Source organism: Microbulbifer maximicatervae (SeqCode) (genome assembly GCF_056231245.1).
The window spans coordinates 3,245,353-3,476,038 of the sequence record NZ_CP174334.1 but is presented as its reverse complement, the minus strand read 5'-3'; the positions used below and the strand labels follow the sequence as shown (position 1 = coordinate 3,476,038).

Annotated in this window: 207 protein-coding genes, 1 pseudogene and 1 riboswitch (2 of these 209 running past the window's edge); of the genes and pseudogenes, 121 read left to right on the top strand and 87 right to left on the bottom strand. The window is 47.9% G+C overall.

All coding sequences use genetic code 11. The features are described from left to right. The 13 genes from ACJJIS_RS15170 to rpoS all read left to right on the top strand — a co-directional run. A protein-coding gene (locus tag ACJJIS_RS15170) for a glycoside hydrolase family 3 protein (protein WP_475708443.1) crosses the window boundary here: on the top strand, positions 1–2,262 show its 3' portion. 330 nt of this gene lie to the left of the window's left edge; only the last 2,262 of its 2,592 coding nucleotides appear in the window; the start codon falls outside the window, past its left edge; it ends in the stop codon at positions 2,260–2,262. Between the two features lie 1,065 nt (positions 2,263–3,327). Continuing rightward, entirely contained in the window at positions 3,328–4,638 is a 1,311-nt protein-coding gene (gene tilS, locus ACJJIS_RS15165) for a tRNA lysidine(34) synthetase TilS (RefSeq protein WP_475708442.1), read from the top strand. Between the two features lie 125 nt (positions 4,639–4,763). Continuing rightward, a complete protein-coding gene (gene pyrG, locus ACJJIS_RS15160; RefSeq protein ID WP_252085084.1) occupies positions 4,764–6,398 on the top strand; it encodes a CTP synthase in 1,635 nt (544 codons plus the stop codon). A 57-nt stretch (positions 6,399–6,455) separates the two neighbouring features. Further along, positions 6,456–7,301 carry a 3-deoxy-8-phosphooctulonate synthase gene (gene kdsA, locus ACJJIS_RS15155; RefSeq protein ID WP_444905992.1) on the top strand — a complete coding sequence of 282 codons (846 nt, stop codon included), beginning with the start codon at positions 6,456–6,458 and terminating at the stop codon, positions 7,299–7,301. 143 nt (positions 7,302–7,444) lie between these two features. Continuing rightward, positions 7,445–8,731, top strand: coding sequence for a phosphopyruvate hydratase (eno, locus tag ACJJIS_RS15150; protein ID WP_444898143.1), 1,287 nt, complete (start codon positions 7,445–7,447; stop codon positions 8,729–8,731). Between the two features lie 95 nt (positions 8,732–8,826). Further along, positions 8,827–9,114, top strand: a complete 288-nt coding sequence (locus ACJJIS_RS15145) for a septum formation initiator family protein (RefSeq protein WP_282931806.1) — start codon at positions 8,827–8,829, stop codon at positions 9,112–9,114. Further along, positions 9,111–9,830 (top strand): 2-C-methyl-D-erythritol 4-phosphate cytidylyltransferase, encoded by a 720-nt coding sequence (gene ispD / locus ACJJIS_RS15140; RefSeq protein WP_444905991.1) that lies wholly within the window; start codon positions 9,111–9,113, stop codon positions 9,828–9,830. The genes ACJJIS_RS15145 and ispD overlap by 4 nt, the downstream gene beginning before the upstream one ends. Continuing rightward, positions 9,830–10,315 carry a 2-C-methyl-D-erythritol 2,4-cyclodiphosphate synthase gene (gene ispF / locus ACJJIS_RS15135; protein WP_444915902.1) on the top strand — a complete coding sequence of 162 codons (486 nt, stop codon included), beginning with the start codon at positions 9,830–9,832 and terminating at the stop codon, positions 10,313–10,315. The genes ispD and ispF overlap by 1 nt, the downstream gene beginning before the upstream one ends. Continuing rightward, positions 10,308–11,270: a tRNA pseudouridine(13) synthase TruD gene (gene truD, locus ACJJIS_RS15130; RefSeq protein WP_282931809.1), complete on the top strand. Its 963-nt coding sequence runs from the start codon at positions 10,308–10,310 to the stop codon at positions 11,268–11,270. Before ispF ends, truD begins: the two co-directional genes overlap by 8 nt. 54 nt (positions 11,271–11,324) lie before the next feature. Next, positions 11,325–11,996, top strand: a complete 672-nt coding sequence (locus ACJJIS_RS15125) for a protein-L-isoaspartate(D-aspartate) O-methyltransferase (protein WP_444898140.1) — start codon at positions 11,325–11,327, stop codon at positions 11,994–11,996. Next, the gene (locus tag ACJJIS_RS15120) at positions 11,993–12,955 is read left to right on the top strand and encodes a DUF368 domain-containing protein (RefSeq protein WP_444932579.1); all 963 of its coding nucleotides are present in this window, start codon (positions 11,993–11,995) and stop codon (positions 12,953–12,955) included. The genes ACJJIS_RS15125 and ACJJIS_RS15120 overlap by 4 nt, the downstream gene beginning before the upstream one ends. A gap of 194 nt (positions 12,956–13,149) precedes the next feature. Further along, on the top strand, positions 13,150–13,911 hold the full coding sequence (locus tag ACJJIS_RS15115) for a peptidoglycan DD-metalloendopeptidase family protein (RefSeq protein ID WP_444932580.1): 762 nt from the start codon (positions 13,150–13,152) through the stop codon (positions 13,909–13,911). Positions 13,912–14,110: 199 nt separating this feature from the next. Beyond that, on the top strand, positions 14,111–15,157 hold the full coding sequence (gene rpoS / locus ACJJIS_RS15110) for an RNA polymerase sigma factor RpoS (RefSeq protein WP_413664895.1): 1,047 nt from the start codon (positions 14,111–14,113) through the stop codon (positions 15,155–15,157). Between the two features lie 92 nt (positions 15,158–15,249). Here the strand turns inward: rpoS and ACJJIS_RS15105 are convergent, their stop codons facing one another. The 3 genes from ACJJIS_RS15105 to ACJJIS_RS15095 form a co-directional block, all read right to left on the bottom strand. Next, a complete protein-coding gene (locus tag ACJJIS_RS15105) occupies positions 15,250–15,576 on the bottom strand; it encodes a YdbL family probable chaperone protein (RefSeq protein ID WP_282931814.1) in 327 nt (108 codons plus the stop codon). Between the two features lie 10 nt (positions 15,577–15,586). Further along, a complete protein-coding gene (locus ACJJIS_RS15100) occupies positions 15,587–15,781 on the bottom strand; it encodes a YnbE family lipoprotein (protein WP_282931815.1) in 195 nt (64 codons plus the stop codon). Positions 15,782–15,962: 181 nt separating this feature from the next. After that, positions 15,963–18,953, bottom strand: a complete 2,991-nt coding sequence (locus ACJJIS_RS15095; protein ID WP_475708441.1) for an intermembrane phospholipid transport protein YdbH family protein — start codon at positions 18,951–18,953, stop codon at positions 15,963–15,965. Positions 18,954–19,449: 496 nt separating this feature from the next. Between ACJJIS_RS15095 and pepN the strand changes: the two genes are divergently transcribed. Then, a complete protein-coding gene (gene pepN, locus ACJJIS_RS15090) occupies positions 19,450–22,101 on the top strand; it encodes an aminopeptidase N (protein WP_475708440.1) in 2,652 nt (883 codons plus the stop codon). Between the two features lie 42 nt (positions 22,102–22,143). Here pepN and ACJJIS_RS15085 read toward each other — a convergent pair whose 3' ends face one another. Both ACJJIS_RS15085 and ACJJIS_RS15080 read right to left on the bottom strand, forming a co-directional pair. Continuing rightward, positions 22,144–22,692 (bottom strand): histidine phosphatase family protein, encoded by a 549-nt coding sequence (locus ACJJIS_RS15085; protein ID WP_444932583.1) that lies wholly within the window; start codon positions 22,690–22,692, stop codon positions 22,144–22,146. Positions 22,693–22,702: 10 nt separating this feature from the next. After that, on the bottom strand, positions 22,703–24,262 hold the full coding sequence (locus ACJJIS_RS15080) for a carboxylesterase/lipase family protein (protein ID WP_444932584.1): 1,560 nt from the start codon (positions 24,260–24,262) through the stop codon (positions 22,703–22,705). Between the two features lie 275 nt (positions 24,263–24,537). On the opposite strand from ACJJIS_RS15080, the gene ACJJIS_RS15075 reads away from it, so the two are divergent. The 5 genes from ACJJIS_RS15075 (at position 24,538) to ACJJIS_RS15055 (ending at position 34,019) form a co-directional block, all read left to right on the top strand. Further along, positions 24,538–28,074: a BapA/Bap/LapF family prefix-like domain-containing protein gene (locus ACJJIS_RS15075; protein ID WP_475708439.1), complete on the top strand. Its 3,537-nt coding sequence runs from the start codon at positions 24,538–24,540 to the stop codon at positions 28,072–28,074. A gap of 144 nt (positions 28,075–28,218) precedes the next feature. Further along, positions 28,219–29,649, top strand: coding sequence for a TolC family outer membrane protein (locus tag ACJJIS_RS15070; protein WP_444932586.1), 1,431 nt, complete (start codon positions 28,219–28,221; stop codon positions 29,647–29,649). Continuing rightward, positions 29,646–31,844 (top strand): type I secretion system permease/ATPase, encoded by a 2,199-nt coding sequence (locus ACJJIS_RS15065; protein ID WP_444898133.1) that lies wholly within the window; start codon positions 29,646–29,648, stop codon positions 31,842–31,844. The genes ACJJIS_RS15070 and ACJJIS_RS15065 overlap by 4 nt, the downstream gene beginning before the upstream one ends. A gap of 22 nt (positions 31,845–31,866) precedes the next feature. Next, the gene (locus tag ACJJIS_RS15060) at positions 31,867–33,111 is read left to right on the top strand and encodes a beta-barrel domain-containing protein (RefSeq protein ID WP_444905979.1); all 1,245 of its coding nucleotides are present in this window, start codon (positions 31,867–31,869) and stop codon (positions 33,109–33,111) included. After that, positions 33,111–34,019 carry a transglutaminase-like domain-containing protein gene (locus ACJJIS_RS15055; protein WP_444905978.1) on the top strand — a complete coding sequence of 303 codons (909 nt, stop codon included), beginning with the start codon at positions 33,111–33,113 and terminating at the stop codon, positions 34,017–34,019. Before ACJJIS_RS15060 ends, ACJJIS_RS15055 begins: the two co-directional genes overlap by 1 nt. A gap of 145 nt (positions 34,020–34,164) precedes the next feature. Here ACJJIS_RS15055 and ACJJIS_RS15050 read toward each other — a convergent pair whose 3' ends face one another. Continuing rightward, on the bottom strand, positions 34,165–38,922 hold the full coding sequence (locus tag ACJJIS_RS15050; protein WP_475708438.1) for a CapA family protein: 4,758 nt from the start codon (positions 38,920–38,922) through the stop codon (positions 34,165–34,167). A 636-nt stretch (positions 38,923–39,558) separates the two neighbouring features. Here ACJJIS_RS15050 and ACJJIS_RS15045 point away from each other — a divergent pair. Beyond that, the gene (locus tag ACJJIS_RS15045) at positions 39,559–40,824 is read left to right on the top strand and encodes an MFS transporter (RefSeq protein WP_475708437.1); all 1,266 of its coding nucleotides are present in this window, start codon (positions 39,559–39,561) and stop codon (positions 40,822–40,824) included. 84 nt (positions 40,825–40,908) lie between these two features. On the opposite strand, the gene ACJJIS_RS15040 is transcribed toward ACJJIS_RS15045, so the two are convergent. Continuing rightward, complete coding sequence (locus ACJJIS_RS15040; RefSeq protein ID WP_413664906.1) at positions 40,909–42,945, bottom strand: oxidoreductase; 2,037 nt, start codon at positions 42,943–42,945, stop codon at positions 40,909–40,911. A gap of 225 nt (positions 42,946–43,170) precedes the next feature. Then, positions 43,171–44,064 carry a LysR family transcriptional regulator gene (locus tag ACJJIS_RS15035; RefSeq protein WP_475708436.1) on the bottom strand — a complete coding sequence of 298 codons (894 nt, stop codon included), beginning with the start codon at positions 44,062–44,064 and terminating at the stop codon, positions 43,171–43,173. A 108-nt stretch (positions 44,065–44,172) separates the two neighbouring features. On the opposite strand from ACJJIS_RS15035, the gene ACJJIS_RS15030 reads away from it, so the two are divergent. Genes ACJJIS_RS15030 through ACJJIS_RS15005 form a run of 6 tightly spaced genes read left to right on the top strand, consistent with a single transcriptional unit; the run spans position 44,173 to position 49,227 of the window. After that, positions 44,173–44,847 carry a histidine phosphatase family protein gene (locus ACJJIS_RS15030; RefSeq protein WP_475708435.1) on the top strand — a complete coding sequence of 225 codons (675 nt, stop codon included), beginning with the start codon at positions 44,173–44,175 and terminating at the stop codon, positions 44,845–44,847. A 14-nt stretch (positions 44,848–44,861) separates the two neighbouring features. Beyond that, entirely contained in the window at positions 44,862–46,094 is a 1,233-nt protein-coding gene (locus ACJJIS_RS15025; protein ID WP_413664908.1) for an acyl-CoA dehydrogenase family protein, read from the top strand. After that, positions 46,087–47,139, top strand: coding sequence for a phosphotransferase (locus tag ACJJIS_RS15020; protein ID WP_475708434.1), 1,053 nt, complete (start codon positions 46,087–46,089; stop codon positions 47,137–47,139). The genes ACJJIS_RS15025 and ACJJIS_RS15020 overlap by 8 nt, the downstream gene beginning before the upstream one ends. A 24-nt stretch (positions 47,140–47,163) precedes the next feature. Then, a complete protein-coding gene (locus tag ACJJIS_RS15015) occupies positions 47,164–47,940 on the top strand; it encodes an SDR family oxidoreductase (protein ID WP_282931833.1) in 777 nt (258 codons plus the stop codon). A gap of 2 nt (positions 47,941–47,942) precedes the next feature. Continuing rightward, the gene (locus ACJJIS_RS15010; RefSeq protein WP_444898124.1) at positions 47,943–48,719 is read left to right on the top strand and encodes an SDR family NAD(P)-dependent oxidoreductase; all 777 of its coding nucleotides are present in this window, start codon (positions 47,943–47,945) and stop codon (positions 48,717–48,719) included. A 49-nt stretch (positions 48,720–48,768) separates the two neighbouring features. After that, positions 48,769–49,227: a MaoC family dehydratase gene (locus ACJJIS_RS15005; RefSeq protein ID WP_444927143.1), complete on the top strand. Its 459-nt coding sequence runs from the start codon at positions 48,769–48,771 to the stop codon at positions 49,225–49,227. A gap of 89 nt (positions 49,228–49,316) precedes the next feature. Here ACJJIS_RS15005 and ACJJIS_RS15000 read toward each other — a convergent pair whose 3' ends face one another. From ACJJIS_RS15000 to dinB, 4 genes are all read right to left on the bottom strand, one after another. Continuing rightward, entirely contained in the window at positions 49,317–49,844 is a 528-nt protein-coding gene (locus ACJJIS_RS15000) for a hypothetical protein (RefSeq protein ID WP_445360101.1), read from the bottom strand. Between the two features lie 75 nt (positions 49,845–49,919). Then, positions 49,920–50,384 carry a hypothetical protein gene (locus tag ACJJIS_RS14995; protein WP_444898121.1) on the bottom strand — a complete coding sequence of 155 codons (465 nt, stop codon included), beginning with the start codon at positions 50,382–50,384 and terminating at the stop codon, positions 49,920–49,922. Between the two features lie 13 nt (positions 50,385–50,397). Beyond that, entirely contained in the window at positions 50,398–50,925 is a 528-nt protein-coding gene (locus tag ACJJIS_RS14990; protein ID WP_282931838.1) for an RNA polymerase sigma factor, read from the bottom strand. 273 nt (positions 50,926–51,198) lie between these two features. Continuing rightward, complete coding sequence (gene dinB, locus ACJJIS_RS14985; protein WP_444915925.1) at positions 51,199–52,275, bottom strand: DNA polymerase IV; 1,077 nt, start codon at positions 52,273–52,275, stop codon at positions 51,199–51,201. An 82-nt stretch (positions 52,276–52,357) separates the two neighbouring features. On the opposite strand from dinB, the gene ACJJIS_RS14980 reads away from it, so the two are divergent. Next, a complete protein-coding gene (locus ACJJIS_RS14980; RefSeq protein WP_413664916.1) occupies positions 52,358–52,900 on the top strand; it encodes a carboxymuconolactone decarboxylase family protein in 543 nt (180 codons plus the stop codon). Positions 52,901–52,925: 25 nt separating this feature from the next. Here ACJJIS_RS14980 and ACJJIS_RS14975 read toward each other — a convergent pair whose 3' ends face one another. The 4 genes from ACJJIS_RS14975 to mutS form a co-directional block, all read right to left on the bottom strand. Continuing rightward, positions 52,926–53,084 carry a DUF1328 domain-containing protein gene (locus tag ACJJIS_RS14975; RefSeq protein ID WP_282931841.1) on the bottom strand — a complete coding sequence of 53 codons (159 nt, stop codon included), beginning with the start codon at positions 53,082–53,084 and terminating at the stop codon, positions 52,926–52,928. A 45-nt stretch (positions 53,085–53,129) separates the two neighbouring features. Next, positions 53,130–53,825: a polysaccharide deacetylase family protein gene (locus ACJJIS_RS14970; protein ID WP_445360100.1), complete on the bottom strand. Its 696-nt coding sequence runs from the start codon at positions 53,823–53,825 to the stop codon at positions 53,130–53,132. A 63-nt stretch (positions 53,826–53,888) separates the two neighbouring features. After that, positions 53,889–54,212 (bottom strand): ferredoxin FdxA, encoded by a 324-nt coding sequence (gene fdxA, locus ACJJIS_RS14965; RefSeq protein ID WP_108732342.1) that lies wholly within the window; start codon positions 54,210–54,212, stop codon positions 53,889–53,891. Positions 54,213–54,351: 139 nt separating this feature from the next. Continuing rightward, complete coding sequence (mutS, locus tag ACJJIS_RS14960) at positions 54,352–57,003, bottom strand: DNA mismatch repair protein MutS (protein WP_445360099.1); 2,652 nt, start codon at positions 57,001–57,003, stop codon at positions 54,352–54,354. 812 nt (positions 57,004–57,815) lie between these two features. Between mutS and ACJJIS_RS14955 the strand changes: the two genes are divergently transcribed. The 24 genes from ACJJIS_RS14955 to ACJJIS_RS14840 all read left to right on the top strand — a co-directional run bounded on the left by ACJJIS_RS14955 (position 57,816) and on the right by ACJJIS_RS14840 (position 74,275). After that, positions 57,816–58,211 carry a hypothetical protein gene (locus ACJJIS_RS14955; RefSeq protein ID WP_282931845.1) on the top strand — a complete coding sequence of 132 codons (396 nt, stop codon included), beginning with the start codon at positions 57,816–57,818 and terminating at the stop codon, positions 58,209–58,211. A gap of 108 nt (positions 58,212–58,319) precedes the next feature. Then, complete coding sequence (locus tag ACJJIS_RS14950; RefSeq protein WP_445360098.1) at positions 58,320–59,243, top strand: hypothetical protein; 924 nt, start codon at positions 58,320–58,322, stop codon at positions 59,241–59,243. Positions 59,244–59,840: 597 nt separating this feature from the next. Beyond that, positions 59,841–61,133: a group II intron reverse transcriptase/maturase gene (gene ltrA / locus ACJJIS_RS14945; RefSeq protein WP_475710362.1), complete on the top strand. Its 1,293-nt coding sequence runs from the start codon at positions 59,841–59,843 to the stop codon at positions 61,131–61,133. Positions 61,134–61,164: 31 nt separating this feature from the next. Then, complete coding sequence (locus ACJJIS_RS14940) at positions 61,165–61,491, top strand: hypothetical protein (protein WP_444915419.1); 327 nt, start codon at positions 61,165–61,167, stop codon at positions 61,489–61,491. 162 nt (positions 61,492–61,653) lie between these two features. Then, positions 61,654–63,018, top strand: coding sequence for an IS4 family transposase (locus tag ACJJIS_RS14935; RefSeq protein WP_475708396.1), 1,365 nt, complete (start codon positions 61,654–61,656; stop codon positions 63,016–63,018). Between the two features lie 40 nt (positions 63,019–63,058). Further along, positions 63,059–63,505: a T6SS immunity protein Tdi1 domain-containing protein gene (locus tag ACJJIS_RS14930; protein WP_445354763.1), complete on the top strand. Its 447-nt coding sequence runs from the start codon at positions 63,059–63,061 to the stop codon at positions 63,503–63,505. Between the two features lie 114 nt (positions 63,506–63,619). Then, positions 63,620–64,057 (top strand): hypothetical protein, encoded by a 438-nt coding sequence (locus ACJJIS_RS14925; RefSeq protein ID WP_445360089.1) that lies wholly within the window; start codon positions 63,620–63,622, stop codon positions 64,055–64,057. A gap of 60 nt (positions 64,058–64,117) precedes the next feature. Further along, positions 64,118–64,531: a hypothetical protein gene (locus tag ACJJIS_RS14920; protein ID WP_445360088.1), complete on the top strand. Its 414-nt coding sequence runs from the start codon at positions 64,118–64,120 to the stop codon at positions 64,529–64,531. A gap of 154 nt (positions 64,532–64,685) precedes the next feature. Further along, on the top strand, positions 64,686–66,242 hold the full coding sequence (locus tag ACJJIS_RS14915) for a transposase (RefSeq protein WP_475708433.1): 1,557 nt from the start codon (positions 64,686–64,688) through the stop codon (positions 66,240–66,242). 155 nt (positions 66,243–66,397) lie between these two features. After that, complete coding sequence (locus ACJJIS_RS14910) at positions 66,398–66,856, top strand: hypothetical protein (protein ID WP_475708432.1); 459 nt, start codon at positions 66,398–66,400, stop codon at positions 66,854–66,856. 135 nt (positions 66,857–66,991) lie between these two features. Beyond that, positions 66,992–67,225: a hypothetical protein gene (locus ACJJIS_RS14905; RefSeq protein WP_445354759.1), complete on the top strand. Its 234-nt coding sequence runs from the start codon at positions 66,992–66,994 to the stop codon at positions 67,223–67,225. 553 nt (positions 67,226–67,778) lie between these two features. Then, on the top strand, positions 67,779–68,315 hold the full coding sequence (locus tag ACJJIS_RS14900; protein WP_445360087.1) for a hypothetical protein: 537 nt from the start codon (positions 67,779–67,781) through the stop codon (positions 68,313–68,315). A gap of 126 nt (positions 68,316–68,441) precedes the next feature. Then, positions 68,442–68,864, top strand: coding sequence for a hypothetical protein (locus ACJJIS_RS14895; protein WP_445354757.1), 423 nt, complete (start codon positions 68,442–68,444; stop codon positions 68,862–68,864). A gap of 94 nt (positions 68,865–68,958) precedes the next feature. Next, positions 68,959–69,093: a hypothetical protein gene (locus tag ACJJIS_RS14890; RefSeq protein WP_445360086.1), complete on the top strand. Its 135-nt coding sequence runs from the start codon at positions 68,959–68,961 to the stop codon at positions 69,091–69,093. A 35-nt stretch (positions 69,094–69,128) separates the two neighbouring features. Continuing rightward, on the top strand, positions 69,129–69,479 hold the full coding sequence (locus ACJJIS_RS14885) for a hypothetical protein (RefSeq protein WP_445360085.1): 351 nt from the start codon (positions 69,129–69,131) through the stop codon (positions 69,477–69,479). A 61-nt stretch (positions 69,480–69,540) separates the two neighbouring features. Next, a complete protein-coding gene (locus tag ACJJIS_RS14880) occupies positions 69,541–69,885 on the top strand; it encodes a lipocalin-like domain-containing protein (protein ID WP_444905943.1) in 345 nt (114 codons plus the stop codon). A gap of 169 nt (positions 69,886–70,054) precedes the next feature. After that, a complete protein-coding gene (locus ACJJIS_RS14875) occupies positions 70,055–70,393 on the top strand; it encodes an energy transducer TonB (RefSeq protein ID WP_475708431.1) in 339 nt (112 codons plus the stop codon). 68 nt (positions 70,394–70,461) lie between these two features. Further along, entirely contained in the window at positions 70,462–70,710 is a 249-nt protein-coding gene (locus ACJJIS_RS14870; RefSeq protein WP_475708430.1) for a hypothetical protein, read from the top strand. Between the two features lie 120 nt (positions 70,711–70,830). Further along, positions 70,831–71,346 (top strand): ClbS/DfsB family four-helix bundle protein, encoded by a 516-nt coding sequence (locus ACJJIS_RS14865; RefSeq protein WP_475710361.1) that lies wholly within the window; start codon positions 70,831–70,833, stop codon positions 71,344–71,346. A 71-nt stretch (positions 71,347–71,417) separates the two neighbouring features. After that, positions 71,418–71,702, top strand: a complete 285-nt coding sequence (locus tag ACJJIS_RS14860) for a hypothetical protein (RefSeq protein ID WP_475708429.1) — start codon at positions 71,418–71,420, stop codon at positions 71,700–71,702. Positions 71,703–71,841: 139 nt separating this feature from the next. Beyond that, complete coding sequence (locus ACJJIS_RS14855; protein WP_475708428.1) at positions 71,842–72,258, top strand: hypothetical protein; 417 nt, start codon at positions 71,842–71,844, stop codon at positions 72,256–72,258. Between the two features lie 604 nt (positions 72,259–72,862). Next, positions 72,863–73,357: a DoxX family protein gene (locus tag ACJJIS_RS14850; RefSeq protein WP_475708427.1), complete on the top strand. Its 495-nt coding sequence runs from the start codon at positions 72,863–72,865 to the stop codon at positions 73,355–73,357. A gap of 114 nt (positions 73,358–73,471) precedes the next feature. Continuing rightward, the gene (locus ACJJIS_RS14845; protein WP_475708426.1) at positions 73,472–73,786 is read left to right on the top strand and encodes a hypothetical protein; all 315 of its coding nucleotides are present in this window, start codon (positions 73,472–73,474) and stop codon (positions 73,784–73,786) included. A 141-nt stretch (positions 73,787–73,927) separates the two neighbouring features. Then, positions 73,928–74,275, top strand: coding sequence for a hypothetical protein (locus ACJJIS_RS14840; RefSeq protein ID WP_444916524.1), 348 nt, complete (start codon positions 73,928–73,930; stop codon positions 74,273–74,275). A 388-nt stretch (positions 74,276–74,663) separates the two neighbouring features. On the opposite strand, the gene ACJJIS_RS14835 is transcribed toward ACJJIS_RS14840, so the two are convergent. Continuing rightward, complete coding sequence (locus ACJJIS_RS14835; protein ID WP_475708425.1) at positions 74,664–75,599, bottom strand: TauD/TfdA family dioxygenase; 936 nt, start codon at positions 75,597–75,599, stop codon at positions 74,664–74,666. Next, positions 75,592–76,362 carry a class I SAM-dependent DNA methyltransferase gene (locus ACJJIS_RS14830; RefSeq protein ID WP_475708424.1) on the bottom strand — a complete coding sequence of 257 codons (771 nt, stop codon included), beginning with the start codon at positions 76,360–76,362 and terminating at the stop codon, positions 75,592–75,594. Before ACJJIS_RS14830 ends, ACJJIS_RS14835 begins: the two co-directional genes overlap by 8 nt. Positions 76,363–77,034: 672 nt before the next feature. On the opposite strand from ACJJIS_RS14830, the gene pcaB reads away from it, so the two are divergent. Both pcaB and ACJJIS_RS14820 read left to right on the top strand, forming a co-directional pair. Continuing rightward, a complete protein-coding gene (gene pcaB, locus ACJJIS_RS14825; RefSeq protein ID WP_475708423.1) occupies positions 77,035–78,384 on the top strand; it encodes a 3-carboxy-cis,cis-muconate cycloisomerase in 1,350 nt (449 codons plus the stop codon). Positions 78,385–78,707: 323 nt separating this feature from the next. After that, a complete protein-coding gene (locus ACJJIS_RS14820; protein ID WP_475708422.1) occupies positions 78,708–79,448 on the top strand; it encodes a carbon-nitrogen hydrolase family protein in 741 nt (246 codons plus the stop codon). Positions 79,449–79,487: 39 nt separating this feature from the next. Here the strand turns inward: ACJJIS_RS14820 and ACJJIS_RS14815 are convergent, their stop codons facing one another. From ACJJIS_RS14815 to ACJJIS_RS14805, 3 genes are all read right to left on the bottom strand, one after another. Further along, complete coding sequence (locus ACJJIS_RS14815; protein ID WP_282931863.1) at positions 79,488–80,540, bottom strand: NAD(P)H-dependent flavin oxidoreductase; 1,053 nt, start codon at positions 80,538–80,540, stop codon at positions 79,488–79,490. A gap of 130 nt (positions 80,541–80,670) precedes the next feature. Continuing rightward, the gene (locus ACJJIS_RS14810; RefSeq protein WP_282931864.1) at positions 80,671–81,408 is read right to left on the bottom strand and encodes a TIGR04219 family outer membrane beta-barrel protein; all 738 of its coding nucleotides are present in this window, start codon (positions 81,406–81,408) and stop codon (positions 80,671–80,673) included. A 162-nt stretch (positions 81,409–81,570) separates the two neighbouring features. Next, positions 81,571–82,443: a LysR family transcriptional regulator gene (locus ACJJIS_RS14805; RefSeq protein ID WP_282931865.1), complete on the bottom strand. Its 873-nt coding sequence runs from the start codon at positions 82,441–82,443 to the stop codon at positions 81,571–81,573. Positions 82,444–82,640: 197 nt separating this feature from the next. Here ACJJIS_RS14805 and leuC point away from each other — a divergent pair, with 197 nt between their 5' ends. The 21 genes from leuC to ACJJIS_RS14700 all read left to right on the top strand — a co-directional run bounded on the left by leuC (position 82,641) and on the right by ACJJIS_RS14700 (position 108,868). Further along, positions 82,641–84,089: a 3-isopropylmalate dehydratase large subunit gene (gene leuC, locus ACJJIS_RS14800; protein ID WP_444912510.1), complete on the top strand. Its 1,449-nt coding sequence runs from the start codon at positions 82,641–82,643 to the stop codon at positions 84,087–84,089. Further along, positions 84,089–84,736: a 3-isopropylmalate dehydratase small subunit gene (leuD, locus tag ACJJIS_RS14795; protein WP_108732431.1), complete on the top strand. Its 648-nt coding sequence runs from the start codon at positions 84,089–84,091 to the stop codon at positions 84,734–84,736. The genes leuC and leuD overlap by 1 nt, the downstream gene beginning before the upstream one ends. Positions 84,737–84,766: 30 nt before the next feature. Beyond that, a complete protein-coding gene (gene leuB / locus ACJJIS_RS14790) occupies positions 84,767–85,825 on the top strand; it encodes a 3-isopropylmalate dehydrogenase (RefSeq protein WP_369974284.1) in 1,059 nt (352 codons plus the stop codon). Positions 85,826–85,924: 99 nt separating this feature from the next. Next, positions 85,925–87,040 (top strand): aspartate-semialdehyde dehydrogenase, encoded by a 1,116-nt coding sequence (gene asd, locus ACJJIS_RS14785; RefSeq protein ID WP_445360075.1) that lies wholly within the window; start codon positions 85,925–85,927, stop codon positions 87,038–87,040. A 190-nt stretch (positions 87,041–87,230) separates the two neighbouring features. After that, positions 87,231–88,226 (top strand): Asd/ArgC dimerization domain-containing protein, encoded by a 996-nt coding sequence (locus tag ACJJIS_RS14780; protein WP_444905931.1) that lies wholly within the window; start codon positions 87,231–87,233, stop codon positions 88,224–88,226. 197 nt (positions 88,227–88,423) lie between these two features. Next, complete coding sequence (locus tag ACJJIS_RS14775; protein ID WP_475708421.1) at positions 88,424–91,807, top strand: motility hub landmark protein FimV; 3,384 nt, start codon at positions 88,424–88,426, stop codon at positions 91,805–91,807. Between the two features lie 132 nt (positions 91,808–91,939). Continuing rightward, entirely contained in the window at positions 91,940–92,833 is an 894-nt protein-coding gene (gene truA / locus ACJJIS_RS14770) for a tRNA pseudouridine(38-40) synthase TruA (RefSeq protein WP_444915960.1), read from the top strand. A 125-nt stretch (positions 92,834–92,958) separates the two neighbouring features. Beyond that, the gene (locus tag ACJJIS_RS14765; protein ID WP_475708420.1) at positions 92,959–93,567 is read left to right on the top strand and encodes a phosphoribosylanthranilate isomerase; all 609 of its coding nucleotides are present in this window, start codon (positions 92,959–92,961) and stop codon (positions 93,565–93,567) included. A 576-nt stretch (positions 93,568–94,143) separates the two neighbouring features. Then, entirely contained in the window at positions 94,144–95,367 is a 1,224-nt protein-coding gene (gene trpB / locus ACJJIS_RS14760) for a tryptophan synthase subunit beta (protein ID WP_108732438.1), read from the top strand. Between the two features lie 92 nt (positions 95,368–95,459). Further along, positions 95,460–96,269, top strand: a complete 810-nt coding sequence (trpA, locus tag ACJJIS_RS14755) for a tryptophan synthase subunit alpha (RefSeq protein WP_413664953.1) — start codon at positions 95,460–95,462, stop codon at positions 96,267–96,269. Positions 96,270–96,429: 160 nt separating this feature from the next. Next, positions 96,430–97,284 (top strand): acetyl-CoA carboxylase, carboxyltransferase subunit beta, encoded by an 855-nt coding sequence (accD, locus tag ACJJIS_RS14750; RefSeq protein ID WP_282931874.1) that lies wholly within the window; start codon positions 96,430–96,432, stop codon positions 97,282–97,284. Positions 97,285–97,360: 76 nt separating this feature from the next. Continuing rightward, positions 97,361–98,635: a bifunctional tetrahydrofolate synthase/dihydrofolate synthase gene (gene folC, locus ACJJIS_RS14745; RefSeq protein WP_475708419.1), complete on the top strand. Its 1,275-nt coding sequence runs from the start codon at positions 97,361–97,363 to the stop codon at positions 98,633–98,635. Beyond that, positions 98,616–99,260 (top strand): SPOR domain-containing protein, encoded by a 645-nt coding sequence (locus ACJJIS_RS14740; protein ID WP_444957140.1) that lies wholly within the window; start codon positions 98,616–98,618, stop codon positions 99,258–99,260. Before folC ends, ACJJIS_RS14740 begins: the two co-directional genes overlap by 20 nt. A 241-nt stretch (positions 99,261–99,501) precedes the next feature. Beyond that, a complete protein-coding gene (locus tag ACJJIS_RS14735; RefSeq protein ID WP_282931877.1) occupies positions 99,502–99,996 on the top strand; it encodes a CvpA family protein in 495 nt (164 codons plus the stop codon). A 45-nt stretch (positions 99,997–100,041) separates the two neighbouring features. Further along, positions 100,042–101,529 carry an amidophosphoribosyltransferase gene (gene purF / locus ACJJIS_RS14730; protein WP_282931878.1) on the top strand — a complete coding sequence of 496 codons (1,488 nt, stop codon included), beginning with the start codon at positions 100,042–100,044 and terminating at the stop codon, positions 101,527–101,529. A 184-nt stretch (positions 101,530–101,713) separates the two neighbouring features. Next, the gene (locus tag ACJJIS_RS14725) at positions 101,714–102,895 is read left to right on the top strand and encodes an O-succinylhomoserine sulfhydrylase (protein WP_444916538.1); all 1,182 of its coding nucleotides are present in this window, start codon (positions 101,714–101,716) and stop codon (positions 102,893–102,895) included. 138 nt (positions 102,896–103,033) lie between these two features. Beyond that, positions 103,034–103,945 carry an AAA family ATPase gene (locus ACJJIS_RS14720; protein WP_445363692.1) on the top strand — a complete coding sequence of 304 codons (912 nt, stop codon included), beginning with the start codon at positions 103,034–103,036 and terminating at the stop codon, positions 103,943–103,945. Positions 103,946–103,949: 4 nt separating this feature from the next. Further along, positions 103,950–104,960, top strand: coding sequence for a DUF58 domain-containing protein (locus ACJJIS_RS14715; protein ID WP_475708418.1), 1,011 nt, complete (start codon positions 103,950–103,952; stop codon positions 104,958–104,960). Continuing rightward, the gene (locus ACJJIS_RS14710; RefSeq protein ID WP_475708417.1) at positions 104,960–106,990 is read left to right on the top strand and encodes a transglutaminase TgpA family protein; all 2,031 of its coding nucleotides are present in this window, start codon (positions 104,960–104,962) and stop codon (positions 106,988–106,990) included. Before ACJJIS_RS14715 ends, ACJJIS_RS14710 begins: the two co-directional genes overlap by 1 nt. 36 nt (positions 106,991–107,026) lie before the next feature. After that, on the top strand, positions 107,027–108,235 hold the full coding sequence (locus ACJJIS_RS14705) for an MFS transporter (protein WP_475708416.1): 1,209 nt from the start codon (positions 107,027–107,029) through the stop codon (positions 108,233–108,235). A gap of 339 nt (positions 108,236–108,574) precedes the next feature. Next, positions 108,575–108,868, top strand: coding sequence for a DUF3175 domain-containing protein (locus ACJJIS_RS14700; protein ID WP_475708415.1), 294 nt, complete (start codon positions 108,575–108,577; stop codon positions 108,866–108,868). Between the two features lie 30 nt (positions 108,869–108,898). On the opposite strand, the gene sppA is transcribed toward ACJJIS_RS14700, so the two are convergent. From sppA to arsC, 4 genes are all read right to left on the bottom strand, one after another. After that, complete coding sequence (gene sppA, locus ACJJIS_RS14695; RefSeq protein WP_475708414.1) at positions 108,899–110,764, bottom strand: signal peptide peptidase SppA; 1,866 nt, start codon at positions 110,762–110,764, stop codon at positions 108,899–108,901. Positions 110,765–110,850: 86 nt separating this feature from the next. After that, entirely contained in the window at positions 110,851–111,198 is a 348-nt protein-coding gene (locus tag ACJJIS_RS14690) for a DUF2069 domain-containing protein (protein ID WP_413664962.1), read from the bottom strand. 10 nt (positions 111,199–111,208) lie between these two features. Beyond that, the gene (gene wrbA, locus ACJJIS_RS14685; RefSeq protein ID WP_413664963.1) at positions 111,209–111,829 is read right to left on the bottom strand and encodes an NAD(P)H:quinone oxidoreductase; all 621 of its coding nucleotides are present in this window, start codon (positions 111,827–111,829) and stop codon (positions 111,209–111,211) included. After that, a complete protein-coding gene (gene arsC / locus ACJJIS_RS14680; RefSeq protein WP_282931887.1) occupies positions 111,829–112,173 on the bottom strand; it encodes an arsenate reductase (glutaredoxin) in 345 nt (114 codons plus the stop codon). Before arsC ends, wrbA begins: the two co-directional genes overlap by 1 nt. A 172-nt stretch (positions 112,174–112,345) precedes the next feature. Here arsC and ACJJIS_RS14675 point away from each other — a divergent pair, with 172 nt between their 5' ends. From ACJJIS_RS14675 to ACJJIS_RS14620, 12 genes are all read left to right on the top strand, one after another. Then, positions 112,346–113,749, top strand: a complete 1,404-nt coding sequence (locus tag ACJJIS_RS14675) for a YihY family inner membrane protein (RefSeq protein WP_444915969.1) — start codon at positions 112,346–112,348, stop codon at positions 113,747–113,749. Next, positions 113,667–114,128 (top strand): TlpA family protein disulfide reductase, encoded by a 462-nt coding sequence (locus ACJJIS_RS14670; RefSeq protein ID WP_475708413.1) that lies wholly within the window; start codon positions 113,667–113,669, stop codon positions 114,126–114,128. The genes ACJJIS_RS14675 and ACJJIS_RS14670 overlap by 83 nt, the downstream gene beginning before the upstream one ends. Positions 114,129–114,290: 162 nt before the next feature. Beyond that, entirely contained in the window at positions 114,291–115,655 is a 1,365-nt protein-coding gene (locus tag ACJJIS_RS14665) for an L-cystine transporter (protein ID WP_444927243.1), read from the top strand. Between the two features lie 149 nt (positions 115,656–115,804). Beyond that, complete coding sequence (locus ACJJIS_RS14660; protein WP_413664967.1) at positions 115,805–116,218, top strand: hypothetical protein; 414 nt, start codon at positions 115,805–115,807, stop codon at positions 116,216–116,218. Positions 116,219–116,580: 362 nt separating this feature from the next. Further along, on the top strand, positions 116,581–117,105 hold the full coding sequence (locus ACJJIS_RS14655; RefSeq protein ID WP_444912518.1) for an RNA polymerase sigma factor: 525 nt from the start codon (positions 116,581–116,583) through the stop codon (positions 117,103–117,105). Next, on the top strand, positions 117,102–117,488 hold the full coding sequence (locus tag ACJJIS_RS14650) for a hypothetical protein (protein ID WP_475708412.1): 387 nt from the start codon (positions 117,102–117,104) through the stop codon (positions 117,486–117,488). Before ACJJIS_RS14655 ends, ACJJIS_RS14650 begins: the two co-directional genes overlap by 4 nt. Beyond that, on the top strand, positions 117,472–117,711 hold the full coding sequence (locus ACJJIS_RS14645) for a hypothetical protein (RefSeq protein WP_444898060.1): 240 nt from the start codon (positions 117,472–117,474) through the stop codon (positions 117,709–117,711). Before ACJJIS_RS14650 ends, ACJJIS_RS14645 begins: the two co-directional genes overlap by 17 nt. Further along, positions 117,704–118,405 carry a DUF3106 domain-containing protein gene (locus ACJJIS_RS14640; RefSeq protein WP_445360063.1) on the top strand — a complete coding sequence of 234 codons (702 nt, stop codon included), beginning with the start codon at positions 117,704–117,706 and terminating at the stop codon, positions 118,403–118,405. Before ACJJIS_RS14645 ends, ACJJIS_RS14640 begins: the two co-directional genes overlap by 8 nt. A 143-nt stretch (positions 118,406–118,548) precedes the next feature. Continuing rightward, a complete protein-coding gene (locus ACJJIS_RS14635; protein ID WP_413664972.1) occupies positions 118,549–119,112 on the top strand; it encodes a glycine zipper 2TM domain-containing protein in 564 nt (187 codons plus the stop codon). 65 nt (positions 119,113–119,177) lie between these two features. Continuing rightward, positions 119,178–119,495: a PepSY domain-containing protein gene (locus ACJJIS_RS14630; protein ID WP_282931896.1), complete on the top strand. Its 318-nt coding sequence runs from the start codon at positions 119,178–119,180 to the stop codon at positions 119,493–119,495. Positions 119,496–119,529: 34 nt separating this feature from the next. Beyond that, positions 119,530–120,204 (top strand): response regulator transcription factor, encoded by a 675-nt coding sequence (locus tag ACJJIS_RS14625; RefSeq protein ID WP_282931897.1) that lies wholly within the window; start codon positions 119,530–119,532, stop codon positions 120,202–120,204. Further along, complete coding sequence (locus ACJJIS_RS14620; RefSeq protein ID WP_445360062.1) at positions 120,201–121,568, top strand: ATP-binding protein; 1,368 nt, start codon at positions 120,201–120,203, stop codon at positions 121,566–121,568. The genes ACJJIS_RS14625 and ACJJIS_RS14620 overlap by 4 nt, the downstream gene beginning before the upstream one ends. Positions 121,569–121,596: 28 nt before the next feature. Here ACJJIS_RS14620 and ACJJIS_RS14615 read toward each other — a convergent pair whose 3' ends face one another. The 5 genes from ACJJIS_RS14615 to ACJJIS_RS14595 all read right to left on the bottom strand — a co-directional run bounded on the left by ACJJIS_RS14615 (position 121,597) and on the right by ACJJIS_RS14595 (position 126,124). After that, positions 121,597–123,399, bottom strand: a complete 1,803-nt coding sequence (locus ACJJIS_RS14615; protein ID WP_445360061.1) for an acyl-CoA dehydrogenase — start codon at positions 123,397–123,399, stop codon at positions 121,597–121,599. Positions 123,400–123,569: 170 nt separating this feature from the next. Then, on the bottom strand, positions 123,570–124,643 hold the full coding sequence (locus ACJJIS_RS14610) for an MJ1255/VC2487 family glycosyltransferase (RefSeq protein WP_445360060.1): 1,074 nt from the start codon (positions 124,641–124,643) through the stop codon (positions 123,570–123,572). Continuing rightward, entirely contained in the window at positions 124,640–125,146 is a 507-nt protein-coding gene (locus ACJJIS_RS14605) for a phosphatase PAP2 family protein (protein WP_444898054.1), read from the bottom strand. The genes ACJJIS_RS14610 and ACJJIS_RS14605 overlap by 4 nt, the downstream gene beginning before the upstream one ends. A 385-nt stretch (positions 125,147–125,531) precedes the next feature. Beyond that, on the bottom strand, positions 125,532–125,753 hold the full coding sequence (locus ACJJIS_RS14600) for a DUF1653 domain-containing protein (protein ID WP_444898053.1): 222 nt from the start codon (positions 125,751–125,753) through the stop codon (positions 125,532–125,534). Between the two features lie 8 nt (positions 125,754–125,761). Continuing rightward, positions 125,762–126,124 (bottom strand): DUF3301 domain-containing protein, encoded by a 363-nt coding sequence (locus tag ACJJIS_RS14595; RefSeq protein WP_475708411.1) that lies wholly within the window; start codon positions 126,122–126,124, stop codon positions 125,762–125,764. A gap of 13 nt (positions 126,125–126,137) precedes the next feature. Between ACJJIS_RS14595 and ACJJIS_RS14590 the strand changes: the two genes are divergently transcribed. The 3 genes from ACJJIS_RS14590 (at position 126,138) to tmpT (ending at position 128,582) form a co-directional block, all read left to right on the top strand. Further along, positions 126,138–126,833 carry an SDR family oxidoreductase gene (locus ACJJIS_RS14590; RefSeq protein WP_444942291.1) on the top strand — a complete coding sequence of 232 codons (696 nt, stop codon included), beginning with the start codon at positions 126,138–126,140 and terminating at the stop codon, positions 126,831–126,833. Positions 126,834–127,193: 360 nt separating this feature from the next. Beyond that, entirely contained in the window at positions 127,194–127,703 is a 510-nt protein-coding gene (locus ACJJIS_RS14585) for a DUF1097 family protein (RefSeq protein ID WP_444912525.1), read from the top strand. Between the two features lie 240 nt (positions 127,704–127,943). After that, positions 127,944–128,582 (top strand): thiopurine S-methyltransferase, encoded by a 639-nt coding sequence (gene tmpT / locus ACJJIS_RS14580; protein ID WP_444932631.1) that lies wholly within the window; start codon positions 127,944–127,946, stop codon positions 128,580–128,582. Positions 128,583–128,601: 19 nt separating this feature from the next. Here the strand turns inward: tmpT and ACJJIS_RS14575 are convergent, their stop codons facing one another. The 3 genes from ACJJIS_RS14575 to ACJJIS_RS14565 all read right to left on the bottom strand — a co-directional run bounded on the left by ACJJIS_RS14575 (position 128,602) and on the right by ACJJIS_RS14565 (position 130,610). Continuing rightward, a complete protein-coding gene (locus ACJJIS_RS14575) occupies positions 128,602–128,934 on the bottom strand; it encodes a GIY-YIG nuclease family protein (protein ID WP_444905908.1) in 333 nt (110 codons plus the stop codon). Further along, the gene (locus ACJJIS_RS14570; RefSeq protein WP_444932632.1) at positions 128,909–130,000 is read right to left on the bottom strand and encodes a PA0069 family radical SAM protein; all 1,092 of its coding nucleotides are present in this window, start codon (positions 129,998–130,000) and stop codon (positions 128,909–128,911) included. The genes ACJJIS_RS14575 and ACJJIS_RS14570 overlap by 26 nt, the downstream gene beginning before the upstream one ends. 154 nt (positions 130,001–130,154) lie before the next feature. Beyond that, positions 130,155–130,610: a Cif family virulence factor gene (locus ACJJIS_RS14565; protein ID WP_444905907.1), complete on the bottom strand. Its 456-nt coding sequence runs from the start codon at positions 130,608–130,610 to the stop codon at positions 130,155–130,157. A 345-nt stretch (positions 130,611–130,955) separates the two neighbouring features. Between ACJJIS_RS14565 and ACJJIS_RS14560 the strand changes: the two genes are divergently transcribed. The 3 genes from ACJJIS_RS14560 to ACJJIS_RS14550 all read left to right on the top strand — a co-directional run bounded on the left by ACJJIS_RS14560 (position 130,956) and on the right by ACJJIS_RS14550 (position 134,961). Continuing rightward, on the top strand, positions 130,956–132,212 hold the full coding sequence (locus tag ACJJIS_RS14560) for a hypothetical protein (RefSeq protein ID WP_444915982.1): 1,257 nt from the start codon (positions 130,956–130,958) through the stop codon (positions 132,210–132,212). A gap of 479 nt (positions 132,213–132,691) precedes the next feature. Next, complete coding sequence (locus tag ACJJIS_RS14555; RefSeq protein WP_475708410.1) at positions 132,692–133,666, top strand: hypothetical protein; 975 nt, start codon at positions 132,692–132,694, stop codon at positions 133,664–133,666. A gap of 50 nt (positions 133,667–133,716) precedes the next feature. After that, positions 133,717–134,961 (top strand): cation:proton antiporter, encoded by a 1,245-nt coding sequence (locus ACJJIS_RS14550; RefSeq protein WP_475708409.1) that lies wholly within the window; start codon positions 133,717–133,719, stop codon positions 134,959–134,961. Positions 134,962–134,975: 14 nt separating this feature from the next. Here the strand turns inward: ACJJIS_RS14550 and ACJJIS_RS14545 are convergent, their stop codons facing one another. From ACJJIS_RS14545 to ACJJIS_RS14415, 27 genes are all read right to left on the bottom strand, one after another. After that, a complete protein-coding gene (locus ACJJIS_RS14545; RefSeq protein WP_444905903.1) occupies positions 134,976–135,605 on the bottom strand; it encodes a LysE family translocator in 630 nt (209 codons plus the stop codon). A 91-nt stretch (positions 135,606–135,696) separates the two neighbouring features. Further along, complete coding sequence (locus ACJJIS_RS14540) at positions 135,697–136,554, bottom strand: AraC family ligand binding domain-containing protein (RefSeq protein WP_445360049.1); 858 nt, start codon at positions 136,552–136,554, stop codon at positions 135,697–135,699. Between the two features lie 144 nt (positions 136,555–136,698). Continuing rightward, positions 136,699–137,169, bottom strand: a complete 471-nt coding sequence (locus tag ACJJIS_RS14535) for a hypothetical protein (protein ID WP_475708408.1) — start codon at positions 137,167–137,169, stop codon at positions 136,699–136,701. A 312-nt stretch (positions 137,170–137,481) separates the two neighbouring features. Next, positions 137,482–137,793, bottom strand: coding sequence for a hypothetical protein (locus ACJJIS_RS14530; RefSeq protein ID WP_475708407.1), 312 nt, complete (start codon positions 137,791–137,793; stop codon positions 137,482–137,484). A gap of 94 nt (positions 137,794–137,887) precedes the next feature. Further along, positions 137,888–138,487 carry a thiamine biosynthesis protein ThiC gene (locus ACJJIS_RS14525; protein ID WP_475708406.1) on the bottom strand — a complete coding sequence of 200 codons (600 nt, stop codon included), beginning with the start codon at positions 138,485–138,487 and terminating at the stop codon, positions 137,888–137,890. Between the two features lie 1,281 nt (positions 138,488–139,768). Beyond that, positions 139,769–140,005, bottom strand: a complete 237-nt coding sequence (locus tag ACJJIS_RS14520) for a hypothetical protein (protein WP_475708405.1) — start codon at positions 140,003–140,005, stop codon at positions 139,769–139,771. Positions 140,006–140,085: 80 nt separating this feature from the next. After that, a complete protein-coding gene (locus tag ACJJIS_RS14515) occupies positions 140,086–140,535 on the bottom strand; it encodes an ABZJ_00895 family protein (RefSeq protein WP_475708404.1) in 450 nt (149 codons plus the stop codon). A gap of 105 nt (positions 140,536–140,640) precedes the next feature. Beyond that, positions 140,641–141,171, bottom strand: coding sequence for an AAA family ATPase (locus tag ACJJIS_RS14510; protein ID WP_475708403.1), 531 nt, complete (start codon positions 141,169–141,171; stop codon positions 140,641–140,643). Between the two features lie 703 nt (positions 141,172–141,874). Then, the gene (locus ACJJIS_RS14505; RefSeq protein ID WP_475708402.1) at positions 141,875–142,717 is read right to left on the bottom strand and encodes a hypothetical protein; all 843 of its coding nucleotides are present in this window, start codon (positions 142,715–142,717) and stop codon (positions 141,875–141,877) included. A gap of 286 nt (positions 142,718–143,003) precedes the next feature. Beyond that, on the bottom strand, positions 143,004–143,831 hold the full coding sequence (locus tag ACJJIS_RS14500; protein ID WP_475708401.1) for a TIR domain-containing protein: 828 nt from the start codon (positions 143,829–143,831) through the stop codon (positions 143,004–143,006). An 88-nt stretch (positions 143,832–143,919) separates the two neighbouring features. Next, the gene (locus tag ACJJIS_RS14495) at positions 143,920–144,186 is read right to left on the bottom strand and encodes a toxin-antitoxin system YwqK family antitoxin (protein WP_444895972.1); all 267 of its coding nucleotides are present in this window, start codon (positions 144,184–144,186) and stop codon (positions 143,920–143,922) included. 69 nt (positions 144,187–144,255) lie between these two features. Further along, positions 144,256–144,945, bottom strand: a complete 690-nt coding sequence (locus ACJJIS_RS14490; protein ID WP_475708400.1) for an HNH endonuclease — start codon at positions 144,943–144,945, stop codon at positions 144,256–144,258. A gap of 136 nt (positions 144,946–145,081) precedes the next feature. Next, a complete protein-coding gene (locus tag ACJJIS_RS14485; protein WP_475708399.1) occupies positions 145,082–145,882 on the bottom strand; it encodes a hypothetical protein in 801 nt (266 codons plus the stop codon). A 70-nt stretch (positions 145,883–145,952) separates the two neighbouring features. Further along, entirely contained in the window at positions 145,953–146,633 is a 681-nt protein-coding gene (locus ACJJIS_RS14480) for a hypothetical protein (protein WP_475708398.1), read from the bottom strand. A gap of 94 nt (positions 146,634–146,727) precedes the next feature. After that, positions 146,728–147,045, bottom strand: coding sequence for a hypothetical protein (locus ACJJIS_RS14475; RefSeq protein ID WP_475708397.1), 318 nt, complete (start codon positions 147,043–147,045; stop codon positions 146,728–146,730). 195 nt (positions 147,046–147,240) lie between these two features. Continuing rightward, positions 147,241–147,459 carry a hypothetical protein gene (locus tag ACJJIS_RS14470; RefSeq protein ID WP_444908043.1) on the bottom strand — a complete coding sequence of 73 codons (219 nt, stop codon included), beginning with the start codon at positions 147,457–147,459 and terminating at the stop codon, positions 147,241–147,243. A gap of 486 nt (positions 147,460–147,945) precedes the next feature. Beyond that, positions 147,946–149,310, bottom strand: a complete 1,365-nt coding sequence (locus ACJJIS_RS14465; protein ID WP_475708396.1) for an IS4 family transposase — start codon at positions 149,308–149,310, stop codon at positions 147,946–147,948. A gap of 178 nt (positions 149,311–149,488) precedes the next feature. Continuing rightward, on the bottom strand, positions 149,489–149,752 hold the full coding sequence (locus ACJJIS_RS14460) for a CPCC family cysteine-rich protein (protein ID WP_444908403.1): 264 nt from the start codon (positions 149,750–149,752) through the stop codon (positions 149,489–149,491). Positions 149,753–150,659: 907 nt separating this feature from the next. Next, positions 150,660–150,830 (bottom strand): carbon storage regulator CsrA, encoded by a 171-nt coding sequence (gene csrA / locus ACJJIS_RS14455; RefSeq protein ID WP_444916573.1) that lies wholly within the window; start codon positions 150,828–150,830, stop codon positions 150,660–150,662. Positions 150,831–151,583: 753 nt separating this feature from the next. Next, positions 151,584–153,014, bottom strand: coding sequence for an amidohydrolase family protein (locus ACJJIS_RS14450; RefSeq protein WP_445360038.1), 1,431 nt, complete (start codon positions 153,012–153,014; stop codon positions 151,584–151,586). A 90-nt stretch (positions 153,015–153,104) separates the two neighbouring features. Beyond that, positions 153,105–154,181 carry a helix-turn-helix domain-containing protein gene (locus tag ACJJIS_RS14445; protein WP_445360037.1) on the bottom strand — a complete coding sequence of 359 codons (1,077 nt, stop codon included), beginning with the start codon at positions 154,179–154,181 and terminating at the stop codon, positions 153,105–153,107. Positions 154,182–154,515: 334 nt separating this feature from the next. Then, positions 154,516–154,932 carry a hypothetical protein gene (locus tag ACJJIS_RS14440; protein WP_445360036.1) on the bottom strand — a complete coding sequence of 139 codons (417 nt, stop codon included), beginning with the start codon at positions 154,930–154,932 and terminating at the stop codon, positions 154,516–154,518. A gap of 410 nt (positions 154,933–155,342) precedes the next feature. Beyond that, positions 155,343–156,368, bottom strand: a complete 1,026-nt coding sequence (gene tdh / locus ACJJIS_RS14435; protein WP_444896565.1) for an L-threonine 3-dehydrogenase, zinc-binding type — start codon at positions 156,366–156,368, stop codon at positions 155,343–155,345. An 85-nt stretch (positions 156,369–156,453) separates the two neighbouring features. Then, positions 156,454–157,653 carry a glycine C-acetyltransferase gene (locus tag ACJJIS_RS14430; protein ID WP_282933632.1) on the bottom strand — a complete coding sequence of 400 codons (1,200 nt, stop codon included), beginning with the start codon at positions 157,651–157,653 and terminating at the stop codon, positions 156,454–156,456. Between the two features lie 78 nt (positions 157,654–157,731). Beyond that, a complete protein-coding gene (locus ACJJIS_RS14425) occupies positions 157,732–157,947 on the bottom strand; it encodes a hypothetical protein (RefSeq protein WP_445360035.1) in 216 nt (71 codons plus the stop codon). Between the two features lie 58 nt (positions 157,948–158,005). After that, positions 158,006–158,132: riboswitch (SAM-I-IV-variant riboswitch) on the bottom strand. Between the two features lie 65 nt (positions 158,133–158,197). Further along, on the bottom strand, positions 158,198–159,631 hold the full coding sequence (locus tag ACJJIS_RS14420) for an aldehyde dehydrogenase family protein (protein ID WP_444896567.1): 1,434 nt from the start codon (positions 159,629–159,631) through the stop codon (positions 158,198–158,200). Between the two features lie 28 nt (positions 159,632–159,659). Beyond that, positions 159,660–161,264, bottom strand: coding sequence for a 5-guanidino-2-oxopentanoate decarboxylase (locus ACJJIS_RS14415; RefSeq protein ID WP_445360034.1), 1,605 nt, complete (start codon positions 161,262–161,264; stop codon positions 159,660–159,662). Positions 161,265–161,531: 267 nt separating this feature from the next. Between ACJJIS_RS14415 and pdxH the strand changes: the two genes are divergently transcribed. The 3 genes from pdxH (at position 161,532) to ACJJIS_RS14400 (ending at position 165,429) form a co-directional block, all read left to right on the top strand. Next, on the top strand, positions 161,532–162,170 hold the full coding sequence (gene pdxH, locus ACJJIS_RS14410) for a pyridoxamine 5'-phosphate oxidase (protein ID WP_445360033.1): 639 nt from the start codon (positions 161,532–161,534) through the stop codon (positions 162,168–162,170). A gap of 236 nt (positions 162,171–162,406) precedes the next feature. Next, positions 162,407–164,098 (top strand): Hsp70 family protein, encoded by a 1,692-nt coding sequence (locus ACJJIS_RS14405; RefSeq protein WP_475708395.1) that lies wholly within the window; start codon positions 162,407–162,409, stop codon positions 164,096–164,098. Continuing rightward, positions 164,098–165,429 (top strand): RDD family protein, encoded by a 1,332-nt coding sequence (locus ACJJIS_RS14400; protein ID WP_444932659.1) that lies wholly within the window; start codon positions 164,098–164,100, stop codon positions 165,427–165,429. The genes ACJJIS_RS14405 and ACJJIS_RS14400 overlap by 1 nt, the downstream gene beginning before the upstream one ends. Before the next feature lie 587 nt (positions 165,430–166,016). Here ACJJIS_RS14400 and ACJJIS_RS14395 read toward each other — a convergent pair. Then, positions 166,017–166,349 (bottom strand): hypothetical protein, encoded by a 333-nt coding sequence (locus tag ACJJIS_RS14395; protein ID WP_444932660.1) that lies wholly within the window; start codon positions 166,347–166,349, stop codon positions 166,017–166,019. Between the two features lie 725 nt (positions 166,350–167,074). Here ACJJIS_RS14395 and ACJJIS_RS14390 point away from each other — a divergent pair. After that, positions 167,075–168,130, top strand: coding sequence for a hypothetical protein (locus tag ACJJIS_RS14390; RefSeq protein ID WP_444932662.1), 1,056 nt, complete (start codon positions 167,075–167,077; stop codon positions 168,128–168,130). Positions 168,131–168,258: 128 nt separating this feature from the next. On the opposite strand, the gene ACJJIS_RS14385 is transcribed toward ACJJIS_RS14390, so the two are convergent. After that, complete coding sequence (locus tag ACJJIS_RS14385; RefSeq protein ID WP_444932663.1) at positions 168,259–168,522, bottom strand: hypothetical protein; 264 nt, start codon at positions 168,520–168,522, stop codon at positions 168,259–168,261. 20 nt (positions 168,523–168,542) lie between these two features. Next, the gene (locus ACJJIS_RS14380) at positions 168,543–168,893 is read right to left on the bottom strand and encodes a hypothetical protein (RefSeq protein ID WP_444932664.1); all 351 of its coding nucleotides are present in this window, start codon (positions 168,891–168,893) and stop codon (positions 168,543–168,545) included. Between the two features lie 972 nt (positions 168,894–169,865). Here ACJJIS_RS14380 and ACJJIS_RS14375 point away from each other — a divergent pair. The 3 genes from ACJJIS_RS14375 to ACJJIS_RS14365 are packed head-to-tail and all read left to right on the top strand — an operon-like array spanning position 169,866 to position 176,639. After that, positions 169,866–172,358 (top strand): hypothetical protein, encoded by a 2,493-nt coding sequence (locus tag ACJJIS_RS14375; protein ID WP_475708394.1) that lies wholly within the window; start codon positions 169,866–169,868, stop codon positions 172,356–172,358. Continuing rightward, a complete protein-coding gene (locus ACJJIS_RS14370; RefSeq protein WP_475708393.1) occupies positions 172,336–176,115 on the top strand; it encodes a DUF637 domain-containing protein in 3,780 nt (1,259 codons plus the stop codon). The genes ACJJIS_RS14375 and ACJJIS_RS14370 overlap by 23 nt, the downstream gene beginning before the upstream one ends. A 2-nt stretch (positions 176,116–176,117) precedes the next feature. Beyond that, entirely contained in the window at positions 176,118–176,639 is a 522-nt protein-coding gene (locus ACJJIS_RS14365) for a hypothetical protein (protein ID WP_444935423.1), read from the top strand. An 858-nt stretch (positions 176,640–177,497) separates the two neighbouring features. Here the strand turns inward: ACJJIS_RS14365 and ACJJIS_RS14360 are convergent. The 6 genes from ACJJIS_RS14360 to ACJJIS_RS14335 form a co-directional block, all read right to left on the bottom strand. Then, a complete protein-coding gene (locus ACJJIS_RS14360) occupies positions 177,498–177,845 on the bottom strand; it encodes a hypothetical protein (RefSeq protein ID WP_444935424.1) in 348 nt (115 codons plus the stop codon). A 100-nt stretch (positions 177,846–177,945) separates the two neighbouring features. Beyond that, complete coding sequence (locus tag ACJJIS_RS14355; protein WP_475708392.1) at positions 177,946–178,845, bottom strand: alpha/beta hydrolase; 900 nt, start codon at positions 178,843–178,845, stop codon at positions 177,946–177,948. 245 nt (positions 178,846–179,090) lie between these two features. Continuing rightward, positions 179,091–180,023 carry an ROK family protein gene (locus ACJJIS_RS14350; protein WP_475708391.1) on the bottom strand — a complete coding sequence of 311 codons (933 nt, stop codon included), beginning with the start codon at positions 180,021–180,023 and terminating at the stop codon, positions 179,091–179,093. Positions 180,024–180,220: 197 nt separating this feature from the next. Further along, positions 180,221–182,725 carry a TonB-dependent receptor gene (locus ACJJIS_RS14345; protein ID WP_475708390.1) on the bottom strand — a complete coding sequence of 835 codons (2,505 nt, stop codon included), beginning with the start codon at positions 182,723–182,725 and terminating at the stop codon, positions 180,221–180,223. Positions 182,726–183,078: 353 nt separating this feature from the next. Next, positions 183,079–184,065 carry a glycoside hydrolase family protein gene (locus ACJJIS_RS14340; protein WP_444932670.1) on the bottom strand — a complete coding sequence of 329 codons (987 nt, stop codon included), beginning with the start codon at positions 184,063–184,065 and terminating at the stop codon, positions 183,079–183,081. A gap of 114 nt (positions 184,066–184,179) precedes the next feature. Continuing rightward, positions 184,180–185,400 (bottom strand): ROK family transcriptional regulator, encoded by a 1,221-nt coding sequence (locus ACJJIS_RS14335; RefSeq protein ID WP_444932671.1) that lies wholly within the window; start codon positions 185,398–185,400, stop codon positions 184,180–184,182. 246 nt (positions 185,401–185,646) lie between these two features. Between ACJJIS_RS14335 and ACJJIS_RS14330 the strand changes: the two genes are divergently transcribed. Together ACJJIS_RS14330 and ACJJIS_RS14325 are read left to right on the top strand one after the other, a co-directional pair. After that, positions 185,647–187,248 carry a sodium:solute symporter gene (locus ACJJIS_RS14330; RefSeq protein WP_475708389.1) on the top strand — a complete coding sequence of 534 codons (1,602 nt, stop codon included), beginning with the start codon at positions 185,647–185,649 and terminating at the stop codon, positions 187,246–187,248. Positions 187,249–187,406: 158 nt separating this feature from the next. Then, positions 187,407–188,621: a hypothetical protein gene (locus tag ACJJIS_RS14325; protein ID WP_475708388.1), complete on the top strand. Its 1,215-nt coding sequence runs from the start codon at positions 187,407–187,409 to the stop codon at positions 188,619–188,621. A 609-nt stretch (positions 188,622–189,230) separates the two neighbouring features. Here ACJJIS_RS14325 and ACJJIS_RS14320 read toward each other — a convergent pair. From ACJJIS_RS14320 to ACJJIS_RS14305, 4 genes are all read right to left on the bottom strand, one after another. Continuing rightward, positions 189,231–192,332, bottom strand: a complete 3,102-nt coding sequence (locus tag ACJJIS_RS14320) for an efflux RND transporter permease subunit (RefSeq protein ID WP_475708387.1) — start codon at positions 192,330–192,332, stop codon at positions 189,231–189,233. Continuing rightward, positions 192,329–193,411, bottom strand: coding sequence for an efflux RND transporter periplasmic adaptor subunit (locus ACJJIS_RS14315; RefSeq protein WP_444912558.1), 1,083 nt, complete (start codon positions 193,409–193,411; stop codon positions 192,329–192,331). Before ACJJIS_RS14315 ends, ACJJIS_RS14320 begins: the two co-directional genes overlap by 4 nt. Positions 193,412–193,987: 576 nt before the next feature. Further along, positions 193,988–194,284 carry a hypothetical protein gene (locus ACJJIS_RS14310; RefSeq protein WP_475708386.1) on the bottom strand — a complete coding sequence of 99 codons (297 nt, stop codon included), beginning with the start codon at positions 194,282–194,284 and terminating at the stop codon, positions 193,988–193,990. Between the two features lie 22 nt (positions 194,285–194,306). Beyond that, on the bottom strand, positions 194,307–195,896 hold the full coding sequence (locus ACJJIS_RS14305) for a VCBS domain-containing protein (RefSeq protein WP_475708385.1): 1,590 nt from the start codon (positions 195,894–195,896) through the stop codon (positions 194,307–194,309). Positions 195,897–196,276: 380 nt separating this feature from the next. Here ACJJIS_RS14305 and ACJJIS_RS14300 point away from each other — a divergent pair, with 380 nt between their 5' ends. From ACJJIS_RS14300 to ACJJIS_RS14260, 9 genes are all read left to right on the top strand, one after another. Then, positions 196,277–196,912, top strand: coding sequence for a CHAP domain-containing protein (locus tag ACJJIS_RS14300; RefSeq protein WP_475708384.1), 636 nt, complete (start codon positions 196,277–196,279; stop codon positions 196,910–196,912). Between the two features lie 145 nt (positions 196,913–197,057). Next, the gene (locus tag ACJJIS_RS14295; protein ID WP_475708383.1) at positions 197,058–198,227 is read left to right on the top strand and encodes a hypothetical protein; all 1,170 of its coding nucleotides are present in this window, start codon (positions 197,058–197,060) and stop codon (positions 198,225–198,227) included. A gap of 207 nt (positions 198,228–198,434) precedes the next feature. Further along, positions 198,435–199,247: a sensor histidine kinase gene (locus ACJJIS_RS14290; RefSeq protein WP_445355992.1), complete on the top strand. Its 813-nt coding sequence runs from the start codon at positions 198,435–198,437 to the stop codon at positions 199,245–199,247. Next, on the top strand, positions 199,235–199,996 hold the full coding sequence (locus ACJJIS_RS14285) for a LytR/AlgR family response regulator transcription factor (protein ID WP_475708382.1): 762 nt from the start codon (positions 199,235–199,237) through the stop codon (positions 199,994–199,996). The genes ACJJIS_RS14290 and ACJJIS_RS14285 overlap by 13 nt, the downstream gene beginning before the upstream one ends. A gap of 865 nt (positions 199,997–200,861) precedes the next feature. Further along, positions 200,862–201,749, top strand: a complete 888-nt coding sequence (locus tag ACJJIS_RS14280) for a hypothetical protein (RefSeq protein ID WP_475708381.1) — start codon at positions 200,862–200,864, stop codon at positions 201,747–201,749. A 614-nt stretch (positions 201,750–202,363) separates the two neighbouring features. Next, positions 202,364–202,978 carry a hypothetical protein gene (locus tag ACJJIS_RS14275; protein WP_444932679.1) on the top strand — a complete coding sequence of 205 codons (615 nt, stop codon included), beginning with the start codon at positions 202,364–202,366 and terminating at the stop codon, positions 202,976–202,978. 23 nt (positions 202,979–203,001) lie between these two features. Then, positions 203,002–203,685 (top strand): ABC transporter ATP-binding protein, encoded by a 684-nt coding sequence (locus ACJJIS_RS14270; protein ID WP_475708380.1) that lies wholly within the window; start codon positions 203,002–203,004, stop codon positions 203,683–203,685. Continuing rightward, positions 203,673–204,887, top strand: coding sequence for an ABC transporter permease (locus tag ACJJIS_RS14265; protein WP_475708379.1), 1,215 nt, complete (start codon positions 203,673–203,675; stop codon positions 204,885–204,887). Before ACJJIS_RS14270 ends, ACJJIS_RS14265 begins: the two co-directional genes overlap by 13 nt. Further along, positions 204,880–205,665, top strand: a complete 786-nt coding sequence (locus ACJJIS_RS14260; RefSeq protein ID WP_475708378.1) for an outer membrane lipoprotein-sorting protein — start codon at positions 204,880–204,882, stop codon at positions 205,663–205,665. The genes ACJJIS_RS14265 and ACJJIS_RS14260 overlap by 8 nt, the downstream gene beginning before the upstream one ends. A 66-nt stretch (positions 205,666–205,731) precedes the next feature. Here ACJJIS_RS14260 and ACJJIS_RS14255 read toward each other — a convergent pair whose 3' ends face one another. After that, a complete protein-coding gene (locus tag ACJJIS_RS14255) occupies positions 205,732–206,736 on the bottom strand; it encodes a tRNA dihydrouridine synthase (RefSeq protein WP_475708377.1) in 1,005 nt (334 codons plus the stop codon). Positions 206,737–207,301: 565 nt separating this feature from the next. Here ACJJIS_RS14255 and ACJJIS_RS14250 point away from each other — a divergent pair. The 4 genes from ACJJIS_RS14250 to ACJJIS_RS14235 all read left to right on the top strand — a co-directional run bounded on the left by ACJJIS_RS14250 (position 207,302) and on the right by ACJJIS_RS14235 (position 211,434). Then, positions 207,302–207,538: an OadG family protein gene (locus ACJJIS_RS14250; RefSeq protein ID WP_444896594.1), complete on the top strand. Its 237-nt coding sequence runs from the start codon at positions 207,302–207,304 to the stop codon at positions 207,536–207,538. A gap of 53 nt (positions 207,539–207,591) precedes the next feature. Further along, positions 207,592–209,382 (top strand): sodium-extruding oxaloacetate decarboxylase subunit alpha, encoded by a 1,791-nt coding sequence (gene oadA, locus ACJJIS_RS14245; protein ID WP_475708376.1) that lies wholly within the window; start codon positions 207,592–207,594, stop codon positions 209,380–209,382. A 19-nt stretch (positions 209,383–209,401) separates the two neighbouring features. After that, positions 209,402–210,718, top strand: a complete 1,317-nt coding sequence (locus ACJJIS_RS14240; RefSeq protein ID WP_282933579.1) for a sodium ion-translocating decarboxylase subunit beta — start codon at positions 209,402–209,404, stop codon at positions 210,716–210,718. 266 nt (positions 210,719–210,984) lie between these two features. After that, positions 210,985–211,434: a hypothetical protein gene (locus tag ACJJIS_RS14235; protein WP_444942235.1), complete on the top strand. Its 450-nt coding sequence runs from the start codon at positions 210,985–210,987 to the stop codon at positions 211,432–211,434. 87 nt (positions 211,435–211,521) lie between these two features. On the opposite strand, the gene ACJJIS_RS14230 is transcribed toward ACJJIS_RS14235, so the two are convergent. Together ACJJIS_RS14230 and ACJJIS_RS14225 are read right to left on the bottom strand one after the other, a co-directional pair. After that, positions 211,522–212,220: a type 1 glutamine amidotransferase gene (locus ACJJIS_RS14230; RefSeq protein WP_444942234.1), complete on the bottom strand. Its 699-nt coding sequence runs from the start codon at positions 212,218–212,220 to the stop codon at positions 211,522–211,524. Continuing rightward, positions 212,221–212,769, bottom strand: a complete 549-nt coding sequence (locus ACJJIS_RS14225; protein ID WP_475708375.1) for a hypothetical protein — start codon at positions 212,767–212,769, stop codon at positions 212,221–212,223. A 193-nt stretch (positions 212,770–212,962) separates the two neighbouring features. On the opposite strand from ACJJIS_RS14225, the gene ACJJIS_RS14220 reads away from it, so the two are divergent. Further along, a complete protein-coding gene (locus ACJJIS_RS14220) occupies positions 212,963–213,844 on the top strand; it encodes a LysR family transcriptional regulator (protein ID WP_475708374.1) in 882 nt (293 codons plus the stop codon). Here the strand turns inward: ACJJIS_RS14220 and ACJJIS_RS14215 are convergent. From ACJJIS_RS14215 to ACJJIS_RS14205, 3 genes and pseudogenes are all read right to left on the bottom strand, one after another. After that, a pseudogene (locus ACJJIS_RS14215) lies at positions 213,771–214,115 on the bottom strand (allophanate hydrolase-related protein). The gene ACJJIS_RS14220 and the pseudogene ACJJIS_RS14215 overlap by 74 nt on opposite strands. A 23-nt stretch (positions 214,116–214,138) precedes the next feature. Beyond that, a complete protein-coding gene (gene atzF, locus ACJJIS_RS14210; RefSeq protein WP_475708373.1) occupies positions 214,139–215,557 on the bottom strand; it encodes an allophanate hydrolase in 1,419 nt (472 codons plus the stop codon). A 402-nt stretch (positions 215,558–215,959) separates the two neighbouring features. Beyond that, positions 215,960–216,565 carry a hypothetical protein gene (locus tag ACJJIS_RS14205; RefSeq protein WP_475708372.1) on the bottom strand — a complete coding sequence of 202 codons (606 nt, stop codon included), beginning with the start codon at positions 216,563–216,565 and terminating at the stop codon, positions 215,960–215,962. Positions 216,566–216,801: 236 nt separating this feature from the next. On the opposite strand from ACJJIS_RS14205, the gene djlA reads away from it, so the two are divergent. The 3 genes from djlA to ACJJIS_RS14190 all read left to right on the top strand — a co-directional run bounded on the left by djlA (position 216,802) and on the right by ACJJIS_RS14190 (position 219,217). Continuing rightward, positions 216,802–217,587, top strand: coding sequence for a co-chaperone DjlA (djlA, locus tag ACJJIS_RS14200; RefSeq protein WP_475708371.1), 786 nt, complete (start codon positions 216,802–216,804; stop codon positions 217,585–217,587). Positions 217,588–217,633: 46 nt separating this feature from the next. After that, positions 217,634–217,942: a BolA family protein gene (locus tag ACJJIS_RS14195; RefSeq protein ID WP_475708370.1), complete on the top strand. Its 309-nt coding sequence runs from the start codon at positions 217,634–217,636 to the stop codon at positions 217,940–217,942. A gap of 429 nt (positions 217,943–218,371) precedes the next feature. Next, entirely contained in the window at positions 218,372–219,217 is an 846-nt protein-coding gene (locus tag ACJJIS_RS14190; protein ID WP_475708369.1) for an OmpW/AlkL family protein, read from the top strand. 113 nt (positions 219,218–219,330) lie between these two features. Here the strand turns inward: ACJJIS_RS14190 and ACJJIS_RS14185 are convergent, their stop codons facing one another. Continuing rightward, complete coding sequence (locus ACJJIS_RS14185) at positions 219,331–219,888, bottom strand: hypothetical protein (protein ID WP_475708368.1); 558 nt, start codon at positions 219,886–219,888, stop codon at positions 219,331–219,333. Positions 219,889–219,950: 62 nt separating this feature from the next. On the opposite strand from ACJJIS_RS14185, the gene ACJJIS_RS14180 reads away from it, so the two are divergent. Beyond that, complete coding sequence (locus tag ACJJIS_RS14180) at positions 219,951–221,876, top strand: cytochrome-c peroxidase (RefSeq protein WP_475708367.1); 1,926 nt, start codon at positions 219,951–219,953, stop codon at positions 221,874–221,876. A 72-nt stretch (positions 221,877–221,948) separates the two neighbouring features. On the opposite strand, the gene ACJJIS_RS14175 is transcribed toward ACJJIS_RS14180, so the two are convergent. Beyond that, entirely contained in the window at positions 221,949–223,460 is a 1,512-nt protein-coding gene (locus tag ACJJIS_RS14175; protein ID WP_475708366.1) for a CoA-acylating methylmalonate-semialdehyde dehydrogenase, read from the bottom strand. A 98-nt stretch (positions 223,461–223,558) separates the two neighbouring features. Then, positions 223,559–225,364, bottom strand: a complete 1,806-nt coding sequence (gene recQ / locus ACJJIS_RS14170) for a DNA helicase RecQ (protein WP_475708365.1) — start codon at positions 225,362–225,364, stop codon at positions 223,559–223,561. 153 nt (positions 225,365–225,517) lie between these two features. Between recQ and ACJJIS_RS14165 the strand changes: the two genes are divergently transcribed. Further along, positions 225,518–225,946 carry a hypothetical protein gene (locus ACJJIS_RS14165; RefSeq protein WP_157953964.1) on the top strand — a complete coding sequence of 143 codons (429 nt, stop codon included), beginning with the start codon at positions 225,518–225,520 and terminating at the stop codon, positions 225,944–225,946. Here the strand turns inward: ACJJIS_RS14165 and ACJJIS_RS14160 are convergent. Beyond that, complete coding sequence (locus ACJJIS_RS14160; protein ID WP_475708364.1) at positions 225,930–226,742, bottom strand: glutaminyl-peptide cyclotransferase; 813 nt, start codon at positions 226,740–226,742, stop codon at positions 225,930–225,932. The genes ACJJIS_RS14165 and ACJJIS_RS14160 overlap by 17 nt on opposite strands. A gap of 9 nt (positions 226,743–226,751) precedes the next feature. Here ACJJIS_RS14160 and ACJJIS_RS14155 point away from each other — a divergent pair, with 9 nt between their 5' ends. Further along, complete coding sequence (locus tag ACJJIS_RS14155) at positions 226,752–227,387, top strand: DUF502 domain-containing protein (RefSeq protein WP_444905854.1); 636 nt, start codon at positions 226,752–226,754, stop codon at positions 227,385–227,387. Here ACJJIS_RS14155 and mnmC read toward each other — a convergent pair. The 4 genes from mnmC to ACJJIS_RS14135 form a co-directional block, all read right to left on the bottom strand. Next, the gene (mnmC, locus tag ACJJIS_RS14150) at positions 227,380–229,368 is read right to left on the bottom strand and encodes a bifunctional tRNA (5-methylaminomethyl-2-thiouridine)(34)-methyltransferase MnmC2/FAD-dependent 5-carboxymethylaminomethyl-2-thiouridine(34) oxidoreductase MnmC1 (RefSeq protein WP_475708363.1); all 1,989 of its coding nucleotides are present in this window, start codon (positions 229,366–229,368) and stop codon (positions 227,380–227,382) included. The two genes, ACJJIS_RS14155 and mnmC, sit on opposite strands and share 8 nt — an antisense overlap. Positions 229,369–229,381: 13 nt before the next feature. After that, positions 229,382–229,921 carry a flavodoxin FldB gene (gene fldB, locus ACJJIS_RS14145; protein ID WP_475708362.1) on the bottom strand — a complete coding sequence of 180 codons (540 nt, stop codon included), beginning with the start codon at positions 229,919–229,921 and terminating at the stop codon, positions 229,382–229,384. 14 nt (positions 229,922–229,935) lie between these two features. Then, positions 229,936–230,409, bottom strand: coding sequence for a tRNA (uridine(34)/cytosine(34)/5-carboxymethylaminomethyluridine(34)-2'-O)-methyltransferase TrmL (gene trmL / locus ACJJIS_RS14140; RefSeq protein WP_475708361.1), 474 nt, complete (start codon positions 230,407–230,409; stop codon positions 229,936–229,938). Between the two features lie 82 nt (positions 230,410–230,491). Further along, positions 230,492–230,686 carry the final stretch of a glycine cleavage system transcriptional repressor gene (locus ACJJIS_RS14135; protein ID WP_282933559.1) on the bottom strand. 336 nt of this gene lie beyond the right edge of the window, so only the last 195 of its 531 coding nucleotides appear in the window; its start codon lies beyond the right edge, outside the window — the gene reads right to left on this strand; it ends in the stop codon at positions 230,492–230,494.

The following is a 230,686-nucleotide window of genomic DNA, read 5'->3' as shown; positions in this document are numbered from 1 at the left end:
TTCCCGAACAACGATAAGTTTGCCACGCCGCAAGACTGGTTGGCCCTTTCTGACGCCTTCTTTAAGGCTTCTATGGACACTTCCGATGGCGGTGTTGCGATTCCCCTGATTTGGGGTTCCGATGCGGTTCACGGTCACAACAATGTGATCGGTGCGACCCTGTTCCCGCATAATATTGGTCTGGGTGCCGCCCAAGACCCGGAGCTGATTGAGCGTATTGGCAGCGCCACCGCCCGTGAAGTGGCGGTGACCGGTATCGATTGGACTTTCGCTCCTACCGTCGCGGTAGTCCGCGATGACCGCTGGGGCAGAACTTACGAGAGCTATTCCGAAGATCCCAAGATTGTTGCGGATTATGCCGAGGCAATGGTGAAGGGGCTCCAGGGCGAAAAATCCAGCGCTGAATTCCTGCGCGGCGAAAACCTGGTTGCCACTGCCAAGCACTTTGTCGGTGACGGTGGTACGAATCGAGGAATTGACCGAGGTGATAACGCGGTTCCGGAAAAAGAACTGGCAGAGGTCCATGCGGCGGGTTACCTGACGTCTCTGCCGGCTGGCGTACAGACCGTGATGGCTTCATTCAATAGCTGGAACGGTGAAAAACTCCACGGCCACAAATACCTTCTGACCACCGTTCTGAAAGAGCGCCTCGGTTTTGATGGCTTTGTTGTGGGCGACTGGAATGGCCACGGTTTCGTGCCCGGTTGCACCGTAGAGAGCTGTGCAGCGGCGATTAATGCCGGCCTCGATATGTTTATGGTGCCGGCGGACTGGAAAGCCCTGTACAACAACACCCTGGCCCAGGCCAAGAGCGGTGAAATCGGTGCAGAACGCATCGATGATGCTGTTCGCCGTATCCTGCGAGTGAAGATCCGCGCAGGTCTGTTTGACCGCAATATGCCGCTGGCAGGCAAAGACGGCATCCTGGGCAACCCGGAGCATCGGGCAATCGCTCGTGAAGCGGTACGCAAATCCCTGGTGTTGCTGAAAAACAACGACCAGCTGCTGCCATTGGCTGCGGACCAGAATATTCTGGTTGCCGGCGATGGTGCGGATAACCTGTCCAAGCAGAGTGGTGGTTGGACGATCTCCTGGCAGGGTACCGGCAACACGCGCGCAGACTTCCCCGGTGCGACTTCAATCTTTGAAGGTATTTCATCGGCGGTTAAAGCCGCTGGCGGTGAAGCGGTATTGAGTGCGGATGGCAGCTTCTCAGATGCTACTTTTGCCAATGGTAAGGCACCCAAGATTGCTATTGTTGTATTTGGCGAAGAGCCCTATGCAGAGTGGCACGGCGATATTACCAACCTGGAATACCAGCGCGGTAACAAGAAGGATTTGGCGTTGCTGAAAAAACTGCGTGAGCAGGGTGTTCAGGTAGTGAGCGTTTTCCTTTCAGGCCGTCCTCTCTGGATTAACAGTGAATTGAATGCATCCGATGCCTTTGTTGCTGCCTGGCTGCCTGGCTCTGAAGGTGCTGGTGTTGCAGATGTGCTGATTAAAGGCGCCGATGGGGAAGCCCGTTACGACTTTACCGGCAAGCTGCCATTCAGCTGGCCAATGCACAGCTATCAGAATGTCCTGAATCCTTACCACGAGAATTACGAGCCACTGTTTGAGTTGGGCTATGGCCTGGCTGCTGAACAGGAATCCCTGGTGGGTAACGAATTGCCGGAGACCAGTGAATCCAGTGCCGGTGGCGGTTTGGAAGAAGCCTGGCTGTTGGTATCCCGCCCGCAAGCTCCCTGGGTGTTGAATATCGCTGAAGCTGGGGCAGAGGTTGTACCTGTACACGGTAACTTCGCGGTTAGCGGAGACGATAAAAATATCACTGTCAGCTCCATCGATATGTCTTCCCAGGAAGATGCTCGACTGATTACCTGGAAAGGCCTGCGCCCTGGTGCAGTTCAGTTGTCTGCTGAATATATGCAGGACCTGAATGTCTACCTGGAAGAGAAATCTGCGCTGACACTGAATATCCGTGTCGATCAGCCAATTGAAAAGCCAGTGGTGGCTACCATGAACTGTGGTGATGGCTGTTCTGCCAAGGTACCGCTGGAGTCTGCGCTGAAATCCATGGAGCAGAAAAGCTGGACTCGGGTTTCTGTAGATCTGCAGTGTTTTGTAAAAGCCGGTGCGGACTTCGGCAAGGTGTTTAGTGCCTTTGGCTTGGAGAGTGAAGCTCCGATGGCTATTGCGGTTGCCAACGTTAAGTTGACCCCGGAAGCTGGAGTATCTGCTGATATTCGTTGTGACGGTTAAGTTACAACACACTTAAAGGGCTAATTACCCTCAGTTCTAACCGGAGCTTGTTTTTTGGTTCCGGTTAGCGGCTGAAACAATTTGTTCTCACAGGAACGGTGCCAGTGTGATGTTCTATCCCGTTGGCACTTCTTTGCCCGCCAATCTCTTCTTTCCAGATATTACTATTTCTTTTATCCCATAGATTTACTACTGGGGTGGAAGGAAAGAATACACTTCACTCGAGACATGCTGTGAATACATCCCTGTAAGCTCCCAATCGGCATCCATGCCTCATAGGGTCCCGAGTGCAGTGTATTATTTCCCTCTCCTTTTTTAGTATATTGGATAGCGTTATCCCACGATAAATCTACCTCTCCTTCAAGTCTAACAAGTCCTCTAGCTAAAACTGCATGACAGTCCTTTTTACATAGCTGTAGCGCTAAAAGTATTTGCTTTAGCTGTGTGGCTGTGGAGTTCTTTTTGGTGTTTGATTGTCAATTTCCGAATTTATCATGTTGGGTTTTTAAATTGGCAGTCAAATGAAAGGGCTGATTTACATACCCGCAGATTATTTTTTGTTAAAGGTGAACGCGGAAAAGTAGATGATGTTCATTGGTTATTCGGAGATTAGAGCGAATGGTTAAATTTTGTGGGTTTAAATATTCGTGGAATGGAGATTGTGAGTGTTAGCTATAAGTCGACTGAGAAAAAATAACCTTCTTCTTTTGGCACAGTTTTGATGGGAGTTGGTATTGGCGGTAGTCGGAAAGTATCACTTTTATTACAAGGGTATAATTTAGGTTAGTGCCCCTAATCCTAAAGTAAACTTCTCCAAGATTAATTTCATCTAATTTTCTGGGTTTTTATATGCGACTAGCGAATCGTTTTAGCAGAGGCAATTGAGGAGTTAGGTAATTTGTTCTTGAAGAGTAAGGTAAAGCCTTTGTGTGAAATTTAACCATTAGTGACCCTCTATTTAATATTGCGGTCTTGGCGCGCCTGAAGTTGTGGGGGCTTTCTTCTATCTGCATTCTGGTCTATTGGCGGTATACTGATTGGAGCTTAGACTTTGTTTAACTCCCCGTGAAAAATGTAAATCCCAGCGAAAAACTCCCACCTCTGATAAAGAATATACTGCAGTCCCACCCTGCCAGCGGCCAGTTGTGGGTGGGGTTTTCTGGTGGTCTGGACTCCACTGTTCTCCTGCACCTTCTGGTAACTTGCCAGATTCCCGTGCGTGCACTTCATATTCACCATGGCCTAAATGCAAATGCGGACATTTGGCTGGCTCACTGTAAAGAGTTTGCTGAAAATCTGGCGGTACCCTTTACAGCCATCCAGGTTACTGTTGATTACAAAGATGGCGGATTGGAGCAGGGGGCTCGCCGGGCGAGATATGCGGCCTTCAATCAGGTGATGTCCGAAGGTGATCAAATTCTTCTCGGTCACCACGCGGATGACCAAGCTGAGACTTTCCTGCTGCGCTTAATGCGGGGCGCGGGCGTGTTGGGATTGGCCAGCATGTCCGAAAGCCGAACTATCGGAGATAATAAGTACTTACTGCGCCCTCTACTCGGAGCGGGGCGAAAAGAGCTAGAGCAGTGGGCTGAGGCTCACGGATTGAGCTGGATTGAAGATGACAGCAATGCGGATGAGGCCTTGGAGCGTAATTTTTTTCGGCATCGAGTTGTGCCACTGCTCAACCAGCGTTGGGGAGCGAGTCGCCAGATCGCTCGGGCAGCGGAGAACCTGAGGGAGTCTGCGGACTTACTGTCTGAGTTGGCACTTGCTGACCTGGAGGAGGCTGATTTAAAGGCGGAGCGATTTGGCGAAAGTCTGGCCCTGCCTCGCTTCTTCAGCCTTAGTGAGGGGCGCCGTAAAAACCTTATGCGGCATTGGGTATTGGGCCAAGGGGGGCAGCCGCCAGAGTCAGCCCTATTAAATCAGGCGCTTTTCCAGGTGACTCATGCTGCAGAGGACGCACAGCTTGAAGTTAATATGGGTGGGCGAGTGGTACGACGTTTTCGGAATCGCCTTTACCTGACCCCTGAGCTGGCGCCAATTGCCAATAACTCCGATAAAAGTTGGCACTGGGATGGCCGCTCTAATCTCACTCTGCCAGCGGGTGGCATTCTTCGGCCCTTGTCGGATTGGCCAGTGGGCGATTATCGAGTGTGTTATCGCAAAGGAGGGGAGCGTGCGCACCCGGTAAATCGCTCCAGGTCACAAACGCTTAAGAAGCTCTTGCAGGAGTGGGCTCTAGAGCCCTGGCTCAGGGATCGTGTCCCATTGGTATTTTTGGGGGATGATCTGGTGGCTGTCGCGGGGCTCTTTTCATGCAAAGCAGGCTGCGCCATCCCGGATGAACCACCCGGCTGGCGGTTTTTCGATTGAGTGTTAAGGGGGTTTCTGCTACCCTGGCGCCCCGTCTAAAAGGCACCGGGAGAAGCTGGATTATCCGCCCGGGCCAGCCCTGTAAGCTCGACATTCATCGAGCGCTCAACTGACCAAGGTTTTGCATGACGCGCTATATTTTTGTAACTGGTGGCGTGGTTTCCTCGTTGGGGAAAGGTATCGCCTCCGCCTCTTTGGCCGCCATTCTCGAGGCCCGCGGCCTCAAGGTTACCATCCTCAAACTGGACCCCTACATCAACGTAGACCCGGGTACCATGAGTCCCTTCCAGCACGGCGAGGTGTATGTCACCGAGGATGGTGCCGAGACTGACCTGGACCTGGGTCACTACGAACGCTTTATCCGTACCCGGATGTCCAAGCGTAACAACTTCACCACCGGCCGCGTGTACGAAACCGTACTGCGCAAAGAGCGCCGTGGTGACTACTTGGGTGGCACCGTACAGGTGATCCCCCATATTACCGATGAGATCAAGCGCCGCGTTGTAGAAGGTGGCCGCGATGTCGACGTCGCTATTGTTGAAATCGGTGGCACCGTAGGTGATATCGAATCCCAACCGTTCCTGGAATCTGTGCGTCAGCTGCGTGTGGAAATGGGCACCAATCGCGCCCTGTTGATCCACCTGAGCTATGTGCCTTTCCTTGCCACTGCTGGTGAAACCAAGACCAAGCCGACTCAGCACTCTGTTAAAGAGTTACGTTCTATCGGCTTGCAGCCGGATATTCTGCTGTGCCGTTCCGAGCGCGAGATCGATGAGGACTCCCGCCGCAAGATCGCACTATTCACCAATGTTGAAGAGCGCGCTGTTGTACCGCTGCCCGATGCCAAGACCATCTACGGCGTACCGCGTCTTCTGCACAGTTACGGCCTCGACGATATCGTTGTGGAAAAACTGCAGCTGGAATGCCAGGCACCAGACCTTTCCGAGTGGGACGAAGTGGTCGATGGCAAGCTGAACCCGCAGCACGAAGTGAAAATTGCCATGGTCGGCAAATACATGGAGTTGCTGGATGCCTATAAGTCCCTGATCGAGTCCCTGACCCATGCGGGTATCAAGCATCGCTGCAAAGTGGATATCGACTTTATCAACGCTGAAGACGTTGAGGGTGAGAACGGTATTGACCTGATCAAGGATGCCGATGCAATCCTGGTTCCCGGTGGATTTGGTGAGCGCGGTTTAGAGGGCAAGCTTGAATCTGTTCGCTACGCTCGTGAAAACAATATTCCTTACCTGGGCATCTGCCTCGGTTTACAGTCTGTGGTTATCGAGTTCGCGCGCAATGTGCTCGGCCTCGAAGGTGCCAACAGCACTGAATTCAATACTAAAACCCCGCACCCTGTTATTGGCCTGATCACAGAGTGGATCGATAGCGAAGGCAATATCGAGAAGCGCGATGAGCAGTCCGACCTGGGCGGCACCATGCGCTTGGGCGGCCAGGAGTGTCGCTTGGCTAAAGACACTAAGGCTCGCGATATCTACGGCGCAGACGTCATTGTAGAGCGCCACCGCCACCGCTACGAAGTGAACAACAACTACGTTGATCGCCTGCAGCAAGCCGGTTTGAAAATTGGCGGCTGGTCTGCAGACGATACCCTGGTAGAAATGGTTGAATTGCCGAACCATCCCTGGTTCGTTGCTTGCCAGTTCCACCCGGAATTTACTTCAACCCCGCGCGACGGCCATCCGCTGTTCGAAAGCTTTGTTGCCGCCGCAATGAAGCAGCGTGAAAACCAGGGTTAAAAAATAATTCCGCCTTAGCTCTAAGTTAGTTGAGGCGGAGATAACAGGGAGTAAACTGTGAAAACAATTGAAGTCGGAAATATCCAGGTCGCCAACGATAAGCCCTTTGCGCTGTTTGGCGGTATGAATGTATTGGAATCCCGCGACCTGGCGATGCAGGTGGCTGAGCACTATGTAAAAGTCACTGAAAAACTGGGTATTCCCTATGTTTTTAAAGCGTCTTTTGACAAGGCGAATCGCTCTTCCATCAATTCCTATCGCGGACCGGGAATGGAAGAGGGCCTGAAGATTTTTCAGGAAATCAAAGACACCTTTAAGGTTCCCTTGATTACCGATGTCCACGAAGTACATCAGGCTGCTCCGGTTGCCGAAGTCGTGGATATTATCCAGCTGCCGGCCTTCCTGGCCCGCCAGACTGATCTGGTCACCGCTATGGCAGCGACTGGTGCAGTGATCAACGTTAAAAAGCCCCAGTTTATGAGCCCCCCGCAAGTTAAAAATGTGGTGGAGAAATTTGCTGAGTGCGGCAACGAAAATATTCTTTTGTGTGAGCGCGGAGCCTGCTTTGGCTACGACAACCTGGTTGTGGATATGCTGGGCTTCAGCACCATGATCAATGCCTCCGGTGGTGCGCCGCTGATTTTTGACGTTACCCACTCACTGCAAATGCGCGATCCTTCCGGTGCAGCCTCTGGTGGTCGCCGTGCACAGGTCACTGAGCTGGGCCGCGCAGGTTTGGCTATCGGTATTGCCGGCCTGTTCTTGGAAGCACACCCGAATCCAGACAAAGCATTGTGTGATGGCCCCAGTGCATTGCCACTGGAAAAGCTGGAGCCATTCCTGGCGCAGATGAAAGCGGTAGATGACCTGATCAAAGGTTTTGAGCCGCTGGATACGAAATAAAAAAGAAATATTTTTGCGCGCCCTGATCGGGCGTGCGGCACTTTCCCCTCTGCTATCTGGCCTGAGCGCTGTAGCAAAAAGTGCGTAAAGTCTGATTTACGAAAACCTATTTTCAGTAAGTACCAATACGGAGCCCATTGTAAATGAGCAAGATTGTCGCTGTTAAAGCCTTTGAAGTAATGGATTCTCGCGGTAACCCTACCGTTGAAGCCGATGTAATCCTGGAGGATGGTTCTATTGGCTCCGCCTGCGCCCCCTCCGGTGCCTCCACTGGCTCCCGTGAAGCGCTGGAACTTCGCGATGGCGATAAAAGCCGTTACTTGGGTAAGGGTGTCCTGAAAGCAGTTGAAAATATCAACACTACTATCGCTGACCTGCTCAAGGGTATGGATGCTACTGATCAGCGCGCCCTGGACAAGGCGATGATCGATGCCGACGGCACTGAAAATAAGGCGAACTTCGGCGCCAACGCTATTTTGGCGGTTTCCCTGGCTGCCGCTAAAGCAGCTGCTGCTTCCAAAAAAATCCCTTTGTATCAGCACATTGCTGAGGTAAACGGCACTCCGGGCGAGTACTCCATGCCGGTACCGATGATGAATATCCTTAATGGCGGCGAACACGCTGACAACAATGTGGATATCCAGGAATTTATGGTTCAGCCGGTTAAGGCTGAATCTTTTGCTGAAGCTCTGCGCCAAGGTGCTGAGATCTTCCACTCCCTGAAAAAAGTACTGTCCAGCAACAGCCTGAACACTGCAGTTGGCGATGAAGGTGGCTTTGCTCCGAACCTGCCTTCCAACGAAGCGGCACTGAAAGTCATCGCTGAAGCGGTAGAAAAGGCCGGTTACACCCTGGGCGATGACATTACCCTGGCTCTGGACTGCGCTTCTTCCGAGTTCTACAAAGATGGCAAGTACGATCTGGCTGGCGAAGGCAAGCAGTTCGATAGCGAAGGTTTTGCCAGCTACCTGGCCGATCTGTCCGCCAACTATCCGATCCTGTCTATCGAAGACGGTATGGACGAGAGTGATTGGGACGGTTGGAAAGTTCTCACCGACAAAATTGGTGAAAAAGTACAGCTGGTAGGCGACGACTTGTTCGTAACCAACACCAAGATCCTGAAAGAAGGTATCGAGAAAGGTGTCGGTAACTCTATCTTGATCAAGTTCAACCAGATCGGCTCCCTGTCCGAGACTCTGGATGCGATCAAAATGGCTAAAGATGCGGGCTACACCGCTGTGATCTCTCACCGCTCCGGTGAGACCGAAGATACCACTATTGCGGATCTGGCGGTTGCGACTGCTGCTGGTCAAATCAAGACCGGTTCCCTTTGCCGCTCAGACCGCGTAGCCAAGTACAACCGTCTGCTGCGCATCGAAGCTGAGCTGAATGGCTCCGCTCCTTATCGCGGCCGCGCTGAATTCAAGTAATCCATTATTTGAATTAGCGTGCAAGTACTACAAAGAGGGGCCAGCCCCTCTTTGTAGTACTATAAATACGAACAAGCGAAATATCGTAATCTCGTATGAAATGGCTGCTGGCAATACTCACCATTATGCTCCTCGCCACCCAGTACCGACTTTGGGTTGGTGAAGGTAGTCTCGCCGAAGTTACCCGTCTCAAGCGTCAATTAGCCCAACAGCAAGAAAAAAATATCGCGCTGGTGCGGGAAAACCGTCAACTGTTCAGGGAAGTTCGCAGTTTGAAAGTTGGCACTGATGGTGTGGAAGCGAAAGCCCGTTATGACCTGGGACTGATCAAGGAAGGGGAAACACTGTTTATCTTCCTGGATAAGGAAGAGGCTGAAAATTGATTAAGGATTATTGGGTCATTGTACCCGCTGCCGGCGTTGGCAAACGTATGGGGGCTGATCGCCCGAAACAGTACCTGCCATTGCTCGGGCGACCACTGCTATCCCTGACTTTAAAAAATATTCTTGGGTGGCCAGGTTTGGCTGGCGTTGTAGTATCGCTATCGGAGCAGGATACCTACTTCCCTCACCTGAAAGAAGCAAACCACCCCTTGGTACACACCGTCATTGGTGGAGCTGAGAGAGCAGACTCTGTTCAGTCCGCCCTGGATTTCCTGGCGGGGCGAGAAAGCGGCGATACTCCGGTTTTAGTCCACGATGCTGCACGACCCTGTGTGTCTGAGCGCGATATTTGCGCTTTACTCAGTGACGAAGTCTCACCGATGGCACTTTTGGCGCGCCCCGCAAGCGACACATTAAAGCGCAGTCATATGACTGGCGGTGTAGCCTGTGTGGAAGAAACGGTTGACCGCGAAAGTATTTGGTTGGCGCAAACCCCGCAACGTGCCCCTCTCAGCACTTTGCACTCATGCCTTGGTAAAGCCCTGGAGCAAGGGGTTGCTGTAACCGATGAAGCCAGCGCACTGGAGTTTTTTGGCCATTCACCGCAATTGGTAACGGGTGATAGTGACAATATTAAAGTGACGCACCCCGCCGATATCATAATTGCAGAAACTATTTTACGTCTGCGCTACTCCCCGACTGAGGATAAGCGATAGTGAGTTTTCGAATAGGCCAGGGCTTTGATGTGCACGCATTTGGCCCTGGTGATCATGTAGTGCTCGGAGGAGTACAAATCCCCTATGGGTATGGTTTGGTAGCTCATTCTGATGGGGATGTTTTACTGCACGCCCTATCGGATGCCTTACTGGGTGCTCTGGCCCTGGGAGATATCGGTAAACACTTTCCCGATAACGATGAACAATTTGCCGGAGCGGATAGTAGAAACCTGCTTCGACATGTTGTTGGATTAATCGATAGTAAAGGGTATCGCCTGGTTAATGTGGATATGACGTTGATTGCCCAGGCCCCCAAAATGGCTCCGCATATCGATGGAATGCGAGTCAATATTGCCGCTGACTGTGGTGTTGATTGCGATGCGGTCAGTGTCAAAGCAACCACTACAGAAAAGCTTGGATTTACTGGTCGCGGTGAGGGTATCGCCGCGCAAGCTACTGTTTTATTAGAGCGCAAAGATGTCTGAAGTTTGGAACCTGGATTGGCCCCGAGCGCTTGGGGGTGCGGTAATTTCTGGCGATTTTCGCACAGAACCAGAAGATTTTATTGTCGATGAACTGGCTATGCCGCCGGCTGATAAAGATGGCGAGCATGTTTACTTGCAGGTTAAAAAGCGCGGGGCAAATACCGCCTGGGTTGCCAAGGAATTGGCGAAGTTAGCTGGGGTGCAAAGCCGGGATGTCAGCTTTTATGGCTTGAAAGACCGACATGCTGTTACCACTCAATGGTTCAGTGTATGGCTCGGACAAAAGCCAGAAGCAGACTGGTCGCAAATAAACAGCGATGAGATTTCATTGCTCCAGGCCTTCCGGGGACCACGCAAGTTGCGTCGTGGCGAGCATATGGGGAATCGCTTCAAGATTCGGCTGCGCAATGTAGAAGGTGACCGGGACAAAGCAGAAGAAGTACTTCAGCTGATTCCCAAAGGGGTGCCCAATTACTTCGGTGAACAGCGCTTTGGGATTGATGGCAATAACCTTAGCTTGGCAAAAAACTTAGCTGAAGAAGACGGTCGCTGCCGCAAAAGCGAAAAGGCTTTTGCCATGTCTGCTGCCCGTAGCTGGCTGTTCAACCAGGTTTTGGCTGAACGAGTTAACACCGGAACCTGGCAGAGCCCTCTCGTTGGAGAGCCTGAAGATTACCCAACCGGGCCTCTTTGGGGGCGTGGCAGAAACCTGTCAACGGATGCCCTGGGGCAGTTGGAAGAGCAAGTGTTGTCCCCGTGGCAGCCTTGGTGCAACTGGCTGGAGCACTGCGGTCTTAGCCAGGAGCGCCGGGCCATGATTTTATCCCCGGAGGCATTTCGCTATGAGTGGGAAGGTGATCATTTAATCGTCGAATTTGCCTTGCCACCGGGTACTTTTGCTACGGCTTTGCTACGGGAGATAGCTCAGCTGGTCAATGTTAAACAGTGCACATAAAATTTGTATTTAGGTGACTGGCACTGTTGCACAAATCATGGACAAGAAAAGAATATGGATCGCTTGAGACAAGAAGGTCTGGGGATGACTTCCCAGCGAACCCGTAATCGCTTGATCCAGCGATTGCGGGAAGAGGGGATATCCAACGAGGAGGTACTAGATGTAATGGCATCTACACCTCGACACCTCTTTTTGGATGAGGCCCTGGCTATTCGGGCTTATGAAGATACTGCTTTGCCCATAGGGTATGGCCAAACTATTTCCCAGCCATACATTGTCGCCCGTATGACTGAACTCCTACTGAGTAGAGCCAAGTCTCTACACCGAGTTCTGGAAGTGGGTACGGGCTCTGGCTACCAAACGGCCATTCTTGCTCGCTTGGTCGAACAACTTTATTCCGTCGAGCGTGTCGAACCTCTATTGGAAACCGCTCGCCATCGGTTGGGGGAGCTGGGTTATAGCAATGTAGAGTACAAGCTCAGCAATGGGGGCTTTGGTTGGAAAGACGAGGGTCCTTACGATGCAATCCTGGCTGCAGCAGCACCTGCAATGATTCCTGATGAGCTGCGAGAACAGCTGGCTCCCAATGGGGTTCTGGTAATTCCGGTGGGGGCTGAGCAACAATACCTGACGATGGTGACTCGTCGTGAGGATAGTAATAAGTTTGATGTGGAAAAGTTGGAAGCGGTACGTTTCGTGCCTTTACTCGGTGGCGTGGTTCGATGAGATTTACTGAGGTTCTAAAAAGTCGCTACCCCGGAGTACTTCTGCGGGGAATGGCAATGGGGGCTGCCGATGTGGTACCCGGTGTTTCCGGGGGAACTATTGCCTTTATTACCGGCATCTACCAGGAGCTTTTGGACTCCCTCAGTCGAATAGGCCCGCATTGTATTACAGTGTGGCGGAAGGAGGGGTTTCTATCCACTTGGCGCTATATTAATGGGAGCTTTCTGCTCTCTCTTTTCCTTGGGGTATTGTTGAGCGTTTTTAGCTTGGCCCACCTGATTAGTGGCTTACTGCAAAATTATCCAATTGTTGTGTGGTCTTTCTTTTTCGGTTTGGTTCTCGCCTCAATTGTTCCCATTGTGAGAAATATCCCCCGGTGGTCGCCATCTGTTTTGGTTTTTCTCGCACTGGGTATTGCGCTTGCAGTAACAGTGAGTGAGATGCGGCCTTCGGAGATACCGGCAACTCCACTTACGCTGTTTTTATCAGGTGCTTTGGCAATATGTGCGATGGCACTACCGGGAATTTCCGGCGCTTTCCTGCTGTTATTAATCGGGATATACCCCAAGGTTTTAGCTGCAGTTCATGAACTCCAAATTTCAAACCTATTGTGCTTTGCGGCAGGGGCGGCAATAGGGCTGATGCTCTTCAGTCGCTTGTTGTCTTGGCTGATGCACAAATATGTAGCTAGGACACTGGCATTTCTTGCCGGGGTTTTGTTGGGTAGTTTGAAGATTATTTGGCCCTGGAAACTGCCAATGTCCGGGGAAATCGAAGCATCAAGCAAATTGGCCCCTTTGCTATCCAACACTTCTCCGCTAACTTATGTCGAGCAAACCGGCGACAGTGCTCATTTGGGGGGCGCAATTGTTGCGGCTCTAGTGGCAGCGCTCTTAGTTCTCGCTGTAGACTTCTTTGGCAAGGTGCACAGAGAGAAGTCTTGCGCCACTCCGCAATAAGATCTGGAAAATCTCGGTATGGCAGCGTTTTATCAAACTTTTCCAGAGATTTTTGGAGCTTTTCTTTAGACACTTTTTCCATAAATGCCGTGGTCTGATGTAAAAAGAGAATAATGGAATGTCATCTTTTGCAACCTCTTGAGCGCCGATGTTGGCGGAACAAACTCCCTAAAATCGGTCATTGTTTGTGGGGGGTGTTTAAAATATTAGGCTTGCTGGTTCTGCTGCAGGCCGTTTCCTCCTGTTCCAGCCATAAGGCTCCCTCAAGCTCCCTACGCCAGCCCCCGAGTATCAAAATTACCCACCACACGGTAGGTAAAGGGGATACCCTTTATTCGATAGCCTGGCGTTACGGCAAGGATTTTCGCCAATTGGCGGCGATAAATGGTATCCGCTCCCCTTATCAAATATATCCTGGGCAGAGAATCAGGCTGACGGGTTCAGTGCCAACCAAGAGCACTGCCGGCACGCAAAAGAAGCAAAAAGCGCCAGTCGCAAAAGCTAAACCGAAAACAACACAAACGACCACTGCTAAAAAATCTTTAACACCAAGCCCAAAGCGCCAATCAACAGCATCTCGCCGGAGCGGATCGGTCAACTGGCGCTGGCCCGCCAAGGGGAAAGTGATTAGTCACTTCCGCTCTGGGGACCCATTGCGTAAGGGAGTTGATATCGCGGGTGAAAAGGGTGAGTCTGTACTGGCAGCGGCTGATGGCACCGTGATCTACGCAGGAAGCGCCTTGAGAGGTTATGGAAAGCTGCTGATCGTCAAGCACAACGAGGTTTACCTCAGTGCCTATGCACACAATCACCGGTTGCTCGTAAAGGAGGGCAGCAGGGTAAAGGCGGGGCAAAGGATAGCGGAACTGGGTTCGAGTGGTACCGACCGCAACAAGCTCCACTTTGAGATTCGCAAAAACGGTCAGCCAGTAGACCCTCTTGCCTACTTACCGTAAGTTCACGGCCGCAGTAAAGCTCTGCAAATAAAAATGGACTTTTAACTAGTACCACTTGAGGTAGTCACTGTAATCGTGGCCATCCCAGGGTCAGCCGATTCAGTGGCTGTCGCCACATACCTGCGGCATTGATAGTTGTGTTATCAATGTCCGAGTGTGTTGTGCGGCTGAAATTGGCAAAGTACAAGGAGCAGGGGAAATGGAAGCACAACGGCAAGACCAGTCTATGGCTGGCCAGGCAGAAGACTTTCCTCCTGAGTTAGACGTTGAAAATGATGAGCAGAAATTAGGTTCAACTGAAGCAGGTGTTAGTCGCACGCGGAAATCTGCGGCTAAAAAGAGTTCCGCACCCTCCCAGGCAGAGAAAAGTAGAGTTTGTAGATTGGATGGCGATGGCCATTTGCAGAAAAATCTCGACGCTACTCAACTCTATCTCAATGAAATTGGATTCTCCCCCCTATTGACCGCAGAAGAAGAGGTGTATTACGCGCGCAAGGCTTTGCGTGGAGATGCTGCGGCAAGAAAACGAATGATCGAGAGCAATCTTCGCCTTGTTGTAAAGATTGCTCGCCGCTACGTTAGCCGAGGTTTGGCACTGCTGGACCTTATTGAGGAAGGCAATCTGGGCCTGATTCGAGCAGTTGAGAAGTTTGATCCAGAGAGAGGTTTTCGCTTTTCCACTTACGCCACCTGGTGGATACGTCAGACGATAGAACGGGCCATAATGAATCAGACCCGGACCATACGCCTGCCCATCCATGTCGTGAAAGAGTTAAACGTGTACTTGCGTGCATCTCGAGAGTTGGCGCAAAAGCTGGATCACGAGCCATCCGCAGAAGAAATTGCGACCCTCCTTGAGAAGCCAGTCGAAGATGTCGAGCGTATGCTGGGGCTCAATGAGCGGGTTACTTCTGTAGATACTCCCATTGGGCCCTCTTCTGAGAAGACCTTGGTAGATACCATCCCCGATCAGCAGGAATCTGACCCAGCAGAGCTTTTACAGGACAGGGACCTTTTTGACAGCATCAACCGCTGGTTGGGAGAGTTACCTGACAAACAGTGTGAAGTGGTCTCTAGGCGGTTTGGTTTGCGCGGTTTTGAAGCGAGCACCCTGGAAGAAGTAGGGCGTGAAATCGGTCTCACCAGGGAGCGGGTCAGGCAGATACAGGTGGATGCACTGAAACGTTTAAGAGAGGTTATGGAGAAGCAGGGGCTCGACGGGCATTCACTATTTGGCAATTTGTAGCCTCTACTCCTTGATAATACCCCACTGCCAGTTTCTGGCTGTGGGGTTTTTTATCATCTCTTCTTGCTGAGCTGAAGTCTTCGGGCTATGAGTTACTTCCTTACCCAGCGTCCCAGGTTGTCCTGGTAGTATTCTCCGGGTGACAAGCGGGCTTCCAACTTTTCAGCGGCGCGTGTTGCCACCTGGGCTATATCAATTTTATTGCGCTCAGCGATTCGAGCGTAAGCAGCTTTTCGCTTGGCATTCACTTCTTTGACCAGTTTTTCCAGTTCTGGTGAGCTGGCATCTACGATAGCGATGTATCCGCTATTGGCTTCACCAACCAGGCCCTTACTTTTGGCTTCATTTAGGGAAATTGCCATTGCAGGCAGGGCGATTAATAAGCTCAGTGCCAAAAAGGCTTTCATTAATGTCTTCATATTTGCCTCCTTAGAAAATCCCTTCCTTGTCTTCAAACAGGTTGTCCAGGTCCTTGTCGACCTTGACCCGAATTTCGTGCTCAATTTTCACATTCAGGTTTACTGTAATTGGCTCACTGGGAGCCTTTACCGCTACAGTGGGTGTACACCCTGTAGCAACCATAGCGTATAGCAGCCCCATAGGAATCAGTCGGCTGGCTTTCATCTGACACTCCTCACAGTACCTCTTTGGTACCCTTTTACTTTTTGTACCTAGCCCGTGTTACCTGCCTGGTTCAGCAGGTGAGTTGGATGCCGGCAGACCCAAGTATTTTATTGAGTCAACCTTAACCGGTGATGAACCAAGCAGGCTTGTACATACCAATAAAGGCTACTTCACTCCTGACCTATTGGTCCAGCTGCTTTTCTAGGGTTTCAGTCAAATCACGACTGGCTTGCAATGAGCGCAACATGTCTGGGATATTGTTTTCAAGGTTCAGGTTGATCACCAGGTCTCGATCAGAATCGATAGCCTCACTTCGCCCAACCAGCTTTAGCTGTAGTTGGAGATCTCCGCTGGCTGGATAGTCTATGCTGCCTTCCAGTGTTTGAAACTCATAATCTTCCAATGCATTGGCTATCAACTTGAGTTGAGGGTTGCTTGCCAGCATCTGCGGAGAAAAGGCTCCGTAGTAGCGCAAGCGTCCGCCTGGAGCTTCACCCTGAAGGTGACCGGCTTCCACAGTGATGCCCTCAGGCCCCGTTACAATGGGGATTTCTAAATTAATTAGCCCGCTGGCCTCAAAGTTCTCTGAGTCCGTCTCCTGTGCTAAAGCCTCTAGAGAAATACCTTGTGCATGTACAATGCTTTTTCGAGTCTCTTCAGCGAGATTCCAAATAAGGGCTGATGAAGTAACCTTGCCTTGCAAAAAGTCAGCAGAAAAATTATGCAATGTAATATCTTTCTGTTTATCCAGTTGCAGTGATAACTGGATATTTTTTACTGGTAAACCCGCGTTAATAGATGCTATCGATAGTGAGTATGGTGTAGGTGTGATCCAGTGCCCATCTTCGTTTTCTACTTTTAGATCTCCACTGATTCCGGTGGCAAAACTATCCTTATAGGTTGCTGCAATATCGTCCAATGAAACATGGATACTATCTTTGGACCGGGGGTGCAAAGACACAGAACCACCGGCAGAAAGTCTGCCCGAGACGATATTGAGGGGAAGCCCCTGGATCGTATCGTTTAGAGAGCGATCCGTACTAAAGGTAACTTCAGGAACGGAAAATTCAACTCCACCTGAGGATTTTGATAAGTCGTAAGAGCCGCTTAAATCAATTTTAATTGCACCTGCTTTAATTTGACTATGACTTGTTAGCTTATTGTGTTGCAGGGATAGCTTGCCTTTGGCTGAAGAGTTAACCTTGTACTTTTCCGATGTCTCAATCTCTAAATTGTTACTATTAAATTCACTGTCCAGCGCTGCAGCACCATTTTTGATGGTAACGATACTATCAAGAAAATTGAGGTCTCCAGAAAGGGAAAATTGCTCGGTGTTGATAATTCCAAACTGACTGCTTATTTCTGGGAGAGTGCAGATTGTAGGTTCTGTTACTTCGCAGTGTACTGTTGGTATATCTAAGTTTACTCTGTCAGCCGCCAATGTTTTGGTTGCTATTTTTTCTCCAGATACTTTAATGCTCTCTAGCGTGAATTTTTGACCTTTAAGATTGCTTTCAATCTTTGCCTTGGCCGTTGAGCTCAGATTGGTAACTGCTAATTCTCTGGCCCGCTCATAAAGTTGGGGTACCTTTGTCTTCAGCTCAAAGTTACAGGCACTGATATCAGAGAAGTGACATTGTATGCCGCTAGCGGTTAACTGTACTGTCGAGTCCCCATTGGAGCCTTGTATTGTTGCAGTTAGAGATCCTTGTTCGACCTCAATATCTCTTTTGTTGGGATTGGTCAGGTCACCTGTAATGGAGATAAGATCTTTAATGCTTGCCTGAATCTTGCTTTGATGTAATCCGGTAGTAATTAAAGGCGAGTTTTTCCCTGATGTGGGAGCTGAAATATCCAATTGAATAGTTTGGTTTGGTATTAATTCTAATTGAAAGCTATTTACTTCTGGAGAGTTAATATTGTTAAGCGAACTTAGTTGAAGTTTACCCTTAAATGCCACATCTCCATTAACACTATCTATAGGTAGTGCTGGCAAGTGCCTGAGATATAGGGGGGAATTAACTATAGTATTTGCACTTGTTAGATGAAAAGTACCTTCGATATCTAATTCGGGAGATGTCGTCGATGTGCTCGAGCTAAAGTCCGCACTTAATAGCGGGGTATTGGTGTTTTTATCAGTACCTAAAGCTATATCAAGCTCGCCACTCCCCTTGATATGTCGAGGTTTAAATGGAAATAGTGATTCAAGTGTTATTTTTATTGGATTGCTTATAGATAATTGGGCTTTTATATTGGAGTTTAGTTGAGCGTATGGGATTGTGGCCTTTAGGTTATTGCCATTAAGTTGAATGTCAATTTCTCGGTAGCTTGAAATGGATAGCAGATTGTCTGGCAAGCTAATCGCGGTGGTAGCTATAATTTTGCCTGATACTGTCGGCTTAGTTGTAGAGCTAGCTTTAGGTTCAAATATCTCTATCAGTGGGGCTATAGATTCCAGCTCTGATACAAGTTCACTGTTTAAAACCCATGTGTCAGTTTCTAGTTTAGCAATAGTTATATCAGATTCAGACAGAATCTTTGAGTTGTTAGTTAGTATTCTGGGTTTTAGTTTGATTTCTGACAAACCTAAAAAAGCCTCAAAATATAAATTAATCTCGCCAAACTGGGGGTGTTTAAGGGGAGTTTCGGCATGAATTTTTGTGTTGTCGCGAGCTATATTTAGTGGGCCGCCAATCAATTGGCCATCGAGTACTATTTGCTTAACGGATATCTTGCCTGGCAAAAAGCGGGTTAGACTTTGGCTTAGGGCACTTAACGATAATGTATTACTTGTCTTGACATTATTTTCCGGGAGCTGCTCGTTGATATGGGCTTTGGTAACGATATCTTCAGCTTCCATGCTCCTGGTTAGCTTCTCTATTGATAGTTCAATTTTTTGAGTGTTATCTCGGTCATAAATAATATGGAAAGGATAGACAATTTTTACTCCCTCAAGGAGGATAATGCTATTTACACTGGACTTTAGGCGAACTTCCTGGATCGAAACTTCTTTAAAACCCAGTCGTAGTCCTGTCAGCTCCTGAATAACTACCTCTCCTGAGAAAATATTGATTAGCTGAGAAGCAACGATATCCTTTTTCCACCAGCTAGCTGCTATGAGCGCAGCTAAAAAACAAGATAGGGTTATGATGGATATACGGAGTTTACGCACACTGAACCTCGGAGTTCTCGCAAGAGATTAGTTCAAACTTAAATCTATTATTCGTTACAAAAGGGCGGAGTAGGAATACTTTAATCCCTTACTTCTACCTTATGGGGAGTTTACCAGATTGGATAATTATACTTGCTGCAATTTCTCGCCATGTTGATGAGTATCTACTGTGCTAAGGGGTGGGGCAGACAATAAGTGCTTTATGTAGATAGATAATCGACCATTAATTAATAGTTTTTATCTATATGAATGGTTGTACTGATAGTTTTTAGCTTCTCCGCCGCTGTTGCCGCCACGTCTGTGGGGGCAGATGTGCCAAGAGTGCCGGTGGGCAAGGCTGCAAGGGCAAGTATTAATCTAACTTATCTATGCGTGGCACCAATCGCGCTGGGAAGCTATAGTCCGGTTTTTAACTTGGGTGATAAATAGTATTAGCCCGGGTAACGATATTGTTGGTCCAATTAATCGAATTCATACTGCCCCGGAAGGGCATAGAATGACTGAAGGTGTTTCAATAATGAATGATAGCCAGCCAAAGACCATTTACCTGAAAGACTATCAAGTACCAGATTACCTGGTGGATGCTACTGATTTACATTTTGAGCTGGAACCCAAGGCAACTTTGGTCAAATCTCGTTTGAATATTCGCAGAAATCCGCAAGCGGACGCAGGGCTGCCGCCTTTAGTGCTGGATGGTGTTGAGCTGGAATTACTTTCGGTTTCTTTGGATGGAGTTTTGTTATCTACATCTGATTATCAGGTTCTACCTGAGGGCCTGTCTATCCCTGTAGAGAAACCAGAATTTCTGCTGGAAATCCGCAATCGGATAAATCCGGAGGAAAACACATCTTTAGAGGGATTATATCTCTCTAATGGTATGTATTGCACTCAATGTGAAGCTGAAGGATTTAGAAAAATTACTTTCTATCCTGATCGGCCGGATGTTATGTCCAAATTTACCACCACCATCGTCGCGCCGATGGACCACCCGGTACTACTTTCCAACGGCAATGAAATTGAGAAAGGTAGATATGAAGATGGTCGTCAGTTTGTAACTTGGGAAGATCCATTTGCCAAGCCGGCTTACTTATTTGCGTTGGTAGCCGGGGATTTGGAGCATGTGGAAGATAGCTTCACAACAGCCTCTGGTAGAAAGGTTAAGTTGCAGATCTTTACGGAAGCGAAAAATATTGGGAAGTGTGATCATGCTATGCGATCCCTTAAAAATGCGATGCGTTGGGATGAGGAAACTTACGGAAGGGAATATGACCTAGATATCTTTATGGTTGTTGCTGTTGATCATTTCAATATGGGGGCTATGGAAAACAAAGGATTGAATATTTTCAATTCGGCCTGCGTGCTCGCTAGCCCAGAAACAGCGACGGACTCAGCTTTTCAGCGGATCGAGTCTATTGTAGGGCATGAGTACTTTCACAATTGGTCCGGTAATCGGGTCACCTGCCGGGATTGGTTTCAGTTGAGTCTGAAGGAAGGTTTTACCGTATTTCGTGATGCAGAGTTCTCCGCTGACCTTAATTCCCGAGCGGTTAAGCGTATTGAAGATGTATCCCTTTTGCGTACTACCCAGTTTGCTGAAGATGCCGGCCCTATGGCCCATCCTATCAGGCCAGATTCTTATATAGAAATTTCAAACTTTTACACTCTGACAATTTATGAAAAGGGTGCGGAAGTTGTACGGATGATTCATACACTCTTAGGTGCAGAAGGATTCCGCAAAGGAAGTGACTTGTACTTTCAGCGGCACGATGGCTGCGCGGTAACCTGTGAAGATTTCGTCAAGGCGATGGAAGATGCTAACAAGGTTGAACTGAAGCAATTCCGCAACTGGTATAGCCAAGCAGGCACGCCGATACTTGATGTGACAGATAGCTTTAATGAAACTGATGGCACTTATAGGCTAGCTATTCGCCAGTCTTGCCCTTCATCGCCGGGTCAGGAAGAGAAGTTACCTTTCCACTTACCAATAAGAATTGGATTGCTGGGGGCTGATGGCGCAGAGCTTGTACTCAATGAGCAGGGTGATACTGAAACTGTTTTACAGTTAACAGAAGATGAGCAATCTTTTGAGTTTTCCGGACTTACAAAGAAGCCTTTACCCTCATTGCTGCGGGGCTTCTCTGCTCCAGTAAAAATAAAGTACAACTATAGTAATGAGCAGCTTCAGTTTTTAATGAGAAAGGATAAGGACACGTTTAACCGCTGGGATGCAAGTCAGCGCCTAGCATTAAATGCTTTGTATGAGCTTCAGGTGGCTTTTCGTAAAGGTGAGGAACTACAGGTACAACCAAGTTTAATCAGTGCTTATAAAGAGGTTTTACAGGATGTTGATCTCGATCTAGCGCTGGTCGCAGAGATCTTGCAATTGCCCAGTGAGCAGTTTATCGCTGAAGAGTCATCATCTATTGATGCGGAAGCAATAATTGTTGCGAGGGATTTTGTAAGGAAGGTAATTGCAGGTGAATTATTTGATGAATTTCGCAAGCGCTATCTGGAATTGAATACGACTAAGCCCTATAGCCCGAATGCGTTAGATATTGCGCAAAGACGACTTAAAAATACCTGTTTATCCTATATGTGCATAACAGAAACTGAGGAGGCGTTAAATATAGCCCAGGTTCAGTTTGAGAACGCTAGTAATATGACAGATAGTGCGGCGGCTCTCGCTGTTATTATTAATCATGCACCGGAAGACCGAGCCAGGGGGTTGATTGAGCAATTTTATGAGCGCTGGAGAACCGATACTCAAGTCGTAGAACTATGGCTGAGTCAGCAGAGTTGTAGTCCCAAGCGCGGTACATTGGAAAATATTCGTGCACTTATGGATCACCCTGCTTTTGAAATGAAAAACCCCAATAAAGTAAGGTCTGTAATAGGTGGTTTTGCTAATCGTAATTTTAAGCAATTCCATAAGAGCGATGGTAGCGGGTTTGAGTTTGTTGCCGATCAGGTTCTGGCCTTGGACAAGCTAAATCCACAAATTTCAGCAAGGCTGGTTATACCGATCACACGTTGGAAAAAATACTCTGGTAGCCTGGGTGAGAAGATGAAAGTTGCCCTGCAAAGGGTTGCTGATTCGGGAGACCTATCTAAGGATTTGTTTGAGGTGGTTAGCAAAAGCTTGATTTAAAATAAATGCCTGTTTGGGGTATGCTGCACATACCCCATCTTCTTATAGAACTTTGTTATCTTTTTCCTCGCCTAGCTGGACTAAATGTAGCTTGGTTCCATCATTTTTTAGCTCAGTGATTGAAGTGTAGTCGGGCCTAAACTGTTGTACTTTTTGGTGGTTACGGATATGTGCAACAACTGAATTGATGACCATAAAATGGCAGAAGATAAAGGTATCCTCTGAAAGACTTTCCAAATACCTGATTATTCCATCGCGCCAATCTTTTTGTTCTCTGTCGCAGGGGTCCCACTCTCCAGTAAGTAATGTTCGTAACCAGGTTAGGCGTTGAGCTTTGGGTATTTCCTCTGGTGTAGGTATTTCCGTCACTGCATTTTCAATCACAACCTCTATATCCCAAACTTCGGCCAAGGGCTTTGCTGTTTGTTGTGCACGGAGTTTGGGGCTGCTTATTAATTGAACTTTCTCGAGTGTGGAAAGTTTTAGGGCTAGCTCTTCTGCCTGCTTGTAACCTTCGTCTGTGAGTATTGGATCGGGGATGTGCTCCCCTTTCGCTGCTTCTCCATGCCTGATTAAAAAAATTCTTGCCATCTATGCCAACCTAAAGATAACCATTCAAACTATCGTCGGGTATATGTTGCCATAAACTGAGAAGCTCTGGTGAGTTAAACGCCCTGGCTGAGGGATGACTGCCAAATCGTTTACTGTGTTTTCCTGAAAACTCTGGCCAATCATTGCCGGGTTTCCCTGTTTCAGCAAAATTCAGCCAAGCTTGTTGCATTGTGGCACTTAATAAATGGGGGTTTTCTTCAGCACCATATAGTGTTTTCAACGACTGATCGCTATGGGTTCCAAATACATAGCCAAGCTCAACGGCGTGACAAGCCCCTAGTAAAGGCTGTGCAGCGAGGGGTTGCGCAAAGTGATAGTGATAGTTTTCCCCCTGATGACTTTGTAGGTGTCTCAGCCCTGGCAAGGTGAATACCATATCAGTGAGCAAGAGGTTCCAGGCTCGGCTCCATTCTGGCCAGGGGTTGTCTGTCATTTTTTTTGCTAGTTGATAGTAATGTCTGAGTAGGGGCTTTAGCTCGGACTCTGGGATAAGCCATTCTAGATGAGTGCATATTTGCCGGTAGTCCATGTTAAAGCTTTCAGGGTTTATTGCGCTGAAGAGATTCCATTCCTCCAAATTGTTCCCTAACAAAAGAGATGTTTGGTGTGTCGGGGAGAGCTTTTTTTCAGGGGAAAAAAGTTCCCTGTCTGCGACAGGTTTAAATGGTAGTTGCCCCCATTTTGCTGTCATAGACGTGTCAGAGAGTATTGCTTTTTGTGTTTTCAGAAGAAGTTTGGTTGGACAGTTTTGTAGTGAGATGCCACCAGAGATTTCCTCAAATTGCTGAATGAAAGTCTTACCAACATGATTGGCGCTTTGCTGGGAGTGGGAGGCTCTTGGGTGCCCACTTTGGACAATTGCACGCCGTATAAGACCTTTACATTGTGGGGCTTCAAGTAAGGAGGCAATACTCATAGCCCCGGCTGATTCGCCAAAAAGAGTGATATTGTTTGGATCTCCGCCAAATGCTGAGATATTTTTCCGAACCCATTGTAGGGCGGCTATTTGATCTAAAAGCCCTTCATTGCCGGTTGATGGTATATCACTAATATCCTTTAAACGCAGAAATCCCAGTGCGCCTAAACGGTAGTTTATAGTGACAACAATTGTCCGACCGCTAGCTGCCAAGTATTTACCATTGTAAATTTCTTGGCATCCTGATCCCATGTAAAAAGAGCCGCCATGAACCCAAAACATTACTGGCAGCTTTTTTCCTTGCGACATTGCGGGAGAGAATACATTCAAATAGAGGCATTCCTCCCTTTCAGGAAGATTCCCGTTTTGATCTCGAACTTCCATTAGGGTGGATGAGTTTTGCGCTGCTGGTGAACCAAAGCTATGCGCTTGGAAGGGATTTTTCCAGCGGTCCAACTCTTGCGGTGGTAGCCAACGTAAATTCCCTACAGGGGGGAGAGCGTAGGGAATACCCAAGAATTTATACACGCCAGTTTCTTCATCTGTGGTTCCGATGATTGGCCCGGCAGGCGTATCAACAACGGGGGTAGGTTTTTTGTTTAAGTGCCTGCCAATTTCCGGGTCTGTAGTCATTTGTAACTTCCTAATCTTGCTGAAGTTAGCACGAAAACTGTTTTTCTCCTGCCGCTGCCTAACTCCTCCTTGAAAACGTTTTGAATTACGTCCATACAAAAGTAGTGCGCGTAAAAACGTACTGGCGTAATTGTTTTTTTATGGAGGGAAATTAGTAAGGCAATGTATTAGTGAATCTAGTCACGGATGGGCTCAAAGTGGGGTATTTTCCGTCTTTAAGCTCAGGCCATGAACTGTGTATTTAGGAAGTTGCACTGTTTGAAGTTGGTGAGAGCATGATTGCGAAAATCTTTGACAAATCCACGGGCTCAATCGACGAGCGATCACTGGAGGGGCTATCTTTGACCTCTCCTGGTCTTGTCGAAATGCCCGCAGATCCTGAGGATATTGCGTCTTTTTCCAAGGACGGAATAGACCTCGTTATTGTTTTAAAATCCGGCCAGATCGTCATTATTTCAGGGTTTTACCTGTTAGATGAAGATGGCGAGCATAGTGAGCTAGTGCTAACAGGGGCTGGAGAGCCTCTTATGTTGGCTTCTAATGGAGATTTAATCTCTGCCTTTGCTGCGGCTGGTGGCGCTTCTTATCCAGCACCAGCACCAGCACCAGTCGATCCGGGTATTTCTTGGTGGATTCCTGCATTAATTGCACTTGGAGTTGTTGTTATCGCTGTAGCGGCTAGCGATAACGATGATGACAATCGCGATCAATTTTTTATTCCTGACTCTGACTCTGATGCTGATGCTGATGCTGATGCTGATGCTGATGCTGATGCTGATGCTGATGCCGATGCCGATGCCGATGCCGATGCCGATGCCGATGCCGACGCGGATGCTGATGCCGACGCAGATGCCGATGCCGACGCCGACGCTGATGCCGATGCCGATGCCGATGCCGATGCCGACGCAGATGCGGATGCCGACGCGGATGCCGACGCTGATGCCGACGCGGATGCCGATGCCGATGCTGACGCCGATGCCGATGCCGATGCCGACGCAGATGCGGATGCCGATGCCGATGCCGACGCAGATGCAGATGCCGATGCCGATGCGGATGCGGATGCCGACGCAGATGCAGATGCAGATGCAGATGCAGATGCCGATGCTGACGCGGATGCAGATGCTGACGCAGATGCAGATGCAGATGCGGATGCCGACGCGGATGCCGACGCGGATGCCGACGCAGATGCCGATGCTGACGCAGATGCAGATGCAGATGCAGATGCGGATGCGGATGCGGATGCGGATGCGGATGCAGATGCAGATGCAGATGCTGACGCGGATGCAGATGCAGATGCAGATGCAGATGCCGATGCCGATGCAGATGCAGATGCAGATGCCGATGCCGATGCCGATGCCGATGCCGATGCCGATGCAGATGCAGATGCCGATGCCGATGCCGACGCGGATGCCGATGCCGATGCCGATGCCGATGCCGATGCCGACGCGGATGCTGATGCCGACGCAGATGCCGATGCCGATGCCGATGCCGACGCCGACGCTGATGCCGATGCCGATGCCGATGCCGATGCCGATGCCGACGCAGATGCGGATGCCGACGCGGATGCCGACGCTGATGCCGACGCGGATGCCGATGCAGATGCTGACGCGGATGCCGATGCCGATGCCGATGCGGACGCGGATGCCGATGCCGATGCCGATGCAGATGCTGATGCTGATGCTGATGCGGATGCGGATGCGGATGCGGATGCGGATGCGGATGCGGATGCGGATGCCGATGCCGATGCGGATGCAGATGCGGATGCAGATGCGGATGCGGATGCGGATGCCGATGCCGATGCCGATGCAGATGCTGACGCGGATGCTGATGCCGACGCGGATGCCGACGCGGATGCCGACGCAGATGCTGATGCTGATGCGGATGCCGATGCCGATGCGGATGCGGATGCCGATGCGGATGCCGATGCGGATGCGGATGCGGATGCCGACGCAGATGCCGATGCAGATGCCGATGCAGATGCTGACGCGGATGCCGACGCAGATGCCGATGCTGACGCCGATGCCGATGCCGATGCCGATGCCGATGCGGATGCCGATGCGGATGCGGATGCGGATGCCGATGCGGATGCCGATGCCGATGCTGACGCAGATGCAGATGCAGATGCAGATGCTGACGCGGATGCCGATGCGGACGCGGATGCCGATGCGGATGCCGACGCGGATGCCGATGCGGATGCCGATGCCGATGCTGACGCAGATGCAGATGCAGATGCAGATGCAGATGCGGATGCCGACGCAGATGCCGATGCTGACGCCGATGCGGACGCGGATGCCGATGCCGATGCGGATGCCGACGCGGATGCCGATGCGGATGCCGATGCCGATGCCGATGCCGATGCCGATGCTGACGCAGATGCAGATGCAGATGCAGATGCAGATGCAGATGCAGATGCAGATGCGGATGCGGATGCCGACGCAGATGCCGATGCTGACGCCGATGCCGATGCCGATGCCGATGCCGATGCCGATGCCGATGCCGATGCAGATGCGGATGCCGACGCAGATGCCGATGCTGACGCCGATGCGGACGCGGATGCCGATGCCGATGCGGATGCCGACGCGGATGCCGATGCGGATGCCGATGCCGATGCCGATGCCGATGCCGATGCCGATGCCGATGCTGACGCAGATGCAGATGCAGATGCAGATGCAGATGCAGATGCGGATGCGGATGCCGACGCAGATGCCGATGCTGACGCCGATGCCGATGCCGATGCCGATGCCGATGCCGATGCCGATGCCGATGCCGATGCCGATGCGGATGCGGATGCGGATGCCGATGCGGATGCCGATGCCGATGCTGACGCAGATGCAGATGCAGATGCAGATGCAGATGCAGATGCGGATGCCGACGCAGATGCCGATGCTGACGCCGATGCGGACGCGGATGCCGATGCCGATGCGGATGCCGACGCGGATGCCGATGCGGATGCCGATGCCGATGCTGACGCAGATGCAGATGCGGATGCCGACGCAGATGCCGATGCTGACGCCGATGCCGATGCCGATGCCGATGCCGATGCCGATGCGGATGCGGATGCGGATGCCGATGCGGATGCGGATGCCGATGCGGATGCCGATGCGGATGCCGACGCGGATGCGGACGCCGACGTAGATATCGACATAAATATTGATATCGACATTGATATTGATATCGACGTCGACATCATCATTATCAATATCGGAGATCATCCGCACGAGCAGAGCGCGCTTCATGGAAGTGATGTAGCGACTCTGGGTGGCGACGGAGATATGTTGGCAGATCCGTCATTCACTTGGGAACCGGACGGAGATGCTGATGCTGATGCTGATGCTGATGCTGATGCTGATGCTGATGCTGATGCTGATGCTGATGCTGATGCTGATGCTGATGCCGATGCCGATGCCGATGCCGATGCCGATGCCGATGCCGATGCCGATGCCGATGCCGATGCCGATACTAGCGTTGACATTGATATCAACATCGACATTTCAGTTGATATCGATATTGATATTGACATTACCATCATCAATATTGGATCAGATGTGGCAATGGACTCTGACGGCATACTGGATGTTGGTACTGCAACTGTGCCTGGTATTGACATGCTGGGTAGTGGCTCTGACTTGACTCTTGATGATCTATTCGAATCTGTGGGTAGCGATACTCAAATATTCGAGTCTGCTGGAGAGGTGGCTGGCGTAGATACGAGCCAAATTTCTAGTGGAGTAATGGATTCGATGGAGATGTCGGCAGCAATTGACGACACTATCGGAGATATGTGGCAACAAAACAGCTTGAGCGACACTTAGATCTGAAAGCGACAAATTAACTTAAGTACCGGGCCGTAAGGCCCGGTTTTTTTTGGCTAGACTTTTGTGGCCACTCTACAGAATTTATGTAATTAGATGTTAATAGAGTGTTTAACCTCCCGGTAATTATTGAAAGTGAATATAGTGGAAGTGTTTAAACCGAAAATGAAAATACCATTTGTGTTGACTCTGGTGTTTTGGTCAATCACAGCTGACGCCGATATATTAAGTTCTCCCCGTTCCTCTGAAGTAATTAGCCCAAGAAGCATGGAAGTAGAGGCTTATGATTCATTAAAAAAGTTTTCCTTTAGGGAGTATGAGGAAGGTATAAAGCGAACTGAATTCAATATGCTTGAAGTGGTGCACCAAGCCGTCGGTTGGCATCCATTAATTGCAGAAGCCGTTGGGAATCTCTATCAGCAGAGGCAAGGCGTCAAAGCTGCACGATCGGGATATTTTCCTCGATTGAATGCTGGAATTGTGGCCGGGAACGACTCCGAGTACAAAAGCGAAGGTGATGGACACGCGTTCCAGGTGAATATTTCCCAGATGGTTTATGACTTTGGCAAAGTATCTAGCAATGTTGACTTTGCAAAGGCTGGTGTACAAAGGTCTCAGGCTGAAGTTCTCCAATCTATTGACGAAGTTGCAAGGAGAACCGCAAAAGCGGCAATTGAGGTTCAGCGCTATCAGTCTCTGCTTTTAACTTCTGATGCACAAGTTAATGGCGTATCTGCTATTGCTGATCTTGTGCAAATTCGAAAGGAGCGTGGAGTTAGTTCCCGCTCAGATGTGTTACAGGCGCAATCAAGAGTTGATGCTGCACAGGCATCTAAACAGCAAGTAGAAGCTTTGTTACGCCGATGGCGTACCACTTTACAGAATCTCACTGGATTCCAATCTCCATTTCGGGTGGCTATGTATGTTCCTGAGGACGTCGCACAAGCATGTGATGTCCAGTCTTTTGATTTGTCGTCAGTACCAGATGTACTTATTGCTGCCGCATCTAGAGCTGAAGCTGAAGCACAGCTTAAATCGGCAAAAGCAAATGCATGGCCAACCTTAACCCTTGATGGAAATGTGAATCAGTACTTGGATCAAAACTATGTTGATGCCAATGCACTTGATAGTAATGAGAAGGCGATTTTCTTTAATGTTTCCATGCCTATTTATCAAGGTGGAAAGATATCTGCCGGAAGAGAGGGGGCGAGTTATGCCTTGCTGTCGGCTGATGCGGCGAGAGACTCGGCACAATTATTTGTAACCCAAAAATATCGTGAGGCACAAGAAGAAGCTGAAGGGTTAATGCGTAGTTTGAGTTCGCTTAGCGCTAGGGAGAGCGCTATAGCTGAAACAAGGGATCTATATAAACAGCAGTATTCCACTCTAGGCACGCGGACTCTAATTGATTTGCTAAATTCAGAACAGGAGCTACACATTGCCCGCCGAGAAAAAAATAATACGATTTTTGATTTGCACCTTCTAAAAATAGATTGTCTACATAGTCGTGGTGGTTTGCGCGAGGCATTTAAACTGGATGGAACCGAGATTCAGGGTGTGGAGGTGTTGCCTTGAATGGAAGCCAATTAGATATTGCGGGTGAAATTGAAAAGCCATTTTCCAGCTCTAAAAATAATGCCGCTAACGTTACTCCTTGGTGTGAGGCAATAATTTCTATTGCTCGACATTATCGAATTGATTGCTCTTATGAAAGGGTCCGAATAGCTGGGAATTGGGGGGGATATAACTCTATAGAAAGCGTTGTTAGGCAGATGGCGCGACAGGCCGGGCTTACGGCAACATTCAGCTCGTTCAATGAGTCTGCGATCAATTCGTGGCGTTTGCCCATTGTTGCCCAATTGGTGGATGGTCAGTTAGTTGTTGTAGAGTCTGTATCTAAAGATATGGAACTGAGTGTTATCTACTGTGGCGATAAAGGTCTAAAGAGTACAGTACATCTGGACGATTTAAAAAATAATGTTCTGAACCTGGCTATATTTCGTCCCAGGAGAACGGCAACAGACTCTCGTATAGATGACTATGTTAAGACTGAAGACAAGCATTGGTTTCGCCGGATTATCCTTAGGGATTTGAAACCCTATTTTCATGTGATGATTGCCACAACAATTGCAAATTCTCTAGCACTAGCTGGAATTGTTTTTTCAAAACAGGTCTATGACAGAGTCATTCCAGCTGAGTCTTTTCCTACCCTTTACGTTCTATTTAGCGGTGTTGTAGTAGCAATTATCTTTGATTTTATTATGCGTACTATGCGAGTCAGGGTAACGGACTTGCTGGGGAAGCGTGCTGATATTCGTATGTCGGATTTGGTTTTTGGGCATGCTATTAGGGTTAAAGATCAAGCCAGACCAAAATCAACCGGTACATTTATCTCTCAGATTAGAGACCTTGAGCGCATAAGAGAATTGTTTACATCTTCCACCGTTTTGGCTCTTGCAGATTTACCTTTTTTTGTACTCTTTCTGTTTGTTATGTGGTGGGTTGCTGGGAGCTTGGCACTAATACCTCTTGTAGCAGTTTTCTTGTTAATTATTCCTGGGTTGCTTCTTCAGCCGAGGCTTGCAAAGTTATCGAAGGAATCTATTAAAGAAGGAGCGCTACGTAATGCAATGCTAATAGAAACGGTTCAAGGGCTGGAAGATATAAAAGCCATGCAGGCGGAACAGCGCTTTCAAGGGCAGTGGAATCATTTCAACGCAGTCACCGCAGATTCCAATCTAAAGCTGCGATATCTGGTTGGTGTTTTACTGAGTTGGACCCATAACGTGCAGTCATCAGTTTTTGCTGTAGTTGTGTTATTTGGAGCTCCGATGGTCATGGCTGGCGACATGACAACGGGCGCACTGGTTGCTGCCTCTATTCTTGGTTCGCGGATGATGTCACCAATGGCAAATATCACCCAGGTTTTAAGCCGCTGGCAGCAAGCCCGGTTTGCGATGAAAGGAATTGATCAGATTATGCAGTTACCGGTTGATAACCCTGAAGATGAAAAGAAAGTGCAGAAGTCCTCGCTTCAAGGAAATTATCACTTTAAACAGTCGGTTTATAACTATGGAGATGATACGTCTGATCCCGCTCTAGTTATTCCTGAATTAAAAATTACTCAAGGTGAACGGATTGCTATATTAGGTCGAAATGGATCCGGTAAGTCAACGTTGCTACATGCACTGTCGGGTTATATTGAGCCCGCTCGTGGTCAGTTACGGTTAGATGATGTCAGCTTGGCTCATATAGATCCCGCTGATGTAAGACGAGATATTTCTCTCCTTAGCCAAAAGACAGGGCTATTCCATGGGACTATTTATGAAAATCTTGTCTTAGGTTCTCCCAATGCCAGCGATGATGAAATTCTCGTCGCACTTAAAATGAGTGGTGCTGAGACTTTTGTGAGTAAGCTCCCGAAAGGCTTGGGATCTATGATTCAAGAAGGTGGCTACGGGCTGTCTGGAGGGCAAAAGCAGTCTCTGCTGATTGCTAGGATTTTATTACGTCAACCAAATGTTCTTTTGCTGGATGAGCCTACTTCAGCACTGGACGAAGCCACTGAGAAAAAATTTATTTGTGCATTATCAGATTGGAGTGTAAACAAAACAGTTGTTATTGCAACTCATAGAACTAGCATCCTTAGCTTTGTAGATCGAATAATTGTGCTGGATAGTGGTCGAGTTGTTCTCGATGAGCCAAAAGAAAAAGCACTCTCTATTCTTTCTCGACGGAAGGATCCTAAGAAGGATGAAGAAGTTTCCTAGAGGTTAGGATGGAGAAGCTGTAATGCCAATTCCAGATGACTTCGGTTTTCGCCGCGAACCAAAACGCATCGCTCTCTTAGATATTGATTCACAAAATGATGAAAAACAATATGAGGATGATATTGATGATGCATCTCTCGTACGCTCAGGAAGAATAGTTTGGGTATTTTTTTTATTGTTAGCCGCGTTGGTTTTTTGGTCTTACTTGGCCAAGGTTGATGAGGTTTCTTCTGGCGCTGGTAAAGTGGTTCCGACTTCGCGTTCACAGATTATCCAATCATTAGAGGGAGGAATACTGGAGGATCTTAAAGTTTCTGAGGGGGATATTGTCGAAAAGGGTGAAGTGTTGGCGCAGTTGGATCCTACAAAATTACGTTCGAATGTAGAAGAAATATTGGCTCGCTACAGAGCTGCTTTGGCTAGTGTCGCGCGATTGAGTGCTGAGGTAAATAGTACATCGATTAAATTTCCAGAGGAACTGTCTTCGCATGCGGAGCTTATTGCTAAAGAAAGAAAACTATTTGATACGCGGCGGAGAGGATTAGCAGAATCGTTGAAAGGTTCAAAGGAAACCCTAGAGTTGGTCAATAAAGAGTTGTCTATCACCAGGTCGCTTGTCGAATCAGGGGCAGCCAGTAGTGTTGATCTTTTACGTCTGCAAAGACAAAAGTCTGAGTTGGAGACAAAGATAAATGAGATAAAATCTATGTACATGGTGAAAGCCCGAGAGGAGTTGGCAAACTTTAGTGCTGAAGTTGAGGCGCTGTCTTCTGTAGTTGAGGGGCGTTCTGACTCACTAATAAGACTTACTCACAAATCTCCTGTAAGAGGCATTGTTAAAGCTATTGAGGTTACAACTATTGGTGGCGTAATCCCCCCAAATGGAAAGATAATGGAGATTGTCCCACTTGATGATCAGCTTTTAGTTGAAGCAAAAATTTCCCCCAGGGATATCGCATTTATTCGTCCTGGGCAGGTAGCTAAAGTAAAAATTACTGCATACGACTATACGATTTATGGTGACTTAAATGGTACAGTGACGACTATATCTCCTGATACGATTCAAGATGAGTTTGTGCCAGGCGAATACTATTATAAGGTTTTCATCCTCACAGATACTGATTCTCTGGAAAATCATGAGGGTAATAAATTTCCGATAGTGCCAGGTATGATTGCAGCGGTAGATATAAAAACGGGTTCGAAAACTGTTTTTGATTATCTTATGAAGCCAATCAATAAGGCGGGTGAGGCGCTACGGGAAAGGTAATGGCGAAATGGTTAGCTAACTCATTGGTGCACATTGTTTTTGGCTTCTTTGGTCTTTCTAGCTTATCTCAAGCTGAATCAAAAATTGTTACTCTTTCGGTTGAGGTCGCAATTACGAACTCTTCGAAGCAGGATATTAATGGTTATGTTCAAAGACTTTCTATGCCTGTAGAGTATAGTTTGCAGCAGTCATTAAAGAAGATTAGATATAATTATCCAGAAAAAATTATTTACAAGAAGCATGGTGTAGGGGGTTCTAAGTACCTTGAGTTTGTGCTGAGTATTCCTGCTGGAAGGACAGTTTCCAGGATTGTTGAGTTTGATTTAATGCTTACTTCATATGATTATACTCAATTGAGCAGGGGGCGAGACTTTTTTCCAAGTGGTACTTACTTAGAGTCAGCGAGGTTTATCGAGTCAGATTCCACTCCAATTAAAAAGTTATCCCTTAAAATACAAAATACTTTTGAAGATGAAGAGAGTCGTTTGAGGGCAGCTTTTTTGATTCCTCAAGCAATAATTAAATATAAAGTTCAGCCTACAAAAGGCGCTCTGGCGGGCCTTGAGTCAGGGGAGGGTGATTGTACAGAGCATGCGGCGCTTTTTGTCGCATTGGCACGCTCTATGGGGTATCCTGCAAGAGTTACTTCAGAGTTTCTTTTTTCCAAGAAAAAAAGATTTGATCGACCTAATCATCATGCCGCTGAAGTTTTTATGGGTGGTCGGTGGGTGCCGGTAGACCCCAATTTGGCGCAGAAGCCTTATCTTGGATATGGTTTCGGTAAGGGTAGTATAAGTAAAATTGTTCTTACTCGAGAGTTTTCATGGGTTTGGTCTAATTTGTTTCCGAAAGATTTTAAAGGTAAAAAAAATAATGTTAGTGTTTCTGTTTTGTGGAGTTTGCAATAAATATTGAATTTCTGGATTCAATTATTTGTTATGGGTGGGTTTAGTAGGGCGTGCAGTGGTATAGCGAATTACATCTGTCGGCCAGATGTGTAAGTTTGATCTGTATCATGTTTTTCTTGAGTTGTCATGTGTTGGATTTTAAGTTTTATTCTACCTCTATGGGTTGTCCGGTTTTTTGAAGTTTTTCTAGTAGGATGGGGATTGAGCCAAAGTCGGAGTCCCTTCTGGATCCTTTGATAAGTATTAGGTCTGAATCCTGGGAGAAATCAGCTAGATAGTCAACGAGAGGTGAAGCCTCTGAAAAATGTGGTCCTAAAATTTCTTCCGGTAATAACTCCCGGAGAAATTTCATTTCCTCACCGTGTGTTATTACCCAGTTAACATTGCTGTTGAGTAAGGGGTGAGTGAGACTTTCATGTAATTCTTGTGCTTTTTTACCTAAATGGACAATGCGACCTAGTACCGCAATTCTTCGTCCATTATTTTTTATTTTACTCTGAGAAAATACTGAGAATGCATTAATCATGGAGCAAACTTCAGCGTTCCAGCTATCATCAATAAGTGTTAGGGATTTACCTTGAATGTTTAAATTTTTTCTTTTTAAATGTCCCTCATCAAGTTCTAGGTCAAGCAATCTATTTGCGCATTGGGCTAGGTCTTTATCTAGCGCGTAAGCTGCACAAATAGCAGCTATGGCATTGTACATCATGCCAGTGCTGGGTGCGGGAACCTTTAATTCTAATCTTTGAGTTGGGAACTGTAGTGTGACATTGCTTCCAGTTTCATCGGCATCAATATTTATTATCTTAACATCTGCCCTTTCTCCTTTGCCAAACACTATTATTTTTTTAGCATATTTTTTTGCTTGCGAAAGAATATAGTCGAAGCACTTTAGGTGGTCCCCTAATATAGCTACTGAAGAATTCGTTAATCCGTCAAAAATGCACGATTTCCATTTCGCAGTGTCTTCAACTGATTTTATGCGATGGTTAGTTTGTGATAGACCAATTTCCGTAATTATAGATATAGTTGGTTTTATCTGTCTTGTGATGGGGCCTCGTTTCATCCATAATGCGCTCTGAGCCACTTCGATAACGGCAGCTTCATGGTCAGGATTTAGACTGGCAAGCATCGAAGGTGCGCCTACACGTGAGTTATAGTTACCTAAACTGGATAATATCTTTTCTTTGGGGCCCAGAATTTGCACAAGCATTTTTAGGGTGCTTGATTTTCCTGCAGTACCTGTAATGGCAATGACATCGCCTTGGAATCGTTTTCTGGCTGCTAATCCGAGCTCAATTATAACTTTTAATGGGTCTTCAACTTGAAGTACAGGCAGTTCCTTAGGTAATCCATCTACAGGGTGGGAAACAATGGCGCCAGCAATACGATGTGCAAATTCAGGAAGGGTTTTATGGCAGTCAAAGTAATTGGCAGATGGCTTTGAGCGCTGTTCGTGAAAATCTCTGTCTTTACTTGTATGAGCAACAAATAAGACAGGCCCCACTGCTTGGTCTAAAAATCCACTCCCAGAAATTACGCTGCGAATGTACCAATTTTCAGGTGGCGGCGTTAGCCATTTTCCTCCAGAAACTAGTTCAAGTTGTTGAGCATTCCAAGTTTGCATAGGCGTATGTTGGTATACAGCCGGAGGAAAATCTGTTTTGTATGTAGGAATTTGTGGCGGCTTCTTAGAAAAGTTTAGCTGTGTAATCATTCCGCCAACAATTACAGGCTTTACTTGTTGTGTGTTGGAAATAATACCTACGGCAAGTTTAAGGTGAACAGGCTTAATTTGATTGGCTGCCGGGGCCCTTAACCCATAAAAGTCACGGTAGATTCTTCCTGGTTCCCATCGAGAAGTGGGTACTTGCCAATCACAAGGATCGTGGTCCATCGCCTTTCCCCAATAAGGCATAGATGTTTCTTTGATTGGGATCGCTCGAAAATCTAAACGGAAATCCTCCTTTACCTTTTTATCGGTAGTCCAAAATGACTCTACCCATAACATTTGTCTAGTCTTTATTTCACGCGGAAAAAATCTTACTCCCAATAGTTTAAGCGGCCCGCATTTTATTGGGGGGATGCGAGCATCTAGGGGGACTTGATCTACAGTCCAATTAGGGTTCAATGGACGCTTTTCTCTAATTACTTCTCGTTTGTAATGGGTTTTAAGAAGATGGGGAAGTTTACGGTATTGCCTGTCTGGAGGTGACAGTAGAATGGTTCCGCTACCATCTGGATTTAAGGTCAGGTGTGTCCCCAGCTCTGAGCAAGCTTTCGAAAATCGTTGCGTAAGATCTTTTGCTACATCTCCACTTAGTTGCTTACTGAAACCAAACCCAACACCTACGGGCACAAAAATGATTTTTTCTATTCCATTTTCGCTTAATTGGAGGCGAAAGATTCCACTATCGGCTAGGTTACGTCGGACCGCATCGAACAAAAGATCCCCAGCATCGTGGATAATAGGTCTGTCCTGATAAATTTCAATACCTTGTAGGTTATGTGCGCTGGTACCTAATATACCATCTGCTCCGGCATCGATAATGGCGTGGCCAATGGTTATTTCATCTTCGCTTGGTTTTGGTTCTCTGTTGTTTCCCCAATGAACAGCGACGAGCACGAGATGTGCTTTTTTGCGCGCTGCTTCAATCCTAGGCTTTAGGTTATCAAGCCAGAGGCTGGGTATGGTAAGTGGTAGATGAGCGCAACCAGGCGTACTTGGACCTGCGGCAAAGCGGGGCTGTGTGGCATCAATAGAGAAAATGGCGACGTTTAGCCGACCGGCGGGACGATATACTGGGGTAAGTGCTTCTTCGATATTAATACCTGATCCAGCGTAACCGATACCGGTTGCATCCAGCCAGTGTTGTTGCTCCAAAAGTGCTTTGCTTCCATAGTCCCCACTATGATTGTTTGCAGTAACAACGACATCAATACCGGCCTCCATTAACACGGATAGCATTTCAGGGCGGGCTCGGTAATAGTATGGGGATGACTCTCCCTTACTGATTCCTTGTTCGCCCTCAGTCCCTATCACACACTCTAGATTCACTACGCTTATATCTGCGTTTTTTAGGGCAATAATTGTGCCGAGCACTTTCTCGGTTCCAAATTGTGCCGTGCGATAATGTTGCCTTCGTGCCAAGTTTACGTCCCCCCCCCAAGCGAGCACAGGCAATGACTTGTGTGAATCGGCAGCTGGTTCGATAAGCATTTCTTGGTATGCCTCCTCAATATCCTCCGGTATATCTTTGGCGGCAATAAGATAATTTCGATAGGCGATAAAACCAGATAGATAGTGCTCGACATCATCAATACGAACTCTGAAAGCATGGTGCCGTATAAAAAAGCTTCCTAAGATTCGTCTGGGATTCTTGAAGTACATGGCTATTTCGGGCCAGAAATAGCCGTTTAGGAGGTACATTGCACGTTTGTGTAACGCTCTGTAAAAGTGCTTTAGATCTACCTGGTCTAGTAGGTACTGAAACTTGGGCTCTTTGCGTAAGCGAGTCACCATCTTTTCAGCAGCCATCATCAATTCAAGCAGAGTTGGGAAGGTGGTGATTCTATTTTCAACAAAATCCAAGTAACTGGAAAAGTTGCGAATACCGAACTGATAATACTTTTCTTCAGGGCGATATAGTGTCAGCTCATTGACACAGTAGCTCAGCCAGTGATCGTGGGCACGCCAGTGCTCAGCTCGGATAAAATAATTGAATGCCTTCTCGACCAATGTCAGCCAGCGGGAATCTTTAGTAAATCCGTAAAGACGCATTAAACCAAAGGCAGCTTCACCATCGTAATAGATGACTCTATGCTTGTCTTTAACTTGAAGTTCAGGATATTCAAGAACATGACAAAATTGCCCAGTGACGGCGTCTTGCATGTACTCCATACCAAGTGCCAGCTGCTCCATTAAATCGGAGTAGTGTTCGGTTTTTGTTACCTCAGAGTACTTTACTAGTGCCAGGAGTGATACAGCGTTGCCCCCTAATTTAATCTCATTATTCGACTCTACTAAAAATGCACCCATCTTCCCTGAAGGAAGGAGCGCGGATTGTATTAGCTTTTCTGTCAGGTACTTTAGTGACCGAAGGATGGAAGTCATCAGTGCTTTATCACCGGTTACCTCCCAGGCTTCAATCATCGCATAGGTACTGCTTGCATGACGCAAATTGTTATAGGTATCTATCTTCCGGTCGAAGCAGGCATGCCAACCATAGTGGAATGCTCCATTGTTTTTGACTTGGCTGCCCAGGTAATGGCTGCTTGTTTTAATTAATTTCGTAACAGTATTAGCATTTAGTTTTTCGATGATACGCCGACCAGCGTCTAATCCTGGACCATAGAGGCAGACGGGTTCACGTTTAGCTTCACAAAAAATCCCCTGAGTTGACAGAAGATATACTGGGCTGTCATCTGAAAAATCTAACTTGGTGTTTAGTCCAAAACGTTTCTTAGCATAGGCAAGGAAATTATTCTCGTTGATGATTACGTGATCGATCTGATTCCCGCCATAAAGCATGGCATTAGCATTGAGTTCCTGTTCAAGGAATGCGACATCACAGTTATCATCCAATGCCAGACCATAGCGAAAGTATGATCGTTTGGTATCTCTAAGTATTTGTTCCAGCCCAGCAAACGTCATTGCACTTTTTTGAGTTACCCAGTCAACTCTCAACCAGCAGGGGTTCACCCTGTGCGATTTTGCTGCACTTTGGATGATCTTTGCTAGGTCTTGCCATACCTCTGCAATATCTGCCGCCGTTTTATGTTTTACGATGGCACGCTTCTTTACATCGCTAATTGAAAAAAACAACGTATAAGGAGGGCGTTGGCTCCTCAATGCCTGCTCAACCTGAGCACGCACTTGAACGAGCATGTTGGATAGGGACATGTCGCGACTTATCTCTCTATTAAAAAAGCGTGGCAGTATTTTTTCTGCTGGTCGGCTCGGGTGCTTTTCCTGAACGAGTATAGACGGGGGGGAAGATTCTGCTTTTAGTGGTTTGTATTGGGGTGGTGTGTGGCAAATATTTTTTTGTTTTATCTGTCAATTTGGGTTTTCAAAACAAATCTTGTCAGATAGTATTGGGTAACCGTATTCAGAATGATTGTTGTGCAACTCGCTCAGATTATTCTCTATTAACCTGTAATTAACAGTGTGGGTTAATACCAAGGTTTAGCCGTAGGGCAGGAGCATTTTCTGCCAAGAAGGAAACCCGGGATCTTATCATCTCGGGTTTTTTTGTCGGTAAATATAGGTTGTTTGTCTCAAATTCATCTTGCTTACTGAAACTCTTCTTTGTCTGCCTCTTAATTTTCTGAGGTAGGCTGCTTGCCCTCCCCAGAAAGATGGGCACCTTGGCCGAATAGTGAGAGAACCTTCCGGGTTTGTATTTGTACCAATGTCTTTCGGGCACTCGCCGAGTGGCCTTAGCGCCATTCTTTTATCTGGAACCAGTCAACTTAAACCATACAGGACAGGTGCCTCTATCGAATTGTTGGCAGTGAATCTATTGGAGTAGTAACCATGAATGGGAAGTGGTGGAGAAGCTTGAGGAGCTTCCCTCCGTTAGTTTGGATTATTTTAATTGGCAGTTTTTTTAGCCGTGGAACTTATTTTATGGTCTGGCCTTTCCTGGCCATCCTTCTATTTGAAAAGTTTCACCTCGGCGCGGCTGAAATTGGTTTGATCTTAAGTGCATCTGCCGTTGGTGCTGCTGTGTTGGGCTTCTTTACCGGTGCGCTATCGGATCGCTATGGGCGTCGCAATATGCTATTGCTTGGCTGTATTGTGAGTATTTTTTCCTTTGCCTTGTTGGCTGTGACGCAAACCTTGGTAGGATTTATCTGTGCGATGACCCTGTGTGCTATTGGTCGCGCGGTGTGGGAGCCGCCGGCGAGTGCGCTGATAGGCGACTTAATTGACGATCAAGCCAGCCGTGAATTGGCGCTGCAATTCCGCTACTTCCTGATCAATGTGGGGGCGGCGCTGGGGCCGATTGTAGGTGTCTGGGCCGGTTTGAGTGCACAGCAATCCACCTTTGGGCTCACCTCTCTCAGCTACCTACTCTTAGCCCTGGCCTTTGTTTGGGGTTTTGCCAGAACTGAGAGCGGGCGTTTAGCGAGTAAGCAAAGGGATGCGGGCGTATCTCTGGGAAATACGCTTTCGGTATTGCGCCGTGATCAGGTATTTCTGGTGGTGATTATTGCGAATATTTTAACGCTGTTTATCTATGCGCATATGGATTCAAGCTTGGTGCAATACCTCACCCGCGCTGAAGCGCCGGGATTGGTAGAGCTGATATCCAGCATGATCTTTGTTAATGCGTCGACGATAGTATTACTGCAGTTTCCCATTATGAAGTTAATGGGGCCGCTGGCCATTAACACTCGTATTGTGATTGGGTTGGGTATTTTGTCGATCTCCCAGATTTGGTATGCCCTAAATCCGGTAGATTGGTTTTGGGGTTGGCTCGGAGCGACTTTTATTTTGAGCCTGGCTGAGGCAATTTTGTTTCCAACCATGAGCATTCAAATTGACCGGCTGGCACCATCCCATTTACGCGGTACCTATTTTGGGGCCTCTTCCTTTTATGCCATTGGCTGGTCGATGGCGCCATTAATTGGTGGAGTGATTATTCAATGGTGGAGTGGCCCGGCCTTATACGGCTTGTTAGTGGCGTTATGTGGAGTCGTGTTTGTGCTCTATCGCCTTACCGAGTATCTGTCTCGACCTGAGTGGCCTGAGCCTGAGGGAACGGTAGTCGCGGATCGAGTCGCCAATGTCTCCTAGCACGGGATACAGAATTTAAGGACAAAAAAATACCCCCGCCAACTCTGGTTGACAGGGGTATTTTATTTTGTGATCGACGGGAGATTAGATCTCGGCAGCGAGACGTGAGCCCTGGTCGATAGCGCGCTTGGCATCGAGTTCTGCGGCTTCATCAGCGCCACCAATCAGGTGGGTGGTTACGCCGCGCTCTTGCAGAGCTTCGTATAGCTTGCGTGCAGGCTCCTGACCGGCGCAGACAATAATATTGTCGACTTCCAGTACCTTTTCCTCTTCACCAACGCGGATATGCAGGCCTTTATCGTCAATTTTGTCGTAAAGGGCACCGGCAATCATCTCTACCTTGCGATGCTGTAGGCTGCCGCGATGAATCCAGCCGGTGGTTTTACCCAGGCCCGCGCCCACTTTGGTGGTTTTGCGTTGCAATAGGTATACCTGGCGCGGAGAGCTTACTGCTTCGCGTGGCTTCAGGCCAGAGCGATTCTCCAGGGCAATATCGACACCCCATTCGTTGAAGAACTCTTCCTTATCGCTGGCGACCACTTCATCTTCAGTGGAGTGGGGGCCATCGTGGGTCAGGTACTCCGCTACATCAAAGCCGATACCGCCGGCACCGATAATGGCAACCTTCTCGCCAACCGGCTTCTTGTGCTTCAGTACATCCAGGTAACCCAGGACTTTATCGCTCTCAATGCCGGGGATCGGTGGAGTGCGCGGCTCGATACCGGTAGCAATAATCACTTCATCAAAAGATTGCAGGTCTTCTGCTGTGGCAATGGTATTAAGTTTTACTTCAACACCGGTGACTTCCAGGCGGCGCTTAAAGTAGCGCAGGGTTTCCTGGAATTCTGCCTTGCCGGGGATCTGCTTAGCGATATTGAACTGGCCACCAATCTTATCGCTGCCTTCGAACAGGGTTACTTCGTGTCCACGCTCTGCGGCAACGGTAGATGCGGCCATGCCCGCAGGGCCGGCGCCGATTACAGCTACCTTTTTCACGTTGTCGGTAGGCAGGTAGTTCAATTCGGTTTCGTGACAAGCGCGGGGGTTTACCAGGCAGGAGGTCAGTTTCAGCTGGAAAGTGTGGTCCAGACACGCTTGGTTACAGCCAATGCAAGTGTTGATCTCGTCGGCGCGGCCTTCGGCGGCTTTGTTGACGAACTCAGAGTCTGCCAGGAAGGGGCGTGCCATGGAGATCATGTCAGCCTGGCCGGAGGAAAGAACTTCTTCGGCAACTTCCGGCACATTGATACGGTTGCTGGCAACTACTGGGATAGACAGGTGCTTTTTCACCTTGGCAGTAATGTCGGTAAATGCCGCGCGGGGAACACTGGTGGCAATAGTGGGAACGCGCGCTTCGTGCCAGCCGATGCCGGTATTGATAATCGTGGCGCCAGCTTTTTCGATAGCCTGGCCCAGAGCCACTACTTCATCGAAGTCGCTGCCGTCTTCCACCAGGTCCAACATGGACAGGCGGTAAATAATAATAAAGTTCTCGCCGACGGCTTCCCGTACGCGGCGCACAACTTCGATCGGCAGGCGGATACGGTTTTCGAAGGAGCCGCCCCATTCATCGGTACGCTTGTTGGTGCGTTTCACGATGAACTGGTTAATAAAGTAACCCTCGGAGCCCATGATCTCTACACCATCGTAGCCGGCTTCGCGAGCCAGGGTGGCACAGCGTACATAGTCATCGATCTGGCCTTCGATTTCCTCGCTGGTCAATTCGCGCGGGGTGAAGGGGTTGATCGGCGCCTGGATGGGGGAGGGTGCAATCAGGTTTTCGTTGTAGGCATAGCGGCCGGTGTGCAGGATCTGCATACAGATCTTGCCGCCCTCAGCGTGAACAGCATCGGTGACTTCGCGGTGCTGCTGGGCTTCTTCCGAAGTGGTCATCTTCGAAGCGCCCTGGAATACGCCACTCTCTTCGTTCGGGGCAATACCACCGGTTACAATCAGGCCAACGCCACCGCGGGCACGTTCGGCAAAAAAGGCCGCCAAACGGGTGAAGCCATTGGGGTGTTCTTCCAGGTTGGTGTGCATGGAGCCCATCAGCACCCGGTTTTTCAGGGTGGTGAAGCCCAGGTCCAGGGGGGCAAGCATATTAGGGTAGGCTTGGGACATGGCAAATTTCTCTTCTTGTAACCTTTAGGGTTCATTTATGTATATGCAAAAAAGTGCATATCGTTGCCCAGCAGGATAACAAGACGGCCCACTGTGAAACAGTGACTTAACCGGTCGAATTCAGTGATCAATTACGGGCCCCATCTAACCTTGATGCGTCCCATTCTCATCTATAAATAAAGTGTTTTTTAAGGGTTCCCTGTCTCGACGTATACAGAGGCTCCTTTACTCCTCTACCAAGCTCACCAACTTGTTTCGCAGCCATTGATTGGCGGGGTCGTCGTGTTGATTTTTATGCCACAGCAGGTGCCAGTCCATTAGCGGTATTTGAAACGGAAGCTCAAATAATCGGGCTGAATACTGTCGCGCGAGGCTGGCGGGGACTGTCAGTGCCAGGTCGGTTCTCAATACCACTAAAGGTGCGACCCGGTAGTGCTGGACCCTCAATTTCACATTGCGACGGCGCCCTAACTTGTTCAGGGCGATATCTTCCAGGCCAGGACCACTGCGACGGCTGGAGACATGGATATGCTCCAACTTCAAGTATTGCTCCAAGGTAAGGCTGGCGGAATCCGCCAAGGGGTGATCCTGGCGCAACATACACAGGTAGCGATCGTTCATCAGTCGCTGTTGTTTTATGTGTGGGGAAGTGGGTACGGGAACATCCAGGGCAAAGTCCAGGGTGTTGGCGGCCAGTTCCTTGACCAGCTGCTCCCTTGGGACCTGGAAAGATTCGACAGCAATACCTGGGGCCTCCTGCTCCAGCGCTTCCAGCAACCTGGGTAAAAGGAAGGTTTCCGCCATGTCGTTCATGGAGAGGCGCAAGGTTTTTCTGGCTTCCTGTGGCACAAAGTGACGCTGCTCACTAAGGCTTGCCCCCAGTAGAGAAAGAGCTTCCTGGACCCTCGGCATAATGCTTTCAGTCAGTGGCGTCGGTGCCATACCGGTGGGGCTGCGAGTGAATAGTGGGTCGTCTAATGTACGGCGAAGTCGCGCCAGGGCATTACTGACAGCCGGCTGGGTGATGTGCAGTTGTTCAGCGGCACGAGTCAGATTTCGGGTTGTGTATATCGCCTCGAGCACGGGAAAGAGGTTCATGTCGATCCGCTGTAATTGCATTGCTGTCACCACCATCACTCTCATGAATGATTCAATATTCGCATAATAAACTTTGATGATTCAAATGCTGGAGATAGGGTTGGGGAGATCAAAAGGGGAGGGAAATAGGTGGCTGAATTTATTCTGGTACGTCACGGACAGGCTTCATTTGGGGCCGATGACTATGACAATCTCTCCGATACCGGCTGGCAACAGTCGCGCTGGTTGGGTGAATACTGGCGGGATAAGGGTATTCGTTTTGACCGGTTGCTGTGTGGCAACCTAACTCGGCACCGGCAAACTTTGGACGGCATTTGCGAGGGGCTGGAAATCCCCGGTGAAAATACCCGCAGTGTACTCACCCAGCTTAATGAATTTGATTTTCTAGCGGTTGCCAAGCATTACAGCGAACTATACCCGGATCGGGCACCGGGAGCAGGTGCCAGTCGCGCCGATTTTTATCGATTCCTGAAGAAGGGGATGCTGGCTTGGGCCGCCGGTGAGATCAGTCCACCGGAAACCTGGTCGCATTTTGAAGCCAGAATCGCAGATGCGCTTAAAAACATTTGTGATAGCCCCAAAGGCAGCCGAACCCTGGTTGTTAGTTCGGGCGGTGCCATTGCCATGATGTTGACGCAAATATTGGGCGGCTCAATTTCCACCGTCGCCAATCTCAATATGCAAATCCAAAACACAGCCGTTAGCCGTTTATTTTTCAGTGCAGAAAATATCAGTCTGCACAGTTTCAATCATGTGCCGCACCTGGATCGGGATGGGCGTCACGAACATATCACTTACAGTTGATCGGGCAGGTAGCGATGGAATTTGAATACTCAGACAAAGTAAAAGGACTGCTGGAACGCCTGCAAAATTTTATGCAGGAGTATATCTATCCCGCCGAAGCGATATTTATGCAGCAGTTGCAGGAGGATCGCTGGGGAGAGCCGGCGATTTTGGCAGAATTAAAGATTAAAGCCCGGGAAGCGGAACTCTGGAATCTGTTCTTGCCGGATTCCCGTTACGGTGCCGGGCTCAATAACCTGGAGTATGCACCCCTGGCAGAGGAAATGGGGAAAGTACTTTTTGCATCGGAGGTATTTAACTGTAATGCCCCGGATACCGGCAATATGGAAGTTTTGGCTCAGTACGGTTCTGAGGCCCAGCGGGAACAATGGCTAACCCCGCTTCTGGATGGAAAAATTCGCTCTGCCTTTGCTATGACCGAACCCCGGGTTGCCTCCTCCGATGCCACTAATATTGAAACATCGATTACCCGCGATGGCGATAGTTACGTTATTAACGGCCACAAGTTTTATATCAGTGGCCTGATGAATAAACGCTGTAAAGTGATGATCGTGATGGGTAAGACCGACCCGGAAAATCCCAATCGCCACCAACAGCAATCGCAAATCCTGGTACCCACCGATACGCCTGGAGTCAAAATAGTTCGCCCGATGACGGTATTCGGTTATGACGATGCACCGGAAGGGCATGCGGAAGTGATTTTCGAAAATGTCCGGGTGCCCGCAAGCCATTTAATTCTTGGAGAGGGGCGCGGTTTTGAAATTGCCCAGGGACGCTTGGGGCCGGGCAGAATACACCACTGTATGCGGTTGATTGGCCAGGCTCAAAGAGCGCTGGAGATGATGTCGGCACGCGCGGAGCAGCGCATTGTTTTTGGTCGCCCGATGAGCAAGCAGGGATCGGTGCGGGAAGATATTGCCAAATCTGCCTGCGAAATCGAGCAGGCACGCCTGCTGACTCTGAAGGCCGCTGCGCAAATGGATCGGTTGGGTAATAAGGCGGCCAAAGATTTAATCGCGATGATAAAAATTGTCGCGCCACAGATGGCTTGTAAGGTGATAGATCGCGCCATACAGATTCACGGCGCCGCAGGATTGGGGCAGGATTACAGTCTCGCCCACCACTATGCCTATGCTCGGACTATCCGTCTGGCGGATGGTCCCGATCAAGTTCATATGATGCAGTTGGGCAGAAACCTGGCTGCTCACTATGCCGCCGCGGAAAATCATGGAGGACTCAGTGACTGAGACGGTAAACAATTTGCGCAGCTCTGTGGAAGAGCTGCCTGTTGAGCGACTGCAAGAATATTTGTCCGGCAAAGTCGACGGCTTCAGTGGGCCTGTAACGGTCAACAAATTTCCCGGTGGCCAGTCTAACCCCACGTTCAAGTTGCAAACCCCGGCGCGATCTTATGTTTTACGACGCCAGCCTCCGGGCAAGTTATTGAAATCTGCCCATGCCGTAGATCGGGAGTACCGGGTAATGTCGGCACTCGCCGATACTAATGTGCCGGTGCCCAGGGTATTGCACCTCTGTGAGGACCGGGACCTGATCGGTTCTATGTTTTATTTAATGGAATATTGTGAGGGCCGGATATTCTGGAATGCGGCACTGCCGGAAGTTGACGCCGAGCAGCGCAGTGCTATGTACGATGAAATGAATCGTGTACTGGCGACCATGCACAGCTTGGATATTAATGCCGTCGGTCTTTCGGATTACGGCCGACCAGGTAATTACTTCCAGCGGCAGCTGGACCGCTGGAGCACTCAATATCGAGCCTCTGAGCTGGAGCCCATTGCCGCAATGGATGAGTTGATGGCCTGGTTGGGTGACGTTTTACCGGATGATGATGGGCGTATCGCATTGGTGCACGGTGATTACCGGCTCGATAATATGATTTTCCATCCTCAGGAGCCCAAGGTCATAGCGCTTTTGGATTGGGAACTTTCCACACTGGGACATCCCTATGCCGACCTCGCTTACCAGTGTATGCAAATGCGAATGCCCGCTGGCAAAGACAAAATGTCCGGCCTATTAGGCTTGGATATAAAGGCCTTGGGCATCCCCTCCGAAAAAGAGTATGTGGCCAAATACTGTCAGCGAATGGGTATTGATGGGATTGATAATTGGCCGTTTTATTTGGCATTTAGCTTCTTCCGCCTGGCAGCGATTGTTCAGGGGGTGGTGAAGCGTGCAAAAGACGGCAATGCCTCCAATAAAAATGCGGCAAATCTGGGAGCCCTGGTAGAACCCCTCGCACAAGCTGCACTGGATATCGCTGCTAACGGTTAACTTGTGAAATTATAAGGATAAGAAATGGCAAAGAATATTTTTGATCTCTCGGGAAAAATTGCCCTGGTGACGGGTGCCAGTCGAGGTATTGGTGAGGCCATCGCAAAACTTTTGGCTGAGCAGGGTGCCCATGTTTTGGTTTCCAGCAGAAAAATTGAGGGGTGTCAGGCCGTAGCCGATGCAATTGTGGATGCCGGTGGCTGTGCCGATGCGATCCCCTGTCATATCGGCAATATGGATAATATCCAGCAGGTTATTGGCGATATTCGCGAGCGATTTGGTCGCTTGGATATTTTGGTCAACAATGCGGCGACTAATCCCTATTTTGGCCATATTCTTGATACTGATCTAGCGGCCTTCGAAAAGACGGTAGAGGTCAATATACGCGGTTATTTCTTTATGTCGGTAGAAGCCGGCAAGTTGATGCGAGAGCAGGGTGGTGGCGTTATTGTAAATACCGCCTCAGTGAATGCCTTGCAGCCGGGTGTTGGGCAGGGTATTTACTCAATTACCAAGGCGGCGGTGGTCAATATGACCAAAGCGTTTGCCAAGGAGTGTGCGCAATTTAATATCCGGGTGAATGCTCTACTACCAGGGCTTACAAAAACCAAATTCGCCGGGGCATTGTTTTCCCACGAGGATATTTATAAAACTGCGGTTGGCCATATTCCCATGCACCGTCATGCGGAGCCGGAAGAGATGGCGGGCACCGTTTTGTATTTGGTCTCCGATGCTTCCAGTTACACGACTGGAGAGTGTGTCGTTGTAGATGGTGGTTTGACTTCGTGTGGGGGGATTTAACCATGCATGATCCAATTCTCGATTTTAGCGATAAAGTCGCACTGATTACCGGTGCTGCCAGTGGATTTGGAAAATTACTAGCAGAGGAACTTGGTTCTCGGGGTGCTCGTTTGGTATTGGGAGATATCAATGAAGAGGCCTTGATGCAGTTGGCGGACAAGCTGGGAAGCCAAAATATCGCTGTGCGCGCCCAGCGCTGTGATGTTTCCCAAGAGTCTGATTGCGCTGCACTGGCGCAACTGGCCCAATCAGAATTTGGACAGCTGGATATCGCTGTTAACAATGCCGGAATCGCGCCTCCGATGATGTCTCTCAAGCAGACAGATGAGGCCATGATGGACCTTCAGTACAACGTTAACCTAAAGGGTGTTTTCCTGGGGCTTAAACACCAGTTGCCCCTGTTGAAGATGACCGGCGGGGCTGTTCTGAATGTTTCTTCTATGGCAGGGCTGGGCGGTGCTCCCAAGATTGCCTCTTACGCCGCGGCAAAACATGGTGTGATCGGCCTGACCAAAACGGCAGCGATGGAAAACGCCAAGTACGGTATCCGTGTAAACGCGATTTGCCCCTTCTATTGCCTCACCCCGATGGTTACCGATATTGCAACTGAAGATGCCAGCCCTGAACAAGTTCAAGCGTTTCTTGCTGAGGGTTGCCCGATGAAACGCCTGGGCAAGCCGGAAGAAGTCGTAGCGGCCATGTTGATGCTGGTTTCCCCAAAAATGACTTACATTACCGGGCAGGCACTGGCAGTAGATGGCGGTCTCTCGGCCTATTGAGGTTGGGAGTCGCTGAGAAAGCGAATAGAGAATCGAAAAGGAGCCTTCGATGCCTGTAGAAATCTCACCTGATAGCCTCGGCTATTACATTGGTTTTGAAACAGAGCCCACAGACTGGTTTGAAGTTGACCAGCAGAGAGTTGATAGCTTTGCTGAGTGCACCTTGGATCGACAGTTCATTCATGTAGACCCAGAGGCCGCTGCGAAAACGCCTTTTGGGGGAACGGTTGCCCATGGTTTTCTCTCATTGTCACTGCTGCCTTATTTTGTAGGGGCTCTACAGATAACGGTTACAGGTGCTTATATGGGGGTGAATTATGGTTTGGATAAAGTCCGCTTTATCAACCCGGTAAAGACCGGTAGCCGGGTGCGCGTATTTGGGAAAATACTGGATATTACGGAGAAAAAAGATTCCCAGTATCAAATTAAGCTGATGGTAACTATGGAAATAGAGGGCGAGGAGAAGCCAGCTTTAGTTGCAGAGTGGATTTTCCTACAGATTACCTAGTGGGGTCAGTATAAGGCCGGATCACCATTTTTCTAAGTCGCAGTGGAAAGTGGTGATTTCGATCTGTTTGAGAGTTTTTTAAGGCGAGTTTACATAAATGTTTCTTGTTGTTTAAGGGTGTTGAGACCCATGCGAACAATATTCAAGTGAGAAGCGGGAATACCTTTTTTGTAGTACTCGCCAGTAAAGTCAAATTGTTGGACTTCGATAAATGGTGAGAATAGGGTGCATCCCCAGTAGGGGTTTATACCCCACCAGCCATATTTTCCGGCGGTTCTGGGGTTTCTTTGAAAGAAGTTGTAAGCCCTTTTGATATTGTCATATTTGAGTTTGAATTTTCTTTTGTCATTGATGCTGTGGGCATCAAATATCACCAGGCATTGTATAGAGATGCCTTGCCGACCAAGTGCATTGGCGATTTTTATTGCAGCATTTCCCCCTCTGCTGTAGCCAAACAATATCGCTGCTTTTTTGCGCGAAATCCCATTTTTAAGGTGACGGTAAATAGTTAGCTTTCGTGTGTGGGAAAATATCCGCCCTTGAAGTTGGTTGATTACCGACTTTAGTACCGGATTTTCTCCGGCAGAAGGACCGCCGGCACCGTAGATGCCCACCACAGTGTAGTGGCTAAGTTGGGACTGTATAGGGAGTGAGAATTCGAATTGGCCGCTTGAACTTGATATCAGTTGTTTCTAGCTCCTTGAAGCCGTGCTCGATAAAATCCGGCAGTGACGCTTAGCACTTTTACGTAATTCATCGGGTAGGGATTCTTCACTTGCATCCTGCTGTTCTGCCCGCCAATAGTGGCACAAGGCAACATACTCGCCACTATTTACCTGATTGCGTAGTGCGAGCCAGGGATCTGGCGCTGGGGTAACTGCCATCACAGTTTCTTTCCAATCCCTTAATGCCGGCTCGTACAAATGCTGCTCGGTGGAATTTGCCTTGTGAGTGAAGGCACCTAGGTGTTGGGCTGGATGAAGAAGCAATAGCAAGGCGGTTACCAAGCTACAACTTACTGTTGCACGAGAGAGTAGATGATTGACGTTTACCTTCGGCTTATAGGTTTGGGCTGTTTTATATAGATCGTCATCCAGCTGCTGCGGGGAAGTCAACGTCTCGGCTTCTTTAAAATATTGATTTTCCCAATTGCTCATAGCATTAACTCGATTACTCTTCGATAACTTCTACTTGCCAAGGTCTTCTCTCCGAACCGTATATCGCTTCGTCCAGTGCGGTTCGGGCGCGATGATATAGGGTGCGGCATTTATTGAGAGAGAGCTGCTCGATGTCAGCCACTGTTGCCAGTGGCAGCTTGCATTCCATATGCAGTAATAAAACATTGCGCAATTGAGAAGGTAAATTTTGAATCGCTGCGAGAATTCTATTCTGCTGGGGAGACTCATGCGCGGATTTCTTCGAACTGGAAAATTCCTCAAGCTTGAGCAATTTATTGACTTGGATGTAAAGCCAACTTTTAAGCAGGCGCCCGTGCAGTTCTGGTGGATTTTCCAAAAGACCACGCCAGAGTTTTTGCAAGAGTAAAGTGGTTGAAGATGGCGCCATTTGCATACAGTAGCGATACAGGGAATCTTTATGGCGGCCGTAGAGTTGACGGAACACAGCAGGTTTGCGCGACTCCTTGTAGTATTGGAATAGCGCCTCGTCAGATAGCTGGCGTAACTCTTTGAGAGACAATGTCTTGAGCCTCCGTACGCAAATTATCCCGCCTCGAACCACTGGCCGAGTATTGGTTTATGCGGCGTCAATAAAGAAGATTGTAGTATGGTTCTGCGTCGCAATTATTCTCTGGCCAGTACTTATAATTTCAGCCGATGTCACGGTACGACAGATACGAATCTTCGGGCTTGCGAAGTATAGTTGCCCCTGGTTTGAGAGGTGGTTGCTCGGGTAAGGGCCAACGCCAGATTTATCAATAAGTGATTATGCGCCTAATTAAGCCATCAAACGTCAAAAAGAGGCTTGCTCCGGCAAGGGTAGTGGCAATTGAACAGGGCCTTGCCCCGCCCGGAGGTCTGTGAGTCGCAGGCCTACCCCAAGAAGGCGGATGGGAGCAGGGCGTTTTTCTCGACACTCCTGCAGTAGCTGGCGGAATTCAGAAATGCGCCCGGCACGGCTGCTGCGCTCGTGGGTGCTGGTAGTAAAATCCGCGTACTTTACTTTTACGGTGGCACCATTTACTTCGTAACGATCGCCGAGTTTTTCCAGCCGCTCCAGCAGACGCATATACAGCTCTGTCAGCTGTTCCAGCCATTCGTCAAAACTGGATAAGTCTTCGCGAAAGGTGCGCTCGACACTAACACTCTTGCGGGAGCCATCGCCGCTTACCGGGCGATCGTCAACACCACGGCAAAGGTCGTAAAGGCGGCGGCCAAATTTGCCAAACTTCTTACTCAGTTCAACTTGCGAAAAATTGCGTAAATCCGCGCAAGTGCGAATGCCTTGTCGATGCATTTTCTCTGCGGTTACCCGTCCCACGCCGTGAATTTTGTTGATAGGCAGGCGCAAAACAAATTGATCGACCTCGCTCGGCGTAATGACTGTCAATCCGTCGGGTTTCTGCCAATCACTGGCAATTTTGGCCAGGAATTTATTCGGAGCCACCCCGGCAGAAATTGTGATGCCCAGGGTATCGCGCACCCGTTGCCGGATTTCCTCAGCGATTAGGGTGGCGCTGCCGTGGCAGCGGCCACTGTCGGTGACATCCAGGAAGGCTTCGTCCAGGGATAGGGGCTCAATATCATCGCAGTAGTCGAGAAATATCTCCCGTATCTGCCCGCTGACCTCCCGGTACTTAGCCATGTTGCCGGGTACTACAATCAAATCAGGGCACAGTTTCTTGGCCTGGGCGGTAGGCATTGCGGAGCGAACCCCATAGCTGCGGGCTTCATAGTTGCAGGTAGAGATCACTCCGCGGCGGTCGCTACTGCCTCCAACGGCCAAAGGGCGTCCACGAAGATTGGGATCGTCACGCATTTCGACCGAAGCGTAGAAGCAGTCACAATCACAGTGGATAATCTTTCTCATGCTGTGATTATATACAGTGTTATGTCGTGCCAGAAAGTAATTTATGCCACTTGGACACCCGGCGATGACAGGTAGGTGAATAATGAGCAGTATTCCGTTGGTCGAGCACCCAGCTTCCGATGATGTAGCCAGGGTTTTTGCTGAGATTGATGACGAGCTGGGGGGAATTCCCAGTCTGTTCCGTGTCTACGCTCAACACCCGGGATTGCTTGAGGCAAACTGGTACAAGTTTAAGACGGTGATGATTCACGGCTGTTTGTCGGCGCAGCTGAAAGAAGCCATTGGCCTGGCAGTCTCAGCCGATAACCACTGTGACTATGGCATTTACCATCACAGTATGTCCCTGCAAATGCTTGGGGTGGAAACGGATGAAGTGATGCGGATTCGCACTGACCCCAAGCATGTGCACTTTTCTGAAAAAGAGCACGCCCTGTTTGACTTGGCGCGCAATGCCAACAGCGCCCCTGATGACCATCGCGAGCACCTGATTGCCGCTGCGCGAAAGCTCGGTGCCGGTGATGATGAGATTCTTGAGGCGTTGGGCGTAATGGAGATGGTATTGGGGGCCAATCACATTGCTGAAGTGCTCAGCCTGGCGCCGACCCGAGTGCCTCACAAGAAGTAATGACAGGCGCCCTTGGACGGCTGTTCTACTTGGGTCTGCCGAAAATTAGTGCCAGCACAAACATCACAAGGAAAATAAAGAAGAGAATCTTGGCTATTTCAGTTGCGGTCGAAGCGATGCCACTAAAGCCAAAGAAGGCGGCGATCAGCGCAATAACCAGAAAGGTGACAGCCCAGCGCAACATAAGAGGCTCCCAATAGAGTGGAGGGAGCCTTGGGCTCCCGTTCCGCTAATTGATAGAGTCCCGCTCCACAGGTTCCAAATGGTCGCCTGCTTTCATGAGGGTTAGTTGCTCCAGTGTGGCAAACTGGAAGCCCTTTTGCCTGAGTTGCGCAGTAATGAGGGGCAGGGCCTCCATTACCTGATGGTGCTGACCGTACATGGGGTGCAGCAGAACTACACTTCCGTCTTTTGCCTTTTGGGATATATAGTCAGCTGCGACTTGAGCGCCGCCTGCTTGCAGTTGCTCAGTAGGATCGATATCCCAGTGAGCAATCTTGAACTGGTGATCGCTTAAAAGCGTGCCCAGCTCGTCAGACATCTTTCCGTGAGGAGGGAGAAACATGGGCTTGCTGGTATAGCCATTACTTTGTAGTAGCCGACAGGTTTTTTTAATCTCTTCCTTGGCACTACTCAAAGGCATCTGGGAAAGGTTTGTGTGTGAGTAACCATGGTTGCCTAACTGATGTCCAGCCTGAATGATTGCCTGGGTCTGCTCCGGGTACCTTTCCATTTCCTGCCCTGTAGGGAAAAAAGTGGCGGTCACGTCCAAAGATTCGAGCCGCTTTAACAGTGGCTCGGTTTTGTCGGGGGAGGGCCCCTCATCAAAAATAAGCGCTACCCATTTATCCTTGCCGGTAATTGCCTGGGCACAGGTTGAAAATACAAAAAGCCAAATGCAAATAGCATTAATTATTATTTTCATTTTTTGGGGTTTCCACAGATAGAAAAAAAGCCGTCAATGACGGCTTTTTTTCTTTGAACTTGTTTAGCGCTCCAGCTGGTCCAGCTTGCCCTTCTTGCCGTCCCACTCCTCGGCATCCGGTAATGGGTCTTTCTTCTCAGTAATATTGGGCCATACCTCGGCGAGTTCTGCGTTCAACTCGATAAATTCCTGCTGATCGTCCGGAACCTCATCCTCAGAGAAAATCGCGTTGGCGGGGCACTCCGGCTCACACAGGGCGCAGTCGATACACTCGTCTGGGTGAATTACCAGGAAGTTGGGGCCTTCGTAAAAACAGTCTACCGGGCAAACCTCTACACAGTCGGTGTATTTACACTTAATGCAGTTTTCCCCAATTACGAATGTCATGTTTGTCCCTCGATAGTGCCACTGAATTCTTCGTGCAGCGGATTTTATCAATTACTGGCGCGAATTGTAGTGGCTTTTCAGTCGATTTAGTTCACTGTTTATAACAGGATGAATTGGGCGACCAGGGTCGCCCGGTCTTTTACTTCAGTAACTTGCGTAAAGAATAGAGCGCTTCCAGTGCCTGGCGTGGCGTCAAATCGTCCGGATCAAGCTCCTCAAGGGCATCCACGGCCGGGTGGCTTGGGCTGCCAAACAGATCTACCTGCTGGGGGGAACCAGGGCCCGCGGCCATTGGCACAGCGGCTTCTTCCGGCTCCTGTTTGGGGGCCGGTGCAGGCGTAGCAATAGGAGCTGGCACATCTACCGACTGGGCGCCGGCTTCCAATGCTGCCAAGCGCGCGCGGGCCTCGGTCAATACATCACTGGGGATGCCGGCCAGTTTGGCCACCTGCAACCCGTAACTCTTAGAGGCGGGCCCTTCCTGGATGCGGTGCAGGAAGACAATTCCCTCGCCGTGCTCGGTGGCATCCAAGTGGATGTTGGCGGCCTCAGAGCATTGGCTGGGCAGGTCAGTCAGTTCAAAGTAATGGGTGGCGAACAGCGTAAAGGCGCGCACTTCCCCTGCCAGGTAGTGGGCACAGGCCCAGGCCAAGGACAGGCCGTCGTAAGTGCTGGTACCACGGCCAATCTCATCCATCAGTACCAAGCTGTGCTCGGTGGCATTGCGCAGGATATTGGCGGTCTCGGTCATTTCCACCATAAAGGTGGAGCGGCCACCGGCCAGGTCATCGGCACTGCCGATGCGAGTGAAGATACGATCCAGCAGGCCGATCTGGGCACTGTCGGCGGGCACGTAACTGCCGCAGTGGGCCAACAGGGCAATCAATGCTGTCTGGCGCATATAGGTAGATTTACCGCCCATGTTCGGGCCGGTAATTACCAGCATGCGGCGGTCATTGTGCAAATCAATATCGTTGGCCACAAAAGGCTCGTCCAATACCTGCTCCACCACCGGGTGGCGCCCGCCGGTAATATGCAGACCAGGCTCAGTGCCCAGTTCGGGACGGCACAGGCGCAAATCGTCAGCGCGCTCGGCCAAGCATGCCAGCACGTCTAATTCGGATATACCCGCAGCGGCGGCTTGGAGCTCTGCCAGGGACTCATTCAGCTGATTGATTAGCTCTTCGTACAATGCCTTTTCACGAGCTAGCGCGCGGCTCTTGGCGGAGAGCGCCTTGTCTTCAAACTCCTTTAGCTCGGGCGTGATAAAGCGCTCTGCATTTTTCAGGGTCTGGCGGCGAATGTATTCAGCTGGCGCCTTATCGCTTTGCCCGCGACTGATTTCAATAAAGTAGCCGTGCACCCGGTTGTAACCCACCTTAAGGGTGGGAATACCGGTGCGCTCTTTTTCCCGCTGCTCCAGTTGCACCAGGTAATCGCCGGCGTTTTCACTGATAGCGCGCAGCTCGTCCAGTTCTTCGTCGTAGCCGGTAGCAATAACGCCACCGTCGCGAATTACTACCGGAGGGTTTTCAATAATGGCATCTTGCAGTAGCTCTACGGTTTCTGGCCACTCGCCGATCTGGCTGCACAATTCATTCAATAACGTTGCGTCAGATTCCGCTAACTGTTGCTGGATTTCTGGGAATTGAGCTAGGGACTGGCCCAGGCGAGCCAAATCCCGAGGACGTGCAGAGCGCAGTGCCAAACGGCCCAGGATTCGCTCCATATCGCCCACAGGTTTGAGGGCATCACGCAGAGGCTCAAAGCCATAATCGGCAATTAATGCTGCGATGGCATCTTGGCGGTTGCGCAAGGTAGTCAGCTGGCGCAAGGGGTTGTTAAACCAGCGGCGCAGCAAGCGGCTACCCATAGCGGTTTTACAGCTATCGAAGACCGACAAGAGGGTATTGTCATCGCCACCGTTCAGGTTCAGATCAATCTCCAGATTGCGGCGGCTGGCACCATCCAAGGCGACTGTCTCATCACCACTTTCCGTCAGCAGGCCGCGAATATGGGGCAGCTCGGTACGCTGGGTGTCCCGTGCATATTGCAGCAGGCAGCCGGCAGCGATCACAGCACCGTGCATATGGCTACAACCAAAGGCCTCCAGGTTCATGGTGCCGAATTGCTGGTTGAGCAGACGCAAAGCGCTCTCCAGCTCGAACTCCCAAGGTGCCCGGCGGCGCACGCCCGCGCGGCGTTCGATTTCAATCGGCAGGCTAAGCTCTTCCGGCGCAAGCAGTTCAGCGGGATTGTGGCGCTGCACCTGCTCGGCCAGGGCTTCCAGAGTATCTGTTTCCTGAACCACAAAACGACCGGTTGCCAGGTCCAGCAGTGCCAGGCCGAATACATCGCCCAAGTGTGAAATAGCAGCCAGGAGGTTATCGCGGCGATCGTTGAGAAGTGCCTCGTCGGTGACCGTGCCCGGAGTAACAATACGTACTACCTGGCGCTCAACCGGCCCCTTGCTGGTGGCGGGATCACCGATTTGTTCACAGATGGCAACGGAAACACCAGCTTTAATTAGCCGCGCCAAGTAGCCCTCAGCTGCATGGTAGGGAATACCGGCCATGGGGATAGGTTCCCCCCCGGACTTGCCACGGGCAGTAAGGGTGACATCCAACAGCTCAGCCGCCTTCTTGGCATCATCAAAGAACAGCTCGTAAAAGTCCCCCATGCGGTAGAACACCAGCTCTTGGGGGTGCTGGGCCTTGATGCGCATGTATTGTTGCATCATGGGGGTGTGTTCGGGTTTCGCGGCCTTGGTCTTGTTTGCGGTTTTTGGCATTTTTTCTAAGAAAATCAGTAAGTTACAAAAGTGTTCGCAAACCCCAAGAGCCCCGCAGGAGTGGCGGCCGGCTCAGATTGGGGTAGGGGGCAGGTTTCCTCGGGGGCTTAATAAGCTGAAGCGTTCGATCAAATAATGAACGGCAAGCCCAAACCTGATGTTCCTGAAGCATACAATCGGGAAAGATCTGAACAGAAAGGTCCAGGCCAAAGTTCGAAGGGCTTCTTTATAGGGGGCGCAGAATAGCAGAGTGGGGGGCAAACCACTATGGATGGCTTATCAACTGCAAGTGGGATGGCCTGCAGCGACCCTGTGATTTTATGAGAGCCTTGTAGGGAAGCGGGACGTTTTCCTCTTTGAGGTAAGGACCGTCACTTTTCTTTGCTCTAATGAGTCTGCTGCTGATCTCAACAAAAAAGATTCCTGACTCAGTAAGGTCGAGTACTAAGCAAGCCAATTCTTTACGCGGTAGCGCATCCCTCCAGCTGGGACATATGTGCATAGTAGGCTGATGAAATACAGCACTGATAACTAAGTCCTGCTTCGTATATCAGAATTCAAAAGACGCTGCTCCTATTTCTGGGGAAAATTCTATAACTTATTGATTTTTAAAGGATGTGAAAAATGATATAAAGCAGGGAGAGCGCGGAATTATAAAGACGCTGCTTTATATCTACTTGTTTCGTTTCGTGCCACTCAATGTATTTTTTTGATTTTATTGGGTTTTTAAGCGGGCTTTGATTGAGGGCGGTAGAATTATATAGAAGGGTGATATATAGACGCTGCTTTTGAATTAACTGTTAAGCGATCCCATGAAAGAAATTACGTTTGAAACTGATGTTTTCAATCTTACTGAAGAGAAGGATAACTTTATCAATCCTTGCTGCTTTGGCGAAGATGCTGCTGACTGGTTTAAACCTCAAATGGAATCAGCCGGCATTGAGGTTCTTGATACCTACCAGGAGGATTGGGGCTGGGAAATCAGCTGTTCTTTCAAAGGTAATAAATACTTTATAGGCCTTGGTGGCACACCAGAGACTGAGGGTAAGAATAATGGTGAGTGGCGTGTTATGGTCACAAAGCCTCGCTCTATTGTCCAGGTGCTTACGGGAAAAAATAAGCTTTCAGACGAAGAATCAATATTAGGTGTTTTGTCTGGAATCATTACAAAAGCGGGGTTTAGTAATGTGTCCACCTGTAGCGCTTAACAAGGGCCAGCACAATCGCCAAATGCGAAAAACGCATTTGGCTGGACTCGCGAAAAGCGCTCGCCTGTGTGGCCGGCGTTAAATGCGCATCAAGGATAGTAGAACCACATGGTGAAATCTTTATTTCTTGTCTTATTCGGCACACTGATAGGTTCGATTTTCACTTACTGGGTTTCGGAAAGAAAAGACGATTCGTTTGCCGAAATTCGGCCAGCTAACATTTACCCTCGCGCTTGCATACCTGCTGATGAGAAATTTAAAAGTGTATTCGACCACCTTGAAGCACTCTATGGACTAGCGCTTGATACAGATTTACTAACCCTAAAGATTGGCATTGAGAAACAGTTAAGTAATGGTTTTTTTGAGCGAGAAGGAGGGGAGTCTAAATATATTTGTAAGCCAGAGGGATTATATAAAGCTGTAGAAAGGCTTCTCGCTGATGAGCCAGTGCACCCAACACCAGACCTATACCAATTGCGCCTGTATGCCAAGCTGGAAAATCCGTCCGATAATATGCTCGAGGGCATTTCTAAAGTCGCTTTTCGAAAACAGCCATACTACGTCAAAACAGGATCAAAAAAGCGTCAGGACCCTCGCCCAATTGCCATGACAACCCTAGCTCAACACGGAGAGAGAGCAAAACCATACGCATCGCATGCCTATCATCTGATAGATCATCGTACGCTACTGGGAACTAGTGCCGCCCAGGTGGCAGCGGCAGCAAACTATGCTGACAGTCTGTCCAAAATAGAATCAGCGATGTTTAAGATTCTGGACGAAGCATCTGGCAATGCTCCTTTAGATTTCAATCAGTACGATCGTTTCAGGCAATTGTCATATGCGCTTATGTTAAGCGAGGAAGAAGGAAGAAACCACACTGACGCCATCGAGGCATTGATGGATAGAAAGGTTTATGCCTGGGGAGGTTGGTTTGGGCGCCTGGCTGTTGATCCCAAGCATATGTGCCAAGTTATGAATTCAATTAGTCCGGAAAATACAGTCACGGAACGTTATGAGTATTGTTCTGAGTAAGCATTTAACAAGCGCATGTTGTCGGACTGGTTTTCCGCTGCGCGCCAAACCAGCCGCAAATGCGGGCGTGTGTGCCAGGCATGGCATTTAACTAGAGAGGTGAAAGTCCTCTTACCAGGTATTCGTGGAGCCGAAGGTTAGCGAAAGGGCAAGGTTAATATCGCGAGGTATTAGCTGGAGGAAGCTCAACGCAAATTCACGGGGTGATGAACAAGAACTGGATATGAGGTGTGACGTAGGTGGAGCCAGTGGGCACGTGACCATAAAGCTCTCCATCCACAATTGGCCTACGTTTTATAAATCCAGCATCTACGTGAAGAAAGTTAAATGTCTTACCCTGGGAGGTCTATGGGTTGTTAATGGAATAACTGAAAACTGAGAGATTGGTTTTGACCGACCCATAGAAGTCAGCAGAGGGCATAGTAGGTAGATTTCGTGCTACTGAAGGCCTGAACAATTCTGGACAGTATTATTAATGCAGAGCTTGATGACTGCATCTGACAAGTAACTTAGTTGCCAGAAAAAAAAATATTTTTTTCTGGATGAACATCAAACTGGAAACTTAATCATACATTGTCCAATTTCCCATCTCTTTTAATGCAGCGAATTCTAGATAGGAATAATCTGTTTCGAGCATTACAACAAGTTTCTCGTAACCAGGGTGCGCCAGGTCTCGATGGTATGACGGTAAAACAGTTGCCGGAACATCTTAAGCAGACCTGGATTGCTACCCGACAAAAGGTGTTAAGTAGTAGCTATCGTCCTCAACCGGTGAAACGCGTCTTTATACCAAAAGGCAATGGAGGCCTGCGTCCATTGGGTATACCCACTGTGCAAGATAGGTTGATCCAACAAGCTATCGCACAGATACTCAGTGAGCAATGGGAGCCGAAGTTTCATGCTCTTAGTTTTGGTTTTAGACCAAATCGATCGGCACACCAGGCGATTAGACAGGTCCAAAACTTTGTCCGGCAAGGAAAGCGCTGGACGATCGATATGGACTTGAAATCCTTCTTTGATGAAGTGAATCATGACAAGCTCATGCTAACACTGAAGCAAAGCGGAATACCGGCTGATGTGCTGGGGTTGATAAACCGATACCTAAAAGCGCCAACGGTAGTCGATGGCAAGGTAATAGCTACAATAAAAGGCGTCCCGCAAGGTGGGCCGTTATCTCCGCTTCTAGCGAATATTGTGCTTAATGAACTGGACTGGGAGCTGCACAAGCGGCAACTCAGTTTTGTACGATATGCCGATGATTTTCAAATACTGGTGGGAAGTCGTCGGTCTGCAGAGCGGATAAAAGTAAGCCTTACGCACTTCATCAAATGTAAGCTGAAGCTCACAGTAAATACTGAGAAGAGTGCAGAGGATCACTTCTGGAAGCGGAGCTTTCTAGGATTTAGATTGCTGAAGAAGGATGCCCGGATAAAGGTATCAGAATCATCGATTAATAAATTGAAGGCAAAGATCAGAATGGTCACCCGCCGAACACGAGGCCGCAAGTTTACTCAGATCATAGAAGAGTTAAAGAAGTCCCTGCTTGGTTGGAAAGCGTACTTTGACATCAGTGAAGTACTGAGCCCTCTGAAAGATCTGGACAAGTGGATAAGGCGGAAGTTGCGATGTTATTTATGGAAGCAATGGGGACGTAGTGGTTACCGCAGATTAAGAAGGCTGGGCGTTGATCGTTTTTTAGCGTGGAACACGGCCAAATCAGCGCATGGACCATGGAGGCTAAGCAAAAGTCCTGCCCTTTACAGAGCATTGCCAAATAGATACTTTAGGAACTTGGGGCTGCCGGAATTGGCAGATAGGAAGGGGAATAGAATTGAACCGCCATGGTACGTGACCCGTATGCCTGGTGGTGTGGGAGGAGGGGCATCGTGAGGTGCCTCCCTATCCCGATTATGTGTAGCTTATGAATAGAGATCGCGATTTAATCGAAGCGTTTGAAAATTTAGATCTTGTAGCTATGAGGTCTGCGATTGAGATGGGAGCGGATGTTAATTGCCCACACCCTGATGGCGGGTCAATATTATCTGTAGCTGTCGATAGCGCTATAGATAGCTGTATTCAGTCTGGAGGTGGTCCAGGAGATGAGGAGCTAGAATTCGTCGAACTCTTACTAAACAACGGTGCGGATATATTCTTTAAATTTGGTGATTCATCAAGTGCCATTGAATGTGCAAAAGCTTATAAATCAGCAAAAAACATAGTAGTGTATCTTGAGAGTTTTCACTCATAACAAGCGGCTGCATTTCGCTCCGGCCTGCGGCCTCCACCGGACTCGCTACGCTCGCCGATGAGCCAGGCGCTAAGTTTTATACACAAGTTTTTTCAGTTTTATCATATAAATCAATAAGTTACAGCTTAGCCCAGTAAGAACTACAGATTTGGCTGGATAATTATGCAGGACTGGGTCATGGACGAAGTAAAAAATCAGGTTATGGGTGATACACGCTTGAATAAACGCTTGTCTAATATTCTTAGTAATTTAAGCTCCGACCCAAAGAATAGCATTCCTTGTGCAAACAAAACTTGGGCAGAAACGTTTGCGGCTTATCGCTTTATCGAAAATGATAAAGTCAATTTTGACTCTATTATGAGCGGCCATAAATCGGCAACTCTTGAGAGAATCAAGGCGCAGCCTGTTGTTCTTATTCCACAAGATACTACTTTTCTAAATTTTGCCACTGACCTAGAAAGTAAAGAGATGGGAACACTTAGGTGTAAAGAGACCAACCAACAACTCTTGCACACCTCCATCGCGATAACACCATCCAGAATTAATTTGGGTGTTGTTGAAGGTAGTATGTGGCAGCGAGATAAAGAATCTAGTGCTAATTCTCGCTATACCAAGTCGATACAAGATAAAGAGAGTCGACGCTGGCTAGACCATTATGAATCAGCTTGTGAGATACAAGAGCGCTGCCCTGAAACCACGATTGTGAGCATCGCGGATAGAGAGGGGGATATTCATGAGTGGTTTCAATTAGCTGAAGATCAAAATGAACAGCGGCGTGCAAGCTATATTGTTCGAGCCAAGGCTAACCGTAGTTTAGAGATCGAAGGAGAAGATACGACTTTACTTTGGGACTATATGACCAAGCAGAAGTCCATCGGGAAATACTCAGTAGGTATCCCCAAAAGGAGTGGACGGCCAGAAAGGGAAGCTAAGGTCAGTGTATCCATTGCAGAAGTAAGATTGCAGGGAAAAGGAAAATCAAAACGACCTCTTTCTCTCTACGCAGTCTTTGCTAAGGAATTAAGCCCACCAGAAGGGGAAAAAGGTATTGAATGGATGCTGCTGACCGATCTTGCAGTTGAGGACTTTAAGCAAGCGAGGATCATTATTGAGTGGTATCGAAGTCGATGGGAAATTGAAACCTATTTTCGAGTGGTGAAAGGCGGATGCCAGATAGAAAGTAATCGCTTTAGAACTGAGCAGCGCATGTTGAACTGTATTGCAATCTATATGATTATTGGGTGGCGTCTACACTCCATGACAACACGGGCACGAACGCTTCCTGATACGTCGTGTACGAAATTCTACTCTGAAAAAGAGTGGCGTATGATATGGATAATGCAAGCTAAAACCTCCCCACCCAATGAAGCTCCAAGTATGAGAGATATAACTCGTATGTTGGCAGGACTTGGAGGCTTTCTGGGGCGGAGCGGCGATGGTGAGCCTGGAGTTAAAACCGTTTGGCAGGGGTACACAAAGCTTCTCCATTATATGGAGGCAGCGGAGGCTTTAAATGGACTTAAATGATGTGTATAAAACACAGGCCAGGCGTTATGAGTAATCACATATGAATATCATCGAAGAGGTTCGAAATTCATGGGGATGGACAGGAATTGTCCCTATCGATGTTATAGATGAAAACTCATTTGGAAATATCATTCTTAGAGATATTGAAGGAAAAATCTGGAGGTTATCTCCAGAAGACGTTTATTGTAAGGTTATTTCCGAGTCTACTGAAGATTTTAGAGTCTTAGTTAAACAGCCGGATTTTATAGAAGATTGGTACATGGAAGAAATTGCATCGGACGCTATAAGTAGGCTTGGGGTTCTTCCTGAAGGTAGAAAATATTATCTTGTAATACCTGGTGTGTTAGGTGGTGAATATTATGGTGATAATGTTCAAAGCATATCGTTTGTCGAGTTAATCCGTGTTTCTGGAAGCTACGGATACCAGCTGAAAGATCTAAAAGCTGGTGATAAAGTTGATCTTAAAGTGATCAATGCACCCTCATAACAAGGCCATGAACTCGGATTTGGGTAAAGCGTCATCTTTTTCGCTGACGCAAAAAAGCCGCCACTTTACCCAAACCGGTTATGGCGGCGTTATAGGGCATGGAGAGATCTCAGTATGAAAACAGAATCTTTGCTAAATATATCAATCGCGATAATGGCTCTTGCTATCTCTTACATGGCTTATAGTTACACTATAGAATCGAGAACTAGCGATAATAAAACACGATGGAATCTATACCTTCATGAGTATCAGCTTGACCTTCTTAACCAGGTAAACCTTCTGAACTGCTACCAGTATTTCCACGATGGAAAAGATAGGCACCCTGCATCAGAAACATTGATGATTGATGTAAAGAAAAGATTTGATGACAGTAAATGGGATGAAAGTACAGGTGCAAATGAATTCCAGGAAAGAATAATTAGCTTTTCAAGCTACCACCGTGAAAACAAAATGAGAATTTACAGCCACCTCGTAGAGCTGCGTGCGCCTATGAAGCCTGCAGTCAGACAGAATGCAGATAATATATGTAAAGGGTCATTTGCAAGCCTATAACAAGGCATTGCAGCACGACGGGCAAAGCTGGGCGGCGGCTGAATGCGGCGGTAAATTCCTATGAGTAAGAATCAATATCGAACACTAATTGTATTATCGCTAGCCATAGGCTTACTATCTGGCGTATATGACTATATCTGGCCTGACCCAATAACTGATCAGGTTTTTGATTATGTTGTTGAGATTGAGCCAGAGATTGAAGGCACAAAACTTGTTGCGGCTGGCGTATTGGCTGTTGTTGCCATCATTATGGTGCTGGTTTCACTGATCGGCCTGCTTTTATTCAAGTCATGGGCAAGGCATGTTTATGCTGCTGGATTTGTTACTACATTTGCAGTGTATCCATTCATGGGTATCACGGTTTACAGCGGTTTTAGCCAAGTGCTCTATGACATATCTATGCTGCTGTCTGGCGTGCTACTGGCATTAATGTATTACTCACCTGTAGCGCTGTACTATGAGCAAAAAATTTAACAAGTACAAACAGGTTGCTGCGGGCCTTTGGCCCTTCGCGGGACAGCCTACGCTACGCTCCGGCCGCCCCTGTTGTAGTCGTTCAGGCTGTAGAAAAACTCTTAAAAGGTAGCTTTTTTGTTAAAATGGAGGTCTTGATGTCGAGATTATCCATATGCCCAATTTCAAACGTTACGATTACAACCAAGATGCAATGGTAATCATCAATTTCGAAGAGCAACTACAACCTGAAACCTTTGAGTTTACACTTCATCATCTGATTGATGACCATATCGACCTCTCTGTCTTCCATAAAAAATATCAAAATGATAGCGGCGGGCGAACCGCTTATGATCCAGCTATCCTCCTGAAAATCATATTGTTTGCTTACTCAAAAGGCATTACCTCAAGCCGTGAAATTCAATGGCAATGTGAGAACAATATCCTCTTCAAAGCACTGTCATGCGATACCGTTCCACATTTTACTAGTATTGCGAGTTTCGTAAGCAGTTATCCTGATGCGATTGAGTCGGTGTTTGAGCAAGTGTTACTGGTCTGCGATCAGCAGGGGCTGCTTGGCAACGAACTTTTCGCAATAGATGGATGCAAGATGCCATCCAATGCCAGCAAAGAACATTCGGGAACTTTTAAAGAACTAGAACAGAAGCAGGAAAAAATTCTCAAGAAGATCAAATATTGTCTCAAAGAGCACAAGAGGCTTGATGGCAGGAAGCCTAATGAAAAAGAGCGAAAACAAGCGGTAGCTAAAGCGGCGGATACTCTTCAGAAACACTTTGATAAAATTGATCAGTTCTTAAAGAATCACTCCCCCAGGATGGGACAAGGTAAAAACCCTAAAGAAGTAAAAAGTAATATCACAGACAATGAGTCAGCCAAGATGACTACCAGCAAGGGAACCATCCAGGGCTATAACGGCGTTGCCGCAGTTGATAGGAAGCATCAGATAGTTGTTGAAGCACAGGCCTTTGGTGAGGGGCAAGAACATCATACATTGAAGCCTATTCTCGATGGCATCAGTTGCCATTATCAGCATATAGGAATAGATGAAGACATCTTGGCCAAACAGGTCATCATTACTGCTGATACTGGGTTCTCCAACGACGCTAACTACAGCTACCTGCGAGAGAGCGGCATCAATGCCTATATACCTGACAATAAATTCCGTTCACGTGATAAAGCTTTTACAAAGCAAAAAACCAAGTATGGCAAGCGCAATCAAAAAGGTAGGGCTAATGTCCAGAAGACTATCCCAGCTAGTGAATTTACATTCAACAAGAAAAAGAAAACCTGTATCTGTCCTGCAGGAAAAGCGATGCTCTTGTTAAAAGAAGAGCATGTCAGTGAAGGTAAGAAAAAACTACTGTTCGAAGGGCGCCTCACTGACTGCAGGGAATGCAGCCTTAAAAATCAGTGTATGCGAAACCCGGAATCTGCCAGCTCTCGAAAAGGACATGGAAGGCAAGTATCCCTAACTTGGACAAACGGACGGACAGCCACTGACTGGATGAAAAAGCGGGTTGATAGTATCGAAGGCAAGACCATTTATGGACATCGAATGTCTGTTGTCGAGCCAGTGTTCGGGAACATTGGTACCAACAAGCGATTGAATCGCTTCTCGCTACGAGGAAAAAGTAAGGTTCAGGGACAATGGCAGATGTTCTGCTTGGTACATAATATAGAAAAGTTGATGAGATATGGCAGTATCCATTGATTGAGTATAAATTAGGGGCATCAAGGCGCCTAAATTTAATACAATGAAAGAAATTTAGTGGTATCGCTAAATTTAGACCGAAATTTTTGTTTGGAGGAACCTGAGGAATGACAGCTTTTTCTAAAACTGTTTTTCTACAGCCTCGTTAGGTGAATATGAGATCAATACTTTTAACTATTTTTTTAGCTCTTACTTCACAAGCGACTGCTTGTGGTGAGTGTGATCTTGTAGATACTTTGAGCCGGATCTCTGAATTCAAAAATATTTCACGAGAGAAACTTTCGCTAGCCATTGACCAGGGAAAGTGGAATAAGTGGAAAAGCGCTTATGCGCTTTGCTACAAAGAAGAGTCTTCACAATGTTACTTAATTATCTTCGGGGCAGGTGACCTGCATGTAACCGACATGAGTAAAATCGAACATGCAAATCTCGGTAAATTAGGTGCACCAGGAACTAAGTATGAAAACGTAAAAACAACAGTAACTAAATGGTTTTATTCGGACGACAGGTTCTTTCAGTTAGAGCTAAAAACCGTTGCTTATAGAGATGGACAGAGACTTACAGTAACAGAACCTGTATTTGTAAAGAAGAATGGCGAACATATTTATCGGTAAGTCACCTAACCTAGCCAGGCAGTACGCTCCGGCGCTGCGCGCCTCCGCAGGACGGCCTACGCTATGCGCTGCGCGCACACACACAGCGTAGGCCGCCTCTACTGGCAACGTTAGGTGTACTCGATGGAGTTTGGAATGGAAGCATTATTCGTCGGCGCAGGCACAATCATTCAGGCAATAGGTCCCTGGATGGCTATAGCCCTAGCTATAGGTGCGCCAGTCGCAGTGGGTAGCATTGTATCGAAGCTAACCTTTGGTTCGTATGCTCTCCATCGCAACAAGTACATTTTAGTTTCAACGCTTACTATTGCTGCTTTACTGTTTTTGGTGGTGTCAATATCCGTCGTCGTTTTGGGGCAGTGGGGTTAGCATCATACAAAAAATCGGGGATGGTTTCATGGTGCTATACTGCGAGTCCGTACACCATACAAGTTTAGGTATGCTCGCCCGGCAAAAAGCCGCCGGGCAGGACGTCCACTATTCCGCTTCGCTCCATAGCGGCCGCCCATGCTAAAGGCGTTATATTTAAATCATATGAGAAAAAATTGTAATCTTTGTAGTGTTGTCAATTTCTTATGCTTTTGGGGTGATATGCCTCAAGCAAACTGGAAACGTCCAACACTCTTTATACTCAGCTTTATTGCCCTAGTGGGCGGAGGCTATGGAGTATATTGGGTAGCCCAAAGCGAAGGACCTTTAGATATGGTTACAAAGTCACTTTGTATTTTTCTTGGCTTTCTATTTTTCCTTGGGTTGGTGACTTCAATCTGGGGTTGTAATCGGTGTGTGGCTCGTGTCTTTGGTAGTGCATAAATATAATAAGCGGTTCAATTCGTTCCAGCTGCGAAAAACGCAGCTTTCACTGGGACAGGCTACGCGTTGCTCCGCTTGCCCATTAACCGGGCGTTAGGGCAATTGGTGGATGAACGTATTTAAGAGGTTAGAAGAGCTCAGTAATGATGGTAGCTTCTACCTGAAGGCCCTTGATTTGAGTTTTCAACCATTTGAAGTAGAAAGTGATCTTTCTATCTTTAGTGCTCTAGCTACTGAGCTTGAAACCGAACATGCAGGTTATGAAACTCTGCTACTTGATGTGAATTGGCGTTCGCACTTAATTGCATGTATGTGCCTCATTGTCTCGGAGAATAAGTCGCATCTGGAAGAGCTAAAGAACCGCTTCAAAAATGGTAGTATGGTTAGCCCACAAATTGCTGTTGTAATGGCTCGCCTTCATTTCAGGGAAATGATGGACTTTTTTCCCAGCTATATAAATGGCGGGCATGGGCCGGAGTCTTCTACCCAGATAGGGGCGGCACTAGTACTCTTGCAATCGATGTTCGTGCGTGAATTCACGTTTCCAAAATCACAGCTGAACATTGAGCGTTTCTGCTTAGGGCTGTCGGTTGCACAGCATCATTCTGGGTTTTGGCTTAAGCACAGAGGCAGTGCCCGGGGTTAGCCCTAACAAAGCGCTGCAAGGCGACGTCTTACTTTGTGCATTTTATGCGCAGTTGCTTTGCTCCTATTTTCGCGCATAAAGCGCCCAAAGTAAGCCGCCTCTGAGCGCGGCGTTAGCCTCTAAGCCATGAATAAATTCTTAGTAGTCTTAGCTCTATTGATATGCCCGCCAAGTGGGCTGGCAAGCTGCTGGATTGAGTATACGAAGAAAACATTATCTGAAAGAATAGAAGAGTCGAATTTTACCTTTCGTGGAGAGGTTCAATATCGAAAGGCTACCGTATCGCAAGAAAAAGGGCATGAAGAAAGAATAGAGTCTATTGAAGTTCTATTTGATAAGGTCGAAGATCTTAATGGAAATAGAATTGAAAAAATCTATCTAAAACTTGATACAGCCTGTACGTGCAAATACGACTTTCAAGTCGGGGTAAGATATGTGGTTATCGGAGATAAGTCAGGCGCTCGGATTTCGGTTCAGAATTGTAATAATATCCTTACGGAGCAAATCTATGAGTTGCATCAGAAATTCGAGCTTGGTGGCAAAGGCTAACAAGTAGGTGATGTTCGTTCCAGCCTCTGCATGGCTTCCATATACCACTTATGACTATGCCCATTCATATAATAAGAACATGAAGATCAAGCCAGTGAAGATCGAGTTCCCTGAGCCTTACTACAAAATAGAGGGAAGTTCTGCTGTAGTAGTTTACGGCAACTATATCGATGAGCTGTTTCTTTTGAAGCAAAATGGTATTTTAAAAGCTCGTGGGGACTTTCAGTAAAAAAGCTAACAAGCAATGGCAGCATTGTCTAGACTATGAGAGATAAACGAGCCATATTTGCGACAGTTGAACTCTGGTACTGCGAGCACAAAGGCATTCTGTTCGCAATCTTGGTTACGCTGGGAATTGGAGTGCTCTTCCAGTATGTCGGTTTTCCTAAAAGCACTGAGCTTGTTTCAGGTGTCGCGCATGCTCAGGTTTATGGTGGCAGCCAAACTGGAAATGATCCTAAACTCTTGGTCAAATTAGCTAACGGCAACTTAGCTCATGTGGGGGTAAGCTCTCCTGGCCAAGTAAAAATAGGCTCAGAGCTGTGCCTATATAAAAAGACAAGTCATGCAGGAACAGTACATTTTTCAATTAAGGCAGTAGGTAAATGCACATAATAAAGTTAGACATGTGACGTTTGCTGCGCGACCGCACATATTAAAGGTGTTAAGGTTCTCCATGAATAAGCTCGTCACTCTATTATTACTAAGTAGCAATACTTGCTTAGCTCAGGATCTAGTAGGCACCTGGGAGGATAGGAGTGGGGGCATATTTGGTGGTGAGTCAGGCTGGGACGAGTGTGAGTTTAGATATGACAACACTTTTAAGTGTACAAACTATCCAAAACTAGGCTGTTTGGTTTTACCTTTTGAAGGAGCTTGGGAGTTAATAGGTAACACTCTCATTCTTCGCTTGGATGGTTCTTATATAGTAAAGGCTCATATTGCCGAGATTGATAAGGATTTCTTTAGAGGGCTGGTAGAAAATGGCAATAAATTTACGTTTAGCAGGCAAAAGCCTTAACAAGGCAATGTAGCTGACATTTTATTTTGTGCGTTTTTTATACCGTTGCTGCGCTCCAATATGTATGTTAAATGTTCGCGAAGCAAGCCGCCGCTGATCTTAACGTTGTGAGAATAAGAATAAGAATAAGAATAAGAATAAGAATAAGAATAAGAATAAGAATAAGAATATGAAGAGCATTCCAATAATATTTACTCTCACTATTTCTCTCATGTCCGGAATTGCGTCGGCAACAATAATTTATGTAAAGCCAAATTATCCTTTAGAGGCACTTAAAAATTGCATAGAGGGGTGGGTCGAGTTCGAAGTGACGGTAATGCCTAGTGGTTTTTTTGAAAATGTTAAAATCATAGATTCTTATCCTGAAGGCGTATTTGATGAGGCGGCTAGAAAAGCTCTTATGAAATACAAGTTAGTGCCTGGGGAATTAATAGGTGTGACTGTCCCAGTTCATGGCGTGAAGCTCAAAATAAGCTACAATCTGGACGGCAAGTGTATACAGAAATAACAATCACAGGCAGCGAGTCTACGGCCCTATGGGTCTCCGCAAGGTGTTAAGTGGTACAAGGAGAGCAAATGAAATCACTCATAATTAATTTTTTCGGCCTAGTCGGATCTTGGTATATGATCGATCTTACTTCCGAAAATTTGCTTAACTCAGTTTTTGCCCCGTTAGTATTCACTGGCTTCCTAATTTCCAGTGTGCTGTGGTTTATTGTAAAGTTTGGAATAACTCAGGGCTCTAGCTCTGGCGCTTACCTTGGCAGTGGATATTCAGGAAATTTTGGTGGTGGAGATGGAGGCGATGGTGATGGTGGGTGTTAAATCACTGAACAAGCACATATTATTTGCCGCTATCGCGGTCGAATGGCTTACGCCACGCTTCACCCGCTGCAAGTGCGAATGTTATGTAAATACTCTGTAATCGAGTAACCATTGATAGCTATGTCTTCAATTTCGAAAAATAAAGAAGAATTAATCTCCTCAATTGAAAATTCTTATGAAAATTTATTTGCTGATTATATGGGGGTTCCCAAGGAGCTTTCGAGAGAGATTGGTGTCGAAGGTAATATAAAAAATACAGAAATAAGCGTTTCTGATACTATTTCATACCTGATCGGTTGGGGAAGTCTTGTCCTAAAATGGCATGAGCTTAGGGCAAATAATCTCGAAGTAGATTTTCCAGAAAAAGGTTACAGCTGGAATGAGCTTGGGAAGCTAGCGCAGCACTTTCATGCATCCTATAAGGATTGGTCTTATAAACAGTTGCTGACAGAATTCCAGTTTACAATACAAAAAATACTAAAGCTTGTAGACTCATTGAGCAATGATGAACTTTATGGGCACAGTTGGTATAAAAGTTACACTCTTGGGAGGATGATCCAGTTTAATACCTCATCTCCAATGAAAAATATCCGCACAAAGGTGCGCAGGTTTAAGAGGCAGAATAATATCAAGTAAATTCATACAACCTGTAAACCCAGATGACGCCTAAGAAGTACCTAATTTAAGTGTTTTGTTCGAGGTGAAGAATGAACAGTGAAACAAAAAACGTACTGCTTAGTACATATACAGCTATAGGGCTTCCTATATCAGGTATTTTGCTTTTTTTTGCATATATTCTTATAGACAAGACAGTGCCTGGCGTTCAAGATTATATAATTGCTACGATATGTGTATTTGTTAGCTTAAGTAGTATTTATCTATATAAGAAATTGAGCGCTAGAGAATCTGACCCACCGTTAACTATTCGTACTGCGATTAATGGTGTTTTGTATATTGTAGCAGTAATAGTAATTACAAGTATCATATGGTAATCCTCCTACACAACAAGGGGTTCCAGTCGACACCCAAAGCTACGCACTTTTGAGTGTAAGGTTACTGCGCTCCCCTTAATACACAAGTGGCGCTTCGCTCCTGGCGCGCCTGAATCCGACATTATGAGCTAAACGAGCTATGTTTAAGCATGTTATAAAATTTTTATTTTTAGCGCTTTGTGGTGAAGCTATGGCCTATGGCCTACCTAAAAATACTGAAGTAACACGAGCAAATGCAGACTTGCTGTCTATTAAGTTGGAAAAAATAGATTCTGGAAGTGTTGATACTTTTCTATATCAGCTTGAGTTTGCTAACAAACTCGAAAGTTGCTTAGCGGGACGGGTTCAAACCTTCCTATTGATTGATAAAAAGGAAATTTCAAGCTCTTCTATGGATTATAAAGTCGGCAGTGAGCAACCCAGTGTTTTACTTCATATGCCCGCATCGGGTTATGATATGGCGATAACTATCCAGTATTGCTGCTCAGAGGGAGTATCCCCCAGCTGTAAACAATCACTCTCAATCAGTTCGCTCATTGGGATTACGTCGCAATGAGAGGTTCTCATAGCAAGTGACAATGGTTGTTCGTCAATTTTTTAAGCCATACTTTCATCCCAGTAGGTGTTATTTTTCACGATCGTATTTAGGGGGGTAGTCTGCTTTCTCCGTGTACAGACAAACTCTAATTCGAGTCTTTCTGTAGACTCTGCTAATATTCTTTGAGATTGAGTGGCATCCTTAATGACTTAATGACTTAATGATATTTTTATTGGTGACACTAAAGAATTGGCCTGTAGCTCTCACATGAATATCGAGTTATTTATTGCCGGTATCAATTCCGATATTGATCAGTTGAGGTTCCATGCGATAAGCTATCTCTACCTTGCTATTCGGGCTTGAGATCCACATAACTATCTGAGTTGTGCCTAGTGGATATCTGTCACGTCCGTACTCTTTAATGGTCTATATAAACTAATTGGTTCAGCAATCAACTGTGACTAACAAGGTCTTCGGTGGCCACCGAAGATGGCTCCCAATTTACCCGTTAGCGAAAAGTACTTTCAATATCAGAATCGGGTAAGAACAACCACACAAGGCGCTGTCACCGGCTCCAGCGCGAATGTGTCTCTGTGGGTGAACTTAGCGTTATGAGGAAACTATGGTAACTCCAATAATTATTCTTTTACTGTTGTCTAGTCCCTTAGGTATCTCTTTTATTTATTCAAAGTTTAGCGGCAAGCCTCTGAATGTTAAAAAGTACGCCTATTGGGGATTGGGAATAACCTTCATATTCTTCTGCGTTGGGCACTTTGTTAAAACGGAGGGCATGGTGGAAATGTTACCGTCTTGGGTTCCTTTTCGCCTAGCGATAATCTATCTCACCGGATTGATTGAGCTATTGATAGGTATTGCTCTTTTTGTGCCAAGATATCAGCTCCATGCTGCATGGCTTGCTATTGTAGTTTTCGTTATTTTCTTTCCTGCAAATATTTATGCGGCATTAAACGGTATTGGTCTTGGTGGGCATCAATGGGGGCCTGTTTATTTGTTATTACGTGCGCCACTGCAAATCATACTAATTGCGTGGGCATATTTTCTGTGTGCGAAAGGTCATAACAATTTAAGGCTGTCGACCACTAATTCAGTCGGCTGATTGAAGTGTTGTGTGTAAGGTCTGCCCAAGCTTTAGTAAATCAAATCAAATCAAATCAAACAGACGCGCTAAAGCACACATGTGTTTGAATTGTTATATTTTTAAAAAGGTCGGATGAAATATAGAGCATTATTTGCGGTAGGTTTTTTTGTTGGGTGTGTAGTTCCGGTTTCTTGGTGGGTTGTGATTTTTACTCAACTGAGTGGTTTGATAAAATCAATCATATTGGTTGTCGCTGCTTTGATAATGATAACTTCGATGTTTATTTCAAGTAAGGAAATAGACGAACCGTTTCGGTTTGGTAAAATTTACAAAAGCAGATGGAAGCCCAAGCTTAAACGTTTTCAACATTTTGGTGTTTTATTACTAGGAATCAATACTCCTATATTCATGTGGGTTGTTTTTTCAATTATTTGGAGTAAAGCATAACAAATTGCTGAATCCTATGTTCTGCTCGCTTTGTGCTGTAGACCAAAGCAGCGTTATCCCGGTGATGGCCTGAGTAAAGCGTTGCGCTTATGAGTAGGTCTATGCTACAACTCAGATATGTGTAATCGAGAGGAATAAAAGATGATGAGTTCTTTGGAGGTAGCAGAGTATTATTTCAAACTCTCAAACGAAAGTAACTTTGATGAAATCACAAAACTATTTTGTGAAAGCTCCACATTCAGGTCAGGAAAAGGAGATCTATTCTTAGGTGTGAGTGACATCATGTCTATGCAGAGACTTCATCATGGTATGTTTTCAAAGCTTGAGTGGGAAGTATGCAGTGTTACAGAAACCAAACCCGGGATAGTTCATTTCAACTTTAACTTTACAGGTGAAACACATGCTGGAGAGAAAGTAGAGTATTCCGGTTTGGAAGATGTGGTTGTATATGGTGGTAAAATTCAGCACGTTCAAATACAGCGTCTGTGATGCCTTATAATCCCATGTCATGCAACCTATCTTTTTGCTGCATGCATGGGTCAAAACAGGCAAGTGAAACCATGTAAGTTAAAGCATGAAGCTTTGAAAAGCTGGCCTCGTTTTGCCCACCAAAAGCCTCCAGCTTCATAAGTCCGGTGTTTGAGGTGTTAATAAAAAGACTAGCCTGCCTTTAGTAGGTATCCGGTATCGTTAGGTTTAATTGGAAGTTAATTGAAATTTTTGCGGGGAAATCTTTCAGCCGTTAAAGCTGGAGAAGTGTTTAAAGTACTTCTCCAGTTTTTCTTAGGCTGCCAATCAGCATTTCACAAATTATTAGCTCACAAAGTGATGGTGTTCTGCTAAAGAGTATATGGTTTATGGGTTGATTAGATGGAGCCTAATCAATCCATACCCTGGTATAAACCCGCTTCTGATCCGGGGTATCAATAAATCCATCCCGATCATGTAGGACTTTGGTGTTGTCAACGAAGACCATATCTCCAGAGTTCATGTAGAAGCTTAATGTATTCTCCGCACTGTTTAATTCCTTATCTAGTATATCCAGAGCCTTAAGTACTTCTTTTGATAAAGGCTGGTTCACGCGCTGATGGCCTTTCTCAATCCAGTACCGCATATAACGAATACTGAGCTTTTCGTTTGAATATTCGAAAATAGGAAAACAGTTTTCAAGTATGCTTTTTATGTTTTTGTCACTGCCTGGAGTAACTAAATCTCTAATATAGTTGTTGTACAGGATCTCTAGTTTTTGTGGAGCAGTTTTTCGCAAGTTTTCATGAACTTGAGCCGCAGAGACGATTTTCGATTTTCCACCCTCAACTGCCGGAGTAAGGCAGCATAATCCAAGTATCTTTGGTTGTACGGTACGTTGTGAGCTATCAGTATGGACGCCAGTGGGTGCATTTGTCTGAGACACAGGAATAGCTTCGCTAGTGTAGTCTTTTCCTGTGTCGAGAATCCCATAAAGCCGGCCATAAGTATCTATAGTATTGCCCATTGCCAGGCTAAGCTTTAGAAATAGTAGGTTAAGCGTTGACTTGCTTAATGATTCCTCGCCGTGTATCCATGTCACACCACTACCATGCTCTATTTCATGCTGTATCTGGTTGGCAAGTTGGTCGAATTCAGGTGTGGCAACTGATTCTTGGGTCAGATTTTCAATCGGGTTGTTTTGTTGTTTGGCCCAGCTCTCCAAAGCCTCGACCTCAGATTTCCAGTTTGAAGGCCACAGAAATTTCCAGTTGGAAGTTGCGGTCATATCATTAGCAGTCCAGGCTTGAGCTTGAACTACTTCACTTGGGGCTAAGTTAGTCATTTACTTGCACCTTTAATAATACGTGTAGTGGATAGCCGGCTAGTGGTGAGAAAAAATCTGGATCTAGGTCAAGGTGCTCTTGAGTCACTGAAAGTTCTTGAACAGTTGGTAGGGATCTAAAACCAGCCTGTGCCAGAGCTTCAAAATAGTGTAAAAAATTTTTATGCACGCATCGCACTGAAACTGGTTTTCCATCTCTGCGCCATATTTTTCCTTCAAATGTTTGATCTATACCATCTAAATAAGTCATGTTGCCGTGTTGAAAGTAGAACGGAGGAACTTCTTCCCTCATGAATGGCAGGCAAGGGTGGGGCACTGTAAAAATAAAGGTACCCCCTTTATTTAGTAGATTCTTGACCTTGCTTATCACTTTTGTCATTTCTTCTATGGTTAGATAGTTGAAAAGAAATACAGCGATAGCATGGTCAAATTTATCTCTAGGGAATTCTGTAAATGTAACCGCATTTCCAACTGCATATTCTGCTTTCGTCAAGTTTCCAGCAGAAGCCGTTTTCTTTGCCTGGGAAATCATCTCTGAAGAAGAGTCAACTCCAAAGATTGAACCTGCTCCCTTATCAAGTAGCATCCTGGATACATAGCCTTCACCGCAGCCCATATCCAATATGTTTTTCCCGGAGATATCTCCGATTGCTTCCAAAACTTTGGGGCGAGCGGTGTAATCACTGAGTAGGATTTTCTCAGAGCGGTTCCAGCTGTGAGCTTGTTTGTTATAGATGGTTTCAGTTGATAGTGGTAAGTTCATCCCGAACTGCTCCTTCAATTTTAGGGATAAAGTATGCTATGCAGTGGTGTGTGTATTGGTGTTTACTACATGGCTGGTGAAATTTTAGGTATTTGCGGCTTTAATTATTTAAGTTTAATTGCTGTTTTGATAAGGCTAGCATTTTAAATATATAAAATTAGTCGTTACCAGGAAGTCCATTTGGTAGTTTTTTGTATTCTGCAGCTTATTTTGGGTGGGCATGCTGGCAGTTTTTTATTGTTTGGTTTTGTTGCTTAGTTGAGTATGCAAAGCTGGAGGAGGAGCGTCAAGGTCTTTTCTTTGAGATGGAATACTCATAATTCACATTTTATTTATATTTTTCATGCCGGCTCAGGTTAGCAGTACTTTTGTTTTTAGAGTTGACATATGTCAAATAAAACTTATTTTTTGGGGTTGAATTTAATGGATTAAATTCGCTTTAGGGTGCTGTTTAGATAGGGGGTAATGTAATCAGGAGTATGTTTTAGCTTGTTGTATTCAATTCTCTTAGGTTGGATTGCTGTGCTTGATTAGCGGCGCCTCTAGTTCCCCATATTCTTGGCGCCTCGATTCTTAGGTTAATTTTTTAGAATATCTCTTCCTTAGCTAATCTGATGTTGTTGTGGTTTTGATCCTGTTGGCGTCTAGGCATCTTGTTAAGCGTGATTTGATATGAGAGCAACCGCGATTGATTCTGTCGTTTTTTGCGATATTTTTAGTACTTCAGCCATGCGTGAGGTTTTCTCGGATGAACAGCGTGTTCAGCGCTATCTCGATGTTGAAGCGGCGCTGGCCAAAGTGCAGGCCCGGTTAAAAATAATCCCTGCAGAGGCTGCAGAGGACATTACTCAACACTGTGACGCCAAGCAGATAGATTTTGTAAAGCTCAAGGAGCAAACGGAGCTGATTGGTTATCCGGTGCTGGGTGTTGTAGAGCAGCTAGTGTCACTGTGTAGTAGAGATTTAGGTCAGTGGTGTCATTGGGGGGCTACTACTCAAGATATTACGGATACGGCAACCGTCTTACAGATTAGGGCGGCGCTTGAAATTGTTGAGACGGAGGTCAATGGGATAGCAGATGCTTTAGCGAGCCTGGCCAAGCGTTTCAGGGATACGCCTATGGTTGGGCGCAGTAATCTTCAACAGGCGGTACCTATAACGTTCGGCTACAAGGCGGCTGTTTGGTTGGCTGGTATTCATCGCCATCAAGCGCGCTTAAAAGAGATAAAGTCTCGGGCGTTTGTAGGGGAATTTGGTGGTGCGGCGGGTAATCTTTCTTCCCTGGGGCATCAGGGGCTAGAAGTTCAAAGAGGAATTATGCAGGAACTCGATCTCGGAGTCCCTTGTATTGCCTGGCATACGATGAGAGATCGCGTTACCGAAGTGGCTTGTCTATTGGGGCTGATTACTGGCACCTTGGGAAAAATAGCCCTCGATATAAAACTAATGGCACAGACAGAAGTCGGGGAGGTGGCGGAGCCTCTTATATCTGGCCGGGGAGCGTCTAGTACAATGCCCCAAAAACACAACCCTCTATCAGCAGTTCTTATCAGCGGTACTGTCCCAGTGGTTAGACAGCAGGTTGCCTCTTTGCTGGAAGCGATGGTTGAAGACCATGAGCGGGCTACGGGCCCGTGGGAAATAGAGTGGATTGTTCTGCCGGAAATATTCTGTCTTACCGCATCGGTATTATCCCAGGCACGTTTTGCGCTAGAAGGACTTCAGGTATTTCCAGAAAAAATGATGCGAAATTTGGAAATGACTGGAGGTTTAGTGCTCTCTGAGGCTGTAATGATGGGACTGGGACCGAAACTGGGGCGTGAGAATGCCCACGATTTGGTTTACCAGATTTGCTGCCAGGCAATGGAGACGGGGCGTCATTTTTCTGACTTGTTAAAGGAAGATAAACAGGTGTCGGGGGCTCTCTCTGATGCGGAGTTAGATCAACTTCTTGACCCTCATAACTATCTTGGATCATGCGGGGAGATGGTTGATGCAACACTTGCTGGAAAAGAGCGCTGACTCAGTAACCTGCTGTTTCCCAATTGTCACTGCTAGCTGCTGTGGATTGATTCTTGTGTCCGCTGCTCTTAATGCAAACTCTCTAAGATTAGAGTCTAAATCTTTATCTTGGCTGGTTTTTATTTTTTCAGTTTACTATTTTATTTTTAAATAGATACCTGAAGAAAATGTAGGATATTTATTTAATGATAAGGATTCTAGAGGCGGGCGTAACTTAAAAATTAATATAATCAAGAATCGGTGCTTACTACTTGTGGTGTAACATATACAGTAATTTAGTCGATTCATGTTGTATTTAAGTGGTGATCTGAAGGGGGGGGATGATGGGCAGGTTTAAACTGGCATTGGCACAGTTGCCGTCAGTGAAAGGAAATATAGAACGCAATATTGAGTCACATATCCATGCTGTAAAAGTCGCAGTAAGGAAAAAGGCCTCTATTGTGGTGTTTCCTGAACTTTCTTTAACTGGTTATGAGCCGGATCTGGCTGAACAATTAGCGCTTAAGATCGACGATCCACAGTTAAGCCCTCTAGCTGACTTGGCAGCTGACAGTGGTGTTTGGCTAGTTGTGGGTGCGCCTATTCGTCAGAAGAATGGTATTGCGATCGGTTCGCTCGTATTTTCTCCTCAGGGTGAGATTTCTGTTTATTTGAAAATACATTTGCACCCAGGAGAAGAAAAATGGTTCGTTCCCGGATCTGAATATCTATCACTGAACATCGAAGGTGAGACCGTAGCTCTGGCTATTTGTGCAGATGTGTGTAACCCAGGTCATGTTGCCACCTATGAAAAGCAGGGGGCTTCAGTTTATGTGGCAGGGGTATTGATTACTCCGATGGGATACCCGGAGGATAGTCAACAGTTGGCAAATTATGCTTTAGAGCACAATTTATTGGTGGCTATTGCGAACTTTAATCAGCCGACGGGTGGTTATTCCACAGCCGGCTGTAGTACAGCTTGGGGCCCCGAAGGTGAGATTGTCAGTGCGAGTGATACAGCCAGCCAACTAGTTTGCGTTGAGCGTGATGATGAAGGGTGGTGTTCGGAGATTGTGTCTCTTTAATTGTGCAACTCTATAAATGGTAGTTGCCAATAGCTCCCTTCATTGACTCGCTTCCAGCTCTGCTACTAAAGCTGTCACCAATCCGGCTGCGGGCAGGGCTCGTGCGAGAGGGGCTCCTTGCCCGGCCCATTGAACGGCATATTCGTCATTGCCCGCTTTTGCAGCTGCTTGAGCCAGGGCTTTGCCCGCGGAGTAAGCGATCGGGTAATCCGGCAGAGGGGGAGCGCCCTTACTTAGTGCTTTATAGAATTGGTTGCTGATACCGCGAGCGGGGCGCCCGGAAATATTGGCGGTGATCTCTGTGTGCTGTGCGCGCTCACTTTGCAAGGCGCTGCGGTAGCTGTCGGAGGCCGCAGATTCCGGACAGAGGACAAATGCGGTTCCCATTTGCACGGCACTAGCCCCGAGAGATAGTGCAGCGCGAATGCCAGCGCCATCCATAATGCCACCCGCAGCAACGATTGGTAGGCTACTGTGGCAACACAGCAATCGCACCAGCGCCAGAGTTCCAATTTCCTGGTCGCCCTCTGGGTGGAAGACCCCCCTATGCCCACCAGCCTCAATACCTTGGGCAATTAAAACATCGATATCAGCATCCTCAGCCAGTTTGGCTTCTTGAGGAGAGGTTGCCGTGGCCATCAAGATAATCCCTGCACCTTTTAGTGCGGCGATAAACTCTTCTGACGGTAGGCCAAAGTGGAAGCTGACAACCGGTGGCTTTTGCTCGAGCAAAACTTCCAGCATGGCCTTATTGCCGATAAATGTTGAGTAGGGTTCATTGATCAGCTTGGGAACCGGTGCATCGAGGGCGGCAAAATGTGGGGCGAGATGGGAAAGCCAGGCTTGCTCCCGTTGGGGATCTTTTGTCGGGGGCTGGTGGCAAAAGAGGTTTACATTAAAGGGGTGCTCGGTCTGGTCGTGAGTACAACGAATTTCATCTACGGCTTTTTCCACTGAGCAGGCGCCGAGTCCAAGTGAGCCGAGTCCTCCTGCATTGGATACAGCGGCGGCGAGAGCGGGTGTGGATACCCCGGCCATGGGTGCTGCAAAGATGGGATGGGAAATTCCGAGTTTTTCGAGTAATGGATTCATGGCCCTGCCTGTGAGTTGCGCTCCCCTTCTGGGCCACCTTAGTGCAGATTGTGCGAGGTAGCTATACCTCGCAGGCGTTACTGCTGCAAAAGTTTTTGGGGAGCGCGAACAGCAATCCTAGGTGGATTGCTTACAGGTGCAGGTTGAAACCGATGTATGGTCCTTTGATTTCAATATCGCTCTGCAAGTCGTCGAGCTCTTCCAGGTCGAGAGTCATTACGCGGTAACCAGCTTCGATAGCAAAGTCGACAGCCGGTACAAAATCCCAGCGCACTTTAGCTGTCAGGTCGGTATGGGTATCGCCACGGTAGGCTGTTGCATTGCCTTGGGCAATTACAGACCAGCCGGTAAATGGAAGATCAAAGCGCGCCATGCCGTAGGCCATTGGCAGGTAGCCAGTGAGGTCGACAGTCTCTGCCTGGGTATCGCTCACTGCGGTAAATTCACCGTCATACATACGCGCGGTCAAACCGACATCCAGGTTTACCCAGTTGTCCAAAATTTCGTAGTAAAGGGTAGCGTCGGTATGGGTGAGGTTCAGATCTGTGCGGATTTCTGAATTGGCAGTGAAGGTTTCATCATCAAAAGTAACGGAGGTGGCCAGGGTATCGTCACCGTCGGTATCGATATTGCTGTGGGCCAAAAGCACATTGGGCACCAGGGGAATGGGGTGTTCCAGGGCAACCTGCAGGAAGGTAATGTTATCTTCCGAGAGGGACAGGTTATCCAGCTTATATTCGTCGGTACCGATATTACCGCTATAGCCTGGCAGCCATGCGCCGGCGGTAGCATCAAGGCCGAGAATAGTATCTGCGCTTGCGGTGCCGCAGGCGAGGAGGGTACTCAAGGCAAGTGCGGATTTCTTCATTGACTTCACTCCGTGATGAATTTGTCGCGGAGTTTACAGATAAATTTTTCCCGTGCCGTGGCTAAGTTGCACATTTTTACAAATCTTTAACGTTTTGCACTGGTAAAAATGGTGCGTTTGGGTATTGCCTGTTAGTAAATTGGTCGCTTTTTTCCTGCCTCACTAAATAGCTGCTTCGAACAACATCTGTTGTAGCGCGCTGGCGGGATTGCTCAGTGTTCGGCCCCGGTGACTGATTACGCCAAGGTTTCGCAGTACTTGCAGCTTTTTGACTGGCAGCACTGCCAGGCTGCTGTCCACCAGTGTGTGGGGCAGAACACTCCAGCCGAGACCGACACAGGCCATCATCTTAATGGTTTCCAGATAGTTGGTTGCCAGCTTCGCGGTGAGTTTTAACCCCTGGGCATCAAACTCTCTTTTGATCAGGCGCCCGGTATAGGTATTCATATCCGGCAGTATGGCGGGATAGTTGGCGAGGTCGGTGAGTTCCAGTTCCGGCAATTTTGCCAGGGGATGATCCGGGGCCGCCACCACAACACAGGGGTCGGGCCAGATCACTTCGGCATTCAGGTGCGGATACTCCTTAAGTGCCAGGGTGACCACGGCCAATTCATATTTGGCGGCCATCAGGGCTTCGTAAGCTTGTTCCGAGTCGACAAAATCGATGTCCAAGGCAACCTGTGGGTAGCGGAAACTGAACTCTTTCAGCACTGGAGGTAGATGATGTAGACCCACGTGATGGCTGGTGGCGATACGCAAGCTGCCGCTGACCGAGTTGCTCAAAGCGCGCAACTCCCGCTCGGTGTCGCTGATTTCATTAAGTATATGGCGGGCACGGGGCAGTAGGGCGCGACCGGCATCGGTGAGCTGCAATCGCCGCCCAATACGATCGAATAGAGGGGAGCCCAGTTGCTGCTCCAGGGCCGCCAGGCGCTTACTCATCGCGGGCTGGGTCAGGTGCAGCAGCTCGGCGCCTTCAGATACCGAACCCTGTTCGGCAATTGCCAGAAATGCCCGCAGCCACTGTAATTCCAAGCTGTTTCCCCTGAAGCGGTTTGTCGATAAAGGCTCAAATTGAGCCGCTGGATAAATGGCAGAGACGCCAGAAGATGGATATTACCCCAGTTTGGCTTTCGAATTCCATTTAGGAATACTTTAGATAATAAATATAAATTGGTGTTATTTGGTGGGGCTGGGTAGACTCAGGCTCTTAACTACTGAGAGGAATGGCTGTGGCAGGGCAAACACTCTACGACAAACTCTGGCAGGACCACCTGATCAAGAACTGTGATGATGGCTCCTCACTTATCTATATCGACCGCCACCTGATTCACGAGGTGACCTCCCCCCAGGCGTTTGAAGGCCTGCGTCTGGCTGGTCGCAAACCTTGGCGCAAGGATTCGCTAGTCGCCACTCCCGACCACAATGTGCCTTCCGAGGCGGCCGAGCGCGCCGCTGGCGTCAGTGGTATTCGCGATGATATCTCCCGAATCCAGGTGCAGACCCTGGATGAGAACTGCCGTGACTTTGATGTAGTCCAGTTCGGTATCAATGAGCCGGGGCAGGGTATTGTGCATGTGATCGGGCCTGAGACAGGTGCGACACTGCCGGGTATGACGGTGGTTTGTGGCGACTCACATACCTCCACCCACGGGGCACTCGGCGCCTTGGCCCACGGTATTGGCACTTCTGAGGTGGAGCACGTGATGGCTACTCAGTGCCTTACCCAGAAGAAAATGAAGAATATGCTGGTTCGCGTCGACGGCCAGCTGCGCCCAGGTGTCACTGCAAAAGATGTGGTGCTGGCGATCATTGGTAAAATTGGCACTGCTGGCGGTACCGGTTTTGCGATTGAATTTGGCGGCGAAGTGATGCGCAACATGTCCATGGAAGGCCGTATGACCGTGTGCAATATGGCCATTGAAGGCGGTGCTCGCGCGGGGATGGTGGCGGTAGACCAGATCACTCTCGATTACGTGAAAGGCAAGCCCTACGCGCCGAAAGACGAAATGTGGGATCGCGCAGTTGAGGCCTGGAGCCATTTGCACTCCGATGACGATGCGGTATTCGACGAAGTCGTGGTATTGATCGGTGAGGATATTGAGCCGCAGGTCAGCTGGGGTACTTCCCCTGAGATGGTGGCGCCGATCAGCGCCCAGGTGCCTACTCCCAGTGACGAGAGCGATGCCACCAAGCGTACGGGCATGGAGCGAGCGCTGGAATATATGGGGTTGAACGCCGGGCAGAATATCAGTGATATCAAACTGGATCGCGTATTTATCGGCTCCTGCACCAACTCCCGGATTGAAGATCTTCGCGCAGCAGCAGAAGTTGCCAAGGGCCGTTACAAGGCGGATAGCGTCAAGCAGGTGCTGATTGTTCCGGGCTCCCAGGCCGTAAAAGCCCAGGCTGAGCGCGAGGGGTTACACGAGATTTTTGTTGAAGCCGGTTTTGAGTGGCGCGAACCGTCCTGTTCCATGTGTCTGGCGATGAATGCGGACAAGCTGGGGGCGGGAGAGCACTGTGCTTCCACCTCCAACCGCAACTTTGAAGGGCGCCAGGGTTACGGTGGCCGCACGCATCTGGTGAGTCCCAGTATGGCGGCAGCGGCTGCAATTGCCGGCCACTTTGTCGATGTGCGAGAGATGGCACCGGTACAGCTGGAAGAGGAGATGGTCTGATGAAAGCGTTTACCCAGCACGAAGGTCTCGTGGTACCGATGGATCGGGCCAATGTGGATACTGACCTGATCATCCCCAAGCAGTTTTTGAAATCCATTAAGCGCTCTGGCTTTGGCCCGAACCTGTTTGATGAGTTGCGCTATCTGGATGAGGGGGTTCCCGGGCAGGACTGTTCCGGCCGTCCGCTCAATCCGGACTTTCCCCTTAATTTCCCCCGTTACCAGGGTGGTTCAGTGCTGATTGCACGGGAGAATTTTGGCTGCGGTTCCAGCCGTGAGCATGCGCCCTGGGCATTGGAAGATCACGGCTTCCGCGCAATTATCGCGCCCAGCTTTGCCGATATCTTTTTCAATAACTGTTTTAAAAATGGTCTTTTGCCGATTGTCCTGGCGGAAGATGTCGTGCATCAGTTGTTTGAGGAAACACACGGGCAGGAGGGCTATGCGCTCACCATCGACCTGGAACAGCAGCATGTGCGCAAGCCCTGTGGCGAGCTGATTCCATTTGAAGTGGATGCTTTCTACAAGCACTGTTTGCTAAATGGTCTCGATCATATCGGTCTGACCCTGGAGCACGCCGACGATATTCGCGCTTATGAGCAGGCGCGCCGAGAGAAAGCCCCCTGGCTTTTTGATGCGGTTCAGTAATTAAAGGAAATTCCTGTGACGAAAAAAGTAATGATTCTGCCGGGTGACGGCATTGGTCCGGAAATTGTTGAACAAGCCATGGCGGTGCTGGAAGTTGCATCGGGAAAATTCAATCTGGGGCTCAGTTTTGAGCAGGGCCTGATTGGTGGCTCGTCTATCGATGCCCACGGTGAGCCTCTGACCGACGAAACTCTGAAGGCGGCGGGTGACTGCGATGCGGTGCTGCTCGGTGCGGTAGGTGGCCCCCAGTGGGATACCCTGGAGCGGGAAATTCGCCCGGAAAAAGGCCTGTTAAAAATTCGCAGCGGCCTGGGCCTCTACGCGAATCTGCGCCCGGCAATTCTCTACCCGCAACTGGCCGATGCCTCTTCGCTAAAGCCTGAAGTGGTCGCCGGCTTGGATATTCTGATTGTGCGTGAATTGACCGGCGGCATTTACTTTGGTGAGCCGCGCGGTATCAAGACACTGGAAAATGGTGAGCGCCAAGGCTTTAACACCTACGTGTACAGCGAATCAGAAATCGAACGCATTGCCCGCTCTGCCTTTGAGGCGGCACAAAAGCGCAATGGCAAACTCTGTTCTGTAGACAAAGCCAATGTACTGGAAGTGACAGTGCTCTGGCGCGAGGTGTTGGATCGCCTGGCTCCGGAATATCCCGATGTAGAGCTGTCCCATATGTACGTGGACAACGCGGCGATGCAATTGGTGCGGGCGCCCAAGCAGTTTGATGTGATGGTAACTGGCAATATGTTCGGCGATATCCTCTCCGATGCTGCCGCCATGCTTACCGGTTCCATTGGGATGTTGCCCTCCGCCTCCTTGAACGAAAGCGGTTTTGGTCTTTACGAGCCCTGCCATGGCTCCGCTCCGGATATTGCTGGCCAGGGTATCGCCAACCCGCTGGCGACTATTTTGTCTGCTGCCATGATGTTGCGCTATTCCCTCGATATGAATGAGGCGGCAGATGCGATTGAAGCAGCAGTGAGCAAGGTGTTGGAGCAGGGTTTGCGCACTGCCGATATTTATACCGACGGCTGCCAGAAAGTCTCTACCGCAGAGATGGGCGCTGCCGTTGTAGCCGCACTTTAAGTTTCGATTCCACAAGTTTCGAAACCGCAATTTTCGATTCCACTATCGCGCCGCTTTCCCGGCGGCGCACTTTGACCACCTCACATACAGGACACCGCAATGCAAAAAATAGGTTTTATCGGCTGGCGCGGCATGGTCGGCTCGGTATTACTGGAGCGCATGCGAGCAGAGGATGACTTTGCCCATATCGCCGACCCGGTTTTTTTCTCAACTTCCAACGCCGGAGGCACGGCGCCGGACATCGGCAGGCCCCTGCCGCCACTGGGCGATGCTTACGATATTGATGCACTGAGACAGCTGGATGCGATTGTCAGCTGTCAGGGTGGCGATTACACCAAGGAAGTTTTTACCCGCTTGCGAGAGGCCGGTTGGCAGGGTTACTGGATTGATGCGGCTTCCAGCCTGCGAATGCAGGACGATGCTGTGATCGTGCTGGACCCGGTTAATCGCGATGTGATTGATCGCGCGATTGATGCCGGACAGAAAAACTTTATCGGCGGCAACTGCACAGTGAGCCTGATGTTGATGGCTCTGGGTGGACTGTTTAAGGCGGGCATGGTCGAGTGGGTTACCGCCATGACTTACCAGGCGGCCAGCGGTGCCGGTGCGCGCAATATGCGCGAGTTGATTGCGCAGATGGGTGCGCTGCGCGATGGTGTGGCAACAGAGCTGGCCGACCCCGCCAGTGCCATTCTGGAGATTGATCGCAAAGTAGCAGCAGATATGCGTTCAGCAGAATTCCCCACCGCAGAATTTGGCGCGCCACTGGCAGGCAGTTTGTTGCCCTGGATCGATACCCAGTTGGAGAATGGCCAGAGCCGCGAAGAGTGGAAGGCGCAAGTTGAAGCAAACAAGATTTTACAGACCGAAACCCCGATTCCTGTGGACGGCACTTGTGTACGTATCGGTGCCATGCGCTGCCACAGCCAGGCTTTCACCATAAAATTGAAAAAAGATTTGCCACTTGCCGACATTGAACAATTGTTAAATGGTGCCAACGACTGGGTAAATGTGGTGCCCAATGAGCGTGAGGCTACGGTGCAGAACCTGACGCCAACAGCAGTTACCGGAAAGTTGGATATTCCTGTTGGTCGACTGCGTAAATTGAGCGTTGGTCCAGAGTACTTAAACGCCTTTACTGTAGGGGATCAGCTGCTTTGGGGCGCCGCAGAACCCCTGCGCAGAATCCTGCTGATTTTACTCGGCAAACTGTAACTGGTACGAACCTGAGTAAGTCCTCTACTAAGAGTGGAAATAGGCCACTTTAGTGGAGGACTTTTTGCCAAGCTGTGAACTTCTTCGCGTAAAAAACGGCTACTGTTTGTCATAGCGCCTTTTTCGAATTTTCCCCACGGGTATAATCGCCCCTCATTTTTCCCTTTCCAATTCAATGAAGTGATTTGCCATGTCCGAAGCCACCCGCGAACTGGTCATTGTCGGTGTTGATAACGCCGCCTTTGGTCCCCTGCTGGAAGTACTCGAAGAGCGTGAAGTAATTTCCGCCGAGCAGCTGAGTTTGCTGGAGACTGACGAACGGGAAGTAGACCCCCAGGTATTTGCCAATCGCAATATTCCGGTGGAGTCCCTGGAGAAATTTACATTTAACGATAAGCAGGTCGTGATTCTGCTGAGCGCCGGCGAAGCCGTTGAAGCTGCCATGGCTGCCGCAGAGCAAAATGGCGCCTGGATTGTAGACGTGGCCAACAACACCCGTGGCGATGAAAGTGTTGCCCTGGTACACCCAATGTTTAACAGCGGTGAACTCGCTTCTGCCGAGCGCCGCGTTGTTGCGCTGCCAAGTGCCGGCGCCTCCATGGTGGCGGAAGCCCTGGCGCCCCTGAAAGATAAACTGCAAGCGGTAGAGGTACAGCTCAATCAGCCGGTGTCTGCTCTGGGCAAGGCCGCAATTGATGCGATGGCGGCACAAACCGCGCGGATGTTTAGTGGGCAGGACGCAGAAATTGATCCTGAGATTGGCCACCGATTGGCGTTTAACCAGCTCAGTGCCTGCGAGGCTCTGCTCGCCAGTGGCCACACCCTCAGTGAGCTGACTTTGGTTCACGACCTGCGCCGCTTATTTGGAGACGCGGTAGCAGTCGATGCCAGCATCAACACGGTCTCTGTTTTCCACGGTCAGCTAGCTAATTTGGGCGTCGCTTTAACTGAAGATGTCGATCTGGAAAAAGTGCGTGCGCTGCTGGCAAATGGCGCTGGTCTCAAAATGGCGGAGCAGCCCTCGGCAGAAAGTGCGGTGGGCAGTGACGTGACAATCATCGGCCGTTTGCGCCAAAGTCTACTCAACAAGCGACAGTTAAATCTTTGTGCGGTGTCTGACAACCTGCGTAAAGATGTAGCAATAAACTGTGCACAAATTGCCCACTTGTTGCTAAAAAACTACTGATATTTAATACTTAGCGGCCATAGTGAAGGTGTAATCTTAACTTTGGCCTGGCTGAGACTGGCGAAAAATTCGCCATAGTTGGCGGCTGCCTAAACGGCGGCTAATTAGTTGAACGATTACCGTTCAGTAATGGGGATATTCTGAAGGCGCGCTTTTCGGAAACCCTGGGAAGGTTCTAACAATAAAGGGAATCGGATATGCGTGTGCGTAAGTTGGCACTTGCAGTTGGTCTAGTCGGTGCACTGGGAAGCAACGCGGCTCTGGCGCTTGGACTAGGTGAGATCAAGCTCAACTCGACCCTTAACCAGCCTCTCGATGCGGAAATCGGACTGCTGCAGACTCGCGGTTTGGAAGATACCGAAATTAGGGTTCGCCTCGCAGGTCCTGAAGAATTCGAACGCGCTGGTGTCGAGCGCTCTTACCTCCTTACATCTTTAAGTTTTGAAGTGGACTACTCCGGTGGCAAGCCGGTTATCCGCATTTCCAGTCGCGACGCCATTCGCGAACCTTTTTTGAATTTCCTGGTTGAGACTCGCTGGCCCAGTGGCCGTCTACTGCGCGAATATACGCTGCTAATGGACCTGCCGGCGTTTTCCCCAACGGCTGCGCAGCAACCCGTGCGCGCAGCTGAGCGCGAGCGGCAGCAAGTGCGTCGCACAGCCCCAGTTCAGCAGCCCCAGCCTCGCACAACACCGGCCCCGGCTGTTCGCCAGGCACCGGCCGAACCAGCCCCAACTGAAAGGACTGCCCCAGAAACTCGTGAGCCCGCTCGTCCGCAGCCACGCTTTACGACTACAGACACCAGTGAGAGCAACAGCCAGGTATATGGCCCGGTAAGTTCCTCCGATACGTTGTGGGAAATCGCGCTGCAAAATCGTGCCAGTCGCGAGTTCTCTGTTCAGCAGACCATGCTGGCGATTCAAAGGCTGAACCCAGAAGCCTTTATTAATGACAATATCAACCTGTTGAAGAAAGGTGCCGTACTGCGCCTGCCCAACAGCGAGGATTTGCGCACTCTGACTATGACGGAGGCGATTTCTGAGGTGGCTCAACAGAATGACTCCTGGCGCCAGCGCTCCGAAGTGGAAGTGGCTACCGGCGCACCGCTGGATGCCCGTGCGGTTGAGGAGGAGTCCTTTGTCAGCGAAACGGTTGAAGGACGCGTTAGCTTAGCCGCTCCGGGAGACAATGAGTCCGTTACCTCCGGTTCTGGAGTCGGCACTGATGACAGTGAGGCGCTGGAAGGCGATCTCACAGTAGCTGAGGAAGAGCTGGATAAGTCCAAGCTCGAAAACACTGAATTGCGTGAACGTATCGCCGAGCTCGACGAGCAAATCGATACCATGGATACGCTGATTGATGTTTCCAATGAGGAATTGGCTGCGGTGCAGGCCGCCGCGGAGCAGTCAGACGTGTTGCTCGACCCCACTGAGGCGGATGGCGTTGAAGTAGAGTCTTTAGATGACAGCCTGACTGTTGAAGACAGCGAAGAGTTTGATGTTGCTGCTGATACGGAAGAAGAAACTGTTGAAGCCGAACCAGCTCCAGCAGAGGCGCGTAACCGTGTAGTTGAAGTTCAAACCAAGCCCAAGCCAACCTTTATGGAGCAGCTGGCCGATAACGGAATGCTGATTGGCTTGGGTGGTGCGGGTCTGCTGGCCGCTATATTTGGCCTGTTCACCTGGCGTCGCCGCAAGGCTGAACAAGAGGCGCAGCAGGAACTTGAACAGCAGATGGCTATGGAACAAGAGCCGCTGGATATTCCTGAGGATATTGCCGAACCCGATGAAACTCTCGCTGCAGTTGAGAGCATGGAGGCAGACGATACCTTCGATCTGGGCGATCTCGGCGATGTAGGCACTGATGACCCAATTTCTGAAGCGGAGATTCACCTGTCCCTGGGGCAGTATGAGGAAGCGGAAAGCAAGCTGCTGCTGGGCCTGGAAAAGGACCCGCAGGTAGTCGATGCGCGCCTGATGTTGATGGAGGTTTACGCCCACAACCAGGACGTTGAAAAGTTTGACGATCACTACCGCCAGCTGCTTAGCATCAGCGACGGTCCTGCTGCCGATCGCGCCGCCCGCCTGCGTGAATCCATTGCTGGTGCGCCGGATTTTGAAGCCCCAGCTATGGGTCTTTCCAATGAGTCCTTCGAAGCGGCGCAGCTCGACGATATCGGCGCGGCCCTGGACGATGACTTCACCAGCGCCGAGCCGGGACTGGTTGGTAGCGGTGACGCGCTGGAGCCGGATACCTCTCTCCTCGATGACCTGACTATGGATCTGTCATTGGATGAGGAAAGCTCTGATTCTGAGCAAGAGCTGTCCCTGGATCTGGAGTTGGATAGCAGCTTTGAAGAGCCGTTGCAGGCGAGCGCAGATCAAAGCGAGTCGCTGGATACCGAGTTCAATCTGGATGATTTGGACCTGGACAGTGCTCTAGACGGAGACAGCCAAGAAGTTACTGCTGAGGTATCGGAACCAGAAGTTGAAAGCGATTTAAATCTTGATGAACTTGATTTGGGTGAGTTGGACCTGGGTGATCTGGGCTCAAGTAATCAAGAGCCCGCTTTGATTGAAGACGATTTGGGGCTTGAGCTTTCTGATAACACAGAAGAGAGTGTCGATGCTCCAATAGAATTCGATACCTCTGATTTGGATCTGGATTCCCTCGACTTGGAGCCGGCGGCAGAAGAAAACTCTGAGGCCTCAGTTGAGGCCCAGCTGGAAGAAAAGGCAACTACCAGCGGTGGTTCCGTTCCGGGTTTGGATTTTGAGCTGGATCTTTCCATGATGGAGGAAGAGATTCAGCCCCAGAAAGAAGAAGAGATTTCGGTTGAGCTGGATACGGCCTTTGAATTGGATGATGCTCTGGAGCTGGATTCCGTTGACAGCGGTTTGAGCGAGGAGATCTCCCTGGCAGAAGGAGTCTCCTCTGCCCAGGAGTCTGCAGAAGAGTTATCCATGGATGACTTCTCTGATGGCGATCTGGAGATGATCGGCGGCGACTTGGATTCCGACCTGGATCTTGACGGTATCGACCTGGATGATATTGCTGCGGATCTCAACGCAACTGAGCAGCCCTCGGCAGAGGTAGCCGCGGCCAGCAGTGAGCCGGCAGCAGATTTATCCCTCGATGCTGACTTGGATACTCTCGATGCTGCAGGTATGGAGCTGGCCGGGGCTAGCGACCTGGACTTCAATGCGGATGCAATCGAAGAGGAGTTTTCCCTGGAGGATGAGCTGGCTCTCATCGATGAATCCACTGAGGGTGATTTGACTCTTGAGCCAGAACCCCTGGTTGAAGCTAAGCCTGAAGCGACAGAGCAGGTTGAGGCGATTGTCGAAAAGCCGTCAGATTCTGACTTTGGTGACCTCGACTTCAACCTGGAAAGCGACCTCAATTCAGAGTTGAGTTTGCTGGAAGGCGGCGATGAGATGGCGACCAAGTTGGAGTTGGCTCAAGCTTATATGGATATGGGTGACGAAGAGGGCGCTAAGGATATCCTCAAAGAGGTAGCCCAGGATGGTGGCGGTGAACACAAAGACCGCGCCGAGGAAATGCTGGAGCGGATGGTGTAAGCTAGCAGCGTATTCCGTTTTTGAAAAAAACCTCGCACTGGTTGCGAGGTTTTTTTATGTTTACCGGGAAGTTCCCGGCAGTGATTTTTACCCGGCGCAGTCGCAGCGGGGAGAGCAAGTGGTTTTGGTGATATGAGTCAGGTGACGCAGAGGGAATATATTTACAAGCCCAATGGGGAGGTCCCTGAAGGTGAGGGGCTGCCCGAAGGGCTGCGCCGCATAGCCCTGGGCGTTGAATACTGCGGAGCCAAACTGCACGGTTTCCAGAAGCAGAAGTCTGCATCGGAGACTGTCCAGGCTTATCTGGAGCGGGCTTTATCCACTATTGCAGCGGAGGATGTGACCTTGGTTTGTGCCGGGCGTACTGATGCGGGCGTTCATGCTACCAATCAGGTCATTCACTTTGATACCCGAGCGCAGCGCCCGGACCGCGCCTGGGTGCAGGGAGTTAATACCAAGTTGCCGGATTCAGTGCGGGTGCGCTGGGCTCGGGAAATGCCGGCGCAGTTCCATGCACGTTTTTCCGCTCACGCACGCAGTTATCGCTACCTGATCCACAGCGCACCGACCCGCTCGGCCCACAGCGCCGCTGAGGTAACCTGGACCCAGCACTCACTGGACTTGGAGGCGATGAGTGAGGGAGCCAGCTACTTGATTGGCCGCCACGACTTCACCAGCTACCGTGCCTCTCAGTGCCAGGCCAAGAGCCCGGTGCGCGAAATTACCCGCCTGGATATTGCTCCAGTGGGTCAGCTGGTTGCCTTGGAAATTAGTGCTAACGCATTCCTTCACCATATGGTGCGTAATATCACCGGGGTTTTGATGGCTGTGGGGCGAGGTGAGCGTCCACCAATTTGGGTAAAAGAGGTGCTGGATCAGCGGGACCGCTCCGCCGGAGGCGTGACTGCACCGCCGTTTGGCTTGTATCTCGTTGATGTGCGCTATCCGGATCATTTCCAGCTTCCCCAATGTGAGCCTGGGCCACTGCTGGTGCCACAGCCTTTGGGTGCTTTGCTTTCCAGTTAGACTGCTGAATTTTTCGAGGCTAAAGCAAATCTGGGAGAGGGCGTGCATTTCGCGCCTTCTGACTATCTGCTAGTATCCGTCGTTCCCTCTTTTGATCGGCCAGCCGGCTGAGTCCAGGTTACACGATGCAAGTAAAAATATGCGGCATCACTTGTATAGAAGATGCTCTGATGGCTGTAGATGCGGGTGCCGACGCGTTGGGCCTGGTATTTTATAAGCCGAGCCCGCGCTATATCGATCTTGATATGGCAGCTAAAGTTGCAGCAGCAGTTCCCCCATTTGTCACCCTGACGGGGTTATTTGTCGATGCGGCACAGAGTGAGGTGGACGCTGTACTGGAATCGGTGCCGCTCAACCTGTTGCAATTCCACGGCGATGAAAGAGCCCGTTTCTGCGAACAATTCCGGCGCCCCTATATCAAAGCGTTGCGGATGAAAGATGACCTCGATGTCAAAGCCGCAATGACTGAGCACCCCAAAGCCCGGGGTTTTCTATTGGATGCCTACAGGCCTGGTGTCCCCGGTGGTACCGGAGAGACTTTTGATTGGGACAGGGTTCCCCAAGATAGCAGCCGCCCGATTGTCCTCGCCGGTGGCTTGAATCCCGCGAATGTAACCGCAGCAGTAGAAGCTGCGCGCCCACAGGGGGTGGATGTGAGCGGCGGTGTAGAGTGGCAGCCGGGACGCAAGGATCGAGAAAAAGTTTTTGCGTTTGTCAGTGCGGCGAAGAGATAGATTTAGAGGCGGTACCGGAAGTGCCGCCCGCCGGCTTGGCCGGCGCGGGCCAGTAAATACCAGCAGATCGACGCATCTGCGCCAGTATTTTCTGGCGACGTTTGAATAGTTCAGGAAGAGCTAGGGCTAATAGTATTGAAGCGGCACAGGGAAGTGTCGCCCGCCGGCTTGGCCGGCGCGAGCCAGCAAATACCAGCAGATCGACGCATCTGCGCCAGTATTTTCTGGCGACGTTTGAATAGTTCAGGAAGAACTACGGCTAATAGTATTGAAGCGGCACAGGGAAGTGCCGCTTGCCGGCTTGGCCGGCGCGAGCCAGTAAATACCAGTAGATCGACGCATCTGCGCCAGTATTTTCTGGCGACGTTTGAATAGTTCAGGAAGAACTACGGCTAATAGTATTGAAGCGGCACAGGGAAGTGCCGCCCGCCGGCTTGGCCGGCGCGAGCCAGCAAATACCAGCAGATCGACGCATCTGCGCCAGTGTTTTCTGGCGACGTTTGAATAGTTCAGGAAGAACTATTCAAACAGTAGGTAAACAGAAAGAAAGTTTTAACCCCACGTGACCCACGGAGTATGAGTGTGAGTAAGCCAGGTGCTATCGATTTTTCCACCTTCCCGGATGCGAGCGGACATTTTGGTCCCTACGGCGGTCGCTTTGTATCGGAGACGCTGATCAGCGCATTGGATGAGCTTCAGGCAATGTATAGCCGCCTGAAAGATGATCCGGATTTTGTCGCTGCCTTTGATCACGATCTGGCGCACTACGTAGGCAGGCCATCGCCGCTGTATCTTGCTGAGCGACTGACTGAGCAGGCGGGCGGTGCGCGAATCTGGCTTAAGAGGGAAGACCTGAACCATACCGGTGCGCACAAGGTAAATAACACGGTGGGCCAGGCACTGCTGGCCAAACACAGCGGTAAGACCCGTGTTATTGCCGAAACCGGCGCTGGTCAACACGGTGTGGCTACGGCAACCGTGGCGGCGCGTCTCGGTTTGCAGTGTACGGTTTATATGGGTGCGGAAGACGTTAAGCGCCAGTCCCCCAACGTATACCGTATGAAGCTGCTGGGGGCAGAAGTGGTGCCGGTGGAATCCGGTTCCAAGACCCTAAAGGATGCCATGAATGAAGCCATGCGCGATTGGGTAACCAATGTCGATAATACTTTCTACATTATCGGCACTGTGGCTGGTCCTCACCCTTATCCGCAATTGGTGCGCGACTTCAACTCTATTATCGGCCGTGAAGCCCGTCGCCAGAGTTTGGAGCGCTTTGGCCAGTTGCCCGATGCGCTGGTGGCCTGCGTCGGTGGTGGTTCCAATGCGATCGGCCTGTTCCACCCGTTCCTGAATGACGCTGAAGTGAAAATGTTTGGTGTCGAAGCCGGCGGTGAAGGCCTGGCTTCCGGTAAGCATGCTGCACCACTGAATGATGGTATTCCCGGTGTTCTGCACGGTAACCGCACCTACCTGATGGAGGATGATGACGGCCAGATTATCGAGACTCACTCGGTTTCTGCGGGGCTCGACTACCCGGGTGTTGGCCCCGAGCACTCTTGGCTGAAAGATATCGGCCGGGTGGAATATGTCACCGCCGATGATGATGAAGCCCTGGATGCCTTCCGTCGACTCACTCGCACTGAGGGTATTTTGCCGGCATTGGAATCCAGCCATGCAGTCGCGTACGCGCTCAAGTTGGCGGCTTCCATGAGCCCTGAGCAGAATGTCCTGGTAAATCTCTCCGGCCGAGGCGATAAGGATATTTTCACCGTTGCCGCTATCGACGGTATCGAGGTGTAGCAATATCACCGCCCGCCTCTGAGGCGGGCAAAATGGGTGAAGATCAAATAATTGAGCTGGCTTTCTGCCAGGAGTAGCTCAGGGAATAGACTGTGACAGAACAAAATAGAATTGATCGCCGCTTTGCCAAGTTGCGCGATGAGGGCCGCAAGGCGCTGGTAACTTATATTGTCGCCGGCGATGGCGGCTTGGAAAATACTGTGCCGTTGATGCATCAGTTGGTGGCCAGCGGGGCCGATGTTATTGAACTGGGGGTGCCATTTTCCGACCCCATGGCAGAGGGCCCGGTAATTCAGAAAGGGCATGAGCGCGCACTGGCCAATGGGGCTTCGCTGCGCAAATGTTTGGCATTGGTGAAAGAATTTCGTCAGTCGGATAGTGACACCCCGGTAATCCTGATGGGCTATGCCAATCCGATTCAGCGTATGGGTGAACTGGAGTTTGCTGAAGCGGCGTCCACTGCGGGTGTCGATGGTGCCCTGACCGTAGATCTGCCAGCTGAAGAGTCCGGTTCCCTGAATGCCTTTTTGGCGGAGCGCAACCTGCGCAATATCTTCCTGCTGACGCCTACCACCACTGAAGAGCGTATTCGTGAAATTACCGATGTTGCCAGTGGCTTTGTTTACTATGTATCCCTGAAAGGGGTTACCGGAGCAGGCCACCTGGATTTGGATTCAGTGCGTGACAATCTGGACCATATTCGCCAGTTTACCGATCTGCCCTTGTGTGTTGGCTTCGGTATTAAAGATGGTACCTCGGCCCGCCAGGTCAGTGCCCATGGCGACGGTGCTGTAGTCGGTAGCGTGCTGGTGTCGGCAGTAGATGCGGCGGCAGACCTGGAAGCCGCTAAAACGGCGGTTGGAGCTATTGTCAGCGAGATGCGCGAAGCCCTGGATCGCTAAAAGCAGCTATAGGTCTAAGCACAAAGCTGGCCAGAAAGCCAAAAATAGCGGCTGATCTGGCCGGGTTTGTTGTTCAGCTTAGTGTTTTAATTCCTAGCCTGAAACCCACTGGTCGGTAAAATGTGCCGGCCCAAAGAAAGCCTCCGGATTTGGAAACGAGATGAGCTGGTTAGAAAAAATTGTCCCTGCGGTAATTCGCACAGAGCGTCGCACCGGCAGCAGCAAGGTCCCCGAGGGGGTTTGGAAGAAGTGCGTCAAATGCGATGCGATGCTTTATCGCCCGGAGCTGGAACGCAATCTGGATGTGTGCCCCAAGTGCGATCACCACTTTAGAATCGGCGCCCGTCGCCGCCTGGATATCTTCCTCGATGAGGAAGGTCGTGAAGAGCTGGCCACCGATGTGCAGCCGGTTGATCGCCTGAAGTTTAAAGACGTCAAAAAATATAAAGACCGATTGGTACAGGCACAAAAATCGACTGGTGAGAAGGATGCCCTGATCGCCATGCAGGGCAGCCTGAATGGTGCCCCCCTGGTAGCGGTAGCATTTGAGTTCGCTTTCCACGGTGGCTCCATGGGCTATGTGGTCGGCGAGCGCTTTACCCGTGCCGCTCAGCGTGCCTTGGAGCAGCGTATCCCGCTGGTTTGTTTCTCTGCTACCGGGGGTGCCCGGATGCAGGAGGCCCTGATCTCCCTGATGCAGATGGCCAAAACCTCGGCGGTGCTGGAAAAAATGAAGATGGCCGGTGTGCCATATATCTCCATTATGACTGACCCGGTATACGGTGGTGTTTCCGCATCCCTGGCCCTGCTGGGTGATATCAATGCGGCGGAGCCCGGAGCGCGCGCTGGTTTTGCCGGCCCGAATATTATCGAGCAGACCATTCGCCAGAAATTGCCGAAAGGTTTCCAGCGCAGTGAGTTCCTGCTGGAGCACGGCGCAATTGATATGATTATTCCTCGCAAGGAAATGCGCTCTACAGTGTCCCGCATATTGGGTAAACTGACCGGCAACTGATTTCCATTCCCTTGGGGTAATGCTGTGATCAGCTTAATTTCCGCTGATTGCAGCCCCATCATCGATGTTTTCAACTATGCCTTCACTGCAAGATTGGCTCTCCCGCCTGGAGCAGCTACACCCTTCCGAAATTGAATTAGGTCTTGAGCGCGTCGCGTCTGTGGCCGATGCACTGGGTATCCAGAAACCGGCACCGACAGTAATTACTGTGGCGGGCACCAATGGTAAGGGTTCCTGCGTGGCGACTATGGAGGCGCTGCTGTGTAAGGGAGGGCGCTCCGTAGGCGCTTACAGTTCCCCACACCTTCTGCGCTTTAACGAGAGGGTGCGTATCGGGGGTGAAGAGGTTGCCGATAAAGATCTCGTGCTGGCGTTTGAGGCTATCGAGGTTGCTCGCGGTGAGACCAGCCTGACCTATTTTGAATACACCACCCTGGCGGCGCTCTGGTTATTTCAAAGGGCAGGCGTCGAGTTTGCACTTCTGGAAGTTGGCCTGGGTGGACGCCTGGATGCAGTTAACCTGGTGGATGCGGATCTCGCTATTATCACCAGTGTTGCCATTGATCACGAGGACTGGCTTGGCAGTGACCGGGAAATAATCGGCCGTGAAAAAGCCGGTGTCCTGCGTGCTGGGGCGCCTTTTGTCTGTGCTGATAGCAATCCCACCCAATCTGTGCTGTCTGCGGCAGAAAAATTGTCCAGTTCCAGTTACTTTATGGGTCAGGATTTCTCTCTTAACTTGGGAGAGGGTAAAAAAGAACTTTACCGTTTTGGTGAGTTGGAACTTGCGATCCCCCCGATCAGCCTGCCGCGCCCAAGTATCGCTGCTGGGATTACCGCGCTGGCTCTGCTCAATGTATTGCCCCAGGGTGGGATCGAATCTGCACTGGCTGAAATTGCCCTGCCTGGGCGCTGTCAGCAGGTTCAATGGCAGGGGTGTAACTTGCTGTTGGATGTGGGGCACAATCCGGCAGCGGCCGAACACTTGGCTAAATGGCTTGCAGATCACCCTGTAGATGGTGAGACCCATGCGCTGGTAGCGGCCATGGCCGATAAGGATTTGGTGGGACTCTTCGCGCCTTTGCGGGATGTGGTGGATGCCTGGCACCCCGCAGAGTTACCGGGCAATAGCCGCGCTGCGAGCGGAGAGACCTTGCTGGAAGGTCTGGCCGCAGCAGGTGTTGAGGCAACGAACGCCAATAGTCGCTGTCCAAGCGTCGCCGATGGTTTACAACAGCTGCTGCCGACCATTGGTCCACAAGACAGGTTGCTTGTATTTGGTTCCTTCTTTACTGTGGCTGAGGTTCTGCAGCAGATGCGAGACGAAGGTAATGGAGAATTGCGAGGGTAAACCCTCCCGCCGAGGGCGATTGAACGACGGATTTAAGCAGCGCATTGTCGGTGCGCTGGTTTTGGCTGCGCTTGCCGTTATTTTCTTGCCCAGCCTGTTGGACCGGGAGGCCGCAGGCAATATCAGTGAAACCAGCCAGATTCCGGCGGAGCCGGATATACGCCCTATTGAAATTGCCGAGCCGCAACCGGTAGCGGATGCTATGCCTGCACCGGCGCCGGGTGAGGCTTTCCAGCCGGACCTGCCAGAGAACTTCTCCAACCCGAAGGCACCAGTAGCTGATGAGGGGGAGGGGCGGTCAGAGATCGCCAAGAGTGATGAGCCGGAGGAAAAACTGGCCGCGCCGAAGAAGGGAGCCTCGCCCCTTGTGGATGCCTATGGCCTGCCTGTGGCCTGGGTGGTTCAAGTGGCTTCCTACCGGGATGAGTCCAATGCGGACAAGCTGCGTTTGCGCCTGATGAACGAGGGCTACAGTGCCTATACTCGGGCAGTGGATACAGACAAGGGTCGCCTGGTGCGGGTCTTTGTTGGGCCAAAGGTCAACAAGGCTGATGCCCATCAGCTGAAAAAAGAACTGGATACCCTTCTGAAAGCCCAGACTCTCGTGCTTCAGTTCAAGGCCTGATCGGGCCTTTGGCTTCAGGTTGCCACCATTTCAGTCCGAGGAGGATGGTGGCAACTTGCTGGCAGACTTCCACTTTGCACTTTTATTCGCAATTAACCGATTGCCACTGCGCCAAACGTCCAGGGAAAGCGGTACTAAAAGTAATAAATTCCAATCGGTTGGCCTACGGCTTCACGCGCTTAGTCCCTTCAGTTAGAATGCGCGCTCTTCGCGGCAGCAGCCGCCACGCAGGTAGGATTGAATGAATTGGGCTGACTGGATCATTCTGGCTATTGTGGGTATCTCCACGCTTATCGGCCTTAGTCGAGGTTTCATCAAGGAAACCTTGTCTCTGCTTACCTGGATTGCCGCCTTTATCGTCGCCATGATGTTTCGCGACCAGCTGGCGCCAATGCTATCCAACCTCGTCGACACCCCCTCCCTCCAAATGATTGCAGCTTTTGGCATCCTGTTTATCGGCACCTTACTCGCTGGCGCCGGTCTCAACATGGTGCTTTCTGCCTTTGTTGAGGCAACTGGGCTATCCGGTACAGATAGAGTGCTGGGAATGGCGTTTGGCTTGGTGCGGGGAGCCATTGTCGTGATGGCGCTGTTGATCCTGGCTCCGGCATTGGTGCCGGTGGAACAGGACAGCTGGTGGAGTCAGTCTGTTCTGATTCCCCATTTCCTCGAGTTTGAGGATAGTGCGCGGGAGCTGGCGGGCTCCGTTAAGGAATTCTTCGTAAAGTTGTTTTAAATAGAGCGCCAAAAGCGCTCTTCTCGAGTCAATAGGGTCAAATATATGTGTGGTATCGTCGGTATCGTCGGTAAGAGTGACGTCAATCTGCAGCTCTATGATGGGCTCACTCTGCTACAGCACAGGGGACAGGATGCCGCCGGTATCGTTACCTGTGACGATGATCGCCTGAACCAGCAGAAAGCCAATGGTCTGGTTCGCGACGTATTCCGCGCGCGCCACATGGAGCGTCTGAAAGGCAATTTTGGTATTGGTCACGTCCGCTACCCCACTGCCGGCAGCTCCGGCCCGGCGCTGGCTCAGCCGTTCTACGTGAACTCTCCCTACGGCATCGCCATGGCTCACAACGGCAACCTCACCAATGTGCACGAGGTGGTCGATGAGATCTTCCAGCAGGACCTGCGCCATATCAATACAGATTCTGATTCGGAAGTGTTGCTGAACGTGTTCGCCCACGAGCTGCACAAGTTGCACAAGCTGCAGCCGAAAGCCGAAGATATCTTCAGTGCGATGCGCTCTGTACATAAGCGCGTGCGCGGCGCCTACGCTTGCGTTGCCCTGATTGTCGGTTACGGTATTGTTGCTTTCCGCGATCCCAACGGAATTCGCCCACTGGTTTACGGCAAGCGTGAAACCGAGAAGGGCACCGAATATATGGTGGCTTCCGAGTCCGTGGCTCTGGACGTACTGGGTTACACCTTGGTGCGCGATGTCGCTCCTGGCGAAGCGCTCTATATCGAGCTGGATGGCACTGTGCACTCCGAGCAGTGTTCAGATAACCCGTCTTTGACTCCCTGTATTTTTGAGCATGTGTACTTTGCCCGTCCTGACTCCATTATGGATGGCGTATCGGTACACAAGGCGCGTTTGCGTCAGGGTGAGCATCTGGCGGACAAAATTCTCAGCATGCGCCCGGATCACGATATCGACGTGGTTATCCCGATCCCGGATTCTGCCCGCACAGCAGGTCAGACGGTAGCCCACCGCTTGGGGGTGAAATTCCGTGAAGGTATGGTGAAGAACCGCTATATCGGCCGGACCTTCATCATGCCCGGTCAAAAGCAGCGCAAGAAGTCGGTTCGCCAGAAGCTCAACGCCATCGAGCTGGAATTCCGTGGCAAGAATGTGTTGCTGGTAGATGACTCCATTGTGCGCGGTACTACCTGTAAGCAGATTATCCAGATGGCCCGCGATGCCGGTGCTGCCAAAGTGTACTTCGCCAGTGCTGCCCCTGCGGTAAAATACCCGAATGTCTACGGTATCGATATGCCCTCCGCCACTGAGCTTGTGGCTCACGGTCGCACCACCGAGGAAATCTGTGAGGAGATTGGCGCAGACTGGTTGATCTACCAGGAGCTGGAAGATCTGGTAGTCAGCTCCAGCGGCGGCAAGCAAAAAATTGATCGCTTTGATTGCTCTGTATTCGACGGCAATTACATCACCGGTGATGTGGACGAGGAATACCTGAACGACCTGCACGCTCAGCGCAATGATACGGCCAAGCGTAAAAAGGCCGACGCCAACGCTTTGTAATTCGTCCTTGGGGGAATATCTAAATATCCCTTACCTGATTTGGCGGGCGGCAAAAAACCGTTTTTTGTAGCCTGCCAATAGTAAAAAAGCGTAAGCGTCCTTTTCTCGCGGCAGAAGAGGGCGCCAGTTAAGATCGTTTCGGTTAAGATGACTGCTTCCAAAAATACTGACCAGGAAGCGGTATATGTTTGAAGACGACGGTTACGCTCTGGAAACCCTGGCGGTGCGCGCCGGCCAGGTTCGCTCACCGGAAGGAGAGCACTCCGAGGCACTTTACCTCACCTCCAGTTATGTTTTCCCCTCCGCTGCAGAGGCTGCTGCGCGCTTCTCTGGCGAAAGCTCCGGCAACGTCTACTCCCGCTATACCAACCCCACAGTACGCACTTTTGAAGAGCGCATCGCTGCTCTCGAAGGCGGTGAAGCTGCGGTAGCCACTGCTAGCGGCATGGCTGCCATTCTCAGTATTTGTATGGCGTTACTGAAAAGTGGCGACCACGTTATCTGTTCCCGCAGTGTTTTCGGCACAACTACGGCTTTATTTGGCCGCTATATGGAAAAGTTCGGCGTGCGGGTGAGCTATGTCGATTTGACCGATATGGATGCCTGGAAGCAGGCCGTAGATGGTTCCACCAAGCTGCTGTTTATGGAGACGCCTTCCAACCCTCTGTGTGAAGTAGCCGATATCCGCGCGTTGGCACAGGTCGCCCACAGCGCTGGTGCCATGCTGGTTGTCGATAACTGTTTCTGTACCCCGGCACTGCAGCGACCTCTATCCATGGGCGCCGATATTGTGGTGCACTCCGCAACCAAATTCCTCGACGGCCAGGGCCGGGCCCTGGGCGGTGTTGCTGTTGGCCGCAAGGATGTAATGGATGAGTTGGTGGTTTTCCTGCGCACTGCTGGACCGAGTATGAGCCCGTTTAATGCCTGGGTATTCCTCAAAGGCCTGGAAACTTTAAAGCTGCGTATGCAGGCGCATTGCACCAATGCACTCGACTTGGCTTGGTGGCTCGATGAGCAGGAAATGGTGGAGAAGGTGAATTACACCGGCTTGCCTAAACACCCCCAACATCGCCTTGCTCGGGAACAGCAGGACGCTTTTGGCGCAGTGCTGAGTTTTACTGTGCGCGGTGGTCGCGAAGCTGCCTGGAAAGTGATCGACAATTGTAAAATCCTCTCCTGCACCGCCAACTTGGGGGATGCAAAAACCACTATTGTGCACCCTGCCACGACAACCCACGGCCGCCTTAGTGATGAAGATAAGGCTCGCGCCGGAATTACCGAAAATTTGATTCGTGTTTCGGTAGGGCTGGAAAATGTTGAGGACCTCAAGCGCGACCTGATGCGTGGATTATCCCAGTTATAAGCGCGCCCAGCTACCTATGATTATTAGCGGACAGTGAAATACTGTTCGCTGCTTCCGGTAGTGTTTGCATTTTGTCGCGCCCCTGTCGGTGTGCAGAAATAGCCCCCTTTAGAAAAATTGAGCAGTAATGGATTTGCCGTGCAAAAAATAGTTTCCGCCATAGTGTCTGATATCGGCAGCGTTTTATTAGGTAAAGAGCGCCAGGTGAAGTTGGCGTTGGCCTGTTTGTTATCAAAAGGCCACCTGTTGATCGAAGACCTACCGGGTATGGGTAAGACCACCTTGGCCCATGCACTCGCACAGGTGCTGGGGCTAACTTATAAGCGGGTGCAGTTCACCAGTGATATGTTGCCGGCGGATATTCTTGGTGTTTCGATATTTGATCGGGAGTCCAGCCAATTTCACTTTCACGAGGGACCTGTGTTTAGCCAGGTGTTATTGGCGGATGAGATTAATCGCTCATCGCCAAAGACCCAGAGTGCGCTGTTAGAAGCTATGGAAGAGCGCCAGGTGAGTGTCGATGGCGAGACCCGCACACTGCCCCAGCCATTTTTTGTGATTGCCACGCAAAACCCGATGCAACAATCGGGCACCTTTGCATTGCCGGAATCCCAACTGGATCGCTTCCTTATGCGTATCAGTCTCGGTTATCCCACCCGGGAGGCGGAGCGGGCTTTGTTTATGGGGGCCGATCCGAGGCAGCAGCTGGCGAAATTAAAACCCAGAATTGATATTGCCACACTCGGAAAAATGCAAAGCCTGGTTGGACAGGTGAAAACTTCTGACAGTCTGTTGGATTACCTGGAGCGACTGGTTTTGCAAACCCGCCAGAGCCCGGATTGCGCAGTGGGTTTATCACCCCGAGGCGCTTTGGCCCTTTTGCGCGCAGCCAAAGCCTGGGCGTTGATTCACAATCGTGGCCATGTTTTGCCTGAGGATATCCAGGCTGTGTTGCCGGCGGTGGCAGGACATCGATTACAGAGCGATGGCAGCAACGGCGAGCAGTTGGTTGAGCGTCTGATGCGCCAAGTGGATGTGATTGCGGCCTGAGTCGATGAGTGTAAGTCACCCCCAACGTCGGAACCCTTCCCGCAATCCGATACACCTGCTGGTGGAATATTGGCGCAACCTTATGCAGCGCTGGCTTAGTCGCCGGGCACCGCGGGCCCGAGCGATTACCTTGAACCACAGCCGATTATTTATCCTGCCCACGCGCGCAGGCTTAGGTTTCCTAATAGTGGTGGCATTATTGTGGTTGCTGGGCACCAATTATGAAAACAATCTGGTTTTCGCTCTGACATTTTTGTTGGTCAGCATTTTGGCGGTGCTACCACTACACACCTTTGCCAATTTAAGTGGCGTGCACTTGCGCCTTGTGGATACCCGAGCAGCTTTTGCTGGTGATTTTGCCGAGGCGGAAATTAATGTCAGTTGTGAGGGCAAGCGGGAGCGGGAATGGCTCGAGCTGAGTTGGCCACCGGAGCAGGGCAGTCGCGTGGATTTGTGCGAGCAGAAAAGTGCGGATATTTGTATCTCTATGCCGGTAGTAAAACGTGGGCGAGTGCAGGCACCTCGGTTGAGGGTTGAAAGTCGTTTCCCTCTCGGGTTATTTCGCTGCTGGAGCCGCATTGACCTGGATGTTGAATTTTTGGTTTACCCCCGTCCAATTTCTGTGGGCCCTTTACCGTTAGGAGAGACTGTTGCCGAGGGGGAGTTCGGTGAGGTGAAGCGGGGGGGAGATGATTTTGCAGCGCTAAAACCCTATCAAGCGGGTGACTCGTTACGCCATGTAGCCTGGAAGCAATACGCGGCCGGGCGCGATCTTTACAGTAAGGACTATGAGCGCAAAACTGACACGCGCTTGTGGCTCGACTGGGGTTTACTCGATGGTAGGGATATAGAGATGCGTCTGAGCAATCTCTGTGACTGGACCCTACAAGCGGAAAAGCAAGGCATTGCATACGGTTTGTGCCTGCCTGGCATTTCAATAGAGCCTTCGCTCGGTCCCGAGCATCAGCAGCAGGTCTTGCAGGCATTGGCCCTGTACCCCGGGCGAGGCCAGTGATGATTGCGAATAAGGATTTATTGCCCAGGGAAAGTTTGCTGTGGATTTTTGCTGCCCAGTTTGTCGCCCTTTTGCCGCAATTCACAATGCTGCCACTGTGGGTGGCTTTTGCCTGGGCCTTTGCGGTTTATTGGCGCCTGGAAGTCTTTCGCGGGCGCAGGGATTTACCCGGCCGCGCTCTTAAACTGACAGTGATTCTATTGACGGTGGCGGGACTGGCTCTGTCCTATCGGCGCTTGTTTGCTTTGGAGCCGATGATTGCACTCTTGGCGCTGTCATTCACCCTGAAAAATCTCGAACTGGTCAGCCGCAGGGATGCCTTTGTCAGTCTACTGCTGGCCTACTTCGTAGCCGCCACTCTGTTTGTGCAAGAGCAGACCATTCCCTATGCACTTTACGGTTTACTGAGTGTGTTGGTAATTACTGCAGCCCTGGCGGCGCAGCTGGGACACTTTAGTGCGCGCCCGCGCCGGGCTCTGGGATTATCCCTGCGGTTGGTGGCACAGGCCACGCCGTTAATGGTGTTGTTGTTTTTGGTGATGCCTAGGCTGGGGCCCCTTTGGTCTGTGCCGCAGAATACCTCCGCTGGGCGTACCGGTGTCAGTGATTCGATGGCCCCGGGAGACTTTACTGAGCTTTCCAAATCCAGCAAGCCGACCTTGCGTATCTCCTTTGATGGACCAGTGCCCCCGCCAGAGCAGCGCTACTGGAGGGGCTTGGTGTACTCGGAATTTGATGGGCGTACCTGGCGCCAGGGCTATGGTGTTGACCCTCGAAATGGCGGGCGAGTGTATTGGAGAAGTGGTGAGCAGGTGCTTCCGCAAGTGGGTCCCCGTTATCGCTACCAGGTTATCCAGGAAGCGAGCCGCAGCCCTTGGCTATTCGCTATGGCAAAACCGGCTTCAGAGAGCGCGGGTGTGGGAGAGACAGCGGATGATCGCCTGGTAAAACGGACCCCGGTTTTCAACCGCTTTTCTTACCAGGTAAGTTCCTGGCCGAGAGAAACCCTGTCACTCAGTGCTACTCTCAGCAATGCGGAGCGGCGCAGGAATTTGCAACTTCCCAGTTTCGGCAATAGCCGTACTCGTCAGTGGATGGCTTCCCTACGAGATCAGGGGCTCAGTGCTGAGGCGGTTTCCTCCCAGCTGCTGTCGCACTTCCACAGTGCTTTCACTTATACCCTGAAGCCTCCAGCACTGGGCGGCGATACTATTGATGAGTTTCTTTTCGATAGCCAGCAGGGCTTCTGCGAGCACTTTGCCGGTAGTTATGTGTTTGCTATGCGCGCAGCGGGGATACCGGCGCGAGTAGTGGCTGGTTACCAGGGCGGTGAGTGGGTCAGTGGAGAAGAGTACTTATTGGTGCGAGAGTACGACGCCCATGCCTGGGCAGAAATTTGGCTCGACGGCCAAGGCTGGCAGCGTGTAGACCCCACAGCGGCAGTAGCTCCGGAGCGGGTGCGCGACGGTCTGGAGAGTGCGGCGGGTGAAGAGTTTATGCAGGACTCCCTATTTCCCTTGCACCGTATCGGCATTCTCAGCCAGTTGCGCTTACAGTGGGATATGATCAACTACCGTTGGTATCAAACCGTAGTGAGCTTTGATGCCGATCGACAGCAGAATTTGTTACAGCGGCTATTTGGTGATCTGTCTCCAATGCGTATCGCCCTATTACTGGGGGCGCCGATTCTTGTGCTTTTGTTGGGGATCAGTTTATGGGCGGCCCGCTCCGCAGGAGGACCCAAGTTGGCGCCTGCGGAGAAGCTCTACCAGCGCTTTTGCCGGCGCATGGCCCGCAATGGGGTCCAGCGGCATTCCGGTGAGACTGCAGGATCCTATGCCCGCCGGATTGCCGAGGAAAAACCGGAGATGTCTGGTTATGCCGCAGCAGTGACAGAGGCTTTTGAGTCTGCCGCCTATGGTGGTGATGGCTCTGGGCTAAGAACACTTCGAAAGCTATCAAGCTGGTATTTCTGGTTGCGGCACTCGGCAAATATGACGCCGCACAAGCGTGAGTTGGCAGGTTATTAATCATTGAGTTATTTCGTATCTAGAATGCCAACCCAATTGCAAAGATTTCTGCTGGGCTATAGCGGCACCTCCCTGGCAACCGGGTTGCAGGTGATATTGCTGCCCTGGATCGCACTGACGATCGTGGATCTTCCCGCCCTGCAATTGGGGTGGATTCAGGCATCAGTATTGCTGCCAAACCTGGTATTCCTGTTGTTTGGCGGCGCTTTGGCGGATAGGCGAGATCCGGCTCTGGTGTCGGCTCTGGCCTGCTTGGGCCTGGCGCTTTGTCATACCGCATTGCTGTTGTATTTCACCTTCCATGTCCTGAATTTATCCACCTTGATGGTTTACGGAATTTGCCTGGGGGTGTGCAGCGCTTTTTTACAGCCGGCACGGGACAATCTGGTGCAGCGCAGTGCCCGCAACCGCAAGGGGCAGGCCACTGAGCGAGGCGTGCAAAAAACCGTAACCTGGATGATGTTGGCGCAGTACGGCGGCCAGGCAGTGGGTATGCTGCTAGCGAGTCGATTTGACCAGTGGGGCTTGCAGCACTTGCTGGGTGTACAGATTGCCGTTGTGCTAGTGGCTTCATTATTGCTTTTCTCCTTGCGCCAGCCTCAAGAGCGTCAAAAGACACCAGAGAAGCGACCCCATACCCTGATTCTGGATGGTCTCAGTCAGGCATGGAAACACCCGGTTTTGCGGGAGCTGACCGCATTGATGGCATTCAATGGCTTTGTGCATATCGGGGTTTTCCTGGTGGTCTTACCGCTGCTGGCTGCGGACTACGGTCGCGGTGCCGGTTACTACGCGACCCTGCAGCTGGCATTTATAGCGGGCACGGTGATCGCGACGGTGACTATGTTGAGACGGGGGCAGGGACAAGAGCCAGGGCGGGGAATTTTGATGTGCTTGCTTTACAGCGCAGCACTCTTGATTGCTATCAGCCTGGGGCCAACAAAGTTTGGCTTGATTCTGTTGTGTCTGTGTTGGGGGGCGGTTGCGGCAGCCTCCGCAGGGTTGGGGCGAGGCATTGTGCAATTGCTGGCGCCGGCGGATTATCGCAGTCGCATCATCTCCATTTATCAATTTGCCCTGTTTGGTTCTGCGGCGCTGGGAGCCCTGGCTGCGGGTGTTTTGAGCGAGGTTGCAGCGCCTCTGACGACACTATTGTGGGCGGGAATCCTGAGTTTATTGGCATTCGCACTGGTTGCCCTGAGTGGGGCTCTACGGCAGGTTAAAATTTCCGATAGCGAGGTTTAGGGAGCCTCTGAATAGCTCCGTGATACCTCTGGCATGCAGAGCGGTTCACAATCAAGGCGCGGCTTTGCAGGAATGTCTAGACCTTTCAAGAAGTCGCAACGCGGAGTGTGAATCGCTCTGCAAGCCCCGAAGGGCGGGCCTTGAAGGCCGCATCTGCTGCGTTGCAGCTCTTGCAAAGGGCTACGGCCATTCGCGGCGAGCTGCGCCTAACATCAGCACCCTTCAAGACCCGCAGAGGCATTACGGAGTTATTCAGGGGCTCCTTAGGAATCCCGCAACGACCAAATCCGGTTGAGCCACCATATATTTAACAGGGAACTGCGGTTATGGAGGTGGGGTTTGGTATCAGTAACAAGTGCCAAATGGTCACAGAGAGTCACGACAAACAGCCATGCGCTGGACCTTGAAGCCGGTGTATTTAGCCTGGATGATCCAAAAGCGATAGCCAAATCCCTGAAGAGTGCAGCAGAGGCCAGTCAGCAGCGCAAATCAGAGCCTTTCCGTTCAGCCATGTCTATGCTCACTTTTTATATCAATCGTGCGGGTCACCACTTACCTGCGCGCAGGCGTAGAATCCTGGAGGCTGCGAAAAATGAATTGCGTGAGCTTTATGGGCGCCCGCGCCGGCATTGAGCCGACGCGGGGTAGAGGCGATGAAGTCTTCTAGGGGGCTAGGCAGGGCAGGCAGCGCACGTAGAGTCCGCGCGGGTCGCGGAAGCTCTGCAGTTCGCCGATTGGTGCCAAAACCGGTTGTAAGCTGTTTAACCAGGCGCCGAGTGGCAGGTTTGCCTCAAGGCTGGCGGCGATACGTGCATCCACATTATCGCTCAGGGCGCGCAGGAATCTTTCGCCGGGAGTCAGCTCGCGCTGGATCTCTATTACATCGTATTCTTCGATCTCAGCAAGCTGTGCGGCGTCGGCAATGGCGTCATTGAGATTGCCCAGATCGTCTACCAGCCCCAGGTTTTTAGCCGCGCGCCCGGTCCAGACCTGGCCCTGGGCAATTTTGTGCACTTCCTTGGGAGTGCTGCCACGGGACTCGGCCACAATTCTCAGGAACCTGGCGTAGGTATTATCCACTCCCTGTTGCAGGATACTGGCGGCTGCCTCGGGTAGCGCACGATCCAACCGCATGCTGCCGGCCAGGTCTGAAGTGCCCACACCATCGGTATAAATACCCAGTGCCTCGAGGGAATCTTCAAAGGTTGGGAAGGCGCCAAATACGCCAATGGAGCCTGTCAGGGTTGCGGGAGAGGCCCAGATTCGATCGCCGCCGGTAGCAATCCAGTAGCCTCCAGATGCGGCCAGACTGCCCATGGAGATAACGACAGGGATATCGGCTTCGCGGGTGGCGAGTAGCTCTTGTCGAATTGCTTCTGATGCGAAGGCGGAGCCGCCGCCACTGTCAATGCGCAGAACCAGTGCATCAACTTCTTTTTTGCGTGCCTGTGCGATTAGTTCTCCCAGGCTTTCGCTGCCGATCCTGCCGGCGGGAGCGCGGCCATCGACAATAGAACCGCTTGCGGTGATTAAGGCAATCTTATTGGGTTCTTTCTTGGCGGCGACTTCGCTGAGCTTTTGGCTGCGTAAATAGGTGAGGGCATCGATGGCCTTATAACTGCGTTCATCGTTCTCATCTTCACCAATGGTTTTGCGTAGCTCTTGAACTGCCAAGTTGCGGTTGGCGAGTTGGTCGACCAGTTTATTGGCCAGAGCAGTACGTGCCCAGTCGCCCTCATGCTGCTGCAGTTTCTGGGGTAACTCGTCGATAAATAGATCGATGCTTTCAGTTGGCAGGTTGCGAAGGCCGGTTACCTGTTCGGTGTATTCACCCCAGAGTTCATGCAGCCAGCGCTGGTTATTCTCACGGGAAGCCGGAGACATGTCGTCACGAGTATAGGGTTCGATAAAATCCTTGTAGTCGCCAACGCGGAACACGTGGAAATTGACTTTGAGCTTTTCGAGGGCGCTTTTATAGTAATTCCGATAGACGCCAAAGCCGGTGAGCATCACGGAACCCATTGGATTCAGGTACACCTTGTCGGCATGGCTGGCGAGGAAATATTGCGCCTGGGTGTAGTTATCACCCACCGCATAAATGGGCTTGTCGGCTGCCTTGAAGCGCTGCAGGGCTGCGCCAATCTCGTCGAGCTTGCTGAGACTGCCGCCGACCATATTGTCGAGCTCCAGCACCAGTGCGGAAATGCGTTTGTCCTGTGCGGCTTTGTCGATAGAGTCGACAAGATCCTTAACCCTGATTTCCGCTGGCCCCTGGGAGCCACCGAAGAAAATCGGTAATCCGCTGGGCTGGCTGAGCTCATCTACCAGAAATCCACTCGGAGCCACGCGCAGGGCCGCGCCTTGTGGGACTACCAGCTGTTCGTCTTTGCCAAAAATTGCGATACCCAGCAATACCAGTATTAACAGGAATACCAGGTTGGTAAACACTCGCCTCAGCCAGGTAATTGAGCCGCCAATGGCACCAAAAAAGCTGCGGAACAGTCCTTTCTCATTGGATGAATCAGTCAAACCTCAAAACTCCTTAGTGCGCTGAGGGGCAAGCGTTGTCTATTTATCAGTTACAAAATCATTAGCAATGTGAGTAGTGCCGGTGGCTATTGCATACGATGCCAGCGGCTGCTCATCATTGATGAAAAGAATAGGATAAGGCTAAGGACTACCAGTACGCCATCCTGCCAGCCGCGTGTAGGCATCATTACGTCGACAATACTGGCAGTGATATACAGCAAGAGAATAAAACAGAGCCACAAGTAGCTACGATAGTGCTGCTTTAGTAACCCAGGTAGTACCAACAGCAGTGGTATGGTCTGCAAGCACCATAGGAACAATGAGCCGCCTTCGAGGAATAGATTCCAGACGACAAACAGTACGAGCATGCCGATATAACAAATCCAGTTAATTCGCAGCGCTATCTTGAGCTTGCGCTGTACAGAATCGTTCACACTTTATCCTCTAGTTGTCGCCGTTATGTGCATTATCCAGCGTCTGTGCCAGGCTGCCGACTCGCTTGCCCAGTGCCCGGCACAGGGTTACTTCGTCATCGGAAAGCGATGTGGCATGTTCACCGGACCAGTGTGAGGCACCATAAGGTGTGCCGCCAGTGCGGGTGCGCATTAAGGCGGCTTCGGAGTATGGGATGCCGGCGATTAACATGCCGTGGTGCAGCAGGGGCAGCATCATGGATACCAGCGTAGTTTCCTGACCACCGTGAAGACTGCCAGTGGCGGTAAATACCGCAGCCGGCTTACCGGTAAGGCTGCCATCGAGCCAAATATCACTGGTTTGGTCAAGGAAATAGCGCAGCGGAGAGGCCATGTTGCCAAAGCGGGTGGGGCTGCCCATCAGTAAACCGGAGCAATTGCGCAGGTCCTCGATTGTACAGTAGGGGGCACCTTCGGTGGGTACCGGCGGCTCGCTGGCTTCAGTGTCTGGAGATACGCCGGGCACGGTGCGCAGGCGAGCGGTAATCCCACTGGCCTCTACGCCGCGAGCCAGTTCGGTGGCCATGCGCGCTGTAGCGCCGGTGCGGCTGTAGTAGAGGATGAGGACATAGCCTTCGTTGTCCCGATCCATCAGATCAGCCCCAGTACATTTTCAGGGGGCCGCCCTATCACTGCTTTGTCGCCTTTTATAACGATCGGGCGTTGGATCAAAATAGGGTTTTGAGCCATTGCGTCAATTAACTGGGATTCGGCCAGATCTTTGTCTTTCAGGTTTAACTGCTTGTAGGGTTCTTCACCAGTGCGCAACAACTGTCGTGCATCAATATCCAGTTTGTGCAGCAACTGCTGAATATCCTCGGCAGAAGGTGGGGTTTGTAGATAGAGAACCACCTCCGGTTCAATACCGTTATCCTGCAATAGCTGTAGGGTTTGGCGGGATTTTGAGCAGCGGGGGTTGTGGTAAATCGTCCACATTGTGGCGGCATCCTGTTACTGTTTGGCGTATTCTAACCGAAGAATGTTGCGGAGTTCTAAGTCGCTTCTGAATAATCCCCCCAACGTCCTGCGGGGTTTTCGGGAGCTCCTTGGCTATTTGGGGCAGTAATACTGCGGCCTGGGCGAGATGTCCAGGCATAGAGAGATCACAATGAGAAGCACCGTAAAGGATTGGGGAAACCACTGGCTGCGCTTTGCGACGTCACTGTGGAAACTGTTTGATGAAAAGGATTGTCGGCAACGCGCGGCTGCTCTCACTTACCTGACACTGTTTGGCATAGTTCCCCTAGTGACGGTGAGCTACGCCATGTTATCACTGTTTCCCGACTTTGCCGGCTTGCAGAGTAGGTTACAGGATCAACTGTTCACCCACTTTTTGCCTCAGAGTGGGCGCGAGATCCAAAAATATATCAGCAGTTTTTCCGAACAGGCACAGCGTTTGACTGGCGTTGGTATCGCGATGCTGATTATTACTGCGGGTTTGACCCTTCGCGGCATCGAGGGGACCTTTAACTCTATCTGGGACGTCCAAAAAGGCCGCAGCGGGGTTTCGAGTTTTCTTTTGTACTGGGCGATATTGAGTCTCGGTCCAATCCTATTAGGGGCGGGACTGGCGACAAGTACTTTTGTCTTTTCTCAAAAATTTTTCTTGGGTGGAGCTGATTCCTTTGAGGTAACTTCGTTGTTATTCAGGATTCTACCATTTGTTTTCAGCTCCATAGTTTTTACCCTATTGTTCATCGCTGTGCCCAATTGCTATGTCCCGTTGCGCCACGGAATAGAGGGGGGGATCATAATCTCGATTGTTTTCGAGGTTATGAAGTACTTATTCGGCTTGTTGGTAGCGCGGAGTTCGGTCCAGGCAATCTACGGCGCATTCGCTGTTGTTCCCCTGTTCCTGCTTTGGATTTATCTGATGTGGATACTGGTATTGGCCGGCTGTGTGTTGGTGCGCACACTATCGGTTTATCAAGCTGCGACCCAGGAGCGGGAGCATTCTGACCTGGTTGCCCTCCTTATTGTTCTCTGGCAGATGTATAAGAAATGCGCGAAGGGGAGGCCTCTGAAGGAGCGAGATATTTCCCGTATGGGAATCAAGTTTGTTCAGTGGCGAAGGTTGCGGAATATCCTTCAGGCTAATCGTATGGTGACCCAGACTGATCGCAATGATTATGTTTTGCTGAGGGACCTGAATACGGTGTCCCTGGTTGAATTGGCAGGTTGGCTGAGTTCGGATTGGATGCCCAGTGGAATTCCTGCGAGTCTGGATGGATTGCCCTGGTATGGAGAGGTAGAGCAACGCTTTGCCAATGCCAGAGAGTCAACCCGGGAGCAATTAGGTATTACTGTTGGGGAGTTGTTCCTGGAGGCCGAGCAAAAGGAAGCTGAAGATAAGCCCCTTGAGCTGGGCCACGACGGTGGGACTGATGATAAGCAAACAAACTCTGAAACCGGGGGAGAAAGTGGGCCTGATGAAAATAGTCAAAGTGAAGATGACAAGAGCAGCAGCGGTCACCTTTCTTTTGTTGGTATGCGGAATAAGCGCCTGCGCTAAAGACGATAAATCGCTTCTAGCCATTGATGGGGAAGAGTTGGATGTATCGGGTAAGGTTTTGCTGGTTAACTATTGGGCAGAGTGGTGTAAGCCCTGTCGAGAGGAGATCCCGGTCCTTAACCAACTGGCCGACGGTAACAACAATATCGTTGTTGTTGGGGTGAACTTCGACAATTTACCGATTGCGGAAATACAAAAACAGGCGGATAAGTTGGGTATTACTTTTCCCGTTCTAGTGGCCGAACCGCAAGGGCGCTGGGGGCAGGAGAAGCCGGAGGTGCTGCCTTCTACGTTCATTATTGGTACCGATGGTCGCTGGCATAAAACATTGGTTGGGCCGCAGGATAGAGACGACTTTATTTCGGCTCTCAATTTATAGCGAGTACTAATGGAGTGCTGGTAAAAGCCGGCGGGGTAACAGTGGATTATTAGAAGCTCCCAAACTTTATAAAACTATAACTAACACATCTATAGGCTTGTGACGGATCGCTGATAGCATGCCGCCACTTTCCCCTTTTGTTCCGGGTGGGACCCAGACCTTATGCATATCAGTTCATTTGCTTTCCTGCTTCTATTTATTGTTTTTCTATACGGACTTTTTCGCTGGCAGCGAGGCCGTGACTCCCTCGCACCAGCAGTGCTGGCTGGCCTGATTCTTGGGGTTATCTTTGGAGGCACCCTGCAACTGTCTCGCGGATGGGGGGCTGCACCCGCAGAGGTGATACCTTGGGTAGAGATGATAGGGGACAGTTACGTAAATCTATTGTATTTACTCGTGATGCCCCTGGTGCTGACTTCCATATTAGTGGCGGTAGTTAAAGTCAGCCATACCCAGGCGCTGGGCAAAATCAGTATTTCAGTCCTGGGGGTACTATTGGGAACAACGGCGGTGGCCGCTCTAATTGGCGTGGCTATGGCCGAGCTATTTGGTTTGTCGGCTGCGGGATTGGTTGAGGGTTCCAGGGAAGCTGCGCGAGTGGAAGTGCTGAATGAGCGTATTGGCAAGGTCACAGACCTTTCCATTCCTGAGATTATTACCTCTTTTGTGCCGCGCAATATTTTTCTGGACCTGACCGGGGCTCGCTCTACTTCTGTTATAGCGGTGGTTATATTCGCGGTGCTTTTAGGGTTGGCAGCCTTGGCGGTTCGCCGTGAATTTCCCGAAGAGGGCGCAGCGATTGAGCGCTTCGTTCATGTGGCTCAAGTCTGGGTTATGAAGCTGGTGCGACTAGTGATGGCTTTTACACCTTACGGCGTGATGGCTTTGGTTACCGGCCTGATCGCTAAATCCAGTATGGGGGATATTCTTAACTTATTGAGTTTTGTGCTGGCCTCCTTTACGGCTATTGGTTTGATGTTCCTGGTGCACGGTCTGCTGCTACTTATTAATGGTATCAATCCGCTGCACTATTTCACCAAGGTATGGCCGGTGCTGGTTTTTGCCTTTAGCTCCCGCTCCAGTGCTGCAACTATTCCCCTGAATGTCGAGACTCAGGTGGACCAGCTGCGTACGTCTCCAGCAATTGCCAATTTCTCTGCATCTTTCGGTGCGACTATTGGGCAAAACGGCTGCGCCGGCATTTATCCGGCTATGCTGGCAGTGATGGTGGCAGTGCCGATGGGGATCAATGTATGGGACCCAGTATGGATTGCTACTTTAGTGGCGGTTGTAATGATCAGTTCTTTCGGTATAGCGGGCGTTGGTGGCGGGGCGACCTTTGCAGCCTTGGTGGTACTGCCGGCAATGGGGTTGCCAGTTACTATCGCGGCTCTGCTAATTTCTGTTGAACCTCTGATTGATATGGCGCGAACCGCGCTGAATGTTAACGGCGCTATGACCGCTGGCACCCTGACACAACGCTGGCTCGGCGATGAAGTGCCCGGCCCGGAAGTTGTAGAGGGTTGAACAGAGAACGGTACTTTGTGCACCGATTATTTTTGTCTTCTGATTTCGCCGATTTTTCATAGGAGTCCTGTCAACCAGCTCTAGTGCCTGACGTTATAGTCAGTGCTGTTAACGCATTGAGTTTTTTGTTCACGGAACTGGAGCAACTTATGAATAAACTGATAGGACTGTCAGTACTGGCGCTTAGCCTTGGTTTTCCCCTCTCGCTGCAAGCTGAAAGCAGTGAGGATGATGGACATGATCGCGGCGACCGTATTGAAAATCGTCTCGATCGAAAGGGGGATCGCATTGAAGAGCGCCTCGATGATAAAGGTGATCGTATTAATGAGCGCCTGGACCAGCGGTCTGAGCAGGCTGCCGCTAATGGGAGAGATAAATTAGCTGCACATTTAGATAAAAAAGGTGATCGTATCGATAGGCGCCTGGATAACAAAGGTGAGAAAATAAACGAGCGCCTCGATAAAAAAGGCGAGCGAATAGATAATAGATACGATCGGAAGAACGAACGCGGCGAGCGGACAAAAAAGCACCATCGTAGATCCCGTGACAACAATAACGATTAGTGATTGTTGGTTGTAGCAGGCATTATCTAGTGGGTTGCGGCAAACTAAGGAGCCTCTGAATAATTCCGTGATATTTCTATAGTCTTGGAAGACTGCAGTCGCTAGGCGCAGCCTGCTGATAAAGGGCTTAGTCCTTTGCAAGAGCTATGCAGTAGCTGGGGCCTTCTAAGTCTGTCCTACGGGGATTTCAGAGTGGTTCATACTCTGTGCTGCGACTTCTCAAAAGGTTTAAACACTCCTGTGAAGCCGCGCCTAGACTGTGAGCTGCCCTGACAGCCAAAGAAATATCACGGAATTATTTAGAGGCTCCGCAATAGCCGTAGAAGGATTGCATCCTCGTCAAGGGACCTCAATCGGCTTTTATGGATCAGTTTCTCGCTTCAGTAGAAAAGCGGGCATTCACTATGGCGAAATATGCTGTAGGGGACCGTGATGATGCGCTGGATATCGTTCAGGACTCTATGCTTGCACTCGTCAAAAGCTATAGCTGCCGAGACCGTGCGGAGTGGCGCCCATTATTTTTTACCATTCTTAATAACCGCATAACCGATTGGCATCGTCGCAAGAAAAACCTGTCCCGTTGGCAGCTGTTGAAAGATAAACTTCCTATTAATAGCGAAGGCGATGAATGGGATCTGAGTGAATTTCCCGACCCCAACGGCCGCAGCCCGGATAGTGTCCTAATCGGTGAACGTACGATTGATGCCATTGACCGCGCCATTGAAAAGTTACCTCTGCGTCAACAGCAGGCTTTTTTGTTGCGCTGCGTTGAAGGCTTTAATGTCAGTGAGACAGCAGGGGCTATGGCTTGTAGCGAGGGAAGTGTGAAGACTCACCTCTCTCGAGCATTGCGCAGCCTGCGGGTTCATTTGGAGGCGATGGAATGAGTAATTTAGAAAACAATTCATCGACTAACGAGAAGCGTATACTCGGAGCGGCCAGTGCCGCTGTTATACGTAGAGAGAGATCGCTCGATACGGAAACCCTGGCTGAGTTGCGGCGAATCCGCTCCGCAGCGCAAGATCAAAATAATAAAAAACGGTACTTTTCACTCAAGACCTTGTATCCATACCTTCCAGTTACAGCGGCTTCTGCCGCAGTGCTATTTCTTGCTCTATGGTGGCCCAGATCTGTTATCAATAATGAAAGTCGTACAGAGCTGCTAGTGAGTGGTGATTGGCTGCTGGATGAAGATATGGATATCGAGATGATTGAGGATATGGAGTTTTATCAGTGGTTGGCGGAGGAGTTGGATGGGCACTCTTCGTAGTGTTTTATTCATCATATCTATGTGTGCGCTCGTATTTCCAGGTACTACCGAGGCGGAGGAAGCTGAGCCTCTGCCGGAGGAATTCCTGTTATTCCTGGAAGAGTGGGTCGATGAACAAGGTGATGTCGTTATCCCTGAAGATCCCGAGTTGGTTCAAGGTCCCGGGCAAACCCAAGAAGGCACCAAAAGCAAAGATATATGGCTGGGGGACAGTCATGATTAAAACCCTGGTCGCAACTTGTTTGATGGCAGCCTCTCTGCTTTGGGCTGGTATGGCGTGGTCGGTGGATTGGAAAAGCCTAAGTGATAGTGATCGCAAGCTGTTACAGGGCATGGAAGAGCGCTGGCCCAACATGTCTGATAGCCAGCAGGAGAGGTTGTTGCGGGGTGCGCGTCGATGGAACTCAATGAGCCCTGAGCAGCGTGACAATGCTCGGCAGCGCTATGAAAAATGGCAGTCTCTGCCCCAGGAACGCCGTAATCAGCTGCGGGAATCTTATCGACAGTACCGTGCCCTGCCGGAAGGCAGGCGTGAGAGTATCCGTGAGGCTCGTGAGAGATATCGGCAGATGTCCCCCGAACAGAGAGAGCAAGTGCGCGAGCGCTGGCGGGAAGCTAGGGGCGATAGGAGTGAACCGCAAAGGCCCAGGGGTGATAGGGCTCGGGGAGAGCGAGCGCAAGGGGATAGACTCAGGGAAGATGGGCCTAGGAGGGATAGGTCCGATGAGAATAGACCTAGAGGAAACCGGCACAGAGAAGACCGACCAAGGGGCGACCGGGCGAGAGGAGATAGGCCCAGAAGGGAGCACGAAAGGGGGAGAAGGCACCAGGATTCTCGGCCTAGGCGTGATCGAGAGGCCAGTGACCGACGAGAGGGTGATGAGGAGACTGATAGTTCATCTGGGGCTCCTGAATAGTGCCCTGCCATTCAAATTCCAACCCTGAGAGGCTGGCTTATCGTTTTACCTCGCTGCTACGCTGGTACGACAGTGTAATTCAGCGTCTATTCAGATCATCTTAAGTAATCTGGCTCCCGTTGATGACTAGCGGGAGATATATCGTGCAACTATACAAACAGCTAATCGCGGGTGCGGCAGTTGCGGCACTGGTGGGTCTAAGTTCTACTGCCAGCGCGGGCCCCCGAGGCTATGCTGCGGGTGGCTATGATTATGCGCGAGTTACCGAGGTTACTCCCGTCTACACCGATGTTCAGGTTGTTACACCGACGACTCAGTGTCGCGATGAACAGGTTGCCTATCGCGAGCCGACTTCCCCGGCAGGTACTGTAGTGGGGGGACTTATAGGTGCTGCAATCGGCAATAACTTAGGCGATCACGGCCACCGTGGACGCTACGGTTATCATCGCAGTCACAATCGTGGCGGCGCCACAATCGCAGGGGCTTTGGTGGGCGCCCTGGTAGGTAACCAGATCAGCCGTGCCAATGCTCCAGTCCACTATGCAACAGAGTCCCGTTGCCATGTTGTAGATGAATACTCTACAAGAAGGGAATTAGTCGGATACGATGTCCGCTATCGGTATAATGGGCAAGTTTACTTGACTCGCACTGACCATCATCCGGGCGATAGAATCCGGGTCCATGTCGACGTCTCACCGGCTCTTTGAGCCCGGTTGAGGGCGGCAGGGAGTTTATAAAGGGTGGAAAATTGGATATCCACAGGAGCCGCACCGTGAAACTGAATCGTACCTTACTTGGCTTTATTGCTTTTACCGCTGTGTTTTTGCCGGCGCTCTGCAGTGCCACGGTACACAGCTACCCCGCTTATGAGCGGGAGAGTTTTCAGCCCCACTTTCTTCGTGTTCAAGGGGGAGAAATCTCAAGGGATCGGGCTGCTTCAATCGTAAAACAACGCTTTGGTGGAAAAATTCTCGCCATTTCTGAGACCAAAAAACAGGGGCGAGCCGTGTATCGGGTGAAGGGACTGTCGGCCAAAAGCCAGGTTTATGTGGTGTTTGTCGATAAACAGAGCGGCCGTATATCCCGCTAGCAGAATAATTGCGAGCCGCAATAAGGTAATTACTATGCGCGCACTATTAGTTGAAGATGAAGCATTACTGCGGCAGCAGCTGGCAGAGTCCCTGCGCACGGCCGGGTACACCGTTGACGAAGCCCCTGATGGAGAAGAGGCACTTTATCTGGGGAGGGAATATCCCTACGACGTTGCAGTAATGGACCTGGGTTTACCCAAAATTGATGGTATCCAGGTTATTGAAACACTGCGCCGTGAAGAGAAGCATTTTCCTATCCTGATTTTAACGGCTCGGGGACACTGGCAGGAAAGGGTCTCCGGCCTGGAAGCTGGCGGGGACGATTACCTGGTAAAACCCTTCCATACTGAAGAACTGCTCGCACGGTTGAATGCCCTGGTGCGCCGTTCCGCAGGTTTCTCATCGCCGACGATTAAAGCCGGACCTATCGTTCTGGATACCAGTGCGCAACGGGTTAGTGTGGATGAAGTTGAATTGGACCTGACTTCGTTTGAGTACAAGGTACTTGAATACCTGATGCTTCATCCGGATGAGGTAGTGTCAAAAACCACCCTGACAGAACATATCTATGAACAGGACTGTGACCGGGACAGCAATGTGATAGAGGTGTTTATTGGACGCCTGCGGAAAAAAATTGATGCGGCAGCCAAGCTTAAGCCTATCGAGACTCTGCGCGGGCGCGGCTATCGCTTTGTGATTCCGCAGTGAGATCCATCAATTTCCCCCTGCTTTCCTATATTCTGGGTTCCTTAAAGGGGCGTCTGGCCCTGGTTACCAGTCTTGTGCTAGTCGGCTTTATTCTTCTTATCTCTGGAGTCCTCGAGCACGCCTATCGCACCTCCCTGAATGAAGCCAAGCAGCGGGAGCTGCAGGTCTACATTTACACCCTGCTGGCGGTTGCTGAGCCGGAAGGTAAAACCCTGATTCTGCCCCCGAGTTTGCCCGAGCAACGCTTCAACCAGCCTGATTCCGGTTTGGTGGGCGCTGTTATTGATCGGGAGGGTGAGATTATCTGGCGTTCGGAGTCAGCCCTGGCAATGCCGCAGCTGGAGTTCTATCCGCTTTCCCAGGGGCAGGAGTCCTATTCGCAGGTATCGGTTCCGGGAGAAGAGGGAAGTTATAGCAGTTTCCGCCAAGGGGTTGCCTGGGGGCTGGAAGATGAAAATTTGTTTACCTTTGCAGTGCTCGAGGATGCGGCCCCGCTACAGGCCCAAGTGGGGCAGTTTCGCTCAACCATGTGGCACTGGTTGGGGTTGGGAGCATTGTTATTAATCCTTGCACAGTGGTTGGTTCTGCGCTGGGGGTTTGCCCCGCTGACAGCCCTGGCTAATGCGCTTCAGGAAATGCAGCGTGGGGGTGCCGATCGATTGGAGGGTAATTTTCCGCGGGAGCTACGCCCACTGACAGATAACTTAAATCTGTTGATTGAAAATGAGCGCCGCCAGAGAGAAAAAACCCGGCATACATTAGCTGACCTGGCCCACAGCCTGAAGACGCCATTAGCGGTATTGAAGGGTCTTAAATTTTCTGGAGATACAACAACCGCCGGCAAGACGCTAACGGATCAGGTGCAGCGGATGGACAGTATTATCAGCTATCAACTGCAGCGGGCAGTAACCAGTTCGCCGAAATCCATTATACGGGGGACACCGGTCGCGCCACTGCTCCATAAAATACTGGATGCGCTTGAAAAGGTGTATCGCAGTAAGCCGTGTGATGTCGAAAGTTCCTGTGCTGAAAACACCCTGTTTTATGGTGACGAAGGTGACCTGATGGAAGTCCTGGGTAACTTGCTGGATAACGCTTATAAATATGGTGACGGGAAATTATCGGTTGCCGTTGAGAATATGGAAGATACTCGCAAACTGTCTATTCAGGTTAAAGACAATGGCCCAGGGCTGGACAGTGAGAAATGGCAAGCGGTTACCCAGCGGGGCGTTCGTGCCGATGAACAGCAACCTGGGCAGGGTATTGGACTTGCCGTGGTAGTGGATATTGTTGAGAGCTATGAAGGGCAAATAAATGCAGCCCCCCTTCCTCAGGGAGGTACGGAAATTACGGTACAACTGTAATTTCCGTTTTGCTCGACAAGTCGTTTAACTAGAACCAATTTTCCTGCATGTCGAAAGGAACGCTATTGCCTGATTTCAGCAGTGCGATAGCTGTCTCTGTTTTTGGTAGCTCCCATTCAAAATAGTATTTAGCAGTGTGTAATTTACCCTGGTAAAAATCCTGAGCTTCACTATTAGGATTCTTTTCCAGTGCTTTTTCTGCGATAACTGCCTGCTGTAGCCACAACCAGGCGACTACGGTACAGCCAAATAAATCCAGGTATAGGGTGGCATTACCCAGGCCGCGATCCACATCTTCCTGAAGCTGGGAGAATAATGCAAAACTTGTCTCATCCAACTTTTCCAGGGCTTCTTCCAGCATTTTGGCCATAGATTCGAGCTTAGGTTTATCCCTGGCCTGCATAATCGTATTGCGGATCTCTGCCTGTAACAGTTGGTAGCCAGCAAGATTTTTTGACGGTACTTTCCGGGCCAGTAAATCCAGGGCATGGATGCCTTCTGTACCTTCGTGAATTGCGTTAAGGCGATTGTCTCGATACAACTGCTCTACCGGGTATTCACGAATATAACCCGCTCCCCCCAAAACCTGAATCGCCAACTCATTAGCTTTTAGGCAGTACTTGGAGGGCCAGGATTTTACTACGGGAGTTAGCAGATCGAGCAGTGTTGCAGCATTGTTGCGCTGCTCTTCTGTAGGGGCTGTATGCTCATCCTCGTAAAGTGAGGTGGCATAAACACTCAAGCTTAAGCCACCTTCAGCATAGGCTTTTTGCATCAGTAGCATACGGCGAACATCGGCATGCTGGACGATAGGGACCTGTTTGGATTCAGGATCTCGGTTAGAGGGCATACGCCCCTGCGGGCGGCCCTTGGCGTACTCAAGAGAGTAAGTGTACCCCTGGTATCCAAGTACAGAAGCGCCAGCTCCCACACTGATACGGGCTTCATTCATCATTTGGAACATATACTTCAGGCCCTGGTGGGGTTCACCGATCAGGTAGCCTATAGCGCCACCGTCCTCACCAAAACTCAATACCGTTGATGTGGTATTGCGGTAACCCATTTTATGTAGCAGGCCTGCGAGTTTTACATCATTGCGTTTTGCCGGTTTCCCCTGCTCGTCCAGAAGGAATTTGGGAACCAGAAAAAGTGATATTCCCTTCACACCTGCGGGTGCGCCTTTAATTTTTGCCAGAACCAGGTGAACGATATTCTCAGTGAGGTTTTGATCGCCACCAGAAATATACATTTTCTGTCCGTGAATACGGTAGCTGCCGTCTTCTTCTGGTAAGGCGCTAGTGCGAATGTCTGACAGCGCGGAGCCCTGATCCGGTTCAGTTAGTGCCATAGTCCCGGCAAAACGTCCGTCCAACATTTGTGGAAGGAATTGCTTTTTAAGCGACTCGCTGGCGAAAGTGCGTACCAGATTGGCCGCGCCAATGGTCAAGAACGGGTAGCTAGCACTGGCAACGTTTGCTGCGGCCATATAAGCGAGTGCTGTGCGCAGAATAACTTCTGGCAATTGCAGTCCGCCTTCCTCTGCATCACAGTGAGCGGCGAGAAATCCTGCAGAGGCAAAAGCATCCCAGGACTGTTTGGTTTCTTCGATAACGCTGACGTTTTCACCATCAAAGCTCGGTTCAATCGCATCGCCTTTGGCGTTGTGATTAGCGAAAAATTTTTCTGCAATGGTGTGTGCGGTATTCAGTGTTGCATCAAAAATTTCACGGGAATGATCACTGTACCGAGGGCGATTGATTAGGGCCTCGGTATCTAAAAATTCATAAAGTAAAAAATCGATTTCACGCTCGTTGAGCAGCTGATGGGCCATGTTTACCTCTTACATTATTCTTTTTGGGTAATCCGTTTAATTTCCAGGTAGTTTTCCATTGAATATTTTTATGCTGGAACTCTACGATTCAAGTGTATATGTAAACGTGGAGAGGGTGCACTGGGCAATGACTGATTCTATGAATAGACTTGGCGATTATTAGAGTGCTTTTACTCGGATATTCTTTGAAATACTGGTGCTGCTTCTGCAACGGGCTTTGGTACCACCTTGCGCCACAGTTGGGAGGATAGTTCAGCTGGGCTTTGTCGGCACCCGGAAGCAATCCAGTTGCCCAGTGATTGAGCCACATCAGGCCAAACTATCCGAAGTGGAGGGGGGCAGTTGGCTAGCCACTTGTCGATCGTATAGGCATTTATCTGTTTTACGATTGTGGCCAGTTTGAGCTGATCGAGCGCTTTGGCATTGGCTTCCTGCTCAAATTGATTGGCGAGAGGCCTACTGAGAATGGGTTTTCCCAGAGCCAGGGTTTCAGCCAATAATTCAAATCCGCTATTGCAGATTACTGCTTTAGAGGTTGCCAGATCCTTCTGAAAGCCATTAATTGAGGGGGCCTTAACTTGAATATTACTAGAGGTAGGTAAATTGTGGGGTATACCGTAGACGATAAACCGATAGGGCAGCCTGGAAAGTTCGTCCAGCATCGGAATAGGCTGTTCGAAAGGCAAGTAAACTAGAATATGTTCACCCAATTCTTGGGAGAGTTCAGGTTTCTGAGGGACGATTGGCGGTAGTATTGGGTTGCCGAAGTGGTGCCAATGTAAACCGATACTTTCTTGTGTTGGGGCAAATGATTTTAGTACTGTGCGGGATGCCCACTTATTGCGAGGTGCAGGGATCGGGAATTCAAAGGCGTATTGATGGCCGATACCGATGCTGCGTTTTTTCTTAAATTTCGCTGCCCAGGCCGTAACAGGTTCATAGTCACTGATAATTAAATCAAAATTATTAACCGGCAGTGTTCTTATATCCTTGATGAATCTTACTGCATTGATGTTTCGCAGTGTTGCGAAACTATTCAAGCGGCCATGACTGTGGATAAAAGTCATTCCCTCCCGCCACCAATAGTCTCCAAAAGAAGACATCTCAAATAAGCTTTCTCTTGGGCGGCCTGAAAATAACCACTGGACCTCGAGATTTGGATACTTTTCGAATTGCTTAGCCAGCGCACGGGAGCGACTGATGTGCCCATTACCCGTGGATTGAACGCCGTAAAGTATCTTCATATAAAGGCAGCACTCACAATTAAACTGACACTGGTCCCCAAAATAGCGCCGGCACAAATATCAGACGGGAAATGAACTCCCAGGCCAACCCTGGCGGCTCCGACCCCGGTGGCCCAGATATAACCGAAGCTCCACATGGGGCTCACCTGTATAGACATCGCGGTTATAAATAGGAAGGCGCATGAGGTGTGGCCCGACGGTAAGCTGAAACGATCGTGCGCCACAATTACGGGACGCATGCCCGGGATTGCTTGGGGCGGGCGAAGTCGTCGTGTCGTGTTTTTTATCCCCCAGTACAATCCGCGCTCCAAGGCAACTGCGGTACATGCCAAGTACAGCAGTTGAATGGCTGAATTGAGCCATACATAGGTGAATAAAAGTGCCCCGGCAGCCCACCCATCCCCAGATTTAGATAGCCACAGATAGCGCCGGCGAGAGCTGGGGCGTGATGCCCGCTCAACCATATACAGCACTATGGACACATCAAAACTCTTTAGATTCATCGGTAAGCCTCGCATGCCGACAAGTTACAAATCGATTATTGCACGGACTTGACCGATTTATGTCGCAATAATGAAATCTTGACCAGGCGGGAAGAATAGAATGAAAGAGCTTATTTAAAAGGCTGAAAGATCCAACGAATAGTTGGCGCAAGATTATTCCAAATCAAAATTATAAGTAATTCGATTAATAAACGCTGGGGGTTTTCGGGGTCAGTTGTAAGCTGATAGTACACCTGAGTACCAGCAAGTTAGACAAAAGATTGAGTTGGATTGGGTGCAGATATAACTGAAGAAAGTTGCTTATCTTATTGGAAAAAATAATAGACAGATAAAGTGACTTTGGAGGAAGCATGGCCCCTCCAAAATTAATGATATTTCAGGCAGGTCAGGCAGCTATGTCAAATGCCTGGACTAATTCAAAGCGTGGAGATTTAACGCCGTTTTTAGAAACTGTTTCATTAAATGTTCTTTGGGGTCTCACCCAGACGCCATAGCCTCCATAAAGGGCTCGGTACACAACCATAACTTCTTCGGATTCACTATGTTTTGCGGTATGTAAAACCTCGTACAGATTTCCTTTGTAGTGACGATATAGGCCGCGTTGCATGGGTACCTCTAACTTACGTGGTGGGGGGCAAGCTGTAACTGTTGGATGCGATTCCCGTGAAGTACAGCAGTGCCTGAATAGCGATGTTCGCCTGTAGAAGTAAACTCAAACTTGTAACTGCGGTGAAGGCTGAAAACCCCCCTCTTATCCTTTTTGATTCGAGTACGAACCAAAAGCACGGTGTCGTCTAACAGTTGGACACCGAGCTGTCGGCAGTGATCAGAAGCGGCTCGCCGGACGTGCTCTTTAGCGGCCATACTGGCCCAGATATACCAAAGAACCACAAAGAACAGGGAAAGCCACAGTATGTCGCTGAGAGTGTAATACATTGCTATACAGTTGCTATGATCGCTTTCCCGCAAGAATACCATTTAAGGAGCGCCAATGTCCGGCACGATTTTAATTACTGGCTGCAATCGCGGAATTGGGCTTGAGTTGTGTGCCCAGTTTGCCGAAATTGGCTGGAAGGTCCTGGCTTGTTGCCGGGAACCGAAGAAAGCCGCTGAGCTCGCGGTGTTGCAAGAACGCTACCCCTCGATACAGTTGATTCGCCTAGATGTGACCGACTACGAACAGATGATCTCTCTAGGTAAGGCCTTTCAAGGAGAGCCGATAGACATATTGCTCAACAATGCAGGTTACTACGGGCCGAAGGGCGTGGGATTTGGCGCTGTTGACCGCGCAGAGTGGCGTCGAGTTTTAGAGTCCAACACTATCGCCCCCTATATGATGGCAGAAACTTTTTGTGACAATGTTGCGGCCAGCGAGCACAAGCTAATCGCGGTGATGAGCAGCAAGGTTGGGAGTATCGCTGATAATCGCTCTGGCGGTGGATATATCTACCGAACTTCAAAGACAGCCGTAAACCAGGTCGTCAAAAGCTTATCTATCGATTTAGAGCCGAGAGGAATCACGGTTCTCGCTTTGCATCCGGGGTGGGTAAAAACGGCTATGGGCGGCCCCGGAGCACTGATTTCTGCTGAGGAAAGTGTCGGCGGACTAAAAAAGCTGCTTTTATCAGCAACGCCAGCAAAAACGGGTCGATTTTATAACTATGACGGGACTGAAATTCCCTGGTAATACTTGTAATGGGCTGTGACAAAACTCCTCTGAGAATCTAATAGAATGCAGCTCCCACACTCTGCCGGCCTGAATACGAGGTCGCTTGAGTAGCCTTGATCAGTCGAATTTATGCATTTCAACTTTTTTGCATATGGCCGGCGGGTGAGTCTGTTTTGTCTGCTTCGTGCTAATGCCTGCTGATTGCAAGATTGGGCAAGAATACGGAAGAAGTTTTCTATCCCCCAGAGTGGGAACTACCTGAAAATAGCTTCATATCAAGGAATGGTTCTGATAGATCCTTTCAGAGTGTTGGCGGGTTTTACGTTTTAGGCAAGGAATCTTACCTCTTATCAGGGTGTCCTCGAAGGAGTGGAAATCATGAAGTGGCCCAGTGTTTTAACCAAGCGTAAAAGCTTGTCCCCCCAGTTACTGAAGTCACCAATCCTTGCAATTCTCATTGTTGCGGCACTCGTCGGTTATCTGGGCGGAATGCCAATATGGGTAGCGGTGTTGGGTGTTATTGCCTATTACTCCAGGGGGCGTGATTGGCGGGCAGGTGCCTACAATCTCGCATGTGTGGTGACCGGGCTGGGGTTGGGGTTGGGCGCTCAAACAGCGGCACATAAATGGCAAATTGACCCAAGTATCCTGGTTGGGCCGATTGCACTTCTCTTCTCGATTATCAGTGTATGGGCAATGGGAATGGTGACTGGTATTCGGAATGTCACTAGCTATGCCATTGGTATCATTATTGCGTTTCTTGCGCAGTTGGACATTACCTTGGATGCCTATTTTCAACTGATTGCAACGGTATCTATCGGTGCAGTATTTGCCGGCCTGATTGATATTTTATGGCCGCGTCAGCAACGAGCAGTAAGGACTTGTTGAAAGATTAATCTGAGTGCTTGAGGGGAAGGGTTGTAAGGGGTTCAGTAAGATTGAATAGAGGTGTAGTTCAATGGTAAAACGTATATTGCTATCTACAGCAATGGTATTTGTTGCGGCTTTGGCGTTTACTGAACCCTATGAGTCTGAAAGTAGTATCGAAATGGAATACTACAGAACACTTCTTCATTGATGTAATTCGTTTCTTATCTATTTTTTTACCTTGGATTGTAGGAGCCAGTTGTGAAGGAAGAATTTTGGCATGATAAGTGGAAAAGAAATGATATTGGCTTTCACGAGGCGGCCGGCAATTCGTTGTTGACAGAATTCTTTTCCAGTCTCTCTCTGTCTCCGGGTGATCGGATTTTCTTGCCGCTATGTGGCAAAACGAAAGATATTGCTTGGTTATTAGAACAGAATATCTCAGTCGTTGGCTGTGAACTCAATGAGGAGGCCGTGAAGCAGCTCTTCAGTGAAATGGCAGTAATCCCACAGGTAAGCCAGGTTGGTAATCTGAAGTGCTACTCTGCTGCCAACATCGATATTTTTGTTGGCAATATATTCGATTTGGGTAGAGAGGAGTTGGGGCCGGTTGTAGCGATTTATGATCGGGCTGCACTGGTAGCCCTCCCCTCAGATATTCGTGAGCAATATGTCAGACACTTAATGGCTATCACCCAAGTCGCACCGCAACTCCTCGTATCCTTCGAGTATGAACAAACCCAGATGCCTGGCCCACCTTTTTCTGTTGGGAGCCGTTTGATTTATGAATATTATGATGCCGATTATAGCCTACAAGTATTGGCGACAAGAGACGTTGTTGGTGGACTTAAAGGCAAGGTTCCTGCAAGAGAAGAGGCATGGTTGTTAACACCAAAGTGATAATGGCTTTCTCAACAAGCTAAATTTCTGGCAGGGAATGAGAGCCAAGTATTAGTTTTTCCTTTTTTGATTTTGGCCACTTCTTAATGGCTATCTCCATTTTCAAGGCGGTTGATTTATCGGGTAGCCCCACAGAGAACACGAGCGTAAGGGGCCCCTTACCTCGTAGTGCTTTTGCCGCCTTTGGGCCATCACTACAGTGCTCAGAAAAACGCCTCTCCAAATCATTGGTTATACCGGTATAGAGTGTTCCTCTGGCCGTTCGAACAAGATAGAGAAACCAATTCACCCTCAGCTCTTCCTTCTTTTTTATATGGCCCATAGATTCAAGAAAATAAATCCTGCTGCTCATTAGTGCGAGGCGGCGGCTTGAACTGGGAGCAATCCAAGGTAAGGCGCCGATGATCCAAGCCCAGCTTTTTCATTGCCACTTGAAAGCGTCTTTGGAGTAGTTGAGCAAATATGCCTGTGCCAGTTCGCCTTTGGGAAAATTCACTTTGATAATCCTTACCTGCACGGCTTTGCTGCACCAGGCTCATGACATGCTTTGCCCTTTCTGGGTAGTGTACCTCTAACCATTCCCGAAATAGAGGGGCAACTTCATAGGGGAGGCGTAATAGGATATATGCGGCTCTTACAGCCCCTGATTCCCGTGCAGCTGCAAGAATCGACTCCAGCTCACAGTCATTGAGAGCGGGGATCATAGGCGCAGCGAGTACTGCGGTAGGAATGCCCGCTGTACTCAGCTGTTCAATTGTTCGCAGACGAGCAGCAGGGCTAGCGGTCCTTGGCTCAAGCTTACGCTTAAGGGCATTATCTAGCGTGGTCACACTAATGGCGACTTGGGCCAAGTTATCTTGTGCCATTTCTGCCAGCAGTGGGAGGTCCCGCAAGATTAGCTGGCTTTTGGTGACAATGGTTACCGGCTGGCGAAACTCCTGCATAAGCTCCAGTAAACTACGGGTTATCTCTTTCTCTCGTTCCAGAGGTTGATAGGGATCGGTATTGGCTCCCAGAGCGATGGGACTGCACTGGTAGCTCTTCTTTCGTAGCGCTTTCTCTAAAAGCTCAGCAGCATTTGGCTTGTAGAAAATCTTGGTCTCGAAATCGAGCCCTGGTGATAAATCCATATAGGCATGGGCTGGGCGGGCATAACAATAGATGCAACCATGCTCACATCCCCTGTAGGGGTTTATCGATTGGGAGAAAGGGATATCTGGAGATTGATTAGTCGAGATAATAGTTTTCGCCTTTTCCTCAATGGATGAGGTTATTAGTCTCACCGGCTGATCAGGCTCCACTTGCCAGCCATCAGTTTCACGGGAGCTGGAAAGTTCAGCAAAGCGCCCTGGGAGGTTAGAAGCGGTTCCTCGGCCCTTGCATGGGGATGGCGCTTTAGTGGAAGGATGATCTGACATTTTTTTAGCGATAACTGTATTAATGTACAGTTTACGCCTTAATTTTGGAGGATTGCAAGCCTTAGCGGATTTACCTGGAGAGGAAAATAAGTCTGGATTTGGTTTCCCTAAGAGGCAATGCCTCTTAGGGTCTAATTGTGCTCTTAGATACTGTTTAGGCAGTGACTGCGGGGTTATATTTCGATTCCATTGTCAGCCCGGGTCTTTCGTCATCCCAAATCATATGCACTACCTTCCAGGATTCGCCATCGTTCAATAGCTGGATACTATTTATCCCTCTTTTTAGGAATTGGGTTTTCTCCTTATCGCTCCAGGCCTCATAAATACTGAAGACGTGAGCAATATTTCCAAATTGCTCGATAATGTTGTGTATTTCAGCTTCATAGAAAGGGCGATCTGCAATTAGATTTTCAAAATTTTCTGGATATTCTTGGACGCTGAGGATCGTAGACTGGGGCTTGCCATTGCTATCCACAAATGTGCGAATCATTTTCGCATCAGGGGAAAATAATGATGCCTGTCTTTCCCAGTCGCGTTGAAAACCTGAAGGGCCAGAGATTCCACTATATAATTCATCGATAACTTGTTGTATTTCCATATTATTTGTCATATTTCTATCCTTGTCTAATTTCAATTAAAAGCTTTGATTGTCTAGCCGGTGACCCTGAGTTAATATTTAATTCTATTTTGTATATTGAAAATACCCATGCCAACTCGCTTGAATATTTAGTGCTGTCATTAGTGAGCAGATTCAAAGCTGTCATTATGATATCAACTGAAAGTGAGCTTATCTACAAAGCCGCTAGGTGTGCATAGCTACGAGATAGTGTGTCACTTCACTTTTTATGTCGTAATTGTTTGATTTATATGTGGTTTTATTATTTTCTATAATTGGTATGAATGCCTAATAGGTACGGTAGCTTCAACCATGAAATCGGAGATACCCTCTCGGGAGATGGGACGCCAAGAAGCTCTTCATGTAGAGCTGTCTAGGCAGTCAAAAGGGGGCTTGCAACTTATTTCTTTTATTCGAGTTTGTGAGCCTCTAGCAATTGATACGCTACGTTCTGGCCTTAAAATACTACACCAGTATCATCCCCTCTTGCGAGCCCGCGTCGAGAAAGATAATAAATATCGGTGGGTTTGTGATGTGAATTTTTCCGAAATACCTATAGATGTGTACCGGCTAGATAAGGAAATGGATTTTGAGGGAGAGTACTCAAACCAGGCCAAAAAATATATAGACAGTGATAGATATGCATATTGTCTAAGCATATTTTGCAATCATGAAGGTTTAGTGCAGTGGGTTATTGTCAATAATATTCATGCGATTATGGATGGTCGTTCTATTATGACTCTGTTCTTGCAGTTGGATCAGTTAGTACAAAAAAATAAACCCTTTAGAGACAATGAAACGCTACCTCTTGGGGAAAGCATCGCTAAAAATTTAGAAGTCGCTGGATATGTAGGTGAAAAACATATATTTCATGATGCGGATGATCAAAAATTAAACTGGCCTGTTGAGAAGGTTGCACCGGCAAGTAAACGGCAGGCTGGTGCAATAGCGAGACTATTGTGTCCTGAAGATCTCCATCAGCTAGCAAAAATAGGTAAAGACCGAGGAGTAAAGTTAACCGCAATTCTTTGTGCAATTGCTTCCATTGCTTCAGTAGTCCTACCAACCTATAAAAAGGGAGAGGAGATTATTTTAGCTTTAGATGGAAGAGGCTTATGTACCCCCCCGATCCCATTAGAGCATATTGGTTCGTTTTCGCAAACTACTCAGTTATCTATTCCTGAAGACCCTACATCGGTTGATATCATAGATTTTGCTGAAAATTTACAGTCCCAAATATACACGGTACTAACTAAACAACGTCCGATGGCAAAAAAAATTGTGTCTGCATACACTGTTGCTGAGGTGGAAGCTATGGCAAGAGAGACAATCTCTGGCTCAGAATCCTTCTTTGCCGGTATTTGCGTATCTAATGTAGGAAGTTTAAGTAAATTAGGTGGAAGGATGAAATTTTTTGATATTGAAAAAGGAATGGTGACCCAAACTAATGGGCTAAACCCATTGACGGTCATTTCATATACAACCAATAAGAATTCGGTTTTTGTATTTGGTTACTGTGAACCACTTTTGAGTCGAAATAGTGTTCTTCTGTATATAAAGCGGTATATGGATATTATTGGTGGTCTAATTCATTAGTTTTTATACAGGGTTTCTAGAATGCTTTCTTGTTTTTATGTGAGGATTTCAAGGGAAGATTGAATTATTCTTGTGTTGTGTTGGTTAAGATATCAATTTAAATACATAGATTGCTAGGCGCATTTGCTATTTCTTACTCGGTTGCGATGATTTTCTCCATAGTGGTGATGACGATTTGGTGGAAAGAAATTCTTGTAGAGGTTATTAATAATCGATATTCATACGAAGGTTAGTTGAATTCTATTTAAGTGAGGAATAATAAGATATCTATCCATTAGCAATGTTTTTTAATATTTTATCTGTATAGACGAAGGAATCAATCGATTGTTAACTAGATTGTGATTGTGCTGACTGTCTTAGTGATCTGCTCTCTGTATCAATAGCCAATATCAACAAACAGTTTCTAACTATTTTCCTATACTGAGGATAATGCTTCTTGTATTACATGTAATGTACCCATTAGCAAATGTGAGGCCTGCATGGAGAAAGAGCCACTCTCACGTGAGTTGGGGTCCCAAGAAGCTCTATTTATTGAATTGACTAATGAGTCTTACGATGGAACTCAGCTAATATCGTGTGTTCGCCTCCGCGATTCTGTTACTTTCGAGCAATTTTGCAGAGGTTTTACCTTTATCCATAGAAGACACCCAATGCTTCGGGCGAGGGCCAAGAAGGGCACCAAGGCTTCTTGCATTTGTGATGTTGAATTTGAAAAAGTACCTCTAATCATAAAGCATTTAAATAAATCATTAGAATATGAGATTGAATACCTTTGGCAGCAAAATCAATTTGTTGACTTAGAAAATTGCGCCTATGGGATTACCTTGCAAGTTAACGTGAATGATGAAGTTGAGTGGGTCATCATTGTTAGCAATCATACTGCATTGGATGGCCAGTCAAGATTGGTACTTTTTTGCGATCTAGACAGGTTTCAGGAGAGGGAGGGAGACGATATTGGCCAAGAACCTAAACTACTAAGAAAAAGTACGGGTGAGTATTTTAATTTGTCTGGATTCAAGGATGTCGATTTATTTAATGTGCGGAAATCCAATAACTGTAGTAAATGGAAAGTAAAGCAAGCGGTACCCATTATAGGAAGAAAAGGATACTCAACACTTAAATTGATATCCCCTGAAGCTGTTGCCGTTTTTGCTGCGCAATGTATACCTACATTCCCAGAAGTCACTGTTTTCCCTGTTGGTATTTGTGTTTCTAATACCTGTAATATGCAGCGATTAACTAGTGGGCTTAAATACTTTGAAATTGAGTCAGGCATTGTCGTACAAGTCCACGTTACCCACCTGCTAATAGTTATTACGTATACCACCTGTAGAAATACCATTTTTGTATTTGGATATTGTGAGCCCTTAACTAGCCATGAGAGTGCACATTTGTATGTGGAGTCATACTTAAAACTTGTAAAGTCTCTACTTGTAGATGAGTGTGTTCAATGAGAGTGTGTCTGTATTCGAAGTGCGAATGCACTGGCAATGGGAGTTGACAGGTGAATGATATAGTCACTGTTGTAGGGCAGGGGTTATATCTCGCTGCCGCTGCAGTTATTGGACTGGGCATTGCAAGGATCTTACGTATTGATAATACACTTGGCTGCCTTGTCGCAGGAGTGCTGGCGGCTTTGCTACTTCCCATAATTGACTATGATACAGGTTTGCGTGCAACCAGTATCAGAGAGCTGGTATTCTTTGTTATTTTACCGGTATTTATTTTTGAGTCCGCCTGGCAGCTGGAACCCAAAGTCTTAAAGCGCTGGATTGGACCTGTACTGTTATTCTCTACACTCGGTTTGGTTATTTGTGCAGTTCTTATTGCAGCAATTACTTATTACGGCATTGGTCATCCGGAGGGTTTTCCTTGGGTAGCGGCCATGCTAACCGGGGCTATTTTAGCGGCTACTGACCCTGTTTCTGTAGTTAATAAGTTGCGTCAGGAAAAAACGGGAGAAGATCTCTTAACCTTGGTGGATGGAGAGAGCCTCTTCAATGATGCTGCAGCTGTAGTTCTCTATTCGTTAGTATTAGGGCTAGCTACCTATGGTATCGTTGAAAGCTCATCGATGGGGGCTGCAGCCCCTTCGTTGGACGCGACTTCAGTGACACTATATTTTTGCATGGTATTTTTCGGTGGTGTTGCGATTGGGCTTATTTTTGGCTTGATAACCACTCTTGTCATATTGTTTCTGCGATCTCCCAGTGCGGCTTTAATGACTTTAGTAATCGCTGCATTTGGTAGCTTCTATTTGGCGGAAAGTATTTTTCATGTGTCAGGTATCATTTCGGTAATGATATGTGCAATTGTTGCTCGAGCGTGCTTAAGCAAGCAAAATAGCACCTATTTAATTCATGCGGGTCCAACCTGGGAGTGGATGGGGCTGTTTTTTACCGGTATTATTTTTGTGATTATGGGATTGGTGATTACTTTTGAGATGTTTACCCACCAATGGCTGGCGATGGTTATTGCTACAGCAGCTGCTTTAGGAGCTAGAGCATTATCTGTATTCTTAGTGGCACCTCTGACTCGCTTTGTTGGCCCCCCGATACCGAAATCCTGGCGTCTATTAATGAGTTGGGGCGGGCTGCGAGGGGTTATTGCGGTCGCTCTGGTGCTTTCTCTTCCAGTTGAATTGCCCTATTGGTGGACAATTCAATCTATGGTATTTGGCGTGGTCCTTTTCTCCTTGTTGGTACAGGGGACTACCAGTGGCCGCTTGATTCATAAATTAAACCTTTGAGTTAAGGTTCCAAGTCATACAGCCTTTAGGCTAATAGCGGTTGGGTTATCAGCAATTAACCACACAGCGACAAGAAGCAGGCTGAGTGCAAAAAGCTTGTTTTGCAGATTTCTATTTTTATCGTTGATAAGTGCTTTCGATAAGGTCCGACCAAAAGCGATCCATGAGAAATGTGTCACAAAGTTGAGTATGGTGATCATAATAATCAAGGTGATAACACTGCTTTCATTGCTCTCCTCTTGCTTTGGTGCGAACACAGAGAACATAGTAATTACTATCATCCAAGCTTTAATATTCATACTTTGAATCAGCATTCCCTGCCAAATACTTACCGATTTGGTGGCAGTTTTTCCAGGCTCTTTATTAGGCTTTATAAAAACGTAAGCAAGGTAAATTAAGTAGATGGCACCAGTCCACTGTAAGAAGGTCATTACCATAGGGTAGTGAATTAGCCAGCTCATAAATCCGAAGCCAACTAATAAAGCCTTCATTAGAAATACAATGTCTATGCCTGCCAGTAAAGGTAAGGAGCGACGAATACCCAAGCTGGCTCCGGCTGCTGCAAAGGTGATATTGGCAGGTCCCGGGCTAAAAATTAGTGGGAACATTACTGCCAGCCAGGCTAATAGAAATTCTAAGCTCATATATATTACTCATGTCGTAGAAGAGATATCGCTATGAGAAATGGTTCACACCGTTTAACGGTGCGCTTTGTTTTCCCAGAGATAGGTGAGCTTAGAGAGAGTAGAAGGAAGGTTCTTGTACAAAATTGCGCTGTGCAGACTTCAAGTAGCGAGCAGGTGTGATACCGAATGCACGCTTGAAATTTCGACTCAAGTGGCTCTGATCAAAAAACCCACAGTCGATAGCCACCTCAGCCACCTGGGCTCCCGTACGAAATAATGCGCGGGCCCTTTGGGTTTTTAGGAGGATTAGGAATTGATGTGGAGGAACGCCAAACTGGGCATTAAAACTACGAATTAGCTGATATCGACTCATGCCAGTTAATTGGCACAACTCATCCAGTGTCACATTTCTTTGCCAGTTTTCCTGTAAATAAGCACGGGCCTTCAAGACTCCCTGTTTGTTAGACAATGCCTTCGGGTAGATCTTTTGGTCGCCGTGACGTGCAAAGAGCTGGCTAATCGCCAGCGTGAGTAGAGAGTCTGTTGAAAGGGATAAAGCGTTCATTTCAAGACTGCTATGTAGCTTGTAAAGGAGCTGAAAAAGCTCAGGATCATCTAATAGTGGCCCTTTCAAAAATGGTACTGGTGTTTGGTTGAATTGAGTGTGCTCTCTGAGGGTTTCCTCAATGAGCGCCGTGTCAAAGTAAAACATACGATAGTACCAACCGGAGTCACTTCCGGAAAAACCGGTATGAATCTCCCCTGGATTAAGCGCAGCAAGGGTTCCCTGAGGAATAGTCACTGTTTCACCGCGATAATCGAGCTTTTCTACGCCAGAAAGGAAGATTCCAATAGCGAGTTCATCATGCCAATGCTTGGCAAAGGAAAACTTATGGAAGTAGGCGTGAAAAAGCTCTATGCCGCAATGACTCGGACTTCGCCAAGCCTTAGAGAATTCCTTTCGCACTGATAACCCTCGTATGATAAATAACCATTACTTTACAGAAAGAAAGGGTGGTAAGGCAAAGTTACAGATGGGTGTGTAACAATTGAATAGTGGAGAGGTTCGAAGTGGTACTTTTGATGTCGAGTGCCTTTGTTTGGTAAGCATTTACCTTACGAAATATAAATTGCCCATTCTTACTTCATAGCTCACTGGTTTTATCCTACCCGTGTACCAGCCAGGATTTGAAACCATTGTTCCGTCCAAAGAAAACCAACCACCTTTACCCTCCTCAACGAAGGCATATTTCTTCCCATTTGAATAAACTCCTGATCTGTATCTGATCAATCTATAATACTCGGAGTCATCATATTTAACAGAAGCTTCCAGTACCACAGGATCACCTGTAGCAGAGGAAATATAAATAAAGACTGGCAATTCATCTCGCCCAAATAATTTTAGTTCATCTACTAATAAGTTATCTGTTGGGAAAGCTCGAAATTGATTTTTCCTAATGTAACTTACAGGTTTATTCTGCCTAAATACAATTGACATATAGAAGGCTATGCCTGTTAGGAAAATAATTAAAGTAATTTTGGTTAGGGTTTTTCTTCGGATTTTATTCATGTCGTTTAACACAATAATTTTGAGCTCCGTGAAGAGGCAAATTTTTAATTTAAGCCTTCGAAGCCCAAGAATGGAGATCCAACCCTCATAGTAGGTGGCGTTGACTAGTCTTGTAAAGTGTAACGATGCTACTTGAGAATATCATTACGAGCATGTCCTTCTTTTTTGTAGATGGCTCCTTAGGAAAGCCTATGATCGGCTGGGAATGATTTTCTTATATATATTAACAGCCAAATACCTTGCCGAAATTTAATACTTTAGATAAGCGGCTTCTGAAAAGTAGGGTGAGTTGTTCTTTGCCGGGGGAGTGTAGTCGAATCTACGCTACCCTTTGCTATTTTTCTTTGCCAGGTACTCCTTAAAAGTCCAATACTGTACCCTCTGCTTTTCTCTCTCCAGCTCATCCATGTCATCGGGTCCAATCTCACTCGGAAACGGTTTTGAAAGCATCGAGCGTACTTGCGCTAGCCTATCACTTACTCTTGCACTCTGAAAGTAATCAATAATTTCGTCCTTCCATGCCTCTTCACCAAAATCGTGGTGTACTTTATTCATTTGATCCAGTGAGACCACGAATTCATTGATATCTCTAAGAACCGACAGGATCTCTTCTCTACTATATATTAGTTCATCCACTATAAAGGTCTCTTTCTATAACGTCTTAAATGGGCGGCCGAGCAATCTGTTGTGAAGTCACGCTTGACTTGATTGTTAGATTGAATTTCGTATATTAGTCCTCTCGGGCAATAGTCAAAAGACAAATCGCCAAGAGTAAGGTTGCAAGAACACCCGATGCTCCAGCAACAGATGAGGGTAAATACGAATCACGTCCAAACGTAATCGAAATAGCATTAGCAAACATTGCAATAACGCCAACTGAGGCAGTCAAACCTCCCAGCACTTTGGAGCTCCCATTCATTTTGGCAACTCCAAAAATAAGAGCAGCAAAGCCCAGCAAAAATTTCGCCGCGTAATAGATCATAAATGAAAAAGCCACAACGGCCCCCGCTGCAGCTCCAAGCGCCTCTAATTGGCTAGCGACCTCCCGAAATGGCATAAACATAGTGGCGCCAATGCTAACTTGCACCACATTGAATACAGAGCTGAATGCAATAGCGGACCACCCTACATGGTGGTTTTTAGTCTGCACCATGGCCGCTCCAGCAAAAGCTGAAAGAATGGTAAATAGCAAACCCTCCAGCCCCCAGAAAAGTTGCCGTGAGGGGTTAATCTCTGCAACATACAGCATGGTAAAGAGTGCCTGTGTAACTACTAGCGCCAACAGCAGAAAAGCTATGATTTGGATATTTCGCGCATTGGTGAACTTCATAGTTAGATGCCTTGTATTTTCTATATATGGATCTTGCTTCTAAAGATAGGGGTTGGCCTTATTTATTTTATATCGAAATATTGGGATATGCGGCTTTCTCGAACCTAACTATATATTTATATCGGGTTATAGGAAAGCAAGCGTCCCCAACGAAAATTTTTAGATTGTATGTGTCAAAGTCTACTTTTTTAGGATCGGACCTCGCGATTGAGGTCGCATCATAGCTTAGCAAAATAGTTGTGAAAAAGAAGCGATTGTAAAAAAGAGCAATTTCTTCATTTTATTATCATATTGTTAAATGGGTATGTGAATGGTATTAGCGTAACTATCTGCGCCTAAAGATCTGCAAAAGAGAGCTCGAAGTGAAGCATGGCTCGTCTAGCCCGTATGTTTTTTGAACGGTTATTCTGTTCCGGTTGCTGCCTGTTATATGTTTAGCCTTTCTGTCAGACTTTGATAATTGAAGCAACTAAAGCTATGAAAATAACAAGTAAGAAATAGGTGGTTGCACTCGCCTTATAAATTAATGTTTAATCTGGTATGGTTGGCTCATCATCCCAAGCAGTTGGGCCAGAACGATTTACTGATACGAAAGGGCTGTATATAGATGCACTATGAGTCGAACGAAAAATGAGGCGATCATTTACAATAGTTTCGACATAACGTCCATCAGGGGCAAACACCTTTTCCCCTTTAATTCTTCCGACAGCAGTACCTGATCGACCGTAAGTTTTTAGATCCTTACTCCGTAATTTTACTGACATGACAATTGGCCCGGATAGTTCTGCTTTTTGTATTCATCTCCCCTTTTCTAGAAACCCACATGTGGCCGGTAGTGGAAACCTGAGGGATCATGAATCTCTGCATGCAATGTGGCATGTATTCTCGCCAGTGGAGCATGAATTTAACACTTGTTGATCCACTAAGTGGGAACTTCTCATACCAAGGGGCGCGACAACCTTCTACAGCTTCGAACTCTCCAAATATGGCATAGCTATGAGCCATACCGATATTGTCGCCTTGGGCTGTTTCATAAAAGTAACCTTTTACCCGGAAGCTCGTCTCACCTTCAATGGGCTCACAAGAAAACATAACCTTAGTGTCTGCGATACATATTTCAGGTAAGGATAGTAATAAGATGATGAGTAACCTCATGAGCACCTATAACCGTTGGGAACGGAGTTAGTTTAGTTCTGCTGGCGTAGCGATAAAGCACAGCTGAAGCAATGCAGTGTCCGGCCAGCCCACATACGAGCGGTGGTTAATGGCTTTATTATGAGGCTAAAAATTGGGTTTAAAGTAGATACCTAAGCCGAGTGCAGCCACAGCCAAACTAATGAAAATCTGAACAAAAAGACTAAAAAAGAAATTTAGAGCACCATGGGTGAGTGTGATTTCGATGATACCATTCATTTTACTTACATAAGTAAAGCTACCATCAATTGAATCTATGACAGTTAGTATGCATAGCAAGAAGCCTGCTATAGCCAGGGTTGTACCACCGGATTTATCTCTCATAGTGCGTATGCGTCATAATGCCTCAATATGGCGAAGCCATGCTATTGCGGTCCAGCGATAAGGTGACATTGATTGACTTATTAGATTTTTCCTTGCTTAAGCATTGCTTCATACTGTTTTTTTACTAAGTAACCATAGGAAAATGATAGGGCGAGAAAGTAAATAAGTGATAGTACTACAACTATAGCGATGATGATCATTAGATTTGCTGATTTTATAGATTCTAGTATTTCAGCTCCCTGGCTACCCGCCAAAAGTAATATGCTAATCAGTAACAATGATACTATCCAAGATGCTAGTAGCGATATTAAGGCAAGTCTATTCTTCTCTGATTTAGTTGGTGGACGCTTATTATCCTGAACAAATTTTATTGCTGTCGCCATAGCCGAACCCATGAGTGCTCCCATTGTTGCGCCTGAATTTGAGTCAATTTCAAGAATGCTCAACACTATTGCCATGACTACCAACAATAACAAATAGATAACTGCAAAACGAACAGCATATTTACCTAGCTTGACTTGATTTCCCATACTGGACCTCTTTGTCTTCAATCTAACGCTAAGTTCAGCTGACCGAATCCAGGGACGCGAAGCGGCGGCGGATTTGGGTCAGCAGGAACGACCTGTTAGAAAAATTCAGATTGAGTCTAAAAATGATGTAATTTGCTCGATTCTTTCTTTGGGATTTCCCCTAATCTCAATAACTCGAAAGCCACTAGAATCTTCAAGTTCATATATTAGATCTTGAAGTTGAATATCGACTTCTTTTCTCAGTTCTGGATTTTCCGATTCAGGACATCTTATTCTATCAGGGTTTTCCACCGGGACAAAAATGACAATGTCGATTAGCTCCATCGCTTCTAGAATTTGTTCGCGGTATTCTTCTAGTGATACCGAGTTATTATTTATAGTATTTATATAAGCGTAGAAATCTAATGGGCAACGTTCAAACAGTCTATTGCTCTGACTACTTGTTATCAATTCAATGGAGTAGTCTAGCTGAGCTACAAAATCATCTTCACTTGGTGGGTCGCTGAATTCATGCCCCTTCTCTTGAAGCAGAATGTATGGCTCCTCTATAATTTCAAAGTTATCAAGCGAATCACCGAGATCGTCTAAAGTAGTTGTCTTTCCTGTGCAGTGCGAACCTGATATAGCAATTTTCATATTCTATTTTATTCCAATTGTTTTCTAATACGGCAATCAAGACAGCATAGTTTGAGTGCTTTTTGTATAAAAAGGGGAGCGCAGCAACTGTGCAAAAAAATGCATGAGGTAAGACATCGGCTGCTTTGCGTTGTTATGGCGCAGTTAACTCCGCGTCTATGGAAAACTGGGTAAACAGCTTCTCTTTGCCTTCGGAAATCTTCCCTTCTTTTTCTAGCGCTCATTATCTTTTGATTTTAATGAAGGCGCTGCGATCTGAATTTCTCCTATTGATTCCTTCAGCAGCTCTTGCCCGTGCGAATCGCCCATGGATAGGCGGTCCAGTAAATCTGGAACGAGATTATCTTTGTTCGGAACAATCCCAATATGTTAAATGCCGATTAAGCTCGATACCTACCCCAAAACTATCTAGTGATTTGCTACCGCCTGAGTTTAATATCATTCCTGAGCTGATCAAGTGATTAAAATGAGATATAAATCTTTCACAAATCACGCCTTCATTGTCAGATACTTATATCCCTATATTTTCTAGAGCCAAGAATTATCCAGACACTTTCAATCCAGCTGTCGCTTTCAGAGGGGCTATCAGCTTTTCTAGGTAGGCCTTATCTATTTCCGTATAACCTTACTGGAATCATAACGCCACCAACACCGAGCGAGCGGTAGCGAATTTGGGTGCTTGGCTTTGTTAAATACTTGATTGCTATTCATTGGATGAAATGTCAGTTTTATACAATTCGAGTTCTGCCTGTGGTGATTTGCCATAAATAGTGGTGAATGCTTCATAGAACTTTTCACCACGTTCAATGGCTCGAAGCAACTCCACACCACCATTAGGATGTAGATATTCGTAAAACACCGAAGCTTGGCGATAATTCATGTGCTGTTGATACCAAGGTTTAGGCCAGTCATTTGTAGAAACCGTATAGTTTAATGCCCACGCTTGACTAAAAAGAGAGGCTTTTTCATTTGCGATAAAATGCTTGCCTTGTTCAAAATATTCTATCGATTTCTCGCGGCTTACTTTATTGGCGCCGCCACCACTAGAGGCGAATGTGGCAAGGCCTTCCTGATACCATTGAGGTATAAAACTTGCCTTAAAGGTTGAGATTTGCTGGCGAAGGTGTAAATGAGAAAGCTCATGGGCTAACCAGCTTGAATAGTTTCCATTAGTTATTACGTATGATTTTAAAAACAAGCCATTTGAACTGACCGCAGCCAGTATGCCACTATTGATTCCTGTGTACTTTGCAAAGCATTCCCTTGTGTCACACAGGTGGACAATGGGGGGATTAACGAATGGTTTGCCATGTACTTTTTCAATGTGCTCAACTTGAGCATCTAAAACACTTTGGATAAGCAATGCTTGCTCTCTCATTCCCTGCTTATATAAAACTCGTTGATCTTCGACCAAGACAACGAATTCGTCTTTTACAGGCGATTGCTCTTCAACAGGGTTAAAGTCGGAACAGCCCACAAGAAACGCTAAGGCAATCAAAAGAACCTGCCGAACAAATCCAATTTTTTGTCTCTGATATGACGGCATTATCGATTATTCCTCAATACTTTGTTTCGGTTTGGAAAACAAAGCGAAAGGAATAGCAAGGGACCCAAAAAAACCACCCATAACTACCCATAATATACGATTCAAATTTCTTTGCCGTGCTATAGTAAAGCAAATTACCATACAAGCAAAATTTAAGATAAATAAGACGCTAGTCATTTGTGCTCCTTAGGTGATGGATGCGAAGGCATTTAACGCCGCCAGCAGGGGACGAAAAACCAGAGCGAAGCGGCGGTTTTTTGTTCCCTCTGGCTGGCTTTGTTAGCCTTTATATCAGGTCGTTCATATCAATTTCGTAGCCGGACTGCTTCATCTCTTTTGCAAGCTGAAGATGCCACGCTGATGCCTCATCAATATTGATATAGACAACCCCGCTAATATCATTAGGTAGCTCAATTGGTGCTTCAACTAATGCTGCAACGTTTTCTCTGCCTAACTTACCTATGAGATATCCATGTTCAAATACAACGTTCTGCCGAGCTCTACCATTTAATTCTTCTGATTTGCTTTTGACATTACCAAGGTCGTCCGGGGTATACAGAATTATGGCGAAGCCCACATCGGAATAATGTTCGATTTTTTCGATGATAGTTCTTCCAGAGCTGGCTTTTTCGTGAAGAATTATGGCCTCTAGGCCTAACTTCTCTACAAACCTGGCAGCCTTTGTTTGTGCGGCTTCATCATGGCCATGGACAATAAAAACCTTGCTTTTATCAAGTGGCTTTTTAACTGCAGTATCAGTTTTTGATAGCAAATCCCTTTTGTAACCTGGCGGGCCTTCAATAAAGTCATCCGTAACATCATCTGCTCGACTTACTGCTGTATGTGTATACGAAGGGCCGCCGATAACTGCTACAGACGAATTCATTGCTTCGGCTCGTATAGCTGGAACATAAGACTCAATTGTTCTTTCACTTCGAGAAATTCTAATTCTCTCTATATCATCAGGCTCAACAGTTTTTCCATTTATCAAGATTGCCTTACCTTGCTCATAAGGCTCAACATATCGTGCAATTAGCTGCTCCCGAGTAAGATCAGTCTTATTCTCACCATATTTCTTATCTGATTTGGGCTTAATTCTTACGTGATAAAACACTTTATCTCCGATGTGTTGTGAGGCTAACGCCCCAAACAAAGGCGCACTTTAGCGCGTCCAGCCTGAAGGGCGATTTTGCCTTGGTTTGTTATAAATTATCAATTTCTTCTTTAGTTAGCTCATGAGGAAAAACTATTTTTACTGTTTCTCCATTTGCCATTATTAACATATGGCTAAAAGAGCCATCCGAGTGCCATTTAATCGTTTCGCCATGCTGCACTCCATTTTCATACTGATACCTATAGTATCGAGTGCCATCTTCATAAAATGCTTCTGCAATACCAGTAAACGGAGCGCCATTGTGGCACTCTTTACTATCAATTCTTTCTAACTCGGCTGCAGAAATTTTATTCATTCGGATTTATAACGCGCGCGTAATAGGCGCGAGCTTGCGAGTGTCCTGATTGACGCGTTTGTTAGCAACTCACTGCGTAATCTCTTCTTTTGAAAGTAGATATGATTTGGCATGGTGTTTTCCTTTGTTGCATTCAGAGCATATGGTCTGCCCATTCTTATAGGTTGTTTCACCTCCATCTTCCCAGGCTTCGATATGATCGCACTCTAAATGAAGCCCCACACCAATTAGTATCTCTCTGTTTCTGCAGCATATCTGGCAAGAGTAATTATCTCTTTCAAAAATAATTTGCTTTAATTTTGGTGGGAATGTTCTAGATGCATAGACTCTATTTTGAACGACCAATATTTTATCTCTCAGCTCTATAGCCTTTCTATCTCTTCTTTCCTTTTCATTATCGCAAGCAACAATCTTATCAAGCATAAAACGTGAAACATTGACACTCAACTTAATTGGGACCCAATTCCCTTGTTTCTTTTCTAAGCCCATATATTTTAGGTACTTTACTTTGGCGAGATTGTCTTCACTTCCTTTATCCTTAATGTGAATCCGAACCTCATCAAACCTGAATCTATGCTTGAGGATATCTTGAAGTAATTTTTCATGTTTGACCCCCTTATCGTAAAGCTCCCAGAACTGCCTAAACTCCGAGCCAGCCAGTAGAGCCCAGCACATGCCGTCGAGGGCATTGGTCTTGCTAGTGAAGAAAGAGCTAAAGAATACATCATATTTTTTACTCAAATATCTTGGCATTCCCATAGTGCCTGGAGCTTCCCTTTTATTGCTAGCGCCGTGCTAAGTCGGCACGGAATGGAGCTTGAAATTATGCGAAGATATTTCTCGCATAATTTCAAGCGGAATGTGTTTGGTCGGCTTGAGCACTTTGTTAACTTTGCTAATCCAATTCAATCTTACCATTTTCAATAATCCATATTCCTTTATCAGTGAGAACAGCAAAGGGAATCTCATGCAATAAATTTAAATATGGATGAATTTCGACGGGATAATCAGTGACAATATGAGTCATTGTTAACATTGCAAGAGATGCACCTTCTGGCATGTCATCAGGTTTTTTGTTTAGTGCAAGGCAAGATTTTGAAAGCGGAGCTACAGACACGACTTCACCAGTATCTTTAGAGATTTTTACCTTGGTGTTTCCTCCAACCATGACAGCAGTTGGATCTGTCGTAGCAGCTAGAATAAAAACATCCCACTCCTGAGGGTTGTCACTTTCTAAGATCACTGAATTGAATCTATCTGAACAAGTATTTCTTCCAACTTCCATGGCAGTTATTCTTGCCGATAGCATAGATTTCTCTTTATCAGACATTTCCCTTTTAGGTGAAAGAAAAACCTCAGGTTTAGAATTTTTCCCATAAACAATATCAGCTATTATCCCATATGAATCTTCATTGAGTTCATAAAAAGAAACTGTATAGCTTGATCCATTTGGGTAAGTTACCCATCCAATAAAGTTTGGATAGTCTGCAGGATTAATCTTCTCTAGCAATAGATCAGTTGCGTTAGCTGAATGTATGTCTTTCTCATAAATTATACGGCCAGAACTCTCAATAACCTTAAGATTATTTACTTCAATAGCAGTAAGTGGCTTGGATTCAGTCTTAGGCTTAGATGGATTTGATGCATTGCATCCCACTAGAATAATTAAAAGACTTGCTAAAAAAGATATTCTCACGATTTGCCCCTTTAAAAGTTAACGCCTGACAGTAGGAGCGGTAACGTCCCTCTGGCTGGCTTTGTTATATTTATTTTAAAATCCAGCAGTGATTGCTAGAAATATTCACACATTTGATACTATTAAAACTATCTTCCAGAACTTCAAATTTTTCGATTATCGCTTGATACTCCCATTCCATAAAAAGAGGGATATCAGTACCAATCAATAATGTTGTATTGGGATACTTATGCAAGTTTTCATGTTTCTTCCGATAAGCCCTTTGTATGCGCTCAGACTGCAAATCAATTATTGCATCTGATCCAATAATATCACCATCTGTCTCCTTAATTTTTTGATTTTTCACATTACCACTATACTCTGGTGTGTGATAAATCGGAGAGTGACCAAACGCAACAATGGACTCTGCCTGAATCGTTGCTTGTTGACCGTCAATTGCTGCAGTTACTTCTACTCTTTCTAGTAACCTTCCTTCTGAATCAATGAAATCAGCATCGTATGACGTGTTAGATCCCGGATAGAATTTTAAGAATACTTTGGGGTCGTTGTAATAAGATTGTGCATATTTACTTAAAGGAAGTAACTCATCTAAAAGTTCCTTCGTTATTCCTTTTTTAAGCGTGATGAAGTCTAAGCTTTCAGACGTTTCTGAATATCGTGATATTAGAGACTTCACCCACTTAAGTGCAACATCACTTCGAATGTGCTCTCTGAGTTCATCAGTATTAATCAAGGTATTTAAGTTCATCACTTAAATATAACGCCGCCAACACGGGCCGCAATGCAGGGGCGAAGCCCCGAAATGGAGGTCCAGCCAGCTTTGTTGGCGGTCGTGCTTGGCTTTGTTATGCATTTGTAACTTCCCACCAGAAATATACAGCTACGAATAGGATTCCGACCACAAATGGCAGTATTTTAGTAAATAGACTTTGTGGCTTGGGACGCAAATGCTCAAACTCAGGCATACCTTTTACCGCCAAATCGTCAAATATATACCTTAACCTCTCCATTTCTTTCTCTTCTCGATAGGAAAGTCGATCATTCTCGGCTAGTTTCCTCATTTCAACCAGAGAATTATTTAGGGACTCGATCTCCTCGTCCGAAAGCAGCCCACTTTCGATAGCTCTTTTTTGTGCCTCATCGAACGTCATGTCTAGCTGCATATTATTTTCCTTGGTTGGCATAACGCCCCGCTAAAGGGCCGTAGTGGAGGCAAACTTTTTGGGGTAGCGTAGCGTAAACCCCAAAACGAGCGCCGGAACGGAGGTCCAAGCCGCAACGCGGCTGAACTTTGAGCGGTTTGTTATGTGCTCATTGATAATAATTTATTGTACCCGCTACCAATATCACAACTGATCTTAACGCACTATATGTTTTTCTACTTCATCTGCTTCTACACATAAGAGTTCCGCGATATCTTTTACAACCTCCGGAATTAACAAAGCCAGAGGAGGATGTTCTTTGAGAATATTGACAAGATTAACTTCGCCTTCCTCACGTATTTCAGACCAGAACCACCTAAAGAGATAATTTCTCTGCTCAAATTCCGGTAAGTCTGCCCATTTAAATCCACTCATCTTTTTGCCGTACTCACATAACGCCCGCAGCACGTGGAGTAAAACCGCGTAGCGGTTTTGCGATCACCGTGACTGCGCTTGTTAGCACGCGGACTAATCAATTGTCCAGAACAACGTTGAAGCTTGAACATAGAAAAACCCAAAATACATTGAGGCTAGAACAGCATAACTGAGAGCTGGCCTAACTAATTTAGTACGGATTGACTTCCAAAACCCAATTAGTAATAGGGCTCCGGAACCAAAGAGTAATATATACATAAAGGGTAGTATCGTTGCCATCGGCCATTCCCAGCGCCAAGGGCCATGATTAACACCTTGACTCCACCACTCCTCTTCAGAGAGCAATTCACCGCTAGCTCTGCAAAACCAATAATATGGATACGGAAGCAAAAAACTTATTGCTCCGATTCCCGACCAAATTTTGAGTCCTTTACCTAAGTCCATATATGCTGATTGTGCTAACGCCCGGCCTGTGTTTTATACACATCATTTAAGTCCATTTAAAGCCTCCGCTGCCTCCATATAATGGAGAAGCTTTGTGTACCCCTGCCAAACGGTTTTAACTCCAGGCTCACCATCGCCGCTCCGCCCCAGAAAGCCTCCAAGTCCTGCCAACATACGAGTTATATCTCTCATACTTGGAGCTTCATTGGGTGGGGAGGTTTTAGCTTGCATTATCCATATCATACGCCACTCTTTTTCAGAGTAGAATTTCGTACACGACGTATCAGGAAGCGTTCGTGCCCGTGTTGTCATGGAGTGTAGACGCCACCCAATAATCATATAGATTGCAATACAGTTCAACATGCGCTGCTCAGTTCTAAAGCGATTACTTTCTATCTGGCATCCGCCTTTCACCACTCGAAAATAGGTTTCAATTTCCCATCGACTTCGATACCACTCAATAATGATCCTCGCTTGCTTAAAGTCCTCAACTGCAAGATCGGTCAGCAGCATCCATTCAATACCTTTTTCCCCTTCTGGTGGGCTTAATTCCTTAGCAAAGACTGCGTAGAGAGAAAGAGGTCGTTTTGATTTTCCTTTTCCCTGCAATCTTACTTCTGCAATGGATACACTGACCTTAGCTTCCCTTTCTGGCCGTCCACTCCTTTTGGGGATACCTACTGAGTATTTCCCGATGGACTTCTGCTTGGTCATATAGTCCCAAAGTAAAGTCGTATCTTCTCCTTCGATCTCTAAACTACGGTTAGCCTTGGCTCGAACAATATAGCTTGCACGCCGCTGTTCATTTTGATCTTCAGCTAATTGAAACCACTCATGAATATCCCCCTCTCTATCCGCGATGCTCACAATCGTGGTTTCAGGGCAGCGCTCTTGTATCTCACAAGCTGATTCATAATGGTCTAGCCAGCGTCGACTCTCTTTATCTTGTATCGACTTGGTATAGCGAGAATTAGCACTAGATTCTTTATCTCGCTGCCACATACTACCTTCAACAACACCCAAATTAATTCTGGATGGTGTTATCGCGATGGAGGTGTGCAAGAGTTGTTGGTTGGTCTCTTTACACCTAAGTGTTCCCATCTCTTTACTTTCTAGGTCAGTGGCAAAATTTAGAAAAGTAGTATCTTGTGGAATAAGAACAACAGGCTGCGCCTTGATTCTCTCAAGAGTTGCCGATTTATGGCCGCTCATAATAGAGTCAAAATTGACTTTATCATTTTCGATAAAGCGATAAGCCGCAAACGTTTCTGCCCAAGTTTTGTTTGCACAAGGAATGCTATTCTTTGGGTCGGAGCTTAAATTACTAAGAATATTAGACAAGCGTTTATTCAAGCGTGTATCACCCATAACCTGATTTTTTACTTCGTCCATGACCCAGTCCTGCATAATTATCCAGCCAAATCTGTAGTTCTTACTGGGCTAAGCTGTAACTTATTGATTTATATGATAAAACTGAAAAAACTTGTGTATAAAACTTAGCGCCCGGCTTAGGGGCGGATTTGTAGCAGCGAAGCTGCGGAAAAGCCGTCCCAGCCATGCAAAGCATGGCGACTACAGCCGCTTGTTATACGTTGCGCTTTGTAACATGTAATGTACGTCTTTCTTTTGCGCTTATTACCACGTTGTTAAACTCAGCCTTCCAGGCTCCGAACTTTACGAAATTGCTTCTCGCTTGACGAAGACTCATATCATCGTTTAAATCAGATGCCGCATCCCAATCTGGGTTTTCTGGATCAAGACAGTCGTCTTCCCAGAAGCAGACTGGACATACTAGGCATTTGCCTCGCTCCGCTAGTGAATAATAATCACAGCACGGACACTGCTTCATATTTTCACTCATGGGGAATTCCTTTAATTCCATCGCTTGGTCTCGACTTACGTATAACATTTATATAGTAATCATTCTGATCACTATTATCCTGATTACTATCTCGGAATCAATCTAGTTGGAGAGAGATAAATTTTCATTTTAAATCAGAAGGTTATACGAATTTGGGCTAATCGTACAAAATGGAAAAACGATCATCATGACTACTATCAAGCAATATCAGAAAGCTCTTAACTTGTTGAATTATATACTATTTCAGAGTTATTTATCGTTAGTAAGAAAATAACGGTCATGATGATCGAAAATCTGACGAGCTAGCGCTTGCTAACTTTATTTGGACCTCGTGTAAGATAGGTTGAAACGGCAAAAAATAAACAGAAAATGGGCTATAAACAGAGTGGAATCCTAGGAACAGTTGCTCTGGATAACTGACGATTGAGTAGTAGAAGTCTAATGGGGAAAATCAGCTCTATTTTTGTTTGAAGTAGTAATTTATGTGGTGGTTATCTGCTTAAAAGATCAAATTATCAAGGCGGCTAAGGAGAGGTTCTGGCTCTCCTTAGCCGAGTTAAGGGCGTGAAGCAGCTAAAGGGCAGGGCTGTGTGCAGTATTGTTGCTTGGCACTGATCATTGAGAGCTGGTTTTGAGGCTAGCTTCTATAGTGGCGATGTGAGTACATTATTGAGCTTAGGTGAAAGCTATTTTTGAGTGTTAGTGATTTTGCTGTACGCAGGATGAGGATCTCGATAGATCTTGCTGGCTTTGAATGCCTGTCAATTCAATCAGGCATGGGATTTGAAATACTGTACACAAAGCCGCTGCTTCAGCTCTTCCCGCTATTGGGTTTACGAGCTATAGACTCACTAAGTAGTACAAAATCAAACTTGTGATCAGTAGCTATTATCTATTACCGCTTGTTCTTTTTAATACGCAGATAGACCTCCTCACGGTGCACAGATATTGACTTTGGGGCGTCTATGCCGATGCTTATCTGGTTTCCCTTAACTTCCAATACTGTGATTGAGATCTTTGCCCCAATTCTGAGGTTTTCACCAACTCGGCGGTTTAAAATTAACATATTTCGTTCCTGCTGAATTTCAAAATAGAAGATGGCCTTCCGTAGTGGGAAGATTCAAGAAGTAATGTGTGGGATTTGAAAGAGGTGGGGCGCGAGAACGATAGGCATAGAAGAAGAAAAGGCGGGCGCAACGCTCCCAGAGCTTGAGGACACACTCCAAGCTGCTGAATCTACTCCACTTTATTGAAGACGAGCGGGTATCTAGCGTATGATGCATATAGCCATTTTGATAGTTTGCGTATCAATGTGGTTAGCTGGCCCCTGGTGTTGGTAGCACCTTGGGTCAGCGCCTTTTACTTATTCTTATATTGCTCTAGCGTTCTCCTTTAAGTAGGCGAGTCTTTTTCAGAGTTCTTAGGTCTCTCTTATAGCTTACTTGGACCTCATAGAGACTCATTCAAGTAAACTTTATATGCCGATACATATCCATCGATTTTACGTAGCTTTGATATTAAAACAAACTTAATAAATTCCAATAAGATCATTTTTGTGCCTATATTTTGTAAATTCTCACTTCGAACTCATTGAATCACTGATAGTAAACCTGAGATTGAAGAATCTATTTTTAAACTTCGGGTTCGAGGTTTGTATGGCTTACTAGCCGAAGTAGATAGTTCTGAGTGAAGATATTAGTAGGTTTGGACATCTTAACTTTGTGGGGTGACTCTACCTTTTAATATGGAATTCCCTTCTAATTCGGCTGGGCTTTTTTTTCGGGGGATACATTAGTAGTTTATTTAACTGGCGCCGTCGCTAATAAATATAATTATCCACAATCCACCAAATATAAAATTTGCTTTTCGATCCTGTGCTTTTAGCTAGCTCTTTCATTTCACTAAGGCTATGTCTATCGTAGTATCTCTGATCCAAAATTACCCCTAGGGGCTTGGTGAGTGTGTTTAAGTTTTCTCGTGGATCGTCTTCGAGCAATAATAGTTCGGCATTAAAGCCTGTGGAAACTGAGCCCACCTTATTGCTAATGCCCAGTGCTTTTGCTGGGTGATGGGTTGCTGCTCGCAATACATCTTTAACAGGAATCCCCACCTCCACTAATCGTTGCATTTCTTGAATAGTGCCCAAGCCGTTGGGCGTATAGAAGGTTCCGCCGTCTGACGCTATCAGTATCTCAACACCGGCTTGGTTTAGCTGCTTGGCCATATCTCCGAAAATGTTGGATTTACCCTGCCAATCCTGTTGCGCTTTAGCACTATGTATCCCACTAACCTTCTGCTCACCCATTGCTTTTATCGCGGGGTGATTGAGCTCGAGATCATCAGCTATGCTGCGCCAGTAGTCTGGCCCATGCTGAGCGACCTGTGCTACGTTGTCATATACGATTAATGTAGGGCTAACTGGTACATTGCTATCTAATAGTTGCTGCACAATTTCATCGAAACTGTCCTGCTGATAATCGTAGTTCAAATGTGCCTGAAAGATCATTTCCACATGCTCTAATGACTGCGGTTTAGCCGATAAGTATTCATTGAGAGTAATACCAAAAGGCGGGTGGCCAGCTAAAGGCATGCCGAGCTTTTGCGCCTCATCAGCTATAGCGAAGAAAACCTCACGGGATAAGCCGTCATAAACTTTAACTTGTTGGTACCCCTGTTGATATTGCTGGCGAACCAGCTGGCGAGCCTCTTCTTTACTACCAATAAACTTGTGGTGTCGGCCACTGGCATAGTGAGAATGTTGATTTACAGGTGCACCGGATAACACCATATGAGGGCCGGCTATATTCCCAGTATCGATCCATTTTTTAAGAATACGCTGAGGGGAATTGCCAGCCATAACTCTTGTACGAGTGACTCCGTGCGCTAACATAGCTAATAGATCGGATCGACCCCATACATGGCTGTGCATATCGATTAAGCCTGGCATCACATATTTACCCAGGCCATTAATCCTCAGCTCGCCTTCAATCTCAGGTATTACATCGCTAGTTATTTGGGCAATTCTTCCACCTTGAATGACGAGGTTTTGGTTACTTGCGGCTGTATTATGCTGGGTGTCGATGACTGTGATATCGGTAACTACAATGCGAGCATTCTGTTCAGCTAACCCGTAGGAAGAGGGAGGGATGTACCATGCACATCCCCAAGATCCGAGCGCAGCAACGCTAATGAACACTAAAATAGCTACCGCTGCTTTCCATGAACGAGAAAAATAAGAAGATAACTTCATAATGGACTCTTTTGAATCAAAGAGGCCAAAATGCCAAAATTATCAGCTTCTAGCGTCCGAAATCCAGATTTTGCACATCCAAAGTAACCATTATTGAGGTTTTGCTGCTAAATACTGACTAGGAGTCATCCCAAGGTGGCGCTTAAACAGGCTGTTGAAGCTGGATTTAGAGTTAAAGCCCGCTTCAAGTGCAATATCGAGGAGACGAACTTTTTTGTCCGAATCACTCTCTTTTGCTGAATCAAGTTGCGAAACTACATCTGCCAAACGCTGGGCATTAACATAGTCATTAAAGTTACCGCCATAGCCCTGATTGATGGCCCAGGAAACATCTTTCTCTCCAAGCCCTGTATGTTGTGCCAAATCCCGAAGGGATAACCTTGGCAGGCGATAGAGCTGTTGACTATGAACTTGTTTGTTAAGCTCTTTGAAAAGCGTATCTGCCTGAGTCGTTTCGTCAGCTTTGCACTTTCCTTTATCACAACCCTCTATTACGGATAAGCCCAGCGCTTGTTCACCATCTGTTAAACCCGCAAATAGCTGCGGTTCCCTAACTGCACGAATTACAAGCAAAGCAACAATCAAAAAATAGCTCAGCTGCATAACAAGGTACCATCTGAGCAAAAGAGGAATGGGTAAGTAAGGTTGCAAGTTATGCCGCACTGCATCCACCAGTGCAACGCCAACCAGAACCCATAGGATACGCTTAACCCAATCAGCTCTCAATTTGTTAGCATCGGAGCGGTTTTGGGGCAAGATATGTTGATATCGAATAAGCGCTTTTATACTTAATGAGAAGTAAACAATCTGACTTAAAGTACCGGCTGCTAAAACCCACTGGGGCCAGTGATTAAATAATAAACTGATTGCTGCTGGTGCTAAGTGCACCCAGTGTTTACGTTGTTGTTGATAACTGGCGGATATTAATTGTGCAACTACGGCAAAAAATAATGGGCCCATCAATAATGAGAACGAAGGCGTGATTAAATAGCCAAGATTAACTACTTTCGTTTCTTCTACAAAATTAAATGTCATCAATAATGCAGTGGCGCCTAACAAGTATCGCATTGCTGTAAAACGGTTTTGCGCCCAAAGTAATGCAATACCTAGAATCGATAGGGTGATAAAGGCTATCTGTAAAAAATTAGATGCGGAGTAATTTACCATATTTGCTCAAATAATAAGCTATAAGCCGATAAGCAGAATTTCTTAAGTGGGAACATCGTTCGAAACTTCCTGTATTTGATCATACTGGGTGACTACTTATGGAGCCTCTTAACAAATCTGTAGGCCCTGAAGGGTGGGGGTTGAATGCCACAGCTGCTGCGTTTCAACCAGGTCATTTTCGGTGAACTGTACCTAACGTATGCAGCCTTCAAGATCCGCAGGGGTATTATGGAGTTATTCAGAGTCTCTCTAAGTGTAACTTCCCAAAGTATGGGGGGTGAAGCTGAGATCGATTACTTGAAGTACGCGAGTATACTTCTGCTTGTTGCGAGTCTTATTCAACACGACAAAAATAATCTCTAAACTCCCATTTTGTTACTGGCAATGAGTAGCAGTTATTTTCGTATTTTAAAATCCGTGTCTCATCAGAAGTGGAGAGTTCGTCGTAATATGTGATACGAATCGTATCGGCACTCAAGACTTCGATCGTATGTGGTGAAAATGTCAATACCTCAGGCTTTTCCCCTATGATGTAAGTTGCAAACGAATCTACTCGAACTACATTCACGAGACGCCCAAAGAAATTAGAGCGGAAGAGCATTTGGGTTTTCTCGGGTATGTCCTCCACGTTGTTCATGCTGGCTAAAGTCTTTTTTTCATTTGATTGCCAAGTTCCCACATAGAAGAGGTTTTCGTCTGCTATGACAAATGGTGTAAAAAGAAGTAATGCCAAAGTTAAATAAAGTTTCATGTTCTTACTTTTAATTCTTGTGCCGCGGTAAAACCGATCTTTATTATCCCGATTGTTATCTTGGAATCAATTGGAGTAAAAACCGGAAGACCTATGTAGGAGTAGAATGTGGTAGCGATCCGGTCCGATCGTACCAGGTTTATGCGCTATAAATATAAAGATGTACAGTAAAAAAGAGGCTTCAGGGATATTGAATGAATCGTGTGTTAGGTCGGCTGGAACCTAATGATTCAGGATTTTGAAAAAATAATCGAAGTTTTAAAAGATCTATTTCTGCCGCTAACTGGTTAAGCCGTAGCAACTGTAAATGTGTAGAAGCAGGCAGGTAGCGCAAAGATATTTTGGGGCAGGGGGAGTGGTAAATTGAGGGCAGGGAGAATGGCTGCGGGCGATTCCACAGCCATTGGGACTTATTTCCAGTTCAGGATAACCTTACCGGATTCACCAGATCCCATGGTATCGAAGCCTTGTTGGAAGTCATCGATCGAAAACTGGTGAGTGATAATTGGGGTTAAATCCAGACCGGATTGAATCAGGCTGGCCATTTTGTACCAGGTCTCAAACATCTCACGGCCGTAAATGCCTTTGATCATCAGGCCTTTAAAAATAACCTGCCCCCAGTCGATCGCCATTTCACCGGCGGGGATACCGAGCATAGCAATTTTGCCCCCGTGGTTCATTGCGGCGATCATATCGCGGAAGGCGACGGGTACGCCGGACATCTCCAGGCCAACATCAAAGCCTTCGCTCATTCCCAGCTCGTTCATCACATCGCTGAGATTTTCCTTGGCAACGTTTACGGCACGGGTAGCGCCCATCTTGCGTGCCAGGTCCAGGCGGTATTCATTGATATCGGTGATAACTACATGGCGTGCGCCAACATGTTTGGCGACTGCTGCGGCCATAATACCGATAGGGCCGGCGCCGGTAATCAGTACATCTTCGCCCACCAGGTCGAAAGACAGGGCCGTGTGTACCGCATTACCGAGGGGATCGAAAATAGAGGCGAGATCGTCAGAAATGTTATCCGGAATCTTGAAGGCATTGAGCGCGGGGATTACCAGATACTCTGCAAAAGCTCCGGGACGGTCTACACCGACACCGTAAGTGTTGCGGCACAAGTGGCGGCGGCCGGCACGACAGTTGCGGCAGTGGCCGCAGGTAATATGGCCTTCACCGGAAACACGGTCGCCCACCTGGAAACCTGCAACTTCCTGCCCCATACCGACAACTTCACCCACATATTCGTGGCCAACCACCATGGGGACAGGAATAGTCTTTTGAGACCATTCATCCCAGTTGTAGATATGCATGTCGGTACCGCAAATCGCGGTTTTGTGAATCTTGATCAGCAGGTCGTTGTGGCCCGGTGTGGGGATTTCCACATCGGTGAGCCAGATTCCCACTTCAGATTTCAGCTTGGATAGTGCTTTCATTGTTTTTAAAACTACAAATGGCAGGGCGCGGCGCTGCTCCGGTGAATTCCTTGTGAGAATTACCGTATCAGCGCCGCTGTTTGGTTTAGATAATATTCAGTTCGCGGCCAACTTCAATGAAGGCATCGATACACTGGTCGAGCTGCTCGCGAGTGTGGGCGGCGGACATCTGGGTGCGGATGCGGGCCTGGCCCTTGGGCACTACCGGATAGAAGAAGCCTACTACGTAGATACCGCGCTCCAACATCTTGTCAGCCATTTTCTGCGCCAAGGCAGCATCGCCAATCATCACCGGGATGATCGGGTGGTCGGCACCGGCCAGGGTAAAGCCTGCTTCGGACATGCGCTTGCGGAAGTAAGCGGAGTTGTCGCGCAGTTGTTCACGCAGCTCGCCGCCTTCAGTCAGCATATCCAACACCTTCAGGGAGGCGGTGACGATCGCCGGGGCTACGGAGTTGGAGAACAGATAGGGGCGCGAGCGCTGGCGCAGCATATCGATAATTTCCTTGCGGCCAGAAGTAAAGCCGCCGGAAGCGCCGCCCAGGGCCTTGCCCAGGGTGCCGGTAATAATATCGACGCGGTCAATTACATCGCAGTATTCATGGGTGCCACGGCCGTGGTCACCGAGGAAGCCCACTGCGTGGGAGTCGTCCACCATTACCAGGGCATTGTATTGGTCGGCCAAGTCGCACACGGCTTTGAGGTTGGCGATAACTCCGTCCATAGAGAAAACGCCATCAGTGGCGATCAGTTTGGTCTTGGCGCCAGCGGCGTCTGCGGCCTGTAGCTGCTTCTCCAGTTCCGCCATATCGTTGTTGGCGTAGCGGTAGCGCTTGGCTTTACACAGGCGCACGCCGTCGATGATGGAGGCGTGGTTGAGGGAGTCGGAGATGATGGCATCTTCCGGGCCCAGCAGCGTTTCAAACAGGCCGCCATTGGCGTCGAAGCAAGAGGTGTAAAGAATGGTGTCTTCGGTTTCCAGGAACTCAGATAGGCGCGATTCCAGCGCTTTGTGAATGTCCTGGGTGCCGCAGATAAAGCGCACCGATGCCATGCCGAAGCCGTACTGTTCGAGCCCCTCTTTGGCTGCTTCAATCAGGTCCGGGTGGTTAGCCAGGCCCAGGTAGTTGTTCGCACAAAAATTCAGTACCTGGGTGTCGTTGTTCACCTGGATCTCAGCGGCCTGCTGGGAGGTAATAATCCGCTCACGTTTGTACAGGCCGTCTGCATCGATCTGTTTGAGTTCGCTGCGCAGGTGCTCAAAGAATTGTTCTGGCTTTGACATGGTATTGTTTTTAGCTCCTGTCGGGTGCTCTTGGCACAGGGTAACGGGCGCGAGCTCGCGGCGCCTGTTGGTTCTACTTTATCCCGCCAGTTCGCAGGCCTCATGGGCCGAAATAGGGTGCTCACTGGCGCGGCAACTGGTGGCAAATTTTAATGCCTCTTCGGCAGTGTCGAACAGTAGTTGCCACAACAACTGACGATCACCTCTTCTCACCGCGCGTACTGCCGTGTGGCTTCTTTGGTTGGCAATTTGAATTTCGATAATGTCTTTACTGGAAAACGGTGATTCGGACATGGTCCCTCCAATGGTAAAACTATGGAGGACTGACGTGGAAGCGGCGAAGTGATGTTCGCTAATCCGGTTGGTTTGCTCTGGTAGAGCCCCATCCTCCCCGCAGGCCTTGTGTGCCGCAGAGAGAGAACCACCTTGCCCCGGTCGGCAGGTTGGCGTTGGCGTCAGCCACTCTCGTGATGTGCGAGCAAAGATAACGGGGAGGGGATTAGCAGTCAACAGTACCGCCCCCATTAGAGGGCGGTGCAGAAGTTTATGCGGGAAGCTGCACGGATTTCAGTTCGATAAACTCACCGAGACCGGCCTCACCAAACTCGCGTCCGTTGCCGGAGCGCTTGTAACCGCCGAAGGGGGCGTCGTAGTTAAATTCACCGCCGTTGACAAAGCACAGGCCCGCTTCAATGCGACGAACGATAGGCATGGCGCTTTCGGCGTCTTTAGCCCATACGCCACTGGACAGACCGTATTCGGTGTCATTGGCAATGGCGACAGCTTCATCCATATCTTTGTAGGGGATCAGGCAGGTCACCGGGCCAAATATTTCTTCCCGGGCAATGGCCATATCGTTGTGAACGTCGGCAAATACTGTGGGTTTCACATAGAAGCCTTTATCCAGCTCGGTGGGTAAATCGAGGCCGCCAGTCACAAGGCGGGCACCTTCTTCGATCCCTTTCTTGATGTAGCCGCGCACGATTTCCAGCTGGCGAGCGGAGGATAGGGGACCCATAAAGGCATTGGCATCAGTGCCCATGGCCACTTCTTCAGCCACCTGCTTGGCAACTTCCACCGCCTCTTCATAGTGCTCAGCGGGAACCAGCATACGAGTGAGTGCGGTACAGGTTTGGCCGCTGTTAATAAATACATCTTCGCAGCCCCAGCGAACCGCTGCTTTGAGATCCGCGTCCGGGGTGATAATCAGAGGCGATTTGCCACCCAGCTCCTGGGTTACCCTTTTAACTGTGGGCGCCGCAGCCTTGGCAACTTCAACACCTGCACGGGTGGAGCCGGTAAAGGACACCATATCGATTCCCGGGTGCGATGACAGCTCTGCGCCGACGACCGAGCCAGCACCGGGGATCAGGTTAAATACGCCCGCAGGAACACCGGCTGCTTGGATAATCTCCGCCATGACGAAATCCTGTAGCGGCGTGGTTTCCGAAGGCTTGGTAATCATGGTGCAGCCCGCTGCGAGAGCCGGGGCCACTTTGCCGACGAATTGGTGCAGAGGGTAATTCCAGGGGGTAATAAAGCCACACACGCCAATCGGCTCCCGGATTAATACCGAGTGGGCCGCCTTTTCGGTCTCTTCCATGATTGAAGTGCGACCGGCGTAGTAACGCATGGCGTAGATAGGGCCATCCACATGCAACCAACGGGTGATATGGGCGGGGCAACCCAGGGTTTGTGAGATCGCCTGGATCAAGTCTTCCTTGCGCTCTTCCATACCGTCAGCAATGGCATTTAGCAGTGCTGAGCGCTGATCTGCGCTGGTATGGCGCCACTTGCGAAAAGCGCTGCGGGCAGCGGCAACGGCAATATCCACATCCTCAGCAGAGCCTTCCACCACCTGGCAAATCATTTCTTCAGTGGCGGGGTTAATTACAGGATGGGAACTGGTGCCGAGGGGCTCGCGCCACTCACCATTGATAAACAGTTTGTCGGTATGCAGCTTGCTGAAATCTGTCATGTCACGCTTCCGTTTGCTTTGCGCCAGTTCAAGGGGCGGTGATTTCGATAATTGTTGGTGTTTTGCGTTGCAGGGCTTCTGCGACTGCCGTAGCTAATTGCTGTGGTTTGTCGATGCGACAACCTTCAGCGCCAAAAGATTTTGCCAGTGCGACAAAATCCGGAGTGCGAAGATTAACACCTTCTTGAGGTACTTCTGCGGCATCCATAAAGTCGCGAATCTCTCCATACCCGCTGTTATTCCAAACCAGTATTGGCAGGGGCAGTTGCTGCTCTACTGCAACGGCCAGCTCACCGAGAGTAAACATCAGGCCGCCATCGCCGATCAAGGCAACTACATCCCGCTCGCTGGATAACTTGGCCCCGATCGAGGCGGGCAGGGCAAAGCCCAGCGTGCCGTAACCGGTAGTGCAGGTAATATGGCTGCGAGGGTGGTACAGCGGCAAGGCGTGGTTAGTGTTATAGGCCAGTTGTGTGGAGTCGGTAACCAGAATTCCCTCATCGGGCAGCGCTTCGCGCAGAGCTTCAACCCAAGGGAAGCGCTCCTCAGAACCTTCCCACCACTCTTTGCGGCAGTTACCGATTAATTGTGAAACTTCCCCTTCTGCGCGCTGTTTTGAGCTCTCTTCGCACTGAACCAGGGCTTCGCTTAATTGCTGAAGGCTTTCTGCTGCATCCGCGCAGATGGCCAGGTCCGGCTGGGCGTTACAAACCAGTTGAGCCGGATCAATGTCGATGCGGATCAGTTTGCCGGAGAAAGCGTAATCCTCTTTCACCAGATTGCGATCGGTTTCCGAAAGCTCTGTGCCAACGGCCAAGACCACATCGGCAGCTTCTACTCGCTCACGCACGCAGTCGAAACTGAGATTGGCTCCGCCACACAGAGGATGCCTTTCATCGACAACGCCTTTGGCCGCCAGAGACAGGAAGACTGGAGCTGCAATTTTTTCTGATACCTGTGTTGCCGCTTCTCCAGCAGATTGCGCGCCACCGCCCAGGAGAATCACCGGGCGCTCGGCAGCTTGCAGCCACTGGGAAGCAGTCGCGATAGCTGTCGCGTTGGCTGCCGGTACCATGGCACTGGCAGCCGCGCGGTAATCGTCCAGATTGCCGGACATAGGCGCCGGGAATAAATCGATAGGGATTTCGATATGGACAGGGCCGGGGCGGCTGGACTGCAACAGCTGGAATGCCCGTGCCATCACTTCCGGTAATTGTTCTGCCTGAGTCAGGGTGTGCTGCCAGATACAAAAGCCTCGACTGGCATCGCTTTGGCGGGGTAGCTCATGCAGGCGCCCACGGCCCATGCCAAGGTCTTCCCGGCGATTGACGGCGGAAATAACCAGCATGGGAATTGAATCTGAGTAAGCTTGCGCCATCGCAGTGGCTGCGTTGGTCAGCCCCGGCCCAGTGATCAGGAAACAGACACCGGGCTTGCCGCTGGCGCGGGCATAACCGTCTGCCATAAAGGCGGCGCCCTGCTCATGCCTTGGCGTGATATGCATCAAGTCGCTACCGGGCAGGCCGCGATACAGTTCAATGGTATGTACGCCGGGAATCCCGAAAACTTTTTCTACCTGGTATTCGCGCAGCAGGCGCATCAGCACCTGGGCGCATGTGGGCGCAGAGGACATAAGCACCATTTTCCTTATTCGTGTAAAAATGCAGTGAGCCTAGCGGCCCACCAAAAGCCGTGCAAGCACCCGCAGAGTCTGCACCTTCACAGGCAATATCGCAGGAAAATTGAGATTCACCCGGCACTGCGGCAGGAAACTTTGTACGCTTGGGTTACTTTACCTGTCAGTAGATTTTGCGGAATTTGACGAGGTGGCTGCCGCACAATAGCCTTCCGGCACTTCGCTGAATAAACTTTGAGCTAGAACAACCGAGGAAGTATCACCATGGAAATCGATCAATGGCGTCGGGAATACCAAATGGGTGGTTTAAGGCGCTCTGAATTGAAGCCGACCCCCGTGGAGCAGTTTCGCAAGTGGCTTGCAGAAGCTGTTGAAGCAGAACTAGTTGATGCCAGCGCCATGTGTCTTGCCACCACTAACGCGGACGGGCACCCCTCGCAGCGGATTGTTTTGCTGAAAGGCTTCGATGAGAAGGGTTTCGTTTTCTATACCAATTTACAGAGTGACAAGGCCCGGGATATGGCCGTTAACCCTCAGGTGTCGCTGTTGTTTCCCTGGTGCCGTCTCGAGCGGCAGGTGATTGTTTATGGGAAGGTGGAACCTGTTTCCCGCGAGCAGGCAGAGGCCTATTTCCAGTCGCGCCCCCTGGACAGCCAATTGGCCGCGTGGGCTTCGCATCAGAGCCGGCCGCTTTCGTCCAGGGAGGAACTGGAGCAGCAGTTTGATAAAGAGAAGGCTCGCTTTGCCGGTAAAACAATTCCGTTGCCAGAATTTTGGGGCGGTTACTGTGTGGTGCCCAATGCTGTTGAGTTTTGGCAGGGGGGTGAAAATAGATTGCACGATCGTTTTATTTATCGCCGTGAAGAAAATGAAAACTGGAATATAGAACGTCGCGCCCCCTAATTATTATATTTATCTTTTCGTGGCCCAGCCCTTTGGGCCACAGCTAACCGCTTAATCACGCCTCACTTTGTGAGTACCTGTCCCCTGATATTGTTTTATAGCGGTGTCTTATCTGGCAATTTGTGGTCAAGGCCGCTTAGAATATTGCGCCATAAATATAGCTAAAACTATTGTCTTAAAAATTTTATAGATTCGATCGTTTTTGCAATTCGAATCCAAGGGTAGGTAGGGGAAATATGGCCATTATTGGTATCGACTTGGGAACCACTAATAGTGCTTGCGGGGTACTGACTGATGACGGGGTAAAACTAATTCCCAATCGTTTGGGTGAAATTTTGACCCCGTCAGTTGTGGGGCTTGATGATTCTGGCACACTGCTAGTCGGCAAAACGGCTAAAGAACGTCTTATTAACCACAGTAGTACCACTGTGGCTGCGTTTAAGCGCTTGATGGGCACTGACCACAAAGTTTCCCTGGGGAAACAGAAATTTAGTGCAACAGAACTCTCCTCGTTAATTTTACGTGCGCTCAAAGAAGATGCTGAAACTGTTCTTGGTGAAGAGGTAACCGAGGCGGTAATCAGTGTCCCAGCTTATTTTAATGATAATCAGCGCCATGCCACCAAGTTGGCAGGAGAACTTGCGGGATTAAAAGTAGAGCGCCTTATTAACGAGCCAACTTCGGCTGCCATTGCTTATGGTTTACACGATAAGCGCGAAGGAAACTTCCTTATTTTAGATCTTGGGGGTGGCACCTTCGATGTTTCCATTCTGGAATTTTTCGATGGCATTATGGAAGTTCATGCCAGTGCCGGAGATAACTTCCTCGGTGGAGAAGATTTCGTTGAGGCAATGATCGATGATGTCCTGGCTGAGTTTGATATTAAGAAAGAAGCCTTAAGCCCTCGCGATTTGCAAAACTTATATATGCAAATGGAAAGCGCCAAACGTCGAGTTAGCCAGCAACCTGAGCAAAAACTTGAATTACAACTTGATGGGCGCTCCCTGCAATTCCAGGTGACTCCAGAGTGGTTTGAGAAACTCAGCACACCTCTGTTGTTAAGAGCGAAGCGGCCAATTGAGCGGGCAATGCGCGATGCTGATTTGCCCCCACAGAAAATTGATGAAGTGGTATTGGTTGGCGGTTCGACGCGCATGGCCCAGTTTCGTTCTATGGTTGGTCGAATGTTTGGCCGTCTGCCAGCCTGCCATTTGGACCCGGACACTGTCGTTGCGATGGGAGCAGCTATTCAGGCTGGCTTAAAAGAAAAGAACTCAGCACTGGATGATATTGTCCTGACTGATGTATGCCCTTACACCTTGGGAACTGGGGTTATCAATGAAGATAATCCGCAGCTCGGTGCCTACTTCATGCCTATTATCGAGCGCAACACGGTTGTACCAGTCAGTGTTGTAAGGAGAGTGTGGACTGCTCGGGATGATCAAACCCAACTTTGTGTAGACGTATACCAAGGAGAGAATCGTCTGGTATCTAAAAATGTGTACCTGGGTGAGATGACGGTTCCTGTGCCGAAAAAGCCTAAAGGGGAAGAGGCGGCAGATATTCGCTACACCTACGATATGAATGGACTTTTAGAAGTGGATGTGACTGTGGTCTCCACGGGTAAAACCTTCAACAAGTTAATTGAGTTTACGCCGGGAGCTCTCTCCGATGTACAAAAGGCTGAAGCCCTGCAAAAGCTGGCAAAACTGAAATTCCACCCCCGTGAAGATGAAAAAAACCAGGCAATCATTGCTCGTGGTGAGCGCTTGTATGAATCCAGTCTGGGCGAGCAGCGTGAGTATATTGCCAAATTACTGTCATCCTTTGATAGCGTCCTAGAAAGGCAAAACCCTACAGAAATTATTAAGGCTCGAACTGAGGTTAGTGAAATTCTGGATCGGTTGGATGGCGAGGATTGGATTTGATGAATCCCTGGGCCATTCTTGAAATTAACCCCATCACTGATGCTCGGGCGATTAAGCGCGCTTATGCAAAAAAACTAAAGCAAACCCGCCCTGATGAAAAGCCGGAAGAATTCCAGGCACTTCATACAGCTTATAAGCAAGCATTGAAACTGGCTGAGCAATTGCAAGAGGAGACTGCCGGGCATGCGGAAGCCTCCTTGGAAACTCCTTCACTAGGGCAGGCAGGAAGCACAAGCCATGAGAAGGTTAACAGTGAAAGGGTAGCTGTATTAGAAGGGGCGCAGGAAACAGAAGTGCGGCCTTCCACTGATGAAGTGTTAACTCCGCTCGCAGCTGAAGAACACCCAGCGAAGCAAGAGGGCGTTTCTGACCCCTTGGAACAGAGCGAAGGTGTATCCCCTGATACGCAGACAAGTGAATCTCGGGAAGCGCAAGACCCAGCTAGAGATTTGCGTATTGAAGAATTTCGGCGGGTGCTTAAGCAAGTTGATGAGATGCTCAATAATCACTTGGAAATGAGCTTGGAGAAAAGTTGGGGCTTTCTCACCAAGAGTCCCTATATGCTGGATGAGGAGTATAATTGGAACTTAGGCCTTTCTGTATTTGAACGCTTTGCCCAATTTAATCAAAATGCTGTAGAGGGGGGGAAATCCGCAAGGTTTCGCCGACAAGTAACGCCGAACATCCTGCAATACTGTGATCAATTGTTCGATTGGCGAGGGAATGCGTCTTACCTCTACCAAGCGCTTGACGAAAAGTTGTGCAATAGCATATTTAATAGCTTGGAAGTTCATGAGTCCCGTATTGATCCTTTGCAAGGGCTTCGTGGCGGGGGCAAGGTAGAGGCACAAAGTGAGGCTGAATTTGAAGAGCGCTATGAAAAGTACTTTTTTGGTGATGTTGTACCTAGAGGCGTTGCATTCTTTTTAGACTTGGTTATGACTTATATGGCCGTAGGCTCTCTTGCAACTGCGGCGATGATGAAAATCTTTGGATTGCCGGAAGCTGTAGCAGCCGCAAAAGTCATACCTTTTTGTTTTGGAGCCTACCTGTTATTTGCTTGGTTGTTCGAGTGTTCCAAACTTCAGGCAACACCTGGCAAGTATATAATGGGCTATCGAGTAACCAGTCAAAAATTTGGGCGGATTGGATACTTGCGAGGGCTTTGGAGAACTGTGAGCTTTGCTTTCACTAGTGCATTTGGGCTTTTTGCATGGATTATCAACTTCTTCCTGGTTAATAAATTATTGCATGATCGGTTAAGTCGCACTTATGTTATTAATATGCGTAAGACTCATGAAGAGCATTTACGCCGTTTGAGAAAAGCTTAGCTTTAGAGCGGGAATTGGTTCCCGCTCTTCCCTTATTATATTTATTAATTAGTCATACAGATAAAACAATAGGTTGAAGTAGACCCTTTGCTGGGGCTTCGTGGTGGGAGTGAAGTAGTAAAGATTAATAACGAAGATGTAAATGATAGCTACGAACAGTGCTATTTTGACCGGTGGTTGGTTATAGGATGGCCAGTTTTACTGGGTTTGTTTCTACCTAATGTGGTTGTTGGTTTTCCGACATCGACTGTTCTAATGAAGGCCTCTGAGAAACTAGAGAGTATTGCAACTTTGGAGGCTGCTGGAATTTGCGTTTTGGAATATTTATTCTTTGTCTGGATGTTGGGCGGCTCCCGATTTCTGGCTACTCCGGGAAAAATGCTTGATGGGCTAAAGTGTGGTCAATCGTCAATTTGGGCGTATTTGTTGCCTCTTCTCTTCTAATAGTATTGCGGTGGGTAAAAGCTGTAAAATTTTCTTAAATATTTATGGTGGTACTATGGAGGTTTTGACTAGCCATCTAACTAAAAAACATCGAATAACTGGCTAGCCAAGATGAGTTGGAACCTGAGGAATTTTGGGGGTGTTTAATTATTGTTTACGTTGAAATACCCAAAGGTCGGGTAAATGCCATCTTCATAACATGTATCTAAAACATAAAAACTAGCTTTTTTTCCGGCAAAAAATGCCGCGGTTAATAAGCTTAAAGTTTCTTGGCCATTTTTGGCATCTTTACTCCAGCGTATCGAATTGCTGCTGCAGCTATCTGGGCCAACTTTTTGATCCAGGTAGACATAGCAGGTAGCGTTATTCATGTGGCAGCCTACCTTGTTAATAGTGGCATCGTCAGACATGCCCGCAGCGAAGGCGCCTTTTGATAAGGTCATCACAATTAATGCAATCAGAAATTTGAGTTTCATGGAAGCCTCCAATTTGAAGTGTTGTTATCATAGCTTCTGAAGGATATAGAAAGTTCTATAAATAGCAAATTTTAAATCTGTATATTTTTGTATTATGCGAAGTTGCGATTTGAGTCATATACTTTTAACCAGAGCATTAGGTCATACTTGGTATGCAGGTGCCAGGTTGTGGGTGTTGTGAGATGTATATCTCAGTAAGGCGCTGAAGTAAAGGCGGTCTTGGGTAGGTGTTTGATTCTAGATCTAGAGAATAAATATATACGGCTAATATAAATGAGATACATTTTAATATCTGAGGAATGCTTGAGTAAGGGTGTGCTAATCCTGAGTAAATTTTTAGCAGGTTTATTTTTAAAAATTCCTGAGGCTAAAGTTAAAGTTTTATGTTGTGTGAGATGTTTTCGTTTGGGCTCTTTGTAATTTATAGATGGAACGTTTGTTTTATGTTTTACCTGCTAAAAAAGTATGACTGCAAACTTCTAAGTAAATACAGCTTTTAATCTCTACCAAATAGAGGTGTAGGTGGGGCTGTTGAACGTGTGTCGAAAGATTTATTTTAAAATGATTTGCGGTAGCTTTTTGTTTTGTCGTACTATTTTGGGGTGACCTCTTTTAGAGCGGTGTTGGCCTAATAGAGTTAACGAAATATTAGTAACTTTCTCCTTGGTGAGCGTCACTTTGTCGATGTGAGAATAAAATTTGTACGGTTTGGGATTGGGAAGTTTATGTTGAAGAGTATTAAGAAACTACCTTTTGTTGGGAGCCTGTTGCTTGCTTTGATAGGTGGTGCTGTGTCGGCTCAAGAAGAGATGACGGCCGCGGCTGACTTGAAAGAGCCTGAATTGCTTATATTGCATGGAGAAATTGCTACTCCAATAATTATTCCGCCCGGAAATGTTGTGCCTGATCATATAGAGGCATTTGGTTTTTATCACTCAGGTAAGTACGTCGATTATATTTCTGAGGTTGCTCCTTTTTCTACGTTCATTAACCTCCATTGGAGTAATGTGGATGAGAAGTTAGCCGAGGCCAAAAGACATGGGGTTAAAGTGTGGGTGGAGTTAGGGCCTATCTTTTTTAATACGAGTTCAGGTCATACTAGGCAGGAAGATTACCTTGAGCTGTGGGAGAGTGCCAAAGAAAAATTAAAGCCATACGAAGATATTATCTATGCATTAGATCCTCTGGATGAACCCTTCAATCGGTCAAGTATGAGCTATGGAGAGGTTAAAGAATATTTGGATGAAATTGGTCTTATTTTGATGCGGGACTTTCCCGATGCATATAGAGCTTTAACTTTTACAGAGAAAAGTGTTGAAGAGATATTGTTTTGGCAGCGTATTGTAGGTTGGGATCCTATCAATCAGGTTTGGGAGTTTAGTGAGTATAGTGAATATATGCCTATTAATTACAATTTGTTTGGGGTGGATAAGTATAAAGGCGTCAACTTTCAGGGCGGAATGACTGACCTTTTGAGAGAAAATGTAGAGAAAGTAAGGGAACATACGGGCGCTTTGCAAGATGCTAAATTTTACATAATCCCTCGTGCATTTATGACTGACAACACAACTTATGGCTATCTTACGGAAGAGCAATTGATAACAAGAGCTCAGCAAGCTTATGATCATGCTGTAAGGAATGAAGATGTGATCGCCATTTATCCATTTGCTTGGCCTGAAGTGTATGCAAGTAAAGGGACTCTTTATGGGCCGCGTTATGTACCAGAAGTAGAAGAGCAGTACCGAAAAATTGGTAAAGCGGTTAAATTATTTCGAGATTAATTGATACTCTATGCAGGCTTTGTTGTTTTAAGTGTTGCATAGAGTATAATTTTCATGTTTTTGCCTTCACAATTTTAAGATCCTTACAAATTGATGTCTATATTATTTGTTAGGTATGGGTTGTCAAGTTAATTTTTCTGGCTTGATGGTGTATGTGTTTGTATTTTTAAGGCTGATAAATTTTCTATTTTAGGGGTGGGCTTAGTGGTGGTGATATTTATCGTTACGTCAATTTTTGAAGGGCCTTTAGTGCCTTTTAGATGCCAGTGATTTTTATGATATTTTCGATTTGGCGTTGGTAAATATTTTTTGGGAAGTTTTGAGTTGGTAGGAGAGGCCTGCCGCCATTTAGCTTTTCTAAAAGCGTCATTTATTTTAATTCCAGCCTCCATTTCGGAGGCTGGGGAACATATTACTCTTCATTCCAGATTTGAAGGGAGATTAGCTCCGCACGAGAGGTGCTACAAGTATCTTCTACGTAAACCTTGACGGGCTTTTGGGCCATTTGTGCAGCTAGTGCGATAGATAATATATGGTCCATCATCGCATTGTTATCTTTGCTAACAAAAACACTCCAGCCCCATTCGCAGCCTGGATTTGTTCCATCGTAAGTTATTTCTCTGTCGAACTTTATCACGATGCCATTTTTACCCCATGCACTTTCAATCATTTTAATGTAGAGTTTATTATCTGATTCAGATTGCACGCCGGCCTGGGTAAACATCGGTAGTAAGCAAATAAAAAGGGTTATTATTACTCTCATGCTTTGAAGTCCTTGCTTGAATTTGAAAGTCTGCGAAATATACTCTGTTTTATAGTTATTTCAAGGTCTTATAAATTCTGGAGAGGGTTGTATACTTGTGTTTGTAATCCTGTAAGGTAGCCTTTTGGATTGCTTATTTAGTTCGTGTATTACTAGAGGGTAAGATAAGTTTGCAGGAAAGAATATTTTCTAGGCGATACTTTGGGCCTAAATAATCTTTCTATTTCTTTGTTGTGCTCTGGGTTTATAACACTGCCATGATTTTCATTCTCAAATATACGCTTTCTTAAGGTTAGGCTGTTGTGGTTACGAGACTTCGGTCTTTTTACTAGTTGATAAAAGACTTTTACTGCACAAGTTGAAACAACTTCACTGCAAGTCTCCTCGCCACCAATAAATACACGCTTTTTCCCGAATCGGCATTGCGCACTTCATAGACTAATTCACTCAGTATTTTCTGGGGTATGAGAGAGTGAGTGCTACGTTATTCCATCATTGCACTGTTGTTAGTCGGAATGGAGGTTGTAGGCTCAGCAGTTTCATCATTGTTAATTTGCGGTAGGCACTAAGAGTACTTTTTGTGTTTTTCGAGGTGGTAGTCTACTTTTCCACCTAAAAAAGAGCTCTTCAGGGGATTGTGGTGGCTGCTGAATAGCAACTTCTGCGGTGTAGCCAGATAGTAACACCATAATGAATATGTGCTGTTTCCGCTACTATATTTTTTTCGTTTCCTGTGGTTTTAAAGGTTAATTTTTGTTAGGATGCCGCGTCAATTTTTAAGTTGCTGGTTAATTATTATACTGGGCTTAATAAGTGCTAAGTAATTGTCCAATACTGTCGGGGCGGCTGAAAAATTTTGTTTGTTAGAAGCTAAACGATATAGAGAGTTAAACCGTACGGTATCAAAGGTTATTTGGGGCTGAAAAGTAGCAGCTACTAAAGAAAGATTTAGCATTCATTATTGGGGATTACATGAAGCTCAATTCAAACTATTTAGTTCAAACTATGCTAATGGGGCTCGCCCTATTTGGTGGTGGTGCATATTCAAGTGCGTCCACTATTACACCTAGCAGTATTCACTCTAGTGAAATTTCATTAGTTGATAATGAGAGTGTTGATACACTACGTGTCAGGCCTGCTAATTCTAATGGAATTTCTTGGAATCAATTCAACACCTTCTCTGTATCCGGGCAGCCACTGCAATTATTAAATATTCCCGGATTGCTAGAGGATTCTACGCCTGTTGAGGCGGCTTCCTTAATTGTAATTATCGCTGATCGTATAAGCCTAAGCGGCCTCGTAGAAGTAATGGGGGCACCAGCAGATGTATTGTTTTTATCCAAGGATGAAAACGGTAGTATTAGCTGTCTGAACTGTAGTTTTAGTAATATTCCTCGAATCACTATGGCCGCTGCTCAGCCGTCAAAGACAATTAGTGATGATGTTGCAGATATTGGCGAGCTAACAGCCACCAGTGGCTCCATCAGTCTTTCAGGGATGAGCGCTCCGGGAGCATTGTTGGTAGAAACCCTATCCGATGAGCTATTCATTAGTGGAGCCCTAGATATTCACCAGCCGGCCAGTAAGGATAGTAATGGCCTTATTCCTGATGAAAATGGTAATTACCTACTGGGAACAGGTCTGGTAAATGCCATGGCTGGCGACATAAGCTGGAATTATGATTTACAAAAGATAGAAAATATTATTCCGAAATCTGGGGCGGTATCCCAGACGCTGGAAGGATCAATTAGGGCTGCGGCTGTCAAGCTCACTACCGCAAATTGTTTAACACTTGATGCTGAGATTGATACCACCTCTGATTTCTTATCATCAGTACGTTACCAGAATCAGGTTGTGCTCTCTGGAGAGTCTGTAGAGGTACAAACTTTTGGAGTATGTGACACGACTGTTACGGAAGATATGACCAGTAATGGTGATATTACTATCAAGTCCAATGGTTCGCTATTGTTTCCTTCCTCAAATGTGAATATTGAGGGTAAGGGCGTAACGGCAATTGCAAATGGGCGACTTGAAAACAAATCTGAAGTTTTTGCACATACGCTTAAGGTTGCCTCCGATGAAATTGTGAATTTCGGCCTGCTGGAAGGGGGAAGTACTTTATCGGCGTGGGCAGACAATAATGTCTACAATCAGTTTGGAGGTAAAATTACCGGAGGAGTTGTAGACGTACAATCTCAAAACGGTTTTGTAAGAAATGGCTCTCGCACTCCTTATCTGCCAAATGAATCTTCCGTAGATGACTTGCTGACATTTTATGCTGGCGATTTAACTTTAGAGAAGCCGGAAACCTCTGAATTTGGCACCTATTATCGATCTGGGATAAATGTAAGTACGACGAGTAATTATTCACAGCCTTCAGATACATCCGCTCATATTATTGGTGAATATGTTCGGATTAAAGCGAAGGGGGTCGAAAATATTAACCCCTACTGGGAGAAAGTTTCTGACGATAAGACTACTGTTCTCCTGAGAAGCCTGGTAAATCAGACCACTATTTCAGGCGAAAATGGTATAGAAATTCAAGCCCAGAATTACCTGTTAAACTCATCAGCGGTATTGCGACTAAATAAGGGTAGTGGAACTCTTAAATTAGAAGGTAAATATATCGTTAATGAGCGATATAGAAACTTAACTCTTTTAGATCAGACTTATTACACTATCTTGGATGGTAATACTACAGAAAATATTGAAACCTACGAAACCAGGGCGTATACATATTCCCCACCAGGGATCATAGTATCACTAGGTGATTTAGAAACCTATGCTACAGCAGGGTTGGTGAATAACGCCGCTTATTTAGAGGTTTATGGGCAAGCACTATTTGATACACCTGTCGTTCATGATTATGGTATCTCGCATAAAGCAATTAGCAAAGAAACTACCACGACAAAGGTTTATTTGTGCGAAGATTTAAGAGGTCCGGGAACAGTCTTTGTTCCGTGCTCCGGCAGTGATGATTATGTGCCGGTAATGTCTGGCAATGAAATTGTTGTTGCTGAACCTAAAGATGCTGACTCACTATTTTTTGTGCATGGGAATGTTAAAGGTAGTGGCGAGTTTGAAAGTATAACTCACAATACTTTTGATGGTTTTAAAGAGGTTGCTGTATCTGATTTGGTTATAAAGTATAGCCCAGATGGTTGGAATAATTATGATGATGTCCTAATGCCTAGTCAGCCAGGTCAATCCTCGAATGTTAGCCTTTATGAGGTGAATCATGTATTTGAACATTCTAGTAATCTGACCAATGATACCTTACAAATTTTCTGGACCCACAATTGGGATGTCGAACTTAGGGCAAATGAACAAGTACAAGGAATTATTGGGTCAAATTCTGAAGATAAAACTGAAAGTTTTTCCCTTTTTGAAGTGATTAAAGATATGTTTGAGTCACTTAGCAATGTGATTGCTGATTTTCTAAATGAATTTGACTGGTGGAGTTAAGGGCTTAAAAAATAAGATGAATCAAGAAAACACCACTGTCACCAGTTGTAAAAAGAGAATAGGGATGCGCTTCTTTACCCACTTGGTCGCTTTCTGTTTCCTGTTTCAGACAATGCTACCGGCTTATGCGGGAGCTTTGTCATCAGGACAAATTCAGCAGGTTCTGGATTCCATTGCGGAAATTGAGTTTTCTACCACTAGTGGTAGCTATCAATATACGGCGGCGCCTTATATTGATACATCCGTTCAAGATGGATATTCCAACATCCAGGACTTTTATAAAAGACTACGGGATGAACATATTGAATCCTTAGGGTCGCCTACCTATGTACCTATTGGGGTGGGAGATATCACTACGATCCTCCCAATTTATGATAACCCAAAGTTGGTAGGGGACAGCTTTGTACAGTCACGATATGTTAGAGATCAAATACAAGAGCTTCTGGGTAGGCATTTAATTGACTCTGATAGCGCCTACTTTAAGGATGAAACCAGCCAGTTAAAGACCTTGTATGACAATGCGTTTCTCTACGCGAAGTTAGCGAGTACGATAGAGATTTACGGTGATCCAATTTCGGAAAGTAAATTTGATCGCGAAAATAGCCCTTACGATATGGTTTGGCCAGAGCGCCGGGTCATCCACGGAGAAACAGTAATTGTCCCTGTTGTTTATTTGACAGAGCAAACAATTGCTGAACGACGAGTGACTGATCATAGTGTTGGTTTTAATAGTAATGTTAGCTTTAGTCGTATCAATATTCAGGATGTTGATATCAAGCTTGGCCGTGAAGCATTCCTAAATGTAGCCGGTGATTTTGTAGCACAAAATAGCAGTGTTAGTGGCTGCGAGCTGGATATAGTAGTAGGTGGATCACTTCGTTTACTATCAAGTCAAGTTGATGCGTGTGGCAATCTAACAATTGCCGCTAACAGTATTGAAGCTTCTACCCTTGTCCACCGTTATGATTTTGGTAATGAAACGGGGGGCTTCTTTGGCGAGGTGACTTCGATATCTGCGAGTGGTGATTTACTAGTTCGCAGTAGTACGAATATCATCTTGCAAGGCGTTACAGTGAGTGCTGGAGATCAGCTAACTTTTGCGGCGAACGGCAATATATTTATAGGTGCACAAAATATTACCTCTAGTTTTGAAGGGGGGCAGGGTGGTTGGTATGTCCGCCGATCAGGAGTTAGCTATCTGCAGTCAAAACTAACTGCGGAAGAAACCATTCAACTGATTGCTGGGGGGCAAATTGTTCTGGATGCTGCAGAAATTGTTAGCGATCGGGGACATATAGAATTACTTGCGGGCTTGGGTATAACTATTGAGGATGAGCTGGAAACAGTTCAGTCCTTTAAGAAGGGGAAGTTTGGTAAGCGTAAAATAGAGGAATCCATTTACCAAACCATAGCCATTCGTTCTTTACTGGATGCAGGAAAAAATATCAGATTGCACAGTGATTTCGGTGATATCACATTAAGAGCTGCTGATATTAAGGGTGGCCTGGGAACCGAGGTTAAAGCTGCAGGGGGTAAAGTTAACCTGCTGATGACAACTGAAACCGATCATTACACCTATAGTTCGGTTAAAAAGGGGCTGTTTACAGTAACAACGAAAAATAAAGGCCATATCAAGGAGACTGGTGTACCTAATACCATTGTGGGTGGTTTTGCTGTAGAGGCTTTAGGTGGAGTTTCAGTTGAGTATGAGGGGAATCCTGAGCTATCCCTTGATGAGCAGATTGCGGAGCTGTCTAAATTTGAAGGTATGGAGTGGATGGCAGATGTCCGAGCATCTTCACCTGAAGTAGATTGGACAGCTATTGAGCTTCAGTATGAAACTTGGAAAGAATCTAATACTAGTATTACCCCTGCTTTTGCAGCTGTAATAGCAATTGCAGTTGCTTGCGTAGCTGGCCCAGCAATTGGTAGCTTTGTGGGAGAGTTTGGTGGTGTAGCTGTATCTGCAGCAATTAAAGCAGGTATGACATCGTTTGTTAGTCAAGCAACTCTTGCCGCAGCTAACGGTCTTGTGAATGGTGATGTGGGTGGGGCAATGGAAGACCTTGCCTCCAGTGACACCTTAAAGAGCTTAGCAGTGGCAATGGTTACGGCCGGCGCAATTGCCCAAATCGATGCGGCTATTTTTGATATTGATACAGAGTCTGTTAATGAAGCAGCGACAGCAGCTAAAGATTTGGCAGAAGCTGGAAATGCTACGCAGGCTCAAATTCAGGCCGCAGTTGATGCGGCAATAAAAGAAGCCTCGACTCTTTCACTGGAAGCGCAGCTAGTTCAGACAGTTACCCATGCTTCAGTGAATGCCGGTATTGAAACTGTAATAACCGGGCAAAACTTTGAAGAGAGTTTTATGCTGTCCCTCGGTCAGTCAGCTGTGAATTCTATTGGCAAGCATATGGCAAATGAAATTAAAGCCAATTGGGATGGGCCAAATGCAACTGATCTTGATACCACTATCAAATATATTGCTCACGCTGGCGCCGGATGTATTATCGGTGCAGCAAAATCAAGTTTGAGCAGCAATAGTAGTCAGGAGGGGTGTCAATCTGGCGCTCTTGGAGGAGTCGTTGGAGAGCTGGTCTCTGATGTGCATAAAAGCCAGTCGCAGATTGCTGACGATGTGGCAAATTTGGAGAGATTTCTAAAGGATAATGGATTAACTGATCCTAGTATGCTTACACCGGATCAGCTAGAGCAGTTTTCAAAGCTAGATGTCTCTGCTACCGTTAGTGAACTATTGGAGTTACGTAGAGATGGTATTAACTTAGCTAAGCTGGGAGGCGCTTTAGCGGCATTTATTAGTGGTGCCGATGCATCTCAAGTCAATATTGCTGCTTTAACGGCTGAAAACGCCGCAGCAAATAATTCTCTATATTTACTGCCTCTTGCCTCAGAGATGTTAAATGTAGTTGAGCTCGTTTCTAATAATGAAAGCTTGTATCAATTATACCTGGCATGGATCTCTGGAGATGAATATACATTTCAATTGGCCCTGATGGTATGGGGTGGAGAAGATCAAGAGAATCCTACTTTCTGGGATAGGATTAATATTTTTTCAAGATATAATCTAAAGAAAGAATATGTACGAAGAATGAGTGTCTGCCCTAGTACAAGCCTCACACAAACCTGTGATGGTCGTACTATTACACCAGAGATGGCTGAGACTTTTTCGGAGCTTGTAGGAGGCACGCTTGGAGCTGTGACTCCGGGTGAAGCTGTAGTGCTATCCGGTGAAGCTCTTCTTGCTAAATTAGCATTACAAAAAAGTAAACCGCGATGGAAAGGCTCTTCAGATAACGTAGAACTTCCTAATGGTAGCGCTATTGAGGAAACTGTCACCGTTAGACGAGTACAGGGAGGAACAGATCCTGACCTTAATAAGCAAAGTAAGTTTTTGATCGCTGTAGATGACACAAATAATGCGATAATCAAAAAAAATGAAAGGCTAAATGTAAGCATCGGCGATGATTTACATGCTGATTATTTTTTATCCAAAAGACCTGGTGCTGAGATTGTTGAGTTTCAGATTCCTAAGTGGATGGATGATTTTATTGAAGAGTCGGCACTGCCTCAACTGAATGCCAGTAGCAATCCACTGTATGATAAGCTAATAATACCATTGAGAAATGACCCGACTACTCCTGGCCGCTCGTTTGAGTTCCCACCTATTTGGGCCTCTTGGCTGGAAGAGGTTGCTATTCCTGGGTCCGCAAAGATAGTTAAGGAGCATGATTAGGAATGTCACTTCAAGAAAAGATTGTTGCAGTTGTAAAGTTTAAGGACGAAATCTCTTACTATAGGAGCAAGCGTGCAGATTGGATTCTGGATTTGAATAAGTTGAGACAAGCTTATATCGATGCGGGTTACTCTATGCCGGAGCTTGATGATTCAGATAGGTTTGGTATCCACTCTATTGCAGATAATAATTTTGAATTATTTTTGCAAAAGATGGAGCCGAAGAAGATTCAAAAAGACACTCTTAGCTTGCTTCTTGCGAAAAAATTTCCTTCTGCGCATTCATGGTGGGATGTTGGTGAAATTTTTCCGACAATTTTTGTCGATTTCGACCGCAAGGTGGTCGGCGCATTCTATTATGAGGGAACCAAAATGGAGGTTTATATTCCGAATGAATGGAAGGGAGAGTTTATAGATTTTTCAAATGATTACCCTGAAGAGGTATTCCCAAAATCTGAAAAATTTTGGATAAAAGGTGATTCTGATCTCTTGCAGATATTGAATGAACGAGGCCGCAGTAAATAAGTTTGTTTATTTGCCTATTCAAAGATATTGTTTGGTGTCGTTACGGTGTATTGCGGTGGTTGCTAGAAAGCAACTACCGTAATAATTTCTGAAGAAAGATCTAAATATATGTTTAAAATTAGAGGCCATTCGCATAACCGGTAGTAGGGTGTGTAATAGTTCGGGCTTGATTTAACGGGATGTCCTCTGAAAGACAGATAACTATTAAATCAAGTCGAAACTGTTGGTAAGAATTTTTTCAGTTTATTTTTAAAATTTCCACCTTGCCAGGTCTCGCTATTCAGCACAGTAAGGCTATAAATTGAATTATTTCTCGCTTCAAATTTGTAGGGATGTCAGTTCAGCGCGTGAATAGCTGCAAGTATACTCTATATATCATTACGGAATTTTGAGTATCTGTGTTGCCAAGACAATGAATAACATCTGACCCATAATCTTACTATTCAGGCTGGAAAAATTGCCTTGGGATCATTCATGTAGCCTGGATCTGTAGCGTTATATGTAGTCTGTCTATCAAGATTGATAACCAAGCTATTATCCTCCCATCCGGTTTTAATTCACTCAATGTAGAGCTTGTTGTCTGATTTTGGCTGTACCCCTGCCTGTACGAAGGCAGATAAAAAGCAAGCAAAAAAAGTTATCTAAAGCCTTGGTTCGATAGATGTCTTTTAGGAAAGTATGCCCAATTTCTGTGCTGACTGGACTTGAGCATAGGGCATAATAGGTTCATCTGTGAAAGATTTAGTTAGTCTTTCTGAATTAAAGAAAAATACTGAATAGGCAATTTTTCATTCAAGTGCTATCCAACAAGGTATGAGAAATTGTCTATAAATTAGGCTGACGGTATTGTATCAAGTGTTATTCATTCCATACTCGTATAGAGATAAGTTCAGGTCTTTGATTGAAGCAATCATCCTTAACATATAGTGTGACAGGTTTGTGAGCCATTTGGGCACCCATGGCTAATGATAAAGTCTCACTGTGTAAGTTATCCTCATTAACTTTAATAACCACACTTCTTGTCCATTCGCAATTGGGGTCTGTACCGCTATAAGTAATAGTCCTATCGAATCCTATTGCCAGTGTGTCTTTACTCCAGCCGGTTTCTATCCATTCAATATAAAGCTTGTTGCTACTATCGGATGAAACTCCTGCGTAGGTTAATGTGGGTAATAAGCTGGCGAATGCTATTAAAAGTCTTTTCATTTTTAATCCTGAGGGGAGGGAGAATTATGGAGGGGGAGGAATATACTTAAACAAAATTATTTTTCAAGCTCTTACTTATCCTGAATCAAATAGACAGCTCTTAGAAGGAATATTTCCTAGGTAATACACTGGTCTTAAATACCTTTTCTATCCCTCGATCATAACCTGGATTAACAACACTACCGTGATTCTCGTTATCAAATACACGTTTTCTTAGGGTAAGGCTATTGTAGTTACGGGACTTAAGTCTTTTTACTAGTTGAGAGAAGTCTTTTACTGCGCAAACTGAGTCGATTTCACTGCAAGTCTCCTCACCACCAATAAATAAATACACACTTTTTCCTAAATCGGCATTGCGTTCTGCATAGGCCAATTCACTATCTAAAATTTGCTTATCGGCCCACCAAATACTGGGGCTTCCAATGATATATCGGTCAAAGCTATTGGTGTGGTTAAAAAGAGCATGGAGAGCCAGAAGCCCACCCAGGGAATGGCCCACTAGGGTTTCGTCTTCTTCGTTACCTTTAAAATTATTATTGATAAAGGGTTTGAGTTCCTCTTCGATAAACTCAAGAAAGTGATCGGCGCCTCCACCTAGTTCAGCACCTTTGATCACACCAGGTACGGGGGTGAAATCCATTACTCGCTGGGCGAAATTCGGACTGTCAAAAGCGTGGGAGATACCTACCAGAATTACAGGGGGCATTTTGACATTGCCAAACTCATCGGGAACCTGTTCCTGAAGAAGGTTAGGGGCTGTCATAGGGAAATGCAGAAAGCCATCGGTCATATAAATGACTGGATAGTGATCGGTGTTTTCCGGGGTGTACGAGAGAGGCAGCATTATGTCAATAACGTACTCACGCTCTAGTAAATCAGAGTAAAAGTTGTAGGACAGTATCCCCGGGCGGGTGAAAGTTGTGGGTTCGGCACTGCCGGCTGCTGCCAGCTGGCAACAGGCACTAAGAATACCTATCACTAATAATCTAATTATTTTCATTGCTATCCCTGAGGGGCGCTGAAACTTACCTGTTATCGCCCTGCTTACTAGAGGTATCTATATGGAAGCCTAACAGATAGATAAAGGGAATCGCTAGCTGGGGAGGGGGTTACTGCCGCAGGAATCACTCTGCATGGCAAGTTTTTGCCCAAGAAGTGGTCGTGATCACAGAAATAGGGATATTGCGCGTGGGAACCACGTCCACTGAAAAGAGGATGGCAGGAAGGGGATGTCCCCTCCCAGGTTCAGGCAATGACGTTTTTACTGTTGTATAGGTGCTGGGCCATCCGTAGGGAGCCGACTTCACCGGATCTTCCCACTAGTTTTGGTGCAACGATATACCGTTCAATATTACTTTCTGAGACTTGGGGAAAGTAACCACCGGCTAAGGCTAGGAATTTTTGTCTTACACGGTTGAATAGGTGCGCCTGTATCATCACTCCACCCCCCAGTATGATCCGCTGTGGTGAGTAGCAGCTGGTAAGGTTGACACACATAGTGGCCAGATACTCCGCCTCCAGGTCCCAGGCCGGATGATGTTGTTCGAGGTGTTGGCCACGCAGTCCCCAACGCTCCTCTATCGCAGGACCTGAGGCCAGTCCTTCAAGGCAGTTGTTATGAAATGGGCAGTTGCCTTTAAAAGAATCCTTTTGGCTGTCTCTAGGCATCAACATATGCCCAATTTCCGGGTGCATAGATCCATTGATCAGCTGCCCGTCGATCATAATGCCGGCGCCGATACCGGTACCGATGGTTACGTAGACAAAATTCTTTACATCTGTAGCGGCGCCGCAGAGGTGCTCTCCAAGGGCGGCGCCATTAACATCTGTATCGAAAGCAACTGGTACCGACAGGGCTTGGCTGAAGTAGCCAGCCATATTGGTATTGGACCAGCCAGCTTTAGGTGTTTGGGTGATATAGCCATAGTAGGCGGATTCTGGGTCCAGGTTTACCGGGCCAAAGCTGGCTATGCCCAGCGCAGAAACAGTGCCGTGGCGCTTACTGCTTTCGTGAAAAAACTGAGCGACCTTGGATAGCGTATGTTCTGGATCGGTGGTTGGGAAGCTGGCTCGCTCACGGATGTCATTAATCCCAGCAGCTACCACACAGTTAAATTTGGTACCACCGGCTTCAATTCCGCCGAGCAAGGTATCTACCGCATTGCCTTGCATTTCCATCCTAATCCGCTCCCCGGGTTACATAAGTTATTCGTATTATCAGTTGATGGTTGCTGAAATTACACTACTGATAGTTTATAGCTGGTTATATTGTTTCTGAAAGAAAAAACCGAGCGCCGGTGGGGGCCAGACGCTCGGGGTTTGCAAAGCTATGGGCAGAACTGCAAACCACTTACTAGAGTAGGGAAGAACAACGATCAAAAAGCGTAATTGAAACTGACACTTGTGGAGCGGCCACTGATAGCCCGTCCGCGTACTATGTCTCCAACTTCTGCGTAAGACTCTTCAACTTCGGTAACAACAAATTCATCGGTGAGGTTGTTTACATTAAAGGAAACGGTAAGGTCTTCTGTCAGGTAATAAGAACCAAACAGATTGACCAGGACATAACCTTCCTGTTTCAACTGGTTGGAGTCAGAAACAAAATATTCTGTAGACCCTTGGAGGCTTGCACCAAATGTAAAGTCATCGCCAAAGTTATATTGCGGTGTAATCGTGTAAATGAAATCAGCTTGACGGCGCGGCGTATTACCTACGACAGAACTGTCGTTGGCATCTTTTGAAATTTCGGCATCGGTCCAGGTGAGGTTTCCATTTACGGAAAAGTCTCCATAACTGTAGGCTGCTTCCAGCTCGACTCCTTGGGCTTCATACTCGCGTACAAACGTTAAGCCGCTAGTGATTTCTGCATTGGTCTCTTCAGTGACCGTATTGAAGTAAGTTGCAAAGAAATCCAGATCGCCGGTTGAGAGTTTGTATCCAATTTCCAGCTGGTCCACAGAGTCGAAGCCATCGGTGGTGTCGGTTAGGCTTCCGTCACTGTTGAGGGCGCCGCTAATTTGTAGAAGCCGATCGGCAATTGCTCGGCCACCCTCGCTGTAGCGGGCAAAAATAGCCATGCTGTCGTTGAGAATATAATTTCCACCGAGAGAGAAAGAGGTGTTGTCTGCATCGTAGTCAACGAGCTGGGTGGATCCATTGGCCATTGTGATGACGCCGCCGGTGAATCCAAAAGCATCGGAAGCGCTAGCACTTTCCACATCGCTGATAATACCATCGCCATTCAGATCGTAGTCTGTATCACCACCGCAGCAGCTGGAAACCAGGGAGCCTTTGGCGTTGACCATATCGTGGCGGGCGCTGACATCGAAGGTAAAGTCGCCGATGTCGATCGCCACATTCATATAGGGTGCATAAGTTTCATATTCCAGGTCCCAGGCCCAGGAAAGAAAGCTTGCAGACCAGACCCCATCATCTACCAGTACATCTCCGTTGGCATTGGCAGTTATGGTGAGGTTTTCAGAATTGCTGCCGTCAACAGTTTGAACTAGGGCATTCCAACTATTCCAGCTGGTTTTGATATTTTGGTTGGAGTAATAGAACCCACCGGAAACAACAATATTATCGCCAATTAATTTATCGACTTTAAAGTCGTTAACTATCAGACCCAAATCGTGTATTTCTGTATCAAAGAGCAGGTCGACATAGGCGAGGCCTTCGGCCTCTTCACCATTGGCATAAGCCACCGTTGTGCCGGCGCTACAGTCTATGGCCTCTCCGCTACTGCCTACGGCATTTGCACAAATGGTATCAGCCATATCCTGTGTGGATTGTGGTCCGTAATCGCCGAAAGTATCGGTAAAGGGGGAAATAAAGCTGCCGCTAACATCAGAAATTCTGAATTTGTCGGTAACAGTCCAGCCATCATTAAATTCGAATTTGGTTTCAAAGCCATAGGCTTCCACCAGTGATTCGATACCGTCGGATAAGTCGCGGGTTACCGGATTGCCGTAGGCATCAAAAGTGGAAATGTATCGATAATTATCGGAATGCAGGGTTTGGCTGCTGGCATCGAAGTTGGCAACCGTGCCGAATTCACCATCGCCTTTATAGGTTACAGGGCCAGGAAGATAAGTTGTTACCCGGTCATCGAGATGTTTGTAATAGAGGCGGACATAACCGTTATCAAACTCTTTGGTGAGGTTGGCCTTGAGTTGGCCGCCGGAATCCCCATCAAAGCCGGTCTCGCGGATGCCTTCCCCCTCTCTTAAAAATCCGCCGACATAGAATCGCAAAGAATCATTCAAGTGGTGGCCATAGCCAAAGTCCAGGCGGGATTCATCGTAGTCCGCACCAAACGAAAGTCCTACATTACCACCTTCTTCTTCGCCGGTATTGCTGATCATATTGATCACACCGCCAGGGGAATTACTGGCAAAGGTGGAGGCAGAGCCGCCGCGTACGCTTTCTATACGTGCGAGAGAGGAGTCGGTGCGAACAAAGTTGTCAGTGTTACCGAAATTAATATCGCCGTATTCTAATACAGGCAATCCGTCTTCTTGGATTTGCATATATTTGGAGCCGCCAGTTGCCAGGGGAATACCCCTAACGGTGATATTTGCATTGCCGCCGCCACCGGAGGATTCCGCCCGAATACCGGGTAAGCTGCGGAACAGCTCTGCGGTAGAGCGCGGGGCGTACTTCGCCATTTCCTCAGTGTCCAGTGCACTAACGGATACGCTGGATTCCATCTTGGTAACCGGTCGGGCGGTTGCGGTAACCATCACCTCTTCAATTTCCGGCATTTCCTCAGCTGTTGCCGGTACCGCAACGCTGGAGGCCATGGCAACTGCCAGGGCTATGGAGTGTGGTTTAAAGTGTTTCTGTGTCTCTGAACCTGCTTGGAAGCCCTCTGCAATCACGGCGCTCTCCTCAATCATCTCTTATGGTTATTAGATTTTTCACGGCCCGTTCTCTGCGGGCTCGAGACTCTCTTCCTGTTACCGCATGGGTGGGACCTCTCCCCGCGAACACATTTATTAAATCACTGTGGTTTAATAAAGGCAATACGAAAATTTGCAGAATTTACGCAGTGGAATCAGCAAATAGATAAGTAAACCAAGGGGAAGTAGTGATTTTCGCGGTATCGATCTTTGCTTTTGGTGACAGCGCTGCTTGTCTTTCTAAGTAGCACTGGTTGCGGGAGAAGGGGATAAGGGGCAGTAGATGCTTCTGGTGAGCATCTACCTAAGGATTTGGTTGCGATTCCTGCCTGCTAGTCTTTGGCCAATTCCAGTTGTCCATCGTCCATAAACTCGATGCGTTTGGGGTCGCAGATACCGCCGATAAAATTGCCCTCGGCATCGTCCCTATTAAAAGCCAGCAGATACCAATGTTGGTCCGGCCCCTGGATAACCCGGCCGGAATAGAGTGATCCCTGCTGGTCTGCGCCGATAAAGCCATCTCCAACCACTTCGTATGGGCCATTCAGATCATCGGCGACAAAATATTTTGTGCCAGTCAGTGGTGTACCCTGCATGGATTGTCGATGGGCAGCGCTGTGGAACTTTGTCGATACTGAGCAGAATAAGTAGTAGCGGCCATGGATGTATTCAATTTGCGGTACTTCCATTTCGCCATACCAGCCGGGAGCCAGTACCGGTTGCCCCACTTTCCAGTGAATTAAGTCCGTTGAACTGGCATAGCCAACTGCGCCACGCCCATCAGGGCTGCCCTGGTTACAGCGCGCAGTGAGATACATATGGTAGAGATTCTGCGTGGGGTCTTTAACGATCCATGGGTCACGCCAGGATGCATCGTGCCAATATTCAAGGTTCAGGCCATCGTAGAAATTGGGATCTAATTCCACCAGGGGGTTGTTGGGGTGTTTTTCCCAGTGTAATAAGTCCTTGGAAGTTGCCAGGCAGACCCGCTGAATCAGGCCTTTCTCCGAGTATTTAGTACCGGTATAAAACATATACCAGGTATCGCCTTCTCTGTGTACACAGCCGGTCCAGGTAGTGTAAGAGTCTGCAGCTTCCTCACTGGCGGTTGCAGTTCGAGGTGAGGGTTTTAATGCATCCTGGAGCGTTGTCCAATGAATAAGGTCCGTAGAAACGGCATGACCGACAGATACATTCCAATGGCGCAGCTCAGGATCGCCCAGTGATTTATCGGCTTGAAGGTAAAATACATGGTACTGGTCGCCGTCCTGCGCGAACCAAAAATCCCATACCCATTTATTATCGAGATTAAATGCCATGATATTTACCTCATTAGTGCTGATTGGAAATTTGCCGGTGAGTTATTACTTTGATTATTCTTAAGGAGCCCAGAGTTATTTTTATGCTTTTCTGGGGTTCCAATTAAGGCGCAATCAGGTAGATATTCTTCCTGGTATTCCGCCCTTTAATAGAACTGTTTTATCCGGTGCAAAAATTGAGTAAAAAGGCAGAATCGCACCGCCTGTGGCGATAGCGTCGACTCCAATTTTTCCACTGACAATTTTGGGCGCAAATACACCTGAAGGCGCCACCTGCTTTATTCTGCGAGAAATCATTTCGACCAGTTCGTCTAATAAAAAGCGGGGTAAATGCGCATCGACAATAATAGCCTCCAGGTCCAGCACGCTGATTGCCGATAGAAATGCATAAACCAGCGCATCTGCACAGTCGTCCAGCCATTCTTGGATCTGAGGGCGGGCCTGGTCCATCACTGTTTCAAGTTCGGAAGTGCTGGTAATTTCGATGCCGCACTCTCGTAAATGTCTGCGCAGCCCAAATAGTGAAGCGCGATTGAGGAGTAGCTCAAATGCCCCTTGATTTTCAGGGGTGCTGCTAAGTTTTGAGGGGGGCACTGGCAGGGAAACCAGGTTGCCCGCATTGCCATGGACGCCGGTTTCCAGGCTGCCATTTAATACCAGGCCTCCACCGATAAAGGTCCCGATATAAACGTAGAGAAAATTGGATATGTCCTGGCCATTGCCAAACTGCAATTCAGCAACAGCAGCAGCGGAACAGTCGTTCTCGAAGAAAACCGGCAGGTGTGTGCGCTGAGCAACTTCTTCAGCAAAGTTAATTTCTTTCCACTGGGCCGCGAGCTCTTTGCTCATATTGAGCTCTTCGGTCCAAGCGCCGATAAACCAGGGCATAGCGATACCCACGCCCACTAGTTTCCCTCTGTCTTTAGCGGGTAGGGTATCAGTAAGTGCCTGGAGGCCCGATTCAATTTTTGCCAATAAAAATTCGGGCTCCGGGAATTCAAACTCGTGGCAAATTTTCTTTAGTACTGTGCCACCAAAATCCATTAGTAGCAGCTCGATATTGCGCCGTCCCACCTTGATGCCGACAGAGTAAGCACCAGTAGGGTTAATAACGTACATAATCGAGGGTTGGCCTTTGCCGCCCAGTCGGCGCCCCTCTCGCATTACCAGCCCTGCGCTTTCCAAATCATCGACAATCCGGGTAACCGCCTGAGCGGTGAGGTCAGTTTGGCGCGCTAGGTCGGACTTGGAGGCTGCGCCAGTCTTCCGCAGGGTTGTAAGCACCACTCGCTCGTTATAACGGCGTAAACCACTGGAATTGCTACCTTTACCCATCCGTGCCCCCTGAGATGAAACGTGATCTGATCCGGCCACTGATTGTCCGATTCTATTGTTAAAAGTGTAACTTTAAAGCCTTTGCTTAGTCTATTGACTTCGTTGGTACTAAGATCAGAGTTTATATAACCTATTGATTAATATAACTTTTTTTGTTTGTTGAAGCTTGGCTTTACTTAATTAAATCACTGTGATTTAATTTTCGGCCAAGTTCAAGCAAATCATTCTAAAAATACGCTGCTAGCAGTGAACGAGGAAGTTATGCCGGTCGATTTTGGTCTCCACCCAGTCGATGCGACCATTCTGGTCGTCTATTTCGTTTTCACCATCGCCCTTGGGCTCTTCCTAAGTCGCCGCCACGATACTGCAGAGGATTACTTCCTCGCTGGGAGGAAAATGGTATGGCCCTTGATTGGCTTATCCCTGTTCGCTTCCAATATATCGAGTACCACTTTGATCGGCTTAGCCGGAGATGCTTACAGCACTGGCATAGCGGTCTTTAACTATGAGTGGATGGCGGCGGTTATCCTGGTTTTCTTTGCCGTTTTCTATCTGCCCACAATTCTTCGCTCGCGCATTTACACGATGCCGGAAATGCTTGAGCGTCGCTTTAACAGCACCGCGCGCACTTATTTTTCGGGATTGACTATTTTCCTGAATATTGTGGTTGATACTGCAGGTAGCCTCTATGCAGGGGCCCTGGTAATGAAATTGATATTTCCTGAATTACCAATTTGGACCACGATTTCAATTTTGGCGGTGATCGCGGGTATCTACACCATCTGTGGAGGTTTGGCTGCGGTTATTTATACCGACACCATTCAGGCGCTGCTGTTGATATTTGGTTCAATCCTGATCAGTATTTTTGCCCTGGATCGCGCAGGAGGTTGGGAAAATGTTGTATCCCAGGTCTCGGCGGAACAATTGAGTCTGATACGGCCCATTGGTGATTCGAGCGTACCCTGGTTGGGGCTAATTACGGGAGTCACTTTGCTGGGCTTTTATTTCTGGTGTACTAACCAATTTATGGTGCAAAGGGTACTCAGTGCAAAAGATGTTAATCACGGCCGCTGGGGAGCCTTATTTGCCGGTCTGCTCAAACTTCCCGTGCTGTTTATCATGGTTCTGCCTGGCACTATGGCGATTGTTATTTTCCCCGAGCTAGAGCGCGCAGATATGGTTTATCCCACTCTGTTATTTGAGCTGTTGCCTGTTGGTATCCTGGGGCTAGTGTTGGCAGGTTTTGTTGCTGCACTAATGTCACAAATTGATTCCACGCTTAATTCAGCTTCCACGCTGGTGACCATGGACTTTGTGCGGAAGTTTTTTCCGGGCCTAAACCAGCACCAGTTAATGCGTGTAGGTCAGCTGGTCACCTTTATCTTTATGATACTTGCCGTACTTTGGGCACCACAAATTGAGAGTTTTGGTTCCTTATTCCAGTATCTGCAGAAGGTACTTTCCTATGCAGTTCCCCCTGTACTGGCACTTTTCCTGATCGGATTCTTTTGGCGTGGTGCTAACTCCAAGGGAGCTATAGCTACTTTGCTGTTAGGCACCTTGGGCGGTGTTGGCCTCTTTTTTGTCAATGAAGTCTTCGACTGGACAAACTTACATTTCCTCTATATTGCTCCAATTTTATTTGTCTTCTGTTCACTGGTATTGGTGATTGCCAGCCTACTTTATCCTACTAAGATTAGCGAAGAAGCCAAATCTTTCACTTGGTCTAAAAGTGATTTTGACACTGAGACCGTATCCCTGAAAACGCAGCCACTATGGAAAAACTATCGAGTTCAGTCTGTGCTACTGCTTGTGGTTACTGCGTTGGTGGTGGGTTCGTTCTGGTAGCGCGAAGTCAGATTACTTCTATTTTTCACCCCACAGGATGGAAAACTTAAACAATAAAGGCAATACAGGAGGGTTGGACACGGACGAAGTTGACAAAAGGTTGTACTCAGATAGTTGTATCCGTTTAAAAGAATAATCTTATAAAGAAGGTGTTGACTATGAAGTATTTCGTCACAGCGATGTTAGGTTTATTGGCTTCTGTGCAGATTAGTGCAACAGAAAATATTTTGGATCAGTACTTTAATACATCAGATAATGGTGGGACCCTAAGGTACGATACAATATTTCAGTATGGTAAGAGTGGGAATGGTAGCGATTTCGATATGTGCGATAGCTATGTTACCACCCGAATCCCTGGAGATAAGATCACCGCTATAACCAGTTTTAGCGGTGATGAGAGAATCAAAGGGTTAAAACTCGAATACTTATATGCAGGAGATGAGGAGGTTGGTAAAACCACTATCTCCGGGTATCGAAAGTTGCTTGGTGCTACCGAATATATTCAGGGTTGGCGCTTCTATAAAAAGCGCGATGGCAATATTTCCAGGATTCGAGTCTACTTGAAAGACATGGCTGATAACTCAACCCGTGATATTACCTTTGGAGGTAATAATGGCTGGTATAAGTGGGAGGAATACCATCTAAGTATTGGAACCCGGTCAGTAGTTGGATTTGCTGGTACTGCGAGTGATAGTAAAGTTTGGAGTATTTACCCTTGCGTTGCGGATCGTTTGGAATTGGTGGAATCTGGCGTAGAGATTCACTGGGATCAGATTGTGGAAACCCCCAACAATACCAGGACATTCTTTGGTGAGAGATTACTTGAGAACTCTGGCAGTATTGCCCAACACGACAGTACAGAAGTCTGGTATACCGACGGGAAGAGTGAAACAGATACCTGGACTAATACTATGGGTATTTCGGTTACTGCTGGAGTTAGCTTGACCGAGGGTTACAAAGTCGGTGTTCCCGGCACTGTTGAAAATAGTGGCTCCATTACATTCAGTTTTTCTGAGACTTTTAGTGTTTCAACGACCGTTGGGGAAACATCGACCAAAAGCAACCAGGAAACTGTTAAAGATGCCATGCCATCTAATGTACCCGCCTATGGATTGATGATGGCGCGGATGATGGTGGAAAATAGCGAGGTTGAAGTTCCCTATACCACAACGGTCATGAATCCCCATAATGGTGATGAGTTCGAGTTGTCAGGAGTTATCAAAGGTTCCAGCTATTCCAATGCGCGGAAACGCTGGGATGAAGTGGGGCGGGCCTATCCGACTCGTTATGAGATATACCAGAGTTATGCTTGGGTGATCGAGTACTATGGGTTGGAAAATGCAAGTTTGATAGATGATCCGGATATTTTTTAGATTGATATTGATAAGAATTGACTGGCCCAAATTATAAAGGGCCAGTCAATCATATGAGATTTGGCTACTCATCATGAAACCGGATTGAGCCTAAGCGAATCCTGTCATCTTCACATCCGTAATAACTAAACTTTACAGTTTTCTGGGACATATAAGCGGAAAGCAGAAAAGATACTTTGGTGTTGTATATGGCAGAGTCGTCATTGATAAGAAAAAAGGTGTTTTTGCTCACGCAGCTCACCTCGGTCTCTGGATTGACAAATCCTCTAAGTCTGACATCTACACCATTCGAGTGTACTTTTAAGTAGTAAATTTGCGCCTTCTCTGTCCAAGCGGCATCGCTGATAAGTGGCAGTGTAAATGGGATACTCAAAAGTAAATATATTAGAGACTTCATCCTTGATTCCTTACCAATTTATAAGTGGTAATTAAACCTTTGCTCTCCATGTTGGTTAACTACATCTTGTAAAACTATAGCAAATAAAGTCACTTGAATAAGTCGCGCACTGCGTCGCAAAGTACTTTTCGGAGTGGGTATTAACGCCCATTCTGGCACCAAAATAAGGCTTCCAGTTTGGGCGTGAATAAATCGAGGTCAAAAGAGGGATATCACGCAGTAGTGGCTTCTGGCAGTTTCAGGTCATCCTTATGAGTAGTTTGAGATGTATTAGGACTAAACAGTTTCTGTGATAGCAAAGCAGACATAAATGCCAAGACAAATAAGGCGCTAAACACCATTCCGCCAGTAATAACCGCAGCTAGACCGCGATAGATAGCTGCGCTACTTCCGGGGTTAAGCACTAAAGGGATATTGCCAAAGATACAGGTAATTGTTGTAAGCATAATGGGGCGGACACGCAAGCTGGCAGCCATATATATCGCCTCCAATTGATTGGCTCCGTTTTGCAATGACTTATTAAATTGGTTGACGAGTAATATCGCATTATTAACTACCAGTCCCATTAAGATTACAAAGCCGATCATGGTTATTACATCCAGGCTTTGGGGGGTAAATAGATTTAAAATTTGTAAGCTAATCATTCCGCCTGCAAATGATAAGGGTACAGCACAGAGTACTGCTGCTGCTAACTTTGCGGACCTTTGGGCGAAATACATTAATAAGGCCAATACTGCGATAGCTGCTGCAAAAATTTTCAGGAACTCACTGAGGAACAAGTTGAGTTCATTGGCGCTACCTCTAAACTGTGTATGAAGATCATTGTAGGAACTTTCTGATAGAAACTCTTTCACAGATTGATCAACATCCTCGACAAATGACTTCATGGCAACGCCTTCGGGAGGAGTTAAGTTTATTGATGCACTCACTTCCTGGCCGACACGAAGTATACTGGCTGGCGCTTGAGTGATTTTGGCGTCGGTCAATTCACGTAGAGGAATAAAGCCGTGACTGTTAATCAGTATCTCTGTATTTAGGAGCGTCTCAAGATTTTGCGGTTCTCTTGCTTTAAAGTAAAAAGGAAGAGTGTTGGTTCCCGTATAGAAGTACCCAATATATATTCCATCGGTTAAAGCCATCAGATGATGATTTAATTCCGATATTGTAATACCTAAACGAGCTAATTGTACTAGCTTGGGTTGGAATTCAATACGAACCGCTCTATTTTGAAGTGCGCTTCCCTCTTGAATTTGCGCTTCTGGAAATTCTAAGCGTAAATGACTCATCAGCTCACTTCCCGCCATCTGTAGTCGAGATAGCTCTGCCCCTTTGATATCTAACTGGCTAATACGGTTGTTGGGTAGGGCAAACCTTAATAAACCACCTTGCCTGAAATGTATTCGAGTCCCAATTAGTCCAAAGAGAGCTTTTTCATTTAGCCAACTCTTTAGTTCTTCAAAATCCCAGTCCCCTTTTGTGTATAGATAGAGATTGCAATTATTTGGGTTGCAAATTATTCCATAGGTTGAAACTTGGTTCTCTATTTCTTCTCTATTGGCTGTGATTCTATTTACGACCCGTTCCCCAATTTCATTTTTTATGGTCTCTGTAGATAAAGGACTTTCAAAGTTGATATAAACAGAGACCATATTTTGTTTAGGGTCTGGGAGGACATCAATGTCAGGGATGGAAAAGAAGGTAGCGATGAGTGCGACGGGTAATCCTAACAAAATCACAGTGGAGGCTAGCTTAGGATTGCTTGCAGAACGGATAGAAAGCTTCACCCACCATTCAAGCACCTTATTGATTTTAATACTACTGGATCCCTCCTCAGAAATTGCTGCTTTTCCAAGTAAGTGTCTGGCCAATGAGGGTAGTATTAGTAGAGCAAACAATAGTGATGCTAATAATGCGCTTGAAATTGTGAAGGCCAGGTCTTGAAAAAGCTGCCCTGTTGCTGACTGCATAGCAATAATGGGCAGGAACACGATAACACTGGAGATTGTAGATGAAACTAATGGGCCCGAAACTTCTTTGGTTCCCCGCGTGATACTTTCCTGAATATTTATACCCTGCTTGCGCAGTCTTTGAATGTTTTCTACGACAATAATTGCTGCATCGACCATTAACCCGATAGAAAGTGCAATCCCTGCAAGTGAAACAACGTTCATGCTTCTATTTCCAAGATACATTCCCAGAACCACCAGAGAGATACAAATGGGAATGCTTAGAAATATTAGGGTTAGAGTTCTGGGGTTACGTAAAAACCAATAAATGACCAGGCAGGCGAGTAGTGATCCCAGCAAGAGGCTTCCGTATACCAGGCTGAGGGAATTCTGAATACCCGTGGAGTCATCCCGGCTTATGGCGAGCTTCATCCCCAATCGATTTAACTCTCCGTCATTTAATTCTTCTATTGTTGATTTGAGCTGGGCGATAGTTTCTAGAACATTGACATTTTCGGTAGGGCGTAGGTAGAAGTATAGAGATCTATTGCCTTCAAGGGCAAAATATAACCAATCTGAAGCTACACGCTCTTTTACCGAAGCAATATCCGAGAGTTGAATGATTTGGCTTTCTCGTGTTGCGATAGGTAGCGTTGAAAGTTCCTCTAGTGGGATCTGCCCCTTAAAATGAAGGGCATAATCTTTTGATCCAATTTTTAGATTTCCTCCCGAGCGATCCGTTAAATTGTTTAGATTTTCGGTTATCTCACTAATGGTTAAAGAGTACCGAGTCATCTTTTCTGGATCGAACTCAATATCGACCCTTTGGGCAGTGGGTGTGCCGGCCTCTTCAATGGACTGTACACCAGGAACTTTGCTAAAGGCTGGCTTTACATGATTTATAAACGCGTCGATTAATTTAAGTTCGCTAGCTGGCTTCTCAGAATATAGGAAAAAGGATCCAAGCGTAGCCCCTGCACCATTTGCAAAATTGAATACATCCGGTGTGCGAACTTGTGTTGGCCAATTGGGTACTTGGTTGATTTTGGAGAGGACCTCAATATACATTTTCTCCATATTTGCCTCCGAATGGAAGTCAATTACGGTCCAAGCCCAGCTACTATTAACATTGGTTTGCAATTCTTTTAGGTGGCTTAGGCTGGAGAGTTCCTGTTCTAGCGGAGCAATTAGTATTTGTTCTATTTCTTCTGCGGTCTTTCCTGGCCAGGAGGTTGCGAGTGCAATTTGTGGGCGATTAATGGATGGGAGTAGGGCGTTTGGTAAATTTATCCCGGCTATAACCCCGGCTATTATTAGGGTAAAGGTACAACAGATGATAATTGAGCTGTATTTCTCCAGGGACTTCATGTGTTTTCCCTCTTTGTAGGAGTAACGGCTTCATTGAGCTGTAATCCTTCGTAACCCAGTACAATCAAAAGATCGCCAGGAGCAATACTTGAACGTACAACAAAGTAATTATCGAGAGTATCTATTATTTGCACCCTGGTACTAACTGCTCTTTGGTCGTTGTCTAGAGTCCAAACCTTATATTGTCGCCCATTCTCAAGAATTACGGCGTCACTAGGAATTCTAGTAATGTATTCTTGCTCGCTATGACCCGCGAAAGGGGTAAACATAGTTATTTCAAATCGCTGCCCAACCAGTAAGGATTTGAATTTTTGTCTGTTTACTTTAAAGTAGAGATTAAAGTTCTGTGTTTCTGGGTTTACTATATGGCTGATATTTCTGAGTTCAATATCTTGCTCCTTAATTTTGAAGGTGCTATTGCTTAGCAGGCTTTCTTTATTTATGTGTTCTTCAGGGAGACTACATTCAATTTGGTTTTCAGTTAGTGGGAGTAACTGCATAATTCTTTGTCCTGGATTGAGGTTTTCTCCAGGATTAGCTTCTATGCTTAAAACTTGACTATCGGTTTTTGCGTAGTGCAGTAGTCGTTTAGAACGATATTCAGCTGTATTTAGTTGTTGTTCGAGTCTTTGCTTGGTTAATTGATAGGTGTCCACATTGAGCTTAAGGTTATTTAAATGAGACTGAGAAACCATGTCGGCTGAGCGAAGTTTCTCCAGTCTACCTAGTTCTTCTTCTGCATAGTTAAGCTGGCTTTGTGTTAATTCAATATCGGTGCGAATGATCTTCATTTGCTGGGAGAGATAAAAGTCATCCTGGGCTGCTACTAGCTCACCAGCTTTGATAATGGAGCCAACAGGCTTTATTTCTATAAGTTCAGCATCTGAGTGACTAGATATTTGATGTAAGGCAGGGGATGATACAGAGCAAAATAACTTTGTTCTAATAGCTTGCTCCCAGGGTTGTGCTGCTTCTACCAGTACTGTGCGGCTATCGTTGGCAAGGCTATTGGAGCCAATAATTAACAGAATAGGTGGGATGCTGCCCATAAAGAGCTTTTTAATTTTACTGTTTCTCATCCTGAGGCTCTGGTCGGTTTTATTTCTGAGTTAATTGCTTAAGCGCGGTAATTAGTATTTAAAATTAAAGAGACTGAAATGCCTTTAGTATTATATTTGACTAAAAGGTATTTGGATGAGCTATTTGCTGCAATCTCGGTGCGGTAAGATGAAATCTACAAGGGGTGAGTTGTTCACGTTCAGAATTTTATAAAATGTCAACTTTCACAATGGATGTCTTTGGCGCCAATAACTAGGTTTTACTGCATATATTGCAGTGCTTATATGCTCAGCTGGAAATGACGGCAGGAGTGGCGTTGTGAATTTCAGAGTGACTTGCCTGCTCGGGTTTTCTATCGGCGTAGTTTGAATAGGTGTGTTTGCAACTTACTTAAATGGTAAAGATGTGCCGATATTATAAGACTTAAATAATTAGCTTTAATAATTTGGTCAGTAAAATGTATCTAGGTCTGAGGTGGCCAGGTGTTAGGCTAATTGGTGTTGTGTTAATCGGGTGCACTGATAATGTTCTGTACACCCGAATTGATCTATGCGGAATTTGTGTGGTAGGAGTTAAAATTATAGTTAGAAAGGGCGTTACTCCTCTCGTCTTAACTCCAGACGTTGAGATTCACGTATACGAAAACGCCGTTTGTTTTCTCGCTCTCCATGAATACGTACTCGCTCACCAGATTGCATACCTTTCTGCTTTGCCTCTTTGGCGTCGATAAAGTAGTACTCACCGCTAGTTTCATCTTTTACGGAGAAGCGATGATCCACTTCTCCTGTTTGAAAGTTCTCGGAGATCTCTTCCTCTAACACGCCAGTTACGGTCTCTTCGGCAATCGCTGAAGAGGAAAGGGCGAGAAGTAGGGCTAAGGGTAGATTTTTCATTGCGGTCTTACTCCCCACTAAATTATTCATCGTAAGTTACAGAAACAGTTGCAGAGTTGGTGCTGTTTTCAGTGGATAGGAATTCAATAGTGATTCCAGCAGATGAGTCAGTAAAGCTGTCCCCGGTAGTTGACAGTGTGGCTACCTGGTTGGCGGTAACATTGTTATTACTGGTGCCGCTAAGATAGTGAACCGTTACCGCATTTTCGTGGTGTGGACGGGGGTTGAGGGTGTCGTGCTCGACATGGTATTCGATGTAATAGTAGTTTTCTCCATTCCTGCTACCAATACTTTCGGCCTTTAAGAGTTGAGGTAGATCGCTACTAAGCTCACCAGCAGTAAGTTCTATGGCTTGAAACTCAATATTAGTGGTGCTGCCTGCGACTGCCTCAATAGTTTCAGTGTATCCGGGGAATGAGTCATACCAGCCCATATAGTCACGATGACCGCTTCCAAAGAGTCGTGATTGCCAAGCATTGCCCATTAGGGAGCCGTCACTACCATATTCACTCTCACCGCTATCGTTGGTATCCCCATCATTATTATCGTCATTGCCGGCGTGGCTCAAGCCAATATTGTGCCCAATTTCATGGCCCATAATCAGTTGATCACTATCTGCAATTATCATGCTCCAGCGGCCTCCGACAGAGGCGACTCCTGTGCCAACCAGTCCTGCACTGGCCGCTGCTTCCGGGAAAATGTAGACCCGATGACGCCAATCGTTGAGCTCTACAGGTTGGTTGTTGGAGTCTAGGTAATTGCTTTCGATCCAGCTGGTTGCCCTATCTCTCCATGTATAGCCGCTATCGTTATATTCACTTCCCGAGCGAGATTCCGCATCTTCGATGCTCAGTACACCACCATTCTGGCTGTCGGCAATGTTGTAGGTAAAGCAGTCTATAGAAGTGCTCTCATCATTGTCTTCACCGTAGCAGTATTGATCTAGTGAGGTGTCATTGCTTAGATGGCGGCTGAACTTTAGTTGTCCCAGGGAGTTTTCATGGTAGGCATTATCAAGAGAATCCGTGTCATTGAAAGCCATATTTGCAATTTGGGTAATGCTTAGATCATCTTCTACGGCGGCATCTGAGAAGTTCATAAAGATAAAGACAATGCTGCTTTCTGTGGCTTCGATGGTTTGAATAGAGAACACTACAGAGAGGGTACTACCATCGGTGAGCTGAAAAGAGATTGTGTCCTCTACGGAATCACCATCATTCAGATTCTGGGAATTGGTGTTTAATTGATATTCCCAGTTTCCACTTTCATAGAGAGTGAAATCTCCATAGCTTCCAGCCACACTACTGGCTTGAAAGGTGGGGCTATTGCTATCGGTATCCTCAAGGGTGAGAGTGCCACTGGCATACTCTTGTGTCCCTACGATAAGTGATGCCAGGGGATTACTGGGGTTAAAAGTGTAGCCCCCCGTTTCTTCATCACTGTCGTCGTCCCCGTTATCGGAATCATCAGAACCACTGTTGTCTCCGCTGTCGGTACTTGTTTCGGTTTCAGTAGTCTCATCGTTGGAATTACTACTGCTGGACCCTCCTCCACAAGCTGTAAGGAGAACCGATAAGCTGAATGCTGTAAGGAATTTTAGGGTATCAGGCATGACAAACTCGACGTATTTCTTAATCTAATTGAGCAAGGCGATTTGTAATTGATGGACAGCTGCTCAGTGGCCCGGTTCCTGCTGATTATTAGTTAAATAACTATATTTGGATTCTGGGTCACCTAAGGCAAAATAGCTATCGCTTTTTTGGCAGGTTGTGACGGTGTTGGATCAATTGCTATTAGCGCCTGTAAGTAGTGTGAACCCCGTTTGAGCAATTGATGACAGGGTTCAAAAAGTTAACTAGGTGTAATGAGTAGGATAAAGGAATGAGACCTATATTTGAACGTAGAGTGCACTTAACCCCATTTGCTTTTTTGCACAGGTGGGAGTCTGAAATTGGGGTGTTTTTAGTTGGGGTTGATTAGAGGGAAATATGGATGTTGTCTTTCGTTGAAACAATCAAAGAAGGTGGAAGGAAGGGTAGGTTAATTGTTGTTGTGGCCGGTATAGGGCGTTTGATCGCCGTGATATATCAACTGGCTACTCGCCTAAACCTTAATACAGCTTATTCTGTCGGAGAGATTATAGACTCACTTCATGGGGTAGAAGTTTATTACAATGGAGGAGTTAATAATGTTGAAGAGCGCAACACCTCGGAAGACGGTTATAATCTTGGCCTAAGGTACCAGTGTGTTGAGTTTGTTAAGCGCTATTATTACGAGCGATTTGGGCATCGAATGCCGGATACATTTGGACATGCTAGAGATTTTTTTGACCTGACAGTCCAGCACGGGAGTGTGAATACCAAAAGAGGATTACTGCAGTTTCACAACCAAGGTAATACCCCTCCGAATATTGGCGATATCGTTGTTTATAGCCCCTCCCTTTTTAACCCTTATGGCCATGTAGCTATCGTTTCTATGGTAGATATAGAGAATGCTACCCTGGAGATTATTCAGCAGAACGCGGGTCCATTTTCTCCCTCCCGAGAGCGTTACCCACTTATTTTCATGCCCCCAGGGCAATGGTATGTAGAGAATAACCGTATTCTCGGATGGTTGCGCAAAGAGTGATCAACTTTTCAGAGGGTTATTTAATGGATAACCCCCTCCATTAATCTCGGTCAAAAGCCATTTATCTGATTCCAGTACCGTTGGTCTTATCCGATGGTATGGGCCTGGAAGGTTGGTAGTGTGCTTCCCACGAATGGAGGCAACTATGAAACTATATTCTCTTTGGGCGCTACCTCTACTGATTGGTAGTGCTACTAGCCAGGCGGATGCCCTTGAATCACAGTGGGAGCTGGCGATGACAGCCGCTTATGATCGCGCTTCTGATAGCTCAATTTTTGAGGCGCAATCAAGTGTGTCTCGGCAAGCTTTACTGCAGGGGGCACTACAGTATGAAGCTTGGGAAGGGCAGATCTCTGCATTCCACCAGGCAGAGCGCGGTGGCAGTGAAGACTTAGAGTTGGTAGTTGAGGAGCTTTTCTGGCAGGGGAGCTGGCAGGACTGGGATTGGTTGCTGGGCAAGCGCCGCCTGGACTTTGGTGTTGGTTATGGACATCGCCCCCTGGATTGGTTTTTACCCATTGAGCGGAATCCGGTATCACTTCAAGTGAGCGAAGGAGTTGGGGTAGTGTCTGCCAGTCGTTTCACTGAAAATGGAGAGCTAAGTGTAATGCTGGTGGATGCCGGTATCAGCCAGGCCTCTGGGGGTGACCACCCGAAGGGATTTGCCATGCGCTGGTATCAGCTTGGAGCTAGTGCCGAGTGGCAGTTACTGGGTTACATGGATGATCAGCGAGGTATGAACTTAGGGGGAAGCTGGGTTAATACTTATGGAGAGCAATGGGAGATCCATACAGAATGGCGCTACCAGCAAGAATACTGGCGCTGGCGAGCCCCAGCTTTGACGGCTATGCCAAAACAGGAGCAGATGGATGATGGCTGGCAAGCTCTTATAGGAATGACTTGGGCAAACAGCATTGGGCATTCGGTTATTTTAGAGTACTGGTTTGATAGTCGGGCCTGGGGGAAAAGCGAATGGGAGCAGGTGTTTGATAACAGCCTATGGTACCAAAATCAGGGAGTGCAGTGGGATGGCCTTCGCCAATCCTCAGCAATGGCCTTTTTAAGTGATAATACCCTGAGGCATAATTTACTTTTACATTGGACGCTTACCAATAATGAGTACCATCCAAAAGTAGATTTAATATACACGCCTGAAGATGGTGGCCTTATTTTAACTATCGGCGGTGAGAGGGAGATGGCGGACGATTGGGTACTTGGAACATCCGTAAGATATTTTGCTGGTCCTGATGAGTCTGCTTTTGCGCAGCTTCAAAACCAGGCTGTATTTACCTTGAGTACGACTATTGTTTTTTGAGTGGAGTTAAGGGTGAATCTGTTAAGAGAGTGCTTACGTACATTGATAATTTGTGTGGTGGTGGCGGTGATCACTCAGGCTATCTGGGGGGGGAGCTATGCAGTTCACGGCGTAATTTCTCTGGCGTACGGATTTATAGCGACATCCACGAGGCAGGTAGTCGAGTTTTTCAAGCCCACTTGGCCCTCAAAAGTAAAGTATGCGGTAGTGAGTTTAGCGGCAACTGTACTGGGAACTCTACATGCTTGGTGGTGGGTATCGGGTTTTGGGGAATTTCGGGCACTTGATTTTTTAATTATTGCCATTCTTCTTTCCATTTTTCTCTATCAAGTTCATCTTAACCGGGAGCAATCTCACCAGCTTGAGAGGGAACGTCAGGAAGCTGAATTGTTAAAGCTTGAACAACAAAAGACTCTTGCTCAAAGCCAGCTAAAAGTGCTGCAAAGCCAGATAGAGCCTCATTTTCTTTTCAATACTCTGGCCAATCTAAAAATGCTAATTCGTCACGACCCTCAAAAGGCAGAAGACCTACTGGATAACTTTAGTGATCTCTTGCGAATTAGCTTGAAAAAATCCCGTTCCGATCAGGTATCTTTAAAGGTTGAGCTTAGCAGTTTGAAATGCTATTTAGAGATTCAAAAGATACGCCTGGGGGAAAGGTTAGAGTATGAAGTTGATTTATCAGGGGATGTGAGTTTAGAGACATTTGTTCCCCCGTTACTTGTGCAACCCTTAGTGGAAAATGCAATTTTTCATGGCATTGAGCCTGCAGCCAAAGGTGGACTGGTCCGGTTGCGGGTGAAACAGAAGGAAGGCCAATGGGTTATTGAGGTGGAAGATAATGGTGTGGGACTCACTGCTGGAGCTAATAAACTTAGCTCCAGCAAACACAATGGGATTGCGCTAAGCAATATTAGGGAGCGACTTTCTACCCTTTACCAAGAGCGTGGTAAGCTACTGATTCAAAGTAATAATCAGGGCGGAGTAACTGCCCGTTTGGAGTTTCCATGCGTGCCATAATTGCAGATGATGAGCCTTTATTGCGTCACCATCTCGACCAAATGCTTGCCGATATTTTTCCTGAGCTTGAGGTTATTGGTAAAGCCTGTGATGGTAACGAAGCGTTAGCTCTGTGCCAGCGAGAGGAGCCTGATGTGGTTTTTCTCGATATTCGTATGCCTGGAATGGATGGTTTGGCTGTTGCTGAGGCTCTTGGCAAATTACAAACAAATCCTATTATTGTTTTTATCACGGCCTATGATGAGTATGCTGTAAGTGCTTTTGAGCATGAGGCAGCCGACTATCTGCTAAAACCTATTGATGACAAGCGATTGGAAAAAGCTTGTGATCGTATTCGGCAGCGCCTGAGAGACCGGGAAGAGGGTAACCTAAAGTCAGGACCTGATATTGAGGCGTTACTGAGGCAGCTTTCCTTAAGTAGACCTGAGTACCTTCGTTGGATTAAGGCAAGCAAGGGCGAAGATATTCATCTGATTGCCTGCGATGAGGTTTCGGCATTTGTGGCAGAGGACAAATATACGACGGTTTACTCCAGTCAGGGTGAGCATATTATCAGAACCCCACTAAAGGAGCTGTTAGCCCAGTTGGAACCAGATTTATTTTGGCAGATCCACCGTTCTACAATTGTCTGTGTGAAGCGCATTCAAAAAGTATGCCGTGGAATAACTGGCGGTGTATCCGTGGTGATGGCTGACGGGCGTCAATATACAGTGAGTCGCAGGGCTGCTTCGTTGTTTAAAACAATGTAGTGATCAGCAATTGATATTTATTTTAACTTAGGGGGGAGATTAAATTACTCCCTCCAATTAAATTGATATTTATGGCAGAGGTTCATATCTGCTACCTAAGATTTAGTAACTTTACCGCCCCTTATTTCTGATGGCCGGACATTCAGATTGGTTTGGTATCGAGAGATCTTTAATCTAAATGCTCCAACTGTCGTTGATTAAAGGGAAGCTGATATTGGCAGCACTCTTTACCTCTTTGTGTGTAGTATTAGCTTCCTAAGTTGAAATTGTTGATGAGCAAGCTGAATTGTAGAAGGGTAATACGATGGGGTTGCGATTAGAGACTATAGCGATAAAGATGATATTGGCTTTATTGAATTACTATTAAAGCCGTGCTTCAAAATTAATGGGACTTTAATTGCTTAGACTTTAGGGTGGTTGCTGTTTAGGTTTGAATTTGGACGCTTGTTTATATATTTACATGCTATTGCTATATGATCTGACTAGTAATCTTGTGCGAACTGAGGGGGTTGTTTTTGTAATTATCGGTAATTTACTTTAGGGGTTTGATTGGCATAATTGCCCGCGACTTGAGGGGTGGAGTGTTTTTTTAATTGTAGATTAACTATTTTGGTGGGTTTGAGTTTGTTTGTACCTGGTGCTTGAGATTCTGCCTGAAGGTCTATTTTCTGCTCATTTGGCGTGTTAAATAGGCTAAGATTTTTCTTTATGGTTTTTCTATTTTAGGACATTTTCTTAAATGGCTGGGAAGGTATATGTGCTGCCTTCTTCCTGAAAGTGTGTAATCTATTTTCCTCTTGTAATGGCAGGTATTCTGCTGTGAGTACCTGTGTGTGAATTTTCTCCGATAATTAATGGAATAATTATGTTGGATAGTTTTAAGTTGGATTCTTCTTCTGTAGAAGGAGTTGAGGATCTAATTGAGGTGAAATCTCCCTACTTTGCACTAGAGGCTTTACATTTTGACGCTGACGGCTGGCTTGTTGCTAAAGTGCCTGTGCAATGTCAGAGTACATATGAAAATAGTTTAATGGATGTCGCGGAAATTGGTCGACACTTGGCAATTTTGGGCTCTTGTTTTGGCGCTTTGGCCAATCCAGTGAGATCCAAGCATTACTACCTGGCACGCAAAGCTGATTTGAAAACTTATGATAGCTTTGTTTCTGATATGCGCCCTGATCACCTTCTGGCCCGAACCAAAGCCGTATTTACCAATAAGAGAGAGTTGGTTGCTGAGGCTGAATTATTAGACCCTGCCGGTGAAGTGGCGGCACGACTTAACGTGAAATATCATGTGATACGGGAGCGATCTTTCCATAAGATATATAGTGATAGTATCCATGATATCACTCCTGTTATTAGCGATATTAATCCTTACTCCAAAAGTATTGATATTAATGTACATAATATTGATCTAATGTCTCTGACGGCAAGTATCGGTAGAGTTACTCCACAAATGTGCATGGGGCATTTTGATAGGGTGAAAGCGTTGCCCGTTGCAATTGCCTCGCAGAGCCTTATTAAGTCATGTTGTATATTTTTGAGGCGGTTGACAGGTGAAGATAGTGCTCGTTTTATAGTTACTTCTGCGGATTTGTATGCGGACAACTTAGCGCTGGCAGGACAAGATGTAGATATAAAAGTAGAACTCTTAGATGTTGAAAACGATGTTTTTATTGTTCGTACTATAGCTACAAATAATTTGGGGCAGTCTGTCGGTGAAATGATCAACCATATTGCAATGGTGGATTAGTCTTTGTAAATTTCATTTGATATTTTGTACAGATCAGGGGAGCTGCTCTTTTGATCTGTATCCACTCCATGTGCATCGCACTAATCTTATTAGTATCAATTTAGATACCAAGTCTTCAATATTTTGGCGATTATGCAGTCTTTACTAATTGGTACTCTCTCCTGAGTTTAGACGCTTTAACGATAGCATCTCTTCGCGTGCAGTAATTTTCCACCTATCCACCCTCTAGGGAGCCTCTGAATAACTCCGTAATGCCTCTGCGGGTCTTGAAGGCTGCAGATGTTAGGCGCAGCTCGCCGTGAATGGCCGCAGCCCTTTGCAAGAGCTGCAACGCAGTAGCTGTGGCCTTCAAGGCCCGCCCTTCGGGGCGTGCAGAGCGATTCACACTCCGCGTTGTGACTTCTTGAAAGGTCTAGACATTCCTGCGAAGCCGCGCCTTGACTGTGAACCGCTCTGCATGCCAGAGGTATCGCGGAGTTATTCAGAGGCCCCCTAGAGCCATTCAGCATAAGTTTTTGCCTCTTATCCTCTCCAGAGACAGTTCATCGCACTGTCCTGAATGATACTTGGATGCTAGGTAATCTATTAAAAATTCAGAAGCAAGGAGAAGTGTAATGAAAAGGTTACTTGTAATAATGGCTTTAAATCTTGGAGTGAGCGTTTCATCCCTTGCTGCCCAGGACGCAAAAATGGAAGATTTGTACCAAAAAGCGGCAGCACAGGGTGGGGCGGCGATAGAAGAGTCCTATGAGGCTTTTAAGACTTTACAGAAAGATAACCCCTCTGATCCTATTGTACTTTTTTACCTGGGGGCTAGTGAGACTCTAATGGCAAAAGAAAGCTGGTTGCCCTGGAGAAAGGTCAGTTATGCAGAGAATGGAATTGCCCGTATGGATAAGGCGCTCACCATAATTGAAGAAATGGATAACCCTGGCCGTTCCTCTCAGGGGATGCCTCAAGACTTACTGCTTAAAGGAATTGCCGCAACAACTTTTACTAAGGTGCCAAAGCTATTTAATTCTTTTGACCGTGGGTTTGAACTTTATCATGAGTTGATGGGCGATCCACGCATAGGATATATGCCGCCAGACGCTACTCGCTGGATTTACTGTGGCGCATTGCAGGCTGCAGAGCTTGAGGGTGACAAGGCGTTAGTGAATTTATGGGGAGCAAAGGCTGAGAGTCATGGCATATCAAATCCATGTGGTGATGTTAAAAACTCTGACTAATAGTGCGAACAGGTAGTAAATCTATGTTACAGATCACTCATATTGAAAAGACTTACACTTCCGGTGAGGTTCAACTTAGGGCCCTAAAAGATGTGAATCTGGATATTCGAGCAGGCACTATGGTAGCTCTGTGCGGACCATCGGGGTCTGGTAAAAGTACCTTGTTAAATATTTGCGGGCTACTGGATCATGATTACAGCGGAGAAGTCTGCTTTGCCGGCGAGGTGCTGAGAAAAAGCCATCGGCAGTCAATGAAGATCCGTCGTACCCAGCTGGGTTTTGTATTCCAAAAGTTTAATTTGGTTCCGGTAATGACAGCCTTTGAGAATGTAGCCTTTCCACTTCTTTTGAATGGAATGAAAGAAGGTGAAGTAAGGCGGCGTGTAATGGGCATGTTGGATCATGTCGGGCTGTCCCAGTTTTCCAACTACAGGCCAGATCGACTTTCAGGTGGACAACAGCAGAGAGTAGCAATCGCTCGAGCACTGGTGCATCAGCCCAAACTGGTAATTGCTGATGAACCTACGGCCAGCTTGGATAGTGTTACCGCACAACAAATTATTGAGTTAATGAAAAATTTGGGAGTGGAGCAAAAAACAGCTTTTATTGTTGCCAGTCATGATGATCGAATGACTCGTCATTGCGATAGAGTTGTTGAGTTGAAAGATGGTGTAATTCTGCAGGAGAGTGCTTTATGCGTCGCTTAAAAGTCGCGGTTTTAAATTTATTGCGCAATCGTCGCAGAAGCTTTCTTGCTGTTGCCATTATCTCCATTGTGGTAACGGCCTTGATGACCTCCGGAGGTTTTGGCCTATTTACATATCAATCCCTTAAAGAGAGCGCGGCGCGCAGTGAGGGGCATTTGGTGCTAACACAGCCGGGATATTTCTCTTCTGATGAGGACTTTCCTCTTCAGCTTGGTTTAGATAATGCCAATAAATTACGTAGGGACTTGTTGGTTGAGGAAAATGTGAAGGCCGTGCAGCCTAGAGTTTATCTGCAAGGGTTAATTTCCAATGGTGATAAGTCTTCTATTTTTTTAGGTCAGGGGATATTGCCAAGTGAATTTCGGGTGAAGGGGCCTTTTCTAAATGTCACTGAGGGCAGTATTTTATCAAACCGTGAAGATATCAGTGATCCTGAGATTATGCTGGGTAAAGATCTCGCAAGAAATCTTAATGTAAGGCCTGGGGATTATATTACTTTAATGTCCTCTACCGTTCATGGGGCTCTCAATGCAATGGATTTTAAGGTTAGGGGAGTTTTCGGGACTGGTGTTCCAGATATGGATAAGCGTCAAGTATATATTTCTGTTCAGGCTGCGCAGTTCCTTTTAGATAGTGACAGGGTCTCAACTATGGCAATCTATGGCTATAGCCTTGATAAGACATCGAGCTTGCAGGAAAGACTGCGTGAGTTAGTTCCAGAGTTGGAAATTACAACTTGGGAGGATCGTGCCTTTTTCTATCAGGGAGTGAAGAGTCTTTATGATCGAATTTTTGGGTTGATGGGCATCATTATGGCACTGGTTATCTTTGTCTCGCTTTTCAATACGCTGGCAATGTCGGTAACAGAGAGAACACGGGAAATAGGTACCTTGTCCGCACTGGGTGCATCCAAAGTGGAATTGATAACTGGGTTTATATTGGAGGCTTTAGTACTTGCTGTAGTGGGTTCTTTAGCAGGTGTTATTTTGGCTGGTCTGATAAGCGCTGGGTTGATGATGTTTGACATTACTATGCCGCCACCTCCGGGAAAAACAACGGGGTATCCTTTGACTGTTTATTTCTCTATTAACTTGGCTTGGGTGATTTCGGTTGCAATAGCTGCGATATGTGTTTTTTCATCCTTCCTTGCGGCGCGGAAAGGTGTCAATAAACCGATTACTGAGGCATTGGTCCATGTATAAATTAAGATTAGGCAGAGTTAGCTTGGCGATTGGTTTTTTGCTGATGTTCTCTCCCTTTGTTTTAGCTGGGGCTGAGGAGAAGGAAAGTCATTTTTCCGCTGTACAGGTAGAAAGCATGTTGGCCAAAGCCGATTCCTATCGTCTTGGAGAGTCATCTTCAAAAGTTGTCACCAACATCCAGGTTTTTAAACAGGGAGAGTTAGAAAGCGAAGATCGCTACCATGTTTATACTCGCCCTGAGAGAAAATCATTGGTGGTATTTAAAGGTATTGGTGAAGAAGGGCAAAAAATGCTGATGCTGCAGGATAACTACTGGCTATTGATGCCCCGCAGCCGCCGCCCTATCCGCATTACACCGATGCAAAGATTGCTGGGGGAGGCTTCAATTGGTGATATCGCCACTTTGACTTGGAGCCAGGACTATCGGGGGCAGTTCGAGGCAAGTGAAATTCTAAAGGGTAAATTGACCCACAAACTTCAGCTGGAGGCAAAAACCAAAGGAGCCAGCTATCAAAAGATAACATTGTGGCTTGATAGTGAGAGTCTCTTCCCAATCCAAGCGGAGCTTTACTTGAAATCTGGAAAGTTGGCTAAGGTTGCGCATTTTGTATCGGGGATAAAGGATGAAGAGCTATTTGTGGAGGAGATGGTTTTAGTTGATAGCATCAAGGCTACCACTGAAACCAGAGTTCACTACGAAAGTAGTACTGCGCATCAGTTAGCGGAAAAATTTTACAATCCGGCTTACTTGAGTCGGCAGTCAAAAATGGATCTGTGAGAGTGGATCTGAGCGGGTAACTGCCTCTGCCAGTATCAATTCCGATACTGGCAGAGGTACGGAAAATTAGGCTGCCTCAGTTGATGCTATTTGAATTTTCCGCTCTTCGAAAAAAGCTCTATCAAGCTCTTCTGCCTCCCTGAGACGTTTTATTTTATCAAAGAACAATTGGGCTTCAGGAAAAGCCAATTTCAAGTAAGCGAGCCATTGCTTAATACGATTGCCCAGATACTTGGAAGGGTAAACTTCTCGGGTGGTTTGATAGTAACCCCAAAGAATTTCAATAATCTCTTGCCAGCCCATTGCTGTATAGCTCTCACCTGAGCAGTAGGCTTTTATCTGCTTGCCCAAATCTGGCCTGGCTAGCAGGCTGCGACCAAACATAAATGCTTCGCATCCGGTTACTTCACGGCAGCGTTGAAATTCCTCAAGTGTCCAGATATCCCCGTTGGCAATGACTGGGATTTCCAGTGTTTGGCGAATTTCACCGATGTATTCCCAGTAGGCTGGGGGTTTATAGCCATCGACTTTGGAGCGAGCGTGTACTGCCAATTCATTTGCGCCGCCAGCTGCTGCGGCTTGGGCGTTATCCATATAGCTAGAGCGATCATTAAAGCCCAGCCGGATTTTTGCGGTGACCGGGATGTTTACCGGGACAGCGCGGCGAACCGCTCCTACAATAGCTTCCACTCTGTGAGGGCTTTGCAATAGGCAGGCGCCACCGTCGCTGTTATTCACTGATTTTGCAGGGCAGCCGAAATTGAGATCAATTGCTGTAGCACCGAATTCAACTGCTTTTACTGCATTAATTGCCATTGCATTGGGGTTGCCGCCTAATAGCTGTAACCGTACTGGAATCCCGCTTGGGGTCTTGGCACCTTTGTCGACCTCTGGGCACAAGCGGGTGAATACTCTGCGAGGCAAGCGAGTATTAGTGACACGAACAAACTCTGTAACACAGATATCGACCCCTCCGATGGCGGAGAGCAGGGCACGCACGTGATGGTCGATTACCCCCTCCATTGGTGCCTGGTAAATCGTAGGTTCTGGGGTAGGTGTCTTGTCGGTCATAAGTCAGTTGAGAGGTAAATCATAAATCTAAAGGCGCATATTCTATCAGCAAGTTATTGTAATGGCGCAAAAACGATCATTCTTCAGTATATAAAAGTAGGAGAAATAAACTCAGCCTATTGATGTTTCGCACCAAAATTGGGCGCGGTAATTTAGACCCCTCCGTTGCCCCTGAAACCAATAAGTGTTTGATTTTAAAAGCAACTTGTATTGATAATAGAAAAATATCAGCATTTTGGAACTAACGAATTTTTTCCTGTGTGCCCGCTCTTTTGGGGGGAGTACCAGGTGCAGCGGCGGTTGAAATTACCGGTCCAGGGAATAAGATTCCGATGTGCAGAAATTTGGGACGGCTGGGCTAAGTGAGATTTTCCCGAGCAAGTTTATTGGTTGTACGACATAAATTTGTTTAATTGTGAGCGAAGATTTTACATGCGCACAAAATATCAATTGGGGTGTTTCAGCTGTCCTGAATAAATAGATACGTAAATTCATAGTGTTACGGGCACAGATGAAACCGTCCAGGATGGATGGTTTTATTGCCTGGTGCCAGGGGGAATAAACAGTGCAAGAAACACTTTTGCAACAGGGGCTAGATATCACCCTGTTTGGTATGGGAATTGTTTTTACTTTTCTGCTATTGCTGGTGATCGGTACCGGTATTATGTCGAGAGTCATCTCCCGCTATTTCCCCGAAGCGGAGCCCGTATCCCACACGCCTTCCCCAACCGCAGGGAATGATAAGGCCCATTTACATGCGGTGATTAAAGCGGCGATCGAACAGCATCGCAAAAGACGCTAACCACCAATCGCTTCCAAACAATTTCCAATAATTTCTGCCGAGAGAGATAACCCATGACTGAGGTTAAAAAGCCATTGGGGATTACCGATGTAGTCCTGCGCGATGCCCACCAGTCACTGTTCGCTACCCGACTGCGACTGGACGATATGCTGCCGATTGCTGAGAAGCTCGATAGAGTTGGCTTCTGGTCTCTGGAGTCCTGGGGGGGGGCCACTTTCGACTCCTGCATTCGCTATCTCGGCGAAGATCCCTGGGAGCGTATTCGTGAATTGAAGAAAGCTATGCCGAATACGCCTCAACAGATGCTGTTCAGGGGACAGAATATTCTCGGCTACCGCCACTATGCGGATGACGTGGTTGAGAAGTTTGTAGAGCGCGCTGCAGTCAATGGGGTAGACGTGTTCCGCGTGTTCGACGCGATGAACGATATGCGCAACCTGAAAACCGCACTGGCTGCGGTGAAGAAACAAGAGAAGCACGCTCAGGGCACCATCTCCTATACCGTGAGCCCAGTACACACCATGGACTTATGGGTGGATCTGGGGCGCCAGATCGAGGATATGGGAGCGGATTCCATCGCGATCAAGGACATGGCCGGTCTACTGCGCCCCTATGAGGGCTACGAGCTGGTGAAACGTTTGAAGGCCGCCGTGGACATCCCCATCCATATGCAGTGCCACGCTACTACCGGTTTATCTACGGCTACCGCTCTCAAGTGTATCGAGGCGGGTATCGACAACGTGGACACCGCGATCAGCTCTATGTCCATGACCTATGGTCACAGCCCAACCGAAGCGTTGGTGGCCATTTTGGAAGGCACTGAGCGGGACACCGGGCTGGATATTAACCTGCTGGAAGAAATTGCGGCTTACTTCCGTAACGTCCGCAAGAAGTACGCGAAGTTTGAGGGTTCCTTGAAAGGCGTGGATTCCCGCATCCTGGTGGCCCAGGTACCCGGTGGCATGCTCACCAATATGGAAAACCAGCTGCGCGAACAGGGTGCCGGGGATCGCCTGGATGATGTACTCGAGGAAATCCCCCGGGTGCGTGAAGACCTGGGCTGTATCCCGCTGGTTACTCCCACGTCCCAGATTGTGGGTACCCAGGCGGTACTCAATGTCCTGACTGGAGAGCGTTACAAATCGATTTCTAAAGAGACTGCCGCCGTCTTGAAAGGCGAATACGGTGCGACACCTGCCGAAGTTAACCAGGAGCTGCAGGTCCGGGTACTGGATGGGGCGAATCCGGTTACCTGTCGTCCGGCAGACCTGTTGGCACCAGAGTTGGACAAGTTAACCCTGGAGCTTCAAGAGAAAGCGGGTGAACAAGATGTGGCCCTGACCGATGGTGAGGGGGAGATCGACGATGTGCTTACCTATGCACTCTTCCCGCAGATTGGCCTGAAGTTCCTGAAGAACCGTGGCAATCCAGAAGCTTTCGAGCCAGTACCTACCGGTAATGAAGGTGCTGCAGTCAAGAACGACAAAGGTGAAGAAGTTTATACGGTGACTGTGGAGGGGCAGAGCTACACCGTCACTGTGGCCGATGGTGGCGACTTAACCAATGTTGCCCCAGTGTCCGGTGCTGCTCCAGCATCTGCAGCTAGTGCACCTTCCGTGCCTGCTACCGGAGGTGAGCCGGTTAATGCGCCTCTCGCTGGAAATATCTTCAAAGTAATGGTGAAGCCTGGGGATCAGGTGAGCGAAGGCCAGGCGGTGTTAGTACTGGAAGCGATGAAGATGGAAACTGTGGTGAGTGCCCCTCGTGCCGGTAACGTCGCCAGTGTGGCAGTAAAAGAAGGCGATTCAGTGGCGGTAGGTGATGCCCTGCTGTCTATTGCATAGCCAAAGGTAGGAGTCACACGTGGATAATCTGATTACTCTTTGGCATTCCTCCGGTGTCGCGCAGATGGCATCGGGCCAGTTCATTATGATTTTGGTGGGCCTGGGCCTGCTGTTTTTGGCCATTCGCAAAAACTTCGAGCCCCTGCTTTTGGTGCCTATCGGTTTCGGCGGAATCCTGGCCAATATTCCCGGCGCTGATTTGGCACTCTCAGCCGCAGAGACAGCCCTTACCCAGGGAGATGGAGCTGTTTTGGCGCAAATGGCCCAGATCCTGGGCCTTGATAGTACTTCAGCTTTACCCGCGCTAAAGGAAGCTCTGGCCAGTGCGCCGGCAGCCGTGCAGGTACAAGCAGCTGAGTTTGCCCGGGATGCCGGTTTCAATAACGGTATGTTGTATAACTTCTATTCCGTAGCTATTGCTTCCGGCATTGCACCGTTGGTGATTTTTATGGGCGTAGGGGCTATGACCGACTTTGGTCCGTTACTAGCCAATCCGCGCACCTTGTTCCTCGGTGCAGCGGCCCAGTTTGGGATCTTTGCCACGGTGCTCGGTGCTGTGGGTCTCTCGGTAGCGGGAATCATGGACTTCTCAATCGCCGATGCCGCTGCGATCGGTATTATCGGTGGAGCAGATGGCCCTACAGCTATCTATGTTTCCAGCCTATTGGCCCCGGACCTGTTGGGGGCTATTGCTGTAGCGGCTTATTCGTATATGGCGCTAGTGCCTATGATTCAGCCGCCGATTATGCGAGCCCTGACCACTGAGCAGGAACGCAAAATTGAAATGGTGCAATTGCGCCATGTGAGCAAGCGGGAAAAAATTGCCTTCCCGATGTTGCTGCTGATTTTGGTGGCCCTGTTCCTGCCGGCTGCTGCACCGCTATTGGGTATGTTCTGCTTTGGTAACCTGATGCGTGAGTGCGGGGTCGTTTCCCGGTTGTCGGACACTGCTCAGAACGCGCTGATCAATATCACCACTATTTTCTTGGGACTTTCCGTTGGTTCGAAATTGGCGGCAGACAAATTCCTAGACCCTAAAACCCTGGGTATTTTGGCTTTGGGTATTGTGGCGTTTGCGATCGGCACTGCGGCTGGCGTGTTGATGGCTAAGTTGATCAATGTATTCAGCAAGCACAAGATTAATCCATTGATTGGTTCTGCCGGTGTTTCTGCCGTACCTATGGCCGCGCGGGTGTCCAACAAAGTGGGGCTCGAATCCAATCCTCACAACTTCCTGTTGATGCACGCAATGGGCCCCAACGTAGCTGGTGTTATCGGTTCTGCGGTGGCTGCGGGTGTGATGATCAGTATGGTGCGGAGCCTTACTGGCGGGTAACCAAAATCCATGGCTTTGGAAGAGAGGGCGAACAGTGTTCGCCCTTTTTTGTTGACCTAAAACAAATGTATTTTGTCCGCTTTTGCTGGTTAAAACAGATCCTTCTGATTTAAATAATGTGAAGAGGCAGTCATAGCTGGAGTAGGTATGTTAATCCGGTCAACAGAGCATCTCCATCGATAGAATTCATTTTGAGTTAAGGTTAGTTGCGCTATATTCCTCCCAAAATTTTTACTGGAATAAAAATTCATTAGGAAGTAACCCCAATGCGTAGTTTGCCATTCTTAATTGCCTTAGCTCTTTTCTCCACCAGTGCATTTGCACATGATAATCATCAAACTGCGGAAGAAGTCCGCCTGTTAAAGAAAGAGGTAGTTAAGCTCCGTAAAGAAGTACACTCTGATCACAAGCACGGTGCTGGAGCTGAAAATGTTCGTGACTTAGAAAAAGAAGTGGTTAAGTTGCGAAAAAATGTCCATCGGCTTCAGGACTTGATTTTGGAGTTGCAGGCGAGTATTGACGCTCAGTCTGAATTGGCACATCCAGTTCCGGTGGAGGAGCGCCCTAAGTGGGCCTGCTATATGTCAGATGTAAAAGCTGGCGGTATTCACTCTAAAGGTTTTAGTCGTATTGAAGCGAAGGGGAGATTACTTGAAATTTGCTCCCAACGTGGTGGCCTTTGCTTTGAGAGTGGAATTGAATGCTCCGATGAGTAGTAACTAATTGTCAGTTTAATATGGGGCGGCTACTCTTGAGTGAGTTTGCGCCCCTGGCTACCCCTTACAAAGTAAGGTTGATAACTATTAGGTGGGTGTACAGCTTTGCACCACTTGTTCATACTTAAGCTTCTTATCTAATCTAAGGTTGCCTTGTTTACAGAAGTGAGTGTCTAGGATCTTATATAAAAAGTCTCGCCCTTGCTGATGGAATTTCTCTGAGGAACCGTAGGTCTTAAAGTATTCAGGAAAGAGTTGGGCAATATCTTCACTGGACCACTCTAGGTGAAACTGCAACCCCATTATTCTTTCGCTGAATAAAAAGGCCTGATGAGGGCACAAATCAGATTCAGCCAAGCAGCTTGCCCCCTCCGGAATTTCAAAAAAATAACTATGTGCCTGGAACACATTCTCTAAATTAAAATTCAGTGCTGTTGTAGACCTTATAGGTAGCCAGCCTATTTCCTCTTGAGGAAGCTGGCGAATCTCTGCTTCCAATGCATGTGCAAGAATCTGTGCCCCAAGGCAGATGCCCAATATTGGGATCGGAAGTTCAATGCAGTTTTTTACCCATGCAATCTCATTGGCAAGCCAGGGGAGCCTTACGCGCTCACAAACGTTCATCATCCCACCAAGGATAATAACTCCGCTAAAGCCGCTTTGAGGAAGTGGTGACTTCTGGGGGTTAATGATAGAAAGCGGTATTCGCTTCTCTGTAGCCCAGTCATAAATATACCCCGGGCCCTCAGTCTCCTCATGTTGGATAATCAGTATCGGTTTGGTCATTTACTGGAAATCCTGACTTTCAAAATACAGCTCTTCCTTATAGTGGATGCCGGCTTTAGTTAGGCTTTTTGGCCAGCTATCTTTCGAAAGCGGTTTTAAACTGCTGCTATAAATGTCGCTGGAAAAATTATGGTCGGTGCTGACCAGCAGTATTTGGTCGAAGCTGGGGGTGGATGCAATTTCATGCACAAGCAAAGTGGAATTTTCAAGAAGTATTAATTGGTAGTGCCCATTTTCTGTTCGGGTAAGGGGTCTGTCCATTAGTCGAGAGGTTACCCGGAAAGTAACAGCTTGCAGCGCAAGTTTTCCTCCTCGTTCAAAATGCCCTGTAAACAATTGGGCGTTAAAGGCATTGAGTTTTCCCTCGCGTAGTTTGCTTAAAGGAAATTCCTCTGGAAGCAATGTGACTAACTCGTTTCGCTTGAGGAGGTTTTGCACCTCCTTCTGGTCATCAGTCTCCAATTCCAAAATAACTTGATGACTGTGTTTTCCGCCATGTAGTGGCATGTGTGTGGCAATAATTTGCCCGCCGACGGTAAACAGGGCCATGCCATGAATTCCGACCGAATTGTCACTTTGTGCTAATGAAGATTGTGTGAAGCATACGCTTGAGCTGATTGTTAGCGCCAAAAAGAGAAAAATATTTTTCATCGGTTTTGTGTAGCTATGACCTTGGATGCAGGGGATTCTAAGAGTACTCTAGTGAATAATCGATTCAAAAATAGAGACATTTGATTCCACTATGGAAATAGAAGCACTTGAAAGGTTTCTAGTGATTGCTGCGACAGAGAACCTGCAGCGCTCCGCAGACCGGCTGGATACGAGCCCAGGCGGATTGAGTAAAACCCTAAAGCGGCTGGAAGGAGAGCTGGGTACTCGCCTGTTTGATCGAGTTGGCAAGCAACTGAAAATCAATGACGCAGGCCGCAGACTGCAAAGTCGGGCGGTTGAGATGGTGGCGATTGCCAGAAGAATTCGCTCTGAAGTTGGCGAACTAAATGTAAATCAGGAATGCCGAATTGCTGCTCCGACCATGCTGCAACTAGCCTGGGGTACATTTATCCACCGCAAATTTATTACTGAGGAAGCAGGGAGGCGGTTGTCATTCACATCGGCCTATGAAGCCTTGGCATTGAAGATGTTATCCAGAGGGGAGGTAGACCTGGCCCTGATAACCGGAGCGGTTTTGGGGCAGTTGTCATCCACAATGGATGCTCGGCCACTTGGCTCAGTATCAATGTGTATTGCTGCAGGGCCTGATCACTCTTTGATAGTGGAGCAGGGGGTTGAGGTGAAGGCTTCACTGTCAGATATCTTGCAATGTCCATTTGCCGCGCCGAGGATATCACCCTTCTGTGGTGAAGAGCGGGGGATAGGTAGCGATGGCTGGCCAGAAATTAATTATCCTCGCAAGGTGCAGGTCGTTGTAAATGATTATGGGGTTCTTTGCCAGCTAGTAAAAAATAATAGGCTGCTCGCTTTTCTGCCTGAGCCTCTGATAACTGAAATGGGTGGGGTGATCGTTAGGGTGGAGGATGGCGATATAAAATCTAGTGAAGAGCTCTTTGTGGTAGGAAGGAAAACGAATGCCTCCTGGCTAAGTAAATTTGCCGAGTGGACTTAGTGTTTGGATTGGAGCCAGTTGAGCCAGCTTCCATAGAGGGTATTGCAGCAACTAAACTGCCGAAATATTCGGTTGGCAACTGCCATATTTCCACCTGGATGTTCTGCCCATACACTGATTCATCTCGAACCAGAGCGGGGCGCTCCTACTCGGGGAGAACATAGAGTCGGTATTGGTGACTGGTTGTTGTTTTCTGATATAACTGTTCTCCCCGCTCAGTGAGTTGCCAGTTGAGAGGTTGCTTTTTGAGATGTGCACCACAGACTACAATTTTTACCAGCTTGTCCGGTGTAGCTAATGGCGAGAGCCGCTGTCTTGATTGGATGTCTCTCCCGGGCGTTCTCCTGTAGCAGCCAATGGGAGATTACAGGCCTGGTGTAAACTATTAGAAAAACTTAGCAGGGACATATCGCAATGTTTCTGGCTAAACAAAGTGACTCCCCAGCTAATTCCGGAACTAAGAAAGCCAACGGGCACTGCGGTCGCAGAATAGTCCAATAAATTCATAAAATTTGTGTAGGTTCCGAGAATAGAATTTCTTTGAATGGGTTGCTCGGATATTTGCTGGCGGGTGTAAGCAGTCGGTATAGTGGGAATAATGATAAAATCGACATTCTCCAGTGTTTTATCACAGGTTCTCTTTAGTGCTTGTAAGCGGTATTGTCCCAAGAAAGCATCAGCTGCAGTTTTTGTTTCCGCGGAGTTAATAACCTTCCGGATTACCTCAAGCATGGATTTCGGTTTTACACCTTGAGTTGCAATCCAGCGCTCGGCTACCCAAGGACCTTCGTATAGTAGCTTTGCCGCTTCTATAAAAGGATTAAAGTCTACAGTTACAGCCCGTCCGCCCAGCACTTTTAATTTTTTGATAGATTGATTAAAGAGTGCCAGGGTTTCTTTGTTCCCTTGAAAATCAAGTTGCTCAGGTATACCAAAAGAAAAACTGATCTTATTGTTAGGGAAGCTTTTCTGGAAATACCGCAGCCTATTTGAAGATGGGGTGGTACGGCTATAGATGTCGGCTGAATCAAACTTCGCCGTAATATCAAGTAGCTTGGCGGCATCTTGACAATTTAGGGCGAATATTGACACGCAGTCGAGACTTTTACAGGCGGGGACAACCCCTGTAGTGCTCAGCAGTCCCCGAGTGGGCTTGTGGCCTATTAAATTATTGAGTGCCGCAGGTACCCGACCAGAACCAGCAGTATCTGTTCCCAAAGCAAAACTGACTTGCCCAAGTGCTGTGGCAATAGCTGATCCCGCACTGCTCCCGCCAGAAATATACTCCTGGTTAAAAGAGTTTTTACCTTCTCCGTAAGGGGAGCGAACACCGACTAGACCGGTGGCGAATTGATCGAGATTGGTTTTGCCGAGCGGCACGGCTCCTGCTTCAATCAATAGCTTTACAACAAATGCGCTTTCGCGAGGGATATAGCTAAAGTCTGGGCAGGCTGCTGTTGTAGGTACTCCAGCGAGATCAATATTATCCTTGATAGCAAAGGGCACCCCGTATAAGGGCAGATCGCTGGGCCTTACTCGGCCCAATGCTTCTAGATAGGGCTCTAGTTCTTCTCGCGTTAATAAGGTGATCCAGGCGTTATAATTGGCTTGCTGCTGTGCTTGCTTTAATAGACTGGCAATGAGTTCACGCGGTGTTGTAATACCTTGGGAGTAGGTGTTTCTTAGATGGTCTAGCGTTAAATCGTGGGCCATAAAAGGGTTCCGAGAATATCTTCAACTAGGGAGCCTCTGAATAACTCCGTGATACCTCTGGCATGCAGAGCGGTTCACAGTCAAGGCGCGGCTTCGCAGGAATGTCTAGACCTTTCAAGAAGTCGCAACGCGGAGTGTGAATCGCTCTGCAAGCCCCGAAGGGCGGGCCTTGAAGGCCACAGCTGCTGCGTTGCAGCTCTTGCAAAGGGCTACGGCCATTCGCGGCGAGCTGCGCCTAACATCTGCAGCCTTCAAGACCCGCAGAGGCATTACGGAGTTATTCAGAGGCTCCCTAGATACCGGACTGTTATTTATTTCGATGTTTTTATTACTAAGATTATATTTTTCAAGAATTTTCATCTCAATGTAAACCGCATAATTTTAGATTTAGCAAATACATAATTAGTTTGATGTCCTCTCCGGTGGACAGGGTGTCCCTGCTGCAATCCAACCTTTCATTGCTTCAATGAACTTATCGTGGGGGATATTTACCGGTTGGCGGCTGTCACCGGGGTGCCATCCCCACAATACCAGTGGGCTGGTACTGACAAACTCCAATTGACTGGTTGGTGCTCGCCCGCCGTTGTCCTGGGGAGTGGTTAGCAGCTTGCAGATTTGAGCCGAGGATTTTTGTGACCAGTTCAACTCAATGGGTGCCATAACCCACCCTGGAGCTCCAGGCGCACCGGTAACAGGGTTGTTTTTATTTGAATGGCAGTTATTGCAACGCATGGTACCTGCCCCCATATTATCTGGACCGCGCTCCACTCTGGGAACATGGGGAGACCCTTCATTTATAAGTGGCATCTCCAGCTGGTGGCAATTGAGGCAGCGGGGGTGCAGAAGGACCTCTACGATAGTTTCCCAGTCCTGGTGACCTGGAGTACTGCTGGTCTCCTCTTGCTGGGATGGACCTCGATGTTGATCGCAACTGGTTAACGTGAGGAGTGTTATGGCACAGAAAGCCAATAGGGGGCGAAAGAGAGTTGTGTCTGGCCGCATTTTCATTCGGCTTGCCTTTAAGTTCGATTTTCACTCTCAAACATAATTGGGCCTGGGGACTAGTGATAGTTTCGAGATTGATTGCCGCGTCAAAAGATAGACCTGGCGGGTTTAGTTTTATTGGGTTGTGACCGGCAATTCATATTTTGGGATTAAGGCGCCGTAGTACGTGGTATGATAGGCGCGTTTTACTTGTTTGATTCTTATATAGCGGGCGCGATTTTTAGCGTCTAGGAGAGCGTATGTCCTGGTTAGGGGCGGGGTTAGGTGCAGGCTTTGGTTTTATGTTTGGCGGCCCAATTGGTGCGGCATTGGGAGCCTGGATCGGCAGTTCATTTGGTTCCAGTTTGCAGCAGCGCCTCGGGAAGGCTGCTTCGGCCCTGAGCAGGGATGGAGCCCAGACAATCTTCATCGTGACTCTATTTTCGATGCTGGCAAAAATGGCTAAGGCAGATGGCCTGGTTTCTAAAGCTGAAGTGGAGTTCATAGAGGGTTTTATTAGAAACAATCTCCGTCTGGGCACTGAGGAGCGCAAGCATGCAATCCGTATTTTTGAAAATGCCAAGACTGATAAGTACAGCATTTACGATTACGCAAAACAGTATCGCCAGCTGGTTCGCGATCAAGCAATGCGGGAAATGGTGTATCGCCTATTATTTGCTGTTGCTTATGCCGATGGTAAATTACACAGCGCAGAAGAAGAAATTTTAAAACGCATCACTGTTGATCTTGGGTTGCATGAATCTTTATTTGCGGCAATGCAAAATGAGTTTGTGCACGGGGGTAGGAGTACGGCTGCAAATCTGGAGCAGCATTACGCAGTGTTGGGTTGTACCCCGGAGACTAGCGATAAAGAGCTTAAATTAGCTTATCGCCGAAAAGCAGCAGAGTATCATCCAGATAAAATTGCTTCCAAGGGGTTGCCTGAAGAGTTTATGCGTCATGCGGATGATCAGATGAAAAGTATTACTGTTGCCTATGAAGCGATTGTTGAGGCGAGAAAGCAACAGGCTAAGGTTGTCAGCTAGGTTCTGGAAAGTAGCCTTGCTGTATCGCAAATAAAGGAGTTGATAGATGAGTCTTGCTGAGACAATTAAAGATAAACTGACTGCGGAATTTTCGCCTCAGCATATTGAAGTGCAATGCGAAAGTCATATGCACAATGTGCCTGTTGGCTCTGAAATGCACTTTCGGGTCGTCTTGGTGAGTGAGGCGTTCAATTCGGCAAGGAAAGTGCAGCGCCATCAAAAAGTCTATGCGGCATTGTCTGAAGAAATGGCCGGCTCAATACATGCTCTGGCTCTGCACACTTACAGCCCGGAAGAGTGGGAGGGGCAGGCCCCCAAGAGCCCTGAATGCCAGGGTGGTGGAAAAAAGTCGTAATTTAGTGCTTTATTTAGAACAATTCAGACAGGTTCCAGTTCCGGGACCTGTCGCGTTTTTCATGTAAACAGCCATTCAAAAATTTTTAGTTTCTTTTTGCGTCACGAAAGCCCTCATAGGCTTTTGCTGGTTGTAAAAATCAGTGGTGAAATGGCGTCTATTTTTTGTTTATTAATTTAGATCTCTTCATCTCTCTCTTGCTCTGGTGGCCGCTAGAATTCCAAGAGGCGCCTATCCATTTTAAAAATCATACTTTGTTCGGGAAAATTAAACGCCAAAAAGAGGTTTAAGTGCCAGAAAACAATAAATACTTTTTTACACGCCAACATTTGTTTGTTTTTTCTACACCTGTTACTTCGTGCGACTAGACTGACCATTGATTGGGCTGATTGCTGTTTGATCTGCTGAATATCAATGGAGTTACCACAAATGAAGATGACGCGTATTCTGATCCCCGTTATGACGCCCCTCGCCTTAGCAATCTCTAGTGTCGCTTCGGCAGGACCGGCTGGCTATGCCCCTCCCCCACCAAAGACCCAGGAGTTCAAGGTTCGAATAGGTGGGGCCTATATCTCGCCCAACTCGGATAATGTCACATTTGCTGACAGGTTCTTCGAGGGGCCGGATGATTTCCTTGACGATTGGGGTGCATTCCGTTCCAACGTTGATCCCAGTGATGAGTGGGGCTGGTTTATCAATGTAGAGTGGCGTGCCACCGACCACATGAGTGTATCCCTGAGTTACACAGAGGGAGACCGCCATACAGGAGGAGATAACAGGCCCTGGTTACGTCGTTTTAACCCAGACTTTGATGAGTTCCATCGCCGTCGCGATTTCGCCAGATGGAAGCCTCAGATCACTGCTGCATATCTGAATTATTATCCCTTAGATCCCAGCTGCATGGTTCAGCCTTATATGGGGGTTGGTATTAACTATACCGACTTTACCGATGAGCGCCTGAGGAATTGGGGCTGGTGGGTTTTCGATGATGATGTTGAAGTGTTCCGGCCTTGGGATGGCCGTGTAAACCTGGGTGACAACTGGGGTTACACTTGGCAAATTGGTGTCGACTTTAATTTCGGTCATGATAGTAGCTGGCTAATTAACCTTGCCGCTATTTACTATGATGTAGATACCGATATTGAGGCAGACGTCTTCTGGTTCGATACCGATGATGACAATGAGTTCTATCGCCACAGATTCGGTGGTGATTACCTCTTTGACCCCTGGTCATTCAATATTGGTGTAGGCTACAAGTTTGATTTCCACTGGTAATCAGTCATGCAGCCAAAAAAGGGCGCTTCGGCGTCCTTTTTTATTTAACGCTCATCTGATATTCAGGGGAAGGCGCTTAATTTTTCTTGAGTGCTGCAGTTGCCAATTCTTGATTACAAGTGGCGCTTATATTGATCGCAGTTGTATTCTTTAAATTTATCTCTCAATTTTTTTATCTTGTCCTTCCATTTCTCCATCTGCTCTCCCGATCCGCCATCTTTTCTCTCTTCGCGGAAGTGCTCAATTTTTTGTTGCCACTTTTTACATTTCTTAAAGGATGCATCCTCCTGTGCATGTGCTGGGTTGGCAGAGAGAAGTACAGCAATTAGTGCGACAGTGAGGCCTGTTATTTTCATTGTTTTTCTCGTTTGTTGGTACGCAGATGATCCCATCTTCCAAATATAAAGTAAATAACTTGAAGTCTGGAGGTGTTGCCTGTGTGGTAAGTGTTCTCTTAATGGTGCTTGATTGTTCTTGGTGCGATTACTTGTGTTGCTTACATTTTGGGTTTGGTGGATGAGAGTCTGACTTTGGTCACTTTCCAAGTGTGTTTCTTCTTTTTGTTTTTTTTGGGGTTTTTTAAAAAATAATGCTCGATTGGTTCTCATTCTTTTATGGAGGTTTAATGTTGTTGTTGACTCTGTTTTTTGTGAATTGATAATCCCGCGCAAGAGGCTCCTTGATTGTTGAGTAATTTAGGGCTTGTTTATTTAACCAATAAATAAAACTAAAGATGAATTTATTTTTTAATAAGTATTTAAAATTATTGTTGTCTGTAAATGCGCGTATCCTGGCTGTTTTTGCGGTGCTGCTGCTTTGGGGGTGTGGCGGTGGAGGGAGCAGTGGCAGCTCTGGAGGTGATGATAGCTCGGGTTCCAGTGGGGGGCAGGTGTCTACAGATTTGGAGTCTCCCTCTAACTTAATAGCCGTCACGACTTCGGCTTCCACTATCCGTATCTCCTGGGAGCCAAATGAGAGTGGTGATGTTTCCTATTTAATATATCGCGATGGTGAAGAGATAGCGGAGACGCAGGCTGAGCGGTTCGAAGATAGTGGTTTGTCCAGCGGTACAAAATATAGCTACAGCGCTGCGGTGAAAGTCAGTGACGGTAGCTATAGTGAGCCGTCAAATGAGGATGTTGCAAGGACACTGGATAGCGATCGAGACGATGACTGGTATAACGGCACCTCCGTCGATACAACCTTTGCAGAAGTAAATACAACAATTGCACGTCTCGATGAATGTACGGCGGGTGAGCGAGTTAGCGATGTATGGGATATAGCTACAGAAAACCTGAATGAGTGTCTTAGGGCTGCCGCAGAGGTTATAAGCCTGGGAGATCGAGTAGGCGCATTAAGAGCTTATGTGGCGCGGCTGCGCAGAGAGGAAGATCCCGCACTTATTGAGTTGGGAATGCGCTTATTTCACAGTAAATCCCTGAGTTTAAATAACGATTCTTCGTGCTCATCTTGTCACCACCCCACACTGGGTTGTGGCAGTGATGGTTTGTCGTTACCGATTGGTGTAAATACGGTAAATCCTGACTTATTGGGGCCCGGTAGAAGCGATGGTAATCTGATGCCGCTATTACCGCGTAACTCGCCCCCCACCTGTAATTCTGCTATTTGGTCGGATAGCCTTTTTTGGGATAGGAGAGTCAGTTTCAGAACAGGTATTAACAACATTGAGGACAAAGCTACTTATTTAGCCAATCAGGTCAGAACTGATGATGGAGATGTCTCTGATGACGTAAATAGTTTTTCTGAAGAGATAGCCAGTAACTCCCTGACACTGTTGATGGCCCAGGCCCACTTTCCTGTAGTTACAGCAGAGGAAATGGGTGAGCGGGGAAGCTTTGCCAGTGATAGCGATTATCGCGAGAGCATTGCGTCTGGTTTGAGTGATGAGTGGGATTCACTTTTCGAAGACGCTTTTGGGGATAGTGAAAAAACTTTCCTGCGGGTGTCTGAAGCCTTGGCTGCCTACCAGGCTTCCCAGCTATTTATTGATAACCCTTTCTTTGACTTCCTTGATGGCAATGATGATGCCATGACTGAGATGCAGAAACGTGGTGGAATCCTGTTTTACACCAACACTGCTTGTGCACAATGCCATGATGGGCCATTTTTTACTTTGGAAACGTCCAGGGGGTTTCGCTATCCACAAATTGGAGTCGGTACCAATGAAGATGGTAGCGATTTGGAAAGGTATAGGGTGCCGTCGCTTCTCAATGTTTCCATTTCCGGTCCATGGGGGCACGCGGGACAGTTTGGCAGCTTAGAGCGAAATATCTCTCATTACTTCAATACTGTGGATTCCATCCAAAGTTATTTTGGTGTTGATGATACTGGCACACCCTTGACCGATACTGTTGCAGATTTGTGTGAGCTGGAGCAATTCGAGTATTTGGGCAGTGGTTGTGTTGATATTGTCGCACCCAATGGTTATCAGCTTACCATGGACTTGGTTGGTGATAGCCCAGCAAATCGTGGCGAGTCCGATGACGAAATCGAAATTTTGGCTGAGTTCCTCCGGGCTTTGACTGATCCCAGTGCGTTACCGGGGACTCCAGAAATCGATGTATTGATTCCGCCGAGAGATGGAGGTCCGGATGGCCGTCAGCTGGATGCGGTAGATCAGGAGGGGAACTCTTTATAGTAAGAAAAAAGTGCCCGACAAAATCGGGCACTTTTTTTGAAGGGGAAACCTGAGGGGCTGCCACCCCAGTGCTTACTGATTTGAGGGGAAACTGAACTGAATACCTTCCCTAACCCCGCTGGCAGGCCAGCGCTGGGTGATGGTTTTGCGTTTGGTGTAGAAACGCACTGAATCGGGTCCATATGCGTGAAGGTCACCAAACAATGAACGCTTCCAACCACCGAAACTGTGGTGTGCTACCGGTACCGGCAGAGGTACGTTGATACCAACCATTCCAACTTTAATATTGTCGCTGAAATAGCGTGCGGCCTCACCGTCGCGAGTAAATAGACAGGTGCCGTTACCGTATTCATGAGCATCGATAATATCCATGGCCTCCTGCATGGTTTCGACACGCATCACACAGAGTACCGGGCCAAATATCTCCCCACTATGAATCGACATTTCCGGAGTGACTCGATCGAACAGACAGGCGCCCAGGTAATTACCATTTTCAAAACCGGAAACGGTTTGGTTGAGCCCATCTACAGCCAACTCGGCACCCTCTTCGATACCAGCGGCAATATAACTCTCCACTTTTTGTAAGTGTTGCCGGGTTACCAGTGGCCCCATATCGCTTTGGCTGTCCATACCATCGCCGATTTTCAGATCAGCAATTTGTACTTTGAGCTTCTCAACAAGGGCATCGGCGGTTTCATTACCTACCGCTACAGCGACAGAGATGGCCATACAGCGTTCACCACAGGAACCATAGGCTGCGCCCATTAGAGCAGCGGCAGCGTTGTCCAGGTCGGCATCGGGCATGATGATCGCATGGTTCTTGGCACCACCAAACGCTTGCACTCTTTTTCCATGGGCGGTGCCTGTGGTGTAGACATACTCTGCGATCGGAGTCGATCCCACAAAGCTCACCGCTTGGACACGTTTATCGGTGAGGAGTGTATCGACGGCCTCTTTACCGCCGTTAACTACATTTAGTACCCCTGTAGGGATGCCGGCTTCTATACCCAGCTCCGCGATAAACAGTGCAGAGGAGGGGGTGCGTTCGGAGGGTTTTAGTACAAAGGTATTGCCGCAGGCAATTGCCATGGGCCACATCCACAGGGGGACCATAGCGGGGAAGTTAAAGGGGGTTATGCCGGCACAAACACCCAGCGGTTGGAATTCGCTCCAGGAGTCTATTGCCGGCCCGACATTTTTACTGTGTTCGCCCTTTAGCATTTCCGGAGTAGAGCAAACGTACTCGATATTCTCGATGCCTCGCTGTAATTCCCCCATCGCATCGTCGAGGACTTTGCCGTGTTCCAGGGTAATCAGCTCACAAATCTTTGTAGCGTTTTCCTGTAGCAGGTCTCGCAGGCGGTACATAATCCGTACTCGCTTGGCCGTCGGAAGGTTTCGCCAAGCGGGGAAGGCTGCTTCAGCTGCACTAATGGCCTCTTCAACCGTCACTTTAGAGGCTAGCGAAACCTGGGCGATCACTTCGTTGGTGGAGGGGTTGGTGACCTCTTGGAGTTCGGAGTTACCTGCGGCACCGGTGTCATTAACCATGTTGCCATTAATCAGGTGGCCGATTACTTTCATAGTTCTCTCTCAGTCGGGTTTATCAATTATTGTTCTACTGCTTTGCCCCTTTGTAACACAGCTCTGTGTTTTGGGGAAAAGCTCCCGACTGTTCGGAGTTATTCGTGTTTGGGAAAATCCCTGAGAACCGCCAAAAATGCATCGCCGAAGCGTTCGAGCTTACTGTCTCCAACGCCGGAGACCGCTAATAGCTCGCTGCGTGTTTGTGGGTGGGCTTGTACCATGCCGCGCAGGGTCGCATCGTGGAAGACGACATAAGGCGGCACGCCGCGCTCTTCTGCCAACTGTTTGCGACAGTTGCGCAGGGCTTCCCAAAGCACTTGGTTTTCTGGGCTGAGATCATCCAGGCTGCGACTGTCACGGCTCTGCGAGCGCGCTGCTTTCGGGGGAAGCTTGCGCAGGTTGAGAGTCTCTTCCCGTCGCAGCAGCGGGCGACAAATTTCAGTGAGCCTCAGCCCCTGGAATTCTCCCTCGACCTCCAGATAGCCGCGAACAATCAGCTGCCGCACGACTGCCCGCCATTCGGCCGCGCTCAGGTCTTTGCCGATGCCATGAGTGGAGAGCTGGTCGTGCTCGAATTTGCGGACTTTCTCGTTCTCGGAGCCGCGTAGTACATCGATCACGTGGCTGGCGCCAAAGCGCTGTCCGGTGCGATAGACACAGGAGAGTAGTTTTACCGCTGCCTCACTGGCATCCCAGGTGGCAGGCGGCTCCAGACAGGTGTCACAGTTGCCGCAGGGTTCGTCCAGGGGTTCCGCAAAATAGTCCAGCAGGGCCTGGCGGCGGCAGCTGGTGATTTCACACAGCCCGAGCATGGCATTCAGGCGGCTGCGTTCCTGGCGCTTGTGCTCTTCGCTGCCCTCTGAGGACTCCACCATCTGGCCGATCTTTACCACATCCTCGAGACCGTAGAGGAGTAAAGCAACTGAGGCCCCACCATCGCGGCCGGCACGGCCCGTTTCCTGATAGTAGGCTTCGATGCTTTTGGGCAGGTCCAGGTGAACAACGAAACGCACATCCGGCTTATCAATCCCCATACCAAATGCAATGGTGGCGACAACAATGACGCCCTCTTCACGCAGGAAGCGGCGCTGGTGCTCGGCGCGGGTCTCGGCGGGTAGCCCGGCGTGATAGGGCAAGGCAGTGAAGCCTTGCTGGCTCAACCACTCCGCAGTGTTCTCCACTTTGGCTCGGGACAGGCAGTAAATAACCCCGGCGTTGCCCTGATGTCCATTCTGTAAGAATTGCAGCAGTTGGCGGCGCTGGTTGTCCTTGGGCTCAATGCAGTACTGGATATTGGGGCGGTCGAAGCTGCTGACAAAGTGGCGGGCCTCTTCCAAGTCCAAGCGGCGAGCAATTTCTGCACGGGTGCGCTTGTCTGCTGTCGCTGTCAGGGCAATACGGGGTACCCGGGGGAATTGCTCGTGCAGGCAGTTAAGTTGCAGATAGTCGGCGCGAAAGTCGTGCCCCCACTGGGAAACACAGTGGGCTTCATCAATGGCAAACAGCGACAGTTCCACCCTTTGCAGTAATGACAGGGTTCGTGGCTGTAGCAACCGCTCCGGGGCCAGATAGAGGAGATCCAGCTCACCGTGTAATAGCTGGCTTTCGATTGCCTGGATTTCGTCGTAGGCCACTGATGAATTCAAGTAAGCGGCGCGGATGCCGGCTTCCTGAAGAGCTTCTACCTGGTCCTGCATCAGGGCAATCAGGGGGGAGATAACAACTCCACACCCGGGGCGCGCCAGGGCGGGAATCTGGTAGCACAGGGATTTACCACCGCCGGTGGGCATTAATACCAGGGCATCATTGCCGGCTACCAGTGTGTCGATAACTGCTTTTTGAGGATCGCGGAAATCGGTATAGCCAAAAACGTGTTCGAGAATATGTTGTGGGGAATTCATGGGCGGGGAGTATACCTTGTGGCTCGATCGCGCGTGGTATGTTTATTGATGAGTATGCCGCTGAAATTGAATGAAATTGGCGGCTTTACGCCTGTGACATATTTCGCGGGTTATAATCCTACGCCATCACAGCGGCAAGCTAAGGATAGGGCTATGCGCACATTGATTTTGTCAACTGTGTTGTCGTTGACGGTTCCTGCCGGACTTCTGGGGTGCGCCTCCACCTCCCCACATAATCTGGTTCAATCTGTTGTTGCTGACACTCACCTGGGGTGGCAAACAGCACCGGAAAACCAACTGGCATTTTCCCTGGCGACCGCATCGGGTGTTGCCCAGGTTGAGCTACAGCCTTTGCCGGAAGAGTTCACAGTGGTCACTCTTGAGTTACCCGGCATGCAAAAAGTTGAAAATATTCAGTGGGAAAATGAAGAAGGGAAATTCACCACGCTGTATGACGGCGAGGCGAGTTTGGAAGGCGTCAGCCTACAGAGCAGGGGGCACGGCTATCGCTTGCAGTTGCAGTTGTCTGCGATGGACTATCTCCGGGATGGGGGGGTGCTGACCGTTACGGATCAGCGTTAGAAACTCTACTGGTACGCTCAAAGCCCAGTCCTGCAGGGCGAATCAAATAGAGCTGTTTCCAGTACTTTCCAGTTATCCAGAGCCCATTTTTGGCTTTGTCCCAGGCGATCCCATTGGCCACGGTGTCAGGGTGATTTCTGCCGGCCGGATTGAGAGCGCTGAGATCGATAATGCCGCGCACCTGGCCACTCTCCGGATCGATGGCAATAATCTGTTTTTCTTGCCATATATTTGCCCAAATCAGGCCCTGGGCAAATTCCAATTCATTGAGTCTGGACCAGTTTTTACCTCCGCCTTGAACTTTGAGGTGTCGCACTACCTCAAAAGTATCGGGATCGCGGAAAACCAGTTCGCCACTGCCATTACTCATAATCAGCTGCTGGCCATTACTGGTGAGGCCCCAGCCTTCGCCTCGATAGTGCATGACCTTCAAATGTTGGAGCTTGTCTGCGTGGTAGACATGGACCTCTCCCGCCTTGTAGGTCAGCAGGTAAAGTTTATCGTTGAGAACTGTGAGCCCTTCGGCGAAACGATTCCTAGCCAGCCATTTGCGTCTTACTGGATTGGCCCCAGGATCGGTATACTCGGCGAGCCAGGAGCGGCGGTAGCGACCACTGCTCTCCCACCAGCGTTGACCATCGTAGAAAAGCCCCTGGGTGAAATGGTCCCCTCCACGCTGGCGCTCTTCCAGGATGGAAAAAGGGATTGTCTGGAGTTGTGTCTCTGCAGCTGCACTTTGCGGCCACAGGGCGTAAAGCAATAATAGTATCCAGCTGTTCACGAGAAGTCGGTTCATCAATAGCCTATGACCAGAATTAAAACTTTTATCACTTTGACGCTGCTGGGTGGACTCGCAGTGGTGCTGCCTATAGCTATCTTTGTCCTGCTATTTCAGTGGCTGTTCGGTCAAGTTAGTGATCTTGTAGCTCCCGCTGTGGTGTGGCTTGAGGCGCATACAGAATTTAAGAATACCCTTGCCAGGCTCGTGGTGATAGCCCTGATCCTTGGTGGTTGTTTCGCGATTGGTTTGTTGGTGAAAACCAGTGTTGGCAGCTGGTTGCACCGCCATGTGGATCACTGGTTGGGACGCCTGGCGCCGGGTTACAGCACCATCAAAGATGTGGTGATCCAGTTTATTGGTGGCGGTGGTGAAGGTGTGCTGGCGGGGCCGGTAGCCAAGGTCCGCATTCACGGCATTGATAATCCGCTCACTGTCACCGCAATTGTCACTTCTCAGCATCCCAATGGAGATATGACCGTCTATGTGCCCACAGCGCCGGTACCCACCTCCGGGTTTGTGTTTCATGTACCGGCAGAGTGCGTAGAAATACTGCCCGGCGTGAGTGTTGAGGCGGCGATGAAGACGATCGTCGCCTGTGGTTCCGGCAGTGCCAACTTGCTGTCTTCAGAGAAGAAGGAGACTGGAGCCTCCTCTACTTGATATCCCGGTTTCTACCCAGATCGCGAATGGCAAAGCGAGCCGGGTGCAGTGCTTTGGCCAGGGTTGCGCTGACTGGAAGGGGCTCGTTGAGCATCCAGGCAGTCAGTACCTCGGCTGTTAGTGGTGCGTAGGTAAAGCCACGGGAACCCAAGCCTCCCATTACATAGAGGCCTTGCTGGTAGTCAGCCCGCTCGGGAACGTACTGCTTGCGATTCTTACGCAGTGCGACATAGGTATCGCTGATAGAGTCCCAGTTGGGTAAGGGGCCGGCTAAGGGTAGGTAGTCGGGGGTCGCTGCGCGCAAAGCCGCTCGGCCAGTGAGAGACTGTTGTGAGAACTCATCGGCTATTTGCGGCAGTAGCTCCGCCAGGGTTTGTAGATTCTCGCTGTGCTCGCTAACCCGTAAGTCAGTAGCTGTCTCCTTAAGCTTAAAAGTGGCCCCAAAGCTCTGGTGACCCTGGTAGGCAGGAGTGATATAACCCTCACCGCACAGAGCCATTTGTAACTGCGAAGAATTTTCAGTGGCCATTGCTCTGGACACCTGCCCGCGAATTGGCTTCAGGGGGAGGGCCGCCGCAGGGGCAAATTGGCGAATGTCATTGGCACCGCACAGAACTACCGCATCAAATTGAAAGTCACTGCGGTCTGTTTTTACTGACCAACCGCTCGATTCTCGCCCTAACCCTTTTACCAAGCTGTTGCTGTGCAGGTTGATATTTGGGTGCTGTAATAAAGTGGCGCAGACTTTGCGCGGTTCAATCCACCCGGCGTGAGGAAAGTGCAGTCCACCCACGGGTAGGTCGACGCCTGCCAGGGAGCTGGCCGCTCGAGCATCGACAGGTTCAGCCAATAGCTGCCCATCGCTCTCCGCCAGTGTGGCGGCAACCTGACTCTGTAATTGCTGTTCCCGCTCAGTTTGCGCCAATTGAAGCAGACCGCTGAAGTGGCTCACTTTAGAGCAGCGGCTGCGATAGTAGCGTTGGGCAAACATCAAAGCGTGGAGATTGAAGTCTCCGTTGGGGCCGGGCTTGGGAGATAACTTGGCGTATAGAATTCCCTGGTCATTCCCAGAGCCACCAGAGCCGGGTTCCTCACCCTGTTCAAATACCTGAACATCAATGCCGCGCTCTGCCAGTGCCCGGGCAATAGTGGCACTGGCTATTCCCGCGCCGACAATAGCGACGGTTTTAGGGGGCTTGCTTTCCTGGTGAGGCAGGTGCCACGGAGTTTCTCTGGTTTCGCTCACTTGTGGGCTCTCCAGAGTGCCACACAGCATCTCTCTTTTGCGCCCGAAGCCGGGAACCTTGCGCAGGGAAAAACCGGCATCGCGGAGTCCGCGCTTAACCAGCCCGGCACAGGTAAAGGTGGCGAAAGTGGCGCTGGGACTGCTCAGAGCGGCCATGTTATTAAACAGCTCTGGTGTCCACATATCTGGGTTCTTGGCTGGGGCAAAACCGTCCAGGAACCAAGCGTCTACCTGGTGATCGCTGCCCCTTTGCAGGCGCAAGCTGTTCAGGGCCTCACTTGCCTCCCCGATAACCAGGGTCAGACTGACTGGGCCAAAGTGCAGCCGGTGAATGCCGGCGGCCAGCAGGGGAGGGTAGCTATCAATCAAGGGCTGGGCGAACGGGGCCAGTTGTGGCCAGAGATCCAGTGCCCTGCGCAGGTCGTTGGGACGCAGTGGGAACTTCTCGACCGAAATAAAGTGCAAGCGAGCACTTTTCGGGGCTGTTTTCTGCCAAAGCTCCGCGGCGGCGAGAAAGTTCAGGCCGGTGCCGAAGCCTGTCTCGGCAATGGTAAAGGTGCCGCTCTCCGCGAGCTGTTGCCAGCGTTCAGCCAGGGCATTTTGCTGCAGGAAAACGTAGCGGGTTTCCTCCAGGCCGGAGGCGCTGGAAAAATAGATGTCGTCGTAGGCGCGAGACAGCGGCTGGCCGTCTTCACGCCATTCAATTTCTGCGTACTTTTTGTCCGGTTCGCTCACAATAAGACTTCCGTCAGCCCCCGTCCTGCAAGCCAAACTCGCGCATTACCTGGGCGCACCAGCGCTGGATACGCTCCTCGCTCAGATCGAATTCGTTCTCCTCATCCAGGGCCAGTCCGACAAACTGGCTGCCATCGGCGGTTAGCCCCTTGGACTCTTCAAACTCGTAACCTTCTGCGGACCAATAGCCCACTGCACGGGCACCGCAGGCGAGGAGCTGTGAATGCAAATAGCCCAAGGCGTCCTGGAACCACTGGGGGTAGCCTTCCTGATCGCCCAGACCAAACAGCGCGACCTTTTTCTCGTGCAGGTCCAGCGCGGCCAAGTCGTCCCAGATATTTTCCCAGTCCTCTTGCAGTTCGCCGTAATCCCAGGTGGGGATACCGAACAAAAGGAAGTCGTAGTCTTCGGCGAGGTTAATATCCGCCTCTGCGATATTGTGGATATCAATCCATTGAGGACCGATACACTGGCGGATTTTCTCCGCAGCCATTTCGGTATAGCAAGTGCTGGAACCGTAAAAGAGTCCTATTGGGGCTTGGGAACTTTGCATAACAGGTGAACTTCTTACTGCTGGGACACGGCGCCACTAAAATCCAATTGTCGCCAGGCCTCGTAGATAACAATGGCGGCGGCATTGGACAGGTTGATACTGCGGCTCTCGGCACGCATTGGGATACGCAATGTGTTTTCGGTCCCTACTGCTTGCAGGAACTCTGCGGGTAGCCCCCGGGTCTCCGGGCCAAACACAATGGCGTCATCCGCCTGGAATTCGATCGCGGTATGGCTTTTACTCCCCTTGGTGGAGAGCGCCAGCACCCTGGCGGGTTGCTCGCTATCGATAAAGGTCTGCCAATCCTTGTGGCGCACCACACGACTGTACTCGCTGTAGTCGAGGCCGGCGCGACGCAGGCGCTTGTCGTCCATATCGAAACCCAAGGGCTCGATAAGGTGCAGCTCTGCCCCGGTATTGGCGCAAAGTCGAATAATATTGCCGGTATTTGGCGCTATTTCAGGTTGGTATAGAACAATCTTGAACATGAGGTGGCGCTTGCGCTGGAGAGACTTCTAGCTAGACCGGACAGCAGTGCCCGGCCCTGTACGGCTGCGGATTATTCCACAATTAGATGGGGGTGGCGATCTCCTCGCAATCGATCTCGACCCCGAGTTCATTGGCAATCTGGTCCAGATCGTCACGCAGGCCGTCGAGATCTATGTCTTCGGCCACGCTGATAGTGCACTCGGCATTAAACAGGGGCTCACCGCTCCAGGGGGTGCTGCCGTAAGTGGTTTCCAGATGCTCCATATTGATATGGTG

Coding starts and splice junctions, on each gene's coding strand:
- pyrG (WP_252085084.1), top strand. CDS start 4,764: ATGACGCGCTATATTTTTGTAACTGGTGGCGTGGTTTCCTCGTTGGGG.
- eno (WP_444898143.1), top strand. CDS start 7,445: ATGAGCAAGATTGTCGCTGTTAAAGCCTTTGAAGTAATGGATTCTCGC.
- ACJJIS_RS15145 (WP_282931806.1), top strand. CDS start 8,827: ATGAAATGGCTGCTGGCAATACTCACCATTATGCTCCTCGCCACCCAG.
- truD (WP_282931809.1), top strand. CDS start 10,308: ATGTCTGAAGTTTGGAACCTGGATTGGCCCCGAGCGCTTGGGGGTGCG.
- ACJJIS_RS15125 (WP_444898140.1), top strand. CDS start 11,325: ATGGATCGCTTGAGACAAGAAGGTCTGGGGATGACTTCCCAGCGAACC.
- ACJJIS_RS15120 (WP_444932579.1), top strand. CDS start 11,993: ATGAGATTTACTGAGGTTCTAAAAAGTCGCTACCCCGGAGTACTTCTG.
- rpoS (WP_413664895.1), top strand. CDS start 14,111: ATGGAAGCACAACGGCAAGACCAGTCTATGGCTGGCCAGGCAGAAGAC.
- ACJJIS_RS15105 (WP_282931814.1), bottom strand. CDS start 15,576: ATGAAGACATTAATGAAAGCCTTTTTGGCACTGAGCTTATTAATCGCC.
- ACJJIS_RS15100 (WP_282931815.1), bottom strand. CDS start 15,781: ATGAAAGCCAGCCGACTGATTCCTATGGGGCTGCTATACGCTATGGTT.
- pepN (WP_475708440.1), top strand. CDS start 19,450: ATGACTGAAGGTGTTTCAATAATGAATGATAGCCAGCCAAAGACCATT.
- ACJJIS_RS15085 (WP_444932583.1), bottom strand. CDS start 22,692: ATGGCAAGAATTTTTTTAATCAGGCATGGAGAAGCAGCGAAAGGGGAG.
- ACJJIS_RS15080 (WP_444932584.1), bottom strand. CDS start 24,262: ATGACTACAGACCCGGAAATTGGCAGGCACTTAAACAAAAAACCTACC.
- ACJJIS_RS15075 (WP_475708439.1), top strand. CDS start 24,538: ATGATTGCGAAAATCTTTGACAAATCCACGGGCTCAATCGACGAGCGA.
- ACJJIS_RS15060 (WP_444905979.1), top strand. CDS start 31,867: ATGCCAATTCCAGATGACTTCGGTTTTCGCCGCGAACCAAAACGCATC.
- ACJJIS_RS15055 (WP_444905978.1), top strand. CDS start 33,111: ATGGCGAAATGGTTAGCTAACTCATTGGTGCACATTGTTTTTGGCTTC.
- ACJJIS_RS15050 (WP_475708438.1), bottom strand. CDS start 38,922: ATGTCCCTATCCAACATGCTCGTTCAAGTGCGTGCTCAGGTTGAGCAG.
- ACJJIS_RS15045 (WP_475708437.1), top strand. CDS start 39,559: ATGAATGGGAAGTGGTGGAGAAGCTTGAGGAGCTTCCCTCCGTTAGTT.
- ACJJIS_RS15040 (WP_413664906.1), bottom strand. CDS start 42,945: ATGTCCCAAGCCTACCCTAATATGCTTGCCCCCCTGGACCTGGGCTTC.
- ACJJIS_RS15035 (WP_475708436.1), bottom strand. CDS start 44,064: ATGCAATTACAGCGGATCGACATGAACCTCTTTCCCGTGCTCGAGGCG.
- ACJJIS_RS15025 (WP_413664908.1), top strand. CDS start 44,862: ATGGAATTTGAATACTCAGACAAAGTAAAAGGACTGCTGGAACGCCTG.
- ACJJIS_RS15015 (WP_282931833.1), top strand. CDS start 47,164: ATGGCAAAGAATATTTTTGATCTCTCGGGAAAAATTGCCCTGGTGACG.
- ACJJIS_RS15010 (WP_444898124.1), top strand. CDS start 47,943: ATGCATGATCCAATTCTCGATTTTAGCGATAAAGTCGCACTGATTACC.
- ACJJIS_RS15005 (WP_444927143.1), top strand. CDS start 48,769: ATGCCTGTAGAAATCTCACCTGATAGCCTCGGCTATTACATTGGTTTT.
- ACJJIS_RS14995 (WP_444898121.1), bottom strand. CDS start 50,384: ATGAGCAATTGGGAAAATCAATATTTTAAAGAAGCCGAGACGTTGACT.
- dinB (WP_444915925.1), bottom strand. CDS start 52,275: ATGAGAAAGATTATCCACTGTGATTGTGACTGCTTCTACGCTTCGGTC.
- ACJJIS_RS14980 (WP_413664916.1), top strand. CDS start 52,358: ATGAGCAGTATTCCGTTGGTCGAGCACCCAGCTTCCGATGATGTAGCC.
- ACJJIS_RS14975 (WP_282931841.1), bottom strand. CDS start 53,084: ATGTTGCGCTGGGCTGTCACCTTTCTGGTTATTGCGCTGATCGCCGCC.
- ACJJIS_RS14970 (WP_445360100.1), bottom strand. CDS start 53,825: ATGAAAATAATAATTAATGCTATTTGCATTTGGCTTTTTGTATTTTCA.
- fdxA (WP_108732342.1), bottom strand. CDS start 54,212: ATGACATTCGTAATTGGGGAAAACTGCATTAAGTGTAAATACACCGAC.
- mutS (WP_445360099.1), bottom strand. CDS start 57,003: ATGCCAAAAACCGCAAACAAGACCAAGGCCGCGAAACCCGAACACACC.
- ACJJIS_RS14955 (WP_282931845.1), top strand. CDS start 57,816: ATGAAAGAAATTACGTTTGAAACTGATGTTTTCAATCTTACTGAAGAG.
- ACJJIS_RS14950 (WP_445360098.1), top strand. CDS start 58,320: ATGGTGAAATCTTTATTTCTTGTCTTATTCGGCACACTGATAGGTTCG.
- ltrA (WP_475710362.1), top strand. CDS start 59,841: ATGCAGCGAATTCTAGATAGGAATAATCTGTTTCGAGCATTACAACAA.
- ACJJIS_RS14940 (WP_444915419.1), top strand. CDS start 61,165: ATGAATAGAGATCGCGATTTAATCGAAGCGTTTGAAAATTTAGATCTT.
- ACJJIS_RS14935 (WP_475708396.1), top strand. CDS start 61,654: ATGCAGGACTGGGTCATGGACGAAGTAAAAAATCAGGTTATGGGTGAT.
- ACJJIS_RS14930 (WP_445354763.1), top strand. CDS start 63,059: ATGAATATCATCGAAGAGGTTCGAAATTCATGGGGATGGACAGGAATT.
- ACJJIS_RS14925 (WP_445360089.1), top strand. CDS start 63,620: ATGAAAACAGAATCTTTGCTAAATATATCAATCGCGATAATGGCTCTT.
- ACJJIS_RS14920 (WP_445360088.1), top strand. CDS start 64,118: ATGAGTAAGAATCAATATCGAACACTAATTGTATTATCGCTAGCCATA.
- ACJJIS_RS14915 (WP_475708433.1), top strand. CDS start 64,686: ATGCCCAATTTCAAACGTTACGATTACAACCAAGATGCAATGGTAATC.
- ACJJIS_RS14910 (WP_475708432.1), top strand. CDS start 66,398: ATGAGATCAATACTTTTAACTATTTTTTTAGCTCTTACTTCACAAGCG.
- ACJJIS_RS14905 (WP_445354759.1), top strand. CDS start 66,992: ATGGAAGCATTATTCGTCGGCGCAGGCACAATCATTCAGGCAATAGGT.
- ACJJIS_RS14900 (WP_445360087.1), top strand. CDS start 67,779: ATGAACGTATTTAAGAGGTTAGAAGAGCTCAGTAATGATGGTAGCTTC.
- ACJJIS_RS14895 (WP_445354757.1), top strand. CDS start 68,442: ATGAATAAATTCTTAGTAGTCTTAGCTCTATTGATATGCCCGCCAAGT.
- ACJJIS_RS14885 (WP_445360085.1), top strand. CDS start 69,129: ATGAGAGATAAACGAGCCATATTTGCGACAGTTGAACTCTGGTACTGC.
- ACJJIS_RS14880 (WP_444905943.1), top strand. CDS start 69,541: ATGAATAAGCTCGTCACTCTATTATTACTAAGTAGCAATACTTGCTTA.
- ACJJIS_RS14875 (WP_475708431.1), top strand. CDS start 70,055: ATGAAGAGCATTCCAATAATATTTACTCTCACTATTTCTCTCATGTCC.
- ACJJIS_RS14870 (WP_475708430.1), top strand. CDS start 70,462: ATGAAATCACTCATAATTAATTTTTTCGGCCTAGTCGGATCTTGGTAT.
- ACJJIS_RS14865 (WP_475710361.1), top strand. CDS start 70,831: ATGTCTTCAATTTCGAAAAATAAAGAAGAATTAATCTCCTCAATTGAA.
- ACJJIS_RS14860 (WP_475708429.1), top strand. CDS start 71,418: ATGAACAGTGAAACAAAAAACGTACTGCTTAGTACATATACAGCTATA.
- ACJJIS_RS14855 (WP_475708428.1), top strand. CDS start 71,842: ATGTTTAAGCATGTTATAAAATTTTTATTTTTAGCGCTTTGTGGTGAA.
- ACJJIS_RS14850 (WP_475708427.1), top strand. CDS start 72,863: ATGGTAACTCCAATAATTATTCTTTTACTGTTGTCTAGTCCCTTAGGT.
- ACJJIS_RS14845 (WP_475708426.1), top strand. CDS start 73,472: ATGAAATATAGAGCATTATTTGCGGTAGGTTTTTTTGTTGGGTGTGTA.
- ACJJIS_RS14840 (WP_444916524.1), top strand. CDS start 73,928: ATGATGAGTTCTTTGGAGGTAGCAGAGTATTATTTCAAACTCTCAAAC.
- ACJJIS_RS14835 (WP_475708425.1), bottom strand. CDS start 75,599: ATGACTAACTTAGCCCCAAGTGAAGTAGTTCAAGCTCAAGCCTGGACT.
- ACJJIS_RS14830 (WP_475708424.1), bottom strand. CDS start 76,362: ATGAACTTACCACTATCAACTGAAACCATCTATAACAAACAAGCTCAC.
- pcaB (WP_475708423.1), top strand. CDS start 77,035: ATGAGAGCAACCGCGATTGATTCTGTCGTTTTTTGCGATATTTTTAGT.
- ACJJIS_RS14820 (WP_475708422.1), top strand. CDS start 78,708: ATGGGCAGGTTTAAACTGGCATTGGCACAGTTGCCGTCAGTGAAAGGA.
- ACJJIS_RS14815 (WP_282931863.1), bottom strand. CDS start 80,540: ATGAATCCATTACTCGAAAAACTCGGAATTTCCCATCCCATCTTTGCA.
- ACJJIS_RS14810 (WP_282931864.1), bottom strand. CDS start 81,408: ATGAAGAAATCCGCACTTGCCTTGAGTACCCTCCTCGCCTGCGGCACC.
- leuD (WP_108732431.1), top strand. CDS start 84,089: ATGAAAGCGTTTACCCAGCACGAAGGTCTCGTGGTACCGATGGATCGG.
- leuB (WP_369974284.1), top strand. CDS start 84,767: ATGATTCTGCCGGGTGACGGCATTGGTCCGGAAATTGTTGAACAAGCC.
- asd (WP_445360075.1), top strand. CDS start 85,925: ATGCAAAAAATAGGTTTTATCGGCTGGCGCGGCATGGTCGGCTCGGTA.
- ACJJIS_RS14780 (WP_444905931.1), top strand. CDS start 87,231: ATGTCCGAAGCCACCCGCGAACTGGTCATTGTCGGTGTTGATAACGCC.
- ACJJIS_RS14775 (WP_475708421.1), top strand. CDS start 88,424: ATGCGTGTGCGTAAGTTGGCACTTGCAGTTGGTCTAGTCGGTGCACTG.
- truA (WP_444915960.1), top strand. CDS start 91,940: ATGAGTCAGGTGACGCAGAGGGAATATATTTACAAGCCCAATGGGGAG.
- ACJJIS_RS14765 (WP_475708420.1), top strand. CDS start 92,959: ATGCAAGTAAAAATATGCGGCATCACTTGTATAGAAGATGCTCTGATG.
- trpB (WP_108732438.1), top strand. CDS start 94,144: ATGAGTGTGAGTAAGCCAGGTGCTATCGATTTTTCCACCTTCCCGGAT.
- accD (WP_282931874.1), top strand. CDS start 96,430: ATGAGCTGGTTAGAAAAAATTGTCCCTGCGGTAATTCGCACAGAGCGT.
- folC (WP_475708419.1), top strand. CDS start 97,361: ATGCCTTCACTGCAAGATTGGCTCTCCCGCCTGGAGCAGCTACACCCT.
- ACJJIS_RS14740 (WP_444957140.1), top strand. CDS start 98,616: ATGGAGAATTGCGAGGGTAAACCCTCCCGCCGAGGGCGATTGAACGAC.
- ACJJIS_RS14735 (WP_282931877.1), top strand. CDS start 99,502: ATGAATTGGGCTGACTGGATCATTCTGGCTATTGTGGGTATCTCCACG.
- purF (WP_282931878.1), top strand. CDS start 100,042: ATGTGTGGTATCGTCGGTATCGTCGGTAAGAGTGACGTCAATCTGCAG.
- ACJJIS_RS14725 (WP_444916538.1), top strand. CDS start 101,714: ATGTTTGAAGACGACGGTTACGCTCTGGAAACCCTGGCGGTGCGCGCC.
- ACJJIS_RS14715 (WP_475708418.1), top strand. CDS start 103,950: ATGAGTGTAAGTCACCCCCAACGTCGGAACCCTTCCCGCAATCCGATA.
- ACJJIS_RS14710 (WP_475708417.1), top strand. CDS start 104,960: ATGATTGCGAATAAGGATTTATTGCCCAGGGAAAGTTTGCTGTGGATT.
- wrbA (WP_413664963.1), bottom strand. CDS start 111,829: ATGGATCGGGACAACGAAGGCTATGTCCTCATCCTCTACTACAGCCGC.
- arsC (WP_282931887.1), bottom strand. CDS start 112,173: ATGTGGACGATTTACCACAACCCCCGCTGCTCAAAATCCCGCCAAACC.
- ACJJIS_RS14675 (WP_444915969.1), top strand. CDS start 112,346: ATGAGAAGCACCGTAAAGGATTGGGGAAACCACTGGCTGCGCTTTGCG.
- ACJJIS_RS14670 (WP_475708413.1), top strand. CDS start 113,667: ATGAAAATAGTCAAAGTGAAGATGACAAGAGCAGCAGCGGTCACCTTT.
- ACJJIS_RS14665 (WP_444927243.1), top strand. CDS start 114,291: ATGCATATCAGTTCATTTGCTTTCCTGCTTCTATTTATTGTTTTTCTA.
- ACJJIS_RS14660 (WP_413664967.1), top strand. CDS start 115,805: ATGAATAAACTGATAGGACTGTCAGTACTGGCGCTTAGCCTTGGTTTT.
- ACJJIS_RS14655 (WP_444912518.1), top strand. CDS start 116,581: ATGGATCAGTTTCTCGCTTCAGTAGAAAAGCGGGCATTCACTATGGCG.
- ACJJIS_RS14650 (WP_475708412.1), top strand. CDS start 117,102: ATGAGTAATTTAGAAAACAATTCATCGACTAACGAGAAGCGTATACTC.
- ACJJIS_RS14645 (WP_444898060.1), top strand. CDS start 117,472: ATGGGCACTCTTCGTAGTGTTTTATTCATCATATCTATGTGTGCGCTC.
- ACJJIS_RS14640 (WP_445360063.1), top strand. CDS start 117,704: ATGATTAAAACCCTGGTCGCAACTTGTTTGATGGCAGCCTCTCTGCTT.
- ACJJIS_RS14625 (WP_282931897.1), top strand. CDS start 119,530: ATGCGCGCACTATTAGTTGAAGATGAAGCATTACTGCGGCAGCAGCTG.
- ACJJIS_RS14615 (WP_445360061.1), bottom strand. CDS start 123,399: ATGGCCCATCAGCTGCTCAACGAGCGTGAAATCGATTTTTTACTTTAT.
- ACJJIS_RS14610 (WP_445360060.1), bottom strand. CDS start 124,643: ATGAAGATACTTTACGGCGTTCAATCCACGGGTAATGGGCACATCAGT.
- ACJJIS_RS14605 (WP_444898054.1), bottom strand. CDS start 125,146: ATGAATCTAAAGAGTTTTGATGTGTCCATAGTGCTGTATATGGTTGAG.
- ACJJIS_RS14600 (WP_444898053.1), bottom strand. CDS start 125,753: ATGCAACGCGGCCTATATCGTCACTACAAAGGAAATCTGTACGAGGTT.
- ACJJIS_RS14595 (WP_475708411.1), bottom strand. CDS start 126,124: ATGGTATTCTTGCGGGAAAGCGATCATAGCAACTGTATAGCAATGTAT.
- ACJJIS_RS14590 (WP_444942291.1), top strand. CDS start 126,138: ATGTCCGGCACGATTTTAATTACTGGCTGCAATCGCGGAATTGGGCTT.
- ACJJIS_RS14585 (WP_444912525.1), top strand. CDS start 127,194: ATGAAGTGGCCCAGTGTTTTAACCAAGCGTAAAAGCTTGTCCCCCCAG.
- ACJJIS_RS14575 (WP_444905908.1), bottom strand. CDS start 128,934: ATGAGCAGCAGGATTTATTTTCTTGAATCTATGGGCCATATAAAAAAG.
- ACJJIS_RS14570 (WP_444932632.1), bottom strand. CDS start 130,000: ATGTCAGATCATCCTTCCACTAAAGCGCCATCCCCATGCAAGGGCCGA.
- ACJJIS_RS14565 (WP_444905907.1), bottom strand. CDS start 130,610: ATGACAAATAATATGGAAATACAACAAGTTATCGATGAATTATATAGT.
- ACJJIS_RS14560 (WP_444915982.1), top strand. CDS start 130,956: ATGGGACGCCAAGAAGCTCTTCATGTAGAGCTGTCTAGGCAGTCAAAA.
- ACJJIS_RS14555 (WP_475708410.1), top strand. CDS start 132,692: ATGGAGAAAGAGCCACTCTCACGTGAGTTGGGGTCCCAAGAAGCTCTA.
- ACJJIS_RS14545 (WP_444905903.1), bottom strand. CDS start 135,605: ATGAGCTTAGAATTTCTATTAGCCTGGCTGGCAGTAATGTTCCCACTA.
- ACJJIS_RS14525 (WP_475708406.1), bottom strand. CDS start 138,487: ATGAAGTTCACCAATGCGCGAAATATCCAAATCATAGCTTTTCTGCTG.
- ACJJIS_RS14520 (WP_475708405.1), bottom strand. CDS start 140,005: ATGAGAGATAAATCCGGTGGTACAACCCTGGCTATAGCAGGCTTCTTG.
- ACJJIS_RS14515 (WP_475708404.1), bottom strand. CDS start 140,535: ATGGGAAATCAAGTCAAGCTAGGTAAATATGCTGTTCGTTTTGCAGTT.
- ACJJIS_RS14510 (WP_475708403.1), bottom strand. CDS start 141,171: ATGAAAATTGCTATATCAGGTTCGCACTGCACAGGAAAGACAACTACT.
- ACJJIS_RS14505 (WP_475708402.1), bottom strand. CDS start 142,717: ATGCCGTCATATCAGAGACAAAAAATTGGATTTGTTCGGCAGGTTCTT.
- ACJJIS_RS14495 (WP_444895972.1), bottom strand. CDS start 144,186: ATGAATAAAATTTCTGCAGCCGAGTTAGAAAGAATTGATAGTAAAGAG.
- ACJJIS_RS14490 (WP_475708400.1), bottom strand. CDS start 144,945: ATGGGAATGCCAAGATATTTGAGTAAAAAATATGATGTATTCTTTAGC.
- ACJJIS_RS14475 (WP_475708397.1), bottom strand. CDS start 147,045: ATGCAGCTAGACATGACGTTCGATGAGGCACAAAAAAGAGCTATCGAA.
- ACJJIS_RS14470 (WP_444908043.1), bottom strand. CDS start 147,459: ATGAGTGGATTTAAATGGGCAGACTTACCGGAATTTGAGCAGAGAAAT.
- ACJJIS_RS14465 (WP_475708396.1), bottom strand. CDS start 149,310: ATGCAGGACTGGGTCATGGACGAAGTAAAAAATCAGGTTATGGGTGAT.
- ACJJIS_RS14460 (WP_444908403.1), bottom strand. CDS start 149,752: ATGAAGCAGTGTCCGTGCTGTGATTATTATTCACTAGCGGAGCGAGGC.
- csrA (WP_444916573.1), bottom strand. CDS start 150,830: ATGTTAATTTTAAACCGCCGAGTTGGTGAAAACCTCAGAATTGGGGCA.
- ACJJIS_RS14450 (WP_445360038.1), bottom strand. CDS start 153,014: ATGAAGTTATCTTCTTATTTTTCTCGTTCATGGAAAGCAGCGGTAGCT.
- ACJJIS_RS14445 (WP_445360037.1), bottom strand. CDS start 154,181: ATGGTAAATTACTCCGCATCTAATTTTTTACAGATAGCCTTTATCACC.
- ACJJIS_RS14440 (WP_445360036.1), bottom strand. CDS start 154,932: ATGAAACTTTATTTAACTTTGGCATTACTTCTTTTTACACCATTTGTC.
- tdh (WP_444896565.1), bottom strand. CDS start 156,368: ATGAAAGCACTATCCAAGCTGAAATCTGAAGTGGGAATCTGGCTCACC.
- ACJJIS_RS14430 (WP_282933632.1), bottom strand. CDS start 157,653: ATGTCAAAGCCAGAACAATTCTTTGAGCACCTGCGCAGCGAACTCAAA.
- ACJJIS_RS14425 (WP_445360035.1), bottom strand. CDS start 157,947: ATGTCCGAATCACCGTTTTCCAGTAAAGACATTATCGAAATTCAAATT.
- ACJJIS_RS14420 (WP_444896567.1), bottom strand. CDS start 159,631: ATGACAGATTTCAGCAAGCTGCATACCGACAAACTGTTTATCAATGGT.
- ACJJIS_RS14415 (WP_445360034.1), bottom strand. CDS start 161,264: ATGTCCTCTGCGCCCACATGCGCCCAGGTGCTGATGCGCCTGCTGCGC.
- pdxH (WP_445360033.1), top strand. CDS start 161,532: ATGGAAATCGATCAATGGCGTCGGGAATACCAAATGGGTGGTTTAAGG.
- ACJJIS_RS14405 (WP_475708395.1), top strand. CDS start 162,407: ATGGCCATTATTGGTATCGACTTGGGAACCACTAATAGTGCTTGCGGG.
- ACJJIS_RS14400 (WP_444932659.1), top strand. CDS start 164,098: ATGAATCCCTGGGCCATTCTTGAAATTAACCCCATCACTGATGCTCGG.
- ACJJIS_RS14395 (WP_444932660.1), bottom strand. CDS start 166,349: ATGAAACTCAAATTTCTGATTGCATTAATTGTGATGACCTTATCAAAA.
- ACJJIS_RS14390 (WP_444932662.1), top strand. CDS start 167,075: ATGTTGAAGAGTATTAAGAAACTACCTTTTGTTGGGAGCCTGTTGCTT.
- ACJJIS_RS14385 (WP_444932663.1), bottom strand. CDS start 168,522: ATGGAGGCTGGAATTAAAATAAATGACGCTTTTAGAAAAGCTAAATGG.
- ACJJIS_RS14380 (WP_444932664.1), bottom strand. CDS start 168,893: ATGAGAGTAATAATAACCCTTTTTATTTGCTTACTACCGATGTTTACC.
- ACJJIS_RS14375 (WP_475708394.1), top strand. CDS start 169,866: ATGAAGCTCAATTCAAACTATTTAGTTCAAACTATGCTAATGGGGCTC.
- ACJJIS_RS14370 (WP_475708393.1), top strand. CDS start 172,336: ATGAATTTGACTGGTGGAGTTAAGGGCTTAAAAAATAAGATGAATCAA.
- ACJJIS_RS14365 (WP_444935423.1), top strand. CDS start 176,118: ATGTCACTTCAAGAAAAGATTGTTGCAGTTGTAAAGTTTAAGGACGAA.
- ACJJIS_RS14360 (WP_444935424.1), bottom strand. CDS start 177,845: ATGAAAAGACTTTTAATAGCATTCGCCAGCTTATTACCCACATTAACC.
- ACJJIS_RS14355 (WP_475708392.1), bottom strand. CDS start 178,845: ATGAAAATAATTAGATTATTAGTGATAGGTATTCTTAGTGCCTGTTGC.
- ACJJIS_RS14350 (WP_475708391.1), bottom strand. CDS start 180,023: ATGGAAATGCAAGGCAATGCGGTAGATACCTTGCTCGGCGGAATTGAA.
- ACJJIS_RS14340 (WP_444932670.1), bottom strand. CDS start 184,065: ATGGCATTTAATCTCGATAATAAATGGGTATGGGATTTTTGGTTCGCG.
- ACJJIS_RS14335 (WP_444932671.1), bottom strand. CDS start 185,400: ATGGGTAAAGGTAGCAATTCCAGTGGTTTACGCCGTTATAACGAGCGA.
- ACJJIS_RS14325 (WP_475708388.1), top strand. CDS start 187,407: ATGAAGTATTTCGTCACAGCGATGTTAGGTTTATTGGCTTCTGTGCAG.
- ACJJIS_RS14320 (WP_475708387.1), bottom strand. CDS start 192,332: ATGAAGTCCCTGGAGAAATACAGCTCAATTATCATCTGTTGTACCTTT.
- ACJJIS_RS14315 (WP_444912558.1), bottom strand. CDS start 193,411: ATGAGAAACAGTAAAATTAAAAAGCTCTTTATGGGCAGCATCCCACCT.
- ACJJIS_RS14310 (WP_475708386.1), bottom strand. CDS start 194,284: ATGAAAAATCTACCCTTAGCCCTACTTCTCGCCCTTTCCTCTTCAGCG.
- ACJJIS_RS14305 (WP_475708385.1), bottom strand. CDS start 195,896: ATGCCTGATACCCTAAAATTCCTTACAGCATTCAGCTTATCGGTTCTC.
- ACJJIS_RS14300 (WP_475708384.1), top strand. CDS start 196,277: ATGTTGTCTTTCGTTGAAACAATCAAAGAAGGTGGAAGGAAGGGTAGG.
- ACJJIS_RS14295 (WP_475708383.1), top strand. CDS start 197,058: ATGAAACTATATTCTCTTTGGGCGCTACCTCTACTGATTGGTAGTGCT.
- ACJJIS_RS14285 (WP_475708382.1), top strand. CDS start 199,235: ATGCGTGCCATAATTGCAGATGATGAGCCTTTATTGCGTCACCATCTC.
- ACJJIS_RS14280 (WP_475708381.1), top strand. CDS start 200,862: ATGTTGGATAGTTTTAAGTTGGATTCTTCTTCTGTAGAAGGAGTTGAG.
- ACJJIS_RS14275 (WP_444932679.1), top strand. CDS start 202,364: ATGAAAAGGTTACTTGTAATAATGGCTTTAAATCTTGGAGTGAGCGTT.
- ACJJIS_RS14270 (WP_475708380.1), top strand. CDS start 203,002: ATGTTACAGATCACTCATATTGAAAAGACTTACACTTCCGGTGAGGTT.
- ACJJIS_RS14265 (WP_475708379.1), top strand. CDS start 203,673: ATGCGTCGCTTAAAAGTCGCGGTTTTAAATTTATTGCGCAATCGTCGC.
- ACJJIS_RS14260 (WP_475708378.1), top strand. CDS start 204,880: ATGTATAAATTAAGATTAGGCAGAGTTAGCTTGGCGATTGGTTTTTTG.
- ACJJIS_RS14255 (WP_475708377.1), bottom strand. CDS start 206,736: ATGACCGACAAGACACCTACCCCAGAACCTACGATTTACCAGGCACCA.
- oadA (WP_475708376.1), top strand. CDS start 207,592: ATGACTGAGGTTAAAAAGCCATTGGGGATTACCGATGTAGTCCTGCGC.
- ACJJIS_RS14235 (WP_444942235.1), top strand. CDS start 210,985: ATGCGTAGTTTGCCATTCTTAATTGCCTTAGCTCTTTTCTCCACCAGT.
- ACJJIS_RS14230 (WP_444942234.1), bottom strand. CDS start 212,220: ATGACCAAACCGATACTGATTATCCAACATGAGGAGACTGAGGGCCCG.
- ACJJIS_RS14225 (WP_475708375.1), bottom strand. CDS start 212,769: ATGGCCCTGTTTACCGTCGGCGGGCAAATTATTGCCACACACATGCCA.
- ACJJIS_RS14220 (WP_475708374.1), top strand. CDS start 212,963: ATGGAAATAGAAGCACTTGAAAGGTTTCTAGTGATTGCTGCGACAGAG.
- atzF (WP_475708373.1), bottom strand. CDS start 215,557: ATGGCCCACGATTTAACGCTAGACCATCTAAGAAACACCTACTCCCAA.
- ACJJIS_RS14205 (WP_475708372.1), bottom strand. CDS start 216,565: ATGAAAATGCGGCCAGACACAACTCTCTTTCGCCCCCTATTGGCTTTC.
- djlA (WP_475708371.1), top strand. CDS start 216,802: ATGTCCTGGTTAGGGGCGGGGTTAGGTGCAGGCTTTGGTTTTATGTTT.
- ACJJIS_RS14195 (WP_475708370.1), top strand. CDS start 217,634: ATGAGTCTTGCTGAGACAATTAAAGATAAACTGACTGCGGAATTTTCG.
- ACJJIS_RS14190 (WP_475708369.1), top strand. CDS start 218,372: ATGAAGATGACGCGTATTCTGATCCCCGTTATGACGCCCCTCGCCTTA.
- ACJJIS_RS14180 (WP_475708367.1), top strand. CDS start 219,951: ATGAATTTATTTTTTAATAAGTATTTAAAATTATTGTTGTCTGTAAAT.
- ACJJIS_RS14175 (WP_475708366.1), bottom strand. CDS start 223,460: ATGAAAGTAATCGGCCACCTGATTAATGGCAACATGGTTAATGACACC.
- recQ (WP_475708365.1), bottom strand. CDS start 225,364: ATGAATTCCCCACAACATATTCTCGAACACGTTTTTGGCTATACCGAT.
- ACJJIS_RS14165 (WP_157953964.1), top strand. CDS start 225,518: ATGCGCACATTGATTTTGTCAACTGTGTTGTCGTTGACGGTTCCTGCC.
- ACJJIS_RS14160 (WP_475708364.1), bottom strand. CDS start 226,742: ATGAACCGACTTCTCGTGAACAGCTGGATACTATTATTGCTTTACGCC.
- ACJJIS_RS14155 (WP_444905854.1), top strand. CDS start 226,752: ATGACCAGAATTAAAACTTTTATCACTTTGACGCTGCTGGGTGGACTC.
- fldB (WP_475708362.1), bottom strand. CDS start 229,921: ATGCAAAGTTCCCAAGCCCCAATAGGACTCTTTTACGGTTCCAGCACT.
- trmL (WP_475708361.1), bottom strand. CDS start 230,409: ATGTTCAAGATTGTTCTATACCAACCTGAAATAGCGCCAAATACCGGC.